Here is a 223,519-nt window from a genome sequence, read left to right as displayed (position 1 = left end):
CCTCTTCATAGAAGTCCGCAGCGCGGGCCACCATCTCCTCGGGGCTGCGTTCGATCCACTGGTCGTAGGGCGCGGTTTCGTGTGGGCGCATTCAGTCTCCTCCTCGTTATGAAGCCGAGTTGAGCGCGCCTTGCTACGAAGATCAAGCGTTAGAGCGCTGGTACCGCCTTCAGGTAGGCGGCGATCGCCTCGCGGTCGGCCGGCGTCAGTTTTGCCATGTTCTTCTGCACTTCCACCATGGAACCGCCGACGGAATCGAACTCCGGCGTGAAGCCGGTTTCCAGATAGGAGGCGATATCAGAGGCGCTCCAGCTGCCGATGCTCTTGGAGCCGGGCGTGATATCAGGAATACGGCCCTCGCCTTCCGGGTTCGGCGCGCCTGCGAGCCACTGATCCGGCTCGAAGCCTCCGAGCGCGTTTCTCGGCGTGTGGCATTCGCCGCAGTGGCCAAGCCCCTCGACGAGATATTGCCCGCGGGCGAGCTTCGGGTCGTTGGCGTCCACCGCGGCGCGTGGCTTGTCGGTCAGGAACAGCAGCTTCCAGCCACCCAAGGCTATCCGCATGTTGTAAGGGAATGGCAATTCGTGCGGCGGCGCCACCTCGGTGCTCTTCGGCAGCGTCTTCATGAAGCCCCAGAGGTCGTTGACGTCCTTGGCCGCCATGCGCGCATAGGAGCCATAGGGGAACGACGGATAGAGATGCTCGCCGTTGCGCCCGACGCCGCGGGTCATGGCGTTGCCGAACTCCGCGAGCGTCCAGGCGCCGATTCCGGCCGCTTCGTCCGGAGAGATGTTCGGCGCGTGGAAGGTGCCGAAGGGGCTCTTCAGCGGCGCGCCACCCGAAAGCACCAGACGCGCGTCACCTTCGGCGCCCTTGTTGGCATGACAGCTGACGCAGCCGCCGGCCCAGAAGACCTGTTCGCCATTGGCAAGATCCGGTTCTCCGAGACCCTCCCAATGGGAGGCGCTCCAGGGTGCCGGCTTCGTCAGCCACCAGAAGGCGGCACCGCCGACGACGCCCAGCACCACAAGACCCGATATCAGCTTTCTCGCCCGACGACCCATAGTCTCCCCTCATGCCCTGCCGCAAACAGTGTGCTCAATACGAGTGAAGGCACGCGGCGGGACGTCGCGTGCCTCCTCTTTCAGCCGGATAGGACGTTGCCGCCGGTCAATTCTTCTTCAGGCGGTAGCTCTCATGACAGCTGCCGCAGTCCTTGCCGATGCCCCCGAGGGCCGCGCCAACGGCCGCCTGGTCAGCGGGCAGCTGCGCCAGAACCGCCTCGGCATCGGTGCCGAGCTTGGCGGCCTTGGCCTTGAAGTCATCCAGGTTTTCCCAGATCTTCGGGCTCGCCTCGGTCTCGTGGCCCGCTTCCGATCCGGCCGGGAAATGGTCCGGGAAGGTCTTCATCGTCTCGCTGATCGTCGTCAGCGATGCCTTCACGACCTCCGCGTCATAGGGCTTCTCGCCCTTGGCGATGCCGGCAAGCGCGCCAGTCGCAGCGCCCACCTTCTTCATCGCCTGCTGGCGAACCACCTGCGGCTCGTCGGCTGCGGTCACGGCAGTAACACCCAGGCCCGCAAGAGCGGCAGCCAACATGAGTGCGCGTATTTTCATCAGGATCTCCCGGTCAATGAAATCTATTCGGCGAATCTGCCTGCCTGGCCTTCATGCCCAATGCGGCCGCATGATGTCATCTTGAGTATTCGACGGAAGTAACATTTTTTTGATGTGCTTGTTAGGACAAAGGAATTTCCGTCGGCCGGCGTAATTTCGGGATTTCAACAGGCCCGCCAATAACATGACTTTAATATTCATGTTTATACTTTGCAGAAACCGGGACAGCTTCACTGTGCCGACCAGCCCTGCCACACAGTGAAAGCCGCGACCAGAACGAGCACCGCCCCGGCGGCGCGGCCGATCCACACGGTCGTCTCGGGGCTGCCGACCAGAAAATCCCGGCCGCGGCCGGCGGCAAGGGCAAGGCCGCCATAGACAGCGAGCTGCGTCGCCGCAATCATCGCGGCCATGATCAGGGCCTGCGACCAGATCGGCCCGAACTGCGGCTTGAGGAACTGGGGATAGACCGCCAGCATGAAGAGATAGGCCTTCGGGTTCATCAGGCTCGTCAGCGCGCCCTGGCGAAAACTCGCCCAGCGCGACAGCCGGTCCGCGCCGTCGATGCCGCCGATGGTGATCGAGCTTTTGACCAGGGAAAAGCCGATCCAGGCGATATAGGCAGCACCCGCGACGAGCAGCACGTTGAAGAGGCCGGGCACCAGATGCAGGATGACGCTGACGCCGAGTGCCGCATAGAGCGTGTGCAGCACGCCGCCCGCCATGATGCCGGCCGTCGCCGACAGACCGGAGGCCCGCCCTCCCGTTAGCGAGTTCGCCAGGACGAAGACCATGTCCATGCCCGGCACGATGATAATGCCGAACAAAAGGGTGAAGAAGAGCCAGAGGTTTTCCGTGTAGGTCATGTCAGTTGTCCGTCGTCCGGGTTTTCATTTCTCAATCGAATTGCTGTTTTTTCAATCCGTTGGCTGATGGTATAGATCCGGGCAACTGACAAGGTAGTGTCAGGAGCGTTGACGACGGGGGAGGTTTTCGATGCGCAAGGCGGCACGGCTTTTCGAGATCATCCAGATCCTCCGGCTTGCGAGAAAGCCCGTGACCGGCGCGCAAATGGCCGAGACGCTGGAGGTGACGGTGCGCTCGATCTACCGAGATATCGCGGCACTCCAGGCGATGCGCGTGCCGATCGAAGGCGGCCGCGGCATCGGCTATATTCTTAGGCCCGGCTTCGACCTGCCGCCGCTGATGTTTTCGATCGAGGAAACGGAAGCGATCGCCTTGGCTCTGGCGCTGCTGGCACGAACCGGCGACGAGGAACTGAAGGCAGCCGCCGGCCGCGTCAACCAGAAAATCACTGCAGCCGTGCCCGAGCCGCTGAGACTGGCCTTTCGTTCGCGGGCGCTGCACGCCTGGGGAACGATCGCCCCCTCGCCCGCCGGCATCGATCTCGCTCTGGTACGCCGGGCGATCCGCGACGAGCAGAAGCTCGAACTCGACTATCGCGACGAACTCGGCCGCGCCACAGAACGCACGATCCGGCCGGTGGCGCTGATCTACTATTCGGAAACTGCCAACATCGTCGGCTGGTGCGAGTTGCGCCAGGCGATCCGCAACTTTCGCGCCGACCGTGTCGAGCACTGCGAGGCGGTCGGCGCCTATTTTCCAGGCGAGGGAAACCGCCTCAGGGAACTCTGGATCAGCGGCTGGAAGACCACCTGAGCCTGGCCTCATCGGTACCCAGCACAAACGAAAAGACCCGGCGCAAGCGCCGGGTCCAAACGTCATGCATCGAAGACGGGCAGCTTACTTGGAAGCCGCTTCGTACATTTCGAGCACGTAATCCCAGTTGATCAGGCTGTCGACGAAGGCTTCGAGGTACTTCGGACGGGCGTTGCGGTAGTCGATATAGTAGGAGTGTTCCCAGACATCGACACCGAGGATCGGCGAGGCGCCGTGAACGAGCGGGTTTTCGCCGTTCGGGGTCTTGGAGATTTCGAGCTTGCCGTTCTTGACCGAGAGCCAGGCCCAGCCCGAGCCGAACTGGCCGGTGCCGGCGGCGATGAAATCGGCGCGGAACTTGTCGTAGCCGCCGAGGTCGGACTTGATGGCCGCGTCGAGCTTGGCCGGCAGGCTGGTGCCGCCGCCGCCCTTCTTCATCCACTTCCAGAAGTGGATGTGGTTGTAGTGCTGGCCGGCATTGTTGAACAGCGGCTGGTTGGTGCCGTAGGACTTCTTGACGACTTCCTCCAGCGACAGGTCGGAGAGGCCGGCCTCTTCAGCAAGCTTGTTGCCGTTGGTCACGTAAGCCAGGTGGTGCTTGTCGTGGTGGTACTCGAGCGTCTCGCGCGACATGTAGGGCGCCAGCGCATCGTAGTCATAGGGAAGGTTCGGCAATTCGAAAGCCATGTGGGCATCTCCTCTTGGCATGGAATTTCGTCGGGAAATCCGTGAGCGGGAACATAGGCACCGACCCTCATGGAGGCAACCGATGCAATGCCAATTTTTCCTCAACCCACGGAATATACTTTCAACATCATTTTGAAAGCATGACACTTTCAAGCACATTCATGCCACGGTTTGGCTGCAGCTTCGCGACCGTTGCAACCATGCATAAAGGACAGTCCATGCCGCAGCGTCTCATCCCTGCCCTCGCCCTTTCCGCCATCGCCGCTTTTGCTGCGTCCAGTGCAGCAGCCTCTTCCGGCGACGCGTGGGAGACATTCCGGGCAGAGGTTTCGAAGAAGTGCCTCGCCGCCGCCACCTCGCTGCAAAAACCCAGCGTCGTCGTCGACCCCTTCGGCTCCGAGAGTTTCGGGCTGGCGCTGGTGATCGGCACGCCCAAGGGCTCCAAGGTCGCCGTCACGCAGATCTGCGTCTTCGACAAGCAGAAGAAGACGGTCGAGCTCGGTGGTGAGCTTGCACCCGACGCGGTCAAGGTGGGCGTGCCGGCAAAGAAGAAATAGCGCGCGCGACCCGGCGCAAGCCGTCCAGTTGCCGTCCACGTCGGCCCCGGTCACTGCATATGTGGACTGCTCCTCACTTGAGCTTCGACCGACCGGTTGATAGATCTTGCTCATGGTGAGCGATACTTACGAACGAATCCTGGACGCAACCGAACGCCTGATGGTGTCGCGGGGCTACAGCGCGTTCAGCTACGCGGACATCTCGGCCGTGGTCGGCATCGGCAAGGCGACGATCCACCATCACTTCCCGACCAAGGCGGACCTTGCCGCAGCCGTGCTTGCCCGCTACCGCAAGAACAATCGCCGCAGCGTTGAAGGACTGCTAGCAGCTGTCGGCGATCCGGCCGCCCGGCTCGAGGCCTATGTCGGCTTCTGGGAAGAATGTATCGCCAAACGGGACATGCCCTTCTGTATCGGCGCCCTTCTGGCCTCGGAAATACCTTCGCTTCCCGATACTGTCGTCGCGCAAGTGCGCGGTCATTTTGCCGACCTTTCCGGCTGGCTCGGAGCCGTGATCGAGGATGGCGTAGCGAAGGGATCTCTGAGGACCGCTCACGGCCCCAAGGCGGCCGCCGAGGCGCTCATGGCGACGGTCCACGGCGCGATGCTCGCGGCCCGCGTCGCCGGCTCGGATCAAGCCACGTTTTCGGCGATCGCACGGCCCGCCTTGGCACAGCTTCAGGCGCCAAGCGATGCCTGACCCCGAAGCTCCGACCCTTCGAAGCGACACCGGTCGAAAAAGACAGTTGTTCCCGTGGGAACGGCGGGCCACATTTGCGAGCACTAGAAATCAATCCGAACGGACGCGATGGCAGGTGAAATCATCGCGTTTCTTTTTCAAATCTCTCCCGACCAACTAGTCGGTCCAACGAAGGAGGAAGATCATGGCAAATCCGCTTTCCACACTCGGCATCATCCATACCGTCATCAGCCTCGCCCCCGTCGTGGCGGGCCTCTATGGCTTTGCCCGGTATGGTGCGATTGTTCCCGGCACGCGCTCCGGCAAGCTTTACCTCGCCGCGATCATCCTGGCGGTGCTGACGTCCGCGGGGCTTTCGAGCACCGGCGGCTTCAACGCGGGCCATGCGCTCGGGATCGTCACGCTGCTCGTCATCGGTGGAAGCCTTGCAGCACAAAGGCTCGATTTTTTCGGCCGCCTGCGCCCCTACCTGGCAACGCTCGGCCTTTCGTTCAGCTATTTCCTGCTGATCGTGCCGGCGATCGCCGAGACGTTGAAGCGCCTGCCCGCCTCGCAGCCACTTGCCAGCGGCCCGGAATCGCCGATCGTGCAGACGACGCTGCTTGCCTGGCTGGTGATCTTCCTCGCAGGCCTCTCCGTCCAGGCCTACCTGATCCACAGGCGCGCCGTGGTCGGTGCGCGCGCGCGCCGCTCGCGCTGAGTGCCTGAACCTAAGGCCATCTTGCCCCGGCGCAGCGGGTACGACCGTGCGCCGGGGTTTTGCATGCGCGCGATGTCAGACGTCGCGGGCCGCGTGCGCCCAGTCCATATAAAGATCGCGCGCCTTGGCGGCGACCGGGCCGGCCTGCAGCTCGCGGCTTTCGAGACGCGTCACAGGCAGCACCTTGGAGTAGTTGCCGGACGTGAAGATCTCGTCGGCCGCTTCGAAGTCCGCCATCGTCAGCGTCGCCTCGACCACTTCGAAACCGGCTTCGCGCAGCAGCGTCATGACGCGGAAGCGGGTGATGCCGGCAAGGAAGGTACGGTTGGCGGCCGGTGTAAAGACGACACCGTCCTTGACCAGGAAGACGTTGGAAGAACCGGTCTCGGCGATGTTGCCGAGCATGTCGCGCACCAGCGCATTGTCGAAGCCGCGCGAACGGGCCTCGGTCAGGATGCGCGCGTTGTTGGGATAGAGGCAGCCGGCCTTGGCGTCGGTCGGCATCGATTCCAGTGTCGGACGGCGGAAGGGCGACAGCGTCAGCGACGAGCCGCCGTGGCCGTTGCCCATCGGCGCCTCGAACAGGCAGAGCGCAAAACGGGTCGATTCCGGGTCGATGGCGACGACACCGGCCGCGCCGTGCTCGGCCCAGTACATCGGCTTCACATAAAGCGCTGTCTTGCCGTCGAACTTCTTGGCACCTTCCCAGGTCAGCGCCTCGACCTCTTCCGCCGCCATCGTCGGCTTCAGGCCAAGTGCGGCGGCCGAGCGGTTGACGCGCTGGCAATGCAGGTCGAGGTCGGGAGCGACGCCGTCGAAAACGCGGGCGCCGTCGAACACCGTCGAGCCCAGCCACATCGCATGCGAGGTCGGGCCGATCAGCGGCGGATTGCCCGAGAGCCATTCACCATCGACATAGGTCCAGGTCACTGAGCGGGGGGATGTATCGACGGCCATCTGCGTCTCCTTGAGGTTTTTATTCTAGTCTTTCCGCATACCCCGAAAAAACAGCATCGGGGTGAATGGGTCTATCAAAAAATGTCATGGCGGCCGTTCTGGTACCGCGAAGGCCTCTCGCTTAGTCTCTTCGCCAAAGAGAAGGGAAAGCCGTGCGCATCAAGCATCTCGACGCAGACGACGTGGACATCTTCCGCCGCATCAGGCTGGAAGCGCTCAACCGCGAGCCGCAGGCCTTCGCCTCGACAGCGGCCGACTGGGAGCGCCTTTCGGCTGAGGAATGGCGCGCGCGGCTAACCGCCAACGCCGTATTCGTGGCCTTCGACAGCGATGAGCCGGTCGGCATCATGGGCCTGATGCGCGAGCGTGCGAGCCGGCTGGCGCATCGGGGCACGATCATCATGGTCTATGTGTGCGACGAGGCCCGCGGGTCCGGCGTGGCGCGGCAGCTGCTTGCGCAACTGACCGATCATGCGCGCTCGGCCGGCATCCGACTGCTCGAACTCGTGGTGCGTGCCGACAATCCGACGGCGATCCGCTTTTATGAACGTGCGGGTTTCTACAAGATCGGGCACGTTCCCGGCGGCATGCTCGACGGCGACCGGGAGGTCGACGAATTTCTGATGGCGCGCCACATCGACGGCCGCGCCCCACCCATTGCGACATTGCAAGGAGCGACCCGATGAAAGCCATGTATTACGACGCCTTCGAGAAGATGCCGGAAATCCGTACCCTTCCCGATCCGACACCGACGGAGAACGGCGTGGTCATCAAGGTCGAGGCAACAGGGCTTTGCCGGTCCGACTGGCACGGCTGGATGGGCCATGACGCCGATATCCGCCTGCCGCATGTGCCCGGCCACGAGCTGGCGGGCGTGGTGACCGCCACCGGCCGCGGCGTCATGCGCTACAAGGTCGGCGATCGGGTGACCGTGCCCTTCGTTTCCGGATGCGGCCGTTGCGGCGAGTGCCGCTCGGGAAACCAGCAGGTCTGCGAGGCGCAGTTTCAGCCGGGCTTTACCCATTGGGGCTCGTTTGCCGAATATGTCGCGCTCGACTTTGCCGACCAGAACCTCGTGCATCTGCCTGAAAGCATGGACTTCACCACGGCTGCGAGCCTCGGCTGCCGCTTCGCAACGTCGTTCCGCGCCATCGCCGACCAGGCCAAGGTCAAGGGCGGCGAGTGGGTGGCGGTGCATGGCTGCGGCGGCGTCGGCCTCTCGGCAATCATGATCGCGGCGGCCCTCGGCGCCCAGCCGATCGCGATCGACATCGCCGAAGACAAGCTCGCCTTCGCCAAAAAACTCGGCGCAGTCGCAGTCATCAATGGCCGTAACGTGGAGGACGTGGCAGCGGCGGTAAAGGATATCACCGGCGGTGGCGCCCATGTCTCGATCGACGCGCTCGGCAATCCCGTGACCTGCTTCAACTCGATCAAGAACTTGCGCCGGCGCGGCCGCCACGTCCAGGTTGGCTTGATGCTCGGCGACCAGGCGACGCCACAGATCCCGATGGCGCAGGTGATCGGTCACGAACTCGAAATCTATGGCAGCCACGGCATGCAGGCCTGGCGCTACGACGCCATGCTGGCGATGATCGCCGACGGCAAGCTGAAGCCGCAGCAACTGATCGGGCGGGAGATTTCTCTTGAAGAGGCGATCCCTGCCCTCGTCGCCATGGACCGCGCCACCGATCTCGGTATCAGCGTCATCACCCGCTTCTGACGGCCACGGCAAGCCGTGAACGCCGCAGCCGGTAGGCAATATGATGACCGCCCATTCCGACTCACCATCCGCATGCGCTAGCCTTGCCTCCAATCGGGGGCAAGGCAGATGACCATTGCGAGACGGCGAAGACTGATCAAGCGGCAGCGCACGGGCACGGCGCTGGCCGTCGCCGCGACGATCTCGTTTCTCGCCGGGATGACCGACGCGATCGGGCTCTTGAGCATCGGTGACTTCGTCTCCTTCATGAGCGGCAACACGACGCGGGCGGCGATCGCGCTCGGCGACGGCGACTTCACCGGCGCCCTGCTGCTCGTCGGCGCGCTTGGAGCGTTCATCATCGGCAACGCGCTCGGCGTGATTGCGGCCGCACGCCTCGGCGTCGTCGGCGTCCTCTCGATGGTCAGTTTGGTGCTAATGCTCTGCGCCGGCTTCGGAACCTCGATGCCAAAGCCCTTCTATTTCTACGGCATCGTGCTTGCCATGGGCCTGGTCAATGCCGCCGTCGAGCACATCGAGGGCCTGCCGATCGGGCTCACCTACGTGACTGGTGCCCTTTCCCGTTTCGGGCGCGGCCTCGGCCGCTGGCTGCTCGGCAACACCAACCGCCAATGGCTCATGCAGATCGTGCCCTGGCTTGGCATGTTCTCTGGCGCTGTCGCCGGCGCCGTCCTGCAGCGCCATTTCGGCCCGGCGTCTCTTTGGGCTTCCTTCGCGCTTGGCGCCGGGCTCACGCTGGCCACCATTCTGGTGCCGTCGCGCTGGTCGAAGCGCTACATCCATCCGGGCTGATCCCGCTCCGGCCACAGCTTTTCGCCTCCCCCCAAGATTTTGCCCTTAAGCCCGGACGGGTTTCAGGGCAAAATCCGCGCTGAAGAATCACGAGCGAGGTCCTGCCATGGCGCTTGCGGCAGCCGTTACTGCGGATGAACTTTACCATCCCATCCTCAACGCCAATCCGGCGCATCCGGCCGGCTGGCCGATCCGTGTCATCGTCAGCTCGCAGACCGAGGCGCGGCACAATCGTGCGCTTTGGGCGCCGACGCATCTCATCTCCGTGCGCGCACCCGGCAGCCGGCTTTTGTCGATGATCGAGCTGCCGCCGGAAAATCACCTGGAACTCTTTTTCGGCGACACCACCGATCCGGACGAACCGGATGCGGCGCGTCCGCAGGCGATCGACGCCGCATTCGCTTTCATCGACCGCTTGCCCGAGGACGCGCATCTGCTCGTCCATTGCCTGCGGGGCATTGGCCGCGCGACGGCGCTGACGCTGGGCATTCTGGCACGCTACATGCCGCCGGAAGAGGCAGCCGCGGCCCTGCATGCGCTTCGCCCGGAAGCCAAGCCGAACCGGCATGTGGTCAACCTGTGCGACACGGCGCTCGGGTTCAAGGGCAAGCTCGCCAAGCAGGCGCTACGCTTCCCGGCAAAAGTCTGGAAACCGGCCAAGGGCTAAGGCAGGAAACCTGCCTTTGAGCGGCCGGCCGTTGTGCGACGCACAAATATTTGACATGATCCGCGTAAAGAACGGTGACAGCGGGCTGTCCGATCGGGCGTGATGCTGTAAGCCTTTGTTTTCGGATAGGCTTTGACGTGGCATGTTCGCCTTGTCAGCCAGCACCGAAAACAACTGACGGGAGGAAACGATGTCCCACGCGGCCTATGTGTTTGACGCCTACGGCACGCTCTTCGACGTGCATGCGGCGGTCAGGCGCCACGCTGAGGAGATCGGTCCGGACGGGCAGGCTTTTTCCGAACTCTGGCGCGCCAAGCAGCTCGAATATTCCTGGGTGCGCTCGCTGATGGGCAGCTACCAGGATTTCTGGAAGCTGACCGAACAGGCGCTCGACTTTGCCTTCGCGCGCTTTCCCTCCGCCGACCCGAAGCTGCGCAAGCGGTTGCTGGACGCCTACTGGACGCTCGACTGCTATCCGGAAGTGCCGGCCGTTCTGAAAGGTCTCAAGGAGCGCGGGGCGCGGATCGCCATCCTCTCCAACGGTTCGCCGGCCATGCTCGCGTCGGCCGTGCGCAACGCCGCACTCGATATCGTCATCGACGACGTCTTTTCGGTCGACGCGGTGAAGGCGTTCAAGACGGCGCCTGCCGTCTACGATCTCGTTACCACCAGCTACCGGCTCTACCCGCACGCAGTCTCGTTCCAGTCGTCGAACCGCTGGGACATTGCCGGGGCGACGAAATTCGGCTTCCGCACCGTGTGGATCAATCGGGCAGACATGCCGGACGAATACCGCGATCATGGGCCTGCCTTGATCCTGCCCTCTCTCGAAAGCCTGCAATTCGGTATCTGAAGGAGTTCTTTGATGGTCTGGTCGCCCGCGCAGTATCTCAAGTTCGAAGACGAACGCACCCGACCAGCCAGAGACCTTCTCACCCAAGTGCCTGACCTGCCAGAAGGCCTCGCCTTCGACCTCGGCTGCGGCCCGGGGAACTCGACCGAGCTCATCCGCGACCGGTTTCCCTGGACCACGCTTTCCGGCCTCGACAGCGACGAGAACATGCTCCTTGCCGCCGCCAAGCGGCTGCCCGGGGTGTCCTTCGAAAAGGCGGATCTTGCGGCCTGGGTTCCTCCCGCCGGCGCCTCGCTGTTTTACGGCAACGCCGTCTTCCAGTGGCTTCCGAACCATCTCACTATCTTCGAAAGGCTGATGAAGGCGCTTGCCTCCGGCGGTACGCTCGCGGTGCAGATGCCGGACAACCTCGGAGAGCCGAGCCACCTCCTGATGGAAGAGACCGCGCGCAGCCCGGCTTTCGCTGAAGCCTTTGCCGGCAAGACCATCCGCCGCAACCCGATGCCGCCGCCGGCAACCTATGTCGAATGCCTGGTTCCGTGGGCAGCGCGCATCGAGGTCTGGCATACGATCTACTATCATCGCCTCGCCAATGCCGAAGCGATCGTCGAGTGGGTGAAGGGGACCGGCCTCAGACCTTATCTCGATACCTTGCCCGAGGACCGGCGGAGCGCCTTTCTCGCCGATTACACCGACCGGATACGCGCGGCCTATCCGGCAACGAGCGACGGCAAAGTACTGTTGCGTTTTCCGAGGTTCTTCATCGTGGCGGTCAAGGCGGGCTGAGTTCGTCTGCCCGCCGGGCGCTTACATGCGCTCTGCCAGAAAATCGATAAAGGCGCGGATACGGGCAGCGAGATGCTCGTGGCCGGCATAGACGGCGTAGACCGTCTCGATCTCGCCCGACTGATAGTCCTCGAGCAGCGGCACCAGCGTTCCACCCTCGAAATCCGGCTCGACATGGAAACGACCGATGCGCCCGATGCCGACGCTGGCAAGGCAAAGCTGGCGGACGATCGAACCGCTCGATACCTGCATATTGCCGGAGACGGTTCGGTGCGCGATCTGAGACTGGCCCGGCCCGCGAAACGCCCACTCGTCGACGCTGCGGCGGAAGTTGAAGCGAACGCAGTTGTGGCCGTCGAGATCGTCAGGGGTTTGCGGGATCCCATACTTTTCAAGATAGGCGGGCGAGGCGATCACCACCGGCCGGGTTTCCATCAGCTTGCGCGCCTTCAGGGATGAATCACGCAGCGGTCCGGTGCGGATCGCCACGTCCGTGCGTTCGCCGACGACATCGATCATGCTGTCGGTCAGCGTCAGGTCGAGCTGGACCTCCGGGTATCGCGCCAGGAACTCCGGTGCGAGCGGCATGATGTAGCGCTCGCCGAAGCCGACGGCGGCGTTCACCCGCAAGAGCCCACGCGGCGCCATGCGTCCGCCGGCGGCAACGACATGCTCGGTCTCGGCGATATCTCCGAGGATCCGTTGCGCCCGCTGGAAATAGACTTCGCCTTCCGGGGTCAGCTGCAAGGTCCGGGTCGAGCGCACGAGCAGGCGCGTGCCAAGCCGGTCCTCGATGCGGGTCACCAGCTTGCTGACGGCCGACGGCGACAGTTTCAGGCGCCGCGCCGCAGCGGAGAAGCTGCGGGTCTCCGATACGGCGACAAAAACCTCCATCTCACCGGCTCGGTTGTCCATGCGCTTCCCTTTGAACTCAATTCACAAACGTTTGTCTGATTATGCGTATTATCGTGATGAGTGCAAAGGCTCATATTCCACCCGACTTCAACAACAACCACGCGCCCGGTGCTCCCAGCCGGGTGGGAAAGGTCTCGTCGTGCCTATTGCCATACTTGCGCTGACGATCGCGGCCTATGCGATCGGAACAACGGAATTCGTGATCGTCGGCCTCCTGCCGACGGTTGCCACCGACCTCAATGTCACCCTGCCGCTCGCCGGCCTGATCGTCAGCGTCTACGCGCTCGGCGTGACCTTCGGCGCGCCAGTTCTCACCGCGCTCACCGGCCGGATCGAGCGCAAACCGCTGCTGATCGGCCTGATGGCGCTGTTCATCGTCGGCAATGCCGCCGCAGCATTGTCGCCGAGCTATGAACCGCTGCTCGTCGCCCGCGTCATTTCTGCCTTTGCCCATGGCGTGTTCTTCTCGGTCGGCTCGACCATTGCCGCCGACCTCGTACCGGAAGACCGCCGCGCCTCGGCCATTGCCATGATGTTCATGGGCCTGACCGTCGCGATCGTCACCGGTGTGCCGCTCGGCACCTGGATCGGCCAGACCTTCGGCTGGCGCGCCACCTTCTGGGCCGTCACCGGTCTCGGCGTCGTCGCTCTTGTCGCGATCGCAGCCCTGTTGCCGAACACGCTGTCCAAGGCGCCGCCGGCAAAGCTCATCGACCAGGTGCGCGTGCTCGGCTCCGGCCGCCTGCTGATCGTCTTTGCCATGACCGCGCTCGGCTACGGCGGCACCTTCGTCGCCTTCACCTTCCTGGTGCCGATCCTGCAGGACATCACCGGCTTTTCGGAAAGCGCCGTCAGCCTGATCCTGGTGCTCTACGGCATCGCGATTGCCATCGGCAACATTGCCGGCGGCAAGATCGCCAACCGCGACCCGGTCAAGGCGCTGATCGGACTGTTCCTGGCGCAGGCGGCGGTGCTCGTGCTCTTCACCTTCACGGCCCCCTCGCCGGTGCTGACGCTGGTCACGCTTGCAGCCCTCGGCTTCCTGTCCTTCGCCAATGTGCCGGGCTTGCAGCTCTATGTCGTGCAGCTTGCCAAGCAACATCGTCCGGGCGCCGTCGATGTCGCCTCGGCGCTCAACATCGCGGCCTTCAACCTCGGCATCGCCGTCGGCGCCTGGCTCGGTGGCGTCATCGTCGCCTCCCCGCTCGGCCTTGGCATGACGCCCGTGATAGGTGCCCTGCTCGTCGCCGCAGCCCTGCTGCTCACGCTCCTGAGCGGCGCCCTTGATCGTCGCACCGGGGCGGCCTACCAAACGGCTTGAACCGCCGTCTGCGAGGACCACCTATAGCCTCATTCCTTTTTCGCCCGGCCAGGTGGCCGGGCGCTTATCAAGCATAACATGCCCAGTACAAGGAGTTACCCACGATGCATTCCGTCAATTCCAACGGCGGCAACATTCCGGCGCTCGGCTTCGGCACTTTCCGCATGCCCGGCGCCGATGTGCTGCGCGTTCTGCCGGACGCCCTGAAGCTCGGTTTCCATCACGTCGATACGGCGCAGATCTACGGCAACGAGGCCGAAGTCGGCGAGGCGATCCAGAATTCCGGTATCTCGCGCGCTGATATCTTCCTCACCACCAAGGTGTGGGTCGACAAATATGCCCATCGCGACTTCCTCGCCTCGGTGGACGAAAGCCTGAAGAAGCTGCGGACCGACCATGTCGACCTGCTTCTCCTGCACTGGCCGGGCGGCAGCGACGTGCCGATGGCCGAGCGCATCGGCGCTCTCAACGAAGTGCACAAGGCCGGCAAGGTTCGCCACATCGGGGTCAGCAACTTCAACACGGCGCAGATGGAAGAGGCCGTGAAGCTCAGCGACGCCCCGATCGCCACCAACCAGGTCGAGTACCACCCGTATCTCGATCAGACCAAGGTGCTTCAGACCGCTCGCAAGCACGGCATCTCGATCACCGCCTACTATGCGATGGCGAACGGCAAGGTGCCGAGCGATCCACTCTTGAAGGAGATCGGTGCCCGCCACGGCAAGACGGCCGCGCAAGTAGCGCTGCGCTGGCTCGTGCAGCAGAAGGACGTGATCACCCTTTCAAAGACCGCGACGATCGATCGCCTGAAGGAAAACTTCGCGATCTTCGACTTTGCGCTCGGCGACGGCGAAATGGCCGAAATCCGCGCCCTTGCGCGTGCCGACGGCCGCATCGTCAACCCGGAAGGCCTTGCCCCCGTCTGGGACAAGGCTGCTTAACGAACGCAATCATTTCGCCGCCGGCCAATTCCCTGCCGGCGGCGGATACGATATGGACATCGCCTCAAGGACACGGATCGTAGGGAGGGGGCGATGTCGTTGCACGAGGCACAGGCGAGCGATTTTGCTCCCGACTGGCCGGCGATTATCGCCGTCGTTCTCGGTGTCACCGCCTTCTCGGTGGCGCAGGGTCTCACCTATCCGCTGATCTCGCTTTCGCTTGAGAGCCGCGGCGTTTCGGCCGGCATGATCGGCCTCAATGCCATGGGCTTTGCCGCCGGTCTCGGTGTTGCGACGCTTATTCTCGGGCGGCTGACGCGGCTCGCCTCGGCCGACAAGCTGATCATCGCCAGCCTCATCGGCTGTTCCATCTGTCTCGCGACACTTGCCTCGACGTCGGAACTCGTCATCTGGTTTATCGCCCGCTTTGCCCTGGGTTTCTTCGTCAGCATGGTCTTCATGCTTGGTGAAGCGTGGCTGAACACCGCCTGCCCGGACCGGCTGCGCGGCCGCGTCTCCGGCCTCTATGGCGCCGGCATGTGCGGCGGCTTTGCGGCCGGTCCGCTGGCGATCCCGTTGCTCGGCACCAGCGGCGGTCTCGGCTTTGCCCTCTTGGCGATCTATATCGCACTCGTCGCCTTCCTCACGGGGCTGCTGACCATGGGCGCCCGCACCCGGCCCGAGCCGTCCTCGACGCGGGACCTCTTCGCCTTTTTCGGGAAGGCGCCGATGCTGATCCTCATGGTGCTGATGTTCGGATTTGCCGATATCGCCGCGATCTCGGCGATGCCGGTCTATTTCGTCAAGACCGGCCACAGCCAGGCCTTTGCCGCGCTGAGCGTAACGGCGCTGGCGATACCGACAGCTGTGGCACAGCCTTTCATCGGCGTGCTTCTCGACCGCCTGCCGCGCCGCCGGGTGGCGATCTCGGCGGCCGCGATCGCTGCCAGCGGCTATCTGCTCGTGCCGTTGCTGTCGTCCGATATCGCTCTGCTTCTGACCTTCGCCTTCATCGGCGCGGCGAGCTTCGCGCTCTATACGGCGGCGCTCACCATGCTCGGGGAAGAGTATCGCGGCAGCATGCTGGTTGCCGGCAGTGCCGCCTTTTCGCTCGCCTATGCCGCCGGCAGCGCGGCTGGATCCGGCGCGACCGGCGCGCTGATGAACTTTATCAACCCGATCGCTGGCCCGATCGGCGTGGGCGTCGTGCTGGTGGTCTTCACGCTTGCCTTCGCGCTCAACGGCCGACGCTAGCCCTCCGCGCAGATCCGGGCGAGAGCCTCGCTGAAGATGCGGGCGGCCGGCCCGAGCGGCTCGTCGATCCGATGAACGAGATAGGCTTCGGACCCCACCTGGCTGTTGCGGCCAAGGGCGGCCGTCGGCATGCGCACGAGCCGGCCTTCCGCAAGGTCGCGCTCCACCTGCCAGAACGGCAATCGACCCCAGCCGAGGCCCGAGCGGATCATCGCATGCTTTGTGTCCTGGCTGCTGACACGGCAGGTTTGCGGCGAGAGCACGCCGTAGTCGCGCCCGACCGTGCGCTGCGACTGATCCGACAGGACGATCTGCAGATGGTCCGCAAGCTCGGCATTGTCGAGCACGTCTCCCCCTGCGCGCAGCCCCAAGGGATGATTTGCGGCTACGACCGCGACGAGTTCGACCGTCGCAAGCGCCCGACGGGCGATCGCCGGGTCGCGGAAATCTTCGCCGACAGTGATGCCGAGCGTGAAGCGGCGATCGACCAGGCCGTCGAGCGGCCCACCGAGCGGCAGGACCGCAAGCCGGATCGACACATCCGGATAGGCGCCGCGCATCTCCTTCAGCGCCAGGCCGACGGTCTCGATCGGAAACAGCGTATCGACGACCAGAGAAAGCTCAAGCTCGATGCCTTCGCCGAGCCCGCGTGCCCGGGCGCGCATCGCGTCCACCCGCAACAGGATGTCGCGCGCATTGGCGAGCAGCGCATGCCCTTCCGCCGTCAGGACCGGCCGGTGGCCGGACCGGTCGAAAAGGCCGACCCCCAGTTCGGCCTCCATGTTGGCGATGGCGTGGCTGACGGCCGATTGCACCCGTGAGAGCCTGACGGCGCCGGCGCGGAAGCTTCCGCTTTCGGCGACGGTCACGAAGGTCCGCATCTGATCGAGAGTAAGGGCATCGAGCATGATCGATTCCATAGATCATCTTGATGAAAATTATATCACTCCAAGAGATCGAGAAAAGCACCCATCTTTTCTGTGAACGGCAATGCCGCCCACAAAAAGGAAACCGAAATGACCAAGGTGCTCGTGCTCTACTATTCCTCCTACGGCCACATCGAGACTATGGCGAACGCCGTCGCCGAGGGTGCGCGCACCGCCGGCGCCACCGTCGCGCTCAAGCGCGTGCCGGAAATCGTCCCGGAAGCCGTGGCCGTCAAGGCCGGCTACAAGCGCAACCACGATGCACCGGTGGCAACCGTCGCCGAACTGCCCGACTATGACGCGATCATCATCGGCACGCCGACACGCTTCGGCAACATGGCCGCCCAGATGAAGAACTTTCTCGACCAGGCGGGTGGGATCTGGGCACGCGATGCCCTGGTCGGGCGTATCGGCAGCGTTTTTACCTCGACCGGAAGCCAGCATGGCGGCCAGGAATCGACGATACTCGCCACGCATACCGTACTGCTGCATCTCGGAATGGTGATCACCGGCCTTCCCTACAGCTTCAAAGGCCAGATGCGCATGGACGAAATCACCGGCGGATCACCCTACGGCGCCTCGACGCTGGCCGATGACGGCAACGGCGGCGACCGGCAGCCGAGCGCCAACGAACTGGAAGGCGCACGCTTCCAGGGGCGCCACGTGGCGGAACTGGCGGCAGCGCTGGTTGCCGGACGCACCCGCGTTGGGGAGATCGCCTGATGGCCACGGCCGCAGCCTTTGTTCGCGAAAGAACCGATTGGTCGGGCGTGATGACCGTTGTTGCGGCCGGCGTGGTCGCGGCGATGCAGGTGGGCAAGGGGCTGATTGCAGGCCCGCTGCTTCAATCCGATCTTGGGCTCAACCTTTCTGCCCTCGGCTGGATCACCTCCGTCTTCGCAGTCGTTGGCGTCGTCGGGGGCATGGCAGCCGGCGCGTTCGTCACTGCTGCCGGCGACCGGCGCCTGCTTGGCATCGGCATGGCACTGCTGGCGTTCGGTTCCTTTGCCGGCGCGGCGAGCCCAGCATTCACGCTGCTTCTGCTGTCGCGCATCATCGAGGGCTTCGGCTTTCTGCTTGTCGTCGTCGCCGGCCCCGCCATCCTCATGCGCCTGGTGACGCAAGAGCGCAGCGACCTCGTCTTTGCGCTCTGGAGCTGTTTCATGCCCGCGGGCATGGCGATCGCCATGCTGACCGGGCCCGCCTTTGCCGGTTGGCAGGCGATCTGGTGGAGCAACGGGCTGCTCACGCTTGCGAGCCTCGCCTCCATCTTTCTGGCAGTGTCGCCATCCCGGCAAACGCCCCGTGTCGCCACCCGCTTCCGGGATGATGCCGCGGAAACGCTGACGAGCCGCGGGCCCGTGCTGCTCTTCGCGCTGTTTTCGCTCTACAGCCTGATGAGCTTCACGCTTTCCAGCTTTCTGCCGATCCTGCTGATCGAGCGCCTGCAGGTCTCGCTTGGAACCGTTGGCCTGTTGAGCGCCGTCATCACGCTGGTGAACGTCTTCGGCAATCTGGCCGCCGGCCATCTTCTGTCCCGCGGCTTCGCCCGCGGCAGGCTGGTCGCAAGCGCCGCGTTGCTGACCGGCGTGTCCGGCCTTTGGATCTTCCTGAGCCCATCAGGCGGACATCTGATCCTGGCGCTCTGCATCCTGTTTTCCGCGATCGGCGGGCTCATTCCGGCGACGCTGATCTCATCGGTGCCGCTCCTGTCGCCACGTCCGGCGCTTGCGCCGATGGCGATGGGCCTGCTGATGCAGGGCAGCAATCTCGGGCAACTCGTCGGCCCCGTCGCGGTCGGAACCGCGATCGAGTTCTACGGATGGACATCGGGTGCGGCTTTTATCGGCGCCAGTGCCGTTCTTTGCATCGGGCTGACGCCCACACTCGAACGGACGCTACGGGAAAGCAGGCCGGAACGCTGACAGGGGCCGCAGGCAACAAAAAACCCACCGGCAGACGCCGGTGGGCTTCGCTTTTTTACGTTCGGGTCGCCGGTATCAGACGAACTGGCTGAGACCCGGAACCGAAGCGACGACTTCGTCGACCACGTCTGCGCCGGCCTTCTCCTTGGCGAACGCGATGGTTTCCTTTGCAAGTCCGGTGATTTCACCCATGCCGAGGCCCTGGCTCATCAGCTGCTGGCCGAGCGCCATGACGCCGCCACCACCGATTGCCGACATCAGACCGCCGAGCAGGCCGCCGCCGCCCGTGCCTTCGCCGTTGTACTGAGCGATCAGTTCGGACGCGCCCGGGATCGCTTCAATCATCTGGGCAACCGGACCGTCGGCGGCTTCGCGCTGCAGGAAGCCGAGGATCATGCCGACAGCCTTTTCGGCGGTTGCCGGCTCGATGCCGACATTTTCAGCAACGCGCGTGACCAGTTCATTCATGGAGAAACTCCCTCATTTTGGATTTTTGACGTTGACGTCAAGGTAAATGATCGCCCACCAAATAACAAGCCGTGAGCCGTGACTATCGATCCGTCGATATCGCCGCATTCCGGTCGCGGATGGGCACAGCCTTGTTGCCGGGCGCAACCGCACCACCTATAACAGAAATCCAGGCACATTTCGATGACGGCGCGCCCCTGCGACACTGCGAACCGCCCGCTTTCATTGATGAAACGGAGATGAAGCCCACATGCTGGAAGAAGGCAAGCTCTTTATCGGCACCAGCCGCAAGCCTGATGATTCGATCAACAAGGGCGAGTATCTGGAGCTCAAGTTCGGCAATCGCCACGGCCTGGTCACCGGCGCCACCGGCACCGGCAAGACGATCACCCTGCAGGTGCTTGCCGAAGGCTTTTCCAACGCTGGCGTCCCGGTCTTCTGCGCCGACGTCAAGGGCGACCTCTCCGGCATCGGCGCGATCGGCGAGGCCAAGGATTTCATCCTGAAGCGTGCCGAACAGATCGGCCTGCCGACCAATCCTTACGAGTTTCAGGAATTCCCGGTCATCTTCTGGGATATCTACGGCGAGAAGGGCCATCGCGTTCGCACCACCATGTCGGAGATGGGCCCGCTGCTCCTGTCGCGGCTTATGAACGCGACCGACGCGCAGGAAGGCGTGCTCAACATCGCCTTCAAGATCGCCGATGAGGGCGGACTGCCGCTGCTCGACCTCAAGGATCTGCAGGCGCTGCTCAACTACATGGGCGACAATGCCAGCACGCTTTCCAATCAGTTCGGTTTCATTTCCAAGTCCTCGGTCGGCTCGCTTCAGCGCGAGCTGCTGATCCTCGAACAGCAGGGCGCCGAACATTTCTTCGGCGAGCCGGCGCTGAAGATTTCCGACATCATGCGCACCACCAATGACGGCCGCGGCGCGATCTCGGTGCTGGCGGCCGACAAGCTGATGATGAACCCGCGGCTCTACGCCACCTTCCTGCTCTGGCTGCTGTCGGAACTGTTCGAGGAGCTGCCGGAAGTGGGCGACCCGGACAAGCCGAAGCTGGTCTTCTTCTTCGACGAGGCGCATCTGCTCTTCAACGACGCGCCGAAGGCACTGATCGAGCGCGTTGAACAGGTCGTGCGCCTCATCCGCTCCAAGGGCGTTGGCGTCTATTTCGTCACCCAGAACCCGCTCGACGTGCCCGACACGGTTCTCGGTCAGCTCGGAAACCGCGTTCAGCACGCGCTGCGCGCCTATACGCCGCGCGACCAGAAGGCGGTGAAGACCGCCGCCGACACCTTCCGCCCGAACCCGGATTTCGACTGCGCCACGGTGATCACCAATCTCGGCACCGGCGAGGCTCTGGTCTCCACGCTCGAAGGCAAGGGCGCGCCCTCGATGGTCGAGCGTACGCTGGTGCGACCGCCACAGTCCCGCGTCGGTCCCCTGACGGAGGCCGAACGGAAGAAGGTCATGGACGTCAGCCCGGTCCGTGAGCTTTACGATGAGGATTTCGACCGTGAATCGGCCTACGAAATTCTGGCAGCGCGCGCCAAAAAGGCAGCCGACGCACAGGCCGAGGCACAGTCTCAGGCCGAGCAGCAGACGAGCGAGGCGAACACCGGCGGCAGCCGCTGGACGCTGCCGGGCTTTGGCGACGACGATCAGGCGGCACCGGCCGGCAAGCAGGCGCGCCCGCGCAGCTCCGGCTACCAGCGCGAGACGGTCGTCGAAGCGGCGATGAAATCGGTCGCCCGCACAGTCGCGACCCAGGTCGGCCGCGCCCTGGTGCGCGGCATCCTCGGCAGCCTTAGCCGACGCTAACCACGACCGGCCGACGCGGCCCATCCATTCCCACGCGCCCTGACCAAATCAGGGCGCGTCGTCATTTCTGGAACATCCGCATGGATGTGAAGGATTCAATCGGCGCCATCCTCAAGGACGGCGACAACGTCACCCTGATCAGAGACCTGAAAGGCAAGGGAACCGCGACGACGCTGAAGCGCGGGACGATGGTCAAGCGCATCCTCCCCCGATGAAGTCGAGTGCCGCGTCGAAAAGACCAAGGGTCGGGTGATGCGCACCGAATTTCTGAAGAAGGCTTAAGGCCCGCGCGGGATGCCGGAACGGCACGGCGAAATGACTCGACGGCCCGCCGTGCCGATCAATGCCGTGTCTTGTCAATGCCGTGTGTTGGGGAGGGTGAAGCGCTCAAGCGGCGCCCGCTCACCGCAACGGCGGCCCGCTGGGTGGCGGCGTATTCGTCCGTCAACTCCAGCAGAGCCAAGGCGATCTCGTCCCAATGCCACCCTACCCGCTCGGCGAGATCCGTCAGCAGTTGGAACTCCTCGCGCAATGCGGTCGCGCATTCGAGCTCTCGCTGCGCAAGCGCGCAGGTTCTGGTTTTCGGCCTGGCGATCATCCTATTTTACCTCCTGCTCATCAACTCCTCAGCCCGAGCATAGGTTCCAGCAGCTCCCAGTCGAAGCATAGGTTCCCGCGCCGCGGCAGGGGAACCAATCGGTCGCCGGACCGTTGGCTAGGGACAGGAGGTACTGTCATGAAGAAAATCATCCTAGCCGGTTTTGTGGCAAGCCTTGCCTTTTCCGGCGTCGCCCTGGCTCAGACCACGACGGTCATCGTTCCCGGCGAGGTCAAAACCTACGTCCTTCAGCAAACCAGCCCATCCGTGACCTATGACGGCACTGTCGTCGTGGGCGAACCCCTGCCCGACACGGTCGAGGTCTACCCGATCCCGCAGCAACCGACCTACGGCTATGTCGTCGTCAACCAGCAAAGGGTGCTGGTTGATCCGCAGAGCAGGCGGGTCATCGAGGTTCTGCAGTAGACCGGCACAACATGCCTGAAAAAAGAAGCCCGACGGAGACCGCCGGGCTTCTTTCAACAGGGGATCTGAGAGAACTCAATCTGAGAAACTCAGGCGACGGTCAGCTTGACGTCGATGTTGCCCTTGGTTGCATGGCTGTAGGGGCAAACGATATGCGCCTTCTGGACGAGATCTTCGAGCACGGCCTTGTCGACGCCCGGCGAAGAGATTTCGAGCGCAGCGTCGATGCCGAAGCCGGTGCCATCCTCGCGCGGACCGATGCCGACGGTTCCCGTCACCGTGGTGTCTTCCGGAAGCTTTACCTTCTCCTTGCCGGCAACGAATTTCAGCGCGCCGAGGAAGCAGGCCGAGTAGCCGGCTGCAAAGAGCTGCTCGGGATTGGTGCCGCGGGCGCCGTCGCCGCCAAGTTCCTTCGGAACGGTGAGTGTGACGTCGAGCACGCCGTCGGCGCTTTTGGCCTGGCCGGCGCGGCCACCGGTTGCGGATGCAGTGGTGCGGTAAAGAATGGGCATTGGCGGGGTCTCCTTTGCGTTTCCTGAGTGAATGCGATTTAGATAGCGCAAAATTCAATTGTACGCAAATTAATTTTGCAAATTGCATTCCGAGCGTCTTTTTGCGACAATGGCGCATGGCGAACAAGGCGGCACATAGCGACACCATTCCCGAGGAAGCACTCGCGCTCGGCAAGCAGCTGTGTTTTGCGGTCTACTCTGCGGCGCATGCATTCAACCGCGCCTACAAGCCGCTGCTCGATCGTTTCGGCCTCACCTATCCCCAATATCTCGTGCTCCTGGCGCTCTGGCAACAGGACGAGATGACGGTCAAGCGGATCGGCGAGGAGATCGGTCTGGACTCAGGCACGTTGTCGCCGCTTCTCAAGCGCCTGGAGGCAGCCGGTTATGTCGGTCGCCAGCGCGACCCGAGCGACGAACGTCAGGTGATCGTGCGGCTGACGGACAAGGGCCAGGACCTGAAAAACGAGGCTTTCGGCATCCTGATCGGCATCAGCAGGGCCTCGGGATGCAGCCTGAAGCAAGCAGAAGACATTCGCGAGACGCTGCATCAGCTGACGCGGCAGCTCAATGCCGGCCCCGGCGAGGATTGACCGACCTGCCTTCCGCTAGACGCGGTGGGGGCTGTGCAGAAACGTGAGGGGCGGATATCCGCCCCTGCCCGTCATCAGATAACGAGGATCGGCGCCTTGCCGCGGACGCGGTCGTAGAGATCCATGACGTCCTGGTTGAGCATGCGCACGCAGCCCGACGAGACCGCCTTGCCGATCGACTTCCATTCCGGCGTGCCGTGAACGCGGTAAAGCGTGTCCTGGCCGTTCTGGAAGATGTAGAGCGCGCGCGAACCAAGCGGATTGTTGAGGCCCGGGGCCATACCGCCGTTCTGGGCCGAATAGGGCTTTAGCTGTGGCTGGCGGGCGACCATGCTGTCCGGCGGGGTCCAGCGCGGCCACTTCTGTTTCCACTGGATGACGCCGCGACCCGACCAGGCAAAACCCTCGCGACCGAGGCCGACGCCGTAACGCAGCGCCCGGCCACCCGGCTGGATGAGATAGAGGTAGCGGTCGCCGGTATCGACGACGATCGTGCCCGGCTGCTCGCCGAAGGGATCGCTGACCTCCTGGCGGTAGAAGCGCGCGTCGATCTGGCGATAGGGAATTTCCGGCACCTGATAGCCACTGTCGCTCACAGAGGCATAGATGTCCGAGACATAGAGGCCCTGCGGCGGAAGACCGGTTGGAACTGGCCCTGGGCCATCCTGCCTTTCATAGATGCCTTCGGCGCGCGGATCGGTAAACCGTCCCTCGACCGCTGGATTGCGGAACACCGGCGCCGTCTCATAGCGAAAGACATCCGTGTTCATCGACGAAGTGCAGCTCGCAAGACCGGCGGAGGCGAGCGCCACGCCGGACGAGCGAAGAAACTGGCGACGGGAGAAAAGGACTGAAGAGGACATCGAACTCTGGGGGCTTGAGTGCGGCATGAGGAGTGCTGCATGAATTTGCTTAACGAAATGCTACGCACAGCCCCCACGGATTGGGGCGATGCTTGCATTTACGGCTGGAACGAAGCTTGCGTCGCGAGGGTGGCAGGGCTCAAACGCTGTGGATACTGAACCGCGGCTGCAGCATCAGCGCCTCGAAATCCGGAGCCGAGAGCGGCCGGCTGAAGAAGTAGCCCTGAATTTCGTCGCAACCGCTCTGGCGCAGGAATTCCACCTGGGCCTGGTTTTCCACACCCTCGGCAATGACACGAAGGCCGAGGTTCCGCGCAAGCGAAATGATCGCGGCGGTGATCGCGTTGTCGTCGAGATCCGTCGGAATGTCGGCGACGAAGGACCGGTCGATCTTCAGTCGGCGCACCGGGAAGCGCTTGAGCGCGCTCAAACTCGAATAGCCGGTGCCGAAATCATCGATCGCCAGGTGCACCCCGATCGCCTGCAGCTCGTGCATGGTGGCGATCGCGCCAGGGACATCCTGCATGATCAGGCTCTCGGTCAGTTCCAGTTCGAGGCAGAACGGGTCAAGCCCGGTCTCTGCGAGAATTGCCGCGACATGGGCGGCCCAGTTGCGCTCACGGAACTGGCGCGCCGAAACGTTGACACTGATGATCAGCGGCGGCAGGCCGGCATCCTGCCAGGCCCTGGCCTGGCGGCAGGCCGCGCGCAGCACCCAGTCGCCGATCGGCACGATCAGCCCGGTTTCTTCGGCGAGCGGAATGAACGCCGCCGGCGAGACCGTGCCGCGTTCGGGGTGGCGCCAGCGCAGCAAGGCTTCGGCCGCGAAAACGCGGCCAGTCGCCAGATTCATCTGCGGCTGGAACTGCAGGAAGAACTCTTGCCGCGCGAGCGCCTGGCGCAGCTCCTCCTGCTGCTTGAGCTTCTCATGCGCCTTGGCGGCCATCTCTTCGGTGAAGACCTGCAGGTTGTTGCGGCCGAGCTCCTTGGCCCGGTACATCGCCATGTCGGCATTGGCGAGCAGTTCGCCGACCGTCTTGCCCTGATTGGGAAAACAGGCGACCCCCATGCTGCAGGTGACCTGCAGGCTGCGGCCCTCGATCTGCATCGGCGCGGCGATCGCTCGCCGGATATCCTCGAGCCGAGCCAGCACGATATCGCGCTCGCAGGGAAGCCCGTTCAAAAGCAGGATGAATTCATCGCCGCCGACCCGCACGACCATGTCGGACTTGCGCACCGAAGCGCGCATGCGCGAGGCCGTGACCTTCAAGAGTTCGTCGCCGGCGGCGTGGCCGAGCGTATCGTTGACCAGCTTGAAATTGTCGAGATCGAGGAAGGCGAGCACCGCCCACTGGCCGCTGCCGCGCAGGGCTTCCAGCGCCTCGGCGACCTGTTCCTCGAACTGTGCGCGGTTGGGCAGACCGGTCAGCGCGTCGTGGTGCGCCATGAAGCTGATGCGATCTTCCGCCTGCTTGCGCTCGATCGCGATGCCGGCGAGATGCGCCGCCATGGCGATCAGTTCCTTTTGTCCGTCGTCGGGCACGCCGACGACATCGGAATAGAGCGCGAAGGTGCCGAGCACCTTGCGCTCACGCGAATGGATCGGGGTCGACCAACAGGAGCGGAAGCCGTAGGGAAGCACCAGCTCGCGATAATCGTCCCAGAGCGGATCGACCTGAATATCCGAGACGATCACCTGCTCGCCGCGCCAGGCGGCCGTGCCGCAGGAGCCCATGCGCGGGCCGATCTCGACGCCGTGGATGGTCGCGCAATAGGCCTCGTCGAGGCTTGGCGCTGCGCCGTGGAAGAGATAGCGGCCATCGGGCGACAGCAGCAGCACCGAGCCCTTGATGCCCGGCATCAAGGCTTCGATCAACAGGATCATGTCGCGGAAGAAGGCGTCGAGCGGCCGGCCGTTGGCGATCATCTCAAGCAGGCGCGCCTGCCCTTCGAGCAGCCGCTCGGCCGCCTTGCGGTCGGAGATGTCACGCGAAACGCCGACGATGCCGACGATCTTGCCGCTCTTGTTGCGCAGCGGCACCTTGGAGGTCATCAGCCAGCGATCGCGGCCCTTGCTAACGATGGCCCGTTCCTCGATGCCGAAGATCGGCTCGCCGGTTTCGATGACGCGACGCTCAATGTCGGCAATCGCCTTGGCCATCTGCGGCGGATGGAGATCGAAATCGGTCTTGCCGACGATATCCTTCATGGCTTCGAGCCCGTTGTCGGCAACCGTCACCTGATTGGCGATCAGGAACCGCCCCTCCACATCCTTGGCGTAGATGTAGTCCGGCACGTGGTTGATGATCGTCTCCAACCAGTAGTGGCGATCGGCGATATCGGGTTCGCTCGGAAAGATGCGCGCGACCTCCTCGGCCAGCCGATTGCTGGCGTCGATCAGGCGGCGCGTTTCCGCGTTGCCGCCGGCATTGAGAGCGGCATATCGCGGATTGCGGGACGTGTTCTTCGCCAAGCAAGGCCTCCCGACGCTCTTCGCCGCGTCGCTGGTCGATCTTTCCCCACTTCACGTTAGACGAGCAAGAGTTAGCTCTTCCTAAATAACTGTAGAAAAATCGTGTAGAGGTTGCAACGGTCAAGTTGCAAGAGGCGATAGAAGGGGTGGATGACGCCACCCCTTAATGCCCGTTCAGGACAACCGTCGGCGCACCGGTGCAACGCGCATCAGCAATTGATCGACGATCACCATGACGACGATCGCGATGCCCGTCAACGGAAACGCCAGCCCGAAGACAATGGCCATGAGCCACAAGCCCACATAGACGCTGCGCCGCGGCGGCATCGGGGGCACGCCGATGCGTCCCGCCGGGCGCCGCTTCCACCACATGATGACGGCGGAAAGGGAAACGAGCACGATAGAAATGCAGGCGGCCAGCATCAGGAGCTGGTTGAAGCGCCCCCATTCCTGCCCCTTGTGCACGTTGATGCTCCATTCGATGGCCTTGCCGAACGCCGGGTAATCGCCAAAGGAAATGTCGACGAGCGGCTTGCCGGAATATTGATCGATATGGATCGTGCGCTCCCGCGCAAGGTCGGCGGGAAAGATGGCGGCCGTATAGACGGCAGTCTCGTCGAGCGGGATCGCGAGCTCGTAGCCGGGCAGCATGCCCTCAGCATCCGCGATCGCGACGGCGCGATCGATCCCGATCGGCTCGCCCGCGCCACCGCTGGACGCCGGAACCGGCGCGTTTTCCATCAGCCAATTGGCCCTGGGCAGCACGTCGGTCGACACCTTGCTGGAGGTCGGGACCTCATCCCAAAGCGCTGCCGGATAGCCGAGCCCCATCGCCGTCAGCTTGCCGTTGACCGTTGCACCCCAATAGCCGGACCACAGAAGCCCGGAGAAGGCGAGAAAGACGATCAGCAGGCCGGCGCCGATACCGGTCACCGCATGGAGATCGCGCCAGAACACCCGGCGTGCCGGCGTGCCGCGCACGGTCAACACACCGCCGGTCTGCTGGCGCGGCCACCAGAGATAGATGCCGGTGAAGACCAACAGGATGGCAAAGCCCGCAACGATCTCGATGATTGTTTCGACCGACTTGCCGAAATAATCGAGGCTGTGCAGGTCCTCGACCACCTGGTTGAACTCCTCCGATGGCGCGACCCGGTCGAGGATCGAGCCGGTGTAGGGATCGACGAAGACCAGCATGCGCGCCTTGCCGATGCCGACGGTGACGCGTGCGGAGCGATCCGCACCGGCCGGCGTGCGATAGGACACGGCAGCGCTGCCCGGCACGGACTCCACCGCCGTCGCGACGATCGCCGAGGGCGACATCCGTTCGGCGCCCACTGGCACGACGTTGCGGTAGGCAAAGACGGTATCGTCGATCTCGTCGTTGAACAGATAAAGCCCCCCGGTCAGCGCCAGGCTGATCATAAAGGGGATGACGAGCAGGCCGGCAAAGAAGTGCCAGCGCCAGATGGCACGGTAGAGCGAGATGCCGCGCTCTGTGGCCGCGGGGCTGTCCACGGCATTGGTGAAGGATGCGGTTGTCATGGTTTTCTCCGGGAAGGACCGTTTGCACGGCTTCGCCTCTTGGTGATCGGGACGACCGCCGATCACGGCAATGCGCGTCGAAGAGCGACGCCCCAAGGCCAATCAGCTGTCGTTCAAGCGCGTATCAGGCGGAGAAAACCGTTGGTGGCGCCCTTGGCCCTGCTCCGGTTAAGAGCACCGAGCGAACGAAACCGAAATCGCCGGCCGGAACGGAAAGCGGGCGCGCGCGGGCTTGCGACGGCAAGACGATCGGGTAAGGCGCCGGCAGGTCGGCGGGCGCAACCAGGCAGCAGGACTGGCAGCCGTGGCCCTTCGTGCCACCTTTTCCATCGGGATCGTCGTGGCCAGAGAGGCAAAGATCGGCAAGGCTGCCATCCGGGAGGACGTAGGCGATCGCATCCGGCGACCGCGGCATGGCGGCGGCCGGTTGCTGGATCAAGGCCGAAACGACGAGGACCAGCGCGCAAAGCATGCGCGCCGCCAAGTTCGTCAACCGATCCCCTAAAAGCCTTGCCAAACGCATCCCCAAATCGACGTGCGACAGCTAAAGATCTGCGTCCGCAAACGCAAGTCGGCAAAGCGCCGCACGGACCATCAAAAGATTTCATGTGTGCTATCAGCGCCGCCCGCTTCCGTCACTCCCGGTGCTTGCCTAAGACAGGCGACAACACAGGACGGGAGGAACACGGCATGCTGACGATCTATGGGGTTTATCGCTCGCGCGCATCGCGCAATTACTGGATGGCGCGGGAACTCGGCATCCCTTTCCAATCGGTACCGGTCATCCAGGCACGCCGCGTCGCCGATCCGTTGGCTGCTGATGCGCCGATCAACACCAAGTCGCTCGCCTTCCTCGCCGTCAATCCGATGGGGCTGATCCCGGCGATCGAGGATGATGGCGTGGTGCTGACGGAATCGCTTGCCAACAATCTCTATCTCGCGCGCAAGTATGGCGGCCCACTGGCGCCTGCCGATATCGCCGAGGAAGGCTTGATCGGCAACTGGACGATGTGGGCGGCGACCGAGGTCGAGCCGCACACCGTCGAGATCATCCTGACCTACGACTACGGCGCCGAGAACACGGATGAAGGCAAGGCGATGATCGCCAGATGCGTGACGTCGCTCGACAAGGTCTTTGCCCGCATGGAAAGCCACCTCGACGGACGCGACTATCTCGTCGGCGATCGCTTCACCGTCGCCGACCTCAATCTTGCGGAGGTCTTCCGCTACGCCATGAGCCAGACGCAGCTGTTCGACAAGCATCCGCGGGTTTCGGCCTGGCTTGCCCGTTGCCATGCCCGCCCGGCCTTCAAGGCTATGATGGAAGAACGCCTGAAAGAACTGGCGGACTGAGCGGTCAATAAGGGGGGCCTCCCTGCGATCAGCCCATGGTCGCCGCGTCGAAGCGAACGCGCGGCGCCTTGATGTCGAGCAGGCGCATGCCCTCCTCCACCTCATCACGAACCCAGCGCTTGAATGCCTTGGCGGCCTTGCTTTCGCGCCGTGACGGCGCGCTGACGAAGTAGTGGCCGAAGCCCGTCGGCACCCTGATGCCGAACGGTACCACAAGGCTGCCCTGCGCGATCGCAAAGCCGGCGAGTGTCTGCCAGGCGAGCATCACCCCCTGGCCGGAGATCGCGGCATCGAGCACCAGCGACGCCTCATTGAAGGTGTGGCGCACGTTCACTTCCGCGCCCGAGAGCCCGACTTCGCGGAGCCACACCTCCCAGCTGAACATCGAATGGCCGTCAATAACAGCGGGCAGTTTTAGAATATCTGCAGGCTTCCGCAGCCCTTCGGCCATGGCCGGCGAACAGACCGGAAAAACCTCCTGCTGCAACAGCGGCTCGGATTTCACGCCCGGCCACTCGCCCGTACCAACGCGAATGCCGACATCCACATCCGACGTGTCGAGATTGACGAGCTTTGTCGTCGCGTCGATGCGCAGGCGAATGTCGGGATGCCGTTCGGCAAAACGGTTGAGCCGATAGACCAGCCAGCGGGCGGCAAAGACCGGCGCGACCGAGATGGTCAGCACCGACTCGTCGCGGCGGCGCGCTGAAGCCACGGCCTCTGCCAGCTCGTGAAAGGCGTTGCTGATGCGCGCGAGGAAGCGCTCGCCGAAATCGGTGGGCACGAGGCCGCGCGGGGTGCGCTCGAACAACACGCGGCCGAGCTGGGCCTCCGCCTTGGCAATCTGCTGGCTGACGGCGCCAGGGGTCACGCCCAATTCTTCCGCCGCGGCGGCCAGCGATGCCAGCCTGCCGACAGCCTCGACGGCGCGCAGCCCGTTCAAATGTACCGTGTTCAGATCTCTCATATAGTTTTTCTAAACACGATCTCTGCCATTCTCAATTGAAAAGATGACAGGACAGGCGGATCATCCAAGCATCGAAAGGATGGTCCGCCATGTTTAGGCTTCTCTCGAAACTGACGCCGCTCAAAACATCCGACGACCGAAAGGACGATGCGCCGCTCGCCTGGGCGCGCGATCCGCTGCAGCATCCGGATCTCGAACGGATGGATGGGCGCGAACTCGGTGACCTGCCCTTCCCGGGCTGGCCGTGGCCACGCACGGCGGAGTGCACCGGCAGCCGCCTCTAGGACCTGCGGCTTTGAAGCTGCACTGTGATATGCTGGCCGGATGAGCGACGATCTCGAGCGCAACTTCATCCGTGTCGTCAGGCTGGCGGAGGCCGCAGGCCTGCCCGAAGTGACGATCGGCACGTCCTACGGTACGCCGGCGCTGCTGGTGAAAGACAAGAGTTTTGTGCGCATGAAGGATGGCGAGACGCTGGTCGTCATGTGCGCGCTCGAAGAAAAGGAAATGCTGCTGGAGCTCGACCCGGGGCTCTACTTTCAAACGGATCACTACAAGGGCTGGCCCGCTATGCTGGTGCGGCTTTCGGAAATCGACGACCAAAGCCTAACCGGGCGGCTGGTTGCCGCCTGGCGCGAGAAGGCGCCAAGGCGGCTCGCCGCGAGCTTCCTCGAGCCAGGTCAGGCTCTGCCGCCGACCTTGTAGACCAGGCAGACCTTGCCACCATCCAGTCGCTTCACGTTATCGAGCTGCACATGATGGCGCTCCGCCACGGTGTCGAACAGCGCCTTGCCCTTGCCGACCACGAGCGGGTGGATGGTGAGACGCAGTTCGTCGATCAGGCCGTGGTCCATCAGGCTCGACACCGTGCGCGCGCCGCCGACGACATAGATGGTTCGGCCCGGCGCCTGCCTGAGCGTCTCGATTTCGGAGACGTCGCGCACGATCCTGGCGTTTTCCCATTCGACGTCGGAACGGGTTTTCGAGAGGACATAATGCGGCGTGCCAAGCGCAAAGTCCGCATATTCGATTTCTTCGGGCGTCGGCAACTGGCCGGTGAACTCCAGCGGCGCATGCGGGTCGCGCTTGATCGCGCTCCAATACTGCTCGTAGCCCGAATACATGCCGTTCCCGAGGACGCAGGCGTCGATCTCGGGCAGGAGGTCGAACGTATCCGACCAGGAATCGACCCAGTCCGTATAGCCATCCGGCCCGTCGATCAGACCGTCGATGGACATCTGCATGCCTGCAACCACCTTGCGCATCGTCATTGTCTCCCTGTTGGCGTTACACGCCAAGGACGCGCGGCAGACAGGAAGCCCGACATCCCAGGCAAAATAATCCTGGCTACGCGGGGGACGTCGCCCAACGGACGGCTCTTCCATTTCCAAGCCAGCGCCTATACCGGTTAAGCGAACAGCCGGACAGGTATTTCCATGATCGTTCGCAACCGCCCCACCCTTTTGAAACTCTTCTTCATCCTCCGGGGTTCGGTCATCCAGCGGATCTTTCCGCAAGTGCTGTTCGTCTTTGCGCTCTCCGCTTTCGTCGTCTGGGCGCACCGCGTCGATCCCGGCCTGGTGCCGAGCGTCAGCAGCGGCCCCTTCGCGTTGCTCGGCATCGCGCTCTCCGTGTTTCTCGGCTTCCGCAACAATGCCTGCTACGACCGCTGGTGGGAGGCGCGGAAGGACTGGGGACAGTTGATCTTCACCGCACGCGACCTCGCCCGCCAGACGCTGATCCTTGCCGGAACCGAGCGGCAGCGCCTGCTCGACATCACGATCGCCTTTGGCCACGCGCTGGTCTGCCATCTGCGGCCGGGAAGCGATGTCGGTAGACCGCTAGCGCGGCTGCCGACAGATCTCGTTGCCGGCTACAAGGCAAGCCGCAACGGACCGGACTTTCTGCTGCGCGAAATGGGCGGCATTCTCGCCGGACTGCACGGAACCGGCACGATCAGCGACTTTCAGTGGGCGCAGCTGGATGGCACGCTCGGCAAGATGTCGGCCATGCTTGCGGCCTGCGAGCGGATCCGCAACACCCCCGTGCCGTTCGGCTATACGCTGCTCCTGCACCGCACCGCCTATCTCTTCTGCTTTCTGCTGCCCTTCGGCTTTGCCGATGCGCTCGGCTGGGCGACGCCCTTCGTCACCGCGCTTGTCGCATACACCTTCTTCGGCCTCGACGCGCTCGGCGACGAGCTGGAGGAGCCGTTCGGCGTGTTGCCGAACGACTTGCCGATCGTTGCGCTTGCCGAGACCATCGAAATCAACCTGCGCGAGGCGCTGGGCGAGACCAACCTTCCACCTCTACCGCAGCCGAAGAACTACATCCTGATGTAGCCGCAACTGCCGAGGCGTCAGACCTTCAGCATCGCCAGCACCCGGGCGACGGCTGGACGTGCGGTCATGCGGTTGCGATGATCGACGATTTTTGGGAAGCGCGCGGGATCCACACCGTCCGACTCGATCCAGCCGGCGACGGTGAAGAGATAGGGATCGGCGATCGAATAGCTGTCGCCAAAAACGAACGGCCCTTCGAACATCTTGCTTTCTATCAGTTCGTAGCAGGCGGTCATGTTGGAGGCGACCTTGGCCTTCATCGCCTCATGCGCGGCCGGATCGTCGGCCCAGCGTGCGCCGCGGCGGCCATGGGCGTGGGCAATATGCACCGTCGAGCAGAGGTAATTCAGAAACGACTGCAACTGCGCGAAGGCGAAGGCGTCGTTCGCCGGAGCGAGCTTCGCAGCCGGAAAGGCCTGCGCGATATAGGTCAGGATTGCCGGCGTTTCGGTGATGACACCCCTGTCGGTCAGGAGTGCGGGGACCCGCGCCTTCGGGTTCACCGCGAGATAGTCGGGCTTGGTCTGCTCGGCTGTCGAAAAATCGACACGGCGCGCCTCGTATTCGGCGCCCGCTTCTTCCAGCGCGATATGCGAAGCCAGTGAACAGGTTGCGGGGGCGTAGAACAGTTTCAACACTTTGAGCTCTCCTCTGCGATCATGCGGACCGGTTGACGTGATGTCGATGGACCGAACCGGTTCTGTCAGTTCCTGTGGATCGATGCGGCATGCGCGCGGAGAACCGCGCGCTTCCTGCCCGTGTCGCTCCAAAGCAAAGACCGGCCGCAGAAGAAAGGAAGTCACCCCGATTGACAAGCAGAAGTGGCAAGGCGCCGCAGATCGCTGCCGTCCGCCGTCGTTTAGGGATGCCCGGCAGGCTACAACTGCCGGGCCTGCACGTTCACGCGACCAGCGGCCCGCTGCAGCCGGGTACGTCCTCCAGGCGATAATAGACGGGAATGCCACGCTCGCGGGCAATGCGCACGTCGTTATCGGCCCCCTTGCTGTCGCCCGGCAGGCGCAGAACGGCCTCGCAAAGCGCCAGCAACCGGCCCGCTACAGGATGAAAAATCTCCTCATAGAGATCGTCGCCGATCCGCGCGCCGCCAGCCGCATGCCAGACCGGCAGCGCCACCCACTCGCCGATGACAGGCACGTGGCCTGCCTTGAACAGCGCATAGGACGGCTCTTCCAGCCGCTTCAGGTTGGCGGCCATTTTCGCCGGGTCGTCCCCGGTTCCCGAACGATAGGGGCCTGCGATCAAGATCAGCATTTTTCTCTCCCGAGATGCTATGAACGATCCAGATTATTCTGGAATAATCGTGATATTTCGTGCAATATCGTGAAGAGTCAAGGAGACATTTCATGCTGACGATACAGAGGCGGGCTTTGATTTCGGCGCGGCTGGCGCGAGATGGCGAGGTCGTCGCCAAGAGCATGGCTGACGAGTTGAACCTGTCCGAGGACACGATCCGGCGCGATCTGCGCGAAATGGCGGCGGAGGGACTGCTGAAGCGCGTGCACGGCGGCGCGCTGCCTCTGGTGCCGCCGCTGCCCAGCTTTGCGGCGCGTCAGGAGATCGCCGGCGACGTCAAACGCCGGCTCGGACAAAAGGCGGCTGCGATGATCGAAGCCGGTCAGACAATCTTTCTCGATGGCGGCACGAGCAATGCAGAGATTGCCCGGGCGCTGCCGCGCGACATGCGGCTGACCGTCGTCACCCACAGCCCGACGATCGCCGCCGAACTCGAGCGCCACGAAGCGGAGGTTATCCTGATCGGCGGGCGGCTCTACAAGCATTCGATGGTCGCGACGGGAGCAGCAGCGCTTGCAGCGATTGCCGGCATCCGAGCCGACCTGTTCTTCCTCGGCGTCACCGCCATTCACCCGGCCCACGGTGTTTCAACCGGCGACTTCGAGGAGGCGGCCGTCAAGCGGGCGATCCTCGGCCAGGCCGCGGAAACCTACGTGCTCGCAACGGTGGAAAAATTCGATGCGGTCTCGCCGCACCACGTGGCCGCGATCCCCGAGCTCTCGGGCTTCATCGTTCCCAACGAGATCAGCGACGACATGCTCGCCCCTTATGACGGCACGGACATTGCGATCATCGGCGCTTGATGGCGCACTGCGCCGACAGCGGAACGTCGGGAAAGTGAGCGGGCCGAGATGGCCCGCCACAGTTCAGGCGGCGAAAGCGTCGGTCACTCTGACGTCGCCGACATGGATGCCGTTCCAGTTGTGCATGGAATGGTTGGCCTGCGCCGTCAGCGCCGCGTGCAGCTCGGGCTCGTCCCTGAAGAAGCGGGCAAGCGTTGCCGCGACCATGGCTTCGGCAGCCCGGGTCGTACCGTCTTCGCACTTCAAAGCGATCGCGATGCCTTTTTCCGGAATGGCGGCGCAGAACACACCTTCCGCCCCGGTCTTGGCAAAGATGCGGCCGGGCGCCGTCTTCATCAGCCGCGTGCAGGCGCGCTTGGTGCCAGCAACGAAGAAGGGTTCGGCCATGCAGGCCTCGATCAGCCGCCGCGAGACGCGGGCGCGCTCGGCTTCAAGGCCGACGCCGGTCGCCATCTTCGCGAAACCGTGTGCGAGCCCCTTCAGCGGCACCGCATAGGTCGGGATCGAGCAGCCGTCGACGCCGCAATTGTCCTTGGCAAGGATCGCGCCCGTCAGGCTTTCCATAGCGCCGCGGATTTCGCGCTGCAGCGGATGGTCGTAGCCGACATAACCCTTCACCTCCGTGCCCGAATGGCAGCAGGCACAGATGAAGCCGGAATGTTTGCCGGAGCAATTGTTGTGCAGCGCCGTCGGCGCTTCCAGGCTGCGGGCCTGGCCGATCAGGGTCTTCTGGTCGGACGACCAATGGGCGCCGCATTCGAGCGCCGAGACATCGCGGCCGGCGGCGGCCAGCATCTTGGCGGCCAGTTCCACATGTTCCGGCTCACCGGAATGGGACGAACAGGCAAGCGCCAGTTCCCGGTTGCCGAAGCCGTAGGCGTCGGCCGCGCCGCTTTCCATCAGCGGCAGCGCCTGCATCGCCTTGCAGGCCGAGCGCGGGAAGACGGCGCTGTCGGTTTCGCCCAGCGAGAAGACGGTCCGGCCGTCGCCGTCGACGGCAATGACCACGCCGCGGTGGCGGCTTTCGACGAGGTTTCCGCGGGTAACTTCGACGAGAACGGGATTTGACATGCCTTGCCCTCAAATATCCGAAATTGCTCCGTGCATTTAGCAGGATTTTACCGGCAAGAAACGGAGTTTTCATGAAATTCGCCCGCAGGCTGGCCGCTGCTTTTCTCGTCATCTACCTGCTGCCGGCGTTGGCCTCGGCCGGCTGGTGGTACATGCAGGACCGGCCGCAAAGCTGGCGCGACGCCGATTGGTCCTCGGCCGGGATCCTGCCGAAGGCAACGGAAAGCGCAGACGCGGCGATCTACGTGTTCTCGGCGACCACGGGCGGCATGAAGGGTGCTGTCGCGAGCCACGCCTGGATCGTGACCAAGAATGAGGGCGCTGCCACTTACGATCGCTACGACAAGGTCGGCTGGGGCAAACCGATCCGCAAGAACGGCTATCCGGCGGATGCACGCTGGTACTCGAATGAGCCGCGGCTGGTCGTCTCGGTGAGCGGCGCTGACGCCACGCGGCTGATCCCGAAGATCGAGGCGGCGATCGCCAGCTACCCTTACGCTTCGCCTGGCGGCTACCGGATCTGGCCCGGCCCGAACTCCAACACCTTCGTCGCCCACGTGCTGCGAACCGTACCGGAACTCGGCGCCGTGCTGCCGCCGGACGCAGTCGGCCGCGACTATCTGCCGGAGGGAAAGCTGTTCCAGATCGATGCCGACGGGCGCGACCTGCACGCGACGCTCTATGGCCTGGCCGGTATCTCGGCGGGTGTTCGCAGCGGCCTCGAGCTGCATTTCTTCGGCCTTGTCGCCGGTTTCGACTTCGCCAATCCCGCCATCAAGGTTCCGGCGATCGGACGCATCGGCATATGATGGTCCAGGCTTGACGGGCCATCGCTTAGGTTGAGCGCCGGTGGTTTGCATTGCATGGTGCGCCGGTCGAATCAGGAGGACGCGCCCGCATGCATGAAATACCGATCAGGAGCTTTGCTGTTTCGGTTGTCGTTCTCCGCCCGGCTGGGAGCACCTTCGAGGTTCTCCTTCTCAAGCGCACCGGAACACTTGCAGGAACCTGGTGCCAAGTCGCCGGCGCGATCGAAGCGAATGAAACGGCCTGGCAGGCGGGCCTGCGCGAAGTCGAGGAGGAAACGGGCCTGCGGCCCGACCGTTTCTATTCCGCCGACATCTGCGAGCAGTTTTACGAGGCCGACCGCAATGCCATCAGCCTGCTGCCCGTCTTCGTCGGCTTTGCAGCCAAGGGCGCCACGGTCCGGCTCAATGCCGAACACAGCGCGTTTCGCTGGGTGAGCTTTGACGAAGCGCTCCGCATGGTGCCCTTTGCCGGGCAAAGGAAAGTGCTGAAGCATATCCGGGAGGAGTTCGTCGACAACGAACCGAACCCTTGGCTGCTGATCCAGGAAACGGCGCCGGTCGGATCGGCCGGTTAGGCGAGGCTTGATGCTGAGCCAAGTGCTAAAAATGGAAAAGGGCCGCGCGAGGCGACCCTTCCATGAGTTTTGGCCGTATGACTGGCCCGGGCTTTCAGACCCGAAGGAAGGCGGGGATTATGCCGAGGGCTGCCTCGACACCTTCACCTCTTCCATGCCCTTCACCAAGACCGAAATCTCATTAGACATTGGACCACCTTCCTTTCTGTTCGTTGCTGATGATTTGAAGGTAAGCGATCCACCAGCGATTACAAGGGCGACGATGGTCGAAGATCGTTTTCCTCTTCGCCGCCGATCACAGGCCTGACGATCGTTCCGATCACAGGGACATGATGATCTTGCCGACATGGTCGCCCTGCTCCATCTGGCGATGGCCGTCGGCAACCGCGCTGAAGGGCAGGACGGAATGGATGACCGGCGCGACCTTGCCAGTTTCCAGCAGCGGCCAGACCTTCTCAACCAGACCGTCGCGGATCGCCTGCTTTTCCGCCGCCGTGCGCGGACGTAAGGCCGAGCCCATGACATGCAGCCGCTTGGTCAGGATCGGCGCGATGTTCGCCCCTTCAACCTTGGCGCCGCCGAGGAAGGCGATGATCGACAGACGGCCGTCCTTGGCGAGCGAACCGATGTTGCGGTCGAAATAGCGGCCGCCGACCATGTCGAGAATGACATCGACGCCACGCCCGCCGGTCTCTTCGAGAACGACCGTCTTGAAGTCCTCGTCGCGATAGTTGATCGCGCGCTTGGCGCCGAGCGCTTCGCAGGCGCGGCATTTCTCGGTGCTGCCGGCGGTGACGAAGACCTCGGCGCCGAAGGCCTTGGCGAGCTGGATCGCCGTCGTGCCGATGCCGCTGGAGCCGCCATGGATGAGGATGGTTTCGCCCGCTTTCAGCCCGGCCATATCGAAGACATTGGCCCAGACGGTGAAGAACGTTTCCGGCAGGGCGGCCGCCTTCACGGCGTCATAACCCCTAGGCCAGGCGAGCGCCTGGGTCGCGGGCACCGCCGTATATTCCGCATAGCCGCCGCCATTGGCGAGCGCGCAGACCTTGTCGCCGATCCGGAACCCTTGAGCCCCCTCGCCGAGCGCCACGACTTCGCCCGCCACTTCCAGGCCGAGGATCGGGCTTGCGCCCGGCGGCGGCGGATAGTCGCCCTTGCGCTGCAAAACGTCGGGACGGTTGATGCCCGCCGCCTCCACCCGAACGAGGATGTCGCCCGGCTTGAGCTCTGGCAACGGCCCCTTCGCGAGCACCATGTTTTCAGGCCCGCCCGGGGCTGGAAGGTCGATGAATTGCATTTCCAATGGAAGAGACATGGCACTACCTCGCGAATTCTCAAGGCGCATAGGTAGCGCCGGAAACGCGAGGCGAAAAGGCTGATTGTCGAACGAGCGGTCGTCGAAAGCGCAGCTCAGCCGCCGAGTGCATCCATGACAAGACCGGTATCGCTCGCCTTGGCGCGCGACTTGATCTCGGCGATGCGGGCGCTGACGGCCTGGGCGTCGGAGAAAACAAAGCCTTCGGGCAGCCCCAGGACGGCAATCGAGCAGCGCATCAGCGGAAAATCCTTCGCCGAGCCGTCACGGCCGTAGCCGCTGATGCGGCCCTCCGCCTGATGCTCCGGCGAATAGAGCTGGCCTACGTCGGAGCGAAAATCGTCGAGCAGGCGGTTCAGCACCGCTTCCAGCTCCTCGACCGAACAGCCGCTGACACCGACGAAGAAGTCGTCGCCGCCGACATGGCCGAGGAATTTCTCCTCGCCGATGAAATGGCGGCGCAGCAGGGCGGCAAAGAGCGTGATCGCGAGATCGCCCTTCTGGAAACCGTAGGTATCGTTGAAGGGCTTGAAGTCGTCGAAATCGCAATAGCAGAAGTAACGCGCATGATCGCCGTCGAGGATCGCGTCCTGGACATAGTCGCGGATGGCGCGGTTGCCGGGCAGACCCGTCAGCGGATTCTGCTCCTGCGCCATCTTCAATTGTTTTTCGTTGATAATCTTCAAAAGCGACGAGGCCGAGAGCGTGCCGGCGTAGCGCATGTTCTCCGTCAGGATCAGGCAATCGCTGCCGTCCATGCCGGCGAAGATCTTCAGCATTTCATCCGCCGGCGTGTCGAGATCGGCAATCGGCGCCGGGCTGGCGAAGTGCGAAATCCGCCGCTGGTAGATCCGGTTCTTCAGGAGATCGCGGCCGAAAGGGTGATAGATCAACTCCTTGACGTGATACTCGTGCAGGATGCCGCGCGGCTCGCCATTGGCGTTCAGGACCGGGAAGAATCCCTGGCGCGGATTGCGCCGGAAGAGATCGAAGACGGAATCGAGTTCGTCACTTTCGCGAACGGTCGGCAGTTGCTCGATCTGCTTGCGGATCAGGATGCCGTCCAGCGAAGACGAGGACCGCCGGCTGGCGACGCTCTGGTCGAGATGCGGATAGGCAGGCAGAAGTTCGCTCAGATGCGTCGTCGGCCGGGCGACGTAATAACCCTGCACCAGATCGCAACCGAGGTCGCGACAGGTCAGAAACTCCGCCTCCGTCTCCACACCTTCGGCAATCACCCGCGTGCCGAGCACATGGGCGGTGTTGACCGTGTGGCGGACGAGATGGCGCTTGCGGGCATCGGCCTCGATGCCCGAGACGAAGTGTCTGTCGATCTTCACATAGTCGACCGGCTGGTCGCAGAGCAGCTTCAGCCCGTTGAAGCCGGCGCCGAAATCGTCAATCGCCAGCTTGAAACCGGCAAGCCGGAGATCACGCACGAGGGCCGAGAAATCCGGCATCTTGCCGCCATCGAAGCGCTCGGAAAGCTCGAAACAGAGTGCCGACGGGGCGATATTGGCGCGCTTCAAGTGGTTGACGAGGCGTTCGACGATGTCGCCTTCACCGCCAACGAGGCGTGAGTCGAAGTTGAGGAACAGCGTGCGTGCGGAATGATCGGGCAGCGTCGCAAAGCCGGCGACGGCGCGACTGTTGATCATGTGTTCGAGCGCCAGCAGCTGCCCTTCTTCTTCCGCCTTGTCGAGCAGCTCCAGCGGCGAGGCAAAGCCGAGTTTCTGAAAGCCGCGCATCAGGGATTCGTAGCCGAAGACGGTGCCGGTCGCCGCTTCTGCGATCGGCTGGAAGGCGGTTTCGATCACCAGCTTGGCGAGCGTTACGATCTGGTCGTCGCCAAACCGGCGCAACGAGAGAATTTCGGCGGGGGCGGCGGACATGCCGGGCTCCAGAAATATGGGACGGACGGTCGAACGCCGGCAGCATGGCCAGCAAGCGTCAACGAAGTCTTTCCCCATTATGAAGCTTTGATGAAAGCTATGTGACAGCCGCAACTGCGCCAATCAGATGCAAACACTCTAATGAAATCAGTAGTTTCATGAGCAAGTCCTGCGATCGGTCGGCGTCTGCCCCATCCTGACCGTCGCGCCAGGATGGTTCAGACGAGAACGAGCAATGTCAGGTATCCGGCACCGATGACCAGGCAGAGCGGACCGTAGATGCGACGGTCGAGCGTCACGAAGGGCTCCGTGCCGTGGCGTTGGTGGAACGCGGTGGTGAAGGCCAGGAGGCCACGGGCGACGAAGATGGCGGCAAGCCCCGCAAGGCCGCCATGGCCGAGGATCGGCGGCAAAAGCCCTGCAAAGACGGGCGTCACGGACAATGGCAGGAGCGCCGCCGCAAAGAGGAGTACGACGACGACCAGCGTCAGCCAGACCGGCGGCATCGCCGACCGGTGCTTCGTGCCGACCACCGTGCGGACAAGCGTTTCTTCGTCGTCACAGGGCCAAAGTCCGCCGAACGCCCAGTAGGCATGCAGCCCGGCGATACCGGAAAGAACGAGGAAAAGCAGGATCGCGATTGCCGCCAACATGATGGGTTCCTTGCTTGCCTGTGGGCGGACCGCCTCAAGCGGTTACGGTTGACGGAGACCCTTTGCCCGACCGCACGCCGATCGCCGCGAGCGCGGCCATGAGGAGAAAGGCCGCCCATTGCGGCGTGGTCGAGAGAGAACCGAGATAGGCAAACCCGTAGCCGATGAAGAGCACCGCATAGGCGAGATATTGCACGATCACCGCAGCGGCCAACGGCGCACGGTAACGCCCGTTCACGGCGGCAAACAGCAGGGCGATACTGTTGATCAGGAGGATGGCGCTCGTCGCGTGCCAGAGAAGCGAGACATAGGTTTTAAGCAGCGCCGAGGGGCTGCTTGCAAGCAAAGGCACATGCACCTCCGGCCCGCCGGCAAAGAGATGAATGCCCGTTGTCGCCAGGGACAGGATGCCCGCTGCCAGAAGCCATTTGCTCATGCCTTCGCCTCCAATCTTCACCATACGGCAGCGTATGTACGCGACCTGGTTGCATCAGTCAATACGCTGACGTATGGAAGGCCATGACGACAAAAAGTACCCTCACGAGCGATGATTGGATCAAGGCCGCCTTCCGCGCACTGACGACCGGCGGCGTGCAGGCGATCCGGGCCGAGGCGATCGCCCGCGACCTGAAGGTGAGCAAGGGCTCCTTCTACTGGCATTTCAAGGATGTGCCGGATCTTAAGGCAAAGATGCTTGCCCATTGGGCGCGCGAAGCGACAGACGCGATCATCGCGGAAATCGAAGCCGTGGAAGTAACGGCGCAGGAGCGATTGCGGTTGCTGGTGCATGCCGCGACCGACGAACGCAGCCTTCCCTATGGCGGCTTGCTGACGGACGGCGCGGTCCGCGAATGGGCGCGCTTCGACACCATGGCCGCCATGACCCTTAAGTCCGTCGACGAACGCCGCCTTGGCTACATTGCCGACCTGCTCGGTCATTGCGGATTTTCGTCAAGTGAGAGCCACAGCGGCGCCAGCGCGCTCTACGGCGCGCTGATCGGACTTGAGGCGCTCGCTGCAAACGGTCTTGCCGATCTTCGCGGCGATCTGCTCCGGCTGCTCGAGGCGCTGCTCGGCAGCACCTCGCGCTAAACTCAGCCCTTGGCCAGAACGCCGAAGGCGATCAGCGACAAGCCCTGCATGACGAGGTCGACGGCGAGAAACAGGCCGAGGATCCAGAGGCTGTTGACCGGCCAGCCGGCAGCGATGATCAGGCCGGCCACAAGCGTGACCAGACCGCCGAGTGCAACCCAGCCCCAGCCCTGCAGCGGCCTGAGCTTCAGGCCAACCCAGATACGGAAGCAACCCGCGACGATCAAGGCGATCGCCATGATAAAGGTGAGGAAGGACGAGGCGAGCACGGGATTGATGAAGGCAAAAAGGCCGGCGATCGTATAGCAGGCGCCGCTCAGGCCCCAGTAGAGCACGCTGTCCCAGCCCTTTACCTGAAAGGCGTGGGCGAGATTGAACAGCCCGCCGACCAGCATGATGATCCCGACATAATAGACGGACGCGACCGTCGCCATCAGCAGATTGCCGAAGGCAAGGCCGCCGCACATGATCAACAGCACGCCGAGGGCGACGAACCACCCCCATTTACCGGCAACCGCTGACTTGTCGGCTCGATCGAATGCGTGGGTCATCTCAACCTCCAGTCCTTTGCAACGTGAGATCGCTAACGCGGGGATTGAGCCGGATTTCTGCACAAAAGGAAAGTGAAAACACAGCCGATTTTTATTGATTGATGAGTCAATCAAAAATAGACTGATCATCGTCAAGGGAGAGACGGATGCCGAAGGTCGGGATGGAACCGGTGCGCCGCAAGGCGCTGGTCGACGCAGCGCTGCGCGTGATCGGCGACCAGGGCACGCTTGCCGTCACCATGTCCGAGATCGCCCGCCACGCCGGCGTTTCCCCTGCCCTTGCCCACCACTATTTCGGCAGCAAGGAACAATTGCTGATCGAGACCATCCGCAGCCTTCTAAGGCAATTGCGCGACGACACGGTGACGGCGCTCCGCACCGTGGCAGGCCCGCGCGAAAGGCTGAGCGCGCTCATCCGCGTCTCCTTCCAGGCAAGCCAGTTCGCCCCTGATACGATCGCCGCCTGGCTTGCCTTTTACTCGGAAGCGCAGCGCTCGGAAGAGGTGCGGCGGCTGCTCGTGGTCTATGCCCGGCGCCTGCGATCCAATCTGCTGGCGAGCCTCAAGACGCTTTGTGCCGATGATGACGCGGAACGCATTGCCGAAGGCGCAGCTGCGATGATCGACGGGCTCTATATCCGCCAGAGTCTGCGCTCCGCGCCGATCAGCATCGAAGCTTCGATCGCGCTTACCGAAGACTATGTCACCTCGCACATCGATCGGCTCACATACCAGGGAACGGCCGCATGATCGCAAGACCGAACATCCTGATCATCATGGTCGACCAGCTGAACGGAAAGTTCTTTCCCGACGGACCGGCCGCGTTCCTGCATGCGCCGCACCTGAAGGCACTCGCCGCCCGTTCGGCCCGGTTCCGCAACAATTACACCTCGTCGCCGCTCTGCGCCCCTGCCCGCGCCTCGTTCATGGCCGGGCAACTGCCGAGCCGCACCCGCGTCTACGACAACGCCGCCGAGTACCAGTCGTCGATCCCGACCTATGCACACCACCTGCGCCGCGCCGGCTACTACACGGCGCTGTCGGGCAAGATGCATTTCGTCGGCCCGGACCAGCTGCACGGCTTCGAGGAACGGCTGACGACCGACATCTACCCGGCCGATTTCGGCTGGACGCCGGACTATCGCAAACCCGCCGAGCGCATCGACTGGTGGTACCACAATCTGGGCTCGGTCACCGGCGCCGGCGTCGCCGAGATCACCAACCAGATGGAATATGACGACGAGGTCGCCTTCCTTGCCAACCAGAAGCTCTACCAGCTGTCGCGCGAAAACGACGACGCGGAGCGCCGCCCCTGGTGCCTGACGGTCTCGTTCACCCACCCGCACGACCCTTACGTGGCGCGAAAGAAGTTCTGGGACCTCTACGAGGATTGCGAGCATCTGTTGCCCGAGGTCGGCATGCTGCCGGACGACCGGCAGGATCCGCATTCCAAGCGCATCATGCATTCCTGCGACTACGTCAATTTTGACCTGACGGAAGACAACATCCGCCGCTCGCGCCGCGCCTATTTCGCCAACATTTCCTATCTTGACGAAAAAGTCGGCGAACTTCTGGATACGTTGACGCGCACCCGCATGCTCGACGACACGCTGATCCTCTTCTGCTCGGATCATGGCGACATGCTCGGCGAGCGCGGACTGTGGTTCAAGATGAACTTCTTCGAGGGTTCTGCCCGCGTGCCGCTGATGGTCGCCGGCCCCGGCGTCGCAGCCGGCCTGCATCTGGCGCCGACCTCCAATCTCGACGTGACGCCGACGCTTGCCGACCTCGCCGGCATTACCATGGACGAGGTCAAGCCCTGGACCGATGGCATCAGCCTGGTGCCCATGATCAACGGCGAGGAGCGCTCAGAGCCGGTGCTGATGGAATATGCGGCGGAAGCCTCCTACGCGCCGCTGGTCGCCATCCGCGAAGGCAAATGGAAATACATCCACTGTGCGCTCGATCCCGACCAGCTCTACGATCTCGAAGCGGATCCGCTGGAACTGACAAACCTCGCTGCCAAGCCCGAAACGCCGGTACAGGCGGCAACCCTGCAGGCGTTCCAGGACATGTGCGCCGCCCATTGGGACATGGAAGGTTTCGATGCGGCCGTGCGCGAAAGCCAGGCCCGGCGCTGGGTGGTCTACGAGGCGCTCCGGAACGGCGCCTATTACCCCTGGGATCACCAGCCGCTGCAGAAGGCATCCGAGCGCTACATGCGCAACCATATGAACCTCGACAATCTCGAGGAATCCAAACGCTATCCGCGGGGAGAATGACATGAAAGCCCAACCGCAAGCCTCGCACTTCATCGACGGCGAATATGTCGAGGACATCGAAGGCACTGTCATCGAGAGCATCTACCCGGCGACCGGCGAAGTGATCGCCCGGCTGCATGCGGCAACGCCGGCGATCGTCGAAAAGGCGATTGCCGCTGCCAAGCGCGCCCAGCCGGAATGGGCGGCTATGAGCCCGACGGCGCGCGGCCGGGTCCTTAAGCGCGCCGCCGAGATCATGCGCGAGCGCAACCGCGAGCTCTCCGAGCTCGAAACGCTCGACACCGGCAAGCCGATCCAGGAGACGATCGTCGCGGATCCGACCTCCGGCGCCGACAGTTTCGAGTTCTTCGGCGGCGTCATCGCCACCGCCCTCAATGGCGACTACATCCCGCTTGGCGGCGACTTTGCCTATACCAAGCGCGTGCCGCTTGGCGTCTGCGTCGGGATCGGCGCCTGGAACTATCCGCAGCAGATCGCCTGCTGGAAGGGCGCGCCGGCGCTCGCCGCCGGCAACGCCATGGTCTTCAAGCCCTCGGAAAACACGCCGCTCGGCGCCCTGAAGATCGCCGAAATTCTCGTCGAAGCCGGTCTGCCGAAGGGCCTCTACAATGTCATCCAGGGCGATCGCACCACCGGGCCCCTGCTCGTCAACCATCCTGACGTCGCCAAGGTGTCGCTGACAGGCTCGGTCCCGACCGGCAAGAAGGTGGCGGGTGCAGCAGCGGCCGAACTCAAGCACGTCACCATGGAACTCGGCGGGAAGTCGCCGCTGATCGTCTTTGACGATGCCGACCTCGAAAGCGCCATCGGCGGCGCCATGCTCGGCAATTTCTATTCGACCGGGCAGGTCTGCTCGAACGGCACCCGCGTCTTCGTGCACAAGGGCATCAAGGAACAGTTCCTGACGCGGCTCAAAGCCCGCACCGAGGCGATCGTCATCGGCGACCCGATGGACGAGGCAACGCAGCTCGGGCCGATGGTCTCGGCGCCGCAGCGCGACAAGGTCTTCTCCTATATCGAGAAGGGCAAGGCCGAAGGTGCGCGACTGGTGACCGGTGGCGGCATTCCGAATGCGGTCAATGCCGAAGGCACCTATATCCAGCCGACGGTCTTTGCCGACGTCACCGACGGGATGACGATCGCGCGCGAGGAAATCTTCGGGCCTGTCATGTGCGTGCTCGACTTCGACGACGAGGCCGAGGTGATCGCCCGCGCCAATGCCACCGAATTCGGCCTTTCGGCCGGCGTCTTCACCGCCGACATTACCCGCGCCCACCGCGTCGTCGACCAGCTGGAGGCCGGTACGCTGTGGATCAACACCTACAATCTCTGCCCGGTGGAAATCCCCTTCGGCGGCTCCAAGCAATCCGGCTTCGGCCGCGAGAATTCGGTCGCGGCGCTCAACCATTATAGCGAGCTGAAGACCGTCTATGTCGGCATGGGACCGGTGCAGGCGCCGTATTGAGTATTGGGGCTGCGGCCGCCCCCCTTGAGAGGCGGCTGTTTTACCTCCCTCATCCTCGGGCGAGCGTAGCGAGCTCCGGGGATCCAGCAGCGCCACATCGGTGACGCACAAGAGTCTTCAAGCGACAGACGTCGCTTGGCTGACTTCCTGTGACAGGCACGGGAATGAGGGGCCGAGAGAGCAGCGCAAGACCAGCCGGTTCTAGAGACGCTAGAGAAAGACGACGCTTATGCAGGCAGATTACATCATCATCGGCTCCGGCTCCGCCGGCTCGGCGCTCGCCTATCGCCTCTCAGAAGACGGCAAGAATACCGTCCTGGTGCTGGAATATGGCGGCACGGATGCGGGGCCGTTCATCCAGATGCCGGCAGCGCTTGCCTGGCCGATGAGCATGAAGCGCTACAACTGGGGCTATCTGTCTGAGCCTGAGCCGAACCTCAACAACCGCCGCATCACCGCGCCACGCGGCAAGGTGATCGGCGGCTCCTCCTCGATCAACGGCCTCGTCTATGTGCGCGGCCATGCGGAAGACTTCAACCGCTGGGAAGAACTCGGCGCGCGCGGCTGGGCCTATGCGGATGTGCTGCCCTATTTCAAGCGCATGGAAAACAGCCACGGCGGCGAAGCCGGCTGGCGCGGAACCGACGGACCGCTGCACGTTAAACGCGGCCCGGTCCACAATCCGCTGTTCCATGCCTTTATCGAGGCCGGCCAGCAAGCCGGCTTCGAACTCACCGATGACTATAACGGCTCGAAGCAGGAAGGCTTCGGGCTGATGGAGCAGACCGTCTGGCAGGGCCGGCGCTGGTCGGCGGCAAACGCCTATCTGAAGCCGGCGATGAAGCGGCAGAACGTGTCGCTCGTGCGTTGCTTCGCCCGTCGGATCATCATCGAGAACGGCCGGGCGAGTGGGGTCGAGATCGAGCGCGGCGGCAAGATCGAGGTCGTCAAGGCCAACCGTGAGGTCGTCGTCTCGGCCTCCTCGTTCAATTCGCCGAAGCTCTTGATGCTCTCGGGCATCGGCCCGGCCGAGCACCTGAAGGACATGGGCATCGAGGTGAAGGTTGACCGACCAGGCGTGGGCGCAAACCTTCAGGACCATATGGAGTTCTATTTCCAGCAGATTTCGACCAAGCCCGTGTCGCTCTATTCCTGGCTGCCCTGGTTCTGGCAGGGCGTTGCCGGCGCGCAGTGGCTGTTCTTCAAGAAGGGCCTCGGCATCTCCAACCAGTTCGAGGCCTGCGCCTTCCTGCGCTCGGCCCCCGGCGTCAAGCAGCCAGATATCCAGTACCACTTCCTGCCGGTGGCGATCAGCTACGACGGCAAGGCGGCCGCCAACACCCACGGCTTCCAGGTGCATGTCGGCTACAACCTCTCGAAGTCGCGCGGCAACGTCACGCTGCGCTCCTCCGATCCGATGGCCGACCCCGTCATCCGCTTCAACTATATGAGCCACCCGGAGGACTGGGAGAAGTTCCGCCACTGCGTGCGCCTCACCCGCGAGATCTTCGGCCAGAAAGCCTTCGACCACTATCGCGGTCCGGAGATCCAGCCGGGCGAGAAGGTCCAGTCGGACGAACAGATCGACGCGTTCCTGCGCGAGCATCTGGAAAGCGCCTACCACCCCTGCGGCACCTGCCGGATGGGTGCCAAGGACGACCCGATGGCGGTGGTCGATCCGGAGACCCGCGTCATCGGTGTCGAAGGCCTTCGTGTCGCCGACAGCTCGATCTTCCCGCACGTGACCTACGGCAACTTGAACAGCCCGTCGATCATGACCGGCGAGAAGGCGGCCGACCACATTCTCGGCAAGCAGCCCCTCGCCAGATCGAACCAGGAACCGTGGATCAACCCGCGCTGGCAGGTCAGCGACAGATAGTTCGCCGCAAGGCGAACTTTTTTGCCGGCGATCGACGGCCGCATGTCACATTCGCCGGTGTTATCTTGTCTTGTCTTCTCGAGTGCTTGAGATGAAGGAGACGAAGATGACAGCGAACCCCGATCCGCATGGGACCGCCGCAGCGGTGATGCCATCATGGCCCCGTGTGCGCGCTAGCCATTTCGGGGCCGGCCGCGCCATATCGCAGCGGGGCGCGTGATGGCCGGGATGACCGACGAAGACGTCAGAACGACCTTCGGCGCGGTACGCCCGCGACTGATCCGCCTCGCCTATCGCATGCTGGGCTCCGTCAGCGAAGCCGAAGATGTCGTACAGGAAGCATTCCTGCGCTGGCTGAACGCCGACCGTGCGGCCGTCAAAGAACCATCGGCGTTTCTGGGCCGGATCGTGACACGCCTTTGCCTCAACCAGTTGAAGTCGGCACGGCGGCGGCGCGAAACCTACCTCGGGCCATGGCTGCCGGAACCGGTCGTCGAGCAGTGCGACGAACTAGACGACATTACCCTGCCTCTGATGATGGCACTGGAACGCCTGTCGCCGCTGGAACGAGCGGCCTTCCTGCTGCACGACGTCTTCGGTGTCAGCTTCGATGAAATCGGCGAGACGCTCGGCCGCAAGGCAGCAACCTGCCGTCAACTGGCCAGCCGTGCCCGTGTCAATGTCCGCGAGACCCGCCGGCGATTTGCGATGCCACGGGAACAGGGCATGGAAATCGCCGCCGCCTTCTTTGCCGCTTCCCGTGGCGGCGATTTGCACAAGCTTCGTTCGCTGCTTGCGACCGGCGCGATCGTCTATGCCGACGGCGGCGGCAAGACAGTGGCGCCAAGACGGCCGATCGTCGGAATAGACGAGGTGATAATGCTGCACGCCTCGCTGAGGCTGATCTTTGCCCGGGCGATGTCGCGGCTCGTGCGTTACGAGTTCATCAATGGGCTGCCTGGTTTTATCACCATCGAAGACGGGGTCCTGCAGACCACGGCGATCGAGATCGAGCGGGATCGAATCACCGTCATCTATGTCACGCGCAATCCGGACAAGCTAAAACACCTCCCAGAAGCGCTGACATATCTCGATGCTCCGGCCGTTCATTGAGCGACGGGTGACCGCGCCCTAACGATCGCGCTCCCGCGCACAGGCACCAGAGCCGACAGCTCTGCTGATCGCCCCTGCTCCAACCAAACTTAACCTGCCACGCGCCGAAGGCGCGTGCCTCTACTCGCACGGCAGGCCCAACACGAAACCATAGGAGACCAAACCATGAGCAACATATGCATTGCCGTCATCTACCACAGCGGATACGGGCACACGGCACGCCAGGCCAAGGCTGTTAAAGCCGGTATCGAGCGCGTCGACGGCGCACAAGGTCTGCTCCTAGCGGTTGAGGATGCACCGGCACGGTGGAACGATCTCCGCTCGGCCGAGGCGATCATTTTCGGCACGCCGACCTATGTCGGAGGCCAGTCAGCCGCGTTCAAGTCATTTCAGGAAGCGAGTTCCAGTGCCGTGATGGCCAAGGGCTACCTTTGGAAAAACAAGTTTGCTGCCGGTTTCACCAACTCGGGAACCGCCTCGGGCGATAAACTCGCGACGCTGATGCAACTTGCTCTCTTTGCTGCCCAGCATGGCATGCACTGGATCAACCTCGACCTACCACCGGCCAACCACTCGACCAAAGGATCACCTGACGATCTCAACCGGCTTGGCTTCTGGCTGGGCGCCGGCGCCCAGTCCTATGTCGACCAGGGCGCCGATCTGGCGCCGCCACCATCCGATCTTGAGACGGCAAGTCATCTCGGCCAACGCGTGGCCGAGACAACGCTGCAGTTCGTGCGAGGAAGAACGGTCGAACAGGAGCCTGCCCTTCCCGCGTGGAGAACGGCAGGCGAGCGATAGGATCAGCGTCAGAGAAAGCCGATCCAGCGGCCGGCGAGCAGAGCACCCAGCCATGTGACCAAGGAGGCAAGCGCCTGCGCACGCAGGCGCAACGCAACGGCTCCCCCTGCGCGCGCGACCGACCAGGCCGTACCCGCGCGGACCGACAGTGCATTGAGCATTCCGATTGCCAGCAGCGCGAGCTTGGTCAGAAACGCCGGATTGGCGAGATAGGCCGAAGGCCTGACGCTGAAGAGGCAAAAGCCGGTGACGATCGCCATCGCCAGGCCGATCGCAGCCGCTTGCGCCAGAAAGGGTCCAAGCACCGCGACGGGCGCATCACCGACAAGCCCGAGCAGCCTCAGATCAAGCGGTACGATCGCGCCGATGAGCAGGCCGATCGCGAGAATATGAGCCGCGTTGACCACGAGATAGAGGATCGCCGAGCGTCTGAGCGCCGCGCCCACCGGCCAGCCGGCGATCCACTCGACGAGCTCCGCGCCGCTCATCCACCGGCCCGGATGCGTTCCGGATAGATGTCATAGGTCTTGCCGGCGACCGTGATGCGCACCGCCTTCATGCGCTTTTCGTTCGGGTCGAGCGAACGGTTGCCGAGAACGATGATCTCGTCACCGGCCTTGGCCGATCCCTCGACAAAGCCTGAGCGCTCCGTCTGGCGGGGATTGCCGAGTTCGACGTGCCACATGCCATCCGTGGACGACTCCACCTGTAAGGTCGGATGCGGCGGCGCCATCGAGATCTCGCGGATGGTGCCCTTGAGCTCGATCTGGTCGGCCTCGGCCCAGGACCATCCGTGATGGGCATAGGCGCCGGTAACCAGAAGCCCCGTCAGGATGATTGCGACAACGCCACGGCGTGAAATGGCATTCAACATGTCCCTGCTCCTTCGCCTGTTTCGGAGAGGTGGCAGCTTGAACCCGAAGAGCGGTTTGCGAAAGGACGCGGTCTTCAACACTTCTTGAGCATCGCAGACAGCCACCGCCTATGGTTGCGATAATCTTGGGTTGCGCGAACTTTAATCAACAGCTTAAAATTTAGCCATTCTTAATCTCCGGTTGTTATGTCTATATGAGACGGAGTGAACGCTGGGCGAACATGCCATGACGGCAGTTTCGCCGCGTAATATCGCGTGCTCCATCCCATCATCGACATCACTCCCCTGCCAAGGCGAGCTCGCTTACCGATGCCTTTGCGGCCGTGCCCGCGGCCATCGGCCGAGGATGATTTGCCTTGCGGGCAACCGCGGAGCGTTATTCATGACAATCAAAGCACGCCTGCTCGTCTGTCTGTCCCTGCTCGCCGTCGCCATGCTGGTCATGATCGTTACGGCCTTCAGTGCGCTGACTTCCATCTCCAAACGCACCGAATCGATTGTCGTCGACCGGTTGCTGCCGGTCGACCACTTGAAGACGGTGTCCGACATGTATGCGGTCGAAATCGTCGACACGACCCATAAGGTCCGCAGCGGCGCCCTGGACTGGGCGGCCGGCGCAAAAGCGATCGACACGGCGCTTGCGACCATCGATACGCGCTGGCGCACCTACGAAGCCACACGGCTCACGCCGGAGGAAAAGACGCTGACCGAGATTTTCGACAGGGCGCGCATCGCAAGTGATGCGTCGATCCGCGATCTCGTGCAGATCATGCAGCGTCAGGACAAGGCCGAACTCGAACGCTTTGTCGATACCAAGCTCTACTCATCAGTCGATCCCCTCGCCGCGCCAATCAGCGACTTGATCAAGCTGCAGCTTTCCGAGGCTAACGGCGAGCTCGAAGCGGCGAATGCCGAGAAGGACAACCTGACACTCTGGCAAAGCGTGATTGCAGGCTTCGCCCTGCTCATGCTTGGCGCAACCGTCTGGTTCGTCATTGCCCGCCTGCTGCGCCCGCTGACGAGCCTGCGCGAAGCCATGCGCCAGCTTGCCGCCGGCAATCTCAAGGCACTGATCTTCGGCGAAGGTCGCCGCGACGAAATCGGCCAGATGGCCGGCGCTGTCGCCGTCTTCCGAGACAATGCGCTGGAACGCGAGCGGCTGGAGCAAGAGGCCGAAGCCGGTCGTTCGCTGTCGGAACGCGAGCGTGAACAGCGCGAGGCACAGAAGGCGAAAGAGGCGGCCGAGGTCCAGGCGGCAGTCAGCGCGCTCGGCTTTGGTCTCGATCGCCTTGCCGAAGGTGATCTGACCTTCCGCATCGACACGCCGCTTGCCGAACGGCTCGACGCGCTGCGAACCAACTTCAACAGCTCGGTCACCAACCTCGAAGAGGCACTGCGCTCGGTCGGGGAGAATGCCCGCAGCATCAATGCCGGCGCCAGCGAAATCCGCTCCGCCGCCGGCGACCTCTCCAAGCGCACGGAACAACAGGCCGCCTCGGTCGAGGAAACAGCAGCGGCACTCGACCAGATCGCCACCACCGTCGCCGATGCCAGCCGGCGCGCGGAAGAGGCGGGCACGCTCGTCACCCGCACCCGAGGTGCTGCGGAGAAATCCGGCGAAATCGTCGGCAATGCCGTCACCGCCATGAGCGGCATCGAAGCGTCGTCGCGGGAGATCTCCAGCATCATCGGCGTGATCGACGACATCGCCTTCCAGACGAACCTGCTGGCGCTCAACGCCGGCGTCGAGGCGGCCCGCGCCGGTGAGGCGGGCAAGGGTTTTGCCGTCGTCGCCCAGGAAGTGCGCGAGCTTGCCCAGCGCTCGGCGCAAGCCGCCAAGGAGATCAAGGTGCTGATCGCCACATCCGGCCAGCAGGTCAAATCCGGCGTCACCCTGGTGCGAGAGACCGGCGCGGCACTCGAAAGCATCATCGTCGAGGTCAAGGAGATCAGCAACCACGTGACGGCGATCGTCGAAAGCGCCCGCGAACAGGCAGCCGGCATCCAGCAGATCAATACGGCGGTGAATGCCATTGACCAGGGCACGCAGCAGAATGCGGCGATGGTTGAGCAATCGACCGCCGCCAGCCACAGCCTTGCCCGCGAGGCCGGCGCGCTCAACGACCTCCTGATGCGCTTCAGGACCGGCATCGGCTCTTCGGCAGGACCACGCCTCGTGGCAAGTGGTGCCACGGAAAGTGCAGCCCCCTCGCCCGCACGTGCGTTGACCCGCAAGCTCGCCGGCGCCTATCGCGGCGGCGCGCGACCACAGGAGGACGGCTGGGCGGAGTTCTGACGATCAGGCTTCGGCCGCAAAACAAGGAGACGCGAGCCGCAGGGTTCGCGTCTCCAGCTTTTGCCACATACAGTATTAAATCTAGTAAATTACTAGCCTATATTCGGTTTTTCGCTGCTTTTCGATCTGAGAGGCAGATTTGCTCCAAACAAACAGCATTAGAAACCGCTATTTCTGTCCATTGTCCTGTTCGGCTGCGATATTCCGCCCAAGTTGGAACAGGACGCAGCCATGACCACGTCATCCCTCGAAACCACCGCCAAGGCACTGAACGAGAGGCTCGAAAGCCTGGATCTCGCCGGACGGCTGGCGCTCGTTGCAAGCCTTGAAGGGCGGGCAGTCTTCACGACCTCGCTCGGCATCGAGGATCAGGTGATTACCGCCGCGATCGGCAAGAACAAGCTTGCCGTCGATGTCGTCACGCTTCAGACCGGTCGTCTCTTCGATGAGACCGCGGCGCTGATCGACAAGACGGAAGAAGCCTACGACATCCTGATCAAGCGCTACCATCCGGAAAAGGCCGACATTGACGCCTATGCGGCGCGCTACGGTCTCAACGGTTTCTATGAAAGCGTCGAAGCGCGACATGCCTGTTGCGACGTGCGCAAGCTGAAGCCGCTTGCGCGCGCACTCGAAGGAGCAAGCTTCTGGGTTACCGGGCTGCGCCGCGGCCAGTCGGGCAACCGTGCCTCCACGCCCTTTGCCGAGGCAGATGCCGAACGCGGCCTGATCAAGATCAATCCGCTGGCCGACTGGGACATCGAGACCATCAACAGCTACGTCGCCACGCACGCCGTTCCGGTCAACCCGCTGCACGCCCGCGGCTATCCGTCGATCGGCTGTGAGCCCTGCACCCGCGCCATCAAGCCCGGCGAGCCCGAGCGCGCCGGCCGCTGGTGGTGGGAGAACGACGAGAAGCGCGAATGTGGTCTGCATGTTCCCGAGGCCGCCGCAAGCTCCATCATCCCCAATTCGAGCAGCGCCGCCTGAGGCTGGCGCGCTCATCCGAAGACAAATCCTCCCGGAGACTGAAATGCCCCACATCCATCCGGAAACGGAACTGCATAATCCGCAGAGTGCCAAGCCGCCGCTCGATCCGCATCTGAAGGCGCTGGAAAACGAAGCGATCCACATCTTCCGCGAAGTGGCCGCCGAGTTCGAGCGCCCGGTCATGCTTTATTCGATCGGCAAGGATTCCTCGGTTCTCTTGCATCTGGCGCGCAAGGCCTTCTATCCCGGCCGCGTTCCCTTCCCGCTGCTGCACGTCAACACCGGCTGGAAATTCGCCGGAATGATCGCGTTCCGCAACGAGATCGTCGAGCGCTACGACCTTGACCTGATCGAGCACGTCAATCCGCGCGGTGCCGCCGAGAACGTCACGCCGTTCACCCACGGTTCGGCGCTTTATACGGACATCATGAAGACCGAGGCGCTGCGCCAGGCGCTCGACGCCGGCCAGTTCGATGCTGCCTTCGGCGGCGCGCGTCGCGACGAAGAGGCGAGCCGCGCCAAGGAGCGCATCTACTCCTTCCGCACGCCCGACCACCGCTGGGACCCGCGCAACCAGCGTCCGGAACTCTGGAACGTCTACAACGGCATGATCCGCAAGGGCGAGAGCGTGCGCGCCTTCCCGCTGTCCAACTGGACCGAGGTCGATATCTGGCGCTACATCCAGGCCGAAGACATTCCGATCGTACCGCTCTACTTTGCTGAAAAGCGCCCGATCGTCGAACGCGACGGCATGATGATCCTCGCCGAAGACCCGCGCCTCGAACTTTTGCCTGGCGAGACCAAGCGCGAAGAAGTCATCCGCTTCCGCACGCTCGGCTGCTTCCCGCTGACCGGCGCCATCCGTTCGACCGCGACGACGCTCGACGACATCATCTCCGAACTCGAAACCGCGACCGTTTCCGAACGCCAGGGCCGCGCCATCGACCGTGACCAATCCGGCTCGATGGAAAAGAAGAAGCGCGAAGGATATTTCTGATGACCGCACCCGCAACCGCGAATGCCGTCGAGCACGTTGCAGCTGGCGAAGTTCTCGCTTTCCCGGCGCAGGAGCCGGCGCGCGCCACCCGTGACAGCCGTCCCCTTCGGCTCATCACCTGCGGCTCGGTCGACGACGGCAAGTCGACACTGATCGGCCGCCTGCTCTGGGACACCAAGGCGGTCAAGGAAGACCAGGCAGCGACGCTTCAGCGCGATTCCAAAGGCAAGCAGAACGATCTTGGCCTTCCCGATTTCGCGCTGCTGCTCGACGGGCTGCAGGCCGAGCGCGAACAGGGCATCACCATTGATGTCGCCTATCGCTACTTCTCGACCGACAAGCGCTCGTTCATCGTCGCCGACACGCCCGGTCATGAGCAATATACCCGCAACATGGCGACCGGCGCCTCGACCGCCGACCTCGCCGTGCTGCTCGTCGACGCCCGCGTCGGACTGCTCGAACAGACCCGCCGGCATGCGACGATCGCGACGCTGATGGGCATCAAGCAGTTCGTGCTGGCGGTCAACAAGATCGACCTCACCGACTACGACCGCGCCCGTTTCGAAGAGATCAGCCACGAGTTCCGCGAGCTGGCGCTGTCGCTTGGCGTGCGCCAGGTCATCGCCATCCCGGTCTCGGCGCTAAAGGGCGAGAACGTCGTCTACGACGGCCGCGCCTCGATGCCCTGGTATGACGGCCCGACGCTGATCGAGGTACTGGAGCTGGCAACCACCCGTTCGGCCCAGACCGTTGGTTTCCGCCTGCCTGTGCAGCGCGTCTCGCGGCCCGGCGAAAGCTTCCGCGGCTATCAGGGCACGGTTGCCGGCGGCTCCGTGAAGCCCGGCGACAGTGTTGTCATCCTGCCCTCGGGCATGGTTGCCAACGTCACCAAGATCGTCACCTTCGATCTCGTGCGCAACGCAGCGGTCGCCGGCGACGCGATCACGCTCGTGCTCGACCGCCAGGTTGACGTCTCGCGCGGCGACATGATCGTCGCGATCGACAGCCAGCCGCTGACCGGTCTTTCCTTCGACGCCCAGCTCGTCGCGCTGCAGGCCGAAGGCATCCAGCCCGGCAAGCGCTACTGGCTGAAGAGTGGCAGCCGACGCCAGCGCGTCCAGGTGCAGCCGGCAAGCCAGCTTGACCTCCAGACCGGTAAGTGGAACCAGGCCGATCAGCTGCCGATGAACGCTATCGGCAAGGTGCATCTCGCCTTCGACGAGCAGGCGATCTTCGACACCTACGAGCAGAACCGCACCACCGGCGCGTTCATCCTGATCGATCCGGACACCAACAACACGGTGGCGGGCGGCATGATCACCGCCAAGCGCTCGGCGCTCGGCGGCATCCACACGGAAGACGCCCGCGTCATCCTCTCGCTGCCGGCCGACCTTGCCGACCAGCTGATGGCGACCGAACTTTTCGCCGGTCGCCGCGAGGAAGCCGAAGTCCGCCGCGTCTCCGCCGGCAGGGCCGTGGAGATCATCGACGACATCGACGGGTGAGCGACATCACACGCAGCAAAAAGGGGCCGGAGCGGCCCCTTTTTATTTTGCATGGACGGCTGAGAACCAGTGGTGATCGCCGTGGACGCATTTCGACAGCTTGCCGGAGGCGCAACTCCGCAGGCATCCATCAAAGCTGCTGCTCGATCGTAGGAAGAGTGATCGTCAGCGGCGCAGGATCGGCGTGCTGCCAAAGCTGGTAGCCGACGACGCTGCCAAGAATAGCGGACCAAATGGCGATCTCGCGAAAGGTAAAAATTGGTTCCTTCAACATCTGAGCCTCTCGGGCAAAAACAAGTGTTGATGGAAATATCGCCCCGATTGTTCACACTGATAAGACACCAATCTGCGAACACGTCGTTTCCATGTGAACAATAAACGGCCTGCGTCGGCGCCGCGATCGCCGAGGTCAAGGTTCCGTTGCGGCGTTATCAAGCCGGAGAGGCGTTGCGTCAAAATGAAACAACGCTGGTAATCGCTTCACCATGGCGCAAGCCTCGCGCGATCACGACTATCAATCCAACGCCGCATTCGTAACTTGGCGCGTCGATCATGAGGATCGATAGGGCTGTTTCACCGTTTCCGAACGCCGTGGGACAGTCCGCCTGACCATGGACGAATGAAAACGGACGCGACGTTCGCCTTCACCCCTCGCCCGGAACATTTGCATCGACGGTCGCGCACCCTGCGGTGGACATAACCGCTCTCCTCGGCGTATCTGGGCGGCCTTGGCGCAAGAATGCCGAATCAGGGAGACGACAGGGTGAGCACCGACAAGCAACCGGAAACCACCGTAAAGGTCGAGAAACGCATCAACGGCAAATGGTGCTTCGTCATCAAGTTCCGCGGCGTCACCTACCCCGCCCAAGGCAACTTCACGTCGATGCTGGAGGCGCAGGCCGCCGCGCAATCCGTGCTGAACGGCCTGGAAAAGCGGGGCTGACCGAGCGCATGGCTGGCGGCGGTGCTATGCGGCCCGCGCCGCACTGCCCCTACACAAGTCAGGCGCAGCTACCGAGCAAACGCCGAGAGCCACTGCCACTTCTTTCTGATCGATAGCAGCAGCGTGCGAATGCGCCGGTCGCGATTTGTGATTAGTCGCGCCGAACGCCAGGGCGTCTGTTTCCGGTACTCCAGAAACGTCGCCTTCTCCGGGTGCTCGCATTCTTTCGTGTTCGGCTTGGCGTGAGTGAAGTGCACGATGGAAGCTTGAGAATAGTCTTCCCACCCCTTCTGCGCATTCCAGTGGCCGGGGAGATGAACGAAACTCCCTTCGGTCGTAAGGTTCAGTACGTCCTGATCCAAGAAGTCGAACGAACGCGCCTGAAGCAGCCTGGCAATGCGAGCGGTATAGTCCTGCGCGTTCCAGGCATCGATATCGACCAGCAGGACTCCCGCGTTGAAGTAGGGTGTGTTCGCCTCTCGGCCGAGCGACGGATTGAAACGCGTCGGGTCATCATAGGGAACGGCTGCAACGGCCCTGCCTTCAAACGACAGATCGGCCAGTGGTGCCAGGCTCTTTTTGATCAGCGTGTCAGCGTCCAGGTAGAGCAGACGGTCGTGCCGGTCGGCTAGCAATTCCGGCAGATACAGTCGAGCGTAGGTAGCGCGGCTCCAGTAGCTCGTCGTCTTCAGGCCTGAGATTTTTGAGAGAATGTCGCCTTCGACATCGATGAAGCACAGCTTCCGTTTGGCACAGGCTTGCAGCATTTCCTTGTCGGACACCCGCAGCCCGTCACCTAGGATAAAGACCTGCGCATCTGGAATGCCACCGTTCTTTTCGAGCGAGTAAAGCATGACACCCGCGAGTTCCGCGAAGCGCCTGTCGATCGAGCATGCAACAATCATTTAAAGTCAATTTCAGCAATGCAACGCGCAGCCACAGGGCCGCATGCAGTGTCCAGGCCAAAAGCAAGATCTCGCTCGACCGCACATACCGGTAGACGCTTTGATTGCTTTCATTTGAAATGGCGTGACCCTCGCCAAGCGAGGGCCACGCTCATGGTGTCGCGCAATATGCGACGGAAGTATGAATGAAATTAATAGGTCATCTCTTACCCGAAAACACGCGGATGCACTGGTGTGCTTCTCTTCATGGCGAATGACTTCGCACACCATGCTTCCGCGTCAAGTGGGCAGAGCAGATAATAGTTGTTTGTCCGCAGAATCTCGCGCAGATCGTGTAAAAGACCTGCGCGCGGCACCTATTCGGTCGCGGACCGGATGATGTTGCAAAGGCCTTCCTGCACCACCTGCTTGGTGGCCACCTGCCCCACCTGAATATCAAACATCGCATCAACCCGCGTGCCTGAACCGCGCTTGCGGGCGACGACTCGCAATGTCTGCAGCCGCCCGGAGCCTGCCGTATCCTGGTAAGCTTCGATGGTTCCGAGTGCCTTGTTGATCTCGATCCCGGAAAAGCCTTCCGCCGCGACGCCCCGCGCCATCCGCTGCAGAGCGGTCTCGGGCTTCAGCTTCGGGAACTCCTGCCAGGTCTTATAGAAAACAGGCGTCACCAGCGGAACGCCGCTCGCCTTGAAATTCTTCTCGCAGCTCTGCGCCGCCGCCACCGAATGGCCGGCCACCAGCAGAACCGTCGCAATGGATAGATGCTTGATCGACATTCCCGTTCCCCGTCGTCCGTGATCGAATGGCGGGAACCTAGAGGCTTCGCCCGCATGCCGACAGAGCAACCCCGTTGCGAATACACCTCTATTCGACCAACGGCTTTTAAGCGGCGACGAACGGCATTTGCGCAGACATTAAGGCACCGGAGTGCAGCGTCGCGAACAGCCATCTCAAACAACCCCAAACCGGTTGCGTCACAAAAATGTGCAGCACTGGTTGTGAATCCACCGGCGAGGCTCTAAAGCTGCCTCAAAGGCTCCCTGTAACAGGATTGCGCTCATGAAGCTGGTGACCGGTAACTCCAACCGCGCCCTTGCCGAAGCCATTGCCAGATATCTCAATCTTCCCCTCACGGACTGTACGGTCGGGCGCTTCGCCGACCAGGAAGTCAACGTTCAACTTCACGAGAACGTGCGCGGCGAGGATGTCTATATCCTCCAGTCGACCAGTGCTCCTGCCGACGGCAACCTCATGGAACTGTTGATCCTGACCGATGCGCTGCGCCGTTCGTCTGCGCGCCGGATCACCGCCGTCATCCCCTATTTCGGCTATGCCCGTCAGGACCGCCGCGCCACCGGCCGCACACCGATTTCGGCGAAGCTGGTCGCCAACATGATCGCCGGCGCGGGTGTTAATCGCGTTATGACGCTCGATCTGCATACAGACCAGATTCAGGGCTTTTTCGATATCCCGACCGACAACCTTTATTCGGCGCCGGTGACGACCCGCGACATCAAAGAGCGCTACGACGTCGGGAATCTCATGATCGTTTCGCCTGACGCCGGCGGCGTGGCGCGGGCTCGCGGCATCGCCAAGCGCATTGGCACCGATCTTGCGATCGTCGACAAGAGGCGCCCCCGCGCCGGCGTGTCGGAGGTCATGAACATCATTGGTGACGTCTTCGGGAAGACCTGCCTCTTGATCGACGACATCATCGATAGCGGCGGGACCTTGATCAATGCGGCTGACGCCTTGCTGGAAGCGGGCGCCAGAGAGGTCTCGGCATACATCACCCACGGCGTGCTTTCCGAGGGGGCTTGCGAGCGTATTGGCGCCAGCAACCTCAGGGAACTGGTGCTGACCGATTCCATTCAAGACACCGAAGCGCAACGCCAGACCGCCAACATCCGCCGCGTCACCGTCGCGCCGCTGCTCGGAGAAGCCCTTGCCCGAACCGCGCGAGAGCAAAGCGTTTCAAGCCTTTTCGACTGAACCACGCGAACAGTGCAAAGCCGTTTCGATTGAGCCAGGCGGCGTTTGCCGGTGAGAAAAGAACGTAATCCGCCCGCTCATCCGAAAAGACCACAGCGTCACGCGGCGCAAGATACAAATGCATTATAGAAGTGATGATTGAAGCAGTCCGCAGTCGATCCGCGCTTTGGCGCATATTTCGGGAAAGATCGGCTAAGCGGTTGATTTGGCTGGTCGGAGTGGCAAGATTCGAACTTGCGACCCCCACGTCCCGAACGTGGTGCGCTACCAGACTGCGCTACACTCCGTGACCAGCGGCGCCTCTATAGAACAGGCATTTTGATTTCACAAGCGCCTATCTCGAAAAACATTGCGCCTTTTCCAAAAAAATCGTGACGGTGGAAAACGTAGGCGCAAAATGGCCCTGGTCAGCACCAACGGCGCCCCGGAGATGCGCGTGATAGGGACTTTCTGCAACGCTTCATAATTTCCTGGAACCGGAACCGCTGCGTGCATTTCCTTTCGTCTCTTTTGGCGCTAGAGGCTCAACGGAAAGCGCGGAAAGCCAGGGGATACGGGCTTCCGTGCCATGCCGATTTCAGAACGAGAGCCAAAGGGGCAGAAACATGAACTTCCGCATGATGACGGTGGCGGGCCTCGCGCTCGTGCTCGCCGGCTGCACGACGACCGGGACGGGGATTTCCAGGAATGCAGTCGAAGCCCGTTGGCTCGGCCAGCCGGCCGGCGGCTTCTTCGCCCAGTACGGTCCGCCGATCTCCGACGTCGAAAGCGGCAGCTCCACGGTCTATAGCTGGAAGGGCGGCTACAAGACCCGCAAGATCCCGGCGCAGTACGAAACCACCAAGGACGGCAAGCGCGGCAAGCGCATTTCCTCGGCGCGCACCGAGTATCTGAGCTGCGCGGTGCAACTGACCGTCTCGTCCGACTACGTCATCCGCTCGATCCACATTGCCGGCGACCGCAAGCGTGCCGAAGGTCCGAGCTGGTGCGAAGAGTTCCTCGGCGCCCCGGCCCAGACCAAGCCGGCGGCAACTGCAGGCTAAATCAACAAACAAAAAACCCGCCGGTGAAAATGGGCGGGTTTTTCTAGGGGATTGCGTCGAACTCAGCCGGCGCTGTTGTCCTCGACGGGCGCGTCGGGACCGTTCTTCTTGATCGAGTCGATGGCGTTCTGCGCGCTGGCCTTGGTCTTGTAGCCCTCGGTCGAGAACATCACTTCGCTGTTGTACTTGAAGCGAACACGGAACTCGCCAGCTTTGTCTTTGTAGATTTCGAATTTGTGAGCCATCTTCTCCCTCACACATGTTGGAATCAACGAAACTAGCGTGTCAGTTGCAAGATGACTTGACAAGAGTGCATGCAATCCGGCGCGCGCGATCGCCCGACCAATGGATCAACTGACTGGAAAAATGTGGCTGGGGCGCCAGGACAGTAATCCAAGTTTTCCTAAACGCCTGAAATCAAATAACCAATTGCAAATAAATGCCTTTCTAGCTAGAAACTGTTCCGGTTTAGTGTTCCGGTTTAGTGAGGCGGAAGGCATGGCGAGACAGGCGAAACTGCAGCGGCGTGGAACGAGCGGCGTCTATTACGCCCGCGTCTATATCCCCGTTGACCTCATGGAGCACTTCGGCGTCGAAGATAAGAAGGTTTCACTTCGCACCAGAGACGAAGCTACGGCCAAAGTGCTGTTCAATCGTGAGAAGGTGAAATGGGATGAAATCTTCCGGGATGCCCGTAACCGGCGCGACATCACTGCCGACGACAAAGCCCATGCAACGTGGCAACACTACGAAGCTACGCTTGAACGCGACGAACAGGGGCGCCAGCACCTTCCCACCAAAGCCGACATTAACGTCGCGATGGCGCGCGCGATCGATCAGGCGAATGTCGCGGGTATCGACACCGGCAGCAAGCTAGCGCTTATGGATGCTGGCCTTGAGGTGATGGTGCTCAAGGCCCAGAGCGAACATGAGGCAAACGCCCGGCAGGTAAAACTTGAGCACTTACAGCGCCATCTTCGAGACGGCGAAACCGCGCTTATTGATCATGAGGTTGCGGACTACGCCGCACGAAACCGCTTACTCATGGATGAGAACCACCCCGAGTGGAAGGATACTGCGCGGCGAATGATCCGCGCCGAGATTGAAGCCCTGAAGCGCGGCATCGAGCGAGACGCGGGCGACTATTCCGGCACTCCGTCCGACCCCATCGTAAAGCCAGCGACCGGCAAGGCGCGCGAGACAGCAGCACCCGGCGAAAGCATTATGGAGCTATTCGCGATCTACGAACGCGAGAACCCAAAGAACATCACCGCCGACACGCTCAATCAAGCCCGCCGCGACATCGGCACCTTTGTTGAGCACGTAGGCAGCACCTGCCCGGTGCACCGCGTTGATAAGAAGGCCGTGCGTGAGTGGAAAGCCCTCTTGATGAAGTATCCGGTCAAGGCGACCGAGACGAAAGCATTCACTGGAATGACGTTGCCGCAGATCGTGAAGCACAACGAGGAAGTCGGTAAACCGACGCTCACCCCGCGCACCGTCAACCGCTATCTTTCGAGTCTAGGCGCGTTCTGCAATTGGCTTGTCAATCACGGATACCTCGACCAGAACCCCACCGATGGCATGTCCTTGGCGAAGGAGAAGAAGAAAAGCACCCTTCCCTTCACGACCGATCAAATGAACACCCTGTTCAAGTCGCCGCTCTTTACCGGATGCCAGAGCCCTGACGAGTGGCGAAACATCGCGAAGCCCGGCAACGTGAAAATTCGGGATCATCGCTATTGGGTGCCATTGATCATGCTCTATTCCGGCGCGCGGCCGGCAGAGATTGCGCAGCTTTCAGTGTCCGACGTTCGGCGAGAGCACGGCCATTGGATCATGCATATCACGACGTTGGGCGACGACAGTAAGAGCGTGAAGACTGAAGGCTCCATGCGCGTCGTTCCGGTTCATGCCGAACTAGTCAAGCTGGGCTTCCTCGATTATCACGCCGGTATGAAGAAGGCCGGACAGCCCCGCCTCTTCCCGCTGGCAGAACGCAACTCGCGCGGCCAGATGATTGCGGATTTCTCCCGCGAGTTTGGACGCTACCTTATCCGCCTCGGCATGAAGACCGGGCGCGGCCTATCCCTCTACAGCTTTCGGCATGGCGCGGCAGATGCCCTTCGGCGCGCCGGGCATCTAGATGAGAATTTCGGCTTTATCCTCGGCCATACGAAAGCCAGCACGACCGGGATATACGGCATCCTACCGCAAGGAATGCTTGAGCAGCGCGTGGAACTTGTGAACTCCATTCGCTATCTAAACTTGAGCCTCAATCATCTCTGCGAGCCCTAAATGGAAAACCCATACTGGCATCCATTCTATAAGCCCCACCCGATCGATTTCGATGATATCCGTGAGAACTGCTTTAAGTCGTTTTGCATATTGAAAGCCAGCTCTGCGCTGGAAGGGACGGCGCCGGAAGGAATTGGCGAGCCGACACACAAACACTTCTTTCAGAATGCTGAAGCTAAATTGAGTAGTCATCTACTTGATATCGCAATACGCATGCGAACATTGGAAGATATACTTAAAAATCATAGGCTTTCTGGCATGTATGGTAGCTTCATCGAGACTATATCAGACAAGTATAATCTAGGAAATATTTACAATGGCGGAGATGTTGGCGACTCTAAGGACATTACATTTAGAGAGGCTTGTAACAAGATCATTCACGCCGAAGATTTGCGCTATGTATATGACAATGGCTCCAATGACAGAGATGGCGACTTTGCGTGGGGGATGACTGGCGTTCTCGAAATGTCCGGAAAAATCCAGTCCAAAAACTGGGAGGTTTGGCTTTCATTGGAGGATTTTCTATCAATGTGCTTGGAGATTGCAGACCGATTTGATGTCGCCGATCCAGATTGATGAGTTAGGATAATTCCCTTTTTAGGAATATTTTCACCTCCGGGGATTCACACTGGATTCCGACCATGAGACAATAGTTTCCAGATTAATTTTGGGAACTAAGAATGAAATTCGCCTCTGCTATTTCAAATGTTAGGAAAGCCATCGGCTTTACAGTAGAAAAGAAGGCGTATTCTCTTTCTGATTCAGCAATTGATGAACTGTTCGGCGTCAGAGCTACTTACTCTGGCGTAAACGTGAATGGAAAATCTGCACTCTACGTGCCGGCAGTTCTTCAGGCCGTGCGCCTTATCTCTGAAACCATCGGCTCACTTCCTTGCAAGGTCTATCGGGAAACAGCAGACGGCAAGGAAGCGGCCAAGGATCATTCCGCCTATCGGATCGTCCACCGCCGCGCTAACGAATACACGGGCGCGGGCGAGCTTCGAACCCGCCTGACTGCCGACGCGCTCATTCACGGCAACGGCTTTGCCCGCGTCATTCCCTATGATGACGGACGGCCTTACGCGCTGGACTATCTTGAGCCGCGTTCCGTCACGATCCTAAAGGATAAGCTGACCGGTGCACCGGTCTACCGCGTAGCTGAAGAAGCCGGCACCCGCGATTATCACTTCTCCGAAATCCTTCACATTCCGTCTTTCCTTGGCACGTCGCCGATTGCCTTCGGAAAGGAGGCTGTCGGCCTCGCCGCGATCCTTGAGCGGGACGCCGCCGAACTCTTCAGCGGCGGGCGCCGACCGTCAGTCATTATCACGTCCGACGAGCGTATCCCCGAAAACGATGCAGGCGCGAATAGGTTCTTAAATATCCTCAAGGACTACAGGCGCTGGCAAAGCAATCCCAAAGAGCCGCTTATTCTGCCCCCGAAGATGGGCGTGCAAACGCCGGCCATGACCTCGACGGACGCGCAGTTCATTGAAAACCGCACGTTCCAGCTTGCCGAAATCGCCCGCATTTTTGGCGTCCCACCGCACCTGATTTTTGACCTCAACCGGGCGACCTGGGGCAACGCCGAGACGATGGGAGCAAGCTTCCTTCAGCTTTGCCTTCGCCCCTGGCTGGACCGCTGGACTGACGCCCTCACGACCGTCCTTCTTAATGAGGACGAACAGGACAGCCACTATTTCGAGTTTGTGACCGACGACCTAATGCGCGCCGACGCGGCCAGCCGCACGGCGAACATGACCGCGCTCGTCACGAACCGGATCATGACCCCGAACGAAGTCCGGGCGATCCTCAACCTTCAACCGCTTGCGGGCGGCGATGAACTCACCAATCCGCACACAACCAGCAACGCCGCGCCGATCACGGCCCCGGCGAAGGATGCCGCATGATCGAACATTCCGCTTTCTTCGGCGACGGCGAAAAGGCTTTCGCTTTCCCGACCCACGAACTTATCGAAGAACTTGAGCGCAAGACCGGCCACGGCGTCGGCGCTCTGTTCCGGCGATTCCGCGCGTCCGACTATTCTCTGTCCGACGTGCTTCAGGTTGTCCGGCTCGGCCTGATCGGCGGCGGCAGCACGCCCGCCGAAGCAGACCAGCTTGTTTCTGTCTATGGCGTGGGCCGTCCGCTCGCAGAAGTCTTCGCCATCGCCGATGGCGTCATCACGGCCCTCTTCTTTGGCGTCGAAGCCGTCAATGACGCGCTTCAGCAGGTCGCCGAATGAAGAACGACAATGTGCTTCTGAAGGCCAAAATCTCCGCAGACGACGCGGGCACCGTGTCGGGCATCGCTTGGCCCTTCGATGGGCCGGACAGCGAAGGCGACATCATCAACAAGGGCGCGTTCGCGTTCGCCCCTGACGTGCCGATGTTCATCGAGCATGACGGGCGGCAGGCCGTAGGTGTCTGGAAGTCCTACCGCGAAACCGAAGCTGGCCTTGAAGTCACCGGACGCCTGTTCATCGAAGCCAGCGCCCCGGCCCGTGAAGCTCACCGCCTTCTTCGCAAGGGCGTCATTGCCGGCCTTTCGATCTCCGGTCCCATCACCGGAAGCGAACCCCTGCCTACGGGCGGGCGGAACATTCACGGCGTCGTCGTGAATGAAATCTCCTTATGCAAGCGCCCCGTCAATTCCGGCGCTCGTGTCACCCTCGTTAAGTCCATCACCGAAGGAAAACATATGGAAAACGAACTTGAGAATGCGCCGGAAGCGAATGCTGACCCGGTTATCAGCGCTGCCGAACTGAAGGCGCTGAAGGATGATATGAAGGTCATCAAGGCGAGGCTCAGCCGCCCGACACCGGCGAACAACAACCAGCCGGAAGCGCAGAACGACAACGCCCGCAAAGCGTTCGCTCAGTATCTCCGCACCGGCATTGAAGGTGCGCCGGAAACCGTTCGCAAGGCGCTGACTGTCGCCAGCGACGCGCCCGGCTACGTTCTCGCCCCGGAAGAAACCAGCGGCGAATTCATCCGCAACCTTGTTGAGTTCTCGCCCGTTCGCGGCATCGCTGACGTTCGTTCGACAGGCTCGCATACCGTTATCCTGCCGAAGCGCCTGACCGTCACGAACGCGAAGTGGAAGGGCGAAGCCGTCGCTTCCGAAACGTCCGAACCGACCTTCGATCAGATGGAATTCGGCGTGAAGGAAATGACCACGCACGTTGACGTTGGCAACTGGCTTCTGGAAGACGCGAGCCACGATGTCGAGGCTGAAATCCGCCTCGCGCTTGCCGAAGACTTCGGCGCGAAGGAAGGTCTCGCGTTCGTCAAGGGCAGCGCGGCAGTCGAGCCGAAAGGCTTCATGGCTGAAACTGGTCTCGCCGAGACCTTGAACGGCCACGCCGCGAACCTTTCCGCCGACGCCCTGATCACCCTCATGTATTCCCTGCCGGGCGTCTACCGGAACCGTGGAACGTGGGCCATGAACGGCACCACGCTTGCCGCAGTTCGCAAGCTGAAGGATGGACAGGGCAACTACCTCTGGCAGCCGTCCTATCAGGCCGGCCAGCCCGAAACGATCCTTGGCCGTCCGGTTGTCGAGCTTCTCGACATGCCTGATATCGCGGCAAACGCCTTCCCGATCATCTTCGGCGACTTCAAGGCCGGCTATCGCATCTATGACCGCATTGAACTTCAGGTTCGCCCGAACCCGTATCTTCTGGCGACCGAAGGCATGATCCGGTTCCACGCTCGCCGTCGTGTCGGCGCTGGCGTTGCCCGCAAGGACGTCTTCCGCAAGCTGAAGATGGCCGCTTAATCCATGACCTACCAGCGGCCCGCATACGAACAGGTGACGATTGCGCACGGTGGCAACACCGTGACGCTTCGCCCGTCTTTGCGGGCCGCTGCAACCCTTGTTGAACGCCACGGTTTCCCGACGCTGTTCCGGGCGCTCGACGATCTCAACCTGGCCATCATTTCCGAAATCATCCTGACCGCAGCCACCAGCCGGCAGGATGCAGCGGCCTTTCTGTCATTCCCTGCAGGAAGGCCGCTTTTCCCATTCTTCCTCGCCGTGCGCCAGCCGCTCGCCGAACTCGTTTCTATGTTCAAGTGCGCGCCCGATCCGAAGGCAAAGCCCTCGACCGGCACGGGCAAGCTCATTGTGTGGTCCGATGAATATCGGGGCCTTTATCGGGCGGCGACCGGCGCACTCGGCTGGACTCCGGAAGCAGCGTGGAACGCCACGCCGACCGAAATCAACGAAGCTTGTATTGGAAGGTTCGGCACTGGCGATGACACCGTGAACGCCCCCGACCCCGAACAGGCCGCGCGGAACGTCGCCACTGGCCTTGAACCTGAATTTGACCGCAATGCCCTCGAAGCACTTAGGGGCAGCATCAAGAGGGCGGGCCGATGAGCAAACCGCCTCGCATCTGTTCTTGCGGCAATGTTGTGCCGCACGGCGAGCTTTGCGCTTGCCAGCAGAACGCACGCCGTGAGCGCAACGCACGCCACGACGCACGCCGGCCTTCCGCCCGTGCACGCGGCTATAACCATGAATGGCGCAAGGCCCGGCTCGAATACCTGGCTATGCACCCGCATTGTCGCGAGTGCAGCAAGAGCAGCATCGCACGCCTTGCTACCGTCGTGGACCACATCATGCCGCACCGTGGCGACAAGCGCCTATTCTGGCACCGGGCAAACTGGCAGCCCCTTTGCGCACCCTGCCACAACTCAATCAAGCAGCGGCAGGAGCGCAGTAAGTGATGTCAAATCAATCGCAAGAGCTGTCGCTTCAAACCAGTTCAAGACCTTGGAATATGCCGAAGATGGGGCCATTTTCGGCTCGCCGTATGGATCGCAAACCAATATTCCCCGCGCCGGAACTCCTTGAGCATATCTTCATCGAAGCGTGCAGTGCCAACCCATCGTTGTCCTGGCTGCAGTTCATATGGAAGTGCGTCCCTCGCATTCTGACCGCGAATGCTTGGATCTTCGCACCCATGAACTTTTGCCGGTCGCCCCATCAGTCGGTCAATGGTGGTCCGATAGCGATGAAGTTCGATGCGATCGATACTGACAACAACTCCGCCTGTATTGACGATGCTGACGAGAAGCAACGGGCCATCGTGAACAGGCAGCCCGTCGCGAATAATCCCTCGGCCAAATACCTCAAAGGAAAGCTTGGCTTTAGGCCCCCGCAATTGCAGGTAACCAAAGGCCGCTCCGAGTGCAGTGACAACAACACCGCTCACCGCCCAAAACTCACTCCCACTCACAATCAGCCCTCTTCACCAGCACAACTCCGAAGTTGTGCATGCCGTAGCGGGGTAGTCGTGAATTTTTCGTTCAATCAGGGGACCGGCGCGGGGAGCACCGCGCAAGAGAGCCCGAATATAACTTTTTCAGAAAGTGCAGCATGACCGCAGTAAGTCTTGAACTCGCCAAGGCTCATATGAAGGTGGATGGAACCGCCGAAGATGAGCTTGTTGCGCTCTATATCGAGGCCGCAGAAACGTGGTGCGGCAACTACATCGGCAAGCCGATTGTGGATCTCAATCCGGTTCCGGCAGACGTAAAACTCGCCATTTTGCGGCTTGTTTCCTTCTATTTTGAGTGCCGAAACATCGCCACGTTTGGCCTTTCCATGCAGCTTGCGCCGCAGAACGTTGCCTCGATCCTCGATAGCTACCGCGAAAAGTGGTTCACAGATGGCGAGTAAGGACGGCCTCGACGAACTCATGAAGGCGTTCGACCGGGCGAAGCAGGCCCCGCGCCAACAGATCACGAAGGCGCTGATGACTTCGGCGCAGGAACTCGCCGACGCTCAGAGGCACCTTGCGCCTGAAGATACCGGCGCGCTCAAGGATAGCATCGCCGTCACCGGCCCCGGCCAATCAACGCCCGCTTACTCGCAGCCGGGCGGTTCCCGCGTGGCTGGCGAACATGAAGTGATCGTAACCGCTGGCAACAGTGACGCCCGTTACCCGCACCTTGTCGAATACGGGACCAGCAAGACCGAAGCGCAGCCCTTCTTTTGGCCGGCCCTTCGCCTTCTCCGCAAGCAGCTTCAGCAACGAATTGACCGCACCGGGCGAAAGGCCGTGCGAGACGCATGGAACGGAAAGAATGATTGAACCGACCCTTACCCTTCAGACCGCTATCCGCACTGCGCTTGTGAACGCGCCGGGCGTCGTCTCGCTTGTCCCGGCTGACCATATCCGCGCCGGCAGCACCCGGCCCGATAAGACGCCGTGCATCATCATGGGCGACGGCAGCACGTCCTTGCACGGCCACGACTATACCAGCCAGCGCACGGCATGGGTTTATTTGGATCTCCATATCTGGACGCTCGACGCCGGGCAGGACGCAGCGAAGGAAATCGCCGGCACGGTCATGGCCGCTCTCGACAAGCGCAGCTTGCCTATCGAAGGCGGCTATTGCGATCACTTCCGCGTCTCGGCATCCCGGTTCCCGCGTGACCCCGACCCGGCCTATGGGCACGGCGTCCTTTCCGTTGAAGCCCTCATTCGGTGGATCATCTGATGATCAACATCGGGAACATGGATCGCCGCATCACCATCCAGCGCGAGACCGAGACCGTGAAGCCATCCGGCAGCGTCGTGAAGGTATGGACGCCGGTTGCAACCGTATGGGCCGAAGTGCTTCAGCAGACGGCGAGCGAATTCTTCACCGGCTACGGCGAGGCGGAGACCGGCACCGTGATTTTCCGTGTCCGGTATCGCCCTGGCATTACGACCGCCGACCGCGTGACCTATGCCGGCGCGGCCTACGGCATCAAGGAAATCAAGGAACTCGGCAGGCGAGACGCCCTCGAACTTCGTGGCGAGGCCCTGAAGTAGTGACCCACCTTCGCGGCGTGAAGCCGCCCGTTTCCCGCGACAGCAACGCATTGACGAAGGCACCGGCAGCGCCGAAGCACCTTTCGCCGTATGCGCGCGCCGAATGGAAGCGGATCATGCCCGGCCTCATTGAACGCGGTATCGTCACCCGTGGCGATCTCGGCGGGGTGGAAGACTATTGCCGCGCCCGTGGCCTTGTCCGTGAGATTGAGGACGCCCTTCGCGCGTCTGGCGATATCGATCTGAAGCTTTGCCGGGCTCAGGATAAGGCGATGCAGACGGCCCGGCAGCTTGCCGCAGAATACGGCCTGTCACCGGTTTCGCGCGCACGCGTTGGCAGCGCTGCAACCGACGATGACGAAGATAACCCTATGATGATCGGCAGGAACCGCGCCAATGGCTAAGAGCGCGTTCCCGCACTGGATTGATGACGGCTCGCCAATCCCCGATCCATTCGGATACGGGCAGGAAGCAGTTGACTTCATCCGGGCGCTGAAGCACCCGGCCAGTGTCGCGCCGAAGGGCCGTTTCCAGCTCTACGACTTTCAGGAGCGTATGACACGCCGCATCTACGGTCCGCGCAACCCGGACGGAAGCCGCATCGTGCGCACCGTCTTCCTCATGCTTCCCCGCGGCAACCGCAAGACCAGCATCGCCGCGGCGTGGGCGCTTCTCCATACCATCGGCCCGGAAGCTCGCCCGGCTGGACAGGCGATCTTCGCAGCATCCGACCGCGAACAGGCTGGCATCGGTTTCAAGGAAGCCGCGAACATCGTGCGCGAGGATCGCCGCCTTGTGGCTGCAACCCGCATCTATGACGCCCACAACAGCGCGAAGAAGATCATTTCACGCCCGAACAAGGCCGAATTGTTGGCCGTATCGAGCGATGGCGCGGCGCAGCACGGCAAGACGCCTTCCTTTGTGCTTGTCGATGAAATCCACGCTTGGAAGGGCCGCGATCTTTGGGAAGCGCTGAAGTCTGGCATGGCGAAAGTGCCTGACACGCTGATGATCATCGCCACGACCGCAGGCCGTGGACAGGAAAACATCGGCTTCGAGCTTTACGACTACGCCCGGAAGGTGGCGACCGGCGAAATCGATGATCCGGCTTTTCTGCCGATTATTTTCGAAGCCGAACCCGGCGACGACTGGCGCAACGAAGGCGTTTGGCACAAGGTCAATCCCGGCCTTGCGCACGGCTTCCCCGATCTCGGCGGTTTGCGCACGATGGCACGCGAGGCCGAGCACCGGCCCGCCGAACGGTTCGCGTTCCAGCAGTTCCATCTAAACATCTGGCAGGCCGCTTCCCGCGATCCGCTGTTTGATATGGCCGTATATGACGCCGGGCTCGATCCGAGCTTTGATCTTTCTGATCTTGAAAGTCTGCCGTGCTGGCTCGGCGTAGACTTGTCACGCTCCGGTGACTTGACCGCTATCGTCGGCGCGTGGCGTCACGATGACGGGCGCATCACTGTGCACCCGTGGTTCTACCTGCCGTCCGAAGGGCTAGACGACAAGGCGAAGGTTGAACAGGTTCCCTATCCCCGTTGGCGCGACGATGGCCTTTTAAACGTGATCGACGGCCCCGTGATCGAACCGGACGTGATCGCCGACCGCATCATTGACCTTTGCGGCACCCACGACGTGCAGGAAGTCGTCTTCGACCCGTCGCTCGCCGGCCCGCTCATGTCGAAGCTTATGGACCACGACATTAGTGTGCTTCAGCTTCCGCAGACGGCGAAGCACATGCACGGCCCGATTTGCGACCTTGAGCGCGTGGTGAATGGCCGGCGCATCCGGCACGGCGCGCACCCGATCCTTCGCAATCACTTCGAAAGCGTCGTCGTGAAGCGGGCGACCAGCGCCAGCGAACTAACCACGATGCACAAGGGCACCCGCCACAGCAATCATATCGACGGCGCTATCGCGTCCGCGCTGGCCGTCTTCCGGGCCGCTGCCAACGATAATCAGCGCTCTATCCACGATATCACTCCCGAAGAATACGACCGGCTTCGCGAAGAAGCCGAAGCCGCATAAGGATACTCTGTAATGGATGAAGGCCAGCGCCTTTTAGTCAGCTTTGAAGCCCGCTTGAACAAGTATGAGCGCGACGTTGAGCGCGGCAAGAACCGAAGCCGCGCCAATTTCCGTGCAATGCAGAAGGATGCTGAAACTGCCGGTTCCGGCATCGAAAAGGCTATGGGCGGCGCGTTGAAGAGCCTTGGCGCGTTTGGCAAGGGCTTGGCCGGTGGCGCTCTCGGCGCGCTCGCCGTTGGTGGCCTTGATCAGATTATCGGTCGCGTCGGCGAGCTTACGAAGGGTATCGCAAACATCGGTAATGAGGCCCGCCGTGCCGGTCTCGGCAACAAGGCGTTTCAAGAGCTTTCCTATGTCGCCGAACAGAGCCGCGTCCCTATCGACGCGCTTGTTGACGGCTTCAAGGAACTGCATATCCGGGCCGACGAATTCTACAACGATGGAACCGGCGCGGGCGCTGACGCTTTCCGCCGCCTTGGTTATTCCGCCGACGAACTGAAGCGAAAGCTCGCCGACCCTTCGACGCTGCTTGTCGAAATCCTCGACCGTATGCGCGGCCTCGACACCGTTGCGCAGAAGCGTCTCTTTGAAGACATCTTCGGTGGCGAAGGCGGCGAGCAGTTTGTGCAGCTTCTCAATCAGGGCGCGGACGGTATCCGCCGCACGATCAAGGAAGCCAACGACCTCGGCCTTGTCCTTGACGATGCTGTGATTCAGCGTGCCGACGAAATCGACCGCAAGTTTTCCAAGATCACCGGCACCGTTGGCACCGCCTTGAAGAAGGCCGTGGTCGATGTTGTCGGCGCCATGGATGACTGGCTTGACCGAATGAACCGCCTCGAGGAACAGACGACGCGGAATATTCAGTCTCAGCTTCTCGGCACCTATGACAAGCTTCGCGAAGCGAAAGACCTTCTGTCCGACCTTCAGCTTGATAAGGGCGTCAACCCTGACGACCCGACCATTGATCTTAACATCGATCGTCAGAAGCAGCTTATCGAGGAATTGACCGGCGAGGCCATGAAGCTTCGCGATATCCTCGACCGGCGCAACGGCTACGATGAAAACTTCATCTACAAGACCGGCGAGGACGCCAAGGCCACGAAGCCGCCCCTCGACAATCTGAATTCTGCCCTGTCCGGCACCGGCACCGCAGCGAATGACGCATTGAAGGGCATTAACAGCTATGCCGATGCAATTCGGGCGCTGAAGGAAGAAGTGCCAGAACTGGCCGCATCTTTGCGCGACCTCGACACTAAGAGCCGCATTGACGCCGTTTACCGGCAGGCGCTTGCGCGTGCGCAGGGACAGCGGGAAATCGCCCTGGCTAACGAAGTGCGCGGCAAGGCGCTTCAGGCGCACAACATCAAAAGCGCGACCGACGACCCTTCCGGCTACCTCTCCAACATGCTGGCATCCGGCAAGGCGAAGGATCACGTTGAAGGGCTGGCCGATGCGTTCGGGCAGAAGCTGGCGAAGATGCTGGCTTCCATGCCCGACGACCTGAAGGGCAGCGTCACAATCAACAGCGGCTATCGTTCTGTCCAACGCCAAGAGGAGCTTTGGCTTCAGGCTTTGCAGAAGTATGGATCGCCGGAAGCCGCCCGCAAGTGGGTGGCACCGCCCGGCAACAGCCAGCACAACAAGGGCAATGCTGCCGACCTCGGCTATGGTTCCGACCGGGCGCGCGAGTGGGTGCACCAGAACGCCGGCAACTTCGGCCTCACGTTCCCGCTTTCCAACGAGAATTGGCACGTAGAGGACGCCGACGCTCGCAGCAAGAACACAGCTGCCGAAATCGATAAGCTGACGCAAGCAGCTACCCGGCAGGCTGACGCCTATAGCCAGATCACTGCCAGCGCCCGCGAATACACGGCAGCGCAGGGCACCGAACAGCAGGCGCTCGGCATGACCATGCAGCAGGCGCAGGCGCTCCGCTATGAGCAGGAAATGCTCAATCAGGCGCAGCGCCAAGGCATCACGCTCACGCCGCAGCAGCGGCAGGAAATCGCCAGCCTCGCGCAGGGCATGGCCGCAGCCGAAGGCAGCGTTGAACAGTTTCGCACGAAGCAGGAGGAGGCGCAGGAAACCGCCCGCTTCTTCGGCCAGTCCATGACCGACGCACTCACTGGCGTCCTCGACGGCACCATGACCGCCGAACAGGCGTTGCAACAGCTTTTGAAGACCTTGCTTCGCGCAACGATGCAAGCCCTGCTTATGGGCGAAGGCCCGCTTGCGAACCTGTTTGGCGGGGAACCGAAGAAGAACAAGAAGGGCGGAGGCGTGGGCTTCGGTGGCTTGCTCGGCTCGCTGCTTGGTGGCCTGTTCGGCTTCGCTGAAGGTGGTCATGTGCGCGGCCCTGGCACTGGCACCAGCGACAGCATTCCGGCACGGCTCTCCAATGGTGAGTTTGTCGTGAACGCCAAAGCCACGAAATCTAATCGGTCGCTCTTGGAAGCAGTTAACGCCGGCAGGGAATTGAAGCTGGCCGCAGGCGGCTATGTCGGCAGCGCGCCGGCCCTTCGCGCGCCCGATCTGAAGCCCGCCAACAGCAACACCGCGCCGGCACAGACTATTAGTATCTCTGCGCCCGTTACCGTGAACGCCAGCGGGGGAACGCCGCAACAGAACGCCGACCTTGCAAAGCAGATCAGCTCGCAGATCGAGGGCACGATGCGCGGCGTGGTGATCGATGAGTTGAGCCGCCAAATGCGCCCAGGCAATCTATTAGGGGGTGGAAAGGGCCGCTAACGCCAGACGCCGGAAGCCATCTCTGACTTCCGGCGCTCGCAATCAACTTCGCATCGTTTTCCAACGGCGGCATAATCGCCGCTATCGAATGCACATATTCTCCCATCCAACTGCCGAATCGTCAATAACGTAAAGTATAAATTCGCTGTTTAGTCTCCATCTCCAATATGCTTGTTAGACAAAATATGCATATTGAGAGATTCTATTTGCCTTGTTACAATGGGTAACGATCAAAAAATAAAGGGCCGGTCAGCTTTTCGACTGATGACCAGACCCTTAAAGGCGTTGAATGGATATATATTACCATCGCTCTCGCGAAGGTCAAGAATCTTGCGCGAATTTTATTGGCCAAATCGAGGCGGATAGCGTTTGCAAAAACGTGAGTTTTGCAACATTTCCGTCGTGCGAAAACCGCGCTCAAGCCGTTGTAGGGCAAGGCGTTGCGGCTGTTTCGGGTGATGAAGGTGTAGTTATATACGACACCCCCATCACCGCAGCCCCACCATCACCCTCTAAACCCGCATACCTTCCTCTTGTCACCGAGCGTCGAGCCAAGACACCCAAGCCTAGAGGCCGTCACGCTCGCAAGCCTCAGCCGGTCACAAGAGCATGGTCGCGCCTGTCACCGACTGAAAAGTTGGAAGCTACCTTTGATCGAGCGTTCCAGCGTGAGGCCATTGCCTTCAGCTTGAACTTCAGCGGCAAGAAGATCGCCAAGCTTGAGGCTTCCGCCGATCCGGCGCGCGACCTGTCTTGTGCCACCAACCGCGTTGCCAAGGACGTTCTCGGCTTCGCGTTGCCGTTGGCCTTCTCTTTCGAGTTTTCGGACGACGACCGCCTTCATTGTCACGGCGTGGCAATCCTGCCCGATTGGGAAGCCGAGACTGTGAACCGTTTCCGGCAAGTCCTGAAGCGTGCGGGCGGCATGATGCACGGCCTTGGCGCTGGCCGGCAGGTTGACGTGAAGGTGCTCACCGATTTGAAGGGCTGGAACGGCTACCGGATGAAAGACCGTGATCGGACCATCGCCCGGCTTGGCACATCGAAGGTCGATTACACCTCGAATGCTCTGAAGCAGGTTGCGCGGGAAGATCACGACGCCGACCTTGCCCGGCAGAAGATCCACAGAAAGACTCACAGCAAGCCTGGGAGCGCGAAGAAGCCTTCGCGAGTCTCACCCACTCGCCAGCAGCAGGAGTGCGCCAGCGGCCTTCTATGAGTCAAAGCGAGGATCTAGCCCCAGTCAATCAATATTGACTTACTAATTATCTGATTTTGTTTACGAATTGTAAATTTCTCTATTTACATTCGATTGCGATTACGGATACATGTCACCTGTAACCGCAACCAAAAAGGAAATTCCAATGAACAAGGAAACCGCTGAAATCTACGTCCCGGATGATCTCTATGAGGCTCTCGTCAGCCGGCTTGTTGATGTTGTCCCGCTCCTCGGCAGTCGCGACGATCTCGTGCTTCGCCTGGGAGAAGTCGCGAGGATTTGGCCGGAACGAGTGCAAACCTCCGATAGTCCGCAGGAATTTCTACACGCCGCGTGATTCCGCGCTTGCATTCCTAGTTACAGTTACCTAGTAACCGTAACTGCGGATAAGGAGACTATTCGATGGTTTTGACAAGCGCTGAAAAGGTTCGACGGTTCCGTGAACGCCAGAAGCAAGAAGAGAAGCAAGCTCTTCGGCGCAGCGAGGATACTAAGCACTGGTATCTGAGGCGTGGTTTTTCGGAATACGCCGATCACTCTGGCGAGCGTATTGACTACGAGATGGCGCTAGACGTTGCCGGCATTGAGGCTGACGCCTTCTATGACGAAGCTGACCCAAAGTCAGCGACTGGCGATATCGAACCCTCGACCTATGAAAACATCACTGGGGCAATCGGCAGGGCCGAATTGACCATTGGAATGCTTCTGGAAGCTGCCACGACGCTGGCCGGCATGGTCAATGACTTCAAGGTTCAGGAAATCAGCGCCCGGATCGCGGAACTCGAGGCGTCCGACCTCACCGACCCGGAAGCACGCAAACAGGCGTTGGCGGATATCGTCAGGCTTACGAAATACCGCGACCAGCTTTCTAAGCAGGTCCGGTGGACCGTCCCGCAATGGAAGGTCAAGGGCGAGTAGCCCGAAGGGGAACGGGAAGCGCGGCCTAGGAAACTTCGCTTCACCGTCCCTCAGTCTCAGCGTCATCAACCAAAGGAGATCAAATGACGTCTGCAAATAACACGCCGGGCACGGAAGTCGCAACGGCAGAACAGCCCGCGCCGCGTATGGCTTTGAGCGAGCTTGGCGAGCATTTGCGCAATCAGCACCGGCAGTCGCCGGTCTGGCGCGAGCTTGTTGAAATGAGCCGCCGTCACCACGAGGCAGAAGTGCAGGCCTTCCGCGCCGTCACGCGCGGAATCATCGAAGGCTTTAGGCAGCAGATGGCATCTGCCCTCAAGCTGGACCTGCACGCTCTCGTGCAAATTCCCGACGATGTGCTCGACAAGCTTCATGCGGCCAGTCAGACGGCGAAGGCTCTTGAAGGTGTTCCCGGCACGAAGATCAATTTCATCTTCACGAGTGAGGTGACGGTCAACGGCGTTCGAGTGCCGGACGAGGAATAGCGCCTGCGCCGCCCTGGCTCAAAATGATAAAGCCCGCCGATCATCTCGGCGGGCTTTGTTTCTGCTCCGGCACGTGCTGGCTAGCGTGCGGGTCAAATTCCTAAGCCACGCAGTAGAGAGATGGTCGGTGTTCGCGCACCGATTACCACTCATGCTCAAAGGTATTGCAGAGGGAGACGTTGTTCAAGTAGCTGCAAGTGTCGGTCGAGGCTCAATTTCAAATTGAATATCAAGCGGAAGCTGATAGAGGCAGGAGAACTGTCATATTTGATGAGCTTCGAGATGGTGCCGGAATTCCCTAAGAGGATTGCCCGCGTCGGCGCGGTCCTAACGTTGCTTGGATCGGTGGTTTGGATTCAGTGGCCCATCGATTTCGCGAAGTTCAACGCCGCTGCAATGATCCTGCTTATTGGATCCCTTATGGCATGGGTGAGCATTGAACTCGCTGATTCTGGGAACAACAGTTCCAACGACAACATTATGTCTGATGATGTAGATAAGCTAAACTCGATCCTAAAAATTATCGATAAAAGGCAATATTACGTCCTAAAGAACAGATTTATTGAAACCTATATGAATGCCGACGACTATGACGGGCTACGCGATCTAATAAGCTATAAAGAGGACGACATATTCACGTTTCACAACAAGAATATACAGTCGTTATATGAGAAGTTCTCCGCCGATGCGCGAGACTTTTACTCTGGATACTTTGAAATATATTCGTATGACGGCCCGGACCGCTGCACTTGGCGACCGCCGGGCGGCGGATATGTAGACGATGAAACCTACAAAAGGATAAGGGCGAAGATCGCGGTATTGGACATAAAGGCATCAAAGCTCGCTGGGCTATGGGAGGAGCTTATCAACGTGGCGCGCCAAGAATTGAAGGGCGCTTCGAAGGCGATTGAACGCTACGAGATGTGAGAGCGTCGGTCTAGAATGCCGACCTGAAGAACGAAGCCCGCCGATCATCTCGGCGGGCTTGCATTTGTCAGTCAACATTAAACTACGTGAATGTGACTATTGAGCAGCCTCTAAAGGTTCTTCAAATTTTCAAGTTCTGAGAACGGATGATACTTCATCCCCGCCAGATAGCAGCCCGGCGCATCTTGCCGGATGCCGACAGGCTTGTCATTGACGACGCGGATGGACCAAGCCGAACGACCAGCATAACCGCCCATTCGGTTCTTTGAATTGAACTTTACACACACTGCCTGAACCTTTTTATCCGGCGAGGCGTCGACAACGCTGGATATCTCGGCATCTCGGATGGAGTAAGGATCAACGAGGTAGTCACGGGCAGCGCCGACGATGGCGGACTTAAGCCCGGCGGAAGGTGCCCGCTGCGAAGCTTCGACTCGTGCGATTTCCTGACTCGATACGCAGCCGGACAACGCCAGTCCAGCGACGGCGAGCATTAGCAGTTTGTTCTTCATGAGATTCTTCGTGTGCGGGTTACTGACGCGCAAACCGTAGTTGTGAGCGAATCGCGCCGCAAGTATGTTGCTGGCGTCACCCACAACCCCGTTCGCGGACAGTAAGAACCGGCGAGGTATATGGTGGCGATGGTCAGTAGCGTGCAGGGACCGCTACGCGCCCTAAAGTGGAGGTTTCATGCGGCTAGTTTTTCTCGCTTCACTCATTGTTTGTATCCCTATCGCTGACGCTATGGCGGAGAGTTCCATTACGGCCAAAGCCATGAGGACATTTTGCGAGACAGACAATGCGTTCATTACAGGCTACATCGCCGGTTGGATGGACAAACGAGATAAGGACCACAAGCATTTGTATATCAACTCGATCACCAGGGCCGACGATAATCAGCGGAAGCTCCTTGGAGGATTAGCTGAAGATGTTGGAGAGCGTTTCTGTCTCCCTGCCGGCGTGACGTTTGGGACGATTCAGAGCGCTGTCTGTGGCACGCTCCAAACGCAAAAAACACTTACAGACACGACCCCAGGAGATACCGTCGTGGGATATTCTCTTCGTGTTACATGGCCTTGCAACGACGAGGACGAGTAGAAGCCCAGATGGTCTCAGGCTACGGCCAAACGCCGCCCAATCCTTCAGAGCACCTGCAACTAGTTGCGGGCGCTCTTTGGCTCATGATCGCCGTGGGCGCGCTTCCGGCGCTCGGTGCATTTGGATGGGTATTCCCCTAATCCGCGATTGACTCCACCGGTTCTGAGAACAAAATAGGAACAAATTCCTTTCTGTTCTCAGGGCCACTCGCCATGAAACACCGTCGCAGTATCGACCTCACAGCGCCCTTCGCGCCAGCGACCTATCAAGAGCACGACCCGGCGCAATACCACACCGTCAAAGGTCTAAAGGATGGGAAGTGCTCGGCGCAAAGTGCGGTAAGTGTGGCCGCGTCTCATGGTTGGATAAGCGAGCTATCGAACGCAAATGGGGGAATCAATACCTCTTGAACCTTCGCCACAAGCTCAGGTGCTCCTGCGGGAACCGGGAAGGTAATACGGTTTTGATCGGGACTTACCCCGACGATCCGGAATTATGCACCGGAAAAGTGTTCCGGTTTCGTATTTTCTAATATTCGTTAACTGATTAATTTTATTGAATAATATGATGATGGCTGGGGCGCCAGGATTCGAACCTGGGAATGCCGGTACCAAAAACCGGTGCCTTACCGCTTGGCGACGCCCCAACGGATTGACGGGACAATACGTCCGCCAAATCGAGCGCCTGATTATCAAAGCTCGCCGCCCGTCACAATCACTAAGTTGGCACTAAGTTGAATTTTCGGCGGATTTGTTGGCGACGACGCCGAAGGGCGCGCGCCGTGGGTACCGGATGTACCCTTCCCTTCGCTGACCGCACCTCCTATTGTCCCGGCAGATGGAGAATTTCATGAGCCAGTTTCGCGCCCGCCCCCCTGCCGTTCCAACCGTACTCGTCGACGACACGGTCGTCAGGATCACCCGTTGGGATTTCGAGCCCGGCGCCGACACCGGTCACCATGTGCACGGGCTCGGCTATGTGGTGGTGCCGATGACCGACTGCCAGTTCCTGCTCGAGGAAGAGGCGGGCAGCCGGCGGGTCGATATCGCCAAGGGTGCCGCCTACCGCCGTGAGGCGGGCATGGCTCACAACGTCGTCAATGCCGGCAACGAGCCGATGTCGTTCATCGAGATCGAATACAAGTGAAATCCAGGAAGAGACGCATGCAGGGCCCGGACTTCGATCTCGATTTCAAGCCGGCCCATGGCGAGGCCGTGACGGTTGCGGACGATGTGCAGCGCATCACGGTCAACAATCCCGGCCCTTTCACCTTTCACGGAACCAACTGCTATATCGTCGGAAGACGTTCCGTTGCCGTCATCGATCCCGGTCCCGATGACGAGGCGCATTTCCAGGCGCTGATGGCGGCGCTCGCCGGCCGCGAGGTCACCCATATCGCCGTCAGCCACACGCATCGCGACCACTCGCCGCTGGCGCGACGGCTGAAGGCTGCCACCGGTGCGGTGGTCGTCGGCGAAGGCCCGCATCGCTCCGCCCGTCCCTTGCATGCGGGCGAGAGCAATCCTTTCGCCGAGAGTTCCGACATGGAGTTCGTCCCCGATCTCGGGCTTGCCGACGGCGGGCGCATCGAGGGCGACGGCTGGAGCCTGACGGGGCTTGCCACGCCCGGCCATACGGCCAACCACATGGCCTTCGCGCTCGATGGCACCGGCATTCTCTTTTCCGCCGACCACGTCATGGCCTGGGCGACGACGATCGTCGCGCCGCCCGATGGCGCCATGGCCGATTACATGGCCTCGCTCGAAAAGCTGCTTTCCCGCGACGAGCATCTCTACCTGCCCGGCCATGGCGGACCTGTGATCGAGCCTGCCTCCTTCCTTCGCGGCCTGCGCGCCCACCGCAAGATGCGCGAGCGTGCCGTGCTCGAACGCATCCGCGCCGGCGACAGCCATATCCCTGACATGGTCAAGGTCATCTATGCGTCCACCGACGTGCGGCTGCATGGGGCGGCGGCACTTTCGGTGCTCGCCCATCTCGAAGACCTGATCGAACAGGGACGGATCGAAACCGATGGCCCGCCCTCGCTTCTCGGCGCCTACCGGCTGGCGCCCGGCGGAGCGGGCTGATCATGCGGCGCGAGGCCTACAGCTATCGCAATGATGCTTCGGTGCCCGCCTTTGCCGACGACAAGCCGGTGATCGTCTTCGACGGCGAATGCATCTTTTGTTCCGGCTGGGTGCGCTTTCTGCTTCGCCACGACCGACGGGCGCAATATCGCTATTTGACAGCACAGTCGCCGCTTGGCCAGGCGCTCTACCGGCACTACGGGCTCGATACCGTCCATTTCGAGAGCAACATGCTGATCGAGGACGGCATCGCCCGCGTCAAATCCGACGGATCGATCCGCACGCTTGCGCGGCTGGGTCTGCCGTGGTCGCTCGCCAACATCTGCCGGATCCTGCCCGCTGTCCTTCGCGATCCGCTCTATGATCTCGTGGCGAGAAACCGCTACCGCATCGCCGGCCGCCGCCAGAGCTGCATGGTGCCGACGCCTGAGGAGCGTGGGCGCTTCATCGCATGACGATGGAAGACATGGTCCAAAAACAGAGCCTTTACCGCCAGATCCTCGGCCGGCAATGGAACCACCTGCCCGCGTCGATCCGCGCCCTGCACCACCTGTCAGAGGGGCATGCCACCTTTCGCGGACGTGCGGTCATCGAGCGCGGCAGCTCGATAGGGGCTCGGCTCGTCGCCTCCATGCTCGGCTTTCCCGGTGCAGGCGCTGACGTCCCTGTTGAAATCCACTTCGCATGCAGCAATGGTCGGGAAGTCTGGACTCGACGCTTCGGTGGGAAAGTCCTGCGCAGCTCGCAACGGAAGGCCGAGAGGCGGAACGAACCACTGCTCGCGGAAGATTTCGGACCGTTCCGTGTCCTGTGCGCGCTTGAGCCCGCCGAAAACCGCCTGCATCTCTCGGTTCGCGCCTGGTCCTTTCTTGGCCTTCCGCTTCCTTTACTGCTTGCGCCGGGTGGCCGGACGTTCGAGGAGGATCGTGACGGCCTGTTTCATTTCCACGTGGAGGTCGCAAGCCCGTTGACCGGCCTGATCGTGCGTTATCGCGGCTGGCTACGGCCAGCGGGCGAGCCGACAGCCGACTTGGGCCGTCGCAAAGCCCTCGTAGACGAATGACGTTTTCTGGCGGGCACTCCGCCGATCAGTCGCCGGCAATGCCCAACAGCTCGGCATCGAGCGCCCGCAGGAATTGATCGGCGAAGGCGGCGCCCATGCCGAGATCATGAGGCCCGTAACGCGAGGCGACGCGCAGGTCGACGAAGGTGGTCTCCGCCTCTTCGCGCAGCCGGATCAATACATCGAAACGAAAACCCGCGATCAGCGTGCGCCACTCGCCCTGTAGCACGACATCGCTGGCGCGGCGCCCTGCAATCGCGCCTTCGAGAGCCATCTCCGGGCGCGCCGCCGGAACGGGTACATTTTCCGGTTCGGCGTTCGTATCCGCGCCCGCATTCGGCCGTACTGCCAGATCCTCCAGATCGGCGCGGGCGTTCTCGACACCAAGTTCTTCGGTGATGCCGACGCGGCTCTGTTCGATGACGTTGCGCACCCCCTGATAGACGCGGTCGAGTGCGCCATCGTAGCGCCGGCCGGTCAGAGCCGGATAGGCGAGGATCTGCGCTTCACGGTCCTGAGGCGTTACCGCCGCCTTGCGCTTCAGCCAGCTCTCTTCCGCCTGCGGCACCTTGAGCCACGGCGGCGGCGTCACCGTATCCGTGCTGACGTCGTAGATCTCGGGGCGGGTGAGATATTGGACGACGCCATAGCCGATAAAGCCGAGCGTCGGCGCGGCGTAGACAAGCGCCGCAGCAGACGCCAGGCCGCCAATCGCCGCAACCTGCCACAAGCGCGCCAACCCGACGACGGCAAACAGCACGCCCAACAGGGCAAAGACGCCGGCGAGGCCGACAAGGGCGAGGAAATGCGGTGTCGTCAGCGGACCGAAGCGGTGCGCCAGCAGCGAGAGCGCAAAGAGCAGGAACGAGACACGGGCGAAGCGGCGCGCCCAGTGGGCGGCAAAGGAATAGGGGCGCTCGTACCGGACCATCATATAGTTGAATCAATTCCCTGCCGCGAAACAGACCGCATTCTTAGACCATGCCCCGTGCCGAGGGAACAGGCAATGCGGCAGTCCGCCACCGCGCTCCGGGCCTGCCTTACAGTTCGCCGCAAAATCGCCATTCTCGTTAACCACCTATCAACACATGGGAATGTGCCCGCGCGCCCGGGATTCAAAGGGCACGCGGAGTTTCAATCGGAGGCAACGGCCAGCGCGCAACATCTAACGAGGGCGCTCGGCAATCGACGGAGAACCGACATGGGCGCATCGCAAGCAGCCGTGGCCATCGCCACCCCCTCTGCCTTACCGGCCGGAGACGGCGGCATCCCCATGGGGCTCCTTGAGCTCGAACTCTCCCTCGATGGTTTCTCCGGCAACAATGCCGATTTCACCAGCTTCGTCCGCACGGTTGCTGACAACGTCGGCGGTGAGTTTCTGTTTGCCCTGCCCGCTTCTGATCTGATCGAAGACTGCCGCAGCATTGCCGTGCTCCGTCTGCCTGATGCCGGAGGCGACGCTTCGATCCTGTTTGCCTGCCTCGACGAACAAGGCCGAGCCGTCCGTATCGAACATCCGAGCGACACCACGCGCGACCTCGAGCGCTTCGCCGAATCCTTTGTCGGCGTGCTCGAACGCATGTAGCACTGCAGGCCTCTCACAGGGACAACTCCAACCACATCCCTGGGCGAGGCAGCAAGCGACGGTGAATGCGTTTTGGCAGCGGATTACGCGCAATCGGACCATCGCGCAGGGTTCACACCCCGCCCCCCTCCGGAACAGGCTCACACACACGTCAACGACGGGTGTGAGGTGCCCTCGCCTACAACCGCGACATGGCACAGAATTGGCATCGTTCGTTTCGATTCTCGATACAAGTCCCTATATTGATTGTGATTCGAGGCGTTGAGTGGTGTGCCGCTCGATTGCTCACGGCGAGACGCAGACCGGTACGGCCTCACACGACCCGGTTGCGCCCAGGAGGCGCGAGAACCATGATGAAACGACTGTCCATCCTTATCGCAGCCGCGCTTCTCTTGACGGCATGCCAGACGATGACGCCGGAGGAACGGCGCATCGCCGACGGCAACACCTGCGCGTCCTACGGCTTCCGCCGCGGCACCGATGCGTTTGCCACCTGCCTGCAGCGGATCGAGCTCGACCGCCGCGCCGAATCGCGCGCATTCCGCTACCAGAACGACATGATGATGTGGGGCTGGGACCGGCCGGTCATCGTCTCACGACCGGTGATCGTCCAGGCCAGGTAAAGCGGATCATGCCGAGCCAACGCCGCTTGGGCGGCGTTGGCGATAGACGTTACCGCTTGCCGTTGATCGCGGCCTGGGCCGCGGCGAGCCGGGCGATCGGCACGCGGAAGGGTGAACAGGAGACGTAGTCGAGGCCGGCGTCCTCGCAGAAGCGGATCGAGGCCGGATCCCCGCCGTGTTCGCCGCAGATACCGAGTTTCAGACCGTTCTTGGTGCGACGACCACGCTCGGCTGCGATCTGGATCAGTTCGCCGACGCCGTCGAAATCGAGCGAGACGAAGGGGTCCTGCTCGATGATGCCCTTCTGCTGGTAGGTCGCCAGGAACTGCGAGGCGTCGTCGCGCGAGATGCCGAAAGTCGTCTGCGTCAGGTCGTTGGTGCCGAAGGAGAAGAAGTCGGCCGCTTCGGCAATCACACCGGCGCGCAGGGCTGCACGCGGCAATTCGATCATGGTACCGACGAGATAGTCGATGTCGATACCCGCCTCACCGATCACCTCCTTGGCGACCGCATCGATGCGCGCCTTGACGTAATCGAGCTCTGCCTTGAGGCCGACAAGCGGCACCATGATTTCGGGAACGACGGCCGCTCCGGTCTCGTGCGCCGCTTCAACGGCGGCTTCGAAGATGGCACGCGCCTGCATCTCGGCGATCTCCGGATAGGAGATGGCCAGCCGGCAACCACGGTGGCCGAGCATCGGATTGAATTCGTGCAGTTCGTCGACGCGCTGGCGCAGTTCCGACGGATCGAGCGAGAGCGCGCCGGCAACGTCGGCGATCTCCTCGTCGGTCTTCGGCAGGAACTCGTGCAGAGGCGGGTCGAGCAGGCGGATCGTTACAGGAAGGCCGTGCATGATCGAGAACAGCTCGGCGAAATCCGAGCGCTGCATCGGCAGAAGCTTGGCGAGCGCCGAACGGCGACCTTCTTCGTCGTCGGCGAGGATCATTTCGCGCATGACATTGATGCGGTCGTCCTCGAAGAACATGTGTTCCGTGCGGCAGAGGCCGATGCCCTCCGCACCGAAGGAGCGCGCGGCGCGTGCGTCCGCCGGCGTTTCGGCGTTGGTCCTGACGGTCATCCGGCGGGTGGCGTCCGCCCAGGCCATGATCTTGCCGAAGTCCCCGGAAAGTTCCGGTTGCAGCATGGCGATCGCGCCCTTCAGCACCTGGCCGGACGAGCCGTCGATGGTGATGACGTCGCCCTTCCTGAGCGTCACGCCTCCGGCGGTCAGCGTTTCGTTGCGAAGGTCGACACGAATGCTGCCGGCGCCGGAAACGCAAGGGGTACCCATGCCGCGGGCAACCACGGCGGCGTGGCTGGTCATGCCGCCGCGGGTCGTCAGAATGCCTTCGGCGGCATGCATGCCGTGGATATCTTCAGGGCTGGTCTCGACGCGGACGAGGATGACCTTGCGGCCTTCCTTGTCGGCCTGCACCGCTTCCTCCGAGGTAAAGACGATCTCGCCCGTCGCAGCCCCCGGCGAGGCCGGAAGGCCCGAGCCGATGATGTCGCGGCGCGCATGTGGATCGATCGTCGGGTGCAGCAGCTGGTCGAGCGAGGCGGGATCGATGCGGGCAACGGCCTCCTGTTCGGAGATCAGCCCCTCCTCCGCCATATCGACCGCGACCTTCAGCGCCGCCTTGGCGGTGCGCTTGCCGGAGCGCGTCTGCAGCATCCAGAGCGTGCCGCGCTCGATGGTGAATTCCAGATCCTGCATATCGCGATAGTGGCGTTCGAGCGTATCGCAGATCGAGCGAAACTCGGCGAAGGCTTCCGGCATCAGCTTTTCGAGCGAGGGCTTGTCGGAGCCGGAGCCAAGGCGCGCCGCTTCGGTAATGTTCTGCGGCGTGCGGATGCCGGCAACGACGTCCTCGCCCTGTGCATTGACCAGAAACTCGCCGTAAAGCTCGTTCTCGCCGGTCGAGGGGTTGCGGGTGAAGGCAACGCCAGTCGCCGACGAATTGCCGAGATTGCCGAAGACCATCGCCTGGACGTTAACGGCGGTGCCCCAGGCGGCGGGGATGGCGTGCAGGTGGCGATAGGTGATCGCCCGCGGGTTCATCCAGCTCGAAAACACGGCGCCGATCGCGCCCCAGAGCTGCACTTCCGGATCCTGCGGAAAGGGTTCGCCCAGCGCTTCCTCGATCGCTTCCTTGTAACGGGCAATGACGCTCTGCCACTCCACCGCCGAAAGCTCGGTATCCTGCTCATGGCCGAGGCGCGCCTTCTCGTCCTCGAGGATTTCCTCAAAGACGTCGTGGTCGACGCCCATGACGACGTCGCCATACATCTGGATGAAGCGACGATAGCTGTCCCAGGCAAAACGGGCATCACCGGCGTCATGGCCAAGCGCATGTACCGACTGATCGTTGAGACCGAGGTTGAGAACCGTGTCCATCATGCCGGGCATGGACGCGCGCGCGCCTGAGCGAACCGAAAGCAGCAGCGGACGGGAGGTGTCGCCGAAGACGCGGCCGGTCACCTCTTCCATCCGGCTGATCCCCTCGCGCACCTGGTCGCGCAGGCCATCCGGCATCTGCCTGTCATTGTCGAAGAAGCTGTTGCAGGCATCGGTGATGATCGTCAGGCCCGGCGGAACCGGCAGGCCGAGGTTGCACATCTCGGCAAGGTTGGCGCCCTTGCCACCCAAGCGCTCACGATCACCCGCACGTCCCTCGGCCTTGCCCCCACCGAAGGTGTAAACCCATTTCGTCATGCCTGCTCTCCACCCAGAAACAGTCTTTAATGACGATTTACAGTATATGCTTCAGGCTGAAAATGCACCCGGCGAAGATTTATGCTGCAGCGCATCATTTTCTGTAACATTGCTACACATCGCGCTTGACCTCCCACAAATCGTGTCGATGGCTTTAAATTGCAGCCGAAATTCCTGAAAAGGCTGCGCCAGGCGGCCCGATCCGACATTGCCCGAAACATAACAATTATCTAATATACAGATGTGCGATGGGGGTGCATCCAGGAATATCCCGTCATGGCAATCCGTTTCCGTCTCGATGGCTCGGAGGGTCGGTCATGAGGTGGCGTGCAAATCTGACAACCTGGCTCCTTTCGGCGGCGCTCATGGTCCTTTTCACCATGGGAAACGCCTTTGCCGAAGGAAACGGCAAGCGGCTGGCGCTCGTCGTCGGCATGAGCAACTACGTGCTCGCTGGAACGCTGCCCAATGCTTCACGCGATGCAGAAGCCTTCAACACCTTTCTCAAGGACCAGGGCTTCGAAACGAACCTCGTGCTCAACGCCGATCGCCGCGGCCTTGCCGGTGCACTTTCAAACTTCTCGCGCAAGATCGGGCCTGACGATACCGCCCTGTTTTACTACGCCGGCCACGGGATGCAGTTGCACGGCGAGAATTTCCTTGTTGGCACCGATGCCAAGCTCGAAAGCGAGTTCGACGTGCCGGCCGAGACCGTGGCGCTGTCCGAGATCATCGGCGCGATGGAAAAACGTGCCCGCATCTCGATGGTCTTCCTCGATGCCTGCCGCAACAATCCGCTCGCCGAGCGGCTGACACGCGAAGTCGAAGGTGCGACCCGCGGTGCGGCGACCCGCGGGCTGGCGCCGATCGAAACGCAGGGCGGCGGCACGCTCGTCGCCTTTGCCGCAGCCCCCGGACAGGTCGCCGCCGACGGCACCGACGGGCATTCGCCCTTTACGCGGGCGCTGATCGCCAATCTCTCGGGCGCCGGCCTCGAAGTCGGCACCGCCTTCAAGCGGGTCGTGCGTGACGTGCGCAAGGAGACGCAGGGCAAGCAGCAGCCGCAGATCCTGTCATCCCTGTCGCTGGAGTTCTACTTCGGGCCGGAAACCGCAGCGCCCCAGACGACCCCGGCGGTACAAACCCCGGCGGTACAGACGGCCATGCCGCAGACTGCGGCGGTTCAGCCGGTGCAGCCGGCACTCACTGTGCCGGCCATGGATCCCGAAGCGCTTGAGGCAGAGAAGGACTTCAAAAAGGCGCTGAAGATCGGAACGGCGCGCATCTGGCACTTCTTCGTCGAAAAACACCGCACCGGCGAATATGCCGACCTCGGACGCCAGGCGCTGGCGCAGATCGAACCCGCCGCCGTGCGCAACCAGTCGCATCTGCCTCAGTCCGTCGAAGCGCGGCTATTGCCGGACAAGGACAAGCGACGAAACGTCCAGGTGGCACTCGCCTCGCGCGGATTTGCGGCGGGCACGGCCGATGGTGTTTTTGGTGGACAGACGCGCGAAGCGATCAAGCGGTTCCAGAGCACCAACCAGCAGCCAGCAAGCGGCTTCATCACAGAGCGCACGGCAGAAGCCCTCGGCATCAAAGTCAACGACAGAGCCGAGGGCATATACAGCTCTCCGAAGGCCCGACGCTATGATGTTGCCAACCTCGAGGGTCTGGAAACCGATCAAACCGTCCTGCGGGCGCTGACCTGCCTGCGCCACTTCGAAACCGTATATGGCGTGTTCGAAGGGCACCTCTATGTCGCAGTGCGGACGGGAATAATTTTGGCCGTTTATGCGCGGGGGATCGCCGGCGGTTGCGGCGCGCACCTCGCGTCGATTTCGTCTCAAGAGGAGAACGCCTTCGTCGCGTCGCTTTTCAACGCCGATCAGACCTTTTTCAACACCGGCTACGACCCCTCAGGCAATGTCAGCTACAAGATGGGCCCCTGGATCGGCCTGACGCAGGACCCACAGGGCAAGGAGCCCAGAGGCGGCTGGCGTTGGGACACCGGCGCGCCCCTGACCTACACGAAATGGTTCCAGGACATGCCGAACGAAGGCAAGAAGGGCGACGATATCGGCATGTACTACGCCCATCGCAACGGCAGAGCCGACACGAAATCCGTCTACGTCGATAGCTGGGACGATATGGGGCCAACCGATGGAACGGGCGGTCTGATCCTCGAATTCGAGTGACCGCTTGGGGCAATTCAACACCTGCACGGCTGAGTCAATCATAAGCAGGAGGCAAGGTCATGAACTGGCGTGTGAAGCTGCTATGGCTGGTTCTTTGCGCTCTGATCGTGCCCTTCACCACAGGGAATGCCCCCGCCGAAGGCAATGGCAAACGACTGGCGCTTGTCATCGGCATGAGCAACTATGTGCTTGCGGGAACCCTGCCCAACGCCTCGCGCGACGCTGAAGCGTTCAATGTCTTCCTCAAAGGCCAGGGTTTTGAAACCGACTTGATCCTCAACGCCGATCGCCGTGGTCTTGCCGGCGCACTTTCAAACTTCTCGCGCAAGATCGGGCCTGACGATACCGCCTTGTTCTACTACGCCGGTCACGGCATGCAGTTGCGCGGCGAGAACTTCCTCGTCGGCACCGATGCGCGGCTCGAAAGCGAGTTTGACGTTCCGGCAGAAACCATGCCGCTGTCGGAGATCATGAACGCGCTGGAACAACGCGCGAAAATCTCCCTGATCTTCCTCGACGCCTGCCGCAACAATCCGCTCGCAGACAGACTCAATCGTGACGTGGCGGGCACAAGCCGCGGCGGCGCCACCAGAGGTCTGGCACCGATCGAGACACAGGGCGCCGGCACGCTCGTTGCCTTTGCTGCGGCGCCCGGACAGGTGGCGGCTGACGGAACCGACGGGCATTCGCCCTTCACCCGGGCGCTGATAACCAACCTCTCCGGCCCAGGGATCGAAATCGGCACCGCCTTCAAGCGCGTGATCCGTGAGGTGCGCTCGGCAACGGGCGGCAAACAGTCGCCGCAGATCCTCTCCTCTCTCGATCTGGAATTCTACCTCGACGGCAGCGCCACGCTTGAAGCGCCGCGACCCTTGAAAGTTGACAACGTCGATATCGCCGCGCTCGACTTCAACAAGGCGATGCGCGTGGACACGGCCAGGACCTGGAAGCGCTTCATCGCCAAACATGGCGAGAGCAGCTACACCGACGCGGCGCGTCAATCCATTCAGCGGCTCGGCAAAAGCGACGACTTCAGATCATCCCTGGCTGCGATGGCTCAGGAACAGAAGATGCTCGATAGCAAGGACAAGCGCGCAGCCGCGCAACAGGCCCTGCAGAGCAAGGGTTTTGACACGGGCGCGACGGACGGCGCCTTCGGTGGCCAGACACGCAGGGCGGTCACGGCATTTCAGGCGGCCCGCGGGCTAAAGCAATCCGGATTTCTCGATCAGGAGACCGGAGCGAGCCTGGGTCTCACCTTTGCCCGGATCGATCATGACATTCTCTCGGCTACCAGCGCACGCCGCTATGACGCCACCGATCTCGAGGGACTGGAGGACGAACCGGTGATCGCCATCGTGCGGTGTCTTTCGCCTCTACCACTGACCTATGGCACCTTTGCCAGACACCTCTATGCAGCGGTCTATGACGGGCAGCAAGTCGGCTGGCAGGAAGCGAAGGCGATCGTCGAGCGCTGCGGCGGTCACCTTGCCACGATCGATTCCAGCGATGAAAATACGTTCGTCGCCTCACTCGTGAATACGGATGACCGGTTCTTCAGCAGTTCGTTCGAAGGCGGCGAGCACCGGCGGGTCGGGCCATGGCTCGGGCTCTCCAACGAGAACGGCAGTGCCGAAGGGTGGAGATGGACGACGGGCGCTGCCGTCACCTTCGGCAGGTGGTTCAGGAGGCCGCCGGAAAAGGCTGGGGCGGCAACGCTTTACGCAGCCTATCGAGCAAACAAGGTCCCCCTCGCCGCCTACGTCGACACCTGGGAAGCGCGCGACCCATCGCGGCCGGTATCCGGTTTCATCGCCGAATTTGAGTGAATCAGACGACTTCGCGCAGGCGTTCCGCCGTCTGCAGGTCGACGGAAACGAGTTGGGAGACGCCCTGCTCGGCCATGGTCACGCCGAACAGGCGGTTCATGCGGGCCATGGTGATCGGGTTGTGGGTGATGATGATGAAGCGTGTCTCGGTCGACGCCGCCATTTCGTCCATCAGGTTGCAGTAGCGCTCGACATTGTGGTCGTCGAGCGGTGCATCGACTTCGTCCAGCACGCAGATTGGCGCGGGATTGGTCAGGAACACGGCGAAGATCAATGCCATCGCCGTCAGCGCCTGCTCGCCGCCGGAAAGCAACGTCATGGTTTGTGGCTTCTTGCCCGGCGGGCGGGCGAGAATTTCAAGGCCGGCCTCCAGCGGATCGTCGCTCTCGATCAGTTGCAGCTCGGCCGTGCCCCCCCCGAAGAGGTGGGTGAACAGCCGCTGGAACTGTACGTTGACGATGTCGAATGCGGCGATCAGGCGCTCGCGACCCTCGCGGTTCAGGTTCTGGATGGCACTCCTGAGCTTGCGGATCGCCTCGATGACGTCGTCGCGCTCTCTGAGCAGCAGGGCGAGCTTTTCCGAAAGCTCCTTCTGTTCTTCTTCGGCACGCAGGTTGACGGCGCCAAGCCGCTCGCGCTCGATCTTCAGCCGTTCGAGCTCGCGCTCGATGTTGCGCATGTCCGGCAGTGCCTCGTCGACGGCAAGCCCCGTCAATCGCATGACCTCGTGCGGCGCGCAGGAGAGCGCTTCCTGAATGCGGGCCTCGATCTCGACGCGACGTTCGCGGGCGGAGACCAGCCGCTCTTCGGCGCGGCCGCGCTTTTCGCGCGATTCCGCCAGTTCGGAGAGCGCGGTTGCCGCCAACCGGTCCGCCTCGCGCTGGCGGTTTTCAGCCTCGGCAAGCAGATCGGCCGCTTCGCGTCGGGCCGCTTCCGCCTTCTGCAACTCGTTCATCAGCGCCCGGCGCTTGTCCTCGAACTCGTCGGGCGCATCGATCAGCTCTTCGACCTCGTCGCGGGCTTCTGCCTCGCGGTCGCGCAGGGTCGCGATGTGCTCATCGGCGCTCGCCGCGCGCGCCTTCCAGGTCTGTCGTTCATTGGCAATCGCCGCGATGCGTCGTTGGCGGGCCTCGTTCTCGCGCGCCAGGCCATCATGCGCAGCACGGGCCTCGGCGACGGCGGCACGATCGGCTGCGACATCGGCCGTCTGGGTGCGCAGCGTCAGTTCCAGTTCGGAGAGATCGGGCGCATCGGCGAGCGCGTCGTTGGCCGTCTCGATCTGCTCGGCCACCTCTTCGACCTGCGCCTCGATCTGGCTGCGCGATTCGGCAAGCACCGCGCGGCGGCGGGCAAGGTCGCCCGAGGCGCGTTCAGCTGCGGCGAGCGCGTCGCGGGCTTCGCCGAGCTGTCGGGTGATCATGCGCTGCGCGTCGCGGGCAAGCCGCAACCGCTCGTCCTCGGCGCGGATGCGACTGCCCGCAGAGGCAAGTTCGGCCTCCGCGAGGCGCAGCGCCTCAGCGGCGCCGTCGGCCTCGGTATCGAGTTCGGCCAACCGGTTCTTCTGCGCCAGCCGCAAGGCGGCAGCACTTGGCGCCTCGGAGCCGGTGACGTGGCCGTCCCAGCGCCAGACGGAGCCCTGCTTGGTGACGAGGCTCTGGCCGGGTTTCAACAGGGGCAGCAGCCGCTCGGCTTCCGCCTCGCTTGCGACGATGCCGATCTGCTTCAGGGCGCGGGTCAGCGCGTCGGGCGCCTTCACATGGGCAATCAGCGGGCTCACGCCTTCCGGCAATTCGTCGTCCCCGACATGATCCCCCGGCGCGCGCCAATGGGCCGGCGCGTCGGTTTCGAGCGGCGAGTCGAGATCGTCGCCAAGGGCCGCGCCCAATGCGGTCTCGAAGCCCCGGTCGACCTTCATCTCTTCGACGACGGCGGGATAGGCGCCACCGGCCACCGCCTCCAGCATGCGCCGGATGGTGCGTGCCTCGGTCTCGATGCCGTTCAGCGTCGCGCGCGTCCGATCGACAGGCTGACGCGCCTCTACTTCCATGCGCCGCGCTTCAGCGAGGCCTTCCTCGATCGCGAGTACATTGCTTTCGGCTTCTTCCAGCGCAGCTTCTGCGACCTCGACCTGACCCTGCTTTTCGTGCGGATCGGGAAGGGCCGCCATCTGGCGGTCGAGTTCGTCGAGATCGCGCGACTGGTCGCCAAGTTGGCGGGCAAGACGTGCCTGGCGCTCCGACAGGTCGCGCAGCGTGCGCTCCAACTGGTTGCGGCCGGCCTGTGCCTCGGCGCGTTCCGCCGTTAGACGCGCCAATAGCGCCTCGCTGCCGGCGAGCTTTTCGTTTGCGTCTTCGAGGCGCTCGCGCGCTTCCGTCGCACGGTCGTCGGCCTCGGCGAGCATGTCGCTGAGTTCGGCTTCCTCTTCGTCGAGACGCGAAAGAATGCCGGCATTGTCGGCGACAAGGCGCTCCTCGCGGGCGATATCCTCGGCAAGCTGCGCCAGCCGGCGCTGCAACTCGTCGCGGCGCCTGAGGATGCGGCCGGCATCCTCTTCGAGCTGTGAGCGGGCAATCTGCAGACGCTGGAGGGCGGCGGCGAACTTCGCTTCGTTTTCGCGCAGCTCCGGCAGCTTCAGGCTGGCGATCGCCTGGTCCTTGGCCGCCTGCATCTGCTGCTGCGCCTTTTCCGCGACCAGCGCAGTCACCTGGTTGAGCTGGCTCGTCGCCTCGCCCTCCGCCTCCTTGGCCTGCACCCAGCGAATATGGAACAGGATCGCCTCGTGCTTGCGGATATCGGCCGAGAGCATTTTAAAGCGGTTGGCCTGGCGCGCTTGGCGCTTGAGGCTCTCGATCTGGCTTTCGAGCTGCGAGGTGACGTCGTCGAGACGCTCGAGATTGGTCTCGGCGGCACGCAGACGCAGCTCCGCTTCGTGGCGGCGAGAGTGCAGGCCGGAGATGCCAGCCGCCTCTTCCAGGAGCTGGCGACGGGCCTGCGGCTTGGCGGCGATCAGTTCGCCGATGCGCCCCTGCCCGACCATCGACGGCGAGCGTGCACCAGTCGACGCGTCGGCGAAGAGAAGCTGTACATCCTTGGCGCGCGCTTCCTTGCCGTTGATGCGGTAGACCGAGCCCTGCTCGCGCTCGATGCGGCGGCTGACCTGGATCTCGTCGCTGTCGTTGAAGGCAGCGGGTGCCGTGCGGTCGCTGTTGTCGAGATAGAGGCCGACCTCGGCCGTGTTACGCGCGGGACGATTGCCGGATCCGGAAAAGATCACGTCGTCCATGCCGGAAGCACGCATGTTCTTGTAAGAGTTCTCCCCCATCACCCAGCGCAAGGCTTCGACGAGGTTGGACTTGCCGCAACCGTTCGGTCCGACGACACCGGTCAATCCGCGCTCGATGATGAATTCGGTCGGTTCGACGAAGGACTTGAAGCCGAGCAGGCGAAGCTTGTTGAACTTCATGGGGCGGACGCTGGGGCTACGAGGTCCCCCCCTCTACCATCAGCCCAGACAAGAAAAACGGGCACACAGCTGCTGCCGTCGCCCGTTTTCAGGAAAAGCGAAGGATCAGAGCTTGCTGTCGATGAGGGCCGACATAACGTCAACCGACATGTCCCCCGAATAGTGCTCGCCATTGACAAAGAAGGTCGGCGTCGACTGAACCCCGAATTCCTTGGCGCCCCGTTGCATAACAGTGTTCACATCATCCAGAAGTTTTTGGTTCGTCAAGCAGGCCTCGAAGCTCTCCTGTGTAAAACCAGCGAGTTTGGACATCTGCAGCAGAGCGTCGCGACCATTCTGGGCTGCGGCCCACTGCTGCTGCTGCTTGAACAGCATCGAGATCATCGGGAAGTACTGGCCTTCCGGAGCGCAGCGCGCCAGCATGAAGGCGGCCGCCGCGCGCGGATCGAACGGGAATTCGCGCAGCACGAAGCGGACCTTGCCGCTGTCGACATACTTGGTCTTGATCGCCTCGAAGGTGTTGTTGTGGAAGGCGGCGCAGTGCGGGCAGGTCATCGACATGTATTCGACGATCGTCACCGGCGCGTTGGCGTCGCCGATCGCCATTTCCGGCAGGGCGCCCGGTTCCATCAGCTTGGCGACGTCGACGGACCCTTCCGACGAGGGGAGCTCGACCTTGACGGGAGCAGCCGTCGTCTGGGCGACTTCGGTGCCGGCAGAGGGCTTGACTTCGGTGGTGGCCGGGGTCGCGGTCGTCGATGCAGTCGTGGTCGCGTCCGTTGCCGGCTTGGTTTCAGCCTTGGCGGCTTCGGTGGTCGCGGCCGGTGCGGTGGAGGCCGTTTCCTTCTTTTCGTCGCTGCAGGCAGCAAGCACCAGGGCGACAGTTGCGATGGCGGCACCGCTGAGCAGGCGCTTGGTAAGGTTCATTGCGGAAGCGGACATGATTTGACCCGTGTTCGGAGGGAATTGCAGTGCGGATTCGATATCTTGCCCCGCGCAGGGCGGCAAGTGGCGCGGCGTCAACAGAATTCAAAGAATTGTGACCGAGCGATGGCCGCCCAAAAGCGCGTCGCGATCTTTCCGATTCGCTGCTTGCGCTTTAAGCCTCTGGTTTTCGCGTCTCGTAGCCGCGAAAACCGCTGCATAGTTTTGCGCGCCGTGCCTTAGCGGCGCCGGGGATTGAGCACGGCGGTCCCCAGCCGACGCAAGGCCGCCTTCAGCTCCTCGCTTTCGATGCCTTCGACCATGGTCTCGAGCCGCCGTGCAGGTTCACCGGTCAGCGGCTTGGGCTTGCCACGGTGTTTCGGCTGCTGGGAGACGGGCTTTTGAACGATGCGCAGCTGCCCGATCGCATAGAAGCCGAAGAAGCCGTTGATGCGCTGGATCAATTCGCCCTGGGCGTGGGTCAAAAACAGCGCGCGCGCGCCCTCGCAGGCAACCGTCAGGACGCCCGGCTGATGGCCGCCCTCGCCCATGATCTCGGAGGCCCGTCGCGGCCAGGCGATCTTTTCGGGCCGCGTGCAATCGGCAAAGTCCTCGCCGGCGATTTCGTCCCAGGAGCCGAGCAGCATGGTGTTGATGCCTGCCCGCTTGGCGAGCACCGGGTCGATCAGGCCGTTCGCGACTTCGCTGATCTGGACGACGCCCTTCCGGGTCTTCTGCTCGCTCACGTATGGACTTTCTGTAGGCAATGTCGATTGAGCCTTGATGCCGCGGCTCCGCTTCGCCAAGTATAGGCCGGAAACGGAACTCCCGGCAAATCATGCACGATACGATACCGGCGGCGGACGCCGCACCCCTGCTTTTGGAATGGTACGACAGGCACCATCGCGACCTGCCCTGGCGGGTTTCGCCGCCGATGGCACGCCGAGGCATCGTCGCCGATCCCTACCATGTCTGGCTTTCCGAAGTGATGCTGCAGCAGACGACGGTGCAGGCGGTAAAAGCCTATTTCGAAAAGTTCCTGTCACTGTGGCCGACCGTCGAGGACCTTGCGCGCGCCGAGAATGAGGACGTGATGAAGGCATGGGCCGGGCTCGGCTATTATGCGCGCGCCCGCAACCTGAAGAAATGCGCCGAGGCCGTCGCGAACGATCATGGCGGCCGCTTTCCCGACACGGAGGACGGGCTGAAGTCCCTTCCCGGCATCGGCGACTATACCGCCGCCGCGGTCGCGGCGATCGCCTTCAATCGCAGAAGCGCCGTGCTCGACGGCAATGTCGAGCGGGTGATTTCCCGCCTCTATGCAATCGAAACGCCGCTGCCGGCGGCAAAGCCCGAGATGCGGGCCCGCGTCGCCGCGCTCACCCCTGAGAGCAGGCCGGGTGATTTCGCCCAGGCGATGATGGATCTCGGCGCGACGCTCTGCACGCCGAAACGGCCCGCCTGCTCGCTCTGTCCCTTCCGCGCCCACTGTCGCGCGCTTGTCGTCGCCGATCCGGAAACCTTTCCGCGCAAGGCGCAGAAGAAGGACAAGCCGCTTCGGCGCGGCGCCGCCTTCGTCGCGATCGACGCCGACAACGCGGTCTATCTGCGCAAGCGGGCCGAGACGGGCCTGCTTGGCGGCATGACCGAAGTGCCCGGCACCGACTGGACATCGCGGCAGGACGGCGACACCTCGCTTGCCTCCCAACCCTTTGCAGCGGCCTGGGAAGATTGCGGCACCATCAGCCACGTGTTCACGCATTTCGAGTTGCGTCTCTCGGTCTACCGCGCCAATGTCGCGCGCGCCGGGACGCAGGGCAACGGCTGGTGGGAGCCGGTTCACTCGCTAAGTGCCCAGGCGCTGCCGACGGTGATGAAGAAGGCGATCGCCCAGGCGATCCCGCATGCCTTCAAGGCGGAACGCTAGCACGGTACGGGCCCACCCGTCCCGCTCCAACTCCGAAAGTTCAAGCAGGGAATACGTTCATGAGCAGCATCGATATCCGCCACATCGTCTTCGACATCGGCAAGGTGCTTATCCACTACGACCCCAACCTGCCCTACAGCCGCATCATCCCCGACGAGGCCGAGCGCGAGTGGTTCTTTGCCAATGTCTGCACCCACGACTGGAACATCGAGCAGGACCGCGGCCGTTCCTGGGAAGAGGCGGAAGCGCTGCTGATCAAGGACTTTCCCGAGCGTGAAGAACAGATCCGCGCCTTCCGCAAATATTGGCAGGAGATGGTGCCGCACGCCTATGTGGAGACGGTGTCACTCCTGGAGCGACTGATCGCCGAAGGACGCGACGTGACGATGCTGACCAACTTCGCCTCCGACACGTTCCGCGAGGCGCAGGTCCTTTACCCCTTCCTGACGCTGCCACGCGGCGTCACCGTTTCGGGCGACGTCAAGCTGATCAAGCCCGATATCGCCATCTATGAGACGCACACGCGGGCCTTCGATCTCGACCCATCGGCCACCCTTTTCATCGACGACAGCATTCCCAACGTCGAAGCCGCGCGGCTTGCCGGCTGGCATGCGGTGCATTTCGTCGATCCGGAAAAGCTGAAGGCCGATCTCGCCGGCTACGGCATTCATCCGTAGGCTGAAACTGCCGATCGACGATGGCTCCTGCTCGTGGCGGCACGATTCCGCCACGAATCATATTTACTACCTGTGATTGCGCAATCGCAGAGGCAATATATGAATAGTTTAGAATTTTCAGTAATTCGAGACGGCGCCGCCAAGGACGCCTTCATCGACGAGCTCTACGCGACGACCGAGGCCAGCTTTCGCGACGAAGTGCCTCCGGAAGAGTTTGGAGAACGGTTTTCAGATACCCGTTTCGTCGTCGCCAGACGCGATGCCAAACTGGCGGGCTGGCTCAGCCTTCGGCCGCCGACTGAAGGCGACGACAAGAGAGCGGCCGATCGAGGCTGGCACGCCATGCCGTCGCACGACCTGCACGACGCCGAAATTCTCGCGCGGCTCTTTCGGCTTGCAGCCGTAGAGGCCGGTTCAGAAGGCATCATCTGGCACTCCCGAAAAACCGCCCTCAACCAGCAGGTCGTCGAAATGACCGGCGCGACCGCGCTTCGGGATCTGTTCAGGACCTGGCAGGCGCCACCCAAGCGCTGGCCGGCCACAATCGCAAAACCCAAGGACGGTGCCGTCGTTTACGCCGTCCAGGCGCCTCTTCCAGAAAATCTCCTCGCAAAGTTCGTGGACTTCCTCACACACGCGGGGATACCGGACTGCAGTGGAGATACCTGCACCACGACTTGGGACGCGGACTCCGTCGCCCAACGTATCGCTGACTGGGATGAGGGGGGGCTGCTGATGCACTGGCTGGAACATCACGACCTCGTGGTCGCCGAGGCCTACGCCTTTGTCTGGAGCGATGAAATGATGATCCACATCACCGAACACCATGCCCCGTCTTGCGGGCTGATTGCCCTGGTTGCCGCCCTGCTTCAGCGCATACCCGCGGCCTATCCCGATATCAGGGTCGCCACCGTCGAGTTACAGGAAGACGAAAGAGCACGCCTCGAGCCTGTGCTCGCCAGTTGCGGCTTCGAGGATAAGGGCGCCCGAACCCTCTACCACTTGCGCCCACAGGGAACGCCGGCTCTCTAAAGGCGGCGTATCCTCCATTCGGCGCGCGGCGGCGGCACGGGTCGCCGCGGCCCATTGTCAGGGCCTGGCCGCGATGAAGCCCCATGCCAGCCAGGCCGCAACGACTGCGGCCGCGAACCAGATGCTCAGGATCGCGAGGAGGCCGCTGCGGCTGGACGGGCGTCCTTCCAATGCCGCCGCCCGCTCTCGGAATTCTTCCATCAGCGCTCGCGGCACCAGACGTACGGCCAAGAGGATGCCGAGCGGAACGAGAATAAGATCATCGAGGTAGCCGAGTATCGGAATGAAATCGGGGATCAGGTCGACCGGCGAAAGTGCGTAGGCCGCCACAGTGCCGGCAACGAATTTCGCCGAAAACGGCGTTCGACGATCTCGCGCGGCGAACCAGAGCGCAACGACGTCGCGCTTGATTTGCCGCGCCCATTGCTTCACGCGCTGGAGACGATCGGGCACGGCCATGCGGTTAACACTCTTGTTCGGATGAAGGTTGCTCTGTCCGAACCCTATGAGCGGATGCGAAGATTGGCAATCGACCTCAGGGCCCTGCCGGGCGCTTCAAACGCTCCGTCGGATGGCCCAAACATACAAATGCCCGGAATCCTCACATTGAGGATTCCGGGCATTTAAAGCTCTCTTTCCGGGACTGAAGGTACAAAAACCGGTTAGAGCGCTTTTCGAAGGATCCGGCGGAACTGGTTGATCAGTTCAGTTTTGCCAGATCATTTCGAATGACGCTTCTGAGTTCGTCGATGGGCTTCAGGGTGTTCCCCTCTTCGAAGTGCCAGAATGTCCATCCGTTGCAGGCATCAAGCCCCTGGACCTTGGCGCCCAGGCGATGAATTGAACCGGCCTCGCCGCCGGAGGCGACCGTGCCGTCGGCACGAACGATCGCGCTGTAGCGGCGCTTGGCGTCCGTCAGAACCGTGCCGGGCTTGATCAGCCCGCTTTCGATCAGCGTGTTGAAGGCGACGCGCGGCTCAGCCTTCTTGCCGGTCATGACAGAGAGCATCGCCTTGCCGAGCGGTTCGACCGCGTCGATGCGTGCCGATGCCGCGTCGATGTAATCCTGCTCGCGCTCGATGCCGACGAAGTGGCGGCCGAGGCGTTTGGCGACGGCGCCGGTCGTGCCGGAACCGAAGAAGGGATCGAGAATGACGTCGCCCGGCTTGGTCGAAGCCATCATGATACGGGCGAGCAGCGCTTCCGGCTTCTGGGTCGGATGCACCTTCTTGCCGTCGTCACCTTTCAGGCGCTCGTGACCGGAGCAGATCGGGAACAGCCAATCGGAGCGCATCTGCACGTCGTCATTGGCCGCCTTCATCGCATCGTAGTTGAAGGTGTAGCCCTTGGCATTGGCGTTCGGCGTCGCCCAGATCAGCGTCTCATGAGCGTTCTGGAACCGGCGGCCCTTGAAATTCGGCATCGGGTTGGTCTTGCGCCAGATGATGTCGTTGAGGATCCAGAAGTGCAGATCCTGCAGGATGGCGCCGACGCGGAAGATGTTGTGGTACGAGCCGATCACCCAAAGGGTGCCGGTCGGCTTCAGCACGCGGCGGCAGGCGAGCAACCAGGCGCGGGTGAAGGCGTCGTAAGCTTCGAACGATGCGAACTGGTCCCATTCGTCGTCGACGGCGTCGACCACCGACTGATCGGGACGGGTCAGCATGCCGCCGAGCTGGAGGTTGTAGGGCGGGTCGGCGAAAACGACGTCGACCGAATTGTCGGGAAGCGCATTGAGCGCGGCAACGCAGTCACCCTTGATGATGCTGTCGAGCCAGCCCAACGGACGGGTGGAACGGGAGACTTCGGCAAGCGAAACAACTGAAGACATGGACAACTCGCAAATACGCTTACTCGGAACGGATCATGGAGCGTATGGTTACCGAAGATGGTTACCAAAGCCTGAAGGCCGTTTCGAAAAAGTGCGTAGTCGCGCTATGTTAGAGAGGTCTTCTGGAGTGGACAGGAAAGGCGGGAACGGGCGTTCACCCGCCTCCCGCCGCCCCGTTCAAGCGTCGCGGACGCCGTTTCACCGGGCATCGTGAAAGGCGCGGCTGTCTGAGGGGGCCTCATGGCGCTCGTTCAGCCCGTAGTCGCGGATCACGGAGGCGATGCGCAGGCGGTAATCGGCAAAGACGCCGTGACGCCCCGCATCCTGGGCGGCACGATGTTCGGCGCCGTTCCGCCAGGCCTTCACCGCCTCCTCGTCGCGCCAGAAAGACAGGGACAACACCTTGTCGGGATTGGCCAGACTCTGGAACCGCTCGATCGAGATGAAGCCATCGATGTCGTCGAGCAGCGGGCGCAGGTCGGCGGCAATGCCGAGATAGGCGTCACGCCGGCCCTCGGCCGGCAGGACTTCGAAGATGACGGCAATCATGTTTCACTTTGCTCCGATGGGCGTCGAGACGTTCTTCAGGAAAATACGATCCTCCTTCAGGATAAACCGCTCGCGGCGGGAGAAGGCATAATTTTCCCGGCCGAGCGGATCGGCGGCAAGCCGGGCGCGATAGGCCTCGTAGGCCGCGAGGCTCTCGATGTTGTAAACGCCGTAAGCCGTTGTCGCCGACCCCTCATGCGGGCCGAAATAGCCGACAAGATCGGCGCCGCAGCGCGGGATCGCCTCGCCCCAGTTGCGCGAATAGGTGGCGAACTCCTCCTTTTTGAAGGGATCGATTTCGTAGCGGATGAAACAGGTGATCATCATCATCTCCAGGTCTTTTGGGGCCTTTCGCCCGATCTTCGATGAAGTGACTATGCCTGCTTGAAGTGCGAGAATGCTTCGATTACGATCGAAGTATGAAGGAAGGCCCAGACATCGCTCTCATCGGATCGCTGATCGGCGATCCCGCCCGCGCCAACATGCTGACGGCGCTGATGGGGGGTAGTGCGCTGACCGCAACCGAGCTTGCCACCCATGCCGGCATCACGCTGCAGACCGCCAGTTCCCACCTGGCCAAGCTCGAGGCCGGCGGTCTGCTCAGCCAGCGCAAGCAAGGCCGTCACCGTTATTTTCAGCTGGCAGAAGACGAAGTCGGGCTGATGCTCGAGAACCTGATGGGCTTTGCCGCCAGCCGCGGCATGAACCGGCACCGCCCCGGGCCGAAGGATCCGGCGCTGAGAAAAGCGCGCGTCTGCTACAATCACCTGGCCGGCGACTATGGCGTGCGCATGTATGACAGCCTGATTGCCGAAAAGCAGATCGAAGTCACCGGCGACGACCTGGCGCTGACGCCCGACGGGCAGAACCGGATCGAGACGCTCGGCATCGACTATGCGGCGCTGAAAAAATCCCGCCGCCCGATCTGCCGCACCTGCCTCGACTGGAGCGAGCGCCGCTCGCATCTGGCCGGTTCGCTTGGCGAAGCGCTGCTGACGCTATTCATCGACAGGGGCTGGGCGAAGCGCGAGGCGAACAGCCGCGCCATCCGCTTCACCGCCAATGGCGAGAAGGCTTTCTCCGAGCTGTTTCCGCAGTAGCTGCTGCCAGCAAAACCACTCTAGCCGACGATGGAAAAGGCCTCGCGGGTTTCGCCCGCGGCGGTCCTGACCGGCGTCTTGCCGATCCAGCCCACATGGCGTTCGAGGATCTTTGCCGCCTCGTCGCCTCGGCCTTCGCGCAAGGCGGCGAGGATCGCGCGGTGATCGTGATCGGTGCGCGCCTCCCAGCTCGTACGCCAGGCGGAAAACAGGAAGCGGGCGCTCGCTGCATGCAGATCATCGATCGCCGCCAGCAGCCGCGGCATGCCGCAGGGTTCGAGGATCAGCCGATGGAAGGCGCGGTTTGCCGCCTCCCAGGAGCGCACGTCGCGCGAAGTATCGGCGGCGGCCGTGGCCATCTCGGCCCGATCGAGGATCGCCGGCGTCAGATGCGGGATGGCATGGCGAAGCGCCAGAACCTCCAGCACCGCGCGCATTTCGGCGACCTCCCTCACCTCCTTCAGGTCGAAAGAGGCGACGCGAACGCCGCGGCGCGGCTCGCTGACGGCAAGGCCCTGGGCCTCCAGCCGTCGAAAGGCTTCGCGTACGGGAACGTGGCTCGCACCGAACTCCTCGGCGATATGATCCTGCCGCAAGCGCTCCCCGGGCATGAGCATGCCGGAGATGATGCGCTCGGCCAGGGCCTTGCTGATGCGACTTGCGAGCGTGTCGTCCTGCTGCTTTTCCATCGCCTACTGATAGAGCCGCGAAACAATGCTGTCGAGCAAGCGCACGGGCGGTTTCGATAATTTCCAATGGTTGAGCTTTGGCCTACCATCGTATAAAAGCTCTGCCGTACGAAAGCCCCGCGCCGCGCGAACATTCCTCCCCCCGCCTGCGGCGCCTCTCCTCCCAGGGAACTGTTCCATATGACCGGTATCGATCTCATCATTTTTGATTGCGACGGCGTTCTCGTCGATTCCGAAATCATCGCATCGGAAGTCGAAGCAGCACTGCTGACAGAAGCGGGTTACCCGATCAGCGTCGAGGAAATGGCGGAGCGTTTTGCCGGCATGACCTGGCACAACACGCTGCTGCAAATCGAGAAGGAAGCAAGCATCCCGCTTTCGGCCCAGCTCATCAGCAAGGTCGACGTCATCCTCGACGAGCGCCTTGCCCGCGACCTCAACATCATCGACGGCGTCAAGCCGATGCTGGCGCAGCTGACGCTGCCGCACTGCATCTGCTCCAACTCGACCTCGGCGCGGCTTGCCATGATGCTCGGCAAGGTCGGCATCAAGGACCATTTCGGCCGACACATCTATTCCGCGCGCGACCTCGGCGCCGACCGCGTCAAGCCGAAGCCGGATATCTTCCTGCACGGCGCCAAGCAGATGGGCGTCGACCCGTCGCGGGTGCTGGTGATCGAGGACTCCGTGCACGGCATCCACGGTGCACGTGCCGCTGGCATGCGCGTCGTCGGCTTCACCGGCGGTTCGCACACCCATCCCTCGCATGCCGACCAGCTGACCGAAGCGGGTGCGGAAACGGTGATTTCGCGCATGACGGCGTTGCCGGGCGTGATCGCGGCCCTTTCCGCATGGTCGGAGTCGATGACGGCCTGACTGGCCACAGGCGGTCGCACACCGCCATGCCCCTTTCGCTCCGGCTTTCGGCCGGAGCGGGAAAGAAGCCTTCGGCCAACACGGCAGACGTCCAATTAGACGCCGAGGGACATGATGACACATTGCAGTGGCGTCACGTCCCCTAGAAAATCTTCCCGGTTTTCGAGGAGCCGCGCACGAGGGCCGTACCAAGCAAGCCCCATCGGGGTATTTTTAGGAGGAAACACAATGCGTCTTTCAATGTTGACCGGCCTGACCCTGGCGGCCAGCGTCGCCTTCGGCCCGCTCGCCTTCGCCGACATCACCATTGGCGTGATCACGCCGCTCACCGGCCCGGTCGCGGCCTATGGCGAGCAGGTGAAGAACGGCGCGGAAACGGCTGCAGACGAGATCAACAAGGCTGGCGGCATCAATGGCGAGAAGATCGTGCTGAAGATGCTCGACGACGCCGGCGATCCGAAGCAGGCCGTTTCGGTTGCCAACCAGGCTGCTGGTGAAGGCATCCGCTACGTCGTCGGCCCGGTTCTGTCGGGCACCTCGATGGCGGCTTCGGACATCCTTGCCGAAAACGGCATCCTGATGGTGACGCCGACTGCAACGACGCCTGACCTCACCACCCGCGGTCTCTGGAACGTGCTGCGCACCTGCGGCCGCGACGACCAGCAGGCCGAAGTCGCCGCTGCCTATGTGGTCAAGAACCTCAAGGACAAGAAGATCGCCGTCCTCCACGACAAGGCGCCTTACGGCAAGGGCCTTGCTGACGGCTTCAAGAAGGCGATCAATGCCGGCGGCATTACCGAAGTCGTTTATGAAGGCCTGAACCCGGGCGACAAGGACTTCAGCGCGATCGTTACCCGCCTGAAGTCGGAAAACGTCGATGTCGTCTACTTCGGCGGCTATCATCCGGAAGGTGGCCTGCTGGCACGCCAGATGCACGACCAGGGCGTGAAGGCGCAGATCTTCGGCGGCGACGGCCTGTCCAACACCGAGTTCTGGGCAATCGGCGGCGAAGCTGCGACCGGCACGGTCTACACCAATGCCAGCGACGCGACCAGCAACCCCGCCTCGGCTCCGGCTGTCGAAGCGCTGAAGGCGAAAAACATCCCGGCCGAAGCCTTCACGCTCAACGCCTATGCTGCCGTCCAGGTGCTGAAGGCCGGCATCGAGAAGGCAGGCTCCGCCGAAGACGCGACCGCGGTTGCAACTGCGATCAAGTCTGGCGAAGCCATCGACACGGTTCTCGGCAAGCTGACCTACAGCGAAGCCGGCGACCTGACCTCGCAGGCTTTCTCGCTCTACAAGTGGGAAGGCGGCAAGAGCGTTCCGGCTGAATAAGCCGCACACAACGGAAATGAAAACGCCGGGGCAAGCCCCGGCGTTTTTTTTGCGGCATAGGCCGCTGCTTACTTCTTCTTGCCCTTGGCCGGCGGGCCTTCGTCGAAGCCCACATAGACGGTGACATTGGATCCGGCGCCGGCCGGCAGCGTCACGTCGGCCTTGGTGAAGACGAACTGGGCCGAACCGGTTGCAGGGATTTCCACCGCATGCTGCGTCAGTTCGGAATAGAGCGTCTTGTCTTCGTCGGTTGCAGCCACGCGGATCGGCATGGTGACCTTGCCGGGACCACCGGCAGGACCGCTGACGACGCGGCCCTGGACCACGACGGTTATCGTCAACGCGCTCTCGCTCTGCACGCATTGCCGCGTGGTGTCTGCCAGGGAGGCCTGATAGACGAGCTTCGTCGGGTCGTTCTTGGCCCCCTTTGCGTAGCTGGCATGCACATTTGTGCCGTCACGAATGACGACCTGCGGGCATGCGGCCTGAACGACGGCCGGCGTCGGAGCAGCGGCACTGCCGCCTGCGTCGATCGCCCCACCGGATTGCGTCTTATTGCAGCCGGCTAGGGCTGCGAGAAAAGATATTGCGAGAACAGGCCGGGAAACTTTGCCAAACACGTTGAACAACCTCTGCTGGACCGGTTGAAACTCCTTGACCGAAATCTCGGCCGGAAGACCTTTCATGGCCTTCGGGCATCGTCTATAGCAGCGACAAACTGAAAAATCGATTGGGTCAGTCCGTCCCTTCCGAATTTTCCGAAGCTAGTTTTGCGACCGGAAATTGGGTCGGTGACAAGAATAGATGCAGACTTTGTCAAGGACTGACGCAATAAGACGAGCGTGTCGCGACGACGTTTCCCAAGGTCGCCGCAATCCTTGAGGTGGGACGAAGGACAACGATGGTGAAGTATATCTCGACGCGCGGCGAAGCCGCTCCTCTCGGCTTCTGCGACGCGCTGCTTGCCGGTCTTGCGCGCGATGGCGGTCTCTATCTCCCCAAGGAATGGCCGAAGTTTTCCAAGAAGGAAATTCGCGGCCTGCGCGGCAAATCCTACCAGGACATTGCCTTTACCGTGCTCGAACCCTTCATCAATGGCGAGATCCCGGCGGCCAAGTTCCGCGAAATGATCGACGAGGCCTATGCCACCTTCCGCCACCCGGCGGTGGCGCCGCTGGTGCAGACCGGACCGAACGCCTTCGTCATGGAGCTCTTCCATGGCTCGACGCTCGCCTTCAAGGACGTGGCGATGCAACTGCTCGCCCGGCTGATGGACTATGTGCTTTCCGAACGCGGCGAGCGCGCCACCATCGTCGGCGCGACTTCGGGCGACACCGGGGGCGCCGCCATCGACGCCTTTGCCGGTCGTGAGCGCACCGACATCTTCATTCTTTTCCCGCACGGCAAAGTCTCGCCGGTGCAGCAGCGGCAGATGACGACCTCGAGCGCATCGAACGTCCATGCGATTGCAGTCAACGGCAACTTCGACGACTGCCAGAACCTCGTCAAAGCGATGTTCAACGACGCCGCCTTCCGCGACCGCGTCAAGCTTTCGGGTGTCAACTCGATCAACTGGGCGCGCATCATGGCCCAGATCGTCTATTACTTCACGACGGCGCTCGCGCTCGGCGGCCCAGACCGCAAGATTTCTTTCACGGTCCCCACCGGCAACTTCGGCGATATCTTCGCCGGCTACGTCGCCAAGCGCATGGGCCTGCCGATCGACAAGCTGATCATCGCCACCAACGAAAACGACATTCTCGCCCGCACGCTGAAGACCGGCCGCTACGAGATGCGCGACGTCAAGGCGACCACCGCACCGTCGATGGACATCCAGATCTCGTCGAACTTCGAACGGCTTCTGTTCGAGGCGAACGACCGCGACCCGGGCGAAATCCGCTCGGCGATGGATGGGCTGAAGCAGTCCGGTTCCTTCACCATCCGCGAAAAGGCGCTGAAGGCGATCCGCAAGGAGTTCCGCGCCGGTCGCGCCTCGGAGAAAGAAGTCGCCAAGACGATCGCAAAGACGCTTGCAGACACGGGCTATCTGCTCGATCCGCATAGCGCCGTCGGCGTCTTCGTCGCCGCCAAACACGAGAAGGCATCCGCTCCCATGGTGACGCTTGCCACCGCCCATCCGGCGAAATTCCCGGACGCGGTAAAATCGGCAAGTGGTATTGACCCGGCGCTTCCGACGTGGCTTGCTGACCTGATGAACAGGGAGGAGCGTTTCGATATCCTGGATCCGGACCTGAAAACCGTCGAAACCTTTATCGGCGAGCGTACCCGTCTCCGGGGGTAAGAACGAGAAGAAACGTATGATGAAAGTTGAGTGCACCCGGCTCCCTTCCGGGTTGACGGTGGTAACCGAGCAGATGCCGCATCTCGAAAGTGTGGCGCTCGGCGTGTGGATCAAGTCCGGTTCGCGCAATGAAACTCTCGGCGAACATGGCATTGCCCATCTGCTGGAGCACATGGCTTTCAAGGGCACCGCGCGGCGCACCGCCCGCCAGATTGCCGAAGAGATCGAAAACGTCGGTGGAGAGGTCAATGCTGCGACCTCCACCGAAACGACCTCCTATTATGCCAGGGTTCTCAAGGACCACGTGCCGCTTGCTGTCGATATTCTCGCCGACATTCTGACCGAGTCCAGCTTCGACGAGGAAGAACTGCGCCGCGAGAAGCACGTGATCCTGCAGGAGATCGGCGCTGCCGACGACACACCCGACGATGTCGTCTTCGACCGCTTCGCCGAGACCGCCTATCGCAATCAGACCGTCGGCCGGCCGATCCTCGGCACGCCGGACACGGTCATGTCGTTCTCCGCCGACCAGATCCGGCACTATCTCGGCCGCAACTACACGACCGACCGCATGTTCGTGGTCGCCGCCGGCGCCGTCGAACACGAATCCTTTGTTCGCCAGGTCGAAGAACGCTTCTCGTCATTGCCGCGCACACCGATCGCAACGCCCGTGCTCGAAACTGCCCTCTACACCGGCGGCGAGAGCCGCGAAACCCGCGACCTGATGGACGCGCAGGTGCTGCTCGGCTTTGAAGGCAAGGCTTACCACGCGCGCGACTTCTATTGCTCGCAGATCCTCGCCAACATTCTCGGCGGCGGCATGTCCTCGCGCCTTTTCCAGGAAGTGCGCGAGCATCGTGGCCTCTGTTATTCGGTCTATGCCTTCCACTGGGGTTTCTCCGACACCGGCATCTTCGGCGTGCATGCTGCGACCGGCGGCGAGAACCTGCCGGAGCTGATGCCGGTCATCGTCGATGAACTGCGCAAATCCTCGATGAACATCGAGCAGCAGGAAATCGAGCGCGCCCGTGCCCAGATCCGCGCACAGCTTTTGATGGGCCAGGAAAGCCCGGCGGCCCGTGCCGGCCAGATCGCCCGTCAGATGATGCTCTACGGTCGCCCGATCCCGAATGAAGAACTGATGGAGCGCCTCTCCGGCATCACCATCGAACGCCTGACCGACCTTGCCGGTCGGCTGTTCTTCGACACCACGCCGACGCTTTCGGCGATCGGCCCGCTGGAACAGCTTGCCCCGATGGGCGACATCCTGTCGTCACTGACCGGCAAGGCCGCCGTCCCGCACGCCGTCGCAAGCTAAGACGAAGGCTGAACGGCCGGGCTCCATTTCATCAAAACGATGAAGCGATCCCGGCCTCCCAAGCATTGCGCAATTTCGCAATGGAGGCGCTTTCAAGCGTCGCCTGGAAACTGCGTTCGGCCAGCCGGCGCGCCACGGATGATGACCGCATGTCCGAATGGTGAAGTCTTTGCGACTTTTCGCAAAATCGGATTCGATTTGCGCGCAAAGTTGTGCAACGTTTCGATTTGTGACGGCGCAAAGACGTGCCGTCGGGCGGATGGTACAAGGTCCTCGCGCGTAAACGGAACGGCCTCGGAGGCAGCTATGACACGATCGGTTTTTCGGTTCCTGTCGCGGCAGCCGGAGACGGTCGAAATCGCTGACCAGAATTACCTGCTCCGCCTCCCCCGCTATTCCGATTATCGCCAGTGGTATCAGCTCAGAAGCGACAGCCGCGCCTTCCTGGAGCCGTGGGAGCCGACCTGGCGCACCGACGAAATGACCGAGAGCGCCTTCCGCGGCCGGGTCGTCCGCAACGAGCAGGAATATGCCTCCGGCCAGGCGGTGCCGCTCTTCCTTTTCCACAAGCCAGGCGAGGTCCTGCTCGGCGGACTGACGATCGGCCACATTCGCCGCGGCGCCGGGCAAAACTGCATGATCGGCTACTGGATGGGCGCGCGCCACGCGGGCAAAGGCCACATGTTTGCGGCCCTCAGGCTCGCGATCCCCTACATCTTTTCGACCCTTGAGTTGCACCGTATTGAAGCAGCCTGTATTCCGGACAACTCAAGAAGCATCCGGCTCCTTGAAAAGGCCGGTTTTGAGCGTGAAGGCTATTTAAGACAGTACTTGAGAATCAACGGCCAGTGGCGAGACCATCTGCTCTTTTCTCTCCTGTCCGACGATGCCCTACCGAACAGGAATATGCCCCTTTGATGCCTCTAGCCCGCTCGCCCTTCGCCTGGTCAGCCTCCAAGCTGGCAGCGTTTCTGATAACGCTCACGACGATTTTCTGTGCGCTCGGCGGCGCGGCCCAGGCTTTGGAGCCGGTCAAGATTTCGCGTGAAGACACGGCGCTCGACCTGACGGCAACGACCGAAATCTACAGCGGCCGCAACGAAGCCTTTCAGGTTTCGACAGCACCCGGAACCGACGGCATCGTGCGCCGCATCGAAGTGCGCTCCAACAGTGCGGACCATCAGGGCGACTGGGCTGTGTTCGCGCTCGCCAACGTTTCGGCCGAACCGCTCGACCGCGTGATCGTCGCACCGCATTTCCGACTGGTGAATTCCAAGCTCTTCTGGCCGGACCTCGGCTCCAAGCGCATTCTTTCGATCACGCCAAGCGAAGGCTCCGCGCTCAGCCGCGAACCGAGCGACGAGGCGGACGTTTTCCGCATCACGCTGGCGCCGGGCGTCATCATCACCTTCGTCGCCGAGCTGGCAACACCGGAACTGCCGCAGATCTATCTCTGGGAGCCGGACTCCTACAAGGACACGGTCAACGCCTTCACGCTCTATCGCGGCATCGTGCTCGGCATTGCCGGCCTGCTTGCGGTGTTCCTGACCATCCTTTTCGTCGTCAAGGGAACCTCGATGCTGCCGGCAACGGCAGCCCTTGCCTGGGCCGTTCTCGCCTATATCTGCGTCGACTTCGGCTTCCTGTCGAAGCTCATCAGCGTGACGGCGGGGGACGAGCGAATATGGCGCGCGGGCACAGAGGTCTTCCTTGCGGCCGGCCTCGTGATCTTCCTGTTCACATACCTCAATCTCAACCGCTGGCACCAGCATCTCGGCTATGCGACGCTCGCCTGGATCCTCGGCCTCGGCCTGCTCTTCGGCGTCGCCGTCTACGACCCGGCGATCGCATCCGGCATCGCCCGCCTCTCCTTCGCGCTGACCGGCACGGTCGGCATCGTCCTGATCGCCTATCTCGGCTTCAACCGCTACGACCGCGCGATCCTTCTCGTTCCCGCCTGGCTGCTTATCCTCGTCTGGCTCTTCGGCGCCTGGCTGACGGTCACCGGCCAGCTCGCCAACGACATCGTGCAGCCGGCGCTCGGCGGTGGTCTCGTGCTGATCGTACTGTTGATCGGCTTTACCGTCATGCAGCACGCGGTCGCGGGCAGCGGCTATCAGCAGGGCCTGTTCTCCGATCTCGAGCGCCAGTCGCTGGCGCTTACCGGCTCCGGCGACACCGTCTGGGACTGGGACGTCGCCCGCGACCGGGTGGTGACGATGCCCGATATCTCGACGCAGCTCGGCCTCTCGCTCGGCAGCATGCACGGCCCCTTGCGCAACTGGCTTCCGCGGCTTCACCCTGACGATCGCGACCGCTTCCGCGCCACACTCGACGTGTTGCTGGAACGCCGCCGCGGCAAGCTGAACCATGAATTCCGCGTACGCGCCGAGGACGGCCACTATCACTGGCTCTCGATCCGTGCCCGGCCGGTGCTTGGTGCCAACGGCGAAATCATCCGCTGCGTCGGCACGATCATCGACATTACCGAACAGCGCAACTCGGTCGAACGGCTGCTGCACAACGCCCTGCTCGACAATCTGACCGGGCTTCCGAACCGTCAGGTCTTCCTCGACCGGCTGCAGGCGATGCTCTTGATGGCCGACGGCAGCAACTCGGTCCGCCCGACGGTGCTTGCGATCGACATCGACCGCTACAAGCAGGTCAACGATCTCTTGGGCATTGCCGCCGGCGATAACATCCTCATCGCGCTGACGCGGCGCCTGCGCCGGTTGCTGCGCCCGCAGGATACGCTGGCCCGCCTCGGTGGCGACCAGTTCGGCCTGATCCTGATGTCCGAGCGCGATCCGGCCAAAGTCGCCGATTTCGCCGATGCGGTGAGCAAGGCGATCATGGTGCCCCTCAACTACGGCAACCGCGAAATCAACCTGACCGCATCGATCGGGCTCGTCTCCTGGCTCGACCAGGAACAGAGTGCGACCGGCCTTCTCGACGACGCAGAGCTCGCGATGTTCCGGGCCAAGAAGGAAGGCGGCAACCGCGTCGAGCCTTTCCGCCCGGCCTTCCGCACCTCCGGCTCGGACCGCATGCAGCTTGAAGCCGATCTCAAGAAGGCAATCGAGCGCAAGGAACTTTCTCTCGTCTACCAGCCGATCGTGCGATTGAACGATGCCGAGATCGCCGGCTTCGAGGCCCTGATGCGCTGGGATCACCCCAAGCGTGGCAACATCTCGCCGACCGAGTTCATCCCGATCGCCGAGAATTCCGACCTCATCAACCAGCTCGGCATGTTCGCCTTCGACCGGGCGACCAGCGACCTGACGGAATGGCAGCTGCAGACCGGCGATCTGCCGATCTTCGTCTCGATCAACCTTTCGAGCGCGCAGCTTCTCAACAATGAGCTTTATGACGACGTCCGTGCCATTCTCACCAAGAACCGCTGCGACCCGGGCAAGGTGAAGATGGAGCTGACGGAATCGCTGGTAATGGAAAATCCGGAGCAGGCCCGTCTCGTACTCGAAAAGCTGAAGGAAGCCGGTCTCAAGCTGGCACTCGACGACTTCGGCACAGGCCACTCGTCGCTCTCCTACCTCACCCGCTTCCCCTTCGACACGATCAAGATCGACAAGGCGCTGGTGCGCGACCCAAGCGACAAGCGCGGCATCCTCTTGCGCTCCGTCATCACGATGGCGCGCGAGCTCGACATGCAGGTGGTGGCCGAGGGCATCGAATCCGAGGACGACGCAATCCAGCTGTCGCAGATGGGCTGCGACTATGGGCAGAGCTTCCTCTTCGGTCCGCCGATCGGTTCGGAATCGATCCAGCGCCTGCTGAAGGAACGCTTTCCACTGATGAAGCGGGCGTAATCGCCAAGGCGACGCCGCTCAGCGCGCAGACCAACGTCTCCAGGCCCGTCGGTTACAATCCGACGGGCTTTTCATTTCTGCATCAAGGATCTGGGAAAGGTCGGTCAGCCGCCAATCAGGCGTGGCCGGCATCCATGGAGAGCATCGCGGCCGAAACACCCATCAGCGCCAGCGCCCGATCGTATTTGTCGTCGAGCGCCTTGTCGAAGATCAGTTCATCGCGCGCCGGGCATGTGAGCCAGCCATTCTGGGTGATTTCCGATTCGAGCTGGCCCGGTCCCCACCCGGCGTAGCCGAGCATCATTGTCGCGCGCACAGGCCCCTCCCCGCGCGAAATGGCGCGGACGATGTCGAGCGTCGCCGTCAGGCAGATATCGTCGCTGACGGGAATGCTGGAATCGCTCAGATAATCGTCGGAATGCAGCACGAAGCCGCGCCCGGTCTCGACCGGACCGCCCGCCTGAATCTGGAAATCCCGTGTTACCTGCGGGAGTCGGATCGCCTCGTCCTCATCGAGAAGATCGAGGTGAAGCAGCACGTCGGGGAAGGTCAGTTGCTGAGGCCGGTTGAGAATGAAGCCCATGGCGCCATCGTCCGAATGGGCGCAGATGAAGATGACCGTGCGAGCGAAATTGGCGTCAAACATCCCGGGCATGGCGATCAGGAACTGACCGTCAAGAAAGCCTCGCTCGCGTCTCTTTTGCGCCATCGGAGTAGCCATCATGCGAACAGCCTATCAATTCGCCGCGAAATGAAAAGCGCCTCAGCGTCGCGGCCCATAATTATTGCACGCACGGCGTTCACTTCGCCGTGTCCGATCAAGCAATTATGATCGTTGCGTCCGTCGCAGCGTCTGGAGCGGTTTTGGCAAAAGCGATATTGCTTGCCGTATGATCCAGTGCTTCACCCACCAGAAAATGGCCCAGTTCATCGGCGCGGCAAGCCTTGCCGGCTGTTTTTTTCTCCCCTTCGGCGCCAACGCGGCCACCAGCGAGTGGGTCACCTCCCCCGGCGGCATGATCCGTCTGGTCGCCGCCCAGCCCAAAGAGGATGGCACGATCCCGGCGACGCTGGAGGTCAAGCTCAACCCTGGCTGGAAGACCTATTGGCGCGAGCCGGGTGCAAGCGGCATTCCCCCGCAGGTGACGCTCGACCCGGCAGGCGACGTGGAGCTGGAAAAGATCGGCTTCCCGGTGCCCAAGACGTTCGACGACGGCGTCGTGCGCTACATCGGCTATGACAGGCCGGTCGCCTTTCCGCTGACCTTGAAGCGCGTCCACGGCAGCGGCGACGTTACCATTCGCGCCTCCGTGTTCCTCGGCATCTGCGAGGACATCTGCATCCCCATTCAGGGCGAGCTAACGCTCGCCATCAAGCAAGGCGGCTTCGACAATCCGCTCGACGGCGCGCGGATCGACGATGCCGTTGCCGCGTTGCCGGAGGCGCCGTCGGCTGATTTCTCGGTGACGGCGAGCCGCTACGATGCCGACAAGGCGCTGATGCATCTGTCGGTTCGCCTGCCCGCCGACGACAAGGATCCGGAACTCTTTCTCGCCGGACCTTCAGGCATTTCGTTCGGCAAGCCTGAGATCCTGCCTGCAGGCGACAGGGCGTTAAACGCAGCCGTTCCGGTGAGGCTCACGGGCAAGGACAGGGAACTCAAAGGCAAGCCGATCGTTTTGACTGTGCGCGCCCAGGGCCGCAGCATGGAGACGACCCTTGCCTTTGATTAGGGCGCATCTATAGTCCGCCGAGTTCTCCGACGAGTGCGGAGAAGCGAGACGCAAGCAACGCAAGGAGAGCGCCGTGACCATTGCCGTCGGAGACAAGCTGCCAGCCGCAACCTTCAAGGAAAAGACCGCCGACGGTCCCGTCGAGGTCACCACCGATCAGCTCTTTGCCGGCAAGCGCGTCGTGCTCTTTGCCGTTCCCGGCGCGTTCACGCCCACCTGCTCGCTCAACCACCTGCCCGGCTATCTCGAAAACCGCGACGCGATCCTTGCCCGCGGTGTCGACGACATCGCCGTGGTCTCGGTCAACGACCTGCATGTGATGGGTGCCTGGGCGACCACGTCGGGCGGCATGGGCAAGATTCACTTCCTCTCGGACTGGAACGCCGCCTTCACCAAGGCGCTCGGTATGGACATCGACCTGTCGGCCGGCACGCTCGGTGTGCGCTCCAAGCGCTATTCGATGCTCGTCGAGGACGGCGTGGTGAAGTCGCTCAATCTCGAAGAAAGCCCTGGCCAGGCGACCGTTTCGGGCGCCGCCGCCATGCTCGAGCAGCTCTGAGCGCAGAAGCGAGTGCAAATGAAAAACGGGCCTCTACGGCCCGTTTTTTTCATTTCACGAGAAGTGAGTCCGAACGGCGCCCCTTCTTATAGGGTTCCATGCCCTTGCGGGCGAGCTCGTCGGCGCGTTCGTTTTCCGGATGACCGGCATGGCCCTTGACCCAGTGCCATGTCACCTTGTGGCGGCGATTGGCTTCGTCGAGCCGCTGCCAGAGCTCGCCGTTTTTCACCGGCTTCTTGTCCGCAGTCTTCCAGCCGTTCTTCTTCCAGCCGTGGATCCACTTGGAGATGCCGTCCATCACATATTTGCTGTCGGTGTAGAGATCGACCTCGCAGGCGCTCTTCAGGGCGTCGAGCGCCGAGATTGCCGCCAGCAGCTCCATGCGGTTGTTGGTGGTCTCGGCCTCGCCGCCGGACAGCTCCTTTTCCACCTCGCCATAGCGCAGCACAGCGCCCCAGCCGCCCGGCCCCGGATTGCCCGAGCAGGCACCGTCGGTGAAGATATCGACATGTTTCATGCCTGACCCCCGTCCCGGCGCAGGCCATATTCGGCGCTGGACGTAATCGCCCGGTGGAACCGGATCTTCGTCAGATATTCGAGCGGATCTTTCTTGACCACCAACGCGCCCGCGGGCGTCATCAGCCAGTCGTAGAGGCGCGTCAGGAAGAAGCGCAGCGCCGAGCCGCGGCAAAGCAGCGGCAGGGCGTCGACCTCGGCGGGCGTCAGCTTGCGCACGCTCTCGTAGCCCGAAAGCATCGCCATGCCCTTGGTGATGTTGTAGGAGCCGTTCTTCTCGAAGCACCAGGAATTGAGGCAGACGGCGACGTCATAGGCGAGATAGTCGTTGCAGGCGAAGTAGAAGTCGATCAGCCCGGAGAGCTGGTCGCCGAGGAAGAAGACGTTGTCCGGAAAGAGATCGGCGTGGATGACGCCTTCCGGCAGCGATTTCGGCCAATGGCGCTCCAGATGTTCGAGCTCCGCCGATATCTCGTCCTTGAGACCTGCCTGAACCTCATCGGCGCGCACTTCGGAATTGACCCAGAGCGGCCGCCAGCCGCCGACGGAGAGCGCATTGGTGCGCTTCAGCGCAAAGCCTTCGCCGGCGACGTGCATGGCCGCCAGCGCCTTGCCCACTTCGTGGCAGTGCTTGGCTTCAGGCTTTCTCAGCCACATGCCCTCGAGGAAGGAGATGACGGCGGCAGGGCGGCCGGAGAGCTCACCGAGCAACTCGCCGTCGGCGCGCGGCAATGGCAGCGGGCAGGACAACCCACGCTCGGCCAGATGATGCATGAGGCCCAGGAAGAACGGCAGGTCGCCGGCATTCACGCGCTTTTCGTAGAGCGTGAGGATGTAGGAGCCTTTGGTCGTGTGCAGCAGGAAATTGGAGTTCTCGACACCCTCGGCGATCCCCTTGTAGGAGGTCAGCTGGCCGACGTCGTAAGCGGTGAGAAAACGGGCGAGATCGTCTTCCGTAATATCGGTGTAAACGGCCAAGGGTGTCCACTCTCAAGAAAATGCGGGCAGGGAATGCGGCTTATTCGCCGTTGACGAAGGCCATGTCGGCAGCCGTCAGCGGCACGTGGCGGATCTCGCGGTTGACGAGGAAGTTCTCGTTCTCCTCGACCGTATCGGCAAGCTCCACCGAAGCGTCGTAGCGTTCGCGAAACGCCTCGATGATCTCGTTGACGATTACTTCCGGCGCAGACGCGCCGGCCGACAGGCCGACCGTAGAGATATCGCCGATTTCGTCCCAGTCGATTTCCGACGCCCGCTGGACCAGCACGGATTTTTTCGCACCGGCCCGAAGGGCCACCTCGACAAGCCGCTTGGAATTGGACGAGTTGGGCGCGCCGACGACCAGGAACAGGTCGCAACCGGGTGCTGCCTGCTTCACCGCCTCCTGGCGATTGGTGGTGGCGTAGCAAATCGAATCGGCGGCGGGCGCCGTCAGGTTCGGGAAGCGCTCGTGCAGCCGCTTGATGACGCCGGCGGTGTCGTCGACCGACAGTGTCGTCTGGGTGACGAAACCAAGATTGTCCGGGTCCGGCGGCTGATAGACGTCGGCGTCCTCGACGGTCTCGACCAGCGATACCGTGCCTTCAGGCAATTGGCCCATAGTGCCGATCACTTCCGGATGGCCGGCATGGCCGATCAGGACCACATGGCGGCCGAGGCGGTTGTGGCGCATCGCCTGCTTGTGGACTTTGGAGACCAGCGGACAGGTGGCGTCGAGATAGAAAAGGTTGCGGGCATCCGCGTCGGCGGGCACCGATTTCGGCACGCCGTGCGCCGAAAAGACGACCGGTTGCTTGCGGTGCTCCGGCGGGATCTCGTCGAGCTCTTCAACGAAGATTGCGCCCTTGGCTTCGAGGCCTTCGACGACGTAGCGATTGTGGACGATCTCATGGCGGACATAGACCGGTGCGCCGAATTCCTTCAGCGCCAGGACGACGATCTGGATCGCGCGGTCGACGCCGGCGCAAAAGCCGCGCGGGCCGCAAAGGCGGATGGTGATCGGGGATTTTTCTGCCGCTGATGATGCCATGGATCAGGATGCCATTAGTAGGAAAACGAGCGCTGCGATCGCCGGGCCGCCCTGGATGAGGAGGATGCGCGGCTTGACCGACCACGCGCCATATATAGCGGCAACGACCACGCACACAAGGAAGAACACCTTCAGCTGAAAGGCAAAGGCGGCTTCCGCCTGGATCAACGACCAGATCAGACCGGCGGCAAGAAAGCCGTTGTAGAGCCCCTGGTTGGCCGCGAGCACCCGTGTTGTCTCGGCCTGCTCGGCCGTCATGCGGAACACGGCCCTTCCCTTCGGCCCGGTCCACAGGACAATTTCAAGCACCAGAAAACCGATATGCAGCAAGCCGGTCAAAGCAATCAATGTGTTTGCAATGATCGTCATAATTGCTCCCACCGCCGTTCGTCCCACACGGTTAGCATGACGGCAAACGCGAGACTATCGCCCGCGGCGCATTGCATAGATGCCGCTGACCAACACCAGAGCCGCTGCCAGCCCATACCAGGTCAGCGCATATTGCAGGTGGTTGTTGGGCAGGTCGAACTGGGTGACACCGCCAATCGGCAGACCGCCCGGATTGGGCGTCGCATCGGCATCGACGAACAGCGGCACGACCTTGTCGGCGGGAAGGCCGACGGAAGACGCCATCGTATCGAGATCCTTCCAGTAGAAGATGTTCTTGGCGAGGTCGTTGTCGGGAACGAGCGACGACGGCTTTCCGTCAAGCTTCGGCCTTGCAAGACCATGAACGCCGACGAAGGCGGGAAGCTCGCCGGCAAGCCGGGTCGATGCATCCTTCTGCTCGAAAGGCACGAAACCGCGATTGACGAAGAGAAAACGGTCGTCGTCCAGCCGTAGCGGCGTGAAGACGTAATAGCCGGTGCGGCCATTGAACGTCGCGAAGAAATGCCGCTCCTTGGTGTGGTCGAACCCACCGGTCACCGAAACCGTGCGGTAGTCGATGTCGCCACCGTCAGCGAGGATCTTCTCGATCTCGGCAAGCGTCGCCGGCGGCGCAGACCTGCGCTCGGCCATGGCCGAAAGCAAGCTTTCCTTCCAGTGTAGCCGCTGCATCTGCCAGGTACCGAGAGAGACAAGAATGGCAAATGTCGCGACGAGCAGCAGCAACGTGCCGATGCGGCCGATCAGGCCACGCTTTTTGCTGGTCGCGATCTCAGCCACGGTCGATCTCGCCGGGACGCGCATTGTTGCGGTATTGCAGGTTGATCAGGATACCCTTCAGCATCCGCGTCAGGCCGAGGCTGAAGATCACCGCAAGCGGGATCCACAAGATGAAATGCAGCCAGAGCGGCGGGTTGAAGTTGACCTCCGCCCAGAGCGCCGCGCCGACGACAATGAAGCCGACGATCAGGATCACGAAGACCACCGGACCGTCGCCGGCATCGGCGAACTTGTAGTCGAGATCACAGCTTGCGCAGGCGGGCTTGACCTTCAGAAACCCGTCGAAAAGCTTGCCCTGGCCGCAGCGCGGGCAAAGCCCCTTGATCCCGGTCATCACCGGGTCAACCGGCGGGAAATGTGCCTTGTCTTCACTCACGGCTTGATCTCGATTGGCGTGTTGTTGGGAACCATGGCCCAGATTTCTTCCATTTCGGCATTGGTAACGGCAATGCAGCCATTCGTCCAATCGAAGCGCTGCGTCAAAAAGGCCAGCCAGCCGAAATAATTGGGCTGGCCATGGATCATGATCATGCCGCCCGGATCGACACCGTTCGCGGCAGCGGCAGAGACATCGGCCGGCGCCGGATAAGAGACGTGGATGGACTTGTAGTAACCGCTGCCGGGATTGCGCCAGTCGAGAGAATAGAGCCCTTCCGGCGTCCTCTGGTCTCCCTCCTGACGCTTGTGACCGATGGGGTTGCCGCCGAGGGCAACCGTGTATTCACGGATCACCTGGTCACCTTGGAAGAGCTGCAACAGCCGCCGCTCCTTGTGCACGACAACCCTGTCCGCGCTATCGGCCGCCGCAGCGGGAAAACCGCCGGATACCACTAGCGTCGCAGCCACCAAGGCCAACCTCATTTCCGTCTCCCATCAAGCCGATCGGCGGCACACCACCAAAAGAACAAGGCGGCTGCATGACTGCAACCGCCTTGTTCCTTGACTTAGATGCTCGCGCTATCAGCCGTGCGCGATCGGCGCGCCCCAGCTTCCCCAGATGTAGATGGAGAAGAACAGGAACAGCCAGACGACGTCAACGAAGTGCCAGTACCAGGCGGCCGCTTCGAAGCCGAAGTGCTGCTTCGGTGTGAAGTCACCACGCAGTGCACGGAACAGGCAAACGAGCAGGAAGATCGTGCCGACCAGAACGTGGAAGCCGTGGAAACCGGTCGCCATGAAGAAGGTCGCGCCGTAGATCGAGTCCTTGAAGGCGAAGGGAGCGTGGGCGTATTCGTACGCCTGGACGAAGGAGAATAGCACGCCGAGCACGACCGTCAGCGTCAGGCCGTTGATCAGGCCCTTGCGGTCATTGTGCAGCAGCGCGTGATGCGCCCAAGTCACCGTCGTGCCCGACAAAAGCAGGATGACGGTGTTGTAGAGCGGCAGGTGCCACGGATCGAGCACTTCGATGCCCTTCGGCGGCCAGACGCCACCGGTGAAGGTAGCGCGGGTTGCCTGGATGGCTTCGCCCGGGAACAGGCTCGCATCGAAGAAGGCCCAGAACCAGGCCGCGAAGAACATCACTTCAGAAGCGATGAACATGAGCATGCCGTAGCGCAGATGCAGCGAAACGACGCGGGTGTGGTGGCCCTCGTGCGCTTCCTTCACCGTGTCCGACCACCAGCCGTACATGGTGTAGAGCACGATGATGAGGCCTGCGAGCAGGATCCAGACGTTGGCAAGCTCGAGGCCGAAGATCTTCAGCGAGCTACCCGACAGGTAACGCATGTAGCAGATGCCGCCGAACGCCATGACAAAGGCGCCGATGGAAGCAAGCAGCGGCCAGGGGCTCGGGTCGATGATGTGGTAGTCGTGATTCTTCTGATGCGCACCGGCCATGTCAGTAATCCCCGATATGTCTCTCTCTTGTCGCCCTTCCGGCATAGCCGAAAAGGACCTCCAGTCAAAGTTTGTTCTGTTCCGTCTTCACCTGCGCGACCGGTTTCGACGGTTCGCGCGGATAGAAGGTATAGGAAAGGGTCAGCGTCTTGATGTCCTTGGTCTCCACCGCCTTGACCATGTCCGGATCGACGAAGAATACCACCGGCATCTCCATCTCCTCTCCCGGCTGCAGGGTCGTCTCGGTGAAGCAGAAGCACTGGACCTTGTTGAAATAGGCGCCCGCCTGCATCGGCGTGACGTTGAAGGTCGCCTGGCCCGTCGTCGGCTTCGACGACAGGTTCTTTGCCTTGTACATCACCTGCACCGTTTCACCGATGCGGATGTCGATGTCGCGCTGGACCGGCTTGAACTCCCAGGGCAGGCCCCCGGAAGTGTTCGCGTCAAAGGTGACCTTGACCTTCTCGTCGAGGATGACGTCGGACGCCTGCTCGACGCGCTGCGTCGTGCCGTTATAGCCGGTGACGCGGCAGAACATGTCGTAAAGCGGTACAGCCGCATAGGCCATGCCCACCATGCCGCCAACGAAGGCGAGGCAAGTGCCGACGACGACGCGGTTGGAGCGCTGCGAGCTTGTGGTCTGCGGTGATTTCGTCATGCCATTTCGCCTCAGTTGACCATGCCGTTGCCGAACTTGATCAGCGTGACGATGTAGAAGAGGACGACGAGGCCGAAAAGCACGAAGCCGAGCGCGATGTTGCGGCCGCGGCGCGATTTCTTCTGGGCATCAGTGAGCTTGACGGTTTCCATCAGGCAATACTCCCGGCATTCAGCCAGATATTGACGATCAGGTGATCCGCCATCAGGGCGGAGAAGATCACGAACAGATACATGATCGAGAAGGCAAAGAGCTTCTTGGCCGGCAGCATGCGCTCATCTGATTCCGGCATGCGCAGCACGCCGATCGAGTACCATACGAAGCCAAGGCCGAGGGCCGCTGCGACTGCGCCGTAACCAATGCTCGCAAAACCGAGCAAGGTGGGACAGATGCCGATAAGTGCGGTCAGAACGGCGTAGATGACGATCTGCTTCTTGGTGGTCGCCTGGCCGCAGACATTTGGCATCATCGGTACGCCGACAGCGCCGTAGTCGCCCATCTTGAAGAGGGCGAGCGCCCAGAAATGCGCCGGGGTCCATAGGAAGGTGATCAGGAAAAGCACGATGCTTTCGACCGATACGGCGCCGGTCACGCAGGCCCAGCCGATCATCGGCGGGAAAGCGCCGGCAGCACCGCCGATGACGATGTTCTGCGGCGTCGAGCGCTTCAGCCACATCGTGTAGATGACCACGTAGAAGAAGATGGTGAAGGCGAGCAACCCGGCTGCGAGCCAATTGACGGCGAGCCCGAGGATGATCACGGAAAAAGCAGACAGCGTCAGGCCGAATGCCAGCGCTTCCTGCGGCAGGATCTTGCCTGCCGGGATCGGGCGCTTGGCGGTACGGGTCATGACCGCGTCGATGTCGGCGTCATACCACATGTTCAGCGCGCCCGAGGCGCCAGCGCCGACAGCGATGCAGAGGATGGCGATGAAACCGATGAAAGGATTGATGTGTCCTGGTGCCAGCACCAGCCCGGCGAATGCCGTGAAGACGACCAGGGACATGACACGCGGCTTCAAAAGCTCGAAGTAATCGCGCGCAGAGGCTTCGGACAGGCGCGGTACGCCTTCCATGCCGACTGCTTCGTGATTGTCGATGACCGTCATGTCCTGTCCCTGCAAAAGTCCCGGCCGCAAGGGCCGTGTGTCGCCGGTTGCCCGGCGGGGTGAAGCCGCCGGAACCGGCGGCTTCTGTTCGTTGCCCGTCACTTGATGCGCGGGAGCTGTTCCCACTGGTGGAACGGCGGCGGCGAAGACAGCTGCCATTCCAGAGTGTTCGCGCCCTCGCCCCACGGGTTGTCGCCAGCGACGCGCTTCTTGGCGAAGGCTTCGAAGACGCCGAAGAGGAAGATCAGGACGCCGACGGCTGCGATGTAGGAGCCGTAGGACGAAACCATGTTCCAGCCGGCATAAGCATCCGGATAGTCGATGTAACGGCGCGGCATGCCTGCGAGGCCGAGGAAGTGCTGCGGGAAGAAGATCAGGTTCACGCCGATGAACATGACCCAGAAGTGCAGCTTGCCGACGAACTCGGAGTACATGTAGCCGGTCATCTTCGGGAACCAGTAGTACCAGGCAGCAAAGATTGCGAAGACAGCGCCGAGCGACAGAACGTAGTGGAAGTGAGCAACCACGTAGTAGGTGTCGTGCAGCGAGCGGTCGAGGCCGGCGTTGGCGAGCTGAACGCCCGTGACGCCACCGACGGTGAACAGGAAGATGAAGCCGATCGCCCAGACCATCGGGGTCGTGAAGCGGATCGAACCACCCCACATCGTCGCGATCCACGAGAAGATCTTAACGCCCGTCGGAACAGCGATGACCATCGTCGCGAAGACGAAGTAGCGCTGCGTGTCGAGCGACATGCCGACGGTGTACATGTGGTGTGCCCACACGATGAAGCCGACGGCGCCGATCGCGACCATGGCGTAGGCCATGCCGAGGTAGCCGAAGATCGGCTTGCGCGAGAAAGTGGAAACGATGTGGCTGACGATGCCGAAGCCCGGCAGGATCAGGATGTAGACTTCCGGGTGACCGAAGAACCAGAACAGGTGCTGGAACAGGATCGGGTCGCCGCCGCCTTCAGGCGCGAAGAAGGCCGTGCCGAAGTTGCGGTCGGTGAGCAGCATGGTGATGCCGCCTGCCAGAACCGGCAGCGAGAGCAGAAGCAGGAAGGCGGTGATCAGAACCGACCAGGCAAAGAGCGGCATCTTGTGCAGCGTCATGCCCGGAGCGCGCATGTTCAGGATCGTGGTGATGAAGTTGATCGCACCGAGGATCGAGGACGCGCCGGCAATGTGCAGGCCGAGGATGACGAAGTCCATCGCCGGTCCTGGCATGCCCGATGTCGAGAATGGCGGATAGATCGTCCACCCTCCCCCTGCGCCGTAGGCACCGGCCGGGCCTTCGACGAACATCGAAAGCAGCACGAGCAGGAAGGCCGGAATGATCAGCCAGAAGGAGATGTTGTTCATGCGCGGGAACGCCATGTCCGGCGCACCGATCATGATCGGAACCATCCAGTTGGCGAAGCCACCGATCAGCGCCGGCATGACCATGAAGAAGATCATGATGAGCGCGTGCGCGGTCGTGAACACGTTGAACATGTGCTTGCCGCCGTCGATGGCAGCATCGCCCTCGAAGCCGTAAACCATCTGCGCCAGGCCGTGGAAGATCTGGATGCCCGGCTCCTGGAGCTCGGCGCGCATGAAGATGGACAGCGTGCCGCCGATGATGCCCGCGAAAATCGCGAAGATCAGGTAGAGCGTGCCGATGTCCTTGTGGTTGGTCGACAGGAACCAGCGCTGGAAGAAGCTCAAAGGCTTATGCGCATGGTCTGCGTGGCCATGATCGGAGTGATCATGGCGTTGGTCGTGATGAACGGCTGTTCCAGCCATGGGTCGAGCTCCCCTTCCGATTACTGTGCGGCGTTAGCGGCGACGTCGACGGTCTTGGCCGAGTCGATGGACGCCATGAGCGCCTTGTTCGCATCGCCAACATTCGTTGCGGCGGCTGCGAGCCAGGTGTCGTATTTTTCCTGCGAAACCACGCGGATGGCGATCGGCATGTAAGCGTGATCCTTACCGCAGAGCTCGGAACACTGGCCGTAGTAGAGACCTTCGCGCTCGGCCTTGAACCAGGTTTCGTTCAGGCGACCGGGAACGGCGTCGATCTTCACGCCAAAGGCAGGCACTGCAAAAGCGTGGATGACGTCAGCAGCGGTGACGAGAACACGAACCGTCTTGCCGACCGGCACGACGACTTCGTTGTCGACGGCGAGCAGGCGCGGATATTCTTTCTTGTCTTCCTTGCCGAGCGTCGCGCGATCTTCTTCCTTCATCATGATGCTGTCGAAGGTGAGCGGGCTTTCGCCGACTTCATACTCGTAGGACCAGTACCACTGGTTGCCGGTCGCCTTGAGCGTCAGGTCCGGATTGGCCGGCGGCGTCAGCTGCGCGGTCAGGAGCTGGAAGGACGGAATGGCGAGGAAGAGAAGGATGACGACCGGACCGACGGTCCAGACGACTTCGATCGCGGTGTTGTGGCTGGTCTTGGACGGAACCGGGTTCGCGCTTTCGCGGAACTTGATCACAACGATGATCAAAAGGAGGAGAACGAAGAGAGTAATCGGAATGATGAACCACAGGGTATAATGTTCAAACCACGTGATTTCTTCCATGATGCCCGTAGCGGCCGTCTGAAAATTCGTCTGCCATTCGACAGGCTTGTCAGCAAAGGCGCTCGAAGCAAAAAGCAGACAGGCAAGCGCTGCCAGAACTGCATAAGCCTTGTTTTTCACAATGTGTCTCCCCAATGCGCTTGATCAGGATCAAACCGGAACGCAGAATCCCTGCGATACTGCTGCGCTTCAAACCACAGTTTGTCCGATGCCGCAACATCTGACCAATCAACCCCATGCGGCATTTTTGCACAAACGCAGCTTTTCACACAGGCACCCCTCGAAACCCGTGGCGAAACCACCTATAGGGGCTCTTCTGCGCGCTTGGCGATCCGATTGCACAGCGCTTTGACGCGGCGCGCCGGATAGGGCGCCCAACCCGCCCAATTTCCGCCATATGGCGCTGGAATGTGCCCCGCAGGGCTTTTCATTTATTCCTGCGCGCTTCAAGAATAGCCCTGATGATTCGACGTTTTGAGGTTTACATGGGCCTGCCCCTCTTTTCCCGACTGTCGGCCTTCGCCGCCTTCGGCCTTGCCGTTCTCGCTCTCCCGGCTCAAAGCCTGGCCCAGCAGCCCGCCGGAACACCCGGCACGGTCAAGTCCAACCATGGCGCATGGTCGATCGTCTGCGATCAGCCGCCGGGCGCCTCCGCTGACCAGTGCGCGCTGATGCAAAACGTCATCGCCGAAGACCGGCCCGAAGTTGGCCTGTCGGTGGTCGTTTTGAAGACTGCGGATCGCAAGGCCAAGATCCTGCGCGTACTCGCTCCGCTCGGCGTGCTTCTGCCGAACGGCCTCGGCCTGAACGTCGACGGCAAGGATATCGGCCGCGCCTATTTCGTGCGTTGCTTCTCCGACGGCTGCTACGCAGAAGTGGTGCTCGAGGACGAACTCTTGAAGACCTTCCGTTCCGGTGCGACGGCGACCTTCATCGTCTTCCAGTCACCCGAAGAAGGCATCGGCATCCCTGTCGACCTCAAGGGCTTCGGCGAAGGCTACGACGCGCTGCCCTGAACGGCGACAAATTCAAAGACAAACAAAAAGCCGCGCTTCGAGCGCGGCTTTTTTGTTGGCTGCCGCCGAGCATAAAAGACAAGGCCCGGATCGATGATCCGGGCCTGATGCATGCGAGAGCGACGCGTCTTTAGATGATGTCAGTCCCGACGATCTTGATGCCGAAGCCTTCGAGGCCGACATAGTGGCGTTCGCGCGAAGCGAGCAGCCTGATGGAGCTGATGCCGAGATCCTTCAGGATCTGCGCGCCGAGGCCGATTTCCAGCCACTCGTTTTCGCGCGCCTGCGCCTCGTCGTGCGCTTCGCGCTCGTGCTTGCCCTTGCGCGCCGTCTGCGACACGCCGACGCCGACCGAGCCTTCGCGCAGATAGACGATGACCCCCCTGCCCTCATCGGCAATGCGCTTCATGATGCGGTCGATCTGGCAGTCCCTGCCGAAGACGTCGGCGCCGACATTTTCGAGATGCAGGCGAACCGGGATATCGACGCCGTCACGGATGTCGCCAAAGACGACGGCGAGATGCTGCATCGGATCCCAGGGCAGAGAATAGGAATGTCCCTTGGCCGCACCATAGGGCGTCTCGATATCGAAGGAGCCGCCATGCTCGATCAGCGTTTCCTTGCGCTGGCGATAGGCGATGAGATCGGCGACCGAAACCTGCTTCAGGCCATGGGTGTCGGCGAAGCTCGCCACCTGCGGCCCACGCATGACCGTTCCGTCGTCATTGACGAGTTCGCAGATGACGCCGATCGGCGGCAGGCTGGCGAGCCTGCAGAGGTCGACGGCAGCTTCCGTATGGCCGGAGCGCATGAGAACGCCGCCTTCGCGCGCGACCAGCGGGAAAATGTGGCCGGGGCGAACGAAGTCCGTCGGCCCGACATTGGGATTGGCGAGGTTGCGTACCGTCAGCGTGCGGTCGTCGGCGGAAATGCCCGTCGTCGTACCGTGCTTGAAGTCGACCGAGACTGTGAAGGCGGTGGTGTGCGCGGAATCGTTTTCCGCCACCATGGCGTTGAGGTTCAGGCGCTTGGCCTCCTCGCGCGGCATCGGCGTGCAGACGATGCCCGAGGTGTGGCGCACGATGAAGGCCATCTTTTCCGGCGTGCAATGCACCGCCGCGACGATCAGGTCGCCCTCGTTCTCGCGGCCGTCGTCATCGGTGACGACGACGATTTCGCCGGCCTCAAAGGCGCGAATGGCATCGACGACACGCTTCTGATCATAGGACATGGTGTTCTTCCCGAATTGTCTGGGCCGGTTGAAGCCGAATTACTTGAGGCGGCCGGTCTGGCCGCGGTCACGCAGGTAGTGATCGGCGATCGTGCAGGCAAGCATCGCCTCGCCGATCGGCACGGCGCGGATGCCGACGCACGGATCGTGGCGACCCTTGGTACGCACATCGACCTCGTTGCCGTCGCTGTCGACCGAGCGTCGCTCGGTGAGGATCGACGAGGTCGGCTTGATGGCGAAACGCGCGATCACCGGCTCGCCGGTGGCGATGCCACCAAGAATACCGCCAGCATGGTTCGACAGGAAGACCGGCTTGCCGTCAGCGCCGATGCGCATTTCGTCGGCGTTTTCCTCGCCGGTGATTTCGGCCGCACCGAAACCGTTGCCGATCTCGACACCCTTGACGGCGTTGATCGACATCAGGTTCGAGGCGATGTCCTGGTCAAGCTTGGCATAGATCGGCGCACCGATGCCGGCGGGCACGCCCTCGGCAACCACTTCGACGACGGCGCCGATCGAGGATCCGGACTTGCGGATGCTATCGAGATATTCTTCCCAGACCGGCACGATCTCCGGATCCGGTGCGAAGAAGGGGTTGTTGTCGACCTCGGTCCAATCCCAGTTGGCGCGGTTGATCTTGTGTTTGCCGATCTGCACGAGCGCGCCGCGCACGACGAGACCCGGCACGACCTTGCGGGCGACACCACCGGCAGCGACGCGCGCCGCGGTCTCGCGCGCCGAGGAACGGCCGCCACCGCGATAATCGCGGATGCCGTATTTCAGATCGTAGGTGTAATCGGCGTGGCCCGGGCGATAGCGCTTGGCGATCTCGGAATAGTCCTTCGAGCGCTGGTCGGTGTTTTCGATCAGCATCGAGATCGGCGTTCCGGTCGAGATCATCGTCTCGCCGTCCTCGTCGAACATGACGCCGGAGAGAACCTTGACCAGATCGTCCTCGCGGCGCTGTGTCACGAAGCGCGACTGGCCGGGTTTGCGCTTGTCGAGCCATACCTGGAGTTCGGCGAGCGTGAAACGGATGCCGGGCGGGCAGCCGTCGATGACGCAGCCGAGCGCCGGCCCGTGGCTTTCGCCCCAGGTGGTAACGCGGAAGAGATGACCGAAAGTGTTATGCGACATGAAGGCAACCGACCCTAAGCAAGCAACGGCCGTACGTTTTGTACGCGGATGCCTTCTCTTAGTGGAAAGCCGGAGATGGGGAAAGGCTTTTGCGACCCGACGCGACCTCCTTCATCACGACGCCAGGCGCAAGCCGCGTTCGGTTGCAAAGGCGAGAAACTTCTCCGCGCTCAACGGCCGGGCAAATGCGTAGCCCTGCAGCACATCACAGCCCAGAATGCCGAGCATTTCGGCATGCGCCATGGTTTCCACGCCCTCGGCCACGGTCTCGATATTGAGCGAGCGGGCAATCTCGATAATCGAGCGCACCAACGCCTGCTCCCTGCGGGCGCTCAAAACCGGAACGACGAGCTGGCGGTCGATCTTCAACCGCTTCGGCTTGATCTTCAAAAGGCTGACGATCGAGGTATGGCCGGTGCCGAAATCGTCGAGTTCGATATCGATCCCGAGCTTCTTGATGCCCTCGATGTTGGCGGCGACGATATCGTCGCTTTCGTCGAGGAAGATCGACTCCACCAGTTCGAAACAGATCTGTCCGGGCGTGATGCTCAAGCCTTCAAGCGAGGACAGCAGGTCGTCGTCCTGCAGCCGCTTGGCCGAAACATTGACCGAGATCTTGGGAACCCGAATGCCGGCCGCTGCCCATCGCATCTGATCGGTGAGAGATTTCTCCAGAACGAGACGGTCGAGCATCGCCGTCACGTTGAGTTCGTCGGCGATGCCGAGAAAACGATCCGGCGTCAATATGCCCTCGCGCGGATGCCTCCAGCGCACCAGTGCCTCGACGCCGCAAAGCGCGAGCGTCGTCGCATCGAACTGCGGTTGATACCAGGGTTCGAATTCGTCGCGCTCGATGCCTTCCAAAATCTCGTCGGCAATGCGCTTGGCGGTCACCACTTCCGCCTGCAGCACCTCGGTGAAGAACTGGTAGCGGTTCCGGCCCGCCTCCTTGGCGCGATAGAGCGCGATATCGGCGTTGACGAGCAGCTTGCGCGCGTCGATGTCGGCGCCATGCCCGACGGCCACGCCGATGCTGACACCAAAGCGGCAGGGAAATCCGTTGTAGTCGACCGGCTGCCGCATCGCGGCAATGATCCGGTCGCAACGGGCAGCAAGCGTCGCCTCGCCCTGTTCACCGGTAACGGCGACAACGAACTCGTCGCCACCGATGCGGGCAATGATGTCGCCCGACGATGTGTTCGCCCGCAGGATCTCCGAGGCATGGATCAGCATGGCGTCGCCGGCTGCGTGACCCAGGGTGTCGTTGATCTGCTTGAACCGGTCGAGATCGATATGAAGGATGGCGATGTCCTCACGGTCGCTGCCGGCGTCCAGGGTCAGTCGCTCCAGCGCCTTGTCGAGCATGCGGCGGTTGCCGAGCCCTGTCAGCGGGTCATGCAGTGCGTTGTGCTCGATGCGAACCCGGGCCTGCTCCAGCTCGGCGTTCTTTGCGTCCGCCATGGCCTTGGCCGCGCGCAACTGTTCCGTCATCAGCACGTCGTCGGTAACATCGAGCGCCATGCCGACGAATTTCCGTGCACCGTCCGGGGCGACGTGCAGCTTGCCGACCGAGCGGATGTGGCGAACCGTTCCGGCCGACAATATCACCCGCACCTGATGCACATAGGTTTCGTCCGCTTCGATGGCGCGATTGACCGCGTTGAGCGCCGGCTGCCGGTCATCGGGGTGCAGCGCTTGAAGCCATGTCTGCTCGTTGGTGGCGCCGTCGGTATAGACCAGCCCGTAGAGCTGATGCATGCGCTCGTCCCAATAGGCGACGTTGTTGTCGAGATCGGCCTCCCACATGCCGCAGCGATAGGAATCAAGAGCGAGGTCGAGACGTCGTGACAGGAGTTCTAGATCCTGTTCACGCTCGTAGAGACCCTTCAGCGCCTGCTCGAGCTCAAGGTTCTGCTGGTCGACCTGTGCCTTGGCCGCACTCAGCCGCTCGTTCTTCAGCACATCGTCGCTGACATCCCAGCTGATACCGGTGACCTTGGCGCGGCCATCGGCGCCGCGGTGGCTGGATCCGACATTGCGGATGTGGCGCACCGTACCGTCGTGCAGAATGACACGATACTGCGATCGGTACTCGAGGCCGTCATCGAGACTACGGAACAGCGCATTAGCGGCAATACCTATGTCGTCGGGATGCACGGTCGCGCGCCACTCGTCGTACGTGGGCTCGTCCAGATGCACCTCCAGTCCATGCAGGTGGAACATCCGGTCGTCCCAGGAACGCTGCTGGCTCTCGACGTCGATTTCCCAGATGCCGATCTTCGACGCGTCGAGCGCGAGGTTCAGGCGGTGAGACAGCGTCATCACCTCCCCTTCCCGCGCCTTCAGCTTGGCGATGTTGCGCTGTCGCTCGTTGACGAGGCCGCCAGCCAGGAGGATCGGGATAACCACCACCGTGACGGCGACGGCGATCGCCAATTGGATGAAGATGCTGTTTTCGGGAAGCTGCTGCCATCCGCCGACGGGCATGGCCGCCAGCTCCCACACGCCGCCTGCTAGCTCCAACCGGCGGTTGACCGGCGCAGCGCGAAAAAGAGCGTCGTCGCCATAGAACGCATCCTGTATGCGGTCCGGCTCGGAAATATCGCGGATCGCCAGGTGAACGTCGACATGGCGGTGGTCCCGCGCCAGTTCCGGCGCCTCGCCGCCCGACTCGAGCAGGCGCGCGGCGCGGTACAGCGCCTTCTCGTCGAGTATGGCCTCGACGTAGCCCCAACGCTCCATGCGTCCCTGGATCTTGGAAAAGACTGGCAGGAACAGCTCGAAACCATTGCGACCGCTTGGCAACCGGATCGGGCCGATCATCACCGGCCTAACCGTCGAGGACGCGCGCTCGATGGCATGTCTTGTCGCGCCGAATCGGTTGAAGTCGCTGCCGACGAACCATTGCTGGCTCTCGCGCGGAAAGGCGATCCGCACGACGCCACCGGGCGCTGCCGAGGCGCGCACCATTTGCGGATTCTGCAGGAGGAGCTTCGTCGCCATGACGGTGAAATCGTCTGTTGTCATGGCCGGGTGCACGCCGATGCTGTTGGCAAAACCGTTCAGCGCGGCAATGCTGGTGTTAACCTCCGATTGCAGGCGGTTGGCAATGAGGTTCAGTTCGTTCTCGACGTCGATCCTGAGGTCGTTCTGGAAGTTTTCACGGTTTTGCCGCTCATAGACATGCCCGCCCGTAAACACGACGAGGCCCGCGATCGCCGCCGGAATGAGCGAGGGTTTCGCAAATCTGGCGGCGGCCCGAATGCGCTGGCGCAGAACGTCAATGATCTTCAATCTCTTCCCCTCGATCCCCAACCAAAGGTAGCGAGCGAGTCTTAAGATTGGCTTTCGTCACAATTCCTTGGCAAACCCTATAATTCATGGGGAAACCACACTGCCGATACCCGGAGTTCGGCCCCTGCCCGCTTGAAAAATACGGTACCGCCGTCCAGTCTCCAGAGTTCGGATAGACCATCAAAAAAGCGGGGGCGTCCGGCCAAAAGCCACGCCGCAAGGCAATTTTTGCCACAATCGGGGATCAAAGGGGAGTGACAAGGATGTTCGCAGAAACGTTGAAGAGGGCAAGAAGAATGCGTTTTGTTATTGCCGCACTCATGGCCACCGCAGGGCTGCTCTCGCCCTTGTCCGCCCTTGCCGAAAGCGCCGACGTTGAAGCTACCATTACGGGTGTTGACACCGAAAGGCTGAGCCTGTCGCTTGACGACGGCAAGAACTATCAGGCGCCCGAGGAATTCAATTTCGAAGGCCTGAAGGCCGGCGTAAAGGTTCTCGTCTTCTACACGGAAGTGGACGGTAAGCGGGTCATCAACGATCTCGAAATCGTTCAATAGAAAGCGCGGCCTTTCCTACAGGCCGCTGCGCGGTTCGCCGGAACCGGATTTTCACATTTCTGAAAAATGACCTTTTATCGGATGCCCCTCGCGCGGGCATCCATGTGAAGCGCTTTGCGCGCCACTGCGCCAATCTACGCCCGACGATTCAAACCATCAGACCCAGCCGATGGCATTGCCGGAGATGCGCAGAAGGCGGTCCTGCGGGATCGCCGCGGTCGCGGCCTCCTCGGCTTCCATTTCCCCGAAAAGCTTGAAGAGCACGCGAATGACGCCGCCGTGGCTGACGCAGACCGTCGGCTTCGTCACGTCCCTGAGCCAGGCGGCTATGCGCCAGGACAGAATTTCGTAACTCTCGGCATCCTCACCGGGCGGAATGAAGTCCCATTTCACCGCGCGCCGCTCGGCGATCCTCTGTGGCGCCGAGCGCTTGAGTTCGGGCAGCGTGTGCCCTTCCCAATCGCCGAAGGAAACTTCCTTGAGCCGCTCGTCGGTGCGGTAGGCGGCCGGATCGAGCCCCATGGCCCGCCGGACACGCTCCATGGTCTCGCGCGTGCGGCCGAGCGGACTGGCGACGAAGTCGAAGTGCCGGGCGTCTGCGCCGAGGATGCCTCCAAGCGCCACGCCGTTGCCGGTCGCCTGCTGGCGACCGAAGTCATTGAGAGGGATATCCTTTTGCCCCTGGAGCCGGCTTTCGGCGTTCCAGTCTGTCTGTCCGTGACGGATCACATAGATCAGCACAACATGTCTCCGGGCAGCAGGCTGCCGAATCCGCCTTGGCGGTTCGGTCAGTCCTTGATCACGGAGATATCGGGCGCGTCCACAGCCTTCATGCCGACGACATGGTAGCCGCTGTCGGCGTGGTGCACTTCACCGGTAACCGAGCGCGACAGGTCCGAAAGCATGTAGAGGCCGACGTCGCCGACTTCCTCGATGGTGACGGTGCGGCGCAGCGGCGCGTTGTACTCGTTCCACTTGAGGATATAGCGGAAGTCGCCGATGCCCGAAGCGGCCAGCGTCTTGATCGGGCCGGCAGAAATCGCGTTGACGCGGATGTTCTTGGGGCCGAGGTCGACGGCGAGGTACTTGACGCTTGCTTCCAGAGCAGCCTTGGCGACACCCATGACGTTGTAGTTCGGCATGACCTTTTCGGCGCCATAATAGGTCAGCGTCAGCATCGATCCGCCGTCCGTCATCAGCTTTTCAGCGCGACGGGCAACCGAAGTGAAGGAGTAGACCGAGATCTGCATCGTCTTGGCGAAGTTGTCGGCCGAGGTATCGACGTAGCGGCCGGTCAGTTCGTCCTTGTCGGAGAAGCCGATCGCATGCACCACGAAATCGATCTTGCCCCACTTCTTCTCAAGCGCGTCGAAGACCGCGTCGATGGTGGCTTCGTCGCTGACGTCGCAATGGCCGGCCATGAAGCCGTCGATTTCCGCGAGCAGCGGCTCGACGCGCTTTTTCAGAGCGTCGCCCTGATAGGTCAACGCAACTTCACCACCCTGCGCGTGGATGGCCTTGGCAATGCCCCATGCGATGGAACGGTTGTTTGCAACGCCCATGATGACGCCGCGCTTGCCCTTCATCAGACCGGATGCCTGAGCCATGGTAAGTCCCCAATACTATTCCAGCATCGGCCGTCGCCGGTGCCAAAGATCAAAAATGTCACAGACGCCCCACGAGAACGGGTGCGGCAAAATGTCGAGAATTGCCTATGGCATAGCCGCAAGGGTGGTTCAAGCACGGCTGAGATCAGGAACTGTTAGTCCCCGTAATATTGGTTCAGTGTGTCAGCGAACTGTCACAAATGGCCTGTCACAGATAGAGGCCGTCGCGCTGCGACTTCATCAGATCGGTGATCTTGTCGTCGGGCGCCTCGGGCAGGACCAGCCGCAATTCGACCAGCAGATCGCCATGCGTACCATAAGCACCGGGCATCCCCCTGCCCGCAAGGCGGATGACCTTGTCGGAGCCGGACCAGGCCGGCACGACCACCGTAACCTGCCCGACCGGGGTTTCGAGCACCTGTTCGCAGCCGAGAACGGCGCCCTGCAGATCGATCGGCAAGGTGGTCATGAGATCGAGGCCGCGGGCGCGGAACGTCCCGCCCTGGTCGACCCTGAGCGTGACGACGACGTCGCCACGGGTCATGCCCGTCACCCGATAGCCCTGCTCCGCCAGACGAATGCTCTGACCGTCGACGGCACCCGGAGGGATCTGCACCTTCAGGCTTTCGCCGTCGGGAAGCTCGACGCTGAGGCGCTGGCGGCTGATCAGGTCGTCAATGCTGACGGCGAGATCGACGGGAAGATCCGGGACCTTCTCGGCCGTCCTTGCCGCGCGACCCCGGATGCGCCGGACGATCGCCGCCACAAGCTCGGCGGCCGGTGCGGCTGCACGCTGCATCAGCGGTGTCTCTGTTTTGAGGGCGCTTTCCTGCTGCGGTTCGGGTGCTGGTTCCGGCTTGCTTTCGGACGCCTGGGCCGGTCGCTCCGGCTCCTTTGCTGCCGCGGCCGGCTTGGGCGATGATTTCGGCGTCGGCTTCGGCGATGGCCGGGCCGACTTGGTGCGGGTCTCCGCGCCGAAAATCTGTGAAATGGCGTCCTCGGCGGTCTCGGCGTCGACCGGCGCCTCTTCCTGAGGCCGCATCTTTGCCTTCATCGCCTCCATGCGACGAAGCTCGGCTTCGCGGCGCGCATAGTCGTAGCGGCTTCTGAGCTTCGGGTCGCGCAGCAGCTCATAGGCCTTGCCGGCCTCGGCAAAACGCTCCGCGGCGTTGGGATCGTCCTGGTTATGGTCCGGATGCACGGCCTTTGCCAGCGAACGCCAGGCGGCCTTGATTTCATCCTGCCCGGCATTGCGCCGTACCCCGAGGATCACATAGGGATCACGCATGGTTTCTACCATCTTCTCTGATCGGCGGCCTCTCCCTGATGCCCGCCTTTGCCCCGATTGCAGGCGCCATTGTCGCCCGTCCACTGAACGCCGATGATCCGGAGAAGTTGCTAAATAGTGGTTAGCCACGCGGCCTCATGTGGCCGTTGAGACGTCAACGCCGGCCGTCATGCGCGCATTTGCCAAAACGTGGTTAATCACCGATTTCAACGGCTTGCGTCGAACGCTCGCTCAGGCGCGCGGGCCGAAGCTCGTCAGATACCAGGCGCCGTCGCCGCCCTGGCAAGTGCTGCCGTCGAACTTGGCGATGCCTTCGTAGGAATGACGCGTCGTGGTGAATCGGCGGCAGAGCATGCCGCTGGCGCGGTCTTCCTGGATGCTGCTGATGACACCGGCACTGCCGGAGGTCGCATTGGCCCAGGGAATAGGATTGATGGCGCCGCTGTTGAGCTCGGCCGATGTCACGGCGTTGCGAACCATCACCGCATCGGAAAGGCCATCGGAGGTCTTGGCAACGGGAACTGTGCCCGTCGAAACCGTGCGGTCGACTCCGCTGCCGAAAAGGTCGAGGCCAGCCCCCATGCAGCCGGACAGCGCCAGGACCGGCAGGCAAATTGCCGCGCTACGCAGCAAGGCGAAGGAATACCCCTTCTTGGCGTCGATCCACTTTGCTATGTCTTGCACGGCAATCCTGTCAGACTCGCTGGAGCCGCACGTTTCTCGACAAGGTCAACATACAGGCTCCGACATTTTCGATGCGGAAACACCGGTCGGGCTCATCCCGAAGTATTTCCGCGCCAGACATCACGGCATTGGAACGCAATATGGCGGCGAATGAGTTAACAAGCGGTGACTTCACCGAATCAAATGAACCCTTTTCCCTGTTTGGCACATGGCTGAAGGACGCGGAAGGTAGCGAGATCAACGACCCGAATGCGGTGGCGCTCGCAACCGTCGATGCCGACGGACTGCCGAATGTCCGCATGGTGCTGCTTAAGGGTTTCGACGAGCGCGGCTTCGTTTTCTACACGAATTTCGAAAGCCAGAAGGGTGAGGAGATCCTCGGCGCCCGCAAGGCGGCGATGTGCTTCCACTGGAAATCGCTGCGTCGGCAGGTGCGCGTGCGCGGCCCGGTCGAGATCGTCACCGACGAGGAGGCCGACGAGTATTTCAAGAGCCGGCCGCGCGGCAGCCGCATCGGCGCCTGGGCCTCGAAGCAGTCGCGGCCACTCGAAGGCCGCTTCGCGCTGGAAAAGGCCGTTGCCGAATACACGGCCCGCCACGCGCTCGGCGAAATCCCGCGCCCAAGCTATTGGTCAGGCTTCCGCATCTGCCCGACGTCGATCGAATTCTGGCACGACCGCCCCTTCCGGCTTCATGACCGGATGGAGTTTCGCCGCGAGGCACCCGAAGGCGGCTGGGAAAAGGTGCGTATGTACCCATAAGCCGCGCGTCCGTCGCAAGAGAGGCGCCAGATGCAATCACGACGCTCGGCTATGCAGGTGGCCGAGCGGATTTTGTCTTTTGCCCGGCCCGAGCCGGGCATTTCCGTTGAATGCCTATTGATGACGATCGATGTTCGTGACGCGACGCTCGACGATATAGCCGGTTGTCACCGCTGCCTCGATGACGTCGCCCAGGAAGGCCGCTGGCTTTCACGGCTAAGCGCACCAGCCTTCGACGGATGCCGCATACATGACAGTCCTGCATCGCGCCCGGGCGTTTTACGCGCAGTTTGACTTCCAGATCGAAGGCCGCGTGTTCGCGACTGGAAACACGACGGTGTTTACCAAGACAGCATTCTCATGGCTTTTGCCTTCAATTGACGTCGAAGCACTCGGCTGCCCAAGTCGCCTTTTCTAGCCGGCCGCCAGGCGGAACGGTATGCCGGAGGCCAGAGCCGAAACGTAGCGGGCGCGCTGGAAATGGCCGTTCAGAGAAATGCGCGGTAGCGCATAAAGGCTGGCTTTCGCGCGAGCGATGAGCGTGCCGGGTTGGGTGGTGACGGCCAGGGTGAAACCCAAATCGGCGACGATGCGATGGTCGCGTGCGGATACCGCCGGCGCGTCGCCATAGGGATAGGCGAAAGTCTGGGGCGGCCGACCGGTGATCGCCTCGACGCGCCGCAGCGATCCCTCGATCTCCCGCCGCGCCTCAGCATCCGTCAGGCGCGCGACCGCGCGGTGGCTGATCGTGTGGGCGCCGAGGCTCGCGATAGGGCTTTCGATCAGGCGCCGCAAACCGGCCTCGTCCAGTGTGAGGCGTTCGGTTATCGCCTGCGGATCGATGCCGCCATCGAGGGCTGCAGCGTTCAAGGAAGCGATCGCCTTTGCCTCATCATGGCCGTGAATGAACGCCGCAATGCGATTGAAGACGGCCTGCCTTTCGGCCGTGGTCGACGCCTGCAATGTTTCTACGCCACGGCCGAAGTCAAAGCGCAGCTTCTCGCTCGTTGCGAGCATATCGGCAAGCGTCTCCCACCAAAGCGTATGTGTGCGATCGACGAACCCGCCGGTAACGAACACCGTGAATGGCGCCTGGTGGCGCTGGAAGACCGGCAACGCGTGCTCGAGATTGTTCCGGTAGCCGTCATCAAGGGTAAAACAGGCGACCGGCCCACCTTTGGCGGCCAGCGCCTCCGGCAAGTGTTCGAGCGGGGTGAAGCGATAGCCGTCGCGCTTCAGCGTCCTCAACGCGACATCGAGGAATTCCGGCGTGATTTCCAGGTGCGCATTGGGATCGAAGGCACGGGCAGATTTCGGCCGGACATGATGCAGGGTAAAGATCGCCCCCTGCCCGCGCGCGCTGGCAATCAGCCCGGCGCGGCTCAGCCCCCCCGCGACTTCCAGCCCACCGGCAATTGCGGCGCGGCGAACAATCGTCCTGATCATGCCCTTGATGGTCGCCCCCAAATCTGGCCCGCGAGACTCTGGCGCGGACTAACAGCCTGGAAAGTTAACGGCGAGGGCGTTAAACCTTGTTGAACGGGGAGAGCGTTCATCGGCCATTTACCACAACCTCGAAAACAAGGTCGGCTCGCCACATTCCGCCCTAAAGTTGCAGCAAAGACACGGATCTTGTCACAAAACGAAACAGCTTTGCGCCTTGCCGAGGGCGCTACTCGACGGGGATCGATATGAAAACTTTGCGCTGCCTCCTGCTGGCGACCTTCGCACTGGCGCTCGGGACGGCGACAGCCGTCGCCGGAAGCGCCTCGCTGGTGCTCGATGCACGCACCGGCAAGGTCCTCTCGTCTGAAAACGCCGATGTCCTCAATCATCCTGCCTCCCTGACCAAGATGATGACGGTCTACATGGCCTTCGAGGCGCTGAAGAGTGGCAAGCTTTCCTGGGACAGCAAGATCAAGGTTTCGAAGGCGGCGGCCGCCAAGCCGCCGATGCGGCTCGGCCTCAAATCCGGCATGACGATCACCGTGCGCGAGGCGGTCCTCGGCATGATCGTGCGCTCGGGCAACGATGCCGCGGCAGCGATGGCCGAGAAGCTCGGCGGCTCCGAGGCGAATTTCGCCCGCATGATGACCGCCAAGGCGCGTCAGCTCGGCATGAGCAAGACCATCTTCATCAATGCCTCCGGCCTGCCTGCCAGCAAGCAGGTGACGACGGCGCGTGAAATGTCGACGCTCGCCGTGGCGCTGATGCGCGACTTCCCCAGGGAGTACCGGCTGTTTGCGACCGAAAGCTTCAATTTCCGCGGCCGCAAGGTGCGGGGGCACAACAACCTGATGTACCGCTACGATGGCATGGACGGCATCAAGACCGGCTACACCAATGCCTCCGGCTTCAACCTCGTCAGCGCCGTCAAGGACGGCAATCGCCGGGTGGTCGGCGTCGTTCTCGGCGGCAAGACGGCGCGCAGCCGCGACGCCAAGATGGCGGCCCTTCTCGATCGCCATGTCGGCAAGGCAGCCAAGGGCGGACGGCAGCTGGTGGCATCCAAGCGCGGCGGCAAGACGATTGAAGCCCCCGTCGAAGTAGCCGCGGTCGCGACATCCGAGGTTCCGATGCCCTACACCGCACCGCAGCGGGCCAAGCGGGATTCGGTTGCTGCCGTGATTACAGCGACATCGACGTCCGCCATCCCCGCGGAACGGCCGACGGAGCTTGCCGAGATCGAAACGACGGCTGCAGTGCCGGCAGCGTCAGGCGGCTGGCAGATCCAGATTTCGGCGGCGCCATCCGCAGAAGCTGCGCGCATGCTGCTGGCGCAGGCGCGCTCGGAAGCCGGTGCGCCGCTCGCGGGCGCCACGCCCTACACGGAAGCCGTCGGTAAGGGTGCCAAAGCGATCTACCGCGCCCGCTTCGTCGGCTTTTCGAGCCGCGACGCGGCAGCAGCAGCCTGCGATGCCCTCAAAGAGCGCTCCTATGACTGCATGATGCTGCCGTCGCGCGGCTGATTGGCCGCCGGTCTCAGAGCCTTCGTCACTCTTGCACGACGGCTCTACGGAAGCGGTTGGCGAGTCACCAGTCGCACTGCTCCTGGCTATAGCCAAGCAGCAGCCCCTCCTCGCGCTCGTCTTCTGCCGTCCATGGGCGCCAATGGCAAAAGAGCTGGTGGCAGCGTTGCCTGAAGCGCGCGAAACGCCACTCTTCTCCCGGCAACGCATAGGTGAGGTAGAGAACCCTTTGCTCCTTCTCGCCACCGGTCGTTGTCGGGCACATCCGCGAGAACTCGAACACGTCCGCAAGCAAAGTTCCGTCGGCAACGTGCGGCGCGAACAACTCTTTGGTTTCGGCAAGCCAGGGCGACGCGGCATCGTCGCTGAAGAAGGCGAAGGGCTTGCGCCCTTCCAGCATCAGCGGAAGCTCATAGCCGGAGTGCACCAGATCGGGCACGGTATCGAGCGCATGCGGCCGCCGAAGCTCAGCTTCCTCGCCTGTTTCTGGCAAGGCAAGCCCGACGGCCGACGCCAGCAGCGTCAGGTCGTCTTGATCCAGACGGTAGCAGGCATGATCCAGGAAGACGCCGTTTTGCAGGTCCAACGCCCGCGCGATCTCGGCGGCATCGCGATCGAACCTCAGTTCGTGCGTCGGTGTGGCGGTCTTCGGCGACAGAAAGGACAGCTTGAAGACCGCCATCGGACCTTACGCCTGCGTGCCGCCGACGGTGATCTGATCCATGCGCAGATGCGGCTGGCCGACGCCGACCGGTACCCATTGGCCGGCCTTGCCGCAATTGCCGATGCCGGTGTCGAGCTTGGTGTCGTTGCCGACCATGGTGACACGCTTCATCGCGTCCGGACCGTTGCCGATCAACATGGCGCCCTTCACCGGCGCGCCGATCTTGCCGTTCTCGATCAGGTAGGCCTCGGTGCAGCCGAAGACGAACTTGCCGGAGGTGATGTCCACCTGGCCGCCGCCGAAGGAGACGGCATAGATGCCCTTCTTGACCGAGGCGATGATTTCCTCCGGCGTTTTGTCGCCGGAGAGCATGTAGGTATTGGTCATGCGCGGCATCGGCACATGGGCATAGCCCTGGCGACGGCCGTTGCCGGTCGGCTGCATGCCCATCAGCCGGGCGTTCTGCCGGTCCTGCATGTAGCCGACGAGCTTGCCGTCCTCGATCAGCACGTTGTAGCCCGACGGCGTGCCTTCGTCGTCAATCGAGATCGAGCCGCGGCGCGCCTCGATGGTGCCGTCGTCGACGACGGTGACGCCCTTGGCGGCCACCTGCTGGCCCAGCAGGCCGGCAAAAGCCGAGGTCTTCTTGCGGTTGAAGTCCCCTTCCAGGCCATGGCCGACGGCTTCGTGCAGCATGACGCCCGGCCAGCCGGAGGCAAGCACCACGTCCATGGTGCCGGCGGGCGCATCGATCGCTTCGAGATTGACGAGTGCCTGGCGCAGCGCCTCGTCGGCGCCCTGCTTCCAGTTTTCCGCGGTGACGAAATCGCCGAAGCCGCGACGCCCACCGGTGCCGAAGGAGCCGCTTTCCTGGCGATCTCCTTCGCCGGTGACGACGGAGATGTTGATGCGGGTCATCGGCCGGACGTCATGGACGCGGTGACCATCGGCGCGAAGGATATCGACGACCTGCCAGCTAGCGGCGATGGTCGCCGTCACCTGACGGACCTTCGGATCCTTGGCGCGCAGATAGGCGTCGATTTCCTGGAGCAGCGCGACCTTCGCCTCGAAGCTCGGCTCGCCGATCGGGTTTTCGTCGCCGTAGAGTTTCTTGTTGGTACGCTGCGGGGCTGCGGCATAGGAGCCGGCATAGCCGCGGGTCACCTGCGCCACCGCATCGGAAGCACGGCGGAGCGCCGAAAGCGAAAGTTCGCCGGAATGGGCGTAGCCGACCGCTTCGCCGGCAACGGCGCGCAAACCAAAACCCTGGTCGGTATTGAAGCTGCCGCCCTTGAGCCGGCCGTTATCGAAGGAGAGCACCTCGGCCTGCGCATGTTCGAGGAACAGTTCGCCGTCGTCGGCACCGGCGAGCGTTTCCGAGAGAACCTTGCGGACCGTTGCCTCGTCGGCATCGAAGAGGCTCATCAGATCGGTGTTCATAGTGGCACGCTCCCGCGTCAGCAATTTCTATCGCCTCCATTTAGGAACGCAGCGGGTTCAAGCCAAGGAAAATATCACGGGCCGCATGTTTCCTCGATCCGCACCGATCGACGCAAGCATGCAGCGGCTCAAGTCGCTACAGCGACGTATTCCAACCGTCGAGCCGTTCCACCCGCTCGACGCCGGCGAAGCGGGCAACCCGATCGAGCTCGGCATCGATGCGTTCCAGGCGCCCTGCCGAGGCGCGGACGCCCTTTTCGAGCCAGAGCTTGCGGACATCGAGGCTGCCGCGCTTGCGGTCCGCCTTCATGTCGATGCGGCCGATCAACCGGTCACCCTCGATCAGCGGGAAGACGTAATAGCCATATTCGCGCTTGGCCTCGGGCACGAAGATCTCGATGCGATAATAGAACCCGAACAGGCGCTCGGTACGATTGCGGTCGCGCAGCAGCGGATCGAAGGGGCTCAGCACCCGCACCCGGCCCGGCGGCTCAGGGATATCGCCAAGTGCGTCCGGGAATCCAGCGAAGGCGTAGGCGACACGCGGGCGTCCGCCATCGATCGCTTCGATCTGCACTTCCACGAGTTCGTCGCGATGCTCCGCCACCCAGGTCTTGGCGTCCTCGGGCGACACCAGATCCCAGAAGGCGGCAATCTCGCCATGGGTGGCAAAGCCGAGACGCTCCAGCGCACTGCGGCAAGCCCAGTCGATGAACTCCGGATGGCTGACGTCATCCTCGTTGTGGTGCGGCGGGATCACTCTTTCCGTGAGATCGTAGACCTTCTGGAAATTCTCGCGCCGCGCGATCGCCAGCTTGCCCGTGCGCCACAGCACTTCCAGCGCCGTCTTCGACGGATGCCAGTTCCACCAGCCGCCAGACTGGTGTTCGGCTTCCTTCAAGTCTCGGGCGAGCACCGGGCCGCCTTCGGCAATACGCTGATAGGTGTCGTCGCAGCCTTTTTCAAAGCCTTCGCCGCGCCACGCCTTCCACCGCTCGACGATCGTCTCACCTTCCCATTTGAAGCGGTGCTTCCAATAGCGGAAGAAGCTGCTTGGAATGATCGAGGCATCGTGGGTCCAATGCTCGAAGAGGTCGCGATCGTCCTCCAGCAGCGCCGTCAGATGCTCTCGACGATAGGTCTGGTTGCGGGAAAACAGGATCTGGTGATGGGCGCGCTCCACCGTGGCGATGCTGTCTACCTGCACGAAGCCGATGTCGTGGATGAGCTTCAAGAGGCCTTCCTTGCCGAGCGCGCGGTTGGGCGCGCCTGAAAGGCCCTGCTTGGCGAGGAAGATGCGACGGGCGTCGCTGTTGGAAAGGCGAATCGTCATGACGATAACAATAGGCTTTTATTCCCATAATTCAAATGCCGCATCGGTCCGCGGACTGCATTGCCCTTGTTGTCGCACTTGGCCTATAGAGCAACCCGAAAACGGCGCGGGCCGGAGACAGCGAGGAACGGAATGGACATCCGCTTTACCGATTGCGCGGTCCGCTTCGGCGAGCGGGTGGCTTTGCACCCCTTGACGCTCACGCTCAACGAAAAACGCATCGGCATCATCGGCCTCAACGGTTCCGGCAAGACAACCTTCGCCCGGCTGATCAACGGTCTGGTGAAGCCTTCCTCCGGCGGCGTTACGGTCAACGGGCTCGATACGATCAAAGACGACCGCGCCGTGCTTTCCGAGGCCGGCTTCATCTTCCAGAACCCGCACAACCAGCTGATCATGCCGATCGTCGCCGAGGACATCGCCTTCGGGCTGAAAAACCGCGGGCTTTCGCGCGAAGAAGTCGACCGCCGCATGCAGGCAGCACTTTCGCGCTTCGGCATCGAACACCTGGCAAGGCGACGCGTGCATGAGCTTTCGGGCGGAGAAACGCAGCTCGTCGCCATGGCGAGCGTCGTCGTTACCGATCCGAAGATCCTGATCCTCGACGAGCCGACGAACCAGCTTGACCTCAAGAACCGCCGCCGTGTCGCCGCGGCGATCGACGACCTGCCGGAGGATACCGTGGTGATCACCCATGATCTCGGGCTCGTCGAGAATGTCGAACGGCTATTGCTCTTCCACGAGGGCCGCCTTGCCTTCGACGGCAACCCGCAAGACGCGATCCGCCGCTATCACGAGATCGCCGGATGCTGACGAGCTTGCACATCGAGGGCAACAGCTTGCTCCACCGGCTGCCGGTCAGGGTCAAGCTGATGGCACTCGTGGCGTCGAGCATCGGCCTTTTTTTGAGCGCTTCGCTCGCGGTTCAGGCGATCGCCTTCATCGTGGCCGCCGCTCTTTATCTCTGCGCCGGCCTCACGCCCAAGGAGGCGCTGAAGCGCGTCGGCTTCGTCTTCCTGACGATCTTCTTTCTGGCGGCCGTCAATCTCTTTTACCTGTCCATTGCCGAGGTCGCCACGTTAACCTTGCGGCTGATGGCGCTGGTTCTGTTTGCAGCCGCCGTCACGGCGACGACGACGATCAGCGCCTTCATGGACGAGATCACCATCCTCTTGAGCCCGCTGGAACGGCTGGGCTGGCTGAAGGCGGCCGATGTCAGCCTGGCGCTCGGGCTCGTACTGCGCTTCGTCCCGGATATCTTTGCGCGCTATCAGGCAATCCGCGAAGCCCATCGCGCCCGCGGACTGCCCGTCCGGCCGTTGACGATCATAGGGCCGCTGATCATCCTGACGCTGAAAGATGCCGACACGATTGCTGCCGCGATTGACGCGCGCGGATTTCGCCGTCAATAAATTCGCGAATTCTAAAAAACAGGGAAGCGGAACTACATGAATACCAGAGATCTCGTGCTCATCGCCCTCTTCGCCGCGATCGTCGTCGTGCTCGGCTTCATTCCGCCGATCACGCTCGGCTTCATTCCTGTCCCGATCACTGCGCAATCCATGGGCGTCATGCTCGCCGGCTGCATTCTCGGCGCGAGGCGCGGCGCGCTCGCCTTCCTGCTGTTCCTGCTGCTGGTCGCCATCGGCCTGCCGGTGCTTTCGGGCGGCCGCGGCGGCCTTGCGGTCTTTGCCGGCCCGTCGGGCGGCTTCATCATCGGCTGGGTCGTTGCCACCTTCGTCACCGGCCTGATCGCCGAGCGCACCGTGCGCGAAGGCCAGGCCGAAACGCGCCAGTTCATCGGCTTTTTCCTCGCCTCCGTCCTCGGCGGTATCGTCGTGCTCTATGCGATCGGCATGCCCTGGGTTTCCGCCGTCACCGGCACCCCGCTCATGACCGTTGCTGCCGGCTCGCTCGCCTTCATTCCGGGCGACCTGCTGAAGGCTGCGATCGCGACGCTTGCCGCACGCGCGGTCTACGCCGGCTATCCGCTGTTACCGGCCCGCGCCTGAGCCGATGCCGTTTGCCGCCGCGATCCATCGCCACGCGCAAGACCATCCGCATGCCCCGGCCTTCCAAATCGAGGGCCGGGTTTTCACTTTTGGTGACCTCGCACGCATCGCCGGCGCACTTGCCGAACGTTTCGGAGACTTGGTTGGGATTGCCGAACGCCGCAGCGTGCTCGGCGACCGCTCTCGCCTGATCGCACTGGAGACGGGCAATCATCCGCTCTTCGCCGCTGCCTTCCTTGCCGCCACCAGCGGCGGCAACTGCGTCGCGCTGATCGATCCGCATCTGCCGGAGGCGACGCGCCAGACGATGCACGATCGCTTGTCGCCCGATCTCATTGTCAGGGCCGATGGCGCCAACCTCTCGCTCCATGCGCCCGCAAGCGTCAAAACGCGAACCTTTCGCGAGACCGACGGCAACGAGCGAAAGCCGCTCGCAATCGGCGACGACACGGAACCATTCCTGATCGTCTTCACCTCGGGCACAACAGGAACGCCGAAAGCGATCATCCGCGATCGCGGTTCGTGGCGTAGGAGCTTGGCCACGGGCGAAGCCTTCTTCGGCATCGACCGCGCCACCCGCACCTTTGCGCCCGGTCCGCTCGCGCACGGGCTGACACTTTATGCGCTTGCCGAAACCCTTGTCGCCGGCGCCGAATTCATCGGGGCCGCACATTTCGAGGCTTCCCGGGCAATGTCCATCGTCGAGGCGAAAGAGGTCAAGCGACTGGCGCTGGTGCCGACGATGCTGCGGCGGCTCTGCGCTGCAGCCGCCGGCCGGCCGCAAACATCCGTCGCCCAGATCACCGTCGCCGGCGCCAAGCTGACCGAAAACGATCGCGACAGCGCGGCACTCGCGTTTCCTCAAGCCGATATCATCGAATATTACGGCGCCTCGGAACTGGGCTTCATCAGTGTTGCTACCAACGGCGACACCGCTTCGGCCACCGCCGTCGGCCGTGCCTTCCCGGGTGTTACGCTCAGCATTCGCGACGACAGGGGGGGCGAAATGCCAACCCGTGAGACGGGCACGATCTTCGTCGACAGCGCCCTCATATCCGATGGGTATGTCGGCACCACCGATGGTGCCGGCTTCCGTCGTCTCGGGTCGCTGGCGACGGTCGGCGATCTCGGCTTCCTCGATGAGTGCGGCACCCTGCACCTCCTCGGCCGGTCCGGCGGCATGGTGCTTTCGGGCGGCAACAACATCTACCCGCAGGAAGTGGAAGCCGCGCTGACTGCAGATCCCGGCGTGCACGCCGCTCTCGTCCTCGGGCTCGACCACCCGGATCTCGGCAGCGAACTCGTCGCCGTCATCGAGCCGGAAGGCGGTATGTTTGATCGAGAAGCGCTTGAGCGTCATCTCGCCGCCCACCTGCCGCGCTATAAGCATCCGCGCCGCATCTGGCTCTGCCTGAATATGCCGATGACGCAGTCGGGCAAGGTGGCGGGGGGCACGCTCAGACAATGGATCGCGGATGGAAACGATGCTCTCGAACTCATCGACTGACCCGGCACGCATACCTGTCATTATCGCTGCTCTGCGCACACCGATCGGCCGCGTCAACGGCACGCTTCGCGATATCGAACCGTCGCAGCTGGCGGCACCGCTGATCGCCCGTATTCTCCGCGATACCGGTGTAGAGGCGAGCGAGATCGACGACGTTCTTCTCGGAAACGCCGCCAACAGCGCCGGCAATCTCGCCCGGCTCGCCGCCCTCGAAGCCGGCCTGCCGGTCTCGACGCCGGGTGTCACCGTCGACCGCCAATGCGGTTCCGGGCTGGAGGCGATCACCCTTGCCGCACGGATGATCCAGGCGGGCGCCGGCCGTTTCTATCTGGCCGGCGGCACCGAGAGCGCCAGCCGTGCGCATATCCGCCTGAGACCGCCGCTGGAGCGCGGCGGCGAACTCGCGCCGGTCAAGCGCGCCCGCATGGCACCAGACGAGATCGGTGATCCGGATATGGGCGTCGCCGCCGAAAACGTCGCGACCGCCTGCAAGATCTCCCGTGAGCGCCAGGACGCCTTTGCGCTTCAAAGCCACCGTCGCGCGGTCGAGGCTGCCGTTGCCGGCCGCTTCGCCCGCGAAATCGTGCCGGTCGAAACGGCGGCAGGCTCTGTGTCGCGCGATGAGTGCCCTCGTGCCAATGCTTCGCTGGAGACGCTGCAACGGCTGAAGCCGGTCTTCGTCGAGGGCGGGACGGTAACGGCCGGCAATGCCTGCCCGATCAACGACGGCGCGGCGGTGGTGCTGGTGACGAGCTTTGCCGAGGCCCAACGACTTGGCGTTTCCTTCGCACTCGAATTCGTCGATGCGGCGACCGCGGGCGTCGATCCCAATCTGCTCGGGCTTGGCCCGGTCCCGGCAATGCAGAAGCTGAAGGCACGGCAATCCGCGCTCGATCCGGCAAAGGTCGATTTCATCGAATTCAACGAGGCCTTCGCCTCGCAGGTGCTCGGCAGCCTCGACCAACTCGATATCGCCGCGGAAAGGGTCAATCTCGACGGCGGCGCCATCGCACTCGGCCATCCCTATGGCGCCTCGGGGGCGATCCTCACCGTCCGGCTTTTCTCGCAGATGCTGGCATCGCCGAAAGGCACGGAAGGACTGGCGATGATGGGCGTCGGCGGCGGCATGGGCATCGTCACCCTGTTTCGCGCGGTTTAGGCGGCGCAATTCCGAACGGAAAACCGCTTCGCATAGTACGCGACAATGGTCTGGTAACGAGATAGATACCCCCTCTGCCCTGCCGGGCAGAGGGGGTGGCGCCTTTTGCCTGGACGGGCCAAAAACACCATGAAAGCTGGAGCGTCGTCTATTGTGACGGCTTCGCGCTTTTCCTGGAATTGCTTTGGCTAGACCGAGTAGGCCGCCAGCCATTCGCGCGTCGCCGTCGGCAGCGGCAGCGGCGTGTGTCGCTGCGGATCGACCGCGACCCAGACGACCTCGACTTCGGCAGCGAGTTGGCCGCGTGCTTCGACCTTGACGACAAAACTGATCGAGCTGCCGCCGACCTTCGCCACGTTGACGGTAAGACGGGCCGGCTCGTCGTAGCGCAGACCACGGTGATAGACGCAGGCCGAGCGGCGCACGAGATAGCTCGGCTCGTTCACCACATGCGGACGGTGACGCCAGAGGCTGGAAAGCGCGGCCTCGGCGTGGGCATAATAGGCGGCATTGTGCATGTGGCCGTGCATGTCTATATCGCGAAACGGAATCCGGATTTCCGTGACGTTCTCCAGCTCCCTGCCGTCCATGCGAGGCTCCCTGACGATGCGCTCCACCCTCGTTAGCCAGTTCGGCGATCCCCGGCAAGTGATTGCGATGGTCGACGCCGGGCGCGTGGCGCCTGCGGCGGGCGAAGTCGAGGTGGCGCTGTCGCTTGCCGCCATCAACCCGTCCGATCTCATCCCGGTGACTGGCGCCTATAGCGCCCGCACCACGCTGCCCTTCGTGCCGGGCTTCGAAGGCTTCGGCACGGTGACGCGCGTCGGCCCTGGCGTGACGTCGTTGAAACCCGGTGATCGCGTGGTGCCCATCGGTGCCAGCGGTCTCTGGCAGGAATATCTGATCCGGCCGGCCGAATGGTGTTTCGCCCTGCCCGACGACATCGGCGAGACCGATGCGGCCACCTGCTACGTCAATCCGCTGACGGCGCTGCAACTGGTCGAGGCGCTGCGCCAACATTTCGGCCCGCTCGGTGGCCGCCGTATCGGCGTCAACGCGGCTGGGTCGGCGATCGGCGGCATGCTGATGAAGCTGCTGGCCGGCGAAGGGGCGGATGCCACCGGGATCGTCCGCAGCGCGCGCAGCGCCGAGCGGCTGGCAACCGAGGTCCCCGGCCACATCGTGTTTGTCGACGAGGGCCGCGTGCCGCAGCTTCGCTTCGACGCAATCATTGACGCCGTTGGCGGTCCGCTTGCCGGCGATCTCATCCAGCGCACGCTCGAACCGGGCGCCGCCTTCATCCAGTATGGGGCGCTCAGCGGCGTTCCGGTGCCGCAGGCGGCGATCCAGGCGCGGCCAGACATCCGCTTCTCCTTCCTGTGGCTGCGGACCTGGGTGCATTCGGCCGGGCGACCCGTGATCGAAGCGGCCTTTGCCAAGAGTTTCGAAGGTTTGCGATCGGGTCTCTTTTCCAGCCGCATCGCCGAAATCTATCCCCTAAGCAAGCTCGACGCGGCGCTCGCGCATCAGGCGGATCCGAGCCGCGACGGCAAGCTGCTCATCGATCCGCGCTGTTGAAAATTGCGCCTTTCGACCGGCTCGCCATGGACCTTGCTGGGTGGGCGCACTAGGTTCCGGGCATGACCACGTTCCTCTATGAAAATCCGGTCTTTCTGGAACACGAGGTTCCGGAAGGGCATCCTGAGCGGCCGGACCGGCTGAAGGCGCTGAACCTTGCGCTCGAACATCCGAACTTCTCCGATCTCAAGCGGATCGAGGCGAAGAAGGCGAGTGAGGATCTCGTCCTGCTCGCACATCCGGAAGAGCATCTCGCTGCCGTCAGGCGCGCCATTCCGGAGGAAGGCCTCAACCATTTCGAGGCCGACACCTATGCCAGCCCCTTGAGCCTCGACGCGGCGCTGACCGGGATCGGCGGAGCGACCGCAGCGGTGGACGCCGTCTTTACCGGCGAGACCGACAACGCCTTCGTCGCGGCGCGGCCACCAGGACACCACGCCGAAAAGAACAAGGCGATGGGGTTCTGTCTTTTCAACACGGTGGCGATCGCGGCCCGCTATGCCCAGAAGGTCCACGGCGCCGAGCGGGTCGCGATCGTCGACTGGGACGTGCACCACGGCAACGGCACGCAGGACATCTTCTGGGACGACCCCTCGGTGCTCTTCTGCTCGACGCACCAGATGCCGCTCTATCCCGGCACCGGCGCCAAGGACGAGACGGGCATCAAGGGCAATGTCGTCAACGCGCCGCTGTCGCCGAACATGGGCAGTGAACATTTCCGCGAGGCGTTCCGCAGCCGCGTGCTTTCAGCACTCACCAATTTCCGGCCGGACTTCATCCTGATCTCCGCCGGCTTCGACGCGCATCACCGCGATCCGCTGGCGCAGATCAATCTCGTCGCCGAGGATTTCGACTGGGCGACCGGGCGTCTGCACGAGATCGCCGATCGCAGCGCCGGCAACCGCATGGTCAGCCTGCTCGAAGGCGGCTATGACCTTCAGGGCCTGGCCGAATCGGCCGGCCTGCACATCTTGAGACTGATGAGAGGGTAGACATGAACACCACTACGCAACCGGACGTTTCCGCCCTCTCCTTCGAGCAGGCCGTCGAGGAACTGGAGCGGATCGTTTCGGCGCTGGAGCGCGGCGATGTCGCCCTCGACAAGTCGATCGAGATCTACGAGCGCGGCGAAGCGCTGAAGAAGCATTGCGAGGCGCTGTTGAAGGCCGCCGAGGACCGCATCGAAAAGATCCGCCTCGACCGCGCCGGCAGACCGCAGGGCGTGGAGCCGCTCGACGCCGACTGATCGTTCATCGCAATTCCGGGCGGAAATCCGCTTCACGCTTTTCCCGGAATTGCCAAGATCGGATTGATCGTCGCGCGGAAACACTGCGTCCTTGCTTCGCCCCTACCAGCCTGATGTCATAGGCGTTAGGACTTGAAGCGACAGCAAAAACGGGAGCACGCGCCATGTCTTTCTTTCCAGGCCCCGACCCGCTCGCCGGCGACAAGCCCGCCTGCGACGCCATCGAACATCTGATCGTTCCGCGCACCAGCGATATCGGCGGGCTGCAGGTTCGTCGCGCTTTGCCGACGGCCAAGCGCCGCCTGGTCGGCCCCTTCATCTTCTTCGATCGCATGGGCCCGGCATTGCTTCGCGCCGGCGAGGCGATCGACGTGCGCCCGCACCCGCATATCGGCCTTTCGACCGTCACCTATCTCTTCGACGGCGAGATCAAGCACCGCGACAGCCTCGGCACCGAGATGGTCATCCGTCCCGGCGACGTGAACCTGATGACGGCCGGCCGCGGCATCGTGCATTCAGAGCGCTCGCCGGAGAACCAGCGCGGCCACGACCGTTCGATCTCGGGCCTGCAGACCTGGCTGGCGCTGCCCGATCACAAGGAAGAAATCGACCCGATCTTCAGCCATACCGAAGAGCGCATGCTGCCGCATATGAGCGACGACGGCATCAAGGCGCGGGTGGTGATCGGCAACTTCGAGGGCGCGAAGTCGCCGGTCTCGGTCTTCACCGACACGATCTATGTCGATCTCAACATTGCACCCGGCAAGAGCGCCCCCTTCGCGGCGCAATGGGAAGAGCGCGCGCTCTATATCCTCTCCGGCGAGGCGATCATTGCCGGTGATCATTTTGCAGACAACCAGCTGCTCGTCTTCCGCGCCGGCGACGAGATCACGGTCACGGCCGGACCGCAGGGTTGTCACGTGATGCTTTTCGGGGGTGCTGCGCTCGGGTCGTCCCGCCACATCTGGTGGAATTTCGTTTCGTCTTCGAAGGAGCGCATCGAGAAAGCCAAGGAAGAGTGGCGCAGCGGACGCTTCGACATCGTGCCCGGAGACGAAGAGGAATTCGTTCCGCTGCCCGAGGGCTGACCGCGACCTAAAGTGGCACAGGATGGATGCGGAAAACCGCGCAACATTGCCTCATGGCGCTTGAATCGATTTCGATTCACAGAATCATGCGCTAGTCTCTTGGTTGACGACGCAGGAACGCCTAATTTTGCATTCAGCAACGATTGCGTCTAAAGAGCCGCTTCGACGGTACCCACCAACTATCGCGCGCCCGACCTTTGGGGCGCGCATGAGGCATGCAGCGTGACACAACTGCCAACCAATCCGATGCCGGCTACTCCCTTGCTCGACAAGGTGACCTATCCCGACGATCTGAAGAAGGTCGACGACAAGGATCTGCCGCAGCTTGCCGGAGAAGTCCGGGCAGAAATGATCGACGCAGTGTCGCGCACCGGCGGGCATCTTGGCGCGGGCCTCGGCGTCGTCGAGCTGACGATCGCCATCCACAAGGTGTTCAACACGCCGCATGACCGGCTGATCTTCGACGTCGGCCACCAGTGCTATCCGCACAAGATCCTCACCGGCCGCCGCGATCGTATCCGCACGCTCCGTCAGGAAGGCGGCCTCTCGGGCTTTACCCGCCGCGCCGAGAGCGAATACGACCCCTTCGGCGCCGCGCACTCCTCGACCTCGATTTCCGCCGGCCTCGGCATGGCGGTCGCAGCCGATCTCGACGGCAAGAACCGCAATGTCATCGCCGTCATCGGCGACGGTGCGCTTTCGGCCGGCATGGCCTATGAGGCGCTGAACAATGCCGGCGCGCTCGACGCGCGGTTGATCGTCATCCTCAACGACAACGACATGTCGATCGCGCCGCCGACCGGCGCGATGAGCGCCTATCTCGCGCGCCTTGCCTCCGGCCGCACCTATATGGGCATCCGCGAAGTCGGCAAGAAGCTGACCGCGTATCTCGGCAAGACCGTCGATCGCGCGATCACCCGCGCGGTCGAGCATGCCCGCGGCTACGTAACCGGCGGTACGCTCTTCGAAGAGATGGGCTTCTACCATATCGGCCCGATCGACGGGCATTCCTTCGACCATCTGCTGCCGGTGCTGCGCAACGTGCGCGACAACGCCAAGGGTCCGGTGCTGATCCATGTGGTGACGCAGAAGGGCAAGGGCTATCCGCCGGCGGAAGCTGCCGCCGACAAGTACCACGGCGTCAACAAGTTCGACGTCATCACCGGCGCCCAGGCGAAGGCGAAGCCGAACGCGCCCGCCTATACCTCTGTTTTCGCCGATGCGCTGACGCAGGAAGCCGGCTTCGACGACAAGATCGTCGCCGTCACCGCTGCCATGCCGTCCGGCACCGGGCTCGACAAGTTCGCCAAGGTCCATCCGTCGCGCTGCTTCGATGTCGGCATTGCCGAGCAGCACGCCGTAACCTTTGCCGCCGGCCTTGCCGCCGAAGGCTACAAGCCGTTCGCAGCGCTCTATTCGACCTTCCTGCAGCGCGGCTACGACCAGGTGGTCCACGACGTGGCGATCCAGGGTCTACCGGTGCGCTTCCCGATCGACCGTGCCGGTTTCGTCGGCGCCGACGGTCCGACGCATGCGGGCTCGTTCGACACGACCTATCTCGCCACCCTTCCCGGCTTCGTGGTGATGGCGGCTGCCGACGAGGCGGAACTGAAGCACATGGTGCGCACGGCTGCTGCCTATGACGCCGGCCCGATCTCGTTCCGTTATCCGCGCGGCGAAGGCGTTGGCGTCGAGATGCCGGAGCGGGGCCAGATCCTCGAGATCGGCAAGGGCCGTATCGTCAAGGAGGGCTCCAAGGTGGCGCTGCTTTCCTTCGGAACGCGCCTTGCCGACTGTCTGCTGGCCGCAGAAGACCTCGACGCCGCCGGGCTTTCGACCACGGTCGCGGATGCGCGCTTTGCCAAGCCGCTGGACCATGACCTCATCCGCGAGCTTGCCCGCAACCACGAGGTGCTGATCACCATCGAGGAAGGTGCCGTCGGCGGCTTTGCCAGCCACGTGCTGCAGTTCCTCGCCGAGGACGGCCTGCTCGACGGCGACCTCAAGGTTCGTCCGATGGTCATGCCCGACGTCTGGATGGAACAGGCCAAGCCCGAGGCCATGTATGCCGCCGCGGGCCTCGACCGCGCCGGCATCGTCTCGACCGTCTTCAAGGCACTCGGCCAAAAGCAGGATATCGGCATCGGCGCTGCCGGCTGAGGCTTCCGTGCGACTTCAAGCAAAAACCCCGGCTCGTCCCCGGGGTTTTTGCTTTTCCGGACGGAATTGCAGGAAGGGCTCGATGGCTGCGAGCACAGGGGGCTTGCCATTGCGGCGGCAAGTCGCCATGAGAAACACATGTCAGAAGATCGCCAGAACGAAGAACACAAGAACCGGGTCCGCCTCGATCAGCTGCTGCTGAACTCGGGGCTGGTCGCAAGCCGCGCGCGTGCCCGTGACGCAATTCAGCGCGGGACCGTCAAGGTCGACGGCCGCACGGTCACCAAGGCAGCGTCCATGTTTGCCGAGAGCGTGACGATCACCATCGATGATCCGGCGCAGGACTATGTCTCGCGCGCCGCGCTGAAGCTGGTCGCGGCACTCGATCATTTCGGGCTCGACCCCGCCGGCCAAAGCTGTCTCGATATCGGCGCCTCGACTGGCGGCTTTACCGAAGTGCTGTTGAAGCGTGGAGCCGAGCACGTGGTCGCGATCGATGTCGGCCATGGCCAGATCCATCCGCGCATCGAAGGTGACGAACGCGTCACCAGCATTGAGGGCCTCAATGCACGCGCGATGACCGAGGAGGACATCGACGACCGCGACGTCACTTTCGTCGTCTCCGACGTCTCGTTCATCTCGCTCAAGCTCGCGCTGCCGCCGGCACTCGACATGGCGCTTCCGGGTTCGCACTGCATCCTGCTGGTGAAGCCTCAGTTCGAGGCGGGCCGCGACGCGATCAGCAAGGCGGGCCTGCTGAAGGATCCCGACAGTGCGCCTGATGTCGCCGCCGAACTCGAGCGCTGGCTCGTCGAGGACATGGGCTGGCAAAGCCTCGGCCTTATCCCCTCCCCCATTGCCGGCGGCGACGGCAATGTCGAATACCTGCTGGCAGGCAAGAAGCCATGACCACTGAAGCCGTCACCATCAAGCGGCTGGGCGCTCAGGGCGACGGCATTGCCGAAGGTCCCGACGGGCAGATCTATGCACCCTTCACCCTGCCCGGCGAAAGCGTCGCGCTCGCCGTCAACAAATCGCACGGCACGCTGATGTCGGTGAGAGAAGCCTCACCCGAGCGCGTCGAACCGCACTGTCGGCACTTCGGGCCGGACGGCATCAACGGCACGTGCGGCGGCTGCACGATGCAACATGCCTCCGACACGCTCTACCACGGCTTCAAGCGCGATCTGGTGATCGCCGCCCTGAAATCGAAAGGGCTCACACCCGAGGTGGCGCCGCTCATCACCGCCGAGCCCGGCCAGCGCCGCCGCGCGGTCTTCACCGCCCGCAAGACCGAGAAGGATCTGCTTCTCGGCTTCAACCAGGCGGAAAGCCACCATATCGTCGCGATCTCGGAATGTCCGATCGCGAGCCCGGGTATCGTCTCGAAGCTCGCCACCATTGCCAAAGTCGGCGCGGCCATGGCCGTCAATGCCGAGCCGTTCCGCATCACCGTGCTCGAAACGCTCTCCGGCCTCGACCTCTCGGTCGATGGCATCAAGAAGCTCGACGACCGCGAGCGCCGCCGCACGGTCGAAGCCGTGCTCGGCGAGCGCGGCATCGCCCGCGTCAGCCTCAATGGCGAGATCATTGTCGAGCCGGTGAAGCCGGTCATCGATTTCGGCGGTGTTTCCGTTTCGCCACCGCCCGGCAGCTTCACCCAGGCGACGGCGCAGGCCGAAGAGGCAATGGCGAAGCTGGTGCTCGACCATCTCGGCAAGTCCAAGCGCGTCGCCGACCTCTTTGCCGGCTGCGGCACCTTTGCGCTGCGCATCGCCCGCAAGGCGCGGGTGCATGCGGTCGAAGGCGAAGACAAGGCGCTGAAGGCGCTTGATTTGGCGGCTCGCAACACGCAGGGGCTCAAGCCCGTCACCGTCGAGAAGCGTGATCTCTTCCGCCGCCCGCTCATGGCGCAGGAACTGAAGGTCTTCGACGCGGTCGTCTTCGATCCGCCACGCGCCGGCGCGGACGTGCAGTGTCACGAGATCGCCCGCTCCGGCGTCAAGAAGGTCGTCGCCGTCTCCTGCAATCCAGTGACGCTTGCGCGCGACCTCTCGATCCTCGTTGCCGCCGGATACCGCATCACCTCGGTGACGCCGATCGACCAGTTCCTCTGGTCGGCCCATGTCGAGGCGGTGGTCACGCTGGAGAAATGAGAAAGGCCCGGTTTCCCGGGCCTTCGTTACCGTTCGACTTGAAGCGTCTGCCAGACTGATTCATGCTTGCGTGCTATCCTCTTGTTTTTGCACTCGTCTTAGCATGATCCGCGGACGGCGATCCGTCGTCACGCCGCGCGGCGGCGGTGTCCACCCCCACCTGCGTAAGAGCCCTGCCCTTCTCCGAGGTTGAACTGGGCGAGCAGCGCATTGAGCGAGGCTGCTTCCGACGCCAAACCATGGCTTGCCGCCGTCTGTTCCTCGACCATTGCCGCGTTCTGTTGCGTGCCCTGATCCATGGTGTTGACGGCCGTGTTGATCTCCTGAAGACCGGTCGACTGTTCGCGCGTCGCGGTCACGATCGCGCTCACATGCTTGTTGATCTCATGAACTTCGGCAACGATCGTCTCCAGTGCCTTGCCGGTATCGCCGACCAAGGTCACGCCGTTGCGGACCTGGTTTCCCGAGGTGGTGATCAGCGCCTTGATCTCCTTGGCGGCCTGTGCCGAGCGCTGGGCGAGTTCACGCACTTCCTGCGCGACGACGGCAAAACCCTTGCCGGCTTCACCGGCACGGGCCGCCTCGACGCCGGCATTCAGCGCGAGCAAGTTGGTCTGGAAGGCGATATCGTCGATGACGCCGATGATGTTGGAGATCTCGCCCGAGGACTTCTCGATCGCATGCATCGCGTCTACGGCGTTGGCAACGACTTCGCCGGACTTCTCAGCGCCGGCACGCGTGCGGGCGACCAGCGCGCCGACCTCTTCGGCGCGGCGAGCCGAGTCCTTGACCGTCGTGGTGATCTCTTCAAGCGCTGCGGCGGTCTCCTCGACCGAGGCTGCCTGCTGCTCCGTGCGGCGGGCGAGATCGTCGGCGGCCGAGCGGATCTCGGTCGCGCCGGCGTCGATGCCGCGGGCATTGGCACCGACGGCGCAGAGCGTGTCGTGCAGCTTGGCGACCGAGTTGTTGAAGTCGGCGCGCAGGCGATCGAGACGATCGGCAAAGGGATTGTCGATGCGATAGGCCAGATCGCCGTCAGCAAGACGGCCGAGACCGGTTGCCAGACCATCGACGGCCTGCTGCACTTCGGCAGCATCGCGCGCCTTCTGCGCTTCGCGTTCCAGACGTTCGCGTTCCGACAGCGAACGGTTCGCATCCGCCTCGCTTTCGAGCTGCATCTTGGCGATCGTCGCATCACGCAGGACACGCAGCGACCGGGCGAGATCGCCGATCTCATCCTTGCGCTCGGCTTCGGACAGGTCGACGTCGGTCTCGCCAGCGGCGATCTGGCCGGTGACGCCGATGACATTGGCGACGCGCTTGCGGAAGCGGCTCGCCAGTGTCCAACCGACGATGATCATGATCGCGGCGGCAACGGCAATGACGGCGATCGAAATCATCGCGAGATGCGAAAGGCCGGCAAAGACCGTGGCTTCGGGCACCGAGACCACGACGTACCATTCGGTGTCGGGCAGCAGGTTGACCGGTACGGCGACGGCCAGATGCCCGCTGCCATCCGTGTGCTTCAGCGCGAAGGCCTGGCCGGTGTGGCTCAGGAGGTCACCCCACCCCTCGCCCGCGAGCGGCGTGTCTTTCAGCACCTTGCCGAGGACCTTGGCATCCGGATGGCTGATGATGCTGCCATCCTTGCTGAGCAATGAGACGAAACCGGTGCCGAAGGGCTTCAGTTTGGCGAGTTCGGTCGAGAGTTCGCCGAGCGCCATGTCGACGCCGACCACACCGATGAAGGCGCCGTCCTTCTTCAGCGGCACCATGATCGAGGTCATCAGCACGTCCTTGCCGTTGATCGGGTAGACATAAGGCTCGGTGACCATGTCGAGGCCGGTCTTCTTCGGGATCTGGTAGTAGTCGCCGGGACCCGGCTTGTCATAATCGGCCAGCGCCTCGTGGATCACCTTGTCGCCGGAGCGGGCGATATAGGGAACGAAGCGGCCGGTCGCGTCATGGCCGGGCTTGCCGACGAATTCGGCGTCCTTGCCGTCGAAGGCGTTCGGCTCCCAGCCGGTGCTCATGCCGACGGCAAGCGGATTGTCGACGATCCAGCGTTTCATCAGGGTTTCGATTTCGGCGCGCGACGGCTCGCCGGTGCCCTTTACCGCATAGAGCGCGGAGCGGATGTTGTTTGCGAGCGTCTTTGCCTCGGCAAACTTCGTCTCGACGCTGCGCGCGCTTGCGGATGCGGCATTGGTCATTTCGGCGATGCTGCGCTCGCGCAATTGCTGATAGGAGAGCCAGAAGACGACGGCGGCGGTGACCATGGAGGTCAACAGGCCGGTCATCACGATGGCGAACATGTTTCTTGCCGTTGCAGTCTTTAGGATCACCGTATGTCTCCCCTCGCGCCTCCGCCGTTGCGGTCGTGCGCGGCCAAATCATCGATTGCGTGACGGGCACGCTGAGCATTGGGACAGGTGTCTGGGGCACATCGCGATGATGAATGCTGGAGGCGACGTGCGGGCGAAGTCATTTCGCGGCGAAGAAACGGTATGCGCGAGCGCTTTATCAAAGCTTAAGAAACAAGGGGATGACTCGCGATCCTGCAGTGAAAAGCGAGAATCCTGATGCACTGCGCAAAGAAAAGGCCCGGTCTCCCGGGCCTTTTGCTTCTCAAATGTCGGCGAGGACTAGGCTGCCCGGCGGCGGTGGCTGGTCGCTGCCGCGTATACGCTCTGCGTATCGCCGAGGTTAAACTGGGCCAGCAGTGCGTTGAGCGAGGCTGCTTCCGACGCCAAACCATGGCTTGCCGCCGTCTGTTCCTCGACCATGGCCGCGTTCTGCTGCGTGCCCTGATCCATGGTGTTGACCGCCGTGTTGATCTCCTGGAGGCCCGTCGACTGCTCGCGCGTCGCGGTCACGATCGCGCTCACGTGCTTGTTGATCTCCTGGACTTCGGCGACGATCGTCTCCAGTGCCTTGCCGGTGTCGCCGACCAAGGTCACGCCGTTGCGGACCTGGTTGCCGGAGGTGGTGATCAGTGCCTTGATCTCCTTGGCCGCATTGGCCGAGCGCTGGGCGAGTTCACGCACTTCCTGCGCGACGACGGCAAAACCCTTGCCGGCTTCACCGGCACGGGCCGCCTCGACGCCGGCATTCAGTGCGAGCAAGTTGGTCTGGAAGGCGATGTCGTCGATGACGCCGATGATGTTGGAGATCTCGCCCGAGGACTTCTCGATCGCATGCATCGCATCTACGGCGTTGGCAACGACTTCGCCGGACTTCTCAGCGCCGGCACGCGTGCGGGCGACCAGCGCGCCGACCTCTTCAGCCCGGCGGGCGGAGTCCTTGACCGTCGTAGTGATCTCTTCAAGCGCTGCGGCGGTCTCCTCGACCGAGGCTGCCTGCTGCTCCGTGCGGCGGGCGAGATCGTCGGCGGCCGAGCGGATTTCCGTCGCGCCGGCATCAATGCCGCGGGCATTGGCACCGACGGCGCAGAGCGTGTCGTGCAGCTTGGCGACCGAGTTGTTGAAGTCGGCGCGCAGGCGATCGAGACGATCGGCAAAGGGATTGTCGATGCGATAGGCCAGATCGCCGTCAGCAAGACGGCCGAGACCGGTTGCCAGACCATCGACGGCCTGCTGCACTTCGGCAGCATCGCGCGCCTTCTGCGCTTCGCGTTCCAGACGTTCGCGTTCCGACAGCGAACGGTTCGCATCCGCTTCGCTTTCGAGGCGGGCGCGCTCGACGGCATTGGCCTTGAAGACGGCGACGGCGGCGGCCATCGAGCCGATCTGGTCGGTCCGCTCTTCGCCGGGGATCTCGACGTTGTGGTTACCCGACGCGAGCTTCTCCATCGCGCTGGTCATATCCGTGACAGGACGGATGACGAGGCGGTTGAGGAAGGTCGCGAGGAAGACGAGCATCACGCCGACCGCAAGGATCGTGGCGATGGTCGCGGCAATGCGGAACTGATCGATCGCCGAATAGGCGGCGTCGGCGTCGATGACGAAGCCGACATACCATTCGACCGAGGGCAGGCCCTGGACCGGAACGAAGCTCACCAGCATCGGCTTGCCGTCGAGCTCGGTGTTCATGATACCGGAGCCGATTGCCGGCGTGTCGATCGGGAAGGCATCGGCAAGCGACTTGGTGACCAGCTTGGCATCTGGATGAACCAGGATCTGGCCGTCCTTGCTGGCGAGGAAGGCAAAGCCTTCACCGCCGACATCGACGCCCTTGATCATCGTCACCAGGGTATCGAGCGAGAAGTCGCTGGCGGCAACGCCATAGAGCTTGCCGTCGCGCTTGACCGGAACGGCGGCGCTGATGATCAGCGCGCCGCTGGACGCGTCGACATAGGGTTCGGTCAGCACGCGAGCGTCAGCCTTGACGGCCTGCTGGTACCAGGGGCGCTGACGCGGGTCATAGCCTGCCGGCATCGGATTGTCGGGCCAGGTGATGAACTTGCCGCTTTCGTTGCCAACATAGGTCGACATGAATTCGCTGGTGAGAACGTCGTTCTTCAGGATCGGCTGGACCCCACCGTCATCCGCGACGTTGCCGGTGGCATCAGCCACCATCGCCGTCAGCGTGACGCGGCCGTTCAGCCACTTGGCGACGCTCTGCGCGGCCTGGGTGCCGGAGGAGGCAATGTTCTCCTCGACGGCCTTGGTGGTCGTGTCGCGCTGCAGGCTGTCGATGTAAACGGAAAAGCCGGCGAAAGCGCCGACGACGACACAGGACGCGGCAACGAGAATGCGCGTCATGAGGTTCGATCGCTTGGACAAGGTGGGCTCCCAATGGGTGCCGGCGGCGACCGCCGGACATGAGCTCTTGATGATTTTCGCGCAGCATCCGTCGTCCGTCCGTGAAGACGGCGCGCAGAGGCTGACGGGAAAACGTTGAACATGCCCGAAGGCGAGGCCAGCCCTGCTTCATGCGGCTGGGGCCATCCCAAAATAGGGATGGGCCTATCGCGCAGGACGCTAGCGACCGGTATTTAAGAACAAATTAAAATTGATCTATTCAAGTTCGCGATGGCGGCAGCAACGGGATCTTTACCGCCGGCCGGGTAAGAGCTTGCCCCCGAATGCAAAACGGGTGCACAGCGGCACCCGTCTCACCCATCACAAATCCAAACTGGTTTAGCGGCGCATGAAGGCCTCGAAGGCGGCCCGCGCCTCGGCACTCTTCAATTGCGCGGCGAAGTGCTTCGCCTCTTCGTCGATACGCGCCAGCACGTCGCTGCGGTCGCCACGGACGAGATCGCGGGCGATGCGAAGCGCCTCCGGCGGCTTCTTGGCGAGCCGGCCAGCAAGCGCCAGGGTTTCGCTCTCGACCGCGTCCGCGCCGACAATCTTCCAGATAAGTCCCGCGTCCACGGCCTCGCCTGCGGTGAGCGGTTCGCCGGCAGCAAGCAGCGCGAAGGCCCGCTGGTGACCCATGATGCGCGGCGCGATCAGGCTGGAGGCCGCTTCCGGCACCAGCGCCAGGTCGACGAAGGGCGTCTTGAAGACCGAGCGCTCGGACGCAATCGTCAGGTCGCAATGCAGATGGATCGTCGTGCCGATGCCGATCGCGAGACCGTCGACGCCCGAAACGACAGGCTTCGTTGCGGTCGCGAGCACCTTCAGGAACTCGATCACCTCCATGCCCATGGAACCGCCCATGGCGAAGGCGAGGAAGTCGGCCATGTCGTTGCCGGCGGAGAAGCAACCATCGGTGCCGAGAAAGGCGGTGGCGCGCACGGCCGGATCGGTAGAAGCGACCGTCAGCGCATTGATCATCTTCGCGTACATGTCGCGCGTGATGGCGTTTTTCTTTTCCGGCCGGTTGAAGCGGATCACCTGGACGCCGGGGTGGGCTTCCGGCCGTTCGATGAGCACGTGGTCGGTCATGATGGGTCCTTTCAGGCCAGAACAGCGCGAGCGACGGCGAGGCTGTCGGCACCGTTGACGACACGGTCTTTCAGCGCGGCAGTCTCGGCCAGCAGGTTTTCGGCGGTGAAGCGGCAGAGCGCGATGCGCTGATCATCCTTGCCATCGCTGACTTCCGCCAGACCACCCTTGGCGAGATAGGCGCCGGTCAGCGCCAGGCCGAAGAGGCGCTGGTAGGCGGTGGCGCCGGCGAGTGCTTCTGTGAGCTTGCCGCCGGCAACCGCCGCAATCAGCCACTCGGTCGCGGCCGAAAGATCGTCCAGCGCCGCATCGAGGCGTGCAGCCGTCTCGCCAAAACCGTCGCGGTTCGAGGCACGAACTGCCGCGGCGATCTCGCGCAACTCGGCAATGAAGCCACGCACGTGGCCGCCATCGGAAAGCGGCAGCTTGCGGGTGACGAGGTCGATCGCCTGGATGCCGTTGGTACCCTCGTAGATCGGCGCGATGCGGGCGTCGCGCAGATAGCGGGCAGCACCCGTTTCCTCGATAAAGCCCATGCCACCATGCACCTGGATACCCATCGAGGCGACATCGACGCCGGCGTCGGTCGAGAAGGACTTGGCGATCGGCGTCAGCAGGCTGGAGCGTTCCTGCCAGAACTTCGCCTTTTCGCCTTCGGCTGCATGCCCCATGTCGACGGCGTGGGCGCAGGCGTAGGAAATCGCGCGCGAGCCCTGCGTCAGCGCCTTCATCGTCAGGAGCATGCGGGCAACATCCGGGTGCTCGATGATCGGGCTCATGCCCTGCCCCGTCCAGCCAGGCGCCTTACCCTGGGTGCGCTCCTTGGCAAAGGCGATCGCCTTCTGCGTCGCGGCGTCGGCAATGGCCACACCCTGCATGCCGACGGCCAGGCGGGCGTTGTTCATCATCGTGAACATGCAGGCGAGGCCGCGGTTCTCCTCGCCGATCAGATAGCCGATCGCGCCCTTTTCAGCGCCGAACTTGCCGTCGCCATAGATCATCGTGCAGGTCGGCGATCCATGGATGCCGAGCTTGTGTTCGAGCGAATGGCAGAAGAGATCGTTGCGCTCGCCGAGCGAACCGTCCGCGTTGACCAGGAATTTCGGCACGAGGAACAGCGAGATGCCGCGGGTGCCGGCCGGCGCGTCCGGAAGGCGCGCCAGCACCAGATGGACGATGTTGTCGGTGAAGTCGTGTTCGCCCCAGGTGATGAAGATCTTCTGGCCGAAGATGCGGTAAGTGCCGTCGTCGCGGCGCTCAGCGCGGGCCTTGAGCACACCGAGGTCGGAGCCGGCATGCGGCTCGGTCAAGTTCATCGTGCCGGTCCATTCGCCGGAGACCATCTTCGGCAGATAGGTGGCCTTGAGCTCATCGGAACCGTGCTTTTCCAGCGCCTCGACGGCGCCCATGGTGAGCGTCGGGCCAAGCGCGAAGGCCATGGAGCCGGCGTTCCACATTTCCATGGCGGCGACGTGCAGCATATGCGGCAGGTTCTGGCCGCCGAAGTCTTCCGGGGCCGTCAGCCCGTTCCAGCCGCCGGCGATCCAGTTGTGGTAGAGATCGCGCCAACCGTCTGGGGTCTCGACCTTGCCTTCGACGAGGCGCGACCCCTGCTTGTCGCCGATGTTGCCAAGCGGCGCCACCTCTTCCGTCGCGAACCGACCGGCCTCCGAAAGGATGGCATCGACCAGGTCTTCACCGAGATCACCCAGCGCGCCCGATTGCAGCGCATCGCCCATGCCTGCCACGTGCTTCAGCGTGAATGCGATCTCGTCGACGGGTGCCTTGTACATGATGATCCTCCCAGATAGCCAGGTCGCGCCGGGCGCGGCCTCGTGCGCCGAACACTATTGATTTTTACGTAAACGTCAACGTCAATTGCCGTCGGCTTCCCGAACATCGGGCTACGGCCGCCCGTAACAAAACTGTCATCAACGGCGCATAGAAGCCAAGACAGATAGTGCCGCGCGTCGTCGCTGGACGCGCGACTGTCACTTTAGCACTTTGAATGGCTGCGTGTTCCTCCCTCCCGTTGCCAACGATGGATCGGAACAGGCAGCGGACCCTGGACAAGGCGTTCAGATGAACCTGATTTCCCCTGAAATACCCGGCATCGTCTGGGCCTATCGTTTCCTGCCGGGCGAAAGCCGCTGCCAGCGGATCGCCACCGACGCCTCGATCGACAGCCTGCTATCCGGGGAAGGATGGGTGTGGGTTCACCTCGCGCTCTCGGACGCGCGAACGCCTGCGCTCATCGAGCGGATCGGCAACCTGCCGCCGCTCGCAGTCGCCACGCTGACGAGCCACGACACCCAGGCGGCCATCACCGTTTCGGACGATATCGTGCACGGCACGCTCGTCGATTTCGAGCGCACCTTCGACGCGGTGACGAAGACGATCGGCTGGCTGCACTTCGCCGTCAGCGACCGCATCATCATCACCACCCGCCTGCATCCTTTGCGCAGCATCGACCGCGTCAAGGCAGCGGTGGAAAAGAGCACGAAATGCGCACGGCCGATCGACCTCTTCGAGATGATCGTCGTCGAATTCCAGCGCACGCTGATCTCGCTGGTTCTGGAACTGACCGAGGATCTGAACGTCATCGAGGACCATGTTTATGGCGAGGCTGGGCATCGGCAGCAGCCGGGGCTTGCGCCGCTGCGGCGCACGGTGGTGCGGCTGCATCGGCACCTTCGCACGATCCTCGCCTTGCTCAGGCGGGCGGGCGCATCGGATGAGGACGAGGTACCGCCCGGGTTCATCGACGCCGCCGAGCGGCTTTCCGACCGGCTCGAAGCGGTCGACCGCGACGTCTTCGCGCTGCAGGAACGCGCGCGTCTGCTGCATGAAGAGATCGACAGCAAGATCTCGTCGGAGACCAATCGGCATCTTTACATCCTGTCGCTGATGACCGCCTTCCTCCTGCCGCCGACGCTCGTCACCGGCTTCTTCGGCATGAACACCGGGGCGCTGCCCTTCGCCGACGGCACCGGCACGCTCTATGCGGCGCTGTTCATCGCACTCTCCATGGGCTTTGCCTGGTGGATTCTCCGGCGGATCGGCATTCTCTAAGACGCCGGTCGGAACTCTCCCCAGGCGTTCGGTGTTGTTTGGAGCGACGTCCCCGTAGACCGTGGAGATTGGAAACATGGCGCTCAAGCGAATGGACAACATAGGCATCGTCGTCGAAGACCTCGAAGAGACGGTCGATTTCTTCCGCGAACTTGGCCTTGAGCTCGAAGGGCGGGCGACGATCGACGGGGAATGGGCCGGGCGTGTCACCGGGCTCGGCGATCAGCATGTCGAAATTGCCATGATGCGCACGCCGGATGGCCACAGCAGGCTCGAGCTTTCCCGCTTCCTCGCACCACCGGTCGTCGCCGATCACCGGACTGCCCCGGTCAATGCGCTTGGCTACCTCCGCGTCATGTTCGCGGTCGACGACGTCGACGAGACGGTTGAGCGGCTCCGCAAACGCGGCGCGCAGTTGGTCGGCGAAGTGGTCCAGTATAAGGACGCCTATCGGCTTTGCTATATCCGCGGTCCCGAGGGGCTGCTCATCGGGCTCGCCCAAGAACTTTAGCCACTGCAGGACAAGTTTTCGCCAGGCACGGCGCGATCATCGGCCAGGCGCATCGCTCGCAGCTATGGCGGCCTCATGTGATCCCAGGCGAAAAAGGGCCAGGAGCGGAAGCGCTCGGCCCTGCCTACCCTTTAACCATAGGGCGAATAGCACTGGCGGCGCGGGCCGCCATAGGGCTGATAGGTATTGTCGTAGGCCCGGTATGAGCGGTAGCGGTCATAGCACCACTGCACATGGCGGCTGCCATAGACGGGGGCAGGACGCGTGTAGCGCGGCGGCTGGGCGATCGCTCCACCGATAATCACTCCGGTGCCGAAGGCTGCCATCGGATACCACCAGCCATTGTAGTAGCGATAGCCAGGGCGGCGGTAGTTATAACCGCGGTAGCCGTTGTAGTAGTAATAGCCGCCACGACGCTCCATGCCCGGTCGGCGATACTGGACGTTCTGTGCATCGCTCTGCCGCTCAAGGCGCGGCGGTGTCGGCGTGAAGGCCTGCGACGGGGCGGCCGACGTCGCCAGCACAGCCACCGCAACGGCCACGGAAAACCACCGGCTCATCCCGGACTTCAGCACGTTCTTCATAAAATCCCTCCATCACCGAACGCATTTTGCGCGGCCCGGTTTCGGGTTGCCGCGGCATTTCAACCTTTCCATGATTTCACCCGGACCGAGGCCGATACGGGGATGTCCCTCAGCCGGGAAATCCGAAATCGACCGATAACGCATAAGTCACCGGTTTTGTTCCATCTTCCGCCTCCTGCGGGATCAGGTGGCGCGGCCAGCACCCGTTGCTGCAGCAAGGCATTGCCGCATCGTCGACCAACGCCTTCCCGGCTGATCGTCAGATCGCGAACATGAAAGCAATTGCTTATATACAGCCACAGGTCGGTATACATTCGCGCGTCGCTCCCGCACAGTCCGCTCGGGGGCTGGGATTTACGATGCGTTAACGATACTGTCGGCAATCTCAGAGAATGGCAAAGCGGTGTATCTCCACGACAGGGATGATTCTGCGCCTCGCGACCTTCATCGGTCTGGCTTTCGCGGCGGCGATCGCACGCGCCGGTGAACTGGAACCCTGGAAGACCAAGTCGAATGCCATCATCGTCGACGCCTATGAGATGAACAGCATCGACTGGGAAACGATGCTTGGCGACAAGCGCGTTTCCGGTTTCATCGCCAAAGCCTCCGACGGCCTGCCCGAAAGCTTCTCCTGCACCGGCGACCACAACGGCGACACCTTCAACCACTGCAAGACCATGTGGCGCAAATACGCCGTCAGCCGCGAGCTCTACCAGACCCGCCGGATGATTGCCCGTTCGCATGGGCTGCTGTGGGGTGCCTACCATCTTGCCCGCCCGGGCAATCCCGTCGACCAGGCGAACCATTTCCTCGATTACGCCGATCCGCGCGACGACGAGCTGATGGTGCTCGATCTCGAGGGCATCGATCCGGACAAGTACATGTCGCTGGAGGACGCCGCCATCTTCGCCGGGCACATCAAGACCCGGACCGGGCGCTACCCGATCCTCTATACCAACCACATCACCGCCAAATACATCGCCGCGCACCGGGCCAAACACCGGCTGCTGTCGCGCCTGCCGCTCTGGTACGCCCGTTACAAACCGGATATCCGCCAGGTTTTCCCGATGGGCAACTGGGACAGTTACGCGCTGTGGCAGTTCTCCTCGGGCATCAACTGCGGCAAGCGCCGCTGCCCCTACCGCGTGCCGGGAACGCTTGACGACATCGACGTGAATGTGGCGGCAATGTCGCCGCCGGCGCTGAAAGCGATCTGGGCACAGGGCGCCTTGCTGCCGGAAAAGCCACTGCCGCTGATGCTCGTCGCCCAAGCCGAGCGGGGAACGGGCATGCTGGCGGTGGCAAGGGCGACTGCGATGTTTAGCGAGCCGCTGCTCGTGAGCCGCGCTGACGCTACGAGCGGCGCCGGCAGCGGCGTCGACATGCTGGTGACCGGCTCGATCGATTTCGCCCGCCAGGACCGTGCCCTGCAGGTGGCGATCGCCGGCAATCAGGCCGCCCAGGGCGCCTGCTCCAAGACGGAGGCCGGCACCGACGCCCCGGCAAGCGTTTCCGCAAATCCGATCCCCTGCAACGCGCCCTAAAGCCTCTCGCTTGAAAAAGCATTCACGCGACAGGCATTAAGCGCTTGTTGTTATGCATGTCGTTGCCGCAAAACCGCTGCACACTTTTGCGCGACATCATAAAAGCCTTCAAGCTTCGATCTGGACGTCTCCGAGCGGTCGTGAGCAGCAGGCGAGGATGTAGCCCTCATCGATCTCGTCGTCGAGAATGCCGCCATTGTGGCTCATATCCACCTCGCCTGAGACCTTCATCACCCGGCAGGTACCGCAGATGCCGCCTTCGCAGGCAGCGCCGATGCGCACGCCGTTGGCGCGCGCCGCCTGCAGGATCGTCTGGCCGGGCTTGGCCTCGATCTCCTTGCCGCTCATGGTGAAGGCGATCTTGGCGGCCTGGACCTCGCCCTCGTCACCGGCGCCGGCGCGCACGGCAATCTCTTCCGCCGCAGGTGCGGCGGCCGGCTGGAAGCTCTCCTCGTGGTAGCGGCCCATGTCGAAACCGGCCGATTTCAGCATCTCGCGCACGCCGCGCATGAACGGTTCGGGGCCGCAGCAGAAAACGGTGCGGTCCATGAAATCGGGCGCAAGCAGCGGCAGCTTGGCGCCATCAATGCGGCCGCGAAGCCCGTGCCAGCCGTGGCGTGCCTCATGTCCCTCGACGATGAAGCCGAGGTTCAGCCCGGACATCTGCGTCGCCAGAACCTCCAGCTCCGAACGGAACAGCAGGTCCTCCGGACGACGCGCGCAGGAGATGAAGGTCACATCCGTCTCCGGCACGCAGTCCGCCATCCAGCGCGTCATCGACATCATCGGCGTGATGCCGGAGCCGGCCGAGATAAACAGGTATTTGTCGCCGGGATGGCGGACGAAGCTGAAATCGCCGAGCGGGCCAAAGGCGCGGAGTTTCATTCCGGGCTTCAGGTGCTCGAACATCCAGCGGGTGCCGATGCTGTCTGACTGCGCCTTGACGGTCACGGCGATCGACAGCGGCCGCGAGGGCGTCGACGACAGGGTGTAGGTGCGCATCACTGGCTCGTCGGCGACGGGCAGTTCGAGGGTCACGAATTGCCCGGGCAGATAGCGAAACCAGGCGGGCTTTTCGGCCCGGAAGGTGAAGGTCATGACATCGGCGGTCTCGACGACCGCCGATGTGCATTCGAGCATCTGCTGCCGGTCGATCCAGACATGCAGCGCGTCGAAATGGTGAAACGAAGAGGCCATCTGCATGTCAGGCGACCCTTGAAAGCGGAGCCGCGTCGCCGGCAAGGCGCTGCTCCATGAACTTGCAGTACCACTCGACGAACTGCATCACGCCACCCTCGTGCTCGGGCGAATAGGGACCGGGCTCATAGGCCGGTGAGCGGATGCCGAAGGCATTTTCCTCGACGATCTGACGGTCCTGATCGTTGGTCTCGGTCCAGACATGCGTCAGTTCTTCTAGATTGTAGTCGACGCCTTCGACCGCATCCTTGTTGACGAGCCACTTCGTCGTCACCTGCGTCAGTTCGGGCCCGAGCGGCAGCACCCGGAAGGTGATGGCGTGGTCGGCGAGCACATGGTTCCAGGTGGTGGGATAGTGGAACATCAAGAGCGTGCCGATCTGGCTCTGGGAGACGTCGGCGGACAGGGCCCGCCTGACGGCGCGGGCGCCCGACATGGTGTAGCTTTCGGCATTGTCGACAAGCGGCATGCGGGCGGCGCGGAACTGACCGGTCGGCGACATCTTAAATTCGCTCGGCAGGCCCTCGGCCTCGCACTTCGCCCAATGTTCGGCGATCACAGGATCATCCTTGGCGCCCTGCACCCCGGTCGCCGTCGGCGCCTCAGGATAGGTGCGGCAGAGTTCCGGATGATTGGCGGCGCAATGGTAGCATTCGCGGTTGTTTTCCCAGACGAGCTTCCAGTTGCCCTTCTCGATGATGGTGCTTTCGAACGCGACCTTGGTTTCGCCGAGCCGATGCGGCGCGAGATAGGGCAAGGCCATGTCGCGGAACGCCGTGAAATCCATCGGCTTTTCCGACAGGTTGATGAAGATGTAGCCGCCGACCGTTTCGCAATGGATCGGCTTCAGACTGTGGGCGGCCTTGTCGAAATCCTCTCCCATCTGCCGGGCGAAGAGCAGCGAGCCGTCGAGTTCGTAGGTCCACTGGTGATAGGGACAGACAAGCTTTGCCGACGAGCCTTTCGCCTGCGTGCAGACGCGCGAGCCGCGGTGGCGGCAGGAATTGTGCAGCGCCCGGATGGCGCCCTGGCGGTCGCGGGTGATGACAACGGGGTAGTCGCCGACCTGGACGGTGAAGTAATTGCCGGCCCGCGGGATCTCGCAGTCATGGCCGATGAACAGCCAATCCTTGTACCAGATGTTTTCCAGATCCTGCCTGTAGTAGTCGGGATCGATGTAAAAGGCCCGGTCGAGGCTGTAGCCGTCCCGCCTGCCCTTCAGCTTTCGAAGCATATCGTTTCTGGTGTCCATGTCCTGTCCTCATGCGCCATGTTTCGGAGAGGCAGGACAGGAACCCGCACGGGCGCACACCCATGCGTTTGAGGCTCCGATCCGGCTGCCCGCCGCAACCCGTTACGGTTATGTCCGTCAAGGCTGGTTTCCGGGCTCAGGAGCCGTCCTTTCGGACCTGCCCGGCGCCTTCCCGGACGAACCGTCCAGTGGCCTTTGCCGAGGCTTTCGCTCCACCACCGTTGCGGGGGCAGCGCCGGGATTTGACCGGCTTCCCAATTCTCCATCTTCCCTTCGAAGACGGCACCTTGAGTAAGGATATGTAATCGCGGAAGTCGCCTTGGCAGCTGCCCGATAGCGACATCCAATTCCAGAATGACGACACGGAAAAAACCGCCACAAAAGGCCACCGTCTTAGAATTTTTACATTGCAAACATATAGATAGATCACATCTTGGGCATTTGCCGACTTTTGCGGCGCGGTCGGCGCAGATGCGGGAGGGCTTCGCCCGTTTGCGACATCGCGTCAGATAGAGAACGCTAATGATGCAGCCAGGACGAAATCATTCATTAACCATGAGCCGCTAGCCTAGCCGGCGGACGAGAGAGGTCCTGCAGGCAGGCAGATGGCGCGCTGACGATCATGGCAAAGTTGAGATACTACGACGCGGCAGCCGAGAAGCTGCCGACAATCCCGCCGAAGGTGGCGGTTCATACCGAATTCCTGCGCACGGGCCGGATCAACCGCAGGCAATGGTTGCCGAGCGAACGCCGGTATTTGAGCTATGAGGAAGTCGCAGACAGGACGGGCAAGAAGCTCAGCACCGCCGGCGACACGACCCATAAGCGGATCAACGGGTTCCACACCTCGATCCAGTTCCCGAAGATGATCTTCCACCGCACGCTCGTCGGCCGGCCGCATCTCGGCTACTGTCACGTGACGGCGGCGCGTACACCGGTTACTCCCTCCAAGGACATCACCTGGTCCTTCTACTTCGCCAACTTCTTCTGCAACCTGGGCGACGAGACGCATTTTTTCGAGAGTATCCAGCCCGGCTATTCACGCATGTACTTCGCCGTCGCCATCGAACCGGGCGCCCAAGCCGGGCAAATGGTCATCAACCGCAACTTTCGTGACAACGGGCTGCTGTTTCGCACGGATGATCCCAAGGTCGCGCTGAAAAACGTACTGATGCTTGGCGCCAAGGATGACGCGTTGCGTCGCATCATTCGCAGCCTCTGAGCCGAACCGGTTCCTTCAAAGAAAATCGTTCTGTTTTTCCGGTGCGTCCGTTAAGGAAGCGTCGGAAAGGAAACGGCATGGCTGAGATCATCGACACGGATAGAGAACCGGACCGCGCGATCGCGCGCGCCTGCGCCGTTCTTGCCGAAGGCGAGCCGGTCGCCATTCCGACCGAGACCGTCTACGGCCTTGCCGCCGACGCTACCAATCCCGATGCGATCAGTCGCATCTACGAGATGAAGGGGCGCCCGCGCTTCAATCCGCTGATCTCGCATGTTTCCGACATGGCGATGGCCGAAGCCCATGTGCATTTCGATCCGATTTCGAGGCAGCTGGCCGAAGCCTTCTGGCCCGGCCCGCTGACGCTGATCCTTCGGCAGCGCGCCGACAGCACGGTTCATGCGCTGGCGTCCGCCGGCCTCGACACGCTCGGCATCCGCATGCCCGACGGTTTTTCCCGCCGGGTAATCGCCCACTTCGGGCGACCACTGGCCGCACCCAGCGCCAATACGTCGGGCAAGATCAGCCCGACCAGTGCGGTCCATGTGGAAGCCGATCTCGGCGACAAACTGAAACTTATCCTCGACGCCGGCCAGGCCCAAATCGGCCTTGAATCGACGATCATCAAGGTAGACGGCGACGAGATCCGGCTGCTTCGGCCGGGTGGCCTCGATGCCGCCGAGATCGAACGCCTGCTTGGTCGTCCGGTGACCCGGCCGGAGACGGCGGGAGCGACGATCGAGGCGCCGGGCATGCTCGCCTCGCACTACGCGCCCGGCGCTGCCGTCCGGCTCGATGCCGCCGAGGTGCATGCGGGCGAAGCCTTGATCCGTTTCGGCGGCAATCGGATCGCCGGCGAAGAGCAGGCGGCCGTCGTTCTCGATCTCAGCCCGACTGGCAATCTGCGCGAAGCCGCCGCCAATCTCTTCGACTATATGAAGCGGGCGGATGCCAGCGGCGCAGAGACCATCGCCTTCGGGCCGATCCCTTCGGACGGGTTGGGGGAAGCCATCGTCGACCGGTTGCAACGGGCGGCGGCACCACGAGGGTAAGATAGTGTGCGGCATCTTCTCCGCACCCACCCTCATCGAACGGCACCAATTGCGGTTATGATCGCCGCCAACCAGGAACCGAGGACCAGATCCTCAGATCGACCGATCCGATAGCGCGCGCAGGCGCAATGCGAAGTGAGGCCCATGACCACCCTTCCCTCTCCCGAACTCATCGCTTCCTTCGCCGAGATCGTCGGCAACACCAACGTGCTGACGGACGAAGCCGACAAGGCGCGCTATCTCGTCGAATCGCGCGGACTCTACCTCGGCACGACGCCGATGGTCCTGCGTCCGGCCAACGTCGACGAGGTCTCGCGCATCATGAAGCTCGCGAGCGCCACCCGCACGGCGATCGTGCCGCAGGGCGGTAACACCGGCCATGTCGCCGGGCAGATCCCGCGGGAGGGCAAGGCAGACATCGTTCTTTCGCTGGAACGGCTGAACCGCATTCGCGACATCGATCCGGTCGGCAATGTCATCGTCGCCGATGCCGGCTGTATCCTCGCCGATATCCAGAAGGCGGCGGACGAGCACAATCGCCTGTTCCCACTGTCGCTCGGCTCGGAAGGTTCAGCCCGCATCGGCGGCAATCTCTCCACCAATGCGGGCGGCACCGCCGTGCTTGCCTATGGCAATATGCGCCAGCTCTGCCTCGGCCTCGAAGTGGTGCTGCCGACCGGCGAAATCTGGGACGGGCTGCGCCGGTTGAAGAAGGACAATACCGGTTACGACCTGCGCGATCTCTTCATCGGTGCCGAGGGCACGCTCGGCGTGATCACCGGCGCCGTGCTCAAGCTTTTCCCGAAGCCGCTCGGGCATCAGGTCGCCTTTGCCGGAGTCGGCAGCGTCGAGCATGCGCTCGCTCTGTTCGAAAAGGCGTCCAGCCTTTGCGGGCCGGCGTTGACCGGCTTCGAGCTGATGCCGCGGCTCGGCGTCGAATTCACCACCAAGCACATCCCCGGCGTTCGTGATCCGATGGAAACGGTCCATCCCTGGTACGCGCTGATCGATATCTCGACGTCCGATAGCGCCGAAAGCGCGGAACGGATGGTGCAGGATCTGCTGGAGCAGGGATATGCGGCCGGCCTCGTCGAGAATGCCGTGATTGCCGCCAACGAGACACAGGCGAAGGCGCTGTGGCACATGCGCGAGAGCATGTCGCCGGCACAAAAGCCCGAGGGCGGCTCGATCAAGCACGATGTCTCCGTGCCCGTCTCCAGCATTCCGGCCTTCATGAAGGAGGCGGATGCCGCCGTCGTGAAAGCGATCCCCGGCGCCCGCATCTGCTCCTTCGGCCACATGGGCGACGGCAACATCCACTACAACATTTCGCAGCCAGTCGGCGCTGACAAGCAGGCCTTCCTCGACCGCTGGCGCGAAATCAACGCCATCGTCCACGGCATCGTTCTCAGCTACAACGGCTCGATCTCCGCCGAGCACGGCATCGGCCAGTTGAAGCGCGACGAACTCGCCGAGGTCCGGGCGCCGATCGAAATCGAGCTGATGCAACGCATCAAGCACGCGTTCGATCCCGCAGGCATCATGAACCCCGATAAAGTGCTGCGCGCCGACGGTTGACGACGCGCCGTTTCGCGCGGCGCGCGGCGATGCAGCAACAGGCTTGGGCTGACCGTCAGACGGCGTGCGTCAGCGGCCGCCTGCGCGCAATTGCGAGAGCGACAGCAAGGTCTCGGCACTGACGCCAGCGCTGCCGCCGCCGGTCAGAATCGCGAGACCGGGCGATACATCCTGGTTGTTCTCGACGTCGTAGAGCGCCGTGAAGCGTTGCAGAAGCTTCTCAAGCTGACCCGGCTGCTGCAGTTCCTTGATGTTGACGGTGCGCTCGATAAAGGCCGCCTGGGCCTCGATCTTGGCGTTCTGCAAACCCTCCGGCATGCTGTAGGCGGTCTTGATGACCTCGAACAGGGCGCGATCGGCCAGGATGTCGTAGGCCGTGTTGATGTCCGAGGCCTTGCGCTTGAAATAGAGCGCCAGGCGAATGCCGCCGTTATCGGCGCCCTCCTTCTCTTCGAGCGACTGATTGAGGAAGAGATCAACGGTGGTGACGAGACCGCGGCGGGTCTGGATCTGCCCTGCCTCGCCCCTGACGATCTTGCCGTCCTTGTCGAAGTTGAAGGACGAGACGATCTCCCGATACTTCAGCCCATTCGGGTCGGTGTTGATGAAGCTCTTCGGATCTTCGAGATCCGACGTAAACATACTCCTGAGATAGTCGGACTTGACCGTCTCCGGATCGATACCTGCGCCGACGAGAACCATGTCGACCAGACGGCGGTTCTTGAGGAAGGCATCCAGCGTTTCGATCTTCGCGATCTCGGAGGTGTAATATTTGGCTTCTTCCTGGGCCTTTTCCTTCGCGATCTTCTTCTCGTCGTCCGTGCCGAAGCGGGACTTGGCGACGATATAGGCCCGCGCCGTATTCATGATGTCGCCGTCGCTCTGGGCGAGTTTTGGTGCGCCGAGAGTCCCGTCCGGATTGAAGTTGAACGCTTTCACGAGCTTGACGTAGCGTTCGTCGCGCAGCGTGTTGACGTAGCTTCTGGGATCGTTGAGATCGCTCGTCAGAATGCGCTTCAGATCACGCTTGCTCAGGCCCTCGTCTTCGAGACCGAAGGCGCTGAGCGTGAACTTCAGTACGCCATTGTCGGCCAGCAGCTTGTCGACCGACTCCATCGAATTGACCAGCAGCTTGAAGCGCTTGACCAAGGCTTCGTCTTCGGCATCGCCCTTGTCATTGTAGCGGACCATGTAGCCGTCGGACGTCTTCTTCAACTGATCGGCGTCCTGCGCCGTCTTGCCGGGCTGCAGCGTGCCGTCGGGCCGGAAGTTGAAGGCTTTGTGCATTTCCTTAAAGGCGGCATTGTACTCGCCGCCCTGCGTGTTGACGTAGCTGTTCGGGTCGTTGATGTCGCTGGTGAGGATGTTTTCGATCGTCGACGGCACGGTCGTCGACGCTTTGAGGCCGAAGGCCGTGACGAGGTAGTTGAACAGCCGGCTGTCGCTGGTCAGCTCGGAGATGCTGGTGACGCCGGCGATCTTGCCTTCGTAATATTCCTTGTTGAGCAGTGCCCCGGCGCCGGTCAGGCGCGCGCCGCCGAGCGGCGTTTCGCCCGGTTTCTTGAACACGTAGATGTTGTTGAGTTCCGTCTTCTTTGCGTCGCTTATCGCCTTTTCGCCGGCCGGCACGCTGCCATCAGCGTTGAAGTTAAAGGTTTCCGCCAACTTGATGTAGGTTTCGAGATTGCGGATGCGCCCGTTCAGCGTGTTCAATTCCTCGCCGAGCGATGCGAGCAGCGCGGGCGCCTGGTCGCGTGGCGGAAGCTTGGCATCGAGATCGGCGACGATCGCGTTGTGCTCGTCGATCTTGGCCTGAATCGCCGGCTTGTCGGCAGCGGGCGCCTCCGCCAGTTCGGACGTCAGCCTGTTAATCTCCCCGAGGGACTTGAGCCGCGTCTGAAGGTCAGTCTGCAGCTTGAGCGCTTCTTCCCGCCTCGTCACAGCGGCCGTGCGGCTTGCGGTCAGAGCGGCAGGGTCGCTGGTCAGCGCGTCGCGGACCTCGGTGTAGTTGAACGTCTTCGGGTCAATATCGAAGACGGTGAAGGCAAACGAACGCAGTCGTTCGTTGCCGAGGAACTTGTCGACATCGGTGACGAGATCCATGGCCGCGCCAAAATAGGCCATCTCTCCGCGCATGGCCGTGTCGAGGCTGGCGATCCGCTCGTTGTAGAGACCGATCAGCGCATCCTGCTGTGCGTTGGTTTGAGCCACCGGCTTCGACGAGCTGAAGCTGAAGGCCTGCGCGAAGTTGCGGTAGCGTTCATCGGTGAGACGGTTGGCAAAGCTGCTTTCGTCCGAAAGATCGCTTTCCAGCACCTTGCGCATGAAGGCCTTGGCATAGGTCATGTCCTCCAGGCCATGCGCTTTCATCGCGTATGAGTAGAGTCGATAGTCGTTCAGAAACTCCTCGACAGTTTTCACGCTGCCGATGTTCTCTTTATAATACTCCGCTTCGCGCGCGATCTGCGGCTGCTGGGCAATGCGGTTGAGGCTGCTCCTCATGTCCCGCGTGATGCGACTGTAGTCGAGATAGGTCGATACCATGCCCTGGCGCCTTGTCGGTTACCCATGGGGACAGGCTGGACCCGAGCCCCGAAACAGAATTCTGACGCGTCATGATTGCAGGACTGGCTTGCGTGTGGCTTTTCCCGGCAGTTCGAACGACGGCAAAGGTGCGCCTGATCGGAACGAATGCGGCCGCGCTGTTGACGAAACGGAAACCCTGACCGGTCGGCTTTTGCTAACCATCGAGAAACGCAAAGTTTTCTTAACCGCGAATTTTAAGTCGTTCGGAAAGGGCGCCGCCTATTCTCCCGCTCATAGAGGACGAAAAGTCCCGACGAGAAGACCGGAAACCGGCTCTCAAGGAAAAACAAGGGCGATTGAAATGCGCAACACACTCTCTCAACCCGCATGGGTCGAAAACACGCTCCGTCTTGATCCGCAGCGCTTTCCACAGCAGGCGAGCTACGCCTTGCGCGGTCACACCGGTAATGTCACGATCAGCCTGGACGAGCGTGGCGCAGTTCTGCGCAAGGTGCTACCATCGAGCGGCCTGCCGCTTTCGATCGCACTGCCGGCGCGCGCATTCAAGGGGGTCGCGGCTCGCGCGATCGATCACGGCGACGGAGACGTTACAGTGACGCTGGAACTTCATCACGACGACCCGGACCTCTGTGTCCCGCTGCTCGTCGCACACGACCTGTCCGACATCGCAGCCGACTGGCGCGCCTGGGCAGAAGCTTATCGCATTCCGATGCTCATGGTCGAAGCGGATGGCGTGGCAAGGCCGCTCGAAGAGCACCTTGGCGACGTGCGCACCGCGCCCGTCAAGCCGCGCCGCCGCCACTCCTTCTTCGCAGAGCGCCGCCCGCGCTTCCTCGTGCGCCGCTCCACCGGCACGCTTGGCGTACACATGAAGATCGATGGGCGCGAGATCATCGCCCGCAGCTGATTGAAGAGCCTACCTCCAGCGCGACAGCCGGCCGTTCCCTGCGGCCGGCTGTCGCGTTTGGCGAGGTCAGATCTGTCGGGACATTTTCTTCGTGCACGCATGCACTGGGGTCGTCGCCGCCTCCCCCGACGATTTACCGAATGTTCCCCCGGAAACAGTTGCGTCGCCTTCTTCGTGCCATATGGGCTGCATAGCCAAGACCACGAAAGAAGGAGAAACCCGATGCGCAAGCACATCGCCTCAGTCGTTGCCGCCGTCCTGTCCAGCTTCCGTGCGCGTCACGAGGCGAGGAAGCGCAAGGCCGCCCGCGACATCAGCTGGGCCTGAGATTTTTGCGGCCCGCAACAGGCAGGCCGACCATGGGGCAATGAAGACGATCCTCCGCCGCAACGGAGGATTTTTCATATCAGGCGCAGGAGAAGCGCCAGCACCAGCCCGGCGAAGATGATCAGACCGACGATGCTGTTGAACTTGAACAGCGCCAGGCACTGTGCAGGATCATGGATGTTCAGGACGAGGATCTGATAGGTCAGCATCGCTGCTGCGATCAGGAGGCCGACATAGGCGACGGCACCGGCGCCGGCTGCAACGAACGACAGAAGGACGAGCAGCGTCGCGATGCCATAAAGGCCGATCAGCCAGGGGCGCGGGTTTTCACCGAAACGCCGCGCCGTCGAGCGCACGCCGATCAGTTCATCGTCCTCCTTGTCCTGGTAAGCGTAGATCGTGTCGTAACCGATCGTCCAGGCGATGGCAGCGCCGTAAAGCAGAACGGCGGCAACCGACAACGTGCCGAATTCGGTCGCCCAGCCCATCAGCGCGCCCCAGGAAAACGCCAATCCCAGAAAGAACTGCGGCCAGTCGGTAAACCGCTTGGCGAAGGGATAGATCGCGACGATCGCCAGCGACAGGATGCCGAGCACGATCGAGAAGGTGTTGAACTGCAGCAGCACGACAAGGCCGACAAGTGCCTGCAGCACCATGAACACCTTGGCCTGAAGGCGCGAGACACGCCCCGACGGCAGCGGCCGCGAGCGGGTACGGGCAACTTCCATGTCGATGTCGTGATCGACGATGTCGTTGTAGGTGCAGCCAGCACCACGCATGGCGATGGCGCCGACAGTGAACAGGAAGCAATGAAACAGGAAGCGGCCGAAGGAGAATTGACCGGCACTCGCCGACACACCCGACGCCAGGGCCACGGACCAGAGGCAAGGCAGCAGCAGCAATTGCCAGCCGATCGGACGGTCCCAGCGGGCAAGCTGCGCATAGGGCCAGAGCGCACGCGGCAGCACTCGATAGACCCAGTTGTTGGACGGCGCGTCCTGAACGCGGCCGGAATCGGCAGAGATTGTGTTCATATCCCTGTTTGACGCCGCAGGCCCGGCCGGTCAAGCGGCGAGATCGCCGCCGACCACGGGAGGAAAACGCCTGATCAGGGGAGCGTGAAGTCGAAGCGGTAGGTTGCCGACAGACCGACGAGAACCTGGTTGCGGCTGCCGCGTTCGCGAACGAGGCTGGAATCAGCCGCCGGGCCAAGCAGGCGCTTGTATTCGGCATAGGCGCTCGTCTCGAGCTTTTCGGTTGCCTGCCAAGTGATCGCAGCACCGATACCGGCCGAGCCGACGCCGCCATGCGGGGTATAGTTGCTGAGACCGGAGGCCGTCGCCTCGCGATCGTTCACGCCGTAATAGGCCGTGTAGTAGCCGCTGCTGGCTGCCGACAGGCGCGGGCCGCCGGAAATGCGGACATTGCTGCTGACATCGGCAAAGGCGTCCGCCGCGACATCGGCAACGACGCCGTGGTGACTGCGGATACCCTGGCGGACTTCGGCGCGCACACGCAGCCAGTCGGTCGGGTAGACCTCGGCAAAGCCGCCGGCTTCACCGCCGAACTTGACCGGATCAAGTCCCTTGAGGTCGCTGGACGTGCCGGCATCGCGTTCGAAAATCAGCTTTCCGACGAGACCGGCGCGGAAGCTGCCCTGGTCGACCAGCGCATAGGACATGTTGTCGTTGCGCGAGGAGAAGCGGACCGTGCTGCCGGCCTTGCCGAGCGAGATCAGCGGGGCCGCCTGGAACATGCGCTTGGAAGCGCCTTCATATTTCGGGCCGTAAAAGCCGGTGGCGCCGACCTTCAGGTACCAGTCACCGGACCAGAAATGTTGGCCGTCACCGGCGGAGGCGGCATTGGCCGACAGCAAAAGGGTTCCAGAAAGGAAAACAAGAGAACGGATACGCAAGAAACAACTCCGGAAGATACATTCGCCGGGGCGAAATTGGCCGTGCCGTCGGGCCGAAGGAGGGAATGGGCAGGAACGGCACAGGGCGAGTTATTGGCCCTTGTTCCTACGATTCCGTTAACCAGGTCAATTCAGCTTTCGTTTCCCATGAGCGCCGTAGCTGCCCGCGGTCACTGGCCGAGATAGGTCTTCAGATAGGCGCTCGGCGGGCTGCCGAGCATGCGGCGGAACATCGTCGTAAAGGCCGCGACGTTCTCATAACCGGCATCGAGTGCCACATTGATGATCGGCTCGCCGTCGGCCAGAAGCGGCAGCGAGGCGAAGATGCAGGCCTGCTGGCGCCAGGTGACGAAGCTGACGCCCGTCTCCTTGCGAAACAGCCGCGTGAACGAGCGGCGGCTGAGACCCAGCCTGTCGGCCCACTGGTCGATGCTTGCGGCCGCCGACGGCGCCTGCAGGAATTGCCGGCAGAGCGCCGCAAGCTTTTCGTCGCGCGGGAACGGCAGGCCGAGTGGGCGCTCCTGCAGCCGGCCGATTTCCTCCAAAAGCAGATCAGTCACCAGTTGCTCGCGCCGCTCCGACATCGCCTCGTTCTCTACGCTGACGAGCGCATCGACGAGGCTGCCGGCCAGCGGGTTGATTTCCATGACCATCGGCCGCTCTGCGCGCAAAAGGTCCGGCGCGAAATAGATCGAGTGCATGCGCACGTCGCTGATCATCTCGGCCGAATGCTCCACGCCCGCCGGGATCAACAAAGCGTGGCCGGGCGGCACCATCCACCGCCCGCGCTCGGTGCGCATCAGCACGACGCCGCCGCGCGCCCACCACAGCTGGGTCCGGGTGTGTTTGTGAAAAGGCACGAGGAGGCCGGCATTGTAATCCCGTCCGAGCGCGAGCACCGGGGCGTTTCCCGTCTCGACCCAGTCGAGGTTCCGGAAGTGATCGTCATCGGGAAGCTGCGGCAGCGGATATCGGCGGATCGGCATTTGGCCCACTCACGAAAGAAATCGACCAGATCACAAAAGCAGGCCAACCGCAACCTCAGTAGAGATAGGCCACGCCGCACACAACCTTCGAGACGGCAAGGAATCACCCATGTCTACCGTGACTTCAACTTCCGGGATCTCCCCGGAGAAGACGGCTTTCTCCGTCATCCTGGCAGTCAGCTTCTGCCATATGCTGAACGACATCATGCAGTCGCTGCTGACGGCACTCTATCCGCTGCTGAAGGCGAACTACTCGCTCGACTTCGTGCAGATCGGCCTCCTGACCTTTACCTTCCAGCTGACGGCATCGATGCTGCAGCCGGCCGTCGGCATCATCACCGACCGCTGGGCCCTGCCCTATTCCCTGCCGCTTGCCATGCTGTCGACCTGCAGCGGCCTGATCCTGCTCGCAAATGCGCATGATTTCTGGGTCCTTCTGGTTGCTGCCAGCCTGATCGGCGTCGGCTCGGCGATCTTCCATCCGGAGTCCTCCCGCATCGCGCGCCTCGCCTCCGGCGGCCGCCATGGCCTGGCGCAGTCGCTGTTCCAGGTGGGCGGCAATGCCGGCAGCGCCATGGGTCCGCTGCTCGCCGCCTTCATCGTCATCCCCTTCGGCCAGGGCAGCCTCAGCTGGTTCTCGATCGTCGCGATCATCGGCTTCTTCGTGCTCTCCTGGGTCAGCACCTGGTATGTCCGCCATCGCCGCACGACCATGAGCCGCGCTGCGCCGAGCCGGGCACTGCCTCTGCCGAAGGGCCGGGTGATGTGGGCTGTTGCCGTGCTCGTGCTTTTGACGGCCACCAAGAACGTCTACATGGCGAGCATCTCCAGCTACTTCACCTTCTTCGTCATCGAGAAATTCGGTATCGACGTACAGCAGGCGCAGTTGATGCTGTTCCTGTTCCTGGGCGCTGCCGCAGCCGGGACCTTCCTCGGCGGCCCGATCGGCGACCGCTACGGCGCCCGCTTCGTCATCTGGTTCTCGATCCTCGGCGTCATCCCCTTCGCGCTGATGCTGCCCTATGCGAACCTCTTCTGGACCGGCGTGCTCTCCGTCATCATCGGCCTGATCTTCTCCTCGGCCTTCTCGGCGATCGTCGTCTTCGCCCAGGAGCTGGTCCCCGGTCGCGTCGGACTGATTGCCGGCGTGTTCTTCGGGTTCGCCTTCGGTTTCGGCGGTATGGGCGCTGCCGTACTCGGCATCTTCGCCGACCGGCAGGGCATCGAGTTCGTCTACACGATCTGCTCCTATCTGCCGCTGCTCGGCATCCTGACGATCCTCCTGCCGAAGATCCCGACGCGATAGCCGCCCCGGCAGAAAAAACAGAAAATCGGACCGGGCGCCGCCATGCGGCGCCCGGTTTTCGTCTGCGCGGCCAACGGCACGCGGCACCCCGGCCACTCGTCGCAGCCCTACGTAATCATTCATCAATTTTTGCGCGCTACGGTCGTCTGACGGGCTTGGGCAGGGGTACACAATGCAGGGGCGAACGGCGATTCCGGCCTTACTGGCGACGTTGCTCTTTGCAACGGCGGCACCGGCCGAGACCCTGAACCTGCTCATCTGGGAATCCTATATCGACCAGAAGATCCTCGACCGCTGGTCGTCGATTACAGGCGTGTCAGTGCACCAGGTCTATTACGACAGCGGCGATACCCGCGACGAGGTGCTGGCCGATCCGAACAGCCGCGTCGATCTGGTGGTAACCGGCGAAAACAGCGCCGCTCTCTTCGGTCGCAAGGGCGTTCTCGAAAAAATCGACGAGACCAACGTCGCCTCGCTCAGGGACTATGACGAGAGCTGGCGCAAGCGCTGCTCCGGCCGGGGCCTGCCCTATCTCTGGGGCACGATGGGCATTCTCTACCGTTCCGACGTCTTGGCCGAAGCGCCGACCTCCTGGCAGGATCTGATGCGCCCTGCCGCTGCGCTTGCCAAGCATGTGGCCATGTACGACGACCACAACGAGGCCTTCGTCGCCCCGTTGATGCTGCTCGGCCAATCGATCAATACCAACGACAGCAGCACGCTGAAGGCCGCCTTTACGCTGATGAAGGAACAGGCCCCTTCGGTGCTCACCTACGAATACATCATCAGCGCGATCCAGAACCCTGCAGTCAGCAAGGACATCTACATGGCGCTCGGCTACAGCGGCGACCAGCACGTGCTGAACGCCAAGGCCGGCACCCCTGGCGTGTGGCGTTATGCGGTTCCGAAGGAAGGCACACTCTCCTGGCTCGACTGCATGTCCGTCGTTGCCAATTCGCAAAACAAGGATCGGGCGCTGGCGCTGCTCGACTATCTCGGTTCGCCGGGAAGTGCCGCCGCCAACGCGCTGGCGCTCAACATGCCGACGGCAAGCCGGGCGGCCCACGCACTTCTGCCGGAAGAGGTCCGCTCCGACCCGGCGATCTACCCCTCGCCCGACATTCTGGCCAAGAGCCAGTATCAACAGGAACTGTCCACAGAGTCGGTGCAACTGCGCCGGCGCATCATCAGCACATTGGCGAATTTCCAGTGAACCTCGGCAAACGCGCGCTCATCCTGATCTTTCCCGTGGTGCTTGCCGGCTATCTGCTGGCGGCGGTCTCGGTCCACGTCACGCAGAGCCGCTCCATCCGCGCGCTCGAGCATGCCAAGCTGTCGCAGCGCCTTGAACATGCGGCCGCCGTCTTCCAGAACGAGATCGGCCGCAGCAAGGGCTTTCTCAATGCGCTGCTGAACGGCAATTCGCTGCGCCAGTACGTTTCCGAAACCGATGCGAGCTACCGGGCCAATGCGCTCGGCGTCCGGCTGCAGGAGAGCGTCAAATCGCTGCTCGACGATCCGACGGGCTATGTTTCGCTCGCGCTTCTGAGCTCGGAACTCAAGTCCGAATACTATTTTGAAAACAGCTGGGATCCGTTCGCCGAAATCGACGAGGCGCAGCTCAACCTTGCCCGCCGGCTGATCCGCGAAGACAAGCTCGCTGACTGGACCTATCTCTACGAAGCGGGCCAGAGACCGCGCATCGTCTATTCCTTCTTCCTCGACCCCATTGCCTTTACCCGGCCGTTGCCGAGCAAGAAATCGAACGCCCTGCTCGTCCAGGTCGCGATCCAGCCCGACCGCTTCCTCGACATGCAGCAGGCGCTGAAGAAGGAATACGGATCCGACATCGTTCTGCAGCCCTGGCCGCAGGCCATCACCGACGACCTTTCGGCAAGCGTGCATCTCGGACCTTCGCTCTATGCGACGCTCACCGTTTCGAGCGAGCATTTCGACGCGCTGATGGCGCGGCAGAAAATCCTGCTGGCGCTCGGCGCCGTCGCCATGAGCCTGTTCTCGATCTGGTTGATCATCATGTTGATCCGCCGCTTCATCACCGATCCGATCGCCACTCTCGACGCCAATGTGATGGCCGTGATGGTGGGTGCGCGCGACGAAATCCGCGATATGGAAGAAAAGGGCGAGATCGGCCGCCTCACGGAAAACATCCGCGAACTGCACCGCCAGTCGGTGCAATCGCTGAAGCTCGTGCAGCGCAGTTCCTGGACCGATACGCTGACCGGGATCAGCAACCGCGGCCACTTCAACGCACTCGCTGCCGGCGTCGTTCGCGAGGCGATCGCGGCCGGCGAGAAGTGCAGCCTGCTGTTCATCGACATCGACAACTTCAAGTTCGTCAACGACAAGCATGGTCACGAGATCGGCGACGAACTCCTGAAAACCTTGGCGGCCCGCATCGCCGAGCGGGTCGACGTGATCACCGAGCGCCGCGGCCAGAAGCCGGCGATCCTCGCCCGCCTTTCGGGCGACGAATTCGCCGTGCTGGTGCGCTCGCGCCCGGGCGACGGAACGGTCCGGGAAATCTCGGGCGCCATCCTCTCGCTGTTCGAGGACGGCTTCGAAGTCTCCGACAAGCGTTATCCGGTGACCGCAAGCATCGGCGCTGCGATCTGCCCGGATGACGCCACCAACCTCACCGAACTGATCGCGAATGCCGATGCGGCAATGTATCAGGCCAAGACCAGCGGCAAGAACCGCTCCGCCCGCTACTCGCGCGCGCTTCACGACAAGCGCACGCGGCTACGCCAGATCCAGGACGAGCTGCGCTCGCTCGATCCGGACGAACAGTTCCACCTCGTCTACATGCCAATGGTCGATACCGAGGGCCGGGTCACCGGCTGCGAGGCGCTGCTGCGCTGGTACTCGCCGGTGCTCGGCAACGTCACGCCGGATGAATTCGTGCCGATCGCCGAAAGCTCGGGGCTCTTCACCAAGATCGACTGGTGGGTGATCAACAAGGCGATGTCCGACTGCGGCCAGTTGAAGGCCCTGTTCGGCCCCGAAACAGTGCTCGCCATCAACATTTCCTCGGCCGAACTACATTCCAAGGCGATCGCCGACCACTTCGCCGACTGCCTGGAACGGCATGGGCTGGAGGCACGCTCGATCGAGATCGAGCTTACCGAAACCTTCGCCGTCAAGTTCAGCGACCAGCTTCGCCGCAACATCGATGCGCTCCGCCAGAACGGCTTCCGGCTTTCGATCGACGATTTCGGCGCCGGCTACACGTCCGTGCAGCAGATCATCGAATACACGGCCGATACCATCAAGCTCGACCGGGCGCTGGTGTCGAACCTCACCGCGTCGCATTCCCTGCCGGTATTGAAGGCGTTGATCGCGCTCTGCCACGCCAAGGACGTCGCGGTCGTCGGAGAAGGCATCGACACGCCGGAGAAACTCTCCATGCTGACGGCTGCCGGCTGCGACCTGTTCCAGGGCTACCTCATCAGCAAGCCGCTGCCGATCGAGGATCTGGCGATCTGGGCGCTGACACGCACCGCGCGTTATGCGCACGACGAAGCGCTGGACGAGCAACAGAGCCGCCAGGCCATCGCCTGAGATGTGGCGATTGCGAGAATCGCCACCCGAACTCCCGTTTTCCCTTGACCTTGCCGCCCTGCCGTCCTAACCGCAGCGCAACATTTTTCGGGATATCGGGGGCTGCAATGAAGGTTCTTCTGATCGGATCGGGTGGGCGCGAACACGCCCTTGCATGGAAGATCGCGCAGTCGCCGAAACTGACGAAGCTTTATGCCGCACCGGGCAATCCCGGCATCGCCGAAGAAGCGGAAATCATCGCCCTCGACACGGACGACCATGCAGCGGTCGCCGACTTCTGCCGCAAGGAAGCGATCGATTTCGTCGTGGTCGGACCTGAGGGTCCACTGGTCGCCGGCATCGCCGACGTGCTGCGCGCAGCCGGCATCGCCGTCTTTGGCCCCTCTGCCGCGGCCGCCCAGCTTGAAGGCTCCAAGGGCTTCACCAAGGATCTCTGCGCCCGCTACGATATTCCGACCGGCGCCTATGGCCGCTTCACCGATGCGGAGAGCGCCAAGATCTATGTGCGTGAACAGGGCGCACCGATCGTCATCAAGGCCGATGGTCTCGCCGCCGGCAAGGGTGTCACCGTCGCCATGACGCTCGACGAGGCGCTCGCCGCCGTCGACGACTGTTTCGCCGGCGCCTTTGGCGCCGCCGGCGCCGAAGTGGTCGTAGAAGCCTACCTCGACGGCGAAGAGGCAAGCTTCTTCTGCCTCTCAGACGGCAAGACGGCGCTGGCGCTCGCGTCGGCCCAGGACCACAAGCGCGTCGGCGACGGCGATACCGGACCGAACACCGGCGGCATGGGCGCCTACTCGCCGGCCCCGGTCATGACGTCAGAGATGATCGAGCGCACGATGAAGGAAATCATCGAGCCGACGATGCGCGGCATGGCGGAAAGCGGCCATCCCTTCTCCGGCGTGTTCTTTGCCGGGCTGATGATCACCGCCAAAGGACCGGAACTCATCGAATACAACGTCCGCTTCGGCGACCCGGAATGCCAGGTGCTGATGATGCGCATGAAGAGCGATCTTCTGCCGCTTCTCTATGCCGCGGCGACCGGCACGCTCGCCGGCATGACTGTGGAATGGCGCGACGAGACGGCGCTGACCGTCGTGATGGCCTCCAAGGGCTATCCGGGCAGCTACGCGAAGAACACGCCGATTGACGCCCTCCCCGCAGCATCCGACACCACCAAGGTGTTCCACGCCGGCACAGCGATGAAGGATGGAGACCTGGTCGCAACCGGTGGCCGTGTGCTCAACATTACGGCGACAGGGGCAAGTGCCGGCACGGCCAAGGACAGGGCCTATGCGGCACTGTCGGCCGTTTCCTGGGACAACGGCTTCTACCGGCACGATATCGGCTGGCGCGCGGTCGCGCGCGAGAAGGCTTGACCGGAAACCGGTCAATTCGCGGATCATTCTATTTTTACCAATTCTCCTGACGGGAAAGTAAGGGAGCGCGCATATTCTCGCCGATAACGATCCGGGAGAAAAACGATGCGCCTGTTGCTGATCACTACCGTCCTTGGGCTTGCTGCTGGCAACGCCGCGGCGTCGTCGATCGAAGCGATCGCCTCCGGCACGACCGACAATGCCAGCGTCTCCACGGTTTCCTGCGCCGATTGCCCGCCGTTGCAGTCGCGGAAAAAGGTCACCTACGTCGTCCCGACGATCGCGGCGGGCGACGAGACGATCGAGCTCAAGAAAATCAACGGCGAGATGAAGATGGTGCGCACGGAGGCCTGGCTCGGCGGATCGCCGGTGGTGTTCGTCAGCAAGCCGTCGCACGAGATGATCAAGACGGCCGCGGCCGAAACCGACGACGCTGCAACGGTGACCGTCTCGAACATCGCGAACGACCAGAACCCGCAGGCTTCCAGGCCGGAGTTTCTTTCCATCGATCAGACCGCAAAGACCGCCGCGGTAACCCCGATCGGCGCGTCCATGGTGGCTGTGCCCGTGGCCGACGAGAGCTCACAGGATTTTGATCCGTCCACCCTCGAACTTCGGCTAGACTGATCGCCTATCGGGAAAGTTCCCTGCCCCGCTCAGCCGTCCCCTGCATTTAAAGGCTGACGGGCGTATCGCTGTAAGAGCGAGAGATTGCGCCCCTGAGAGAAGCGGGGGCGCAATCTTTTTATTGCGAGCCTTCCAATTCTTCGATCCGCGCGACCAGCACCTCGATCTGTCTGTCAGAATAGACTTCGACGCCGTTGGCGAGGAGCAAGGCGGCCGTTACGCCCTCACCCGGATGGCGCGCGCCGGAAAAGCTCCCGTCATAGACGAAACCCGACCCGCAGGACGGGCTGCCATCGATCAGGAGCGCGAAGCGACAGTCGGCTTGCCTGGCAACCGAAAGAGCGTTTTCGGCAGCCTGTATGAACCCTTCGGTAACGTCGCCGCCGTCGACCTCCACCACCCTCGCCTTGCCGGCGAGCACGTCCTTGCCGATAGCGCCGGCGGCGATCTCGGCCGGCGGACGCGGCACCGGCATGCCGGCCGACATTTCCGGACAGATGGTCACGAGACGGCCTTCCGCGCGCCAGCGGTCTATCGCCGGGTGCAGGAGCGGCTTCGACTGGCCGTCGTAGCGGACGGCATGGCCCATGAGGCAGGCGCTGACGAGAATTTTTGCGGGCATGCCTTTCTCTACTCCGGCGCCCTGCCGGTCAGCAAGCGCGATCGCAGTGCCCGGACAAGGGATCAGATCCAGCGGTCGTTTTGCGCGGTGCGTTCGCCACCCTCATGCCCGGTGTTGAGCGTGCCGCGCGGCTCGATCAAGAGCATCTTCACCTCGTGCTCCGCATAGGGCTTGTGTTCGACGCCCTTCGGCACGACGTACATTTCGCCGGGACCGAGCGTCACGGACCCGTCGCGAAAATCGATCCGCAGCGTGCCCTCGATGACGATGAAGGCCTCGTCGGTATCCTTGTGATCGTGCCAGATGAAGTCGCCCTCGATGCGCACGATCTTGAACTGGTAGTCGTTGAGTTCGGCAAGGACGCGCGGCTGCCACTGATCGCTGAAGAGCGAGAGCTTCTCAGCGAAATTGATCGGCTTGTAGGTCTTCGTCGCGACATTCATCGGCTGTCTCCATCTTGCGTAATGGAGACAGCATATAGGTCGCCGGGCAGCGAGCCGCTTGAACGTTTGTGCGCGGGTGTGATGCCGCCGGTCTCCCGGCGGCGACGCGGCCCTAGCCGACGATCTTCGAGAAGTCCGCGACCGTGCCGGTGGCCGAGCGGATCAGGCCGAGCAGCGCCAGACGGTTCGCACGGATTGCCGCATCATCGTCATTGACGAGTACGTCGTTGAAGAACTGGTCGACCGGTTCGCGCAGCTTGGCCAGCGCTTCCATGGCCGAACGGAAGTCTTCCTTGGCGATCGCATCGCGTGCTTCAGCCGAAGCAATTTCGACAGCCTGGTGCAGCGCCTTCTCGGCGTCGAGACGGAAGAGGCCGGCATCGACGGCGTCGGCGACGGCGGTGCCCTTCTTCTCTTCGGCTGCGAGGATCTGGGTGGCGCGCTTGGTGCCGGCCAAGAGGTTGCGGCCTTCCTCGTCGGTGATGAAGGCGGTCAGCGCTTCCACGCGGCGGGCGATCATCAGCAGGTCGTCGGCTTCCGGCGTCAGCACGGCGTCGATCAGGTCATGACGGGCGCCGAGGTCGCGCAGATAGACCTTGAGGCGATCATGGAAGAAGGAGAGCAGATCGGCCGAAATGTCGTCCGCAAGCGCCGGCTTCTGCGCGCGCAGGGCGACGAGTGCCGTTTCGAATGCAGGCAACAGCGCCAGGCGCGCCTTGCCTTCCAGGATCAGACGGATCACGCCGAGTGCGGCGCGGCGCAGCGCAAAGGGATCCTTCGAGCCGGTCGGCTTTTCGTCGATCGCCCAGAAGCCGACGAGCGTGTCGAGCTTGTCGGCAAGCGCAACGGTCACTGCCACCGGATCGGTCGGCGCACGGTCAGAGGGACCATTCGGCTTCCAGTGGTCCTCGATCGCCGTGGCGACAGATCCGTTCTCGCCCTGAAGCAGGGCGTACTTGTGCCCCATGATGCCCTGAAGCTCAGGGAATTCGCCGACGGCTTCAGTGCGCAGATCGGCTTTGGCCAGCACGACGGCGCGGTCGACGAGCTTGGCGTCGGCGCCGGTGACCTTGGCAAGTTCACCAGCAAGCGCGCGGATACGGGCGACGCGTTCGCCCTGGGTGCCGAGCTTGGCATGGAAGGTCACGTTCAGCGCATCGAGCTTGGCCATGCGCTGATCGAGCGGCTTGCCGATGTCCAGATTGAACTTCTTGGCGGATGCTTCCAGCGTTTCGAGATCCGGCAAGTTGCCCTGGTCGCGGTGCCAGAAATGCGCTGCGTCCGAAAGACGGGCGCGCACGACCTTGCCGTTGCCATGCACGATCTCCTTGCCGCCGTCCTTCGCCTCGATGTTCGAGACCAGGATGAACTTGTTGGAGAGCGTGTCGGCGCCCGGCGCGCGGGTGACGAAGCACTTCTGGTTGGTCTTGATCGTCAGTCGGATGATTTCCGAGGGGATTTCGAGATAGGCTTCCTCGAAGCTGCCCATCAGCACCTGCGGCCACTCGACGAGGCCGGAGACTTCTTCGAGCAGGCCTTCGTCTTCGACGAGCTCAAGGCCGTTGGCGAAGGCGACATTGCGGGCGTCGGCCAGGATCATTTCCTTGCGGCGCTCGCCATCGAGAACGACCTTCGCCTTTTCCAGCTTCTCGGCATAGTCGGCAAAGCGGCGAACCGTGATCGCTCCCGGTGCATGGAAGCGGTGACCATAGGTGACGTTCGAGGCGACGATGCCATCGACTTCAAACGGGATCACATGGGTTTCCTCGGTTTCCGACCCGAAGGTGCAGACGATCGACTGCAGCGGGCGGACCCAGCGCAGCGCGCCGGGCCTGGCCGATGCCACGCCGGAACGCATCGGCTTCGGCCAGGGGAAATTGCGGATGATATCCGGCATCGCCTCGGCGATGATCTCTTCGGCGGGACGGCCCGGCTTGACGATATGGGCGACGTAGAAGTCGCCCTTCTTCGGGTCGCTATGGACGTGCGCCTCGCTGATCGAGGAAAGGCCGGCGCCGCGCAGGAAGCCTTCGATCGCCTTCTCGTTGGCGTCGGTGCGCGGACCCTTGCGCTCTTCGCGAACATCGGCGGAGCGGGCGTTGAGGCCGCGGATGTCAAGCGTCAGCCGGCGCGGTGTCCAGTACTCGCGCGCCCCCTCATAGGTCAGGCCCGCTTCGACCAGGGCATCGGTCAGCAGCTTCTTGAGGTCGCCGGCCGCCTTGCGCTGCAGGCGGGCAGGAATTTCCTCGGAGCGGAGTTCGATAAGAAGATCGGGCATGGGAGTGACTTTTTCTGTTCCTGACGGTTGCGGCGGACTTAGCAATCTCTGGCAAGATTGTCACCAAGCGCCGCGATGAATTTGGTTTTCCAAGGGCAAGTGCGAGGCGGATTTACCAGCCGCCGCCACCACCGCCACCACCGCCGCCGCCGGAGAAGCCGCCGCCGGAAGAAAAGCCCGACGATGACGATTTGGGTGGGGGCGGCAGCGACGACGTCATCGTGTCGGCCATGGATCCGGCAAAACCGCCGATGCGATCGCCGAAGGTGCTCGAGCCGAAGCCGTCACCGTGATACCAGCCCGGCTGATAGGCAGCGGCCGCAGCCGCCCCAGCCGCCGCGGCAAGCAGCCAACGATCGAAGGTCTCGGTCCAGGGCTTCTCGACGCCAAGCGCCACGGCGTAAGGGAGCAGCGTCTCGAAATGCCGGGGCGACATTTCGGGCGCGCCTTGCATGTTCATCCGGTCTTTCTCGGCGAGCGTCATGTATTGCCTGAGCCCGTCGATGCCATCCATCATCCGCGTTCCGAGCGGCGTCGGCGCACCCATCAGGAAGAAGAACAGCACGTTGACGAGCACGATCGCGCCGATCACGAAGAGCAGCGGCAGTTCGTCGGTTTCGGCTGCCGAATAGAAGGCGGCCGCAAGGATGGTCGAGAAGATGGTGAAGGCGACGAAGCCGATGAAGGCGACCACGACGATCGACATGATCCGGCTCATCAGGCTCCTTTCGCGGCGAAGCGACTTGCCGAAGGAGACTGCGAGGATCGAGACGAAGAAGGCGATGAAAACAGGAACGATCACCAGCGGCAGGCTGTCCTCGCTGAGATCCCCGAACAGGAACACGGCCGCAACCGCCAACACCGAAAGGATGACACCGGCGACGATGTAACCGCTGTTGGCGTGGTAGTACTTGCCGCGATGCTCGCGCTCCATGGCGTTGCGGAAATCGGCGCCGGTCGCCTGCACCCGTGTGCCATGGGCGCGGTCGATGGTGAGCTTGCCGCCAGCGGCATTGACCGCCTTCATCACGGCCGCCTCGCCGGTCGGCAGCTTTTCGTCGGGTTTCTTGCCGGTGGCGGCAATGACGATGGCGTTCTTCAGGTCTTCGAGAACCACGTGGCCCTTGACCGCGAGATTGAGTGCTGCCGCCGACAACGCGGTCCAGCCCTCGCCGGAAAAGCCCCTGTTGTCGATGTAATTGACCAGCGCCGGTGAGATGCCCTCCGGCGGATCCCAGCGCGGCACCATGACGCCGCGGTCCGGGTCACGCCCGGCCCTGAGCCAGGCCTGGCTATAGTAGAGCAGGACGACGGCAAGGCCGGCACCGGCGATGACGAGCGCCAGATGGTCGTGCAGCCACCAGGCATTTTCCTGGCTGGAGGTGGGCCTGTCGATGCTGCCCTTCGGCATCTTGATGGCGATCGTCAGCCCTTCGCGCGGGTCGAGACGTCGGGTGGTGGCAAAGAAGATTTCGCTGCCGTCCCTGGATGCACGCGCATCTTTGCCGGTCGCGCCATAGCCGCCAGTGAAGTAATCGAGCGCTTCGGCCCTGACGCCGTCCGGCAGCGTCACGGTCGCACTCGCCTCGTCGATCGGGAAATCCCACTCCGTACCGGTGACGTTCCAGTAGAGTTCGTCGTGATCGTCAAAGAAGCGAATCTGCCGGCCAGTCTCGTAGGTGAACTGGAAGGTATGCTCGCCCCGCTCCAGAAAGACCTCGGCCGAACCGGTGTAGATGCGGATGCCGCCGTTGATCGTCTCGGTGCGATAGGGCTCCTCCTCACCGTCACGCTCGACCGAGAGCAGCTTGAAATCGACCTTGCTGCGCTTGCCATTCGCGTCGGTGAAGGTCAAAGGCATGTCGCGATAGACACCGCGGCGGATCTTGTTGCCCTCGACCGTCGCCGTGATCGTCTCGGTCACCGTCATCGTGCCGTCCTTGGCGACATCGATGACGGAGCGATAGGCGGAGAAGACCTCCTCCGCCCGACCGACGCCTGCCGTTGCCAGCAAAAACACCAGAACGGCAAATGCGGCAGCGAAACGGACCATGCGGATCAAGCTTTCTTCCGGTTGAGGTTCAAGACACGAGATCGGTTCTTATGGGTGAGAACGGGATGCGCGCGGAAACCGCAGACACGGCCGCACATCCCGCACGGTATCAAGGCCGGTCGCCGGTAAATTCGACGCCGAGCGAGGCGAGCGCATCCCAATAGGCCGGGTAGGTTTTGGCAACGCAGCCTGGATCTTCGATGGCGATCCCGTGGATCTTCAGGCCGGCAAGCGCAAAGCTCATGGCGATGCGATGGTCGGCGAAGGTGTCGATCGAGGCGGGCAAGGTCTGGCCGGCAAGCGTGGGATCGGAAGAGACGATCAGGTCGTCGCCTTCCTCATGCGCCAGATCCGGCCGGATCGCTGTCAGACCGAGCGACAGCGCGCGCACGCGGTCGCATTCCTTGACGCGCAGGTTGGCGAGACCGACGAAGCGCACCGGCGTCTTGTTGAAGGCGGCAAGTACGGCGATCGTCGGGATCGCGTCCTGCATCTGCGAGCCGTCGATAACGGCGGGCAGGTTCGGGAAGCTCGCGATCACCGCATGGGCGCGGGCATCCGGCTGCGAGAAGGCGTCCGCCGGAACGCCGATATCGATGGCGCCGCCGGTCAGGACTTCCGCAGCCCAGAGATAGGTCGCCGCCGAAGCATCCGGCTCGATGACATAGTCGGCTGCCTTGTAGCCGGTCGGCGCGACCTGCCAGACGGAGGGGCTCAGCTGCTCGACTTCGGCGCCGAAGGCACGCATGGCGGCAACCGTTAGGTCGATGTAACCGCGCGCGCCGATCTCGTCGCCGGCAAGCTCGATGTTGACAGGACCCTTGGCGCCGGGGGCCGCCATCAGCAGGGCCGAGACATACTGGCTCGACAGGCCGGCATCGATGACGACGCGACCGGCCGGGAAGCCGCCGGTGCCTTTGACGGTGACCGGCGGGCAGCCGGTTTCGGAGGTGACTTCGACGCCGAGCGTTCCGAGTGCCTCGACCAAGGGCTTGATCGGCCGCTTGCGCATGTGCTGGTCGCCATCGACCACGACCGTGCCATCGACGAGCGCGGCAGCAGCCGTCAGGAAGCGTGTCGCCGTTCCGGCATTGCCGAGGAACAAGGGAGCTGCCGGCGGGAGCAACTTGCCCGTGCTGGTGACGACGAAGGTCGTTTCATTCGGCTCGCTGACCTCGACGCCCATCGCGCGCAAGGCTTCCGCCATGTAGCGGGTGTCGTCGCTCTTCAAGGCACCCGTCAGCCGGCTCGTGCCCTTGGCAAGGCCGGCCAGAAGCAGCGCCCGGTTGGTGATCGACTTCGAGCCCGGCGGGCGCACATGACCGCGGAGCGGGTGGTCGGTCGGCAGGATGGTCAGTTTTTTCATGCTATCGGAGGTCATCGAATAGGTCTCTTGATGCGAATGGCGCCGCGGCGGGATCCCGCGGCGAGGAATGTTCGGGAGGCGTGCCGGTCAGAACTTGACCTGCGGCACCGCGCGGTCGGCTTCGTTGGTGATCTCGAAATAGCCGGCTTTGACAAAGCGGAAGGCGTTGGCGATCAGGTTGGACGGGAAGCTCTCGACCTTGACGTTCAAGTCACGGGCCGCACCGTTGTAATAGCGGCGCGACATCTGGATTTCGCCCTCGATCGTTTCCAGCGAGCGCTGCAGCTCGGCGAAATTCTCGTTGGCCTTGAGGTCCGGATAAGCTTCCGCCAGCGCAAAGAGCTTGCCGAGCGCCTGGGAGAGCGCGCCTTCCGCCTGGGCCCGCCCCTCGACGTCGCCGGCTGGCACCGCCTGTGCGCGGTTGCGCATGGCGATCACCTCTTCGAACGTCGACTTCTCGTGTGCGGCGTAGCCCTTCACGGTTTCGATCAGGTTCGGGATCAGATCGGCGCGGCGCTTCAACTGCACATCGATACCGGACCACGCCTCCTCGGCGATCTGCCGCGCCTTGACGAGACCGTTATAGACGAAAACCAGATACAGAATCACGACGACGGCGATTGCCAGACCGATCATAGGGCACCCTCCAAAAACTCGCGCAGAGATTAGCATTCGCTTCTCAGCTTCAAAGCGCTTTCTGCAGCATTTGGCCAGAGAAACCTGCTCCTCCCCAATTCCCGCCTGCACCGTGAACACTGTGTTTCCCGATGCCACGCCTTTTCACGTCAAAAGACCGGCTTTCCTGTTCCATCGGGAACGGCGACCGGACCGGTGATGGGCGATAGTCGGTTCATCGAACAACCCCGGAAACGAAGTGAAGACCATGAAAACGCTCGCAACTCTCATCAACGTGATCGCCTTTACGGCGCTCTTCGTTGCCTATGCGAGCGCCCATTCTCCGGAACGGCCGAGCGGTGTTCGCCGCGCTCTTCAGACCTACTCCGGTCAGGTCTATACCGGCGCCTATCCCACAATGAAGCCGTACTGCAAGAACGACGCCGGCACGACCTTCGTCATCTGACAGTTGAAGGTCCAGCGATCCGCGCGGCGATTGCCGCTGCCGCCTCATCAGCGCCGAGCGTCGACACATCGATCTCAATCAATCGGTCGCTTCTGCCGCGTAGCAGCCGGTGCGCGCGCCGCAATCCCAGAAGAACTTCCGGATCGGTCAGCTTGTGCAACTTGCTCCGGCCGGCGCGTGTCAGGCGCTTGAGATTTTCCTCGACGTCGCAATCGATCACGACCGCAACGAAGCGAGCGCCGCGTTTTTGCGCGAGTGCGGCGCAGTCCTCGAAGGCACGCGTGTCGGTGGCATCGTCCGAGAGCGCATCGGTGAAGATGAACGACCGTTCGGCTGCCGCCCTTTCCAGGTGCTCGAACACGCTTTGGCGGACCGCCGATCGAAGCGAGCGATAAAGCGGGTCACTGCGCGCAAACAGTGCCTCGGCCGGATTGATCAGCGTGTGATTGTCGGCGAGCCGCGCGCCCAGCCTTTCAGCAAGATGGCGCGCGATCGTCAGCTTACCGGTGCCCGGCCAGCCGTTGATGTGAACGACAAGGCCGGACGGTTCTACGCTCAAGCGGCGTCCCGGTTGAGGTTCGCGCCACCGGCGTCGGTCAACAGGAAGGCTTCGCCGCAGGCCTTGGCGAGCGTGCGCACCCTAAGGATGTAGCTCTGGCGCTCGGTGACCGAGATCACGCCGCGGGCATCGAGCAGGTTGAACACATGGCTTGCCTTGATGCACTGGTCGTAGGCTGGGAAGACGCATTTGTGCAGGTGGTTGTTGCTGTGGTCGCCCGGTGCTCCGGCAGCCAGCAACGCCTGGCACTCGGCTTCCGCATCGATGAAGTGCTGATGCAGCATCGCCGTGTTGGCGTATTCGAAATTGTAGCGCGAATATTCCTGTTCGGCCTGCAGGAAGACATCGCCATAGCTGATCTTCTCGGCACCCTCGCGACCGTTGAAGTTCAGGTCGTAGACGTTGTCGACGCCCTGCACATACATGGCGAGGCGTTCGAGACCGTAGGTCAGTTCCCCCGAAACCGGCGAGCATTCGATGCCGCAGACCTGTTGGAAATAGGTGAACTGCGACACTTCCATGCCGTCGCACCAGCACTCCCAGCCGAGACCCCAAGCGCCGAGCGTCGGGCTTTCCCAGTCATCCTCGACAAAGCGGATATCGTGCAGCAGCGGGTCGAGGCCGATCGCCTCGAGCGAGCCGAGATAGAGTTCCTGCAGGTTGGACGGGTTCGGCTTCAGGATTACCTGATACTGATAGTAGTGCTGCAGGCGGTTCGGGTTTTCGCCGTAGCGGCCATCGGTCGGGCGACGCGACGGCTGGACGTAAGCCGCACGCCAGGGACGCGGGCCCAGCGCGCGCAGGGTCGTTGCCGGATGGAAGGTACCGGCGCCCACTTCCATGTCGTAGGGCTGCAGCACGGCGCAACCCTTGTCGGCCCAGTAATTGTGGAGTGTCAGGATCAGAGCCTGAAACGAGCGCTTCGGGTTCATATGATCAGGCAGAGTGGTCATGGATCGCGTCCGGATTTCTTCTGGAAAATGTGCCGGACAGGTGCCACGCCTGATGACAGGGGTCAAGCGCTACGGCAGCGGGCGGGCAAATAGACCGCAGCCACACTGACGCGTTCCGACCGCCCTCACTCGCCGTCGCGCTTCAGCCTGTATTCGCCGGTCTCCGGGTCCTGCACCAATGTTCCCTGCGCCCCGGTCTGCTCCTCGCGGCGAGCCTGTTCGCGCTGGCGCGTCAGCTTCTGGGCATCCGCCACGAACTTGCGATAGCCGAGCCAGAAGACGAAACCTGCGATCAGGAGCAGGATGAGTTGCGGCATTTTCCCTCCAAGGACATTTCAGGCCGGGCAGGCATCAAAGCCCGAACCGCGCCCACAATGCCCTTTCCTCGATGGCTTCGGCAAGTCCCGCCGCTGCGGAAGCGGCCATTGGCTCGACCAGAGCACCGGCAATGGCCGCGCCACTCTGTCGGCGGCCAAAAAGGCTGCGCACCGGCTGGATGAGTTCGAGCCGAGCCTTGTCGCCATAGCGCTTCTTCACCTCGCCGCGCAGATCGCCGAGACTATCGATGATGCCGAGCTCCAACCCGCGCCGGCCGGTCCAGAAAAGGCCGGAGAAGATATCCGGATCGTCGGCGAGCAGCTGGCCGCGACGGGCCTTGACCATCTGGATGAAGGTATCGTGGATATCGAGCTGCAGGTTCTTCAGGAATGCGATGTCGTTTTCCTTTTCCGGCTGGAACGGATCGAGCATCACCTTGTTTTCGCCAGCGGTATAGACACGCCGCTCGACGCCGATCTTCTTCAGGAGTTCCGGAAAACCGAACCCGCCGGAGACAACGCCGATCGAGCCGACGATCGAGGTCGGGTCGGCAATGATCTCGTCGCCGGCAAGCGCGATCATATAGCCGCCGGATGCGGCGACGTCCTCGACGAAGATCAGCACACGCTTTTTCTTCTCCTGGGCGAGATCGCGGATGCGTTGGTAGATCAACCGCGACTGCACAGGGGAGCCGCCAGGCGAATTGACGGAGATCGCGACAGCAGGCGCGTCCTTGTTTGCGAAGGCCTTTTCGAGAAGCGGGGCCGCTGTCGCCAGGTTGAGCGCCGGCCGGAACTGACCGCCGCCAGCCATGATCGCGCCGTGGAGCCGGACGACGGGGATCGTCACGCCTTCCTTGCGAAAACGCTTGGGCAACAACCGTCTCAGGAACGCCTTCATTTCAACTCCTGCCTGCTGGGACATGCCATGATTTTGAGCCGGAACGACCGGAAATCATAGACATGACCGCGTCTCATCGGCGAAAAGCGGAATGCTTCGCCCGATCGCCCGCCAGGGGCTCTTCCATGCCATGTATGCACTGATGCGGCGAACGCAATGCCGCATACGGTAAATCAGCGGCGGCGATAGGCGGCGCGGCCATTGTTGAGGTCGTCGACATGGTCTGCGAAGCGATGCCCCTCCTCGTGCATGACGAGCGGGGCGCGGAAGACCAGCCGTTTGCGACTCTGCTTGATCGCCGTCACCAGGATGCGCACGGCGTTTTCACCGACCCGCGGATGCAGCGCCGTGATCTCGATGCCGCCAAAGCGGCGGCCGCAAGCGGCGATGATCTCGGCGATCGATTCCGGCCGAGCGATCAACGACAGTTGCCCGCCGGGCTTCATGATCGCGCCCGCCGTCTTCACCCAGATCTCGAACAGCCCGTCGCTCATCGCATGGGCCTCGGCCTTGAGCGCATCCGGAGTCTTGCGGTCCGAGGCATCGTTGAAGGGTGGGTTCATGATCACATGATCGAAGCTGTCATCCGCCAGACCCGTCGCGACACGCGCCTTGCCGGTCAGTGAAACGTCGGCCTCAACGACCGAGACGCGCGAGGAAAGACGGGCGTTTTCGGCAAGCGCCAGGCTGCGGCGGGCAAACTCCGCCATAACGGGCGAGCGCTCCACCAGCACCACTTCCGCATCGTCGATCCGCGAGGCGACGGCCATGCCGGCTGCACCCGCGCCCGCACCGAGATCGGCGACCCGGCAGGGACGATCCGATGCAACGAGCGACGCAAGCAGCATGGCGTCCATGCCGGAGCGATGCCCCTGGCCGAGTGGCTGGACGACATGGAACTTGCCGCGGTGAAATGCATCGACGGTTTCGGTCGCAGCCGGCATCGGCTCCGTGCTCAAGGGCGCAACTCCGCCTCGAGCCCGGCATCGATCAGGATCCGGCGCGCCGCGTCCGCGTCTTCCTCGGCGACCAGAAAGCGACGGGGCAAGAGTCCGAGCGAGCCCTCAAGAATGCTCATCCCCTGGTCGGCGATGAGACTTGCGATGCCGGCATCCTTCATCAGGCTCTCGGCAAAGGAGAGCACGACGGCATCGTTGGTACGGATCAATTCCTTCATCCGGCGGTTTTTCCTGTCCTATTTCAGCAAGCGGGACAATTCGCCTCTTGCCGCACGGGACACCCCTTCCTATTGTCGAAAGCGACAATGAAAACAGGAGTCCCGGTGTGGGCGTAGTGATACCGCTGGAAGACAGCAAAAACAAACAGGCGTCCGTAAAGCCGCTCGTTGATCTGACCGCTGCGGACATGGAGCGCGTCAACCAGCTTATCCTGTCGAAGGCCGGCTCCGACGTTCAGATGATTCCCGAGGTCGCCAACCACCTGATTTCTTCGGGCGGCAAGCGCCTGCGCCCGATGCTGACGCTCGCCTCCGCTGCGATGTTCGGCTACGAGGGCGACGCCCACGTCAAGCTCGCAACCAGCGTCGAATTCATGCACACCGCGACGCTTCTCCATGACGACGTCGTTGACGAAAGCGACCTTCGCCGCGGCAAATCCACCGCACGCACGATCTGGGGCAACCAGGCAAGCGTGCTGGTCGGCGACTTCCTGCTCGGCCAGGCCTTCCGCATGATGGTCGATGTCGGCTCGCTTGACGCGCTCGACGTGCTGTCGACCGCAGCTTCGGTCATTGCCGAAGGCGAAGTGCTGCAGCTCTCCGTCGCCAAGAACATGGAAACGACCGAGGACGACTATCTCCAGGTCATCCGTGCCAAGACCGCAGCCCTTTTTGCCGCCGCCGCCGAAGTTGGGCCGATCGTTGCCCAGACCAGCAAATCGGACCGCAACGCGCTGAAATCCTACGGGATGAACCTCGGCCTCGCCTTCCAGCTCGTCGACGACGTGCTCGACTATGGCGGCTCGTCGAGCGACCTCGGCAAGAATGTCGGCGACGACTTCCGCGAGGGCAAGATCACCCTTCCGGTAATCCTCTCCTATCGCCGCGGAACGGCGGAAGACCGTGCCTTCTGGCGCGAGGCGATCGAAGGCGGCGACAGCAGCGACGCGAACCTCGACAAGGCACTCGGCCTGATCAAGCGCTATGGGGGCTTGAGCGACACCATCGCGCGCGCCCAGCATTACGGCACGATTGCCCGCGATGCGCTGGCGCCGCTGCCGGCGTCTCCCTGGAAATCGGCGCTCACCGAAGTCATCGACTTCTGCATCGATCGCGTCAGCTGACGGGCTCCGGGCAGGTCAGAACGAGCGACAGGATTTTCTTGCCGCGTTGCGCCAAAAAAGCCATTCTGTTCCTCAAGAGTTGCGTTGGGCTATATGTGGCTGACTCCGAAAACAACCCTTAGTGGTGCGAAAGCCGAGCAATCGGCGCGAAAGGTTTGACATGCGGCAAAAGACGATTCTCCGCCTCCTCAGCGGCGCAGCACTGCTGGCTCTCGCTGCTGTCAGCGGCGGCTACCAGGCATTTGCCGAGGAGAAGACCGCAGCCGTCGAGGAAACTGAGCCGTTCGACATCAAGTCGGTCAATACCTTTTCCGGCGCGTTTCTCGCTGCCCGCACCGCCGATACGGACCGCGACTTCGCTTCCGCTACGGAACTCTACCGCATCGCGCTGCAGTTCGAGCCGAACAACAACGACGTCAAGCAGCGGCTGATGATCACGCTTCTGATGGCGGGCCAGTTCGACGAAGGCGCGAAGATTGCCGAGCAGTTGAAGTCCGACCCGGCCGTCGAGCGCATCACGACGGTCATTCGCGCGATCGAGGCGATCCGCAAGCGCGAGTATCGCAACGCACAGAAGCTTCTGAACTACCAGGGTCCGAACGATCTCGACCGGCTGATGAACGGCCTGCTTTCGGCCTGGGCGAAATTCGGCCAGGGCAAGCCGAAGGAAGCACTCGCCGAGATTAACGGCCTTGACGGTCCTGAATGGTTCCGCGTGTTCAAGAACTATCATGCGGGCGCGATCGCGGTTGCTGCGGGTGACAAGCAGACGGCGCGCACCAGGCTCAACGATGCCATTCTCGACCGCGAGGGCGGAAGTGCCGCTCCCGACACCTTCATGCGCGCGGTCGAAGCGCTTGCCCGTTTCGAGGCGCGCGAAGGCAACAAGCAGAAGGCGCTCGATACCGTCGCCGTCGGCGAAAACATGGTCAACAACTACACGCCGCTGCAGGCGCTGAGGACCGATATCGAGAATGGTGTTCCGCAGGAACAGCAGGTCAAGAACGCCACCCAGGGCGCTGCGGCCGTGCTCTTCTCGATCGGTGCGGCACTCAACCGCGACGGCGCCGAGGACATCGTCTCGCTCTACCTGCAGACCGCGCGCCGGCTCGACCCTGACAGCGCCGACATCCTGGTCATGCTCGGCGGCATCGCCGAAAACCTGAAGAAACCGAACGAGGCGATCGAACTCTACAAGGCCATTCCCGAGACCTCGCCGATGCGGCGCGTTTCGGAACTACAGCTCGGGCTCAGCCTCGCCAGCATCGGCAAGGTCGACGAGGCGAAGAAGCACCTGAAGGCGCTCATCGACGTCGATCCGAAGAACATCCGCAACTATCTCGCCTATGGCAGCGTGCTTTCCGACGCCAAGGACTACAAGGAGATGGGCGAACTCTACGATCGCGCCGTCGAACAGATCGGCTCCGTCCCGAAGCGCGGCGACTGGACGGTGTTCTTCCAACGCGGCATCGCCTATGAGCGCCAGAAGCTCTGGGACAAGGCCGAGCCGAACTTCCGCAAGGCGCTGGAGCTCAATCCGGACCAGCCGCAGGTGTTGAACTATCTCGGCTATTCCTGGGTCGACATGAACATCAACCTCGAAGAAGGCCTGGAGATGATCCGCAAGGCCGTCGAGTTGAAGCCGGATGACGGCTACATCGTCGATTCCCTCGGCTGGGCCTATTTCCGCATGAACCGCTTCGACGACGCCGTCGTGGAACTGGAGAAGGCGGCCGAACTGATGGCCGGCGACCCGACGATCAACGATCACCTTGGCGACGCCTACTGGCGCGTCGGCCGCAAGCTCGAAGCCGTGTTCCAGTGGACGCAGACGCTCGAACTGAAGCCCGAGGAAGCCGAGATCCCGAAGATCAAGGCAAAGATCGAGAACGGCTTGCCGCCGCTCAAGGAAACAGTCCCCGCCTCGGCCGATGCCAAGGAAACCGCGCCGAAGAAGGTGACCCCGGAAGCACCGGCGCCGGACAAGAAGTCCTGACCGTTCCATGTCGGAAGGTGACATCGCGGGCTTCGCGCTGACGCGTGCAGCCCCCGCCAAGATCAATCTGGCCCTTCACGTCGTCGGCCAGCGCGCCGACGGCCACCATCTTCTCGAAAGTCTCGTCACTTTTGCCGATCGCGGCGATCGCATCGGTCTCTCGCCGGCGGATGCGGATCGCTTCACGGTTTCGGGCGCGTTTGCCGCCGCGTTGCCGATGGATGCCGGCGCTGAGGGCGGCAATCTGGTTCTGAAGGCACGGGATCTGCTGCGCGCCAAACTGCAGGCGCTTAACCCCGACACGGCCGGGCCGGTCCACCTGCATCTCGAGAAGAACCTGCCGCTCGCCTCGGGCATTGGCGGCGGATCCGCGGATGCGGCGGCGACGCTTCTTGGGCTTCTCGATCTTTGGGGCGCGACGATCGAACCCTCCCGCCTCGGCGCCATCGCGCTGCAGCTCGGAGCGGACGTGCCGATGTGTCTTGCCGGCACGCCACTGCTCGCGAAGGGGATCGGCGAGGACATTACGCCGCTTGCGGATTTCCCCGCGCTACCGGTCGTGCTGGTCAATCCGCTCGTCGCCGTCTCGACGCCGGTTGTCTTCCGGGCCCTCGCCAACAAGACGAACCCGCCGCTCGTTGCGCCTCACAGAGCCGGTACGGCGGCCGAGTGGATCTCTGCCATCGCCACGATGCGCAACGATTTGCAGCTGCCGGCAGAGGGCCTTGAGCCCGTGATCGGCACGGTCTGCAAGGCATTGACCGAAGCCGGAACGGCGCTCACGCGCATGTCGGGCTCAGGCGCCACATGCTTCGGCCTTTTCGATAGCGACGTGCGCGCGGCTGCGACAGCGCGCGCTCTTTCGGAGGCCTACCCCGGGTGGTACGTTCTCGCCTGCAGGACAGTGGGCAAAGGGAAATAGCATGGCCGGCATCGACGAAAAGCGTCCGTTCATTCCTGTCGGGATCGCCATCCTCACGGTCTCCGACACGCGCACGCGCGCCGACGACAAGTCGGGCGACACATTGGAAGCGCGGGTGCGTGACGCCGGCCATCGGCTTGAGGCGCGCGCCATCGTTTCCGACGACAAGACGAAGATCTACGACCAGGTAAAGGCCTGGACGCTCGATCCCAACATCGACGTGGTGATCACGACAGGTGGAACGGGCTTCACCGGGCGGGACGTGACGCCTGAGGCGCTGGAACCGTTGTTCGAGAAGCGCATGGACGGGTTCTCCGAAGTCTTCCACCGTATCTCCTTCGAGAAGATCGGCACCTCGACGATCCAGTCGCGGGCAACTGGCGGCGTTGCCAACGCCACCTTCATCTTCGTCCTTCCGGGTTCGCCCGGTGCCTGCCGTGATGCGTGGGACGGCATCCTCAAGCAACAGCTCGACTATCGGCACATGCCCTGCAATTTCGTGGAGATCATGCCGCGGCTCGACGAGCATCTGAAACGTGGCTGAAGAGCTTGGACCGTTCCGGCTTGGCCGACCTGTTACCTTAGTAACTGACGGTCGCTTCTCCTCTCGTTAGTCTCCAAGCGTTGACACAGCGAGGAACGACCGCCGCACGTTCTATTCCTCGCGCCGCAAGACCCTTCCGCCTCTGTCCCCCAAGGCGGAATGCAATGTTGGATACGACGGGTAGCCAGAATGCTGCCCGGATAGAAATCTACCAAACAAGGTCATTTGAGAGCCGCTTGGAGGTGCCGTCCCCCCGGGACTGGCACCTTTAATTTTGCGCGCTACGAACCGGCGTTACCGCCTGGCTTCGACGGCGACCCAGGCCGGAACAAGTTCGGTCGAGAGCTTGCGGACAGAGCGGACATTCGTCATGGCATCCAGGCCCGTATTGCCGCGGGCGGCCGCAAGAGCATCGTTCTTGCGCAGGAGAAAGCCTGTCTCCAGCGGCTTTCCCCGCCGGGTCAGCCGGCGGAAGAAAGGCCTGCGATGCAGTCTCGAACCGGAGAAGCGGGCCGGTGCCTTGTTCATCGACACGTACTCGGCCAGTTCATCGATCCAGCGGCCGATCGGGCGGGCGCCCGGCTCCAGCAACATCAGCCATTCGCCACGCGCCGAACCCACCACATCGGCGAGATCCCAATCCCGGCAGAAACGGCATCCAGCGGCATCGGCCACATCGGACGAACCATCCTTCGAACCATGATCGAGGATGATCACATCGCTGACCAGCCCCTCCACGGCGCCGGCAACCAACACAGCAAGCGTCTGCGCCAGTTCGGCTTCGTTGTCGCGGGTTTCCATGATGATCGTGAGCATGGTTTCTCGTAACGCATCGGCACGGCAATTGCTACATCCAGGACATCGACCGAAGCGGTGCCTTGATCGACAAAACCGAAATTCCAATTTTTTGTTCTTGAATTGTTCCCTCATTCGCGATAGGAAAATAATCAGAACAAAACGGGATCAAATATCTGATTCCGGGGAGATTCCAATGACCGAGCTGTCTCAGATCAGGCAGGGTGCCCTTGCGCCCGCCAACACGGCAGATGTGGCCGAAGCGATGATGAGCGCAACGGGCCTCCGGATCGACATCGATCGCCGCCGGGGGCGCGGCGCCGGGATCAACATGTCCGGCAGGTTCGAACCGCGCAGCCGCGAGACGTTCGACGACGGTTGGGAAAGCCTGGAGGATCTGCCGCCGTTCAAGACCGAGGTTCAGGTCGAGAAGCCGCGCACGGTGATCACGAGGAACGAGTCTCCCGACATCTCCTTCGACCGCTCGATCAATCCCTATCGCGGCTGCGAGCATGGTTGCATCTATTGCTTCGCCCGCCCCACGCACGCGTATATGGGCCTATCGGCCGGCCTCGACTTCGAAGCGAAGCTGTTTGCCAAGCCGGATGCACCGCGACTTCTGGAGCGCGAACTGGCGCGGCAGGACTACAAGGTGAGGCCGATCGCCATCGGCACCAACACCGACCCCTATCAGCCGATCGAGAAGGAGTGGCGCATCATGCGCCAGATCCTCGAGGTGCTGCGGGACGCCAACCATCCGGTCATGATCGTCACCAAATCAGCGATGGTCACCCGCGATATCGATATCCTGGCGCCGATGGCGGAAAAGGGACTGGTGCGCGTCGGCATCTCCGTCACGACACTCGACCGGAAGCTCGCCCGCACGATGGAGCCGCGGGCCTCTACGCCGAGCAAGCGGCTGGAGGCGATACGCATGCTTGCCGAAGCGGGCATCCCGGCCGGTGTTCTCGTTTCCCCTATCATTCCGGCGCTGAACGACCACGAGATCGAGCGCGTGCTCGAAGGAGCAAGGACAGCCGGAGCAACGGAAGCAAGCTATGTCCTGCTGCGGCTGCCGCTCGAGGTCAGCCCGCTCTTTCGCGACTGGCTGCTGCGCAATTATCCGGACCGCTACCGGCACGTCATGTCGCTCATCCGCTCCATGCGTGGCGGCAAGGACTATGACGCCGAATTCGGCAAACGCATGAAGGGCGCCGGCCCCTATGCGTGGCAGATTGGCCGCCGCTTCGACCTGGCGGTCAAGCGCCTCGGCTTCAACCCGACGCGCCGGCAGCTGCGCGACGATCTCTTCGTGCCGCCGCTCGGAACGGGGGTGCAGCTCTCGCTTCTTTGAAGGCTTTCCGATCGCCTGGTAGCATCCGCAATTTCGTAATCGGCGCGCAGCGAGAGATGATCGCCCCGCACCGCCAGGCGAACCCGATGGGGGGCGCCTCAGATCGCATAGCAGTTCCGGTGCCCCTTACCCGCCGTGGGCCCCGGTAATCCCCCGTCCGCCGCCGCACTCGGACCTGGGGGCTTGAAGAGAATCGGTCGATCATGCGAATTAGACTTATGTCTCGCAGATCGTCCGATTCTCCCCTTTTTCCCGATATCATCGAAGCGCCCGATTTCAGTTTCGAGCTTTCGGCCAAGGGCGATGGCTTCTGGCCGGTCGCCGGAGCGGATGAGGCCGGGCGTGGGCCGCTCGCGGGACCGGTGGTCGCCGCCGCCGTCATCCTCGATCCGGACGCCATTCCCGCGGGCCTCGACGACAGCAAGAAGCTGACGGCGCAGGCGCGCGAAAAACTGTTCGAAGAAATCCTCGCCACGTCCGAAGTGTCGATCGCCTCGGCTTCGGCCGGCACCATCGACGCCACCGACATCCGCAAGGCAAGCCTTGAAGCCATGCGGCGCGCCGTGGCCGGCCTGCCCTCGAATGCACGCTTCGTGCTGGTCGACGGCCGTGACGTTCCGCCCGGCCTCACCTGCCACGCCAAGGCGGTCGTCAAGGGCGATGCGCGGTCGCTGTCGATCGCCGCCGCTTCGATCGTCGCCAAGGTCACCCGCGACCGCATGATGGCCCGTGCCGATCTCGCACATCCCGGCTACGGCTTCGCGCTCCATGCCGGCTATGCGACGGTGACCCACCGTCGAGCCATCGAGACCCACGGCCCCTGCCCGCTGCACCGCATGAGCTTCCGGCCGCTGCGCCGGGACGACTAACCTTTGCGCAATCCCTGACCAGCGCTACGCAGGCGTTTTCGGTTCCGCTTCCGACATATCTCGTCAACAGCTTTTCTCGCGTCAAAAGCCATACCGGCGGCGCGCGTGCTGACGTGCGCTACGCTAGCCCTTGAACGCTGGTCCTACTTCGGCGGCCGAACCTGATGTGGCGAAACGCCTACGCAAATCTCTGACGGAGGCTGGCGCCACCCATTGTTCGGGCCAGCGCGTTCTCTGCAGACAGGCATAAAAAAAGCCCCGCACGAAGCGGGGCTTTCTTCAATCGAATGTCCGAGCGCTTAGTTCAAGCGTGCCTTGACGTCGCCAAGTGCCTTCTTGAACAGATCGCTCTGGGCGCCGGCGTCCGCCTTGGCGGCAATGACCTTCTCGGCAGCGGCGATCGCGAGATCGACGGCAGCGGAACGAACCGCGTTGATCGCGTCGCTTTCGGCCTGCTTGATCTTCTGTTCCGAAAGAGCCGTGCGACGAACGACGTACTCCTCGGTCTTCTGCTTGGCTTCCGCGGTCAGCATTTCGGCTTCGCGCTGGGCGGCAGCGACGATGCCGGCAGCTTCCGCTTCGGCATCCTTGCGCTTGCGCTGGTACTCAGCGACGAGGCCCTGCGCTTCTTCGCGCAGGCGCTTGGCTTCGGTCAGCTCGTTGCCGATCTTTTCGGCGCGGGCGTCGAGCGCCTTGCCGACCATGCCCGGAACCTTGAGATAGGCAATCAGGACGAAGAACAGGATCAGGCCAACGAAGGCATAGAAAGTTGCATCAAGATGCATGGTTCAGTGCTCCTCAGTTGCCAGCCGATGCCTTGACGGCAGCGGTGATCTCGGCCTTGGTGACGGTTCCGCCGATCAGCTGCTTGACGACAGCCGTTGCAGTTTCCTCGGCGATGGCGCCGACGTCGGCCAATGCCTTTGCCTTGATGTCGGCGATGCGGTCTTCTGCAGCCGAGATCTTCTTGGCAAGGTCGGCTTCGACGGCGGTGCGGTCAGCATTGGCCTTGGCCTTTGCGGATTCGCGGGCGTCGTCGGCGATCTTGTGACCCTTGGACTTGGCGGCTGCCAGGTCCTGCTCGTAGGAAGCGATGGCAGCGTCGGCTTCGCCCTTGAGGCGGGACGCTTCATCGAGATCCTGAGCGATCCGATCGTGACGGGTTTCCAGAATTCCGCCGATGCGCGGAATGATGACCTTCGACATCAGGAGATAGAAGAGGCCGAACGTGATCGCGAGCCAAAGCAGCTGCGATGCGAAATGGGTCGTATCGAAGGGCGGGAACACGCCGGAGCCAGCCTCGCCTTCGTGAGCCACACCCGTTTCGGTGTGCACCTCACCGGCCGCAGCGGCATCGTGTGCTTCGGCGCCTTCAGTGGTGGTTGACTGCTGGGCATAAGCCGCGGTCACAAACATGCTCACCTCCAGGTGCACTCAAGAATATGCGCGGCCGCGACCTTTTGACGGGTCGCGGCCGAAACTCCAGCCGATATTAGACGGCGAAGAGGAGGAGCAGGGCTACGAGCAGCGAGAAGATGCCCAGAGCTTCCGTAACGGCGAAGCCGAATACGAGGCGGCCGAACTGGCCGTCAGCAGCCGACGGGTTACGCAGCGCGCCAGAGAGGTAGCTGCCGAAGATGTTGCCGAGGCCGAGAGCCGTGCCGGCCATGCCGAGGCAAGCGAGACCTGCGCCGATGTACTTTGCTGCTTCCGCTTCCATGTTTGAACTCCTTCGAATGGTGTTGCGGCTTAGGATTGCGCTTCCGGCGGAGGTCCGGCCGGAAGCGAGCGACTGTTATTCCTTAGTGGCTTCCGGGATGGACAGCGTCGTTGAGGTACATGCAAGTCAGTACCGCGAAGACATAGGCCTGGAGGAAGCAGACGAGGAACTCAAGACCGGTAATGGCGACGGTCATGATGAGCGGCAGGATGGCGCCACCGATGCCGACCGCGCCGAGGGCGCTGAGCGAGGTGACGAAGCCTGCGAAGACCTTCAGCGTGATGTGGCCGGCCAGCATGTTGGCGAAAAGACGGACCGAGAGGCTGATGGGGCGGGAAAGGAACGAGATGACTTCGATCGCGACGACGAGCGGCAGAAGGACGCCAGGAACGCCATGCGGCACGAAGAGCTTCAGGAAGCCGAGACCGTGCTTGTAGAAACCGTAGAGAATGACGGTACCGATGACGAACAGCGCCAAAGCGAAAGTGACGATGATCTGGCTGGTGACCGTGAAGAAGTAGGGCATCATGCCGAGCAGGTTCGCCGTCAGGATGAACATGAACAGCGAGAACACCATCGGGAAGAACTTCATGCCGCCGCTGCCGGCACCTTCGCGCAGCATCGAGGCGATGAATTCGTAGGACATTTCCGAGACCGACTGCATGCGGGTCGGGATAAGACCGCGCTGCGACGTCGTCAGATAAAGAAAGCCTGCGGCAACACCCACGGTCGCAACCATGAACAGCGACGCATTGGTGAAGGAAAAGTCCATTCCGCCAATTTCGATCGGGACAATCTTATTGACCAAGAACTGGTGGGTCGGATCGTTTGACACCGCGCTTCTCTTTCGTTCTACCCGCCCGAGAGCGGAAACCGTTTTCTTCGGGGCAACGCCTCAGCGGGCGTCGCCGTCCTTCTTGTCATTCCCAGAACCGCCTCTTCCGGCTTCCGGTGTCGCCACCATACCGGCCGAGCGCAGCACATTCAGCACGCCAGCGCAGAAGCCGAGAAGCAGGAAGATAATCAATCCCCACGGCCCTGTACCCGCAAAGTGGTCCAAAAGATAGCCCAGAAACGCCCCGACAACGATGCCGGCGATGAACTCGCTCGAGAGCTTCATCGCCGCCGCATAACCTTTACGGCTTTCGGCGGCCCTGGCTTCCGCTACATCAGGCGTATTGGGCCTCTTGGCCTCAATCTTGTCGCCGAGCTGCTTCAGCCGCGCTTCCAGACTTTCTTCAGGTTTCTCCGCCACGTGGCTACTCCCTTGTCGTCCTTATCGGGTCTCAGACCGCGATTTCGGTCATACAATAGGCCTTCGCACAAGCCACGTTTCGGCCCCATTTGAAGTCGCGCGCAACATAGTTTTAGGCACCCGCATAGTCAAGGCGTGCAGGTCGCTTGATCGTGGACAATGTTTTCCATGAAATTCAATGGGTTAAGCACACGTTCATCGATCTTCGACAAGGTCGCGGCAGGATTCCGGCCGGAGACCGGCGGGAATCCCCCTTCCGCGTGTGCGCAGGAAAGGCGGCGGAATCGCGTCGGGCGCGGATCAGCTCCAGCCGCCGCCATAGGTGCGATAGAATATATGCATGCCGATCTTGCCGACCCGCTTCATCGTCTTCGCCCACGGCGGATTGACGTAGGTTGCGTGGTAATGGGTGGCAGAGCCCACTTCCGGCAGCCAGATCTTGCCGGCGGTGACGGCCATGGCGACTTCCTTGGCGGTCTTCCAGTGCGAGCGGGAATAAATAAGGTCGCGGATCATGTCGCAGGCGAAGGAAAACTGGCAACGGTTGCGCCAGGCCTTGTTCTGATAAACAACGCCGCAGATGGTCTTCGGATAGGTGGGATTGCGCACGCGATTGAGAATCACTTGCGCGACGGCCGCCTGACCCTTGAGCGGCTCGCTACGGGCTTCGAAGTAGATGCCTTCAGCCAGGCAGGTCTGCTCTTCCTTGCTGAAGACCGACCCCGGCAATGCGGTGGCGGCCCAGGCGTGGTCGTCCGGCGCAATCTCGGGAATGAAGCGACCGGCGTTCCTGTCTTCGCGCAGGATCGAATCGAAGGGCGATTCACGCGCGTAGTCCGGCTCGGGCCGGACGTAAGCAGTCGCAAGAATGTCGGGGCGATCGTTGGTAACGAGCTTGGCCAGCATCGGCGAAACGCCGGGCTCCGCCTTTGGCGGCGTCTTCCGGTAGAAGGCGGTGGCGATCTCGATCTCCTTGCCTTCGATGCGGGACTTGGCGAAGACCATCTTCTCCCCCTCCCCCAGGCTTGGCTCTATCAGGGAGCTGGTGCGCTGCAGGATGGAGCCGGCGGAGAAATCCTTCGGCGGCGTTACGGGGGTCACGGCAACGACGCGACCCTTCTTGGCCTGACGGTTGACGCGGTCTTCGTCGGGCGTGCCCGAGTGCTTGGTTTCCGCGGTCAGCGCGACGCGGCTGCCGTCCGGCATGGTGATGCCGGCGCCGCCGTCAAGCGCGCCCGTGGTGACCGGATCGGCAAACACCATTTCGGCTTCGTGGATCGAGCCGGCCGGCGACGGCGTCATATACATGCGCCAGCGCTCGCCGCCCCGGTTGATGCCGGACAGGAAGGTCGCGAGGTCGGCATAGGCCGCAGACGAGGGAAAGCCGAGATAAAGCGCAAGGCCGATGATCGCGGGCGCCATCCAGGCGGACGGGTTCAGGCGAGACTTTAGACGCAGGTTCCGACTCTTACGCACCAACCGACTCCACGCAACGCTATCAGGCGGCACGGCTTCGCCCGCGCCGGCTATGCGCCAGCGTCGAGAATTCCGCGCGGGAAGATTAGACAATCAAGCAGCCGGACACTTCGCCGGGACTGCTCCGTTCGTGCTTTGAAAATGAAGCATTAACCTTGATGTTTGGTTAATGCGCGGTCGCTGAAAGGTGGATGCCCCCACAACGCAACGAAGCCGCCTCCCCATCGGAAGGCGGCTTCGTTGCGTTGTATATCCGGCCCATCCCGCGGCCCGGCCAAGGACCGGGCAAACGTCAGATGATCACGTGCGAGCCGAGTTCGACCACGCGGTTGGTCGGCAGGCGGAAGTAGTCCGACGGATCGATTGCCGCATTCGCAAGCGCGATGAACAACCGGTCCTGCCAGTGCGGCATGCCGCTCTCGGCATCGGGCACGAGCTTGCGGCGGCCGAGATAGAAGGACGTCGACATGATGTCGAACTTCAGACCCGACTTGCGGAAGAGACCGAGCGCCTGCGAGACGTTCTGCGTTTCCATGAAGCCGAAGCGCATTTCGAGCAATGTGAACCGGTCCGACAACGGCTGCATGCTCACCCGTTCCGACTTCGGCACCTTCGGCGTATTGGCCGTGCGGATCGTCAGGATGAAGTTCTGATTGTGCAGCACGTGGTTGTGCTTGATGTTGTGGAGCAGTGCGGCCGGCGTCGATTCCGGATCGCTCGTCAGGAACACGGCGGTTCCAGGCACGGCCACGGGCGCATGTTCGCTCTTGCGCTCGATCGACTTGATGAAGCTCGCTAGCGGAATGTCGATGTGGCGGGTCTTGGCGTGCAGGATTTCGGTGCCGCGCCGCCAGGTCCACATGATGATGATGAAGGTGGCGGCGATCAGCACCGGAACATAGCCGCCGTCGTGGATCTTCAGCATGTTGGCGCCGAGGAAGATGAACTCCAGCGCGAAGAGCGGCAACAGCACAGCGGCGGCCGCAAGCGCCGACCAGTTCCAGCGCATGCGCAGGAACTCGAAGGAAAGCACCGTCGTCACCACCATCGCGCCGGTCACCGAGATGCCGTAGGCGGTCGCCAGCGATTCGGACGAACCGAAGACGAAGACCAGCGCCATGACGCCGAACATCAGGAGCGTGTTGACGTTCGGCAGGTAGATCTGGCCCGTATGGGTCTCGGACGTATGGAAGATCGCCATGCGCGGCAGGAAGCCGAGGTGGATCGCCTGGCGCGTCAGCGAGAAGGCACCGGTTATCACCGCCTGGCTGGCGATGATGGTTGCCGCCGTCGCCAGAATGACCACTGGCAGCAGTGCCCATTTCGGGAACATCAGGAAGAACGGGTCGGACATCGCTTCCGGGTTCTTCAGGACGAAGGCGCCCTGGCCGAGATAATTGAGGGTCAATGCCGGAAAGACGATCAGGAACCAGGCCCACTGGATCGGCCGGCGGCCGAAATGGCCAAGGTCGGCGTAGAGCGCCTCTGCACCGGTCACCGTCAGGAAGACGGCGCCGAGCACGATGATGCCGACATAGCCTTCGCTGAGCATGAAGCTCACGGCGTAGTAGGGATTGAAGGCCTTGAAGATCGATAAGTCGTCGGAGATGTGCACGAAACCGATGCCGCCCATCACCAGGAACCAGACGAGCGTGATCGGACCGAAGAAGTTCGAGACCGCCGCGGTTCCCTTCGACTGCACCGCAAAGAGCATCAACAGGATGACCACCGCGATCGGCACGACATATTCCGACAGCGCCGGCGTCACCAGCTTCAGACCTTCGACCGCTGAAAGAACCGACAGCGCCGGCGTGATCATCGCGTCGCCGATAAAGAGCGCGGCACCGGCGATGCCCATGAAGAAGAGGATGGCGGCGTGGCCGTTGGCGGACTTCATCAACAGGGCAAGCAGCGACAGCGTACCGCCCTCTCCCTGGTTGTCAGCGCGCAGAAGAAACAGCACGTATTTGATCGTGACGATGATCGTCAGCGTCCAGATCATCAGCGAGATCAGGCCGATGATCTCCGCATCGGTCACACCGTCATGGGAAACCGGGCGCAACGCTTCGCGAAAGGCATAGAGCGGGCTGGTGCCGATATCGCCATAGACGACACCGATCGAACCAAGCCCGAGGACCAGCAGACGGCGCAGGTCCTTCGGCTCATGAGTGGAAGGGGCATGCGATTGGGTCATGCAAACCTACTGGCGTTCAAAGCCAGCCTTTCCAGCGGAAAAAGAAAAAGGGGATCACGGCCGATATCACCATCGCCGCGATCGCCCAGGGATAACCGAATTGCCATTCCAGCTCGGGCATGACGCGGAAGTTCATGCCGTAGACCGAGGCGACCAGCGTCGGTGGCAGAAGCACGACCGACGCGATCGAGAAGATCTTGATGATGGCGTTCTGCTCGACGTTGATCAGGCCGAGCGATGCATCGAGCAGGAAGGTAATGTTGCCGGAAATGAACCCGGCATGTTCGGACAGCGATTGGATGTCGCGCGAAATCGAGCGGCAGAGTTCGCGCGTTTCCTTGTCGTCCTGCACCTGCGGAACGGTGTAGACGAATGTCAGCAGGCGCGAGAGCGAGGCGAGGCTGTCGCGGGTCTTGGCGACCAGACGATGATGCCCGGCAACGTCGCGCAGGCGCGCCTCGAGAAAATGCGGCGGGCGGCGCTTGCCGGCGGCCTTGTCGCCGAAGACGGCGATCGACAGATCGTCGATCTTGGTCACGGCCTCTTCGAGAATTTCGGCGGTCCGGTCGGCGATCGTTTCCAGGAGCCGGGTCAGAACCACCGCGCCGTCTCGGCAATTTCCGGGGAAGCGGTGCATCGACGCCTTGAAGAGGGCGAAGGATCGGGGCTCGGCATAGCGGATGGTGACGAGCCGGCTACCCGCCAGGATAAAGCCGATGTCAGTCAGGCCGGGTATCTCCGTGTCCGAACGAAACACCAGTGACGCCGTCATGAACACGGCGTTCTCCTCGATATAGAGACGGCTCGAAGGCTCGATGTCCTTGAGGTCGTCGCGCGTCGGGATGGAAATGCCGAGCAGCTTTTCCATCATCAGATCTTCCGCCTTGTTCGGCTCGACCAGATCCAGCCAGATGAGGTCCGAACGCAAACTCTCGGGCGGGTCGGCGGGCGTCAGGACGACGGCCGTGCCATCGGCGCAATAGCCGGTGATCATGCGAGCGTCCTCGTCATGCCAACCTTAGGGTCGAATGGAAGAGGCGAAAGGTCGTGCGCCACAAAATACCCACAATAGAGATCCATCGGATGGGACGTTCCGCCAGTCAGGACAAAGTCTTCAACTCAGTCATCGCGAGAGGCCAAGATCTCGGGCGAGAGGGCGTCAAGTTGGGCACCTTCGCAAGTGCGGCAAGGCATATGGCGCAACGCAAACGCAAAATCAATGCCCTCTTGCAATCCGGCACGCGGGCATGCGCCGCCAGTTCGGCGCCACCCTATAGCATGTTTGCTTAAATCAAAACCGAATCAAGGGCAAAACGATTCGTGCCCGGCAGCCGGGCAGAACCGCTTCGAGACAAACTACTCGAACACGATGTTCGGCGCGGCGCGGCTTTTGTCCTGCTGTGTGGCTGATACCTGTTCCCAGACCTTGGTCGCGATATCGCGGTAGACGCGCGCGACCTCGCCTGCCGGGTCGGAGGCGACCAGCGGCGTTCCCGCATCCGACGTCTCGCGAATTCCCATCGTCAGCGGCACTTCGCCGAGGAAGGGCACGCCGATGCGTTCTGCCTCCTTGCGGGCGCCGCCGTGCCCGAAGATGTCGTAGCGGTTTCCGGTGTCGGGCGCGACGAAGTAGCTCATGTTCTCGACGATGCCGAGCACCGGGACTTCCACCTTGCGGAACATGGCAAGCCCCTTGCGCGCATCGATCAGCGCCAGGTCCTGCGGCGTCGAGACGATGACGGCACCGGCAAGCGGCACCTGCTGAGCCATGGTGAGCTGGGCGTCGCCCGTGCCCGGCGGCATGTCGACCACGAGCACGTCAAGATCGCCCCAGGCGACCTCGCGCAACATCTGCAGAAGCGCCGACTGGATCATCGGTCCGCGCCAGATCATCGCCACTTCCTCATCGACGAGGAAACCCATGGACATGACCTTGAGGCCGTAATTTTCCATCGGGCGGATGAGCCGGCCCTCGATCTGCTGCGGCCGGCCGGAAATCTTCAGGAGCCGCGGCATCGAGGGGCCGTAGATATCGGCATCGAGCAGACCGACTTTCAGGCCGTTTGCCTGGAGTGCCAGTGCCAGATTGACCGACGTGGTCGACTTGCCGACACCGCCCTTGCCCGAAGCGACGGCGATAATCGCGCCGACGCCGGGGATCCCCGCCTTGGCGGGCGGTCCGCCAGCCGGACGCGGGGCGTGGGAGTGGCCTGCATGGGACGGTGCCTGCGGCTGCGGGCGCTGCACCGGCGCGCTGCCTGCGGCCGCCTTGCGGTCGGCCGTCAGAGCGACCATTGCCGCGGTGATCCCGGGAATGTCACGCACCACGCGCTCGGCTGCAGCCCGCATCGGCTCCAGCTCCTTGGCGCGTTCGGCCGGCACGGTGATCGAGAAATAGGCCTTGCCGTCGGAGATGAAGACATCAGACACGAGCCCGAGGTCGACGATATTGCCTTCCATGCCCGGGCCACGCACCGTGCGCAACTTTTCAAGCACCACTTCTTTCGTGACTTCCGGCATCGCGCCCTCTCATTCTTTTGTTATCTCTTAGATAGTCGAGGCGGGGCGCTTCGCCAATGCGACATAACGGAAAAAGGAAGGGCCACCACCCGCCTCGGTGTCCGTACATCCGGGATCACCTTTAAGGCGGGCAGTGGCCCTTTCGGTCGCGACCTTCTTGGGCGCTGTCTTCTTTTTAGTCCCCTCTGGACATGCCAATAGAAATGCAGGATGCGTGCCAGTTTCAGATCTGGCGGAAATAGGCAGCAATTTCAAAAAGATAATCTCGACCGCCATTCATCGGCCGGCGATGGCATATGCCCAGTTTCTGAGCAACCGTCTGCAAATCGTCCAAGGATGGAGCAGATCGCCCAGATGACGGAACCTTGGCGACAGCATGCCGGGCTTCCCCAAGCTTCTTTCGATCGCATCAGGTCGAGGACATTCAGGAAGAGGCTTGCGGCGCAGGGCCGACTTGGGGCTAGCTGATGTAGCCCTTCTTCATCGCCTTCACGACCGCCTGAGTGCGGTTGACGGCGTCGAGCTTCTTGGTCACGTGGTTGAGGTAGTGGTTGACCGTATGCTCGGAGAGCCCGAGGATGCCGGCGATCTCGGCGCTGGTCTTTCCGGCAGCCGTCCAGCTCAAACACTGGATCTCGCGCTCCGAAAGTGCTGCGCCGCTGCTCTTCCACACGGAGCCGATTTCGGCGAGGCGGTTATAGACATGGATTGCAATCATCTGCAGTTCCATGGTGACGGTCATCGGCAGTTCGACCAGCGGGCCCATCAGGATGACAGCGCCGCGGCCGCCCTCGGCGTCATGAACCGGGAAGTAGCTTGCCTGGAAGATACCGTTTTCGCGCAGCATCTCGATGTATTCGGCCGCCGATTCCGGTTTGCCGCCCTCTCCCTCCCAGGCTGCAAGCGTCACCTGGAACGGCGTCGTCGTCTCGCGCAGGCGGCGCACGCCGGTGCTGAAGCGCAGCATCGACAGGCTGTCATACTTGTTCAGCAGCTCGGCCGGCATGTTGGAGATGACGGTGCTCGCGGCGAGGCGCTCCACGTCGATCGAGGGGATCGAGCAGATCAGAAACGTCTTGAAGCCAAAAACCTGCGTGATCCGCCGCATATAGCGGATGATATCGAACTGGGTCTCAAGCTTTGCGATCTCGGACGCGAAATCGCCGCCCCGGGGCAGATCTGCGTCAGTCATCCCGGTCGTCATCGTATCCTGCATTCGCGCGTTCCATGGCATTCATCACGTATCAAATAGACCGAGCCGCCTGCCAATGCCAACAGATGATCGAAAATCCCTGCCGCTTCGACCCAAAAGTCTGTGTATTTCCCCTCGTGAAGGCCGATATTGCCATCAGCTCGCGCACGACGCGTGCCGGCGATCAGTTGATCAACCCGGCGCGCACGGCCTTTGCGACGGTCTGAACGCGATTGACCGAATCCAGCTTGCGCGTTGCCCGGTTGAGGTAGTGGTTGACGGTATATTCGGACAGCGCCAGAATTTTCGCCATTTCACTGGTGGTCTTGCCGGCCGCCGCCCAGCGCAGGCACTCGACCTCGCGGCGTGAAAGGCTTCCCGCACCGCGCTTGTCGCGATCGCGCACCTCCAAGTATTTGCTGTAGAGCACACCGGCCCAAAGGTTGAGCTCCTGAAGCTCGTCATTGGAAACCACGGGACGGTCGCCGCCAAAGGCGATCGCAGCGCGGTGGCCGCTCGCATCGTGCACCGGCAGATAGAGGCCGCGCGGCATGTTGGCCTGCTCGAAGACGCAGACCGCCGCATCGCCCTTGCCGTCGGCTCGGCGGCGCGCAAGCTGGTGCGCGTCGTAGGTAAAGGGGATGGTGCTGCGCCGAAGCCGCTGGATCACCGGGCTGCCATTGATCAAGCCGGCACTGTCATAGCCTTTGAGAAAGGCGGCCGGGTAGTTCGTCATCAAGGCGTTGACGGACAGGCTGTTGCTCTCCGTTTCCGGAATGGCAAGCACCAGGAAACCACGGAAACCGTAGGAATCCGCAACCTGGGCGATCACGCGCCTGATATCCTCTTCGCAACAAATCGGCCCACGGATGGTTCGCCCATCAGGAAGCGCCAACGCCGACAAATTCGCGCTGAAATCAATCATCTTCCGCCCTTCTCCACATCCGGTTCCATGCGGGAACCGGCCGCTGACGCCGCATGAAGATCACGTCAAAAATTTATACCAATACCAAAAACGAACCAGACTAAGACCATCCACGAACCTGAGTCTGATATATTAAAGCTATCGAGCGAGACGCGCCACGTCCAGTCGATGTTTCTAATTTACCGTAAAGTGAATTCAAGGTCCACCACGGCCGGGCCCAAGACGGATCGCCGCGTCCTCGCCGACCGCTTGCGCCGCTGCCCGAACCGCTGCCGCCCAGGCCGACAATTGCTCCATGGTCACCCGATAGGCAGGCCCGGTCACCGACAGGCCGGCCGCAAGTTCGCTGCCGGGAATGAGGATAGGTGCTGCAACGCAGCGGATCTCCGTCTCATGTTCCTCGCGGTCGAAAGCGTGGCCGTCGCGCCGGATTTCCTCGATCTCCGCCAGCAAGGTGGCAGCCGAGCGATGGGTGTGCGGCGTGAAGGCGTGAAACTCGGTTCGGGCCAAAATACCTTCCAACTCCGGCTGCCCAAGCAAGGACAGCGCCGCCTTGCCGATGCCGGTGCAATAGGCCGGCGACGCCTTGCCGATCTGCGAACTCATGCGCACCGTCTGGCGGCTTTCTACCTTGTCGACATAGACGATCTCGGTCTCGCGCAGGATGCCGAGATGCACGGTCTCGCCGGTCAGTTCGTGCAATCGCTGCAGGTGCGGCTCGGCAACATCGCGAAAGCGATTGGCGGACCAGGAGCGATAGGCCAGTGTCAGCAGCCGAAGGCCAGGCTCATAGGAGAGGTCGCGGCGCTGGATCAGCAGTCCTTCCTCGACCAGATGGCTGAGCAGCCGGTACAACGTGCCGCGCGGCTGGCCGGACCGGGCGAGAATATCTGTAAAGCGCTGCGGGCCATCGGCGGTGACCACCGCTTCCAGGACGGTGATTGCCTTGCCGAGCGTGCCCGTGCCAGCCTCCGCACGCACTTCGTCCCCTCCGCCTGCCGCTTCACCCGTCATCGTCGCTCGCTTGTTTGTTTCCGATTGCAGTCGCGCGATCGGGCGCGCGACCTTGACAAGGTAGACGCTTCGACGTGATAATTCCATATAATAAAATCACGTTCCAAATAATGGAACAACTCTTCACCATAGGACTGATCGGGGATACAGGAATATGCCGGTGCCGAAGGCACAATTTCATGATCTCAAAGACCGCGCGGTGCTGGTCACCGGTGGCGGTTCCGGCATTGGCGCAGCGCTTGTCGAGGGTTTCGTCGACCAGGGGGCACGGGTGGCCTTCGTCGATATCGACGAGAGGGCAAGCCTCGACCTCGTCGAAAGGCTCGCCATCAAGGCAAGCACGGCACCGGTCTATATTCCCGCCGACTTGCGCGACATCGAAGCGGTAAAAAAGGCCGCGCAGACTGCGGCGGCCGCTCTCGGCGCGCTCCACGTGCTCGTCAACAATGCGGCGCGCGACGATCGCGAGCCACTGGAAAGCGTGACCGAAGAGAGCTGGGACGAGAGCCAGGCGGTCAACCTCAGGCACCTCTTCTTCATGAGCCAGGCGGTTGCACCGCATATGCGCGAAGCCGGCGGCGGGTCGATCGTCAATTTCTCGTCGATCGCCTATCTGCTCAACATGGCCGAAATCCCGGCCTATGCGACGGCGAAAGCCGCCATTGTCGGCCTGACCAAATCGCTCGCCGGAAAGCTCGGCCAGGACAACATCCGCGTCAACGCGATCCTGCCCGGCATGATCGTCACCGAGCGCCAGAAACGGCTGTGGCTGAGCGACGCGGCAATCGCCGGCATGCAGGAACGGCAGTGCCTGAAGCGCAGCCTCACCGCCGACGATCTCGTCGGCCCTTGCCTTTTTCTCGCGTCGGCGTGCTCGTCGGGCATGACCGCGCAAACAATGATCATCGATGGAGGCGCACTTTGATGACGGCAGCCTATTATGCCGCAGTCGACTGGGGAACCACGAGTTTCCGGCTGTGGATCATCGGCGAGGACGGCTCGGTGCTCGCCGAGCGCCGAAGCGGCGAAGGCATGACCACGGCCAACAAGGCCGGGTTCCATGCGATCCTCGAAAAACACCTGGCCGCCGTCGATGCGCCAGGCCACCTGCCGGCGATCATCTGTGGCATGGCCGGTGCCAAGCAGGGTTGGGTCGAGGCCGGCTATCTCGATACGCCGGCCGCGCTCGCCGATATCGCCTCCCACGCCGTGGCAGTGCCGGATCTCGATCGCGACATCCGTATCCTGCCGGGTCTGGCGCAGCGTGATCGGCGGCACCCGGACGTGATGCGCGGCGAGGAGACGCAATTGCTCGGCGCAGCAAGCGACCTCGGTCGCGGTCTACATCTCGTCTGCATGCCGGGCACGCACAGCAAATGGGTGCGGCTCGAAGACGGCGCCGTCAGCGGCTTTTCCACCTTCATGACCGGCGAATTGTTCGACGTGATCTCCAAGCACTCGATCCTCAGCCACTCGATCGCCGACGCGCACGCGTTCACCGGCGATCATCCCGCCTTTGCGGCGGCGGTGGCCGAGGCACGCACAAATCCGGCGCTCGCCACCAGCCTGATCTTCGGCGCGCGCTCAGGCCAATTGCTGCACGGCGCAAGCGCGACCGACGCCAAGGCGTTGCTGTCGGGCACGCTGATCGGCCTGGAGATCGCCGGCGCGCTGGCTTCAGCCAAGACGATCGACAGCATCTGCCTCGTCGCCTCCGGATCCCTTGGTACGCTTTATCAGGCCGCGCTCGAAAGCCTCGACTGCCCTCTTCAGGTGGTCGATGCCGACACGGCCGTCCGCTCCGGCCTTTCGACCGCCGCCCAGGCGATCTGGCCCCTTTGAACGAAAGACACGCTCATGACCCGCATTCCCTTTCCGTCGATGAAGTACCCGCTGATCGCGATCCTGCGCGGCCTCAAGCCCGAGGAAACCGCAGGCGTCGTTGGTGCCCTGATCGAGACCGGCTTCTCCGCGATCGAGATCCCGCTGAATTCGCCCGATCCGTTCCGCTCGATCGAGACGGCAGTGAAGATGGCGCCCGAGGGATGCCTGATCGGCGCCGGCACGGTGCTGACGACGGCACAGGTGGAACAACTCGCCGATGTCGGCGGCCGCCTGATGGTGAGCCCCAATGTCGAGCCGGCGGTGATTTCTCTCGCCGCCAAGAAGGGCATGGTGACCATGCCCGGCGTGCTCACCCCGACCGAGGCGCTTTCGGCCGCGGCGGCGGGCGCCACCGGCCTCAAGTTCTTCCCGGCAAGCGTGCTCGGCCCGTCCGGCATCACCGCGATCCGCGCGATCCTGCCGCCGGAGCTGGAAATCGCTGCCGTCGGTGGCGTTTCGGACGCGAATTTCGGCGACTATGCCAAGGCCGGCATCCGCAGCTTCGGTCTTGGTTCCAGCCTCTACAAGCCCGGCATGAGCGCGGCTGAAGTGCGCGAGCGCGCCGTTGCCACCATCAAGGCCTACGACGCCGTCTACGGAGCGCGCTGATGAGCGACACCATCCCCTTCTCCGGCAGCATTCTCTGCGAAGCTACGTCGATCCTCGGCGAGGGTCCGACCTATGACCCGGCCACCGGCACCGCCTGGTGGTTCAACATCAAGGGCCAGGAACTGCATGAACTGCACCTAGAAAGCGGGCGCAAGACCGTGCACGCCCTACCCTTCCTCGGCAGCGTGCTCGCCGTCATCGATCCGACCCGGCAGCTGATCGCCTCCGAC

227 protein-coding genes, 2 tRNA genes, 2 pseudogenes and 1 riboswitch (2 of these 232 only partly in view) are annotated in these 223,519 nt (G+C 62.6%); of the genes and pseudogenes, 121 read left to right on the top strand and 110 right to left on the bottom strand.

Annotated elements, in window-relative coordinates:
* The 4 genes from IB263_RS04970 to IB263_RS04955 all read right to left on the bottom strand — a co-directional run.
* On the bottom strand, positions 1-91 hold the beginning of the coding sequence (locus IB263_RS04970) for a nitroreductase family protein (RefSeq protein ID WP_034789276.1). It extends 584 nt beyond the left edge of the window; the window shows 91 of its 675 coding nt (coding positions 1-91); the start codon lies at positions 89-91; its stop codon lies off the left edge, out of view.
* A 58-nt stretch (positions 92-149) separates the two neighbouring features.
* A complete protein-coding gene (locus tag IB263_RS04965; protein ID WP_112770422.1) occupies positions 150-1,064 on the bottom strand; it encodes a cytochrome c in 915 nt (304 codons plus the stop codon).
* Positions 1,065-1,170: 106 nt separating this feature from the next.
* Complete coding sequence (locus IB263_RS04960; protein WP_034789273.1) at positions 1,171-1,617, bottom strand: cytochrome c; 447 nt, start codon at positions 1,615-1,617, stop codon at positions 1,171-1,173.
* A gap of 230 nt (positions 1,618-1,847) precedes the next feature.
* Positions 1,848-2,483: a LysE family translocator gene (locus tag IB263_RS04955; RefSeq protein WP_192437804.1), complete on the bottom strand. Its 636-nt coding sequence runs from the start codon at positions 2,481-2,483 to the stop codon at positions 1,848-1,850.
* A gap of 130 nt (positions 2,484-2,613) precedes the next feature.
* On the opposite strand from IB263_RS04955, the gene IB263_RS04950 reads away from it, so the two are divergent.
* Positions 2,614-3,297 (top strand): YafY family protein, encoded by a 684-nt coding sequence (locus IB263_RS04950; RefSeq protein WP_060516239.1) that lies wholly within the window; start codon positions 2,614-2,616, stop codon positions 3,295-3,297.
* An 84-nt stretch (positions 3,298-3,381) separates the two neighbouring features.
* Here the strand turns inward: IB263_RS04950 and IB263_RS04945 are convergent, their stop codons facing one another.
* Positions 3,382-3,984, bottom strand: a complete 603-nt coding sequence (locus IB263_RS04945; protein WP_060516240.1) for a superoxide dismutase — start codon at positions 3,982-3,984, stop codon at positions 3,382-3,384.
* A 218-nt stretch (positions 3,985-4,202) separates the two neighbouring features.
* On the opposite strand from IB263_RS04945, the gene IB263_RS04940 reads away from it, so the two are divergent.
* The 3 genes from IB263_RS04940 (at position 4,203) to IB263_RS04930 (ending at position 5,941) form a co-directional block, all read left to right on the top strand.
* Entirely contained in the window at positions 4,203-4,541 is a 339-nt protein-coding gene (locus tag IB263_RS04940; protein WP_192437802.1) for a hypothetical protein, read from the top strand.
* Between the two features lie 112 nt (positions 4,542-4,653).
* Positions 4,654-5,241, top strand: a complete 588-nt coding sequence (locus tag IB263_RS04935) for a TetR/AcrR family transcriptional regulator (protein ID WP_192437800.1) — start codon at positions 4,654-4,656, stop codon at positions 5,239-5,241.
* A 184-nt stretch (positions 5,242-5,425) separates the two neighbouring features.
* Positions 5,426-5,941 (top strand): hypothetical protein, encoded by a 516-nt coding sequence (locus IB263_RS04930; protein ID WP_192437798.1) that lies wholly within the window; start codon positions 5,426-5,428, stop codon positions 5,939-5,941.
* 75 nt (positions 5,942-6,016) lie between these two features.
* Here IB263_RS04930 and IB263_RS04925 read toward each other — a convergent pair whose 3' ends face one another.
* Complete coding sequence (locus IB263_RS04925) at positions 6,017-6,898, bottom strand: branched-chain amino acid aminotransferase (protein ID WP_192437796.1); 882 nt, start codon at positions 6,896-6,898, stop codon at positions 6,017-6,019.
* Positions 6,899-7,050: 152 nt separating this feature from the next.
* Between IB263_RS04925 and IB263_RS04920 the strand changes: the two genes are divergently transcribed.
* From IB263_RS04920 to tam, 6 genes are all read left to right on the top strand, one after another.
* Positions 7,051-7,584, top strand: coding sequence for a GNAT family N-acetyltransferase (locus IB263_RS04920; RefSeq protein ID WP_192437793.1), 534 nt, complete (start codon positions 7,051-7,053; stop codon positions 7,582-7,584).
* Positions 7,581-8,621, top strand: coding sequence for a zinc-dependent alcohol dehydrogenase family protein (locus IB263_RS04915; RefSeq protein ID WP_192437791.1), 1,041 nt, complete (start codon positions 7,581-7,583; stop codon positions 8,619-8,621). Before IB263_RS04920 ends, IB263_RS04915 begins: the two co-directional genes overlap by 4 nt.
* A gap of 108 nt (positions 8,622-8,729) precedes the next feature.
* The gene (locus IB263_RS04910; RefSeq protein WP_192437789.1) at positions 8,730-9,413 is read left to right on the top strand and encodes a YoaK family protein; all 684 of its coding nucleotides are present in this window, start codon (positions 8,730-8,732) and stop codon (positions 9,411-9,413) included.
* Positions 9,414-9,519: 106 nt separating this feature from the next.
* Entirely contained in the window at positions 9,520-10,080 is a 561-nt protein-coding gene (locus IB263_RS04905; protein ID WP_034789256.1) for a phosphatase, read from the top strand.
* A 190-nt stretch (positions 10,081-10,270) separates the two neighbouring features.
* Positions 10,271-10,933: a haloacid dehalogenase type II gene (locus tag IB263_RS04900; RefSeq protein WP_034789254.1), complete on the top strand. Its 663-nt coding sequence runs from the start codon at positions 10,271-10,273 to the stop codon at positions 10,931-10,933.
* 12 nt (positions 10,934-10,945) lie between these two features.
* Positions 10,946-11,719, top strand: coding sequence for a trans-aconitate 2-methyltransferase (gene tam / locus IB263_RS04895; RefSeq protein ID WP_192437787.1), 774 nt, complete (start codon positions 10,946-10,948; stop codon positions 11,717-11,719).
* 21 nt (positions 11,720-11,740) lie between these two features.
* On the opposite strand, the gene IB263_RS04890 is transcribed toward tam, so the two are convergent.
* Positions 11,741-12,634, bottom strand: coding sequence for a LysR family transcriptional regulator (locus IB263_RS04890; protein ID WP_192437785.1), 894 nt, complete (start codon positions 12,632-12,634; stop codon positions 11,741-11,743).
* A 139-nt stretch (positions 12,635-12,773) separates the two neighbouring features.
* Between IB263_RS04890 and IB263_RS04885 the strand changes: the two genes are divergently transcribed.
* From IB263_RS04885 to IB263_RS04875, 3 genes are all read left to right on the top strand, one after another.
* Positions 12,774-13,955, top strand: a complete 1,182-nt coding sequence (locus IB263_RS04885; protein WP_192437783.1) for an MFS transporter — start codon at positions 12,774-12,776, stop codon at positions 13,953-13,955.
* A 104-nt stretch (positions 13,956-14,059) separates the two neighbouring features.
* On the top strand, positions 14,060-14,896 hold the full coding sequence (locus tag IB263_RS04880) for an aldo/keto reductase (protein WP_192437781.1): 837 nt from the start codon (positions 14,060-14,062) through the stop codon (positions 14,894-14,896).
* A gap of 93 nt (positions 14,897-14,989) precedes the next feature.
* Positions 14,990-16,150, top strand: a complete 1,161-nt coding sequence (locus IB263_RS04875) for an MFS transporter (protein ID WP_060584251.1) — start codon at positions 14,990-14,992, stop codon at positions 16,148-16,150.
* Here IB263_RS04875 and IB263_RS04870 read toward each other — a convergent pair.
* The gene (locus tag IB263_RS04870; protein WP_192437779.1) at positions 16,147-17,058 is read right to left on the bottom strand and encodes a LysR family transcriptional regulator; all 912 of its coding nucleotides are present in this window, start codon (positions 17,056-17,058) and stop codon (positions 16,147-16,149) included. The genes IB263_RS04875 and IB263_RS04870 overlap by 4 nt on opposite strands.
* 108 nt (positions 17,059-17,166) lie before the next feature.
* On the opposite strand from IB263_RS04870, the gene wrbA reads away from it, so the two are divergent.
* Positions 17,167-17,799: an NAD(P)H:quinone oxidoreductase gene (gene wrbA / locus IB263_RS04865; RefSeq protein WP_034789451.1), complete on the top strand. Its 633-nt coding sequence runs from the start codon at positions 17,167-17,169 to the stop codon at positions 17,797-17,799.
* Entirely contained in the window at positions 17,799-19,001 is a 1,203-nt protein-coding gene (locus IB263_RS04860) for a CynX/NimT family MFS transporter (protein ID WP_112770427.1), read from the top strand. Before wrbA ends, IB263_RS04860 begins: the two co-directional genes overlap by 1 nt.
* 75 nt (positions 19,002-19,076) lie before the next feature.
* Here the strand turns inward: IB263_RS04860 and IB263_RS04855 are convergent, their stop codons facing one another.
* Positions 19,077-19,469, bottom strand: coding sequence for a hypothetical protein (locus IB263_RS04855; protein ID WP_034789243.1), 393 nt, complete (start codon positions 19,467-19,469; stop codon positions 19,077-19,079).
* 250 nt (positions 19,470-19,719) lie between these two features.
* On the opposite strand from IB263_RS04855, the gene IB263_RS04850 reads away from it, so the two are divergent.
* Complete coding sequence (locus IB263_RS04850) at positions 19,720-21,294, top strand: helicase HerA-like C-terminal domain-containing protein (RefSeq protein WP_192437777.1); 1,575 nt, start codon at positions 19,720-19,722, stop codon at positions 21,292-21,294.
* An 80-nt stretch (positions 21,295-21,374) separates the two neighbouring features.
* Positions 21,375-21,576: pseudogene (locus IB263_RS04845) on the top strand (PhnA domain-containing protein).
* Positions 21,577-21,634: 58 nt separating this feature from the next.
* On the opposite strand, the gene IB263_RS04840 reads toward IB263_RS04845, so the two are convergent.
* Entirely contained in the window at positions 21,635-21,892 is a 258-nt protein-coding gene (locus IB263_RS04840) for a hypothetical protein (RefSeq protein WP_060516252.1), read from the bottom strand.
* 138 nt (positions 21,893-22,030) lie between these two features.
* On the opposite strand from IB263_RS04840, the gene IB263_RS04835 reads away from it, so the two are divergent.
* Positions 22,031-22,318, top strand: coding sequence for a DUF1236 domain-containing protein (locus IB263_RS04835; protein ID WP_060584245.1), 288 nt, complete (start codon positions 22,031-22,033; stop codon positions 22,316-22,318).
* Between the two features lie 89 nt (positions 22,319-22,407).
* Here IB263_RS04835 and IB263_RS04830 read toward each other — a convergent pair whose 3' ends face one another.
* Entirely contained in the window at positions 22,408-22,830 is a 423-nt protein-coding gene (locus tag IB263_RS04830; protein ID WP_043610962.1) for an organic hydroperoxide resistance protein, read from the bottom strand.
* A 116-nt stretch (positions 22,831-22,946) separates the two neighbouring features.
* Between IB263_RS04830 and IB263_RS04825 the strand changes: the two genes are divergently transcribed.
* Positions 22,947-23,423: a MarR family winged helix-turn-helix transcriptional regulator gene (locus IB263_RS04825; RefSeq protein ID WP_090294715.1), complete on the top strand. Its 477-nt coding sequence runs from the start codon at positions 22,947-22,949 to the stop codon at positions 23,421-23,423.
* A 74-nt stretch (positions 23,424-23,497) separates the two neighbouring features.
* Here IB263_RS04825 and IB263_RS04820 read toward each other — a convergent pair whose 3' ends face one another.
* From IB263_RS04820 to IB263_RS04805, 4 genes are all read right to left on the bottom strand, one after another.
* Entirely contained in the window at positions 23,498-24,286 is a 789-nt protein-coding gene (locus IB263_RS04820; RefSeq protein WP_034789236.1) for a L,D-transpeptidase family protein, read from the bottom strand.
* 139 nt (positions 24,287-24,425) lie between these two features.
* Positions 24,426-26,759, bottom strand: a complete 2,334-nt coding sequence (locus tag IB263_RS04815; protein WP_060516255.1) for a bifunctional diguanylate cyclase/phosphodiesterase — start codon at positions 26,757-26,759, stop codon at positions 24,426-24,428.
* A gap of 174 nt (positions 26,760-26,933) precedes the next feature.
* On the bottom strand, positions 26,934-28,304 hold the full coding sequence (locus IB263_RS04810; RefSeq protein ID WP_113187093.1) for a PepSY domain-containing protein: 1,371 nt from the start codon (positions 28,302-28,304) through the stop codon (positions 26,934-26,936).
* Positions 28,305-28,428: 124 nt separating this feature from the next.
* Complete coding sequence (locus IB263_RS04805) at positions 28,429-28,797, bottom strand: hypothetical protein (protein ID WP_113187075.1); 369 nt, start codon at positions 28,795-28,797, stop codon at positions 28,429-28,431.
* A gap of 197 nt (positions 28,798-28,994) precedes the next feature.
* Here IB263_RS04805 and IB263_RS04800 point away from each other — a divergent pair, with 197 nt between their 5' ends.
* The gene (locus IB263_RS04800) at positions 28,995-29,657 is read left to right on the top strand and encodes a glutathione S-transferase family protein (RefSeq protein WP_090294718.1); all 663 of its coding nucleotides are present in this window, start codon (positions 28,995-28,997) and stop codon (positions 29,655-29,657) included.
* A gap of 28 nt (positions 29,658-29,685) precedes the next feature.
* Here the strand turns inward: IB263_RS04800 and IB263_RS04795 are convergent, their stop codons facing one another.
* Entirely contained in the window at positions 29,686-30,624 is a 939-nt protein-coding gene (locus IB263_RS04795; RefSeq protein ID WP_192437775.1) for a LysR substrate-binding domain-containing protein, read from the bottom strand.
* A gap of 89 nt (positions 30,625-30,713) precedes the next feature.
* Between IB263_RS04795 and IB263_RS04790 the strand changes: the two genes are divergently transcribed.
* Both IB263_RS04790 and IB263_RS04785 read left to right on the top strand, forming a co-directional pair.
* Positions 30,714-30,908 carry a hypothetical protein gene (locus IB263_RS04790; RefSeq protein ID WP_034789229.1) on the top strand — a complete coding sequence of 65 codons (195 nt, stop codon included), beginning with the start codon at positions 30,714-30,716 and terminating at the stop codon, positions 30,906-30,908.
* 40 nt (positions 30,909-30,948) lie between these two features.
* Complete coding sequence (locus IB263_RS04785) at positions 30,949-31,329, top strand: MmcQ/YjbR family DNA-binding protein (RefSeq protein ID WP_112975660.1); 381 nt, start codon at positions 30,949-30,951, stop codon at positions 31,327-31,329.
* Here the strand turns inward: IB263_RS04785 and IB263_RS04780 are convergent.
* A complete protein-coding gene (locus IB263_RS04780) occupies positions 31,305-31,895 on the bottom strand; it encodes a dihydrofolate reductase family protein (protein ID WP_246810956.1) in 591 nt (196 codons plus the stop codon). The two genes, IB263_RS04785 and IB263_RS04780, sit on opposite strands and share 25 nt — an antisense overlap.
* A gap of 165 nt (positions 31,896-32,060) precedes the next feature.
* Here IB263_RS04780 and IB263_RS04775 point away from each other — a divergent pair, with 165 nt between their 5' ends.
* The gene (locus IB263_RS04775) at positions 32,061-32,966 is read left to right on the top strand and encodes a bestrophin family protein (protein ID WP_060516261.1); all 906 of its coding nucleotides are present in this window, start codon (positions 32,061-32,063) and stop codon (positions 32,964-32,966) included.
* Between the two features lie 17 nt (positions 32,967-32,983).
* On the opposite strand, the gene IB263_RS04770 is transcribed toward IB263_RS04775, so the two are convergent.
* On the bottom strand, positions 32,984-33,604 hold the full coding sequence (locus tag IB263_RS04770) for a glutathione S-transferase family protein (RefSeq protein WP_192437773.1): 621 nt from the start codon (positions 33,602-33,604) through the stop codon (positions 32,984-32,986).
* 262 nt (positions 33,605-33,866) lie between these two features.
* A complete protein-coding gene (locus IB263_RS04765; protein WP_113293406.1) occupies positions 33,867-34,238 on the bottom strand; it encodes a DUF4406 domain-containing protein in 372 nt (123 codons plus the stop codon).
* Positions 34,239-34,330: 92 nt separating this feature from the next.
* Between IB263_RS04765 and IB263_RS04760 the strand changes: the two genes are divergently transcribed.
* The gene (locus IB263_RS04760; RefSeq protein WP_192437770.1) at positions 34,331-35,083 is read left to right on the top strand and encodes a DeoR/GlpR family DNA-binding transcription regulator; all 753 of its coding nucleotides are present in this window, start codon (positions 34,331-34,333) and stop codon (positions 35,081-35,083) included.
* 63 nt (positions 35,084-35,146) lie between these two features.
* Here the strand turns inward: IB263_RS04760 and IB263_RS04755 are convergent, their stop codons facing one another.
* The gene (locus IB263_RS04755) at positions 35,147-36,154 is read right to left on the bottom strand and encodes an asparaginase (protein ID WP_192437768.1); all 1,008 of its coding nucleotides are present in this window, start codon (positions 36,152-36,154) and stop codon (positions 35,147-35,149) included.
* A 71-nt stretch (positions 36,155-36,225) separates the two neighbouring features.
* On the opposite strand from IB263_RS04755, the gene IB263_RS04750 reads away from it, so the two are divergent.
* The 3 genes from IB263_RS04750 to IB263_RS04740 all read left to right on the top strand — a co-directional run bounded on the left by IB263_RS04750 (position 36,226) and on the right by IB263_RS04740 (position 37,845).
* Positions 36,226-36,963 (top strand): DUF3750 domain-containing protein, encoded by a 738-nt coding sequence (locus tag IB263_RS04750; RefSeq protein ID WP_192437766.1) that lies wholly within the window; start codon positions 36,226-36,228, stop codon positions 36,961-36,963.
* Positions 36,964-37,052: 89 nt separating this feature from the next.
* On the top strand, positions 37,053-37,538 hold the full coding sequence (locus IB263_RS04745) for an NUDIX pyrophosphatase (protein ID WP_060603950.1): 486 nt from the start codon (positions 37,053-37,055) through the stop codon (positions 37,536-37,538).
* 10 nt (positions 37,539-37,548) lie between these two features.
* A complete protein-coding gene (locus IB263_RS04740; protein WP_060603948.1) occupies positions 37,549-37,845 on the top strand; it encodes a hypothetical protein in 297 nt (98 codons plus the stop codon).
* Positions 37,846-37,857: 12 nt separating this feature from the next.
* On the opposite strand, the gene IB263_RS04735 is transcribed toward IB263_RS04740, so the two are convergent.
* The 4 genes from IB263_RS04735 to IB263_RS04720 form a co-directional block, all read right to left on the bottom strand.
* Positions 37,858-38,856, bottom strand: coding sequence for an NAD(P)H-quinone oxidoreductase (locus IB263_RS04735; protein WP_060603945.1), 999 nt, complete (start codon positions 38,854-38,856; stop codon positions 37,858-37,860).
* A gap of 95 nt (positions 38,857-38,951) precedes the next feature.
* Positions 38,952-40,748 carry a GGDEF domain-containing protein gene (locus tag IB263_RS04730; protein ID WP_060603942.1) on the bottom strand — a complete coding sequence of 599 codons (1,797 nt, stop codon included), beginning with the start codon at positions 40,746-40,748 and terminating at the stop codon, positions 38,952-38,954.
* Positions 40,749-40,966: 218 nt separating this feature from the next.
* Positions 40,967-41,401, bottom strand: coding sequence for a DUF3995 domain-containing protein (locus tag IB263_RS04725; protein WP_051659152.1), 435 nt, complete (start codon positions 41,399-41,401; stop codon positions 40,967-40,969).
* Positions 41,402-41,435: 34 nt separating this feature from the next.
* Positions 41,436-41,837 (bottom strand): hypothetical protein, encoded by a 402-nt coding sequence (locus IB263_RS04720; RefSeq protein WP_112770437.1) that lies wholly within the window; start codon positions 41,835-41,837, stop codon positions 41,436-41,438.
* An 83-nt stretch (positions 41,838-41,920) separates the two neighbouring features.
* Here IB263_RS04720 and IB263_RS04715 point away from each other — a divergent pair, with 83 nt between their 5' ends.
* On the top strand, positions 41,921-42,493 hold the full coding sequence (locus IB263_RS04715; protein WP_060603933.1) for a TetR/AcrR family transcriptional regulator: 573 nt from the start codon (positions 41,921-41,923) through the stop codon (positions 42,491-42,493).
* Positions 42,494-42,495: 2 nt separating this feature from the next.
* Here IB263_RS04715 and IB263_RS04710 read toward each other — a convergent pair whose 3' ends face one another.
* Complete coding sequence (locus IB263_RS04710) at positions 42,496-43,044, bottom strand: HdeD family acid-resistance protein (RefSeq protein ID WP_034789210.1); 549 nt, start codon at positions 43,042-43,044, stop codon at positions 42,496-42,498.
* A gap of 146 nt (positions 43,045-43,190) precedes the next feature.
* On the opposite strand from IB263_RS04710, the gene betI reads away from it, so the two are divergent.
* From betI to IB263_RS04680, 6 genes are all read left to right on the top strand, one after another.
* Positions 43,191-43,793 (top strand): transcriptional regulator BetI, encoded by a 603-nt coding sequence (gene betI / locus IB263_RS04705; protein WP_034789209.1) that lies wholly within the window; start codon positions 43,191-43,193, stop codon positions 43,791-43,793.
* Positions 43,790-45,325, top strand: coding sequence for a choline-sulfatase (gene betC, locus IB263_RS04700; RefSeq protein ID WP_192437764.1), 1,536 nt, complete (start codon positions 43,790-43,792; stop codon positions 45,323-45,325). The genes betI and betC overlap by 4 nt, the downstream gene beginning before the upstream one ends.
* Position 45,326: 1 nt before the next feature.
* On the top strand, positions 45,327-46,790 hold the full coding sequence (gene betB, locus IB263_RS04695) for a betaine-aldehyde dehydrogenase (protein ID WP_034789204.1): 1,464 nt from the start codon (positions 45,327-45,329) through the stop codon (positions 46,788-46,790).
* A 229-nt stretch (positions 46,791-47,019) separates the two neighbouring features.
* Positions 47,020-48,669 carry a choline dehydrogenase gene (gene betA, locus IB263_RS04690; protein ID WP_060529828.1) on the top strand — a complete coding sequence of 550 codons (1,650 nt, stop codon included), beginning with the start codon at positions 47,020-47,022 and terminating at the stop codon, positions 48,667-48,669.
* Between the two features lie 219 nt (positions 48,670-48,888).
* Positions 48,889-49,782 carry a sigma-70 family RNA polymerase sigma factor gene (locus tag IB263_RS04685; RefSeq protein WP_113294585.1) on the top strand — a complete coding sequence of 298 codons (894 nt, stop codon included), beginning with the start codon at positions 48,889-48,891 and terminating at the stop codon, positions 49,780-49,782.
* A 165-nt stretch (positions 49,783-49,947) separates the two neighbouring features.
* Entirely contained in the window at positions 49,948-50,583 is a 636-nt protein-coding gene (locus tag IB263_RS04680) for a flavodoxin family protein (protein WP_089043836.1), read from the top strand.
* A gap of 8 nt (positions 50,584-50,591) precedes the next feature.
* Here IB263_RS04680 and IB263_RS04675 read toward each other — a convergent pair whose 3' ends face one another.
* Positions 50,592-51,071: a DUF6644 family protein gene (locus tag IB263_RS04675; RefSeq protein ID WP_113554604.1), complete on the bottom strand. Its 480-nt coding sequence runs from the start codon at positions 51,069-51,071 to the stop codon at positions 50,592-50,594.
* Positions 51,068-51,457 carry a DUF6152 family protein gene (locus tag IB263_RS04670; protein WP_034789195.1) on the bottom strand — a complete coding sequence of 130 codons (390 nt, stop codon included), beginning with the start codon at positions 51,455-51,457 and terminating at the stop codon, positions 51,068-51,070. The genes IB263_RS04675 and IB263_RS04670 overlap by 4 nt, the downstream gene beginning before the upstream one ends.
* Before the next feature lie 382 nt (positions 51,458-51,839).
* On the opposite strand from IB263_RS04670, the gene IB263_RS04665 reads away from it, so the two are divergent.
* The 4 genes from IB263_RS04665 to cysN all read left to right on the top strand — a co-directional run bounded on the left by IB263_RS04665 (position 51,840) and on the right by cysN (position 57,245).
* On the top strand, positions 51,840-53,753 hold the full coding sequence (locus IB263_RS04665) for a methyl-accepting chemotaxis protein (protein WP_192437762.1): 1,914 nt from the start codon (positions 51,840-51,842) through the stop codon (positions 53,751-53,753).
* 231 nt (positions 53,754-53,984) lie between these two features.
* Positions 53,985-54,743 (top strand): phosphoadenylyl-sulfate reductase, encoded by a 759-nt coding sequence (locus IB263_RS04660; RefSeq protein WP_034789190.1) that lies wholly within the window; start codon positions 53,985-53,987, stop codon positions 54,741-54,743.
* Positions 54,744-54,786: 43 nt separating this feature from the next.
* The gene (cysD, locus tag IB263_RS04655; RefSeq protein ID WP_192437759.1) at positions 54,787-55,740 is read left to right on the top strand and encodes a sulfate adenylyltransferase subunit CysD; all 954 of its coding nucleotides are present in this window, start codon (positions 54,787-54,789) and stop codon (positions 55,738-55,740) included.
* Positions 55,740-57,245, top strand: coding sequence for a sulfate adenylyltransferase subunit CysN (cysN, locus tag IB263_RS04650; RefSeq protein ID WP_034789186.1), 1,506 nt, complete (start codon positions 55,740-55,742; stop codon positions 57,243-57,245). Before cysD ends, cysN begins: the two co-directional genes overlap by 1 nt.
* A gap of 130 nt (positions 57,246-57,375) precedes the next feature.
* Here the strand turns inward: cysN and IB263_RS04645 are convergent, their stop codons facing one another.
* Positions 57,376-57,519, bottom strand: a complete 144-nt coding sequence (locus IB263_RS04645; RefSeq protein WP_192437757.1) for a hypothetical protein — start codon at positions 57,517-57,519, stop codon at positions 57,376-57,378.
* Between the two features lie 489 nt (positions 57,520-58,008).
* On the opposite strand from IB263_RS04645, the gene IB263_RS04640 reads away from it, so the two are divergent.
* Complete coding sequence (locus IB263_RS04640; protein WP_034789185.1) at positions 58,009-58,188, top strand: hypothetical protein; 180 nt, start codon at positions 58,009-58,011, stop codon at positions 58,186-58,188.
* A gap of 68 nt (positions 58,189-58,256) precedes the next feature.
* On the opposite strand, the gene IB263_RS04635 is transcribed toward IB263_RS04640, so the two are convergent.
* The gene (locus IB263_RS04635) at positions 58,257-59,093 is read right to left on the bottom strand and encodes a glycosyltransferase family 8 protein (RefSeq protein WP_192437755.1); all 837 of its coding nucleotides are present in this window, start codon (positions 59,091-59,093) and stop codon (positions 58,257-58,259) included.
* A 356-nt stretch (positions 59,094-59,449) separates the two neighbouring features.
* The gene (locus IB263_RS04630) at positions 59,450-59,863 is read right to left on the bottom strand and encodes a hypothetical protein (RefSeq protein ID WP_034789415.1); all 414 of its coding nucleotides are present in this window, start codon (positions 59,861-59,863) and stop codon (positions 59,450-59,452) included.
* A gap of 289 nt (positions 59,864-60,152) precedes the next feature.
* Here IB263_RS04630 and IB263_RS04625 point away from each other — a divergent pair, with 289 nt between their 5' ends.
* On the top strand, positions 60,153-61,085 hold the full coding sequence (locus IB263_RS04625; RefSeq protein WP_210338200.1) for a ribose-phosphate pyrophosphokinase: 933 nt from the start codon (positions 60,153-60,155) through the stop codon (positions 61,083-61,085).
* Between the two features lie 210 nt (positions 61,086-61,295).
* Here IB263_RS04625 and IB263_RS04620 read toward each other — a convergent pair.
* Positions 61,296-61,372, bottom strand: a tRNA-Pro gene (locus IB263_RS04620).
* A gap of 318 nt (positions 61,373-61,690) precedes the next feature.
* On the opposite strand from IB263_RS04620, the gene IB263_RS04615 reads away from it, so the two are divergent.
* On the top strand, positions 61,691-62,128 hold the full coding sequence (locus tag IB263_RS04615; RefSeq protein ID WP_034801335.1) for a hypothetical protein: 438 nt from the start codon (positions 61,691-61,693) through the stop codon (positions 62,126-62,128).
* 62 nt (positions 62,129-62,190) lie between these two features.
* Here IB263_RS04615 and IB263_RS04610 read toward each other — a convergent pair whose 3' ends face one another.
* Positions 62,191-62,373, bottom strand: coding sequence for a YegP family protein (locus IB263_RS04610; protein WP_034801332.1), 183 nt, complete (start codon positions 62,371-62,373; stop codon positions 62,191-62,193).
* A 100-nt stretch (positions 62,374-62,473) separates the two neighbouring features.
* On the opposite strand from IB263_RS04610, the gene IB263_RS04605 reads away from it, so the two are divergent.
* The 7 genes from IB263_RS04605 (at position 62,474) to IB263_RS04575 (ending at position 69,159) form a co-directional block, all read left to right on the top strand.
* Positions 62,474-64,426, top strand: a complete 1,953-nt coding sequence (locus tag IB263_RS04605) for a site-specific integrase (protein ID WP_246810955.1) — start codon at positions 62,474-62,476, stop codon at positions 64,424-64,426.
* A complete protein-coding gene (locus tag IB263_RS04600; RefSeq protein WP_192437753.1) occupies positions 64,427-65,002 on the top strand; it encodes a hypothetical protein in 576 nt (191 codons plus the stop codon).
* A gap of 104 nt (positions 65,003-65,106) precedes the next feature.
* On the top strand, positions 65,107-66,336 hold the full coding sequence (locus IB263_RS04595; protein ID WP_192437751.1) for a phage portal protein: 1,230 nt from the start codon (positions 65,107-65,109) through the stop codon (positions 66,334-66,336).
* On the top strand, positions 66,333-66,671 hold the full coding sequence (locus IB263_RS04590) for a gene transfer agent family protein (protein ID WP_192437749.1): 339 nt from the start codon (positions 66,333-66,335) through the stop codon (positions 66,669-66,671). Before IB263_RS04595 ends, IB263_RS04590 begins: the two co-directional genes overlap by 4 nt.
* On the top strand, positions 66,668-68,206 hold the full coding sequence (locus tag IB263_RS04585) for a phage major capsid protein (RefSeq protein ID WP_192437747.1): 1,539 nt from the start codon (positions 66,668-66,670) through the stop codon (positions 68,204-68,206). The genes IB263_RS04590 and IB263_RS04585 overlap by 4 nt, the downstream gene beginning before the upstream one ends.
* Positions 68,207-68,209: 3 nt before the next feature.
* Positions 68,210-68,809, top strand: coding sequence for a phage tail assembly chaperone (locus tag IB263_RS04580; RefSeq protein WP_192437745.1), 600 nt, complete (start codon positions 68,210-68,212; stop codon positions 68,807-68,809).
* Positions 68,806-69,159: an HNH endonuclease gene (locus tag IB263_RS04575; RefSeq protein WP_192437743.1), complete on the top strand. Its 354-nt coding sequence runs from the start codon at positions 68,806-68,808 to the stop codon at positions 69,157-69,159. The genes IB263_RS04580 and IB263_RS04575 overlap by 4 nt, the downstream gene beginning before the upstream one ends.
* A gap of 38 nt (positions 69,160-69,197) precedes the next feature.
* Here IB263_RS04575 and IB263_RS04570 read toward each other — a convergent pair whose 3' ends face one another.
* Complete coding sequence (locus IB263_RS04570; protein WP_192437741.1) at positions 69,198-69,647, bottom strand: hypothetical protein; 450 nt, start codon at positions 69,645-69,647, stop codon at positions 69,198-69,200.
* A gap of 164 nt (positions 69,648-69,811) precedes the next feature.
* Here IB263_RS04570 and IB263_RS04565 point away from each other — a divergent pair, with 164 nt between their 5' ends.
* Genes IB263_RS04565 through IB263_RS04540 form a run of 6 tightly spaced genes read left to right on the top strand, consistent with a single transcriptional unit; the run spans position 69,812 to position 73,292 of the window.
* Positions 69,812-70,114 (top strand): head-tail connector protein, encoded by a 303-nt coding sequence (locus IB263_RS04565; RefSeq protein ID WP_192437739.1) that lies wholly within the window; start codon positions 69,812-69,814, stop codon positions 70,112-70,114.
* Positions 70,104-70,529: an HK97-gp10 family putative phage morphogenesis protein gene (locus tag IB263_RS04560; RefSeq protein ID WP_192437736.1), complete on the top strand. Its 426-nt coding sequence runs from the start codon at positions 70,104-70,106 to the stop codon at positions 70,527-70,529. The genes IB263_RS04565 and IB263_RS04560 overlap by 11 nt, the downstream gene beginning before the upstream one ends.
* On the top strand, positions 70,522-70,938 hold the full coding sequence (locus IB263_RS04555; RefSeq protein ID WP_192437734.1) for a DUF3168 domain-containing protein: 417 nt from the start codon (positions 70,522-70,524) through the stop codon (positions 70,936-70,938). The genes IB263_RS04560 and IB263_RS04555 overlap by 8 nt, the downstream gene beginning before the upstream one ends.
* On the top strand, positions 70,938-71,255 hold the full coding sequence (locus IB263_RS04550; RefSeq protein ID WP_192437732.1) for a phage head closure protein: 318 nt from the start codon (positions 70,938-70,940) through the stop codon (positions 71,253-71,255). Before IB263_RS04555 ends, IB263_RS04550 begins: the two co-directional genes overlap by 1 nt.
* Positions 71,255-71,659, top strand: coding sequence for a phage terminase small subunit P27 family (locus tag IB263_RS04545; RefSeq protein ID WP_192437730.1), 405 nt, complete (start codon positions 71,255-71,257; stop codon positions 71,657-71,659). Before IB263_RS04550 ends, IB263_RS04545 begins: the two co-directional genes overlap by 1 nt.
* Positions 71,652-73,292: a terminase large subunit gene (locus IB263_RS04540; RefSeq protein ID WP_192437728.1), complete on the top strand. Its 1,641-nt coding sequence runs from the start codon at positions 71,652-71,654 to the stop codon at positions 73,290-73,292. Before IB263_RS04545 ends, IB263_RS04540 begins: the two co-directional genes overlap by 8 nt.
* 33 nt (positions 73,293-73,325) lie before the next feature.
* Here IB263_RS04540 and IB263_RS34025 read toward each other — a convergent pair whose 3' ends face one another.
* The gene (locus tag IB263_RS34025) at positions 73,326-73,706 is read right to left on the bottom strand and encodes a hypothetical protein (RefSeq protein ID WP_246810952.1); all 381 of its coding nucleotides are present in this window, start codon (positions 73,704-73,706) and stop codon (positions 73,326-73,328) included.
* Between the two features lie 135 nt (positions 73,707-73,841).
* Between IB263_RS34025 and IB263_RS04535 the strand changes: the two genes are divergently transcribed.
* The 6 genes from IB263_RS04535 to IB263_RS04510 all read left to right on the top strand — a co-directional run bounded on the left by IB263_RS04535 (position 73,842) and on the right by IB263_RS04510 (position 79,592).
* On the top strand, positions 73,842-76,043 hold the full coding sequence (locus IB263_RS04535) for a D-alanyl-D-alanine carboxypeptidase family protein (RefSeq protein ID WP_246810951.1): 2,202 nt from the start codon (positions 73,842-73,844) through the stop codon (positions 76,041-76,043).
* A gap of 637 nt (positions 76,044-76,680) precedes the next feature.
* Positions 76,681-77,262, top strand: coding sequence for a hypothetical protein (locus tag IB263_RS04530; RefSeq protein ID WP_192437724.1), 582 nt, complete (start codon positions 76,681-76,683; stop codon positions 77,260-77,262).
* 145 nt (positions 77,263-77,407) lie between these two features.
* Positions 77,408-77,599, top strand: a complete 192-nt coding sequence (locus tag IB263_RS04525) for a hypothetical protein (RefSeq protein WP_192437722.1) — start codon at positions 77,408-77,410, stop codon at positions 77,597-77,599.
* Between the two features lie 65 nt (positions 77,600-77,664).
* A complete protein-coding gene (locus IB263_RS04520) occupies positions 77,665-78,180 on the top strand; it encodes a hypothetical protein (protein ID WP_192437720.1) in 516 nt (171 codons plus the stop codon).
* A gap of 83 nt (positions 78,181-78,263) precedes the next feature.
* Entirely contained in the window at positions 78,264-78,665 is a 402-nt protein-coding gene (locus IB263_RS04515) for a hypothetical protein (protein WP_192437718.1), read from the top strand.
* 270 nt (positions 78,666-78,935) lie between these two features.
* Positions 78,936-79,592, top strand: coding sequence for a hypothetical protein (locus IB263_RS04510; RefSeq protein WP_192437716.1), 657 nt, complete (start codon positions 78,936-78,938; stop codon positions 79,590-79,592).
* Positions 79,593-79,702: 110 nt separating this feature from the next.
* Here IB263_RS04510 and IB263_RS04505 read toward each other — a convergent pair whose 3' ends face one another.
* Positions 79,703-80,104: a hypothetical protein gene (locus tag IB263_RS04505; protein WP_192437715.1), complete on the bottom strand. Its 402-nt coding sequence runs from the start codon at positions 80,102-80,104 to the stop codon at positions 79,703-79,705.
* Between the two features lie 178 nt (positions 80,105-80,282).
* Between IB263_RS04505 and IB263_RS34640 the strand changes: the two genes are divergently transcribed.
* Positions 80,283-80,690 carry a Rap1a/Tai family immunity protein gene (locus IB263_RS34640; RefSeq protein WP_371814038.1) on the top strand — a complete coding sequence of 136 codons (408 nt, stop codon included), beginning with the start codon at positions 80,283-80,285 and terminating at the stop codon, positions 80,688-80,690.
* A gap of 571 nt (positions 80,691-81,261) precedes the next feature.
* Here the strand turns inward: IB263_RS34640 and IB263_RS04500 are convergent.
* A tRNA-Gln gene (locus IB263_RS04500) sits at positions 81,262-81,336 on the bottom strand.
* Between the two features lie 203 nt (positions 81,337-81,539).
* Between IB263_RS04500 and IB263_RS04495 the strand changes: the two genes are divergently transcribed.
* Genes IB263_RS04495 through IB263_RS04480 form a run of 4 tightly spaced genes read left to right on the top strand, consistent with a single transcriptional unit; the run spans position 81,540 to position 83,840 of the window.
* A complete protein-coding gene (locus tag IB263_RS04495; RefSeq protein ID WP_089045186.1) occupies positions 81,540-81,836 on the top strand; it encodes a cupin domain-containing protein in 297 nt (98 codons plus the stop codon).
* A 17-nt stretch (positions 81,837-81,853) separates the two neighbouring features.
* Positions 81,854-82,777 carry an MBL fold metallo-hydrolase gene (locus IB263_RS04490; RefSeq protein WP_192437713.1) on the top strand — a complete coding sequence of 308 codons (924 nt, stop codon included), beginning with the start codon at positions 81,854-81,856 and terminating at the stop codon, positions 82,775-82,777.
* Positions 82,778-82,779: 2 nt separating this feature from the next.
* Positions 82,780-83,232, top strand: a complete 453-nt coding sequence (locus IB263_RS04485; RefSeq protein ID WP_192437711.1) for a thiol-disulfide oxidoreductase DCC family protein — start codon at positions 82,780-82,782, stop codon at positions 83,230-83,232.
* Positions 83,229-83,840: a DUF4166 domain-containing protein gene (locus IB263_RS04480; protein ID WP_113504601.1), complete on the top strand. Its 612-nt coding sequence runs from the start codon at positions 83,229-83,231 to the stop codon at positions 83,838-83,840. Before IB263_RS04485 ends, IB263_RS04480 begins: the two co-directional genes overlap by 4 nt.
* A gap of 25 nt (positions 83,841-83,865) precedes the next feature.
* Here IB263_RS04480 and IB263_RS04475 read toward each other — a convergent pair whose 3' ends face one another.
* On the bottom strand, positions 83,866-84,774 hold the full coding sequence (locus IB263_RS04475) for a DUF1499 domain-containing protein (protein ID WP_089045182.1): 909 nt from the start codon (positions 84,772-84,774) through the stop codon (positions 83,866-83,868).
* Between the two features lie 267 nt (positions 84,775-85,041).
* Here IB263_RS04475 and IB263_RS04470 point away from each other — a divergent pair, with 267 nt between their 5' ends.
* Together IB263_RS04470 and IB263_RS04465 are read left to right on the top strand one after the other, a co-directional pair.
* Complete coding sequence (locus tag IB263_RS04470) at positions 85,042-85,425, top strand: hypothetical protein (protein ID WP_089045181.1); 384 nt, start codon at positions 85,042-85,044, stop codon at positions 85,423-85,425.
* A 350-nt stretch (positions 85,426-85,775) separates the two neighbouring features.
* Positions 85,776-86,048 carry a hypothetical protein gene (locus tag IB263_RS04465; RefSeq protein ID WP_034801317.1) on the top strand — a complete coding sequence of 91 codons (273 nt, stop codon included), beginning with the start codon at positions 85,776-85,778 and terminating at the stop codon, positions 86,046-86,048.
* A 49-nt stretch (positions 86,049-86,097) separates the two neighbouring features.
* Here IB263_RS04465 and ppdK read toward each other — a convergent pair whose 3' ends face one another.
* Positions 86,098-88,764, bottom strand: a complete 2,667-nt coding sequence (gene ppdK / locus IB263_RS04460; protein ID WP_192437709.1) for a pyruvate, phosphate dikinase — start codon at positions 88,762-88,764, stop codon at positions 86,098-86,100.
* A 317-nt stretch (positions 88,765-89,081) separates the two neighbouring features.
* Between ppdK and IB263_RS04455 the strand changes: the two genes are divergently transcribed.
* Positions 89,082-90,962, top strand: coding sequence for a caspase family protein (locus IB263_RS04455; protein ID WP_034801311.1), 1,881 nt, complete (start codon positions 89,082-89,084; stop codon positions 90,960-90,962).
* Between the two features lie 59 nt (positions 90,963-91,021).
* Positions 91,022-92,791 carry a caspase family protein gene (locus tag IB263_RS04450; protein ID WP_192437707.1) on the top strand — a complete coding sequence of 590 codons (1,770 nt, stop codon included), beginning with the start codon at positions 91,022-91,024 and terminating at the stop codon, positions 92,789-92,791.
* Position 92,792: 1 nt separating this feature from the next.
* Here IB263_RS04450 and IB263_RS04445 read toward each other — a convergent pair whose 3' ends face one another.
* From IB263_RS04445 to IB263_RS04435, 3 genes are all read right to left on the bottom strand, one after another.
* Positions 92,793-96,254 (bottom strand): chromosome segregation SMC family protein, encoded by a 3,462-nt coding sequence (locus IB263_RS04445; RefSeq protein WP_192437706.1) that lies wholly within the window; start codon positions 96,252-96,254, stop codon positions 92,793-92,795.
* A gap of 105 nt (positions 96,255-96,359) precedes the next feature.
* Positions 96,360-97,196, bottom strand: a complete 837-nt coding sequence (locus tag IB263_RS04440) for a DsbA family protein (RefSeq protein WP_192437704.1) — start codon at positions 97,194-97,196, stop codon at positions 96,360-96,362.
* A gap of 221 nt (positions 97,197-97,417) precedes the next feature.
* Positions 97,418-97,924 (bottom strand): DUF721 domain-containing protein, encoded by a 507-nt coding sequence (locus IB263_RS04435; protein WP_060516289.1) that lies wholly within the window; start codon positions 97,922-97,924, stop codon positions 97,418-97,420.
* Between the two features lie 92 nt (positions 97,925-98,016).
* Between IB263_RS04435 and mutY the strand changes: the two genes are divergently transcribed.
* From mutY to IB263_RS04420, 3 genes are read left to right on the top strand one after another with little or no spacing between them, the layout of a single operon-like run.
* The gene (gene mutY, locus IB263_RS04430) at positions 98,017-99,105 is read left to right on the top strand and encodes an A/G-specific adenine glycosylase (protein WP_210336564.1); all 1,089 of its coding nucleotides are present in this window, start codon (positions 98,017-98,019) and stop codon (positions 99,103-99,105) included.
* A gap of 59 nt (positions 99,106-99,164) precedes the next feature.
* Entirely contained in the window at positions 99,165-99,782 is a 618-nt protein-coding gene (locus IB263_RS04425; RefSeq protein WP_113554617.1) for an HAD family phosphatase, read from the top strand.
* Between the two features lie 33 nt (positions 99,783-99,815).
* A complete protein-coding gene (locus IB263_RS04420) occupies positions 99,816-100,814 on the top strand; it encodes a hypothetical protein (RefSeq protein WP_192437702.1) in 999 nt (332 codons plus the stop codon).
* Positions 100,815-100,871: 57 nt separating this feature from the next.
* On the opposite strand, the gene IB263_RS04415 is transcribed toward IB263_RS04420, so the two are convergent.
* The 4 genes from IB263_RS04415 to IB263_RS04400 form a co-directional block, all read right to left on the bottom strand.
* On the bottom strand, positions 100,872-101,273 hold the full coding sequence (locus IB263_RS04415) for a YkvA family protein (RefSeq protein WP_192437701.1): 402 nt from the start codon (positions 101,271-101,273) through the stop codon (positions 100,872-100,874).
* Positions 101,274-101,514: 241 nt separating this feature from the next.
* On the bottom strand, positions 101,515-102,645 hold the full coding sequence (locus IB263_RS04410; RefSeq protein WP_034801293.1) for a site-specific DNA-methyltransferase: 1,131 nt from the start codon (positions 102,643-102,645) through the stop codon (positions 101,515-101,517).
* 198 nt (positions 102,646-102,843) lie between these two features.
* Positions 102,844-103,194: an antibiotic biosynthesis monooxygenase gene (locus IB263_RS04405; RefSeq protein WP_034801289.1), complete on the bottom strand. Its 351-nt coding sequence runs from the start codon at positions 103,192-103,194 to the stop codon at positions 102,844-102,846.
* A 3-nt stretch (positions 103,195-103,197) separates the two neighbouring features.
* Positions 103,198-103,518: an NIPSNAP family protein gene (locus tag IB263_RS04400; RefSeq protein ID WP_113187089.1), complete on the bottom strand. Its 321-nt coding sequence runs from the start codon at positions 103,516-103,518 to the stop codon at positions 103,198-103,200.
* Positions 103,519-103,613: 95 nt separating this feature from the next.
* Between IB263_RS04400 and IB263_RS04395 the strand changes: the two genes are divergently transcribed.
* Positions 103,614-104,294, top strand: a complete 681-nt coding sequence (locus IB263_RS04395; protein ID WP_112770736.1) for a helix-turn-helix transcriptional regulator — start codon at positions 103,614-103,616, stop codon at positions 104,292-104,294.
* A gap of 20 nt (positions 104,295-104,314) precedes the next feature.
* Here IB263_RS04395 and IB263_RS04390 read toward each other — a convergent pair whose 3' ends face one another.
* Positions 104,315-104,983 carry a GntR family transcriptional regulator gene (locus tag IB263_RS04390; RefSeq protein ID WP_034801282.1) on the bottom strand — a complete coding sequence of 223 codons (669 nt, stop codon included), beginning with the start codon at positions 104,981-104,983 and terminating at the stop codon, positions 104,315-104,317.
* Positions 104,984-105,163: 180 nt separating this feature from the next.
* On the opposite strand from IB263_RS04390, the gene IB263_RS04385 reads away from it, so the two are divergent.
* Together IB263_RS04385 and IB263_RS04380 are read left to right on the top strand one after the other, a co-directional pair.
* Positions 105,164-105,859 carry an HAD family hydrolase gene (locus IB263_RS04385; RefSeq protein ID WP_034801280.1) on the top strand — a complete coding sequence of 232 codons (696 nt, stop codon included), beginning with the start codon at positions 105,164-105,166 and terminating at the stop codon, positions 105,857-105,859.
* 228 nt (positions 105,860-106,087) lie between these two features.
* Entirely contained in the window at positions 106,088-107,194 is a 1,107-nt protein-coding gene (locus IB263_RS04380) for an ABC transporter substrate-binding protein (RefSeq protein ID WP_034801278.1), read from the top strand.
* Positions 107,195-107,262: 68 nt separating this feature from the next.
* Here the strand turns inward: IB263_RS04380 and IB263_RS04375 are convergent, their stop codons facing one another.
* On the bottom strand, positions 107,263-107,814 hold the full coding sequence (locus IB263_RS04375) for a hypothetical protein (RefSeq protein WP_060584362.1): 552 nt from the start codon (positions 107,812-107,814) through the stop codon (positions 107,263-107,265).
* 281 nt (positions 107,815-108,095) lie between these two features.
* Here IB263_RS04375 and thrC point away from each other — a divergent pair, with 281 nt between their 5' ends.
* The 4 genes from thrC (at position 108,096) to IB263_RS04355 (ending at position 114,641) form a co-directional block, all read left to right on the top strand.
* Entirely contained in the window at positions 108,096-109,496 is a 1,401-nt protein-coding gene (thrC, locus tag IB263_RS04370; RefSeq protein WP_192437699.1) for a threonine synthase, read from the top strand.
* Positions 109,497-109,512: 16 nt separating this feature from the next.
* Positions 109,513-110,814 (top strand): pitrilysin family protein, encoded by a 1,302-nt coding sequence (locus IB263_RS04365; protein ID WP_060516297.1) that lies wholly within the window; start codon positions 109,513-109,515, stop codon positions 110,812-110,814.
* Between the two features lie 306 nt (positions 110,815-111,120).
* Entirely contained in the window at positions 111,121-111,732 is a 612-nt protein-coding gene (locus IB263_RS04360; RefSeq protein WP_034801272.1) for a GNAT family N-acetyltransferase, read from the top strand.
* Entirely contained in the window at positions 111,732-114,641 is a 2,910-nt protein-coding gene (locus IB263_RS04355; RefSeq protein ID WP_034801269.1) for an EAL domain-containing protein, read from the top strand. Before IB263_RS04360 ends, IB263_RS04355 begins: the two co-directional genes overlap by 1 nt.
* Before the next feature lie 115 nt (positions 114,642-114,756).
* Here the strand turns inward: IB263_RS04355 and IB263_RS04350 are convergent, their stop codons facing one another.
* The gene (locus IB263_RS04350; protein WP_034801471.1) at positions 114,757-115,362 is read right to left on the bottom strand and encodes a YqgE/AlgH family protein; all 606 of its coding nucleotides are present in this window, start codon (positions 115,360-115,362) and stop codon (positions 114,757-114,759) included.
* A 169-nt stretch (positions 115,363-115,531) separates the two neighbouring features.
* Here IB263_RS04350 and IB263_RS04345 point away from each other — a divergent pair, with 169 nt between their 5' ends.
* Together IB263_RS04345 and IB263_RS04340 are read left to right on the top strand one after the other, a co-directional pair.
* Positions 115,532-116,374, top strand: coding sequence for a protein-disulfide reductase DsbD domain-containing protein (locus tag IB263_RS04345; protein ID WP_034801258.1), 843 nt, complete (start codon positions 115,532-115,534; stop codon positions 116,372-116,374).
* Between the two features lie 73 nt (positions 116,375-116,447).
* Positions 116,448-116,933 (top strand): peroxiredoxin, encoded by a 486-nt coding sequence (locus tag IB263_RS04340; RefSeq protein WP_034801256.1) that lies wholly within the window; start codon positions 116,448-116,450, stop codon positions 116,931-116,933.
* 49 nt (positions 116,934-116,982) lie between these two features.
* Here IB263_RS04340 and rnhA read toward each other — a convergent pair whose 3' ends face one another.
* The 13 genes from rnhA to coxB all read right to left on the bottom strand — a co-directional run bounded on the left by rnhA (position 116,983) and on the right by coxB (position 126,939).
* Entirely contained in the window at positions 116,983-117,450 is a 468-nt protein-coding gene (gene rnhA / locus IB263_RS04335; RefSeq protein ID WP_034801253.1) for a ribonuclease HI, read from the bottom strand.
* On the bottom strand, positions 117,447-118,427 hold the full coding sequence (locus IB263_RS04330; protein WP_060516301.1) for a homoserine kinase: 981 nt from the start codon (positions 118,425-118,427) through the stop codon (positions 117,447-117,449). Before IB263_RS04330 ends, rnhA begins: the two co-directional genes overlap by 4 nt.
* A 40-nt stretch (positions 118,428-118,467) precedes the next feature.
* Positions 118,468-119,478 (bottom strand): 4-hydroxy-3-methylbut-2-enyl diphosphate reductase, encoded by a 1,011-nt coding sequence (ispH, locus tag IB263_RS04325; protein WP_034801247.1) that lies wholly within the window; start codon positions 119,476-119,478, stop codon positions 118,468-118,470.
* Positions 119,479-119,481: 3 nt separating this feature from the next.
* Positions 119,482-119,847: a DUF1304 domain-containing protein gene (locus tag IB263_RS04320; protein ID WP_192437697.1), complete on the bottom strand. Its 366-nt coding sequence runs from the start codon at positions 119,845-119,847 to the stop codon at positions 119,482-119,484.
* 54 nt (positions 119,848-119,901) lie between these two features.
* Positions 119,902-120,669 carry an SURF1 family protein gene (locus IB263_RS04315; RefSeq protein WP_034801243.1) on the bottom strand — a complete coding sequence of 256 codons (768 nt, stop codon included), beginning with the start codon at positions 120,667-120,669 and terminating at the stop codon, positions 119,902-119,904.
* A complete protein-coding gene (locus IB263_RS04310) occupies positions 120,638-121,021 on the bottom strand; it encodes a DUF983 domain-containing protein (RefSeq protein WP_034801241.1) in 384 nt (127 codons plus the stop codon). The genes IB263_RS04315 and IB263_RS04310 overlap by 32 nt, the downstream gene beginning before the upstream one ends.
* A complete protein-coding gene (locus IB263_RS04305) occupies positions 121,018-121,506 on the bottom strand; it encodes a murein L,D-transpeptidase family protein (RefSeq protein WP_060603869.1) in 489 nt (162 codons plus the stop codon). Before IB263_RS04305 ends, IB263_RS04310 begins: the two co-directional genes overlap by 4 nt.
* A gap of 99 nt (positions 121,507-121,605) precedes the next feature.
* Positions 121,606-122,484, bottom strand: coding sequence for a cytochrome c oxidase subunit 3 (locus IB263_RS04300; RefSeq protein WP_034801236.1), 879 nt, complete (start codon positions 122,482-122,484; stop codon positions 121,606-121,608).
* Between the two features lie 64 nt (positions 122,485-122,548).
* A complete protein-coding gene (locus IB263_RS04295) occupies positions 122,549-123,142 on the bottom strand; it encodes a cytochrome c oxidase assembly protein (protein ID WP_034801235.1) in 594 nt (197 codons plus the stop codon).
* Positions 123,143-123,153: 11 nt separating this feature from the next.
* Positions 123,154-123,294, bottom strand: a complete 141-nt coding sequence (locus IB263_RS04290; RefSeq protein WP_043619862.1) for a hypothetical protein — start codon at positions 123,292-123,294, stop codon at positions 123,154-123,156.
* Positions 123,294-124,250 carry a heme o synthase gene (locus IB263_RS04285; protein ID WP_034801469.1) on the bottom strand — a complete coding sequence of 319 codons (957 nt, stop codon included), beginning with the start codon at positions 124,248-124,250 and terminating at the stop codon, positions 123,294-123,296. Before IB263_RS04285 ends, IB263_RS04290 begins: the two co-directional genes overlap by 1 nt.
* 98 nt (positions 124,251-124,348) lie before the next feature.
* Positions 124,349-126,037, bottom strand: a complete 1,689-nt coding sequence (gene ctaD / locus IB263_RS04280; RefSeq protein ID WP_034801224.1) for a cytochrome c oxidase subunit I — start codon at positions 126,035-126,037, stop codon at positions 124,349-124,351.
* A gap of 20 nt (positions 126,038-126,057) precedes the next feature.
* The gene (gene coxB / locus IB263_RS04275) at positions 126,058-126,939 is read right to left on the bottom strand and encodes a cytochrome c oxidase subunit II (RefSeq protein WP_192437695.1); all 882 of its coding nucleotides are present in this window, start codon (positions 126,937-126,939) and stop codon (positions 126,058-126,060) included.
* Between the two features lie 365 nt (positions 126,940-127,304).
* Between coxB and IB263_RS04270 the strand changes: the two genes are divergently transcribed.
* A complete protein-coding gene (locus IB263_RS04270) occupies positions 127,305-127,835 on the top strand; it encodes an invasion associated locus B family protein (RefSeq protein ID WP_034801218.1) in 531 nt (176 codons plus the stop codon).
* Positions 127,836-127,965: 130 nt separating this feature from the next.
* On the opposite strand, the gene ribB is transcribed toward IB263_RS04270, so the two are convergent.
* The 3 genes from ribB to IB263_RS04255 all read right to left on the bottom strand — a co-directional run bounded on the left by ribB (position 127,966) and on the right by IB263_RS04255 (position 133,497).
* Positions 127,966-129,066 carry a 3,4-dihydroxy-2-butanone-4-phosphate synthase gene (gene ribB, locus IB263_RS04265; protein ID WP_060516306.1) on the bottom strand — a complete coding sequence of 367 codons (1,101 nt, stop codon included), beginning with the start codon at positions 129,064-129,066 and terminating at the stop codon, positions 127,966-127,968.
* 39 nt (positions 129,067-129,105) lie between these two features.
* Positions 129,106-130,203: a chorismate synthase gene (gene aroC / locus IB263_RS04260; protein WP_034801213.1), complete on the bottom strand. Its 1,098-nt coding sequence runs from the start codon at positions 130,201-130,203 to the stop codon at positions 129,106-129,108.
* A gap of 114 nt (positions 130,204-130,317) precedes the next feature.
* On the bottom strand, positions 130,318-133,497 hold the full coding sequence (locus tag IB263_RS04255) for an EAL domain-containing protein (RefSeq protein WP_192339102.1): 3,180 nt from the start codon (positions 133,495-133,497) through the stop codon (positions 130,318-130,320).
* Between the two features lie 296 nt (positions 133,498-133,793).
* On the opposite strand from IB263_RS04255, the gene IB263_RS04250 reads away from it, so the two are divergent.
* Entirely contained in the window at positions 133,794-134,054 is a 261-nt protein-coding gene (locus tag IB263_RS04250) for a DUF1344 domain-containing protein (RefSeq protein ID WP_034801209.1), read from the top strand.
* Positions 134,055-134,210: 156 nt separating this feature from the next.
* Here the strand turns inward: IB263_RS04250 and IB263_RS04245 are convergent, their stop codons facing one another.
* The 4 genes from IB263_RS04245 to IB263_RS04230 all read right to left on the bottom strand — a co-directional run bounded on the left by IB263_RS04245 (position 134,211) and on the right by IB263_RS04230 (position 137,633).
* On the bottom strand, positions 134,211-134,795 hold the full coding sequence (locus IB263_RS04245; protein WP_060603860.1) for a histidine phosphatase family protein: 585 nt from the start codon (positions 134,793-134,795) through the stop codon (positions 134,211-134,213).
* Between the two features lie 47 nt (positions 134,796-134,842).
* Positions 134,843-135,661 carry an enoyl-ACP reductase FabI gene (gene fabI, locus IB263_RS04240; protein WP_034801205.1) on the bottom strand — a complete coding sequence of 273 codons (819 nt, stop codon included), beginning with the start codon at positions 135,659-135,661 and terminating at the stop codon, positions 134,843-134,845.
* A 208-nt stretch (positions 135,662-135,869) separates the two neighbouring features.
* Positions 135,870-136,961: a DnaJ C-terminal domain-containing protein gene (locus IB263_RS04235; RefSeq protein WP_192437693.1), complete on the bottom strand. Its 1,092-nt coding sequence runs from the start codon at positions 136,959-136,961 to the stop codon at positions 135,870-135,872.
* A gap of 219 nt (positions 136,962-137,180) precedes the next feature.
* Entirely contained in the window at positions 137,181-137,633 is a 453-nt protein-coding gene (locus tag IB263_RS04230) for an RT0821/Lpp0805 family surface protein (RefSeq protein ID WP_034801195.1), read from the bottom strand.
* Between the two features lie 71 nt (positions 137,634-137,704).
* On the opposite strand from IB263_RS04230, the gene pdxH reads away from it, so the two are divergent.
* Positions 137,705-138,394: a pyridoxamine 5'-phosphate oxidase gene (gene pdxH, locus IB263_RS04225; RefSeq protein WP_082566261.1), complete on the top strand. Its 690-nt coding sequence runs from the start codon at positions 137,705-137,707 to the stop codon at positions 138,392-138,394.
* A 250-nt stretch (positions 138,395-138,644) separates the two neighbouring features.
* Positions 138,645-138,812 carry a hypothetical protein gene (locus IB263_RS04220; protein WP_192437691.1) on the top strand — a complete coding sequence of 56 codons (168 nt, stop codon included), beginning with the start codon at positions 138,645-138,647 and terminating at the stop codon, positions 138,810-138,812.
* On the opposite strand, the gene IB263_RS04215 is transcribed toward IB263_RS04220, so the two are convergent.
* Positions 138,809-139,840 carry a polysaccharide deacetylase family protein gene (locus tag IB263_RS04215; RefSeq protein ID WP_060516553.1) on the bottom strand — a complete coding sequence of 344 codons (1,032 nt, stop codon included), beginning with the start codon at positions 139,838-139,840 and terminating at the stop codon, positions 138,809-138,811. The two genes, IB263_RS04220 and IB263_RS04215, sit on opposite strands and share 4 nt — an antisense overlap.
* 245 nt (positions 139,841-140,085) lie before the next feature.
* Here IB263_RS04215 and IB263_RS04210 point away from each other — a divergent pair, with 245 nt between their 5' ends.
* On the top strand, positions 140,086-141,363 hold the full coding sequence (locus IB263_RS04210; protein WP_082566262.1) for a D-alanyl-D-alanine carboxypeptidase family protein: 1,278 nt from the start codon (positions 140,086-140,088) through the stop codon (positions 141,361-141,363).
* 64 nt (positions 141,364-141,427) lie between these two features.
* Here IB263_RS04210 and IB263_RS04205 read toward each other — a convergent pair whose 3' ends face one another.
* The 3 genes from IB263_RS04205 to IB263_RS04195 form a co-directional block, all read right to left on the bottom strand.
* Positions 141,428-142,045 carry a hypothetical protein gene (locus IB263_RS04205; RefSeq protein WP_192437689.1) on the bottom strand — a complete coding sequence of 206 codons (618 nt, stop codon included), beginning with the start codon at positions 142,043-142,045 and terminating at the stop codon, positions 141,428-141,430.
* A gap of 6 nt (positions 142,046-142,051) precedes the next feature.
* Positions 142,052-143,467: a metalloprotease TldD gene (tldD, locus tag IB263_RS04200; RefSeq protein ID WP_034801178.1), complete on the bottom strand. Its 1,416-nt coding sequence runs from the start codon at positions 143,465-143,467 to the stop codon at positions 142,052-142,054.
* A 136-nt stretch (positions 143,468-143,603) separates the two neighbouring features.
* The gene (locus IB263_RS04195; RefSeq protein ID WP_113292859.1) at positions 143,604-144,800 is read right to left on the bottom strand and encodes a winged helix-turn-helix domain-containing protein; all 1,197 of its coding nucleotides are present in this window, start codon (positions 144,798-144,800) and stop codon (positions 143,604-143,606) included.
* Positions 144,801-144,932: 132 nt separating this feature from the next.
* Here IB263_RS04195 and IB263_RS04190 point away from each other — a divergent pair, with 132 nt between their 5' ends.
* From IB263_RS04190 to IB263_RS04170, 5 genes are read left to right on the top strand one after another with little or no spacing between them, the layout of a single operon-like run.
* Positions 144,933-145,613, top strand: a complete 681-nt coding sequence (locus IB263_RS04190; protein WP_060603842.1) for an energy-coupling factor ABC transporter ATP-binding protein — start codon at positions 144,933-144,935, stop codon at positions 145,611-145,613.
* Positions 145,607-146,212 carry an energy-coupling factor transporter transmembrane protein EcfT gene (locus IB263_RS04185; protein WP_083523615.1) on the top strand — a complete coding sequence of 202 codons (606 nt, stop codon included), beginning with the start codon at positions 145,607-145,609 and terminating at the stop codon, positions 146,210-146,212. The genes IB263_RS04190 and IB263_RS04185 overlap by 7 nt, the downstream gene beginning before the upstream one ends.
* A gap of 36 nt (positions 146,213-146,248) precedes the next feature.
* Positions 146,249-146,812 carry a biotin transporter BioY gene (locus IB263_RS04180; RefSeq protein ID WP_060584143.1) on the top strand — a complete coding sequence of 188 codons (564 nt, stop codon included), beginning with the start codon at positions 146,249-146,251 and terminating at the stop codon, positions 146,810-146,812.
* A gap of 4 nt (positions 146,813-146,816) precedes the next feature.
* Positions 146,817-148,319 carry an AMP-binding protein gene (locus IB263_RS04175; RefSeq protein WP_192437687.1) on the top strand — a complete coding sequence of 501 codons (1,503 nt, stop codon included), beginning with the start codon at positions 146,817-146,819 and terminating at the stop codon, positions 148,317-148,319.
* Positions 148,297-149,478 (top strand): thiolase family protein, encoded by a 1,182-nt coding sequence (locus IB263_RS04170; protein ID WP_192438015.1) that lies wholly within the window; start codon positions 148,297-148,299, stop codon positions 149,476-149,478. The genes IB263_RS04175 and IB263_RS04170 overlap by 23 nt, the downstream gene beginning before the upstream one ends.
* Positions 149,479-149,666: 188 nt before the next feature.
* Here IB263_RS04170 and IB263_RS04165 read toward each other — a convergent pair whose 3' ends face one another.
* A complete protein-coding gene (locus IB263_RS04165; RefSeq protein WP_034801160.1) occupies positions 149,667-150,068 on the bottom strand; it encodes a thioesterase family protein in 402 nt (133 codons plus the stop codon).
* A gap of 16 nt (positions 150,069-150,084) precedes the next feature.
* On the opposite strand from IB263_RS04165, the gene IB263_RS04160 reads away from it, so the two are divergent.
* The 7 genes from IB263_RS04160 to IB263_RS04130 all read left to right on the top strand — a co-directional run bounded on the left by IB263_RS04160 (position 150,085) and on the right by IB263_RS04130 (position 157,706).
* Positions 150,085-151,056, top strand: a complete 972-nt coding sequence (locus tag IB263_RS04160; RefSeq protein ID WP_192437684.1) for a zinc-dependent alcohol dehydrogenase family protein — start codon at positions 150,085-150,087, stop codon at positions 151,054-151,056.
* 62 nt (positions 151,057-151,118) lie between these two features.
* A complete protein-coding gene (locus IB263_RS04155) occupies positions 151,119-152,048 on the top strand; it encodes a histone deacetylase family protein (RefSeq protein WP_060516323.1) in 930 nt (309 codons plus the stop codon).
* A 2-nt stretch (positions 152,049-152,050) separates the two neighbouring features.
* Entirely contained in the window at positions 152,051-152,302 is a 252-nt protein-coding gene (locus tag IB263_RS04150; RefSeq protein WP_034801154.1) for an exodeoxyribonuclease VII small subunit, read from the top strand.
* A 164-nt stretch (positions 152,303-152,466) separates the two neighbouring features.
* A complete protein-coding gene (locus tag IB263_RS04145; RefSeq protein ID WP_060516327.1) occupies positions 152,467-153,390 on the top strand; it encodes a pirin family protein in 924 nt (307 codons plus the stop codon).
* Between the two features lie 246 nt (positions 153,391-153,636).
* Positions 153,637-155,550, top strand: coding sequence for a 1-deoxy-D-xylulose-5-phosphate synthase (gene dxs / locus IB263_RS04140; protein ID WP_162731938.1), 1,914 nt, complete (start codon positions 153,637-153,639; stop codon positions 155,548-155,550).
* A 138-nt stretch (positions 155,551-155,688) separates the two neighbouring features.
* The gene (locus IB263_RS04135) at positions 155,689-156,459 is read left to right on the top strand and encodes a TlyA family RNA methyltransferase (RefSeq protein ID WP_112984069.1); all 771 of its coding nucleotides are present in this window, start codon (positions 155,689-155,691) and stop codon (positions 156,457-156,459) included.
* The gene (locus tag IB263_RS04130) at positions 156,456-157,706 is read left to right on the top strand and encodes a class I SAM-dependent RNA methyltransferase (RefSeq protein ID WP_192437682.1); all 1,251 of its coding nucleotides are present in this window, start codon (positions 156,456-156,458) and stop codon (positions 157,704-157,706) included. Before IB263_RS04135 ends, IB263_RS04130 begins: the two co-directional genes overlap by 4 nt.
* A gap of 128 nt (positions 157,707-157,834) precedes the next feature.
* Here IB263_RS04130 and IB263_RS04125 read toward each other — a convergent pair whose 3' ends face one another.
* The 4 genes from IB263_RS04125 to IB263_RS04110 form a co-directional block, all read right to left on the bottom strand.
* Positions 157,835-160,051, bottom strand: a complete 2,217-nt coding sequence (locus IB263_RS04125) for a methyl-accepting chemotaxis protein (protein ID WP_371814037.1) — start codon at positions 160,049-160,051, stop codon at positions 157,835-157,837.
* A 300-nt stretch (positions 160,052-160,351) separates the two neighbouring features.
* A complete protein-coding gene (gene mcpU / locus IB263_RS04120; RefSeq protein ID WP_246801872.1) occupies positions 160,352-162,430 on the bottom strand; it encodes a methyl-accepting chemotaxis protein McpU in 2,079 nt (692 codons plus the stop codon).
* A gap of 378 nt (positions 162,431-162,808) precedes the next feature.
* On the bottom strand, positions 162,809-163,561 hold the full coding sequence (locus IB263_RS04115; RefSeq protein ID WP_134886197.1) for a crotonase/enoyl-CoA hydratase family protein: 753 nt from the start codon (positions 163,559-163,561) through the stop codon (positions 162,809-162,811).
* A gap of 11 nt (positions 163,562-163,572) precedes the next feature.
* Positions 163,573-165,354 (bottom strand): acyl-CoA dehydrogenase, encoded by a 1,782-nt coding sequence (locus tag IB263_RS04110; RefSeq protein ID WP_113504163.1) that lies wholly within the window; start codon positions 165,352-165,354, stop codon positions 163,573-163,575.
* Positions 165,355-165,643: 289 nt separating this feature from the next.
* Between IB263_RS04110 and IB263_RS04105 the strand changes: the two genes are divergently transcribed.
* Positions 165,644-166,633 carry a transporter gene (locus IB263_RS04105; protein WP_034801135.1) on the top strand — a complete coding sequence of 330 codons (990 nt, stop codon included), beginning with the start codon at positions 165,644-165,646 and terminating at the stop codon, positions 166,631-166,633.
* Positions 166,634-166,709: 76 nt separating this feature from the next.
* On the top strand, positions 166,710-167,144 hold the full coding sequence (locus IB263_RS04100; RefSeq protein ID WP_090294832.1) for a VOC family protein: 435 nt from the start codon (positions 166,710-166,712) through the stop codon (positions 167,142-167,144).
* Positions 167,145-167,275: 131 nt separating this feature from the next.
* Here IB263_RS04100 and IB263_RS04095 read toward each other — a convergent pair whose 3' ends face one another.
* The gene (locus IB263_RS04095; protein ID WP_034801454.1) at positions 167,276-167,704 is read right to left on the bottom strand and encodes a BA14K family protein; all 429 of its coding nucleotides are present in this window, start codon (positions 167,702-167,704) and stop codon (positions 167,276-167,278) included.
* An 83-nt stretch (positions 167,705-167,787) separates the two neighbouring features.
* Entirely contained in the window at positions 167,788-168,042 is a 255-nt protein-coding gene (locus tag IB263_RS04090; RefSeq protein WP_143034205.1) for a hypothetical protein, read from the bottom strand.
* 78 nt (positions 168,043-168,120) lie between these two features.
* Here IB263_RS04090 and IB263_RS04085 point away from each other — a divergent pair.
* Positions 168,121-169,131, top strand: a pseudogene (locus tag IB263_RS04085) (glycoside hydrolase family 25 protein); the annotation flags it as partial.
* 249 nt (positions 169,132-169,380) lie between these two features.
* Here the strand turns inward: IB263_RS04085 and IB263_RS04080 are convergent.
* Together IB263_RS04080 and IB263_RS04075 are read right to left on the bottom strand one after the other, a co-directional pair.
* The gene (locus IB263_RS04080) at positions 169,381-170,475 is read right to left on the bottom strand and encodes a hybrid-cluster NAD(P)-dependent oxidoreductase (protein ID WP_034801131.1); all 1,095 of its coding nucleotides are present in this window, start codon (positions 170,473-170,475) and stop codon (positions 169,381-169,383) included.
* Between the two features lies 1 nt (position 170,476).
* The gene (locus tag IB263_RS04075; RefSeq protein ID WP_060516342.1) at positions 170,477-171,721 is read right to left on the bottom strand and encodes an aromatic ring-hydroxylating dioxygenase subunit alpha; all 1,245 of its coding nucleotides are present in this window, start codon (positions 171,719-171,721) and stop codon (positions 170,477-170,479) included.
* 103 nt (positions 171,722-171,824) lie between these two features.
* Positions 171,825-172,026: riboswitch (cobalamin riboswitch) on the bottom strand.
* A gap of 317 nt (positions 172,027-172,343) precedes the next feature.
* On the opposite strand from IB263_RS04075, the gene IB263_RS04070 reads away from it, so the two are divergent.
* The 3 genes from IB263_RS04070 (at position 172,344) to IB263_RS04060 (ending at position 175,573) form a co-directional block, all read left to right on the top strand.
* Positions 172,344-172,943, top strand: a complete 600-nt coding sequence (locus tag IB263_RS04070) for a DUF6656 family protein (protein ID WP_113554640.1) — start codon at positions 172,344-172,346, stop codon at positions 172,941-172,943.
* 77 nt (positions 172,944-173,020) lie between these two features.
* On the top strand, positions 173,021-173,995 hold the full coding sequence (locus IB263_RS04065) for an L-threonylcarbamoyladenylate synthase (RefSeq protein WP_113080278.1): 975 nt from the start codon (positions 173,021-173,023) through the stop codon (positions 173,993-173,995).
* A 144-nt stretch (positions 173,996-174,139) separates the two neighbouring features.
* Complete coding sequence (locus tag IB263_RS04060) at positions 174,140-175,573, top strand: FAD-binding oxidoreductase (protein WP_112975850.1); 1,434 nt, start codon at positions 174,140-174,142, stop codon at positions 175,571-175,573.
* Between the two features lie 69 nt (positions 175,574-175,642).
* On the opposite strand, the gene IB263_RS04055 is transcribed toward IB263_RS04060, so the two are convergent.
* On the bottom strand, positions 175,643-178,117 hold the full coding sequence (locus tag IB263_RS04055; RefSeq protein WP_034801120.1) for a DUF1217 domain-containing protein: 2,475 nt from the start codon (positions 178,115-178,117) through the stop codon (positions 175,643-175,645).
* 343 nt (positions 178,118-178,460) lie between these two features.
* Between IB263_RS04055 and IB263_RS04050 the strand changes: the two genes are divergently transcribed.
* Positions 178,461-179,027, top strand: coding sequence for a DUF6101 family protein (locus tag IB263_RS04050; RefSeq protein WP_034801118.1), 567 nt, complete (start codon positions 178,461-178,463; stop codon positions 179,025-179,027).
* Positions 179,028-179,428: 401 nt separating this feature from the next.
* On the opposite strand, the gene ubiA is transcribed toward IB263_RS04050, so the two are convergent.
* The 3 genes from ubiA to IB263_RS04035 form a co-directional block, all read right to left on the bottom strand.
* A complete protein-coding gene (gene ubiA, locus IB263_RS04045; RefSeq protein WP_192437677.1) occupies positions 179,429-180,388 on the bottom strand; it encodes a 4-hydroxybenzoate octaprenyltransferase in 960 nt (319 codons plus the stop codon).
* Between the two features lie 74 nt (positions 180,389-180,462).
* A complete protein-coding gene (locus IB263_RS04040; RefSeq protein WP_060516353.1) occupies positions 180,463-181,269 on the bottom strand; it encodes a MipA/OmpV family protein in 807 nt (268 codons plus the stop codon).
* 170 nt (positions 181,270-181,439) lie between these two features.
* Entirely contained in the window at positions 181,440-182,255 is an 816-nt protein-coding gene (locus tag IB263_RS04035; RefSeq protein WP_192437675.1) for a helix-turn-helix domain-containing protein, read from the bottom strand.
* Positions 182,256-182,364: 109 nt separating this feature from the next.
* Between IB263_RS04035 and IB263_RS04030 the strand changes: the two genes are divergently transcribed.
* The 5 genes from IB263_RS04030 to IB263_RS04010 all read left to right on the top strand — a co-directional run bounded on the left by IB263_RS04030 (position 182,365) and on the right by IB263_RS04010 (position 189,146).
* Complete coding sequence (locus IB263_RS04030; RefSeq protein ID WP_060516356.1) at positions 182,365-183,561, top strand: MFS transporter; 1,197 nt, start codon at positions 182,365-182,367, stop codon at positions 183,559-183,561.
* Between the two features lie 172 nt (positions 183,562-183,733).
* On the top strand, positions 183,734-184,774 hold the full coding sequence (locus IB263_RS04025) for a PotD/PotF family extracellular solute-binding protein (RefSeq protein WP_034801108.1): 1,041 nt from the start codon (positions 183,734-183,736) through the stop codon (positions 184,772-184,774).
* Positions 184,771-187,140, top strand: coding sequence for a bifunctional diguanylate cyclase/phosphodiesterase (locus IB263_RS04020; protein WP_034801106.1), 2,370 nt, complete (start codon positions 184,771-184,773; stop codon positions 187,138-187,140). The genes IB263_RS04025 and IB263_RS04020 overlap by 4 nt, the downstream gene beginning before the upstream one ends.
* A gap of 107 nt (positions 187,141-187,247) precedes the next feature.
* Complete coding sequence (gene purD, locus IB263_RS04015; RefSeq protein WP_192437673.1) at positions 187,248-188,519, top strand: phosphoribosylamine--glycine ligase; 1,272 nt, start codon at positions 187,248-187,250, stop codon at positions 188,517-188,519.
* 105 nt (positions 188,520-188,624) lie between these two features.
* On the top strand, positions 188,625-189,146 hold the full coding sequence (locus IB263_RS04010; RefSeq protein WP_089044748.1) for a plant virulence effector HPE1-like domain-containing protein: 522 nt from the start codon (positions 188,625-188,627) through the stop codon (positions 189,144-189,146).
* Positions 189,147-189,264: 118 nt separating this feature from the next.
* Here IB263_RS04010 and IB263_RS04005 read toward each other — a convergent pair whose 3' ends face one another.
* The 6 genes from IB263_RS04005 to IB263_RS03980 form a co-directional block, all read right to left on the bottom strand.
* Positions 189,265-189,768, bottom strand: a complete 504-nt coding sequence (locus IB263_RS04005) for a DUF523 domain-containing protein (RefSeq protein WP_192437671.1) — start codon at positions 189,766-189,768, stop codon at positions 189,265-189,267.
* A 62-nt stretch (positions 189,769-189,830) separates the two neighbouring features.
* Positions 189,831-190,211, bottom strand: a complete 381-nt coding sequence (locus IB263_RS04000) for a cupin domain-containing protein (protein ID WP_034801096.1) — start codon at positions 190,209-190,211, stop codon at positions 189,831-189,833.
* Between the two features lie 112 nt (positions 190,212-190,323).
* Positions 190,324-192,489, bottom strand: a complete 2,166-nt coding sequence (glyS, locus tag IB263_RS03995) for a glycine--tRNA ligase subunit beta (protein ID WP_192437669.1) — start codon at positions 192,487-192,489, stop codon at positions 190,324-190,326.
* A 112-nt stretch (positions 192,490-192,601) separates the two neighbouring features.
* Complete coding sequence (locus tag IB263_RS03990; RefSeq protein ID WP_192438010.1) at positions 192,602-194,542, bottom strand: DUF2207 domain-containing protein; 1,941 nt, start codon at positions 194,540-194,542, stop codon at positions 192,602-192,604.
* Positions 194,543-194,651: 109 nt separating this feature from the next.
* Positions 194,652-195,923 carry a 3-phosphoshikimate 1-carboxyvinyltransferase gene (locus tag IB263_RS03985; protein WP_192437667.1) on the bottom strand — a complete coding sequence of 424 codons (1,272 nt, stop codon included), beginning with the start codon at positions 195,921-195,923 and terminating at the stop codon, positions 194,652-194,654.
* Positions 195,924-195,995: 72 nt separating this feature from the next.
* Positions 195,996-196,544 carry a LemA family protein gene (locus IB263_RS03980; RefSeq protein WP_034801085.1) on the bottom strand — a complete coding sequence of 183 codons (549 nt, stop codon included), beginning with the start codon at positions 196,542-196,544 and terminating at the stop codon, positions 195,996-195,998.
* A gap of 247 nt (positions 196,545-196,791) precedes the next feature.
* On the opposite strand from IB263_RS03980, the gene IB263_RS03975 reads away from it, so the two are divergent.
* Entirely contained in the window at positions 196,792-196,989 is a 198-nt protein-coding gene (locus IB263_RS03975) for a hypothetical protein (protein ID WP_034801082.1), read from the top strand.
* Here IB263_RS03975 and IB263_RS03970 read toward each other — a convergent pair.
* The 6 genes from IB263_RS03970 to IB263_RS03945 form a co-directional block, all read right to left on the bottom strand.
* Entirely contained in the window at positions 196,982-197,548 is a 567-nt protein-coding gene (locus IB263_RS03970) for an AAA family ATPase (protein ID WP_090294847.1), read from the bottom strand. The two genes, IB263_RS03975 and IB263_RS03970, sit on opposite strands and share 8 nt — an antisense overlap.
* Entirely contained in the window at positions 197,545-198,501 is a 957-nt protein-coding gene (locus tag IB263_RS03965) for a glycine--tRNA ligase subunit alpha (RefSeq protein WP_060516372.1), read from the bottom strand. The genes IB263_RS03970 and IB263_RS03965 overlap by 4 nt, the downstream gene beginning before the upstream one ends.
* A gap of 125 nt (positions 198,502-198,626) precedes the next feature.
* Positions 198,627-198,818 carry a membrane protein gene (locus tag IB263_RS03960; RefSeq protein ID WP_034801076.1) on the bottom strand — a complete coding sequence of 64 codons (192 nt, stop codon included), beginning with the start codon at positions 198,816-198,818 and terminating at the stop codon, positions 198,627-198,629.
* Between the two features lie 34 nt (positions 198,819-198,852).
* The gene (locus IB263_RS03955; protein WP_112770486.1) at positions 198,853-199,719 is read right to left on the bottom strand and encodes a S49 family peptidase; all 867 of its coding nucleotides are present in this window, start codon (positions 199,717-199,719) and stop codon (positions 198,853-198,855) included.
* A 173-nt stretch (positions 199,720-199,892) separates the two neighbouring features.
* Positions 199,893-200,663 carry a tRNA1(Val) (adenine(37)-N6)-methyltransferase gene (locus tag IB263_RS03950; RefSeq protein WP_060584101.1) on the bottom strand — a complete coding sequence of 257 codons (771 nt, stop codon included), beginning with the start codon at positions 200,661-200,663 and terminating at the stop codon, positions 199,893-199,895.
* A gap of 11 nt (positions 200,664-200,674) precedes the next feature.
* On the bottom strand, positions 200,675-200,896 hold the full coding sequence (locus IB263_RS03945; protein WP_034801069.1) for a DUF2007 domain-containing protein: 222 nt from the start codon (positions 200,894-200,896) through the stop codon (positions 200,675-200,677).
* A gap of 107 nt (positions 200,897-201,003) precedes the next feature.
* Here IB263_RS03945 and IB263_RS03940 point away from each other — a divergent pair, with 107 nt between their 5' ends.
* From IB263_RS03940 to moaB, 4 genes are all read left to right on the top strand, one after another.
* Positions 201,004-202,020, top strand: coding sequence for a polyprenyl synthetase family protein (locus tag IB263_RS03940; RefSeq protein ID WP_034801067.1), 1,017 nt, complete (start codon positions 201,004-201,006; stop codon positions 202,018-202,020).
* A gap of 160 nt (positions 202,021-202,180) precedes the next feature.
* Positions 202,181-204,016: a tetratricopeptide repeat protein gene (locus IB263_RS03935; protein ID WP_192437665.1), complete on the top strand. Its 1,836-nt coding sequence runs from the start codon at positions 202,181-202,183 to the stop codon at positions 204,014-204,016.
* Between the two features lie 7 nt (positions 204,017-204,023).
* Positions 204,024-204,938, top strand: coding sequence for a 4-(cytidine 5'-diphospho)-2-C-methyl-D-erythritol kinase (locus IB263_RS03930; protein WP_192437663.1), 915 nt, complete (start codon positions 204,024-204,026; stop codon positions 204,936-204,938).
* Position 204,939: 1 nt separating this feature from the next.
* Positions 204,940-205,482: a molybdenum cofactor biosynthesis protein B gene (gene moaB / locus IB263_RS03925; RefSeq protein WP_034801059.1), complete on the top strand. Its 543-nt coding sequence runs from the start codon at positions 204,940-204,942 to the stop codon at positions 205,480-205,482.
* Positions 205,483-205,776: 294 nt separating this feature from the next.
* Here moaB and IB263_RS03920 read toward each other — a convergent pair whose 3' ends face one another.
* Positions 205,777-206,298 (bottom strand): glycosyl transferase, encoded by a 522-nt coding sequence (locus tag IB263_RS03920; RefSeq protein WP_034801056.1) that lies wholly within the window; start codon positions 206,296-206,298, stop codon positions 205,777-205,779.
* Positions 206,299-206,473: 175 nt separating this feature from the next.
* Between IB263_RS03920 and IB263_RS03915 the strand changes: the two genes are divergently transcribed.
* Together IB263_RS03915 and IB263_RS03910 are read left to right on the top strand one after the other, a co-directional pair.
* Entirely contained in the window at positions 206,474-207,631 is a 1,158-nt protein-coding gene (locus IB263_RS03915) for a PA0069 family radical SAM protein (protein WP_034801053.1), read from the top strand.
* 218 nt (positions 207,632-207,849) lie between these two features.
* Positions 207,850-208,500 (top strand): ribonuclease HII, encoded by a 651-nt coding sequence (locus IB263_RS03910; protein WP_034801051.1) that lies wholly within the window; start codon positions 207,850-207,852, stop codon positions 208,498-208,500.
* 299 nt (positions 208,501-208,799) lie between these two features.
* Here the strand turns inward: IB263_RS03910 and IB263_RS03905 are convergent, their stop codons facing one another.
* The 12 genes from IB263_RS03905 to IB263_RS03850 all read right to left on the bottom strand — a co-directional run bounded on the left by IB263_RS03905 (position 208,800) and on the right by IB263_RS03850 (position 220,796).
* Positions 208,800-209,285 carry a F0F1 ATP synthase subunit B gene (locus tag IB263_RS03905; RefSeq protein ID WP_034801048.1) on the bottom strand — a complete coding sequence of 162 codons (486 nt, stop codon included), beginning with the start codon at positions 209,283-209,285 and terminating at the stop codon, positions 208,800-208,802.
* 13 nt (positions 209,286-209,298) lie between these two features.
* Positions 209,299-209,916, bottom strand: coding sequence for a F0F1 ATP synthase subunit B (locus IB263_RS03900; RefSeq protein WP_034801046.1), 618 nt, complete (start codon positions 209,914-209,916; stop codon positions 209,299-209,301).
* A 76-nt stretch (positions 209,917-209,992) separates the two neighbouring features.
* Positions 209,993-210,220 (bottom strand): F0F1 ATP synthase subunit C, encoded by a 228-nt coding sequence (locus tag IB263_RS03895; RefSeq protein ID WP_025426100.1) that lies wholly within the window; start codon positions 210,218-210,220, stop codon positions 209,993-209,995.
* A gap of 82 nt (positions 210,221-210,302) precedes the next feature.
* Entirely contained in the window at positions 210,303-211,055 is a 753-nt protein-coding gene (locus tag IB263_RS03890; protein WP_043620932.1) for a F0F1 ATP synthase subunit A, read from the bottom strand.
* Positions 211,056-211,115: 60 nt separating this feature from the next.
* Positions 211,116-211,475 (bottom strand): AtpZ/AtpI family protein, encoded by a 360-nt coding sequence (locus IB263_RS03885; RefSeq protein WP_034801042.1) that lies wholly within the window; start codon positions 211,473-211,475, stop codon positions 211,116-211,118.
* A 300-nt stretch (positions 211,476-211,775) separates the two neighbouring features.
* Positions 211,776-212,897 carry a cell wall hydrolase gene (locus IB263_RS03880; protein ID WP_192438007.1) on the bottom strand — a complete coding sequence of 374 codons (1,122 nt, stop codon included), beginning with the start codon at positions 212,895-212,897 and terminating at the stop codon, positions 211,776-211,778.
* Between the two features lie 346 nt (positions 212,898-213,243).
* Entirely contained in the window at positions 213,244-215,145 is a 1,902-nt protein-coding gene (locus IB263_RS03875; RefSeq protein ID WP_034801041.1) for a potassium transporter Kup, read from the bottom strand.
* A 16-nt stretch (positions 215,146-215,161) separates the two neighbouring features.
* Positions 215,162-216,139 carry a magnesium transporter CorA family protein gene (locus IB263_RS03870; protein ID WP_034801039.1) on the bottom strand — a complete coding sequence of 326 codons (978 nt, stop codon included), beginning with the start codon at positions 216,137-216,139 and terminating at the stop codon, positions 215,162-215,164.
* A 362-nt stretch (positions 216,140-216,501) separates the two neighbouring features.
* A complete protein-coding gene (locus tag IB263_RS03865; RefSeq protein ID WP_034801037.1) occupies positions 216,502-217,665 on the bottom strand; it encodes an Mrp/NBP35 family ATP-binding protein in 1,164 nt (387 codons plus the stop codon).
* A gap of 460 nt (positions 217,666-218,125) precedes the next feature.
* Complete coding sequence (locus IB263_RS03860; protein WP_051659571.1) at positions 218,126-218,899, bottom strand: LuxR family transcriptional regulator; 774 nt, start codon at positions 218,897-218,899, stop codon at positions 218,126-218,128.
* A gap of 142 nt (positions 218,900-219,041) precedes the next feature.
* Positions 219,042-219,782, bottom strand: coding sequence for a LuxR family transcriptional regulator (locus IB263_RS03855; protein WP_192437661.1), 741 nt, complete (start codon positions 219,780-219,782; stop codon positions 219,042-219,044).
* 195 nt (positions 219,783-219,977) lie between these two features.
* Positions 219,978-220,796: an IclR family transcriptional regulator gene (locus IB263_RS03850; protein WP_060516565.1), complete on the bottom strand. Its 819-nt coding sequence runs from the start codon at positions 220,794-220,796 to the stop codon at positions 219,978-219,980.
* Positions 220,797-220,950: 154 nt separating this feature from the next.
* Here IB263_RS03850 and IB263_RS03845 point away from each other — a divergent pair, with 154 nt between their 5' ends.
* The 4 genes in view from IB263_RS03845 to IB263_RS03830 are tightly spaced (at most 15 nt apart) and all read left to right on the top strand, a layout consistent with a single transcriptional unit that may run on beyond the window.
* Positions 220,951-221,721, top strand: a complete 771-nt coding sequence (locus IB263_RS03845; RefSeq protein WP_060529839.1) for an SDR family NAD(P)-dependent oxidoreductase — start codon at positions 220,951-220,953, stop codon at positions 221,719-221,721.
* The gene (locus IB263_RS03840) at positions 221,718-222,638 is read left to right on the top strand and encodes a 2-dehydro-3-deoxygalactonokinase (RefSeq protein ID WP_177235696.1); all 921 of its coding nucleotides are present in this window, start codon (positions 221,718-221,720) and stop codon (positions 222,636-222,638) included. Before IB263_RS03845 ends, IB263_RS03840 begins: the two co-directional genes overlap by 4 nt.
* A 15-nt stretch (positions 222,639-222,653) precedes the next feature.
* Complete coding sequence (locus tag IB263_RS03835) at positions 222,654-223,289, top strand: 2-dehydro-3-deoxy-6-phosphogalactonate aldolase (protein ID WP_112975945.1); 636 nt, start codon at positions 222,654-222,656, stop codon at positions 223,287-223,289.
* On the top strand, positions 223,289-223,519 hold the start of the coding sequence (locus IB263_RS03830) for an SMP-30/gluconolactonase/LRE family protein (protein WP_192437659.1). Its footprint extends 654 nt past the window's final position; 231 of the gene's 885 nt are visible here — the first part of the coding sequence; it begins with the start codon at positions 223,289-223,291; its stop codon lies off the right edge, out of view. The genes IB263_RS03835 and IB263_RS03830 overlap by 1 nt, the downstream gene beginning before the upstream one ends.

The organism is Ensifer sp. ENS03 (assembly GCF_014852035.1).
Classification (GTDB): domain Bacteria; phylum Pseudomonadota; class Alphaproteobacteria; order Rhizobiales; family Rhizobiaceae; genus Ensifer; species Ensifer adhaerens.
Note: the sequence above shows the minus strand (reverse complement) of the source record. Positions and strands in the feature narration are given on the sequence as shown.

What these genes read in the sequence shown, in the direction of transcription:
- IB263_RS04915 (WP_192437791.1), top strand. Translation starts at nt 7,581, where the DNA reads ATGAAAGCCATGTATTACGACGCCTTCGAGAAGATGCCGGAAATCCGT.
- rnhA (WP_034801253.1), bottom strand. Translation starts at nt 117,450, where the DNA reads ATGAAACATGTCGATATCTTCACCGACGGTGCCTGCTCGGGCAATCCG.
- IB263_RS04745 (WP_060603950.1), top strand. Translation starts at nt 37,053, where the DNA reads ATGCATGAAATACCGATCAGGAGCTTTGCTGTTTCGGTTGTCGTTCTC.
- IB263_RS04210 (WP_082566262.1), top strand. Translation starts at nt 140,086, where the DNA reads ATGAAAACTTTGCGCTGCCTCCTGCTGGCGACCTTCGCACTGGCGCTC.
- IB263_RS04725 (WP_051659152.1), bottom strand. Translation starts at nt 41,401, where the DNA reads ATGTTGGCGGCAATCGCGATCCTGCTTTTCCTCGTTCTTTCCGGTATC.
- IB263_RS04385 (WP_034801280.1), top strand. Translation starts at nt 105,164, where the DNA reads ATGACCGGTATCGATCTCATCATTTTTGATTGCGACGGCGTTCTCGTC.
- IB263_RS04830 (WP_043610962.1), bottom strand. Translation starts at nt 22,830, where the DNA reads ATGCCCATTCTTTACCGCACCACTGCATCCGCAACCGGTGGCCGCGCC.
- IB263_RS04795 (WP_192437775.1), bottom strand. Translation starts at nt 30,624, where the DNA reads ATGAGAGATCTGAACACGGTACATTTGAACGGGCTGCGCGCCGTCGAG.
- mcpU (WP_246801872.1), bottom strand. Translation starts at nt 162,430, where the DNA reads ATGACGCGCATTCTCGTTGCCGCGTCCTGTGTCGTCGTCGGCGCTTTC.
- betI (WP_034789209.1), top strand. Translation starts at nt 43,191, where the DNA reads ATGCCGAAGGTCGGGATGGAACCGGTGCGCCGCAAGGCGCTGGTCGAC.
- IB263_RS04685 (WP_113294585.1), top strand. Translation starts at nt 48,889, where the DNA reads ATGGCCGGGATGACCGACGAAGACGTCAGAACGACCTTCGGCGCGGTA.
- IB263_RS04675 (WP_113554604.1), bottom strand. Translation starts at nt 51,071, where the DNA reads ATGAGCGGCGCGGAGCTCGTCGAGTGGATCGCCGGCTGGCCGGTGGGC.
- IB263_RS04510 (WP_192437716.1), top strand. Translation starts at nt 78,936, where the DNA reads ATGAGCTTCGAGATGGTGCCGGAATTCCCTAAGAGGATTGCCCGCGTC.
- IB263_RS03920 (WP_034801056.1), bottom strand. Translation starts at nt 206,298, where the DNA reads ATGCTCACGATCATCATGGAAACCCGCGACAACGAAGCCGAACTGGCG.
- IB263_RS03945 (WP_034801069.1), bottom strand. Translation starts at nt 200,896, where the DNA reads ATGAAGGAATTGATCCGTACCAACGATGCCGTCGTGCTCTCCTTTGCC.
- IB263_RS04645 (WP_192437757.1), bottom strand. Translation starts at nt 57,519, where the DNA reads ATGTTGAAGGAACCAATTTTTACCTTTCGCGAGATCGCCATTTGGTCC.
- IB263_RS03905 (WP_034801048.1), bottom strand. Translation starts at nt 209,285, where the DNA reads ATGCATCTTGATGCAACTTTCTATGCCTTCGTTGGCCTGATCCTGTTC.
- IB263_RS04300 (WP_034801236.1), bottom strand. Translation starts at nt 122,484, where the DNA reads ATGGCCGGTGCGCATCAGAAGAATCACGACTACCACATCATCGACCCG.
- IB263_RS04955 (WP_192437804.1), bottom strand. Translation starts at nt 2,483, where the DNA reads ATGACCTACACGGAAAACCTCTGGCTCTTCTTCACCCTTTTGTTCGGC.
- moaB (WP_034801059.1), top strand. Translation starts at nt 204,940, where the DNA reads ATGGCCGGCATCGACGAAAAGCGTCCGTTCATTCCTGTCGGGATCGCC.
- IB263_RS04380 (WP_034801278.1), top strand. Translation starts at nt 106,088, where the DNA reads ATGCGTCTTTCAATGTTGACCGGCCTGACCCTGGCGGCCAGCGTCGCC.
- IB263_RS34025 (WP_246810952.1), bottom strand. Translation starts at nt 73,706, where the DNA reads ATGCAGTTCCTTGAAGCCGTCAACAAGCGCGTCGATAGGGACGCGGCT.
- IB263_RS04495 (WP_089045186.1), top strand. Translation starts at nt 81,540, where the DNA reads ATGAGCCAGTTTCGCGCCCGCCCCCCTGCCGTTCCAACCGTACTCGTC.
- IB263_RS04405 (WP_034801289.1), bottom strand. Translation starts at nt 103,194, where the DNA reads ATGATTGCCGTCATCTTCGAAGTCCTGCCGGCCGAGGGCCGGCGTGAC.
- IB263_RS04270 (WP_034801218.1), top strand. Translation starts at nt 127,305, where the DNA reads ATGGGCCTGCCCCTCTTTTCCCGACTGTCGGCCTTCGCCGCCTTCGGC.
- IB263_RS04900 (WP_034789254.1), top strand. Translation starts at nt 10,271, where the DNA reads ATGTCCCACGCGGCCTATGTGTTTGACGCCTACGGCACGCTCTTCGAC.
- IB263_RS04090 (WP_143034205.1), bottom strand. Translation starts at nt 168,042, where the DNA reads ATGTATACCGACCTGTGGCTGTATATAAGCAATTGCTTTCATGTTCGC.
- IB263_RS04360 (WP_034801272.1), top strand. Translation starts at nt 111,121, where the DNA reads ATGACACGATCGGTTTTTCGGTTCCTGTCGCGGCAGCCGGAGACGGTC.
- IB263_RS04780 (WP_246810956.1), bottom strand. Translation starts at nt 31,895, where the DNA reads ATGACGATGCGCAAGGTGGTTGCAGGCATGCAGATGTCCATCGACGGT.
- IB263_RS04835 (WP_060584245.1), top strand. Translation starts at nt 22,031, where the DNA reads ATGAAGAAAATCATCCTAGCCGGTTTTGTGGCAAGCCTTGCCTTTTCC.
- IB263_RS04010 (WP_089044748.1), top strand. Translation starts at nt 188,625, where the DNA reads ATGCGCCTGTTGCTGATCACTACCGTCCTTGGGCTTGCTGCTGGCAAC.
- IB263_RS04715 (WP_060603933.1), top strand. Translation starts at nt 41,921, where the DNA reads ATGACGACAAAAAGTACCCTCACGAGCGATGATTGGATCAAGGCCGCC.
- IB263_RS04110 (WP_113504163.1), bottom strand. Translation starts at nt 165,354, where the DNA reads ATGTACAAGGCACCCGTCGACGAGATCGCATTCACGCTGAAGCACGTG.
- IB263_RS04395 (WP_112770736.1), top strand. Translation starts at nt 103,614, where the DNA reads ATGAAGGAAGGCCCAGACATCGCTCTCATCGGATCGCTGATCGGCGAT.
- IB263_RS04070 (WP_113554640.1), top strand. Translation starts at nt 172,344, where the DNA reads ATGGCAAAGTTGAGATACTACGACGCGGCAGCCGAGAAGCTGCCGACA.
- IB263_RS04505 (WP_192437715.1), bottom strand. Translation starts at nt 80,104, where the DNA reads ATGAAGAACAAACTGCTAATGCTCGCCGTCGCTGGACTGGCGTTGTCC.
- IB263_RS04800 (WP_090294718.1), top strand. Translation starts at nt 28,995, where the DNA reads ATGCTGACGATCTATGGGGTTTATCGCTCGCGCGCATCGCGCAATTAC.
- IB263_RS04520 (WP_192437720.1), top strand. Translation starts at nt 77,665, where the DNA reads ATGGTTTTGACAAGCGCTGAAAAGGTTCGACGGTTCCGTGAACGCCAG.
- IB263_RS03870 (WP_034801039.1), bottom strand. Translation starts at nt 216,139, where the DNA reads ATGATCACCGGCTATTGCGCCGATGGCACGGCCGTCGTCCTGACGCCC.
- IB263_RS04095 (WP_034801454.1), bottom strand. Translation starts at nt 167,704, where the DNA reads ATGAGCCGGTGGTTTTCCGTGGCCGTTGCGGTGGCTGTGCTGGCGACG.
- IB263_RS03990 (WP_192438010.1), bottom strand. Translation starts at nt 194,542, where the DNA reads ATGGTCCGTTTCGCTGCCGCATTTGCCGTTCTGGTGTTTTTGCTGGCA.
- IB263_RS04555 (WP_192437734.1), top strand. Translation starts at nt 70,522, where the DNA reads ATGATTGAACCGACCCTTACCCTTCAGACCGCTATCCGCACTGCGCTT.
- IB263_RS04115 (WP_134886197.1), bottom strand. Translation starts at nt 163,561, where the DNA reads ATGACCGACCACGTGCTCATCGAACGGCCGGAAGCCCACCCCGGCGTC.
- IB263_RS04945 (WP_060516240.1), bottom strand. Translation starts at nt 3,984, where the DNA reads ATGGCTTTCGAATTGCCGAACCTTCCCTATGACTACGATGCGCTGGCG.
- IB263_RS04165 (WP_034801160.1), bottom strand. Translation starts at nt 150,068, where the DNA reads ATGGACGGCAGGGAGCTGGAGAACGTCACGGAAATCCGGATTCCGTTT.
- IB263_RS04175 (WP_192437687.1), top strand. Translation starts at nt 146,817, where the DNA reads ATGCCGTTTGCCGCCGCGATCCATCGCCACGCGCAAGACCATCCGCAT.
- IB263_RS04060 (WP_112975850.1), top strand. Translation starts at nt 174,140, where the DNA reads ATGACCACCCTTCCCTCTCCCGAACTCATCGCTTCCTTCGCCGAGATC.
- IB263_RS03910 (WP_034801051.1), top strand. Translation starts at nt 207,850, where the DNA reads ATGTCTCGCAGATCGTCCGATTCTCCCCTTTTTCCCGATATCATCGAA.
- IB263_RS04355 (WP_034801269.1), top strand. Translation starts at nt 111,732, where the DNA reads ATGCCTCTAGCCCGCTCGCCCTTCGCCTGGTCAGCCTCCAAGCTGGCA.
- IB263_RS04410 (WP_034801293.1), bottom strand. Translation starts at nt 102,645, where the DNA reads ATGTCTTCAGTTGTTTCGCTTGCCGAAGTCTCCCGTTCCACCCGTCCG.
- IB263_RS04580 (WP_192437745.1), top strand. Translation starts at nt 68,210, where the DNA reads ATGACCTACCAGCGGCCCGCATACGAACAGGTGACGATTGCGCACGGT.
- purD (WP_192437673.1), top strand. Translation starts at nt 187,248, where the DNA reads ATGAAGGTTCTTCTGATCGGATCGGGTGGGCGCGAACACGCCCTTGCA.
- IB263_RS04425 (WP_113554617.1), top strand. Translation starts at nt 99,165, where the DNA reads ATGAGCAGCATCGATATCCGCCACATCGTCTTCGACATCGGCAAGGTG.
- IB263_RS04295 (WP_034801235.1), bottom strand. Translation starts at nt 123,142, where the DNA reads ATGACGAAATCACCGCAGACCACAAGCTCGCAGCGCTCCAACCGCGTC.
- IB263_RS04365 (WP_060516297.1), top strand. Translation starts at nt 109,513, where the DNA reads ATGATGAAAGTTGAGTGCACCCGGCTCCCTTCCGGGTTGACGGTGGTA.
- IB263_RS04445 (WP_192437706.1), bottom strand. Translation starts at nt 96,254, where the DNA reads ATGAAGTTCAACAAGCTTCGCCTGCTCGGCTTCAAGTCCTTCGTCGAA.
- wrbA (WP_034789451.1), top strand. Translation starts at nt 17,167, where the DNA reads ATGACCAAGGTGCTCGTGCTCTACTATTCCTCCTACGGCCACATCGAG.
- IB263_RS04005 (WP_192437671.1), bottom strand. Translation starts at nt 189,768, where the DNA reads ATGCCCGCAAAAATTCTCGTCAGCGCCTGCCTCATGGGCCATGCCGTC.
- IB263_RS03915 (WP_034801053.1), top strand. Translation starts at nt 206,474, where the DNA reads ATGACCGAGCTGTCTCAGATCAGGCAGGGTGCCCTTGCGCCCGCCAAC.
- tam (WP_192437787.1), top strand. Translation starts at nt 10,946, where the DNA reads ATGGTCTGGTCGCCCGCGCAGTATCTCAAGTTCGAAGACGAACGCACC.
- IB263_RS04730 (WP_060603942.1), bottom strand. Translation starts at nt 40,748, where the DNA reads ATGTCCGCCGCCCCCGCCGAAATTCTCTCGTTGCGCCGGTTTGGCGAC.
- IB263_RS04535 (WP_246810951.1), top strand. Translation starts at nt 73,842, where the DNA reads ATGCGCGGCCTCGACACCGTTGCGCAGAAGCGTCTCTTTGAAGACATC.
- IB263_RS04055 (WP_034801120.1), bottom strand. Translation starts at nt 178,117, where the DNA reads ATGGTATCGACCTATCTCGACTACAGTCGCATCACGCGGGACATGAGG.
- IB263_RS04785 (WP_112975660.1), top strand. Translation starts at nt 30,949, where the DNA reads ATGAGCGACGATCTCGAGCGCAACTTCATCCGTGTCGTCAGGCTGGCG.
- IB263_RS04195 (WP_113292859.1), bottom strand. Translation starts at nt 144,800, where the DNA reads ATGACGATTCGCCTTTCCAACAGCGACGCCCGTCGCATCTTCCTCGCC.
- ubiA (WP_192437677.1), bottom strand. Translation starts at nt 180,388, where the DNA reads ATGAACACAATCTCTGCCGATTCCGGCCGCGTTCAGGACGCGCCGTCC.
- IB263_RS03985 (WP_192437667.1), bottom strand. Translation starts at nt 195,923, where the DNA reads ATGACCTCCGATAGCATGAAAAAACTGACCATCCTGCCGACCGACCAC.
- IB263_RS04790 (WP_034789229.1), top strand. Translation starts at nt 30,714, where the DNA reads ATGTTTAGGCTTCTCTCGAAACTGACGCCGCTCAAAACATCCGACGAC.
- IB263_RS04450 (WP_192437707.1), top strand. Translation starts at nt 91,022, where the DNA reads ATGAACTGGCGTGTGAAGCTGCTATGGCTGGTTCTTTGCGCTCTGATC.
- ribB (WP_060516306.1), bottom strand. Translation starts at nt 129,066, where the DNA reads ATGTCCTATGATCAGAAGCGTGTCGTCGATGCCATTCGCGCCTTTGAG.
- IB263_RS04475 (WP_089045182.1), bottom strand. Translation starts at nt 84,774, where the DNA reads ATGATGGTCCGGTACGAGCGCCCCTATTCCTTTGCCGCCCACTGGGCG.
- IB263_RS04030 (WP_060516356.1), top strand. Translation starts at nt 182,365, where the DNA reads ATGTCTACCGTGACTTCAACTTCCGGGATCTCCCCGGAGAAGACGGCT.
- IB263_RS04870 (WP_192437779.1), bottom strand. Translation starts at nt 17,058, where the DNA reads ATGCTCGATGCCCTTACTCTCGATCAGATGCGGACCTTCGTGACCGTC.
- IB263_RS34640 (WP_371814038.1), top strand. Translation starts at nt 80,283, where the DNA reads ATGCGGCTAGTTTTTCTCGCTTCACTCATTGTTTGTATCCCTATCGCT.
- IB263_RS04710 (WP_034789210.1), bottom strand. Translation starts at nt 43,044, where the DNA reads ATGACCCACGCATTCGATCGAGCCGACAAGTCAGCGGTTGCCGGTAAA.
- IB263_RS04750 (WP_192437766.1), top strand. Translation starts at nt 36,226, where the DNA reads ATGAAATTCGCCCGCAGGCTGGCCGCTGCTTTTCTCGTCATCTACCTG.
- IB263_RS04345 (WP_034801258.1), top strand. Translation starts at nt 115,532, where the DNA reads ATGATCCAGTGCTTCACCCACCAGAAAATGGCCCAGTTCATCGGCGCG.
- IB263_RS04550 (WP_192437732.1), top strand. Translation starts at nt 70,938, where the DNA reads ATGATCAACATCGGGAACATGGATCGCCGCATCACCATCCAGCGCGAG.
- IB263_RS03980 (WP_034801085.1), bottom strand. Translation starts at nt 196,544, where the DNA reads ATGATCGGTCTGGCAATCGCCGTCGTCGTGATTCTGTATCTGGTTTTC.
- IB263_RS04235 (WP_192437693.1), bottom strand. Translation starts at nt 136,961, where the DNA reads ATGGTAGAAACCATGCGTGATCCCTATGTGATCCTCGGGGTACGGCGC.
- IB263_RS04215 (WP_060516553.1), bottom strand. Translation starts at nt 139,840, where the DNA reads ATGATCAGGACGATTGTTCGCCGCGCCGCAATTGCCGGTGGGCTGGAA.
- IB263_RS04490 (WP_192437713.1), top strand. Translation starts at nt 81,854, where the DNA reads ATGCAGGGCCCGGACTTCGATCTCGATTTCAAGCCGGCCCATGGCGAG.
- IB263_RS04635 (WP_192437755.1), bottom strand. Translation starts at nt 59,093, where the DNA reads ATGATTGTTGCATGCTCGATCGACAGGCGCTTCGCGGAACTCGCGGGT.
- IB263_RS04765 (WP_113293406.1), bottom strand. Translation starts at nt 34,238, where the DNA reads ATGCTGATCTTGATCGCAGGCCCCTATCGTTCGGGAACCGGGGACGAC.
- IB263_RS04670 (WP_034789195.1), bottom strand. Translation starts at nt 51,457, where the DNA reads ATGTTGAATGCCATTTCACGCCGTGGCGTTGTCGCAATCATCCTGACG.
- IB263_RS04850 (WP_192437777.1), top strand. Translation starts at nt 19,720, where the DNA reads ATGCTGGAAGAAGGCAAGCTCTTTATCGGCACCAGCCGCAAGCCTGAT.
- IB263_RS03860 (WP_051659571.1), bottom strand. Translation starts at nt 218,899, where the DNA reads ATGCCATGGAACGCGCGAATGCAGGATACGATGACGACCGGGATGACT.
- IB263_RS03850 (WP_060516565.1), bottom strand. Translation starts at nt 220,796, where the DNA reads ATGACGGGTGAAGCGGCAGGCGGAGGGGACGAAGTGCGTGCGGAGGCT.
- fabI (WP_034801205.1), bottom strand. Translation starts at nt 135,661, where the DNA reads ATGGCTCAGGCATCCGGTCTGATGAAGGGCAAGCGCGGCGTCATCATG.
- IB263_RS04595 (WP_192437751.1), top strand. Translation starts at nt 65,107, where the DNA reads ATGAAATTCGCCTCTGCTATTTCAAATGTTAGGAAAGCCATCGGCTTT.
- IB263_RS03855 (WP_192437661.1), bottom strand. Translation starts at nt 219,782, where the DNA reads ATGATTGATTTCAGCGCGAATTTGTCGGCGTTGGCGCTTCCTGATGGG.
- IB263_RS04855 (WP_034789243.1), bottom strand. Translation starts at nt 19,469, where the DNA reads ATGAATGAACTGGTCACGCGCGTTGCTGAAAATGTCGGCATCGAGCCG.
- IB263_RS04615 (WP_034801335.1), top strand. Translation starts at nt 61,691, where the DNA reads ATGAACTTCCGCATGATGACGGTGGCGGGCCTCGCGCTCGTGCTCGCC.
- IB263_RS04575 (WP_192437743.1), top strand. Translation starts at nt 68,806, where the DNA reads ATGAGCAAACCGCCTCGCATCTGTTCTTGCGGCAATGTTGTGCCGCAC.
- IB263_RS03875 (WP_034801041.1), bottom strand. Translation starts at nt 215,145, where the DNA reads ATGACCCAATCGCATGCCCCTTCCACTCATGAGCCGAAGGACCTGCGC.
- IB263_RS04755 (WP_192437768.1), bottom strand. Translation starts at nt 36,154, where the DNA reads ATGTCAAATCCCGTTCTCGTCGAAGTTACCCGCGGAAACCTCGTCGAA.
- IB263_RS04320 (WP_192437697.1), bottom strand. Translation starts at nt 119,847, where the DNA reads ATGACGATCATTGCAAACACATTGATTGCTTTGACCGGCTTGCTGCAT.
- IB263_RS04315 (WP_034801243.1), bottom strand. Translation starts at nt 120,669, where the DNA reads ATGCGCGTCCCGGCGAGATCGACCGTGGCTGAGATCGCGACCAGCAAA.
- IB263_RS03835 (WP_112975945.1), top strand. Translation starts at nt 222,654, where the DNA reads ATGACCCGCATTCCCTTTCCGTCGATGAAGTACCCGCTGATCGCGATC.
- IB263_RS04455 (WP_034801311.1), top strand. Translation starts at nt 89,082, where the DNA reads ATGAGGTGGCGTGCAAATCTGACAACCTGGCTCCTTTCGGCGGCGCTC.
- IB263_RS04145 (WP_060516327.1), top strand. Translation starts at nt 152,467, where the DNA reads ATGTCTTTCTTTCCAGGCCCCGACCCGCTCGCCGGCGACAAGCCCGCC.
- IB263_RS03845 (WP_060529839.1), top strand. Translation starts at nt 220,951, where the DNA reads ATGCCGGTGCCGAAGGCACAATTTCATGATCTCAAAGACCGCGCGGTG.
- betA (WP_060529828.1), top strand. Translation starts at nt 47,020, where the DNA reads ATGCAGGCAGATTACATCATCATCGGCTCCGGCTCCGCCGGCTCGGCG.
- IB263_RS04160 (WP_192437684.1), top strand. Translation starts at nt 150,085, where the DNA reads ATGCGCTCCACCCTCGTTAGCCAGTTCGGCGATCCCCGGCAAGTGATT.
- IB263_RS03900 (WP_034801046.1), bottom strand. Translation starts at nt 209,916, where the DNA reads ATGTTTGTGACCGCGGCTTATGCCCAGCAGTCAACCACCACTGAAGGC.
- IB263_RS04810 (WP_113187093.1), bottom strand. Translation starts at nt 28,304, where the DNA reads ATGACAACCGCATCCTTCACCAATGCCGTGGACAGCCCCGCGGCCACA.
- IB263_RS04840 (WP_060516252.1), bottom strand. Translation starts at nt 21,892, where the DNA reads ATGATCGCCAGGCCGAAAACCAGAACCTGCGCGCTTGCGCAGCGAGAG.
- IB263_RS04305 (WP_060603869.1), bottom strand. Translation starts at nt 121,506, where the DNA reads ATGAGGTTGGCCTTGGTGGCTGCGACGCTAGTGGTATCCGGCGGTTTT.
- IB263_RS04935 (WP_192437800.1), top strand. Translation starts at nt 4,654, where the DNA reads ATGGTGAGCGATACTTACGAACGAATCCTGGACGCAACCGAACGCCTG.
- IB263_RS04625 (WP_210338200.1), top strand. Translation starts at nt 60,153, where the DNA reads ATGAAGCTGGTGACCGGTAACTCCAACCGCGCCCTTGCCGAAGCCATT.
- IB263_RS03930 (WP_192437663.1), top strand. Translation starts at nt 204,024, where the DNA reads ATGTCGGAAGGTGACATCGCGGGCTTCGCGCTGACGCGTGCAGCCCCC.
- IB263_RS03895 (WP_025426100.1), bottom strand. Translation starts at nt 210,220, where the DNA reads ATGGAAGCGGAAGCAGCAAAGTACATCGGCGCAGGTCTCGCTTGCCTC.
- IB263_RS04965 (WP_112770422.1), bottom strand. Translation starts at nt 1,064, where the DNA reads ATGGGTCGTCGGGCGAGAAAGCTGATATCGGGTCTTGTGGTGCTGGGC.
- IB263_RS04960 (WP_034789273.1), bottom strand. Translation starts at nt 1,617, where the DNA reads ATGAAAATACGCGCACTCATGTTGGCTGCCGCTCTTGCGGGCCTGGGT.
- IB263_RS04590 (WP_192437749.1), top strand. Translation starts at nt 66,333, where the DNA reads ATGATCGAACATTCCGCTTTCTTCGGCGACGGCGAAAAGGCTTTCGCT.
- IB263_RS04525 (WP_192437722.1), top strand. Translation starts at nt 77,408, where the DNA reads ATGAACAAGGAAACCGCTGAAATCTACGTCCCGGATGATCTCTATGAG.
- IB263_RS04735 (WP_060603945.1), bottom strand. Translation starts at nt 38,856, where the DNA reads ATGTCTCTTCCATTGGAAATGCAATTCATCGACCTTCCAGCCCCGGGC.
- IB263_RS04000 (WP_034801096.1), bottom strand. Translation starts at nt 190,211, where the DNA reads ATGAATGTCGCGACGAAGACCTACAAGCCGATCAATTTCGCTGAGAAG.
- IB263_RS04665 (WP_192437762.1), top strand. Translation starts at nt 51,840, where the DNA reads ATGACAATCAAAGCACGCCTGCTCGTCTGTCTGTCCCTGCTCGCCGTC.
- IB263_RS04560 (WP_192437736.1), top strand. Translation starts at nt 70,104, where the DNA reads ATGGCGAGTAAGGACGGCCTCGACGAACTCATGAAGGCGTTCGACCGG.
- IB263_RS03935 (WP_192437665.1), top strand. Translation starts at nt 202,181, where the DNA reads ATGCGGCAAAAGACGATTCTCCGCCTCCTCAGCGGCGCAGCACTGCTG.
- IB263_RS04185 (WP_083523615.1), top strand. Translation starts at nt 145,607, where the DNA reads ATGCTGACGAGCTTGCACATCGAGGGCAACAGCTTGCTCCACCGGCTG.
- IB263_RS04940 (WP_192437802.1), top strand. Translation starts at nt 4,203, where the DNA reads ATGCCGCAGCGTCTCATCCCTGCCCTCGCCCTTTCCGCCATCGCCGCT.
- IB263_RS03965 (WP_060516372.1), bottom strand. Translation starts at nt 198,501, where the DNA reads ATGACCACTCTGCCTGATCATATGAACCCGAAGCGCTCGTTTCAGGCT.
- IB263_RS04930 (WP_192437798.1), top strand. Translation starts at nt 5,426, where the DNA reads ATGGCAAATCCGCTTTCCACACTCGGCATCATCCATACCGTCATCAGC.
- IB263_RS04190 (WP_060603842.1), top strand. Translation starts at nt 144,933, where the DNA reads ATGGACATCCGCTTTACCGATTGCGCGGTCCGCTTCGGCGAGCGGGTG.
- IB263_RS04890 (WP_192437785.1), bottom strand. Translation starts at nt 12,634, where the DNA reads ATGGACAACCGAGCCGGTGAGATGGAGGTTTTTGTCGCCGTATCGGAG.
- IB263_RS04170 (WP_192438015.1), top strand. Translation starts at nt 148,297, where the DNA reads ATGCTCTCGAACTCATCGACTGACCCGGCACGCATACCTGTCATTATC.
- IB263_RS04880 (WP_192437781.1), top strand. Translation starts at nt 14,060, where the DNA reads ATGCATTCCGTCAATTCCAACGGCGGCAACATTCCGGCGCTCGGCTTC.
- IB263_RS03950 (WP_060584101.1), bottom strand. Translation starts at nt 200,663, where the DNA reads ATGCCGGCTGCGACCGAAACCGTCGATGCATTTCACCGCGGCAAGTTC.
- IB263_RS04825 (WP_090294715.1), top strand. Translation starts at nt 22,947, where the DNA reads ATGGCGAACAAGGCGGCACATAGCGACACCATTCCCGAGGAAGCACTC.
- IB263_RS04025 (WP_034801108.1), top strand. Translation starts at nt 183,734, where the DNA reads ATGCAGGGGCGAACGGCGATTCCGGCCTTACTGGCGACGTTGCTCTTT.
- IB263_RS04080 (WP_034801131.1), bottom strand. Translation starts at nt 170,475, where the DNA reads ATGCAGATGGCCTCTTCGTTTCACCATTTCGACGCGCTGCATGTCTGG.
- IB263_RS04760 (WP_192437770.1), top strand. Translation starts at nt 34,331, where the DNA reads ATGCTGACGATACAGAGGCGGGCTTTGATTTCGGCGCGGCTGGCGCGA.
- IB263_RS04250 (WP_034801209.1), top strand. Translation starts at nt 133,794, where the DNA reads ATGCGTTTTGTTATTGCCGCACTCATGGCCACCGCAGGGCTGCTCTCG.
- IB263_RS04135 (WP_112984069.1), top strand. Translation starts at nt 155,689, where the DNA reads ATGTCAGAAGATCGCCAGAACGAAGAACACAAGAACCGGGTCCGCCTC.
- IB263_RS04480 (WP_113504601.1), top strand. Translation starts at nt 83,229, where the DNA reads ATGACGATGGAAGACATGGTCCAAAAACAGAGCCTTTACCGCCAGATC.
- IB263_RS04050 (WP_034801118.1), top strand. Translation starts at nt 178,461, where the DNA reads ATGCGCAACACACTCTCTCAACCCGCATGGGTCGAAAACACGCTCCGT.
- IB263_RS04485 (WP_192437711.1), top strand. Translation starts at nt 82,780, where the DNA reads ATGCGGCGCGAGGCCTACAGCTATCGCAATGATGCTTCGGTGCCCGCC.
- mutY (WP_210336564.1), top strand. Translation starts at nt 98,017, where the DNA reads ATGCACGATACGATACCGGCGGCGGACGCCGCACCCCTGCTTTTGGAA.
- IB263_RS03975 (WP_034801082.1), top strand. Translation starts at nt 196,792, where the DNA reads ATGAAAACGCTCGCAACTCTCATCAACGTGATCGCCTTTACGGCGCTC.
- IB263_RS04290 (WP_043619862.1), bottom strand. Translation starts at nt 123,294, where the DNA reads ATGGAAACCGTCAAGCTCACTGATGCCCAGAAGAAATCGCGCCGCGGC.
- ctaD (WP_034801224.1), bottom strand. Translation starts at nt 126,037, where the DNA reads ATGGCTGGAACAGCCGTTCATCACGACCAACGCCATGATCACTCCGAT.
- IB263_RS04220 (WP_192437691.1), top strand. Translation starts at nt 138,645, where the DNA reads ATGACAGTCCTGCATCGCGCCCGGGCGTTTTACGCGCAGTTTGACTTC.
- glyS (WP_192437669.1), bottom strand. Translation starts at nt 192,489, where the DNA reads ATGCCCGATCTTCTTATCGAACTCCGCTCCGAGGAAATTCCTGCCCGC.
- IB263_RS04605 (WP_246810955.1), top strand. Translation starts at nt 62,474, where the DNA reads ATGGATCAACTGACTGGAAAAATGTGGCTGGGGCGCCAGGACAGTAAT.
- IB263_RS04740 (WP_060603948.1), top strand. Translation starts at nt 37,549, where the DNA reads ATGCTGAGCCAAGTGCTAAAAATGGAAAAGGGCCGCGCGAGGCGACCC.
- dxs (WP_162731938.1), top strand. Translation starts at nt 153,637, where the DNA reads ATGCCGGCTACTCCCTTGCTCGACAAGGTGACCTATCCCGACGATCTG.
- tldD (WP_034801178.1), bottom strand. Translation starts at nt 143,467, where the DNA reads ATGAACACCGATCTGATGAGCCTCTTCGATGCCGACGAGGCAACGGTC.
- IB263_RS04415 (WP_192437701.1), bottom strand. Translation starts at nt 101,273, where the DNA reads ATGGCCGTGCCCGATCGTCTCCAGCGCGTGAAGCAATGGGCGCGGCAA.
- IB263_RS04130 (WP_192437682.1), top strand. Translation starts at nt 156,456, where the DNA reads ATGACCACTGAAGCCGTCACCATCAAGCGGCTGGGCGCTCAGGGCGAC.
- IB263_RS04820 (WP_034789236.1), bottom strand. Translation starts at nt 24,286, where the DNA reads ATGTCCTCTTCAGTCCTTTTCTCCCGTCGCCAGTTTCTTCGCTCGTCC.
- IB263_RS04035 (WP_192437675.1), bottom strand. Translation starts at nt 182,255, where the DNA reads ATGCCGATCCGCCGATATCCGCTGCCGCAGCTTCCCGATGACGATCAC.
- aroC (WP_034801213.1), bottom strand. Translation starts at nt 130,203, where the DNA reads ATGTCGCATAACACTTTCGGTCATCTCTTCCGCGTTACCACCTGGGGC.
- IB263_RS04465 (WP_034801317.1), top strand. Translation starts at nt 85,776, where the DNA reads ATGATGAAACGACTGTCCATCCTTATCGCAGCCGCGCTTCTCTTGACG.
- IB263_RS04860 (WP_112770427.1), top strand. Translation starts at nt 17,799, where the DNA reads ATGGCCACGGCCGCAGCCTTTGTTCGCGAAAGAACCGATTGGTCGGGC.
- IB263_RS03955 (WP_112770486.1), bottom strand. Translation starts at nt 199,719, where the DNA reads ATGAAGGCGTTCCTGAGACGGTTGTTGCCCAAGCGTTTTCGCAAGGAA.
- IB263_RS04350 (WP_034801471.1), bottom strand. Translation starts at nt 115,362, where the DNA reads ATGGCTACTCCGATGGCGCAAAAGAGACGCGAGCGAGGCTTTCTTGAC.
- IB263_RS04565 (WP_192437739.1), top strand. Translation starts at nt 69,812, where the DNA reads ATGACCGCAGTAAGTCTTGAACTCGCCAAGGCTCATATGAAGGTGGAT.
- IB263_RS04150 (WP_034801154.1), top strand. Translation starts at nt 152,051, where the DNA reads ATGAACACCACTACGCAACCGGACGTTTCCGCCCTCTCCTTCGAGCAG.
- IB263_RS03865 (WP_034801037.1), bottom strand. Translation starts at nt 217,665, where the DNA reads ATGCCGGAAGTCACGAAAGAAGTGGTGCTTGAAAAGTTGCGCACGGTG.
- IB263_RS04470 (WP_089045181.1), top strand. Translation starts at nt 85,042, where the DNA reads ATGGGCGCATCGCAAGCAGCCGTGGCCATCGCCACCCCCTCTGCCTTA.
- IB263_RS04720 (WP_112770437.1), bottom strand. Translation starts at nt 41,837, where the DNA reads ATGAGCAAATGGCTTCTGGCAGCGGGCATCCTGTCCCTGGCGACAACG.
- thrC (WP_192437699.1), top strand. Translation starts at nt 108,096, where the DNA reads ATGGTGAAGTATATCTCGACGCGCGGCGAAGCCGCTCCTCTCGGCTTC.
- IB263_RS04660 (WP_034789190.1), top strand. Translation starts at nt 53,985, where the DNA reads ATGACCACGTCATCCCTCGAAACCACCGCCAAGGCACTGAACGAGAGG.
- IB263_RS04285 (WP_034801469.1), bottom strand. Translation starts at nt 124,250, where the DNA reads ATGACGGTCATCGACAATCACGAAGCAGTCGGCATGGAAGGCGTACCG.
- IB263_RS04925 (WP_192437796.1), bottom strand. Translation starts at nt 6,898, where the DNA reads ATGGCCGTCGATACATCCCCCCGCTCAGTGACCTGGACCTATGTCGAT.
- IB263_RS04400 (WP_113187089.1), bottom strand. Translation starts at nt 103,518, where the DNA reads ATGATCACCTGTTTCATCCGCTACGAAATCGATCCCTTCAAAAAGGAG.
- cysN (WP_034789186.1), top strand. Translation starts at nt 55,740, where the DNA reads ATGACCGCACCCGCAACCGCGAATGCCGTCGAGCACGTTGCAGCTGGC.
- IB263_RS04910 (WP_192437789.1), top strand. Translation starts at nt 8,730, where the DNA reads ATGACCATTGCGAGACGGCGAAGACTGATCAAGCGGCAGCGCACGGGC.
- ispH (WP_034801247.1), bottom strand. Translation starts at nt 119,478, where the DNA reads ATGGCATCATCAGCGGCAGAAAAATCCCCGATCACCATCCGCCTTTGC.
- IB263_RS04100 (WP_090294832.1), top strand. Translation starts at nt 166,710, where the DNA reads ATGGCGCTCAAGCGAATGGACAACATAGGCATCGTCGTCGAAGACCTC.
- IB263_RS04680 (WP_089043836.1), top strand. Translation starts at nt 49,948, where the DNA reads ATGAGCAACATATGCATTGCCGTCATCTACCACAGCGGATACGGGCAC.
- cysD (WP_192437759.1), top strand. Translation starts at nt 54,787, where the DNA reads ATGCCCCACATCCATCCGGAAACGGAACTGCATAATCCGCAGAGTGCC.
- IB263_RS04610 (WP_034801332.1), bottom strand. Translation starts at nt 62,373, where the DNA reads ATGGCTCACAAATTCGAAATCTACAAAGACAAAGCTGGCGAGTTCCGT.
- IB263_RS04155 (WP_060516323.1), top strand. Translation starts at nt 151,119, where the DNA reads ATGACCACGTTCCTCTATGAAAATCCGGTCTTTCTGGAACACGAGGTT.
- betB (WP_034789204.1), top strand. Translation starts at nt 45,327, where the DNA reads ATGAAAGCCCAACCGCAAGCCTCGCACTTCATCGACGGCGAATATGTC.
- IB263_RS04440 (WP_192437704.1), bottom strand. Translation starts at nt 97,196, where the DNA reads ATGTCCGCTTCCGCAATGAACCTTACCAAGCGCCTGCTCAGCGGTGCC.
- IB263_RS04065 (WP_113080278.1), top strand. Translation starts at nt 173,021, where the DNA reads ATGGCTGAGATCATCGACACGGATAGAGAACCGGACCGCGCGATCGCG.
- IB263_RS04585 (WP_192437747.1), top strand. Translation starts at nt 66,668, where the DNA reads ATGAAGAACGACAATGTGCTTCTGAAGGCCAAAATCTCCGCAGACGAC.
- IB263_RS04950 (WP_060516239.1), top strand. Translation starts at nt 2,614, where the DNA reads ATGCGCAAGGCGGCACGGCTTTTCGAGATCATCCAGATCCTCCGGCTT.
- IB263_RS03960 (WP_034801076.1), bottom strand. Translation starts at nt 198,818, where the DNA reads ATGCCGCAACTCATCCTGCTCCTGATCGCAGGTTTCGTCTTCTGGCTC.
- IB263_RS04105 (WP_034801135.1), top strand. Translation starts at nt 165,644, where the DNA reads ATGAACCTGATTTCCCCTGAAATACCCGGCATCGTCTGGGCCTATCGT.
- IB263_RS04075 (WP_060516342.1), bottom strand. Translation starts at nt 171,721, where the DNA reads ATGGACACCAGAAACGATATGCTTCGAAAGCTGAAGGGCAGGCGGGAC.
- IB263_RS04205 (WP_192437689.1), bottom strand. Translation starts at nt 142,045, where the DNA reads ATGGCGGTCTTCAAGCTGTCCTTTCTGTCGCCGAAGACCGCCACACCG.
- betC (WP_192437764.1), top strand. Translation starts at nt 43,790, where the DNA reads ATGATCGCAAGACCGAACATCCTGATCATCATGGTCGACCAGCTGAAC.
- IB263_RS03880 (WP_192438007.1), bottom strand. Translation starts at nt 212,897, where the DNA reads ATGGCGCCCGCGATCATCGGCCTTGCGCTTTATCTCGGCTTTCCCTCG.
- ppdK (WP_192437709.1), bottom strand. Translation starts at nt 88,764, where the DNA reads ATGACGAAATGGGTTTACACCTTCGGTGGGGGCAAGGCCGAGGGACGT.
- IB263_RS04905 (WP_034789256.1), top strand. Translation starts at nt 9,520, where the DNA reads ATGGCGCTTGCGGCAGCCGTTACTGCGGATGAACTTTACCATCCCATC.
- IB263_RS04775 (WP_060516261.1), top strand. Translation starts at nt 32,061, where the DNA reads ATGATCGTTCGCAACCGCCCCACCCTTTTGAAACTCTTCTTCATCCTC.
- IB263_RS04390 (WP_034801282.1), bottom strand. Translation starts at nt 104,983, where the DNA reads ATGGAAAAGCAGCAGGACGACACGCTCGCAAGTCGCATCAGCAAGGCC.
- IB263_RS04540 (WP_192437728.1), top strand. Translation starts at nt 71,652, where the DNA reads ATGGCTAAGAGCGCGTTCCCGCACTGGATTGATGACGGCTCGCCAATC.
- IB263_RS04180 (WP_060584143.1), top strand. Translation starts at nt 146,249, where the DNA reads ATGAATACCAGAGATCTCGTGCTCATCGCCCTCTTCGCCGCGATCGTC.
- IB263_RS04875 (WP_060584251.1), top strand. Translation starts at nt 14,990, where the DNA reads ATGTCGTTGCACGAGGCACAGGCGAGCGATTTTGCTCCCGACTGGCCG.
- IB263_RS04515 (WP_192437718.1), top strand. Translation starts at nt 78,264, where the DNA reads ATGACGTCTGCAAATAACACGCCGGGCACGGAAGTCGCAACGGCAGAA.
- pdxH (WP_082566261.1), top strand. Translation starts at nt 137,705, where the DNA reads ATGCGGAAACACCGGTCGGGCTCATCCCGAAGTATTTCCGCGCCAGAC.
- IB263_RS04600 (WP_192437753.1), top strand. Translation starts at nt 64,427, where the DNA reads ATGGAAAACCCATACTGGCATCCATTCTATAAGCCCCACCCGATCGAT.